This window comes from Rhodococcus sp. 06-235-1A, from assembly GCF_002258785.1.
Lineage (GTDB): Bacteria > Actinomycetota > Actinomycetes > Mycobacteriales > Mycobacteriaceae > Rhodococcoides.
This window is the reverse complement of record NZ_NOYI01000012.1, coordinates 169,785-400,470: the sequence shown is the minus strand read 5'-3', so window position 1 is coordinate 400,470 and position 230,686 is coordinate 169,785. Positions and strand designations below refer to the sequence as shown.

The 230,686-nt window shown below is 64.3% G+C and carries 221 protein-coding genes, 3 tRNA genes, 1 other RNA gene and 2 pseudogenes (2 of these 227 only partly in view); 130 read left to right on the top strand and 97 right to left on the bottom strand.

Annotation, left to right across the window (positions count from 1 at the left end; translation table 11 throughout):
• Window positions 1–195, bottom strand: partial view of a CaiB/BaiF CoA transferase family protein gene (locus CH275_RS12370; RefSeq protein ID WP_256990991.1) — the start only. 1,029 nt of this gene lie to the left of the window's left edge; 195 of the gene's 1,224 nt are visible here — the first part of the coding sequence; it begins with the start codon at window positions 193–195; its stop codon lies beyond the left edge, outside the window.
• Window positions 196–370: 175 nt separating this feature from the next.
• Here CH275_RS12370 and CH275_RS12365 point away from each other — a divergent pair, with 175 nt between their 5' ends.
• Both CH275_RS12365 and CH275_RS12360 read left to right on the top strand, forming a co-directional pair.
• A complete protein-coding gene (locus CH275_RS12365) occupies window positions 371–910 on the top strand; it encodes a gamma carbonic anhydrase family protein (protein WP_094678410.1) in 540 nt (179 codons plus the stop codon).
• A gap of 93 nt (window positions 911–1,003) precedes the next feature.
• Window positions 1,004–1,663 (top strand): IclR family transcriptional regulator, encoded by a 660-nt coding sequence (locus CH275_RS12360; RefSeq protein WP_256990990.1) that lies wholly within the window; start codon window positions 1,004–1,006, stop codon window positions 1,661–1,663.
• A gap of 7 nt (window positions 1,664–1,670) precedes the next feature.
• Here CH275_RS12360 and fahA read toward each other — a convergent pair whose 3' ends face one another.
• The 4 genes from fahA to CH275_RS12340 form a co-directional block, all read right to left on the bottom strand.
• A complete protein-coding gene (fahA, locus tag CH275_RS12355) occupies window positions 1,671–2,837 on the bottom strand; it encodes a fumarylacetoacetase (protein WP_094678408.1) in 1,167 nt (388 codons plus the stop codon).
• 19 nt (window positions 2,838–2,856) lie between these two features.
• Window positions 2,857–3,696, bottom strand: a complete 840-nt coding sequence (locus tag CH275_RS12350; protein ID WP_179276114.1) for a hypothetical protein — start codon at window positions 3,694–3,696, stop codon at window positions 2,857–2,859.
• Window positions 3,642–4,835 (bottom strand): homogentisate 1,2-dioxygenase, encoded by a 1,194-nt coding sequence (locus tag CH275_RS12345; RefSeq protein WP_094678406.1) that lies wholly within the window; start codon window positions 4,833–4,835, stop codon window positions 3,642–3,644. The genes CH275_RS12350 and CH275_RS12345 overlap by 55 nt, the downstream gene beginning before the upstream one ends.
• A gap of 72 nt (window positions 4,836–4,907) precedes the next feature.
• Window positions 4,908–5,435 carry a MarR family winged helix-turn-helix transcriptional regulator gene (locus CH275_RS12340; RefSeq protein ID WP_094678740.1) on the bottom strand — a complete coding sequence of 176 codons (528 nt, stop codon included), beginning with the start codon at window positions 5,433–5,435 and terminating at the stop codon, window positions 4,908–4,910.
• Between the two features lie 94 nt (window positions 5,436–5,529).
• Between CH275_RS12340 and CH275_RS12335 the strand changes: the two genes are divergently transcribed.
• Window positions 5,530–5,739, top strand: a complete 210-nt coding sequence (locus tag CH275_RS12335) for a hypothetical protein (protein WP_094678404.1) — start codon at window positions 5,530–5,532, stop codon at window positions 5,737–5,739.
• Here the strand turns inward: CH275_RS12335 and CH275_RS12330 are convergent.
• Complete coding sequence (locus CH275_RS12330; RefSeq protein ID WP_094678402.1) at window positions 5,711–6,109, bottom strand: hypothetical protein; 399 nt, start codon at window positions 6,107–6,109, stop codon at window positions 5,711–5,713. The genes CH275_RS12335 and CH275_RS12330 overlap by 29 nt on opposite strands.
• Before the next feature lie 125 nt (window positions 6,110–6,234).
• Here CH275_RS12330 and CH275_RS12325 point away from each other — a divergent pair, with 125 nt between their 5' ends.
• From CH275_RS12325 to CH275_RS12305, 5 genes are all read left to right on the top strand, one after another.
• Entirely contained in the window at window positions 6,235–6,645 is a 411-nt protein-coding gene (locus CH275_RS12325; protein WP_094678400.1) for a hypothetical protein, read from the top strand.
• A 59-nt stretch (window positions 6,646–6,704) separates the two neighbouring features.
• Entirely contained in the window at window positions 6,705–7,586 is an 882-nt protein-coding gene (locus CH275_RS12320) for a dioxygenase family protein (protein ID WP_094678398.1), read from the top strand.
• A 202-nt stretch (window positions 7,587–7,788) separates the two neighbouring features.
• The gene (locus tag CH275_RS12315) at window positions 7,789–9,201 is read left to right on the top strand and encodes a lipase family protein (RefSeq protein WP_441347269.1); all 1,413 of its coding nucleotides are present in this window, start codon (window positions 7,789–7,791) and stop codon (window positions 9,199–9,201) included.
• A gap of 54 nt (window positions 9,202–9,255) precedes the next feature.
• Complete coding sequence (locus CH275_RS12310) at window positions 9,256–9,897, top strand: TetR/AcrR family transcriptional regulator (protein ID WP_094678396.1); 642 nt, start codon at window positions 9,256–9,258, stop codon at window positions 9,895–9,897.
• A gap of 31 nt (window positions 9,898–9,928) precedes the next feature.
• On the top strand, window positions 9,929–11,038 hold the full coding sequence (locus tag CH275_RS12305; protein ID WP_094678394.1) for a CaiB/BaiF CoA transferase family protein: 1,110 nt from the start codon (window positions 9,929–9,931) through the stop codon (window positions 11,036–11,038).
• Here the strand turns inward: CH275_RS12305 and CH275_RS12300 are convergent.
• Window positions 11,035–11,766 carry an SIMPL domain-containing protein gene (locus tag CH275_RS12300; RefSeq protein WP_256990989.1) on the bottom strand — a complete coding sequence of 244 codons (732 nt, stop codon included), beginning with the start codon at window positions 11,764–11,766 and terminating at the stop codon, window positions 11,035–11,037. The two genes, CH275_RS12305 and CH275_RS12300, sit on opposite strands and share 4 nt — an antisense overlap.
• Window positions 11,767–11,804: 38 nt before the next feature.
• Window positions 11,805–12,356, bottom strand: a complete 552-nt coding sequence (locus CH275_RS12295; protein ID WP_094678392.1) for a YceI family protein — start codon at window positions 12,354–12,356, stop codon at window positions 11,805–11,807.
• Between the two features lie 66 nt (window positions 12,357–12,422).
• On the opposite strand from CH275_RS12295, the gene CH275_RS12290 reads away from it, so the two are divergent.
• Window positions 12,423–14,069 carry a dihydroxyacetone kinase family protein gene (locus CH275_RS12290; protein ID WP_094678390.1) on the top strand — a complete coding sequence of 549 codons (1,647 nt, stop codon included), beginning with the start codon at window positions 12,423–12,425 and terminating at the stop codon, window positions 14,067–14,069.
• Here CH275_RS12290 and CH275_RS12285 read toward each other — a convergent pair.
• The 5 genes from CH275_RS12285 to CH275_RS12265 all read right to left on the bottom strand — a co-directional run bounded on the left by CH275_RS12285 (window position 14,062) and on the right by CH275_RS12265 (window position 17,924).
• A complete protein-coding gene (locus tag CH275_RS12285; protein WP_094678388.1) occupies window positions 14,062–14,547 on the bottom strand; it encodes a GAF domain-containing protein in 486 nt (161 codons plus the stop codon). The two genes, CH275_RS12290 and CH275_RS12285, sit on opposite strands and share 8 nt — an antisense overlap.
• The gene (locus tag CH275_RS12280; protein WP_256990988.1) at window positions 14,523–15,212 is read right to left on the bottom strand and encodes a DUF998 domain-containing protein; all 690 of its coding nucleotides are present in this window, start codon (window positions 15,210–15,212) and stop codon (window positions 14,523–14,525) included. Before CH275_RS12280 ends, CH275_RS12285 begins: the two co-directional genes overlap by 25 nt.
• 9 nt (window positions 15,213–15,221) lie before the next feature.
• Window positions 15,222–16,265 (bottom strand): hypothetical protein, encoded by a 1,044-nt coding sequence (locus CH275_RS12275; RefSeq protein ID WP_143546764.1) that lies wholly within the window; start codon window positions 16,263–16,265, stop codon window positions 15,222–15,224.
• 97 nt (window positions 16,266–16,362) lie between these two features.
• Window positions 16,363–16,779, bottom strand: coding sequence for a very short patch repair endonuclease (locus tag CH275_RS12270; protein ID WP_094678382.1), 417 nt, complete (start codon window positions 16,777–16,779; stop codon window positions 16,363–16,365).
• The gene (locus CH275_RS12265) at window positions 16,776–17,924 is read right to left on the bottom strand and encodes a DNA cytosine methyltransferase (protein WP_094678734.1); all 1,149 of its coding nucleotides are present in this window, start codon (window positions 17,922–17,924) and stop codon (window positions 16,776–16,778) included. The genes CH275_RS12270 and CH275_RS12265 overlap by 4 nt, the downstream gene beginning before the upstream one ends.
• A 188-nt stretch (window positions 17,925–18,112) precedes the next feature.
• Here CH275_RS12265 and CH275_RS12260 point away from each other — a divergent pair, with 188 nt between their 5' ends.
• From CH275_RS12260 to CH275_RS12250, 3 genes are read left to right on the top strand one after another with little or no spacing between them, the layout of a single operon-like run.
• Window positions 18,113–19,906, top strand: a complete 1,794-nt coding sequence (locus tag CH275_RS12260) for an ABC transporter ATP-binding protein (RefSeq protein WP_094678380.1) — start codon at window positions 18,113–18,115, stop codon at window positions 19,904–19,906.
• Window positions 19,899–21,722 (top strand): ABC transporter ATP-binding protein, encoded by a 1,824-nt coding sequence (locus CH275_RS12255; protein WP_094678378.1) that lies wholly within the window; start codon window positions 19,899–19,901, stop codon window positions 21,720–21,722. The genes CH275_RS12260 and CH275_RS12255 overlap by 8 nt, the downstream gene beginning before the upstream one ends.
• 40 nt (window positions 21,723–21,762) lie before the next feature.
• The gene (locus CH275_RS12250) at window positions 21,763–22,140 is read left to right on the top strand and encodes a hypothetical protein (protein WP_256990987.1); all 378 of its coding nucleotides are present in this window, start codon (window positions 21,763–21,765) and stop codon (window positions 22,138–22,140) included.
• A 22-nt stretch (window positions 22,141–22,162) separates the two neighbouring features.
• Here CH275_RS12250 and CH275_RS12245 read toward each other — a convergent pair whose 3' ends face one another.
• Window positions 22,163–22,504 (bottom strand): hypothetical protein, encoded by a 342-nt coding sequence (locus CH275_RS12245; protein WP_094678730.1) that lies wholly within the window; start codon window positions 22,502–22,504, stop codon window positions 22,163–22,165.
• Window positions 22,505–22,697: 193 nt separating this feature from the next.
• Here CH275_RS12245 and CH275_RS12240 point away from each other — a divergent pair, with 193 nt between their 5' ends.
• Entirely contained in the window at window positions 22,698–23,324 is a 627-nt protein-coding gene (locus CH275_RS12240; RefSeq protein WP_373453702.1) for a putative glycolipid-binding domain-containing protein, read from the top strand.
• Here CH275_RS12240 and CH275_RS12235 read toward each other — a convergent pair.
• Window positions 23,297–24,268, bottom strand: coding sequence for a prephenate dehydrogenase (locus CH275_RS12235; RefSeq protein ID WP_373453706.1), 972 nt, complete (start codon window positions 24,266–24,268; stop codon window positions 23,297–23,299). The genes CH275_RS12240 and CH275_RS12235 overlap by 28 nt on opposite strands.
• 63 nt (window positions 24,269–24,331) lie before the next feature.
• On the opposite strand from CH275_RS12235, the gene CH275_RS12230 reads away from it, so the two are divergent.
• The 4 genes from CH275_RS12230 (at window position 24,332) to CH275_RS12215 (ending at window position 25,817) form a co-directional block, all read left to right on the top strand.
• Window positions 24,332–24,871 carry a tRNA adenosine deaminase-associated protein gene (locus tag CH275_RS12230; RefSeq protein WP_094678374.1) on the top strand — a complete coding sequence of 180 codons (540 nt, stop codon included), beginning with the start codon at window positions 24,332–24,334 and terminating at the stop codon, window positions 24,869–24,871.
• Between the two features lie 3 nt (window positions 24,872–24,874).
• Window positions 24,875–25,330 carry a nucleoside deaminase gene (locus tag CH275_RS12225; protein ID WP_094678372.1) on the top strand — a complete coding sequence of 152 codons (456 nt, stop codon included), beginning with the start codon at window positions 24,875–24,877 and terminating at the stop codon, window positions 25,328–25,330.
• Between the two features lie 107 nt (window positions 25,331–25,437).
• Entirely contained in the window at window positions 25,438–25,635 is a 198-nt protein-coding gene (locus CH275_RS12220) for a CsbD family protein (RefSeq protein WP_094678370.1), read from the top strand.
• Between the two features lie 91 nt (window positions 25,636–25,726).
• Window positions 25,727–25,817, top strand: a tRNA-Ser gene (locus tag CH275_RS12215).
• Window positions 25,818–25,833: 16 nt separating this feature from the next.
• Here the strand turns inward: CH275_RS12215 and CH275_RS12210 are convergent.
• Both CH275_RS12210 and CH275_RS12205 read right to left on the bottom strand, forming a co-directional pair.
• A complete protein-coding gene (locus CH275_RS12210; RefSeq protein ID WP_094678368.1) occupies window positions 25,834–26,985 on the bottom strand; it encodes a tyrosine-type recombinase/integrase in 1,152 nt (383 codons plus the stop codon).
• Window positions 26,972–27,631 carry a hypothetical protein gene (locus tag CH275_RS12205; RefSeq protein WP_143546763.1) on the bottom strand — a complete coding sequence of 220 codons (660 nt, stop codon included), beginning with the start codon at window positions 27,629–27,631 and terminating at the stop codon, window positions 26,972–26,974. Before CH275_RS12205 ends, CH275_RS12210 begins: the two co-directional genes overlap by 14 nt.
• A gap of 104 nt (window positions 27,632–27,735) precedes the next feature.
• Between CH275_RS12205 and CH275_RS12200 the strand changes: the two genes are divergently transcribed.
• The 8 genes from CH275_RS12200 (at window position 27,736) to CH275_RS30380 (ending at window position 33,013) form a co-directional block, all read left to right on the top strand.
• Entirely contained in the window at window positions 27,736–27,954 is a 219-nt protein-coding gene (locus CH275_RS12200; protein ID WP_094678364.1) for a hypothetical protein, read from the top strand.
• 494 nt (window positions 27,955–28,448) lie between these two features.
• A complete protein-coding gene (locus CH275_RS12195) occupies window positions 28,449–28,751 on the top strand; it encodes a hypothetical protein (protein ID WP_094678362.1) in 303 nt (100 codons plus the stop codon).
• Window positions 28,748–29,701 carry a hypothetical protein gene (locus CH275_RS12190; RefSeq protein ID WP_094678360.1) on the top strand — a complete coding sequence of 318 codons (954 nt, stop codon included), beginning with the start codon at window positions 28,748–28,750 and terminating at the stop codon, window positions 29,699–29,701. Before CH275_RS12195 ends, CH275_RS12190 begins: the two co-directional genes overlap by 4 nt.
• Window positions 29,698–30,231: a hypothetical protein gene (locus CH275_RS12185; RefSeq protein WP_143546762.1), complete on the top strand. Its 534-nt coding sequence runs from the start codon at window positions 29,698–29,700 to the stop codon at window positions 30,229–30,231. The genes CH275_RS12190 and CH275_RS12185 overlap by 4 nt, the downstream gene beginning before the upstream one ends.
• A 361-nt stretch (window positions 30,232–30,592) precedes the next feature.
• Window positions 30,593–31,159: a hypothetical protein gene (locus tag CH275_RS12180; RefSeq protein ID WP_094678356.1), complete on the top strand. Its 567-nt coding sequence runs from the start codon at window positions 30,593–30,595 to the stop codon at window positions 31,157–31,159.
• Window positions 31,160–31,668: 509 nt separating this feature from the next.
• Window positions 31,669–32,370: a hypothetical protein gene (locus CH275_RS12175; RefSeq protein ID WP_143546761.1), complete on the top strand. Its 702-nt coding sequence runs from the start codon at window positions 31,669–31,671 to the stop codon at window positions 32,368–32,370.
• Between the two features lie 86 nt (window positions 32,371–32,456).
• Complete coding sequence (locus CH275_RS12170) at window positions 32,457–32,777, top strand: WXG100 family type VII secretion target (protein WP_256990986.1); 321 nt, start codon at window positions 32,457–32,459, stop codon at window positions 32,775–32,777.
• Window positions 32,777–33,013 carry a WXG100 family type VII secretion target gene (locus tag CH275_RS30380; protein ID WP_094678352.1) on the top strand — a complete coding sequence of 79 codons (237 nt, stop codon included), beginning with the start codon at window positions 32,777–32,779 and terminating at the stop codon, window positions 33,011–33,013. The genes CH275_RS12170 and CH275_RS30380 overlap by 1 nt, the downstream gene beginning before the upstream one ends.
• Here the strand turns inward: CH275_RS30380 and CH275_RS12160 are convergent.
• Window positions 32,979–33,893 (bottom strand): hypothetical protein, encoded by a 915-nt coding sequence (locus CH275_RS12160; RefSeq protein WP_094678350.1) that lies wholly within the window; start codon window positions 33,891–33,893, stop codon window positions 32,979–32,981. The two genes, CH275_RS30380 and CH275_RS12160, sit on opposite strands and share 35 nt — an antisense overlap.
• Window positions 33,894–34,064: 171 nt before the next feature.
• Between CH275_RS12160 and CH275_RS12155 the strand changes: the two genes are divergently transcribed.
• The gene (locus CH275_RS12155) at window positions 34,065–35,057 is read left to right on the top strand and encodes an HNH endonuclease (protein WP_094678348.1); all 993 of its coding nucleotides are present in this window, start codon (window positions 34,065–34,067) and stop codon (window positions 35,055–35,057) included.
• Window positions 35,058–35,175: 118 nt separating this feature from the next.
• The gene (locus tag CH275_RS29480; protein ID WP_094678346.1) at window positions 35,176–35,673 is read left to right on the top strand and encodes a hypothetical protein; all 498 of its coding nucleotides are present in this window, start codon (window positions 35,176–35,178) and stop codon (window positions 35,671–35,673) included.
• Between the two features lie 725 nt (window positions 35,674–36,398).
• On the opposite strand, the gene CH275_RS12145 is transcribed toward CH275_RS29480, so the two are convergent.
• The 5 genes from CH275_RS12145 to CH275_RS12125 all read right to left on the bottom strand — a co-directional run bounded on the left by CH275_RS12145 (window position 36,399) and on the right by CH275_RS12125 (window position 40,865).
• Window positions 36,399–37,358 carry a hypothetical protein gene (locus tag CH275_RS12145; protein ID WP_143546759.1) on the bottom strand — a complete coding sequence of 320 codons (960 nt, stop codon included), beginning with the start codon at window positions 37,356–37,358 and terminating at the stop codon, window positions 36,399–36,401.
• A gap of 20 nt (window positions 37,359–37,378) precedes the next feature.
• Window positions 37,379–37,888: a DUF6932 family protein gene (locus CH275_RS12140; protein WP_094678342.1), complete on the bottom strand. Its 510-nt coding sequence runs from the start codon at window positions 37,886–37,888 to the stop codon at window positions 37,379–37,381.
• A 561-nt stretch (window positions 37,889–38,449) separates the two neighbouring features.
• A complete protein-coding gene (locus tag CH275_RS12135; protein ID WP_094678340.1) occupies window positions 38,450–38,908 on the bottom strand; it encodes a hypothetical protein in 459 nt (152 codons plus the stop codon).
• A 35-nt stretch (window positions 38,909–38,943) separates the two neighbouring features.
• A complete protein-coding gene (locus tag CH275_RS12130) occupies window positions 38,944–39,858 on the bottom strand; it encodes an alpha/beta hydrolase family protein (RefSeq protein WP_094678724.1) in 915 nt (304 codons plus the stop codon).
• Window positions 39,855–40,865, bottom strand: coding sequence for a PHP domain-containing protein (locus CH275_RS12125; RefSeq protein ID WP_094678722.1), 1,011 nt, complete (start codon window positions 40,863–40,865; stop codon window positions 39,855–39,857). The genes CH275_RS12130 and CH275_RS12125 overlap by 4 nt, the downstream gene beginning before the upstream one ends.
• Window positions 40,866–40,985: 120 nt before the next feature.
• Between CH275_RS12125 and CH275_RS12120 the strand changes: the two genes are divergently transcribed.
• On the top strand, window positions 40,986–41,675 hold the full coding sequence (locus CH275_RS12120; RefSeq protein ID WP_094678338.1) for a YceI family protein: 690 nt from the start codon (window positions 40,986–40,988) through the stop codon (window positions 41,673–41,675).
• Here CH275_RS12120 and CH275_RS12115 read toward each other — a convergent pair.
• Window positions 41,656–42,561: a sterol desaturase family protein gene (locus tag CH275_RS12115; RefSeq protein ID WP_094678336.1), complete on the bottom strand. Its 906-nt coding sequence runs from the start codon at window positions 42,559–42,561 to the stop codon at window positions 41,656–41,658. The two genes, CH275_RS12120 and CH275_RS12115, sit on opposite strands and share 20 nt — an antisense overlap.
• Before the next feature lie 111 nt (window positions 42,562–42,672).
• Between CH275_RS12115 and CH275_RS12110 the strand changes: the two genes are divergently transcribed.
• The 7 genes from CH275_RS12110 to tgt all read left to right on the top strand — a co-directional run bounded on the left by CH275_RS12110 (window position 42,673) and on the right by tgt (window position 51,998).
• Window positions 42,673–43,308, top strand: coding sequence for an SOUL family heme-binding protein (locus tag CH275_RS12110; protein WP_094678720.1), 636 nt, complete (start codon window positions 42,673–42,675; stop codon window positions 43,306–43,308).
• A 77-nt stretch (window positions 43,309–43,385) separates the two neighbouring features.
• Window positions 43,386–43,844, top strand: coding sequence for an RrF2 family transcriptional regulator (locus tag CH275_RS12105; RefSeq protein WP_094678334.1), 459 nt, complete (start codon window positions 43,386–43,388; stop codon window positions 43,842–43,844).
• 95 nt (window positions 43,845–43,939) lie between these two features.
• Window positions 43,940–44,647 (top strand): acyl-CoA-like ligand-binding transcription factor, encoded by a 708-nt coding sequence (locus CH275_RS12100; RefSeq protein ID WP_373453701.1) that lies wholly within the window; start codon window positions 43,940–43,942, stop codon window positions 44,645–44,647.
• Window positions 44,648–44,649: 2 nt separating this feature from the next.
• Window positions 44,650–46,938 carry an MMPL family transporter gene (locus CH275_RS12095; protein WP_094678332.1) on the top strand — a complete coding sequence of 763 codons (2,289 nt, stop codon included), beginning with the start codon at window positions 44,650–44,652 and terminating at the stop codon, window positions 46,936–46,938.
• A 93-nt stretch (window positions 46,939–47,031) separates the two neighbouring features.
• Window positions 47,032–48,762, top strand: coding sequence for an ABC transporter ATP-binding protein (locus tag CH275_RS12090; RefSeq protein ID WP_094678330.1), 1,731 nt, complete (start codon window positions 47,032–47,034; stop codon window positions 48,760–48,762).
• Window positions 48,763–48,770: 8 nt separating this feature from the next.
• On the top strand, window positions 48,771–50,711 hold the full coding sequence (locus tag CH275_RS12085; RefSeq protein WP_179276130.1) for an ABC transporter ATP-binding protein: 1,941 nt from the start codon (window positions 48,771–48,773) through the stop codon (window positions 50,709–50,711).
• Window positions 50,712–50,759: 48 nt separating this feature from the next.
• Window positions 50,760–51,998: a tRNA guanosine(34) transglycosylase Tgt gene (gene tgt / locus CH275_RS12080; RefSeq protein ID WP_094678326.1), complete on the top strand. Its 1,239-nt coding sequence runs from the start codon at window positions 50,760–50,762 to the stop codon at window positions 51,996–51,998.
• On the opposite strand, the gene CH275_RS12075 is transcribed toward tgt, so the two are convergent.
• Window positions 51,952–52,638: a pyridoxamine 5'-phosphate oxidase family protein gene (locus CH275_RS12075; protein WP_094678324.1), complete on the bottom strand. Its 687-nt coding sequence runs from the start codon at window positions 52,636–52,638 to the stop codon at window positions 51,952–51,954. The genes tgt and CH275_RS12075 overlap by 47 nt on opposite strands.
• Window position 52,639: 1 nt before the next feature.
• A complete protein-coding gene (locus tag CH275_RS12070; RefSeq protein WP_032368029.1) occupies window positions 52,640–53,122 on the bottom strand; it encodes a MarR family winged helix-turn-helix transcriptional regulator in 483 nt (160 codons plus the stop codon).
• Between the two features lie 113 nt (window positions 53,123–53,235).
• Here CH275_RS12070 and CH275_RS12065 point away from each other — a divergent pair, with 113 nt between their 5' ends.
• The 5 genes from CH275_RS12065 (at window position 53,236) to CH275_RS12050 (ending at window position 60,691) form a co-directional block, all read left to right on the top strand.
• Window positions 53,236–54,840 carry a DHA2 family efflux MFS transporter permease subunit gene (locus tag CH275_RS12065; protein ID WP_094678322.1) on the top strand — a complete coding sequence of 535 codons (1,605 nt, stop codon included), beginning with the start codon at window positions 53,236–53,238 and terminating at the stop codon, window positions 54,838–54,840.
• Window positions 54,837–54,974 carry a hypothetical protein gene (locus CH275_RS29475; protein WP_179276113.1) on the top strand — a complete coding sequence of 46 codons (138 nt, stop codon included), beginning with the start codon at window positions 54,837–54,839 and terminating at the stop codon, window positions 54,972–54,974. The genes CH275_RS12065 and CH275_RS29475 overlap by 4 nt, the downstream gene beginning before the upstream one ends.
• Window positions 54,975–55,045: 71 nt before the next feature.
• Window positions 55,046–59,452 (top strand): amino acid adenylation domain-containing protein, encoded by a 4,407-nt coding sequence (locus CH275_RS12060; protein WP_256990984.1) that lies wholly within the window; start codon window positions 55,046–55,048, stop codon window positions 59,450–59,452.
• A gap of 50 nt (window positions 59,453–59,502) precedes the next feature.
• Window positions 59,503–59,979 (top strand): DUF2231 domain-containing protein, encoded by a 477-nt coding sequence (locus CH275_RS12055; protein WP_094678318.1) that lies wholly within the window; start codon window positions 59,503–59,505, stop codon window positions 59,977–59,979.
• Window positions 59,972–60,691, top strand: a complete 720-nt coding sequence (locus CH275_RS12050) for a VIT1/CCC1 transporter family protein (RefSeq protein ID WP_032368639.1) — start codon at window positions 59,972–59,974, stop codon at window positions 60,689–60,691. Before CH275_RS12055 ends, CH275_RS12050 begins: the two co-directional genes overlap by 8 nt.
• Before the next feature lie 6 nt (window positions 60,692–60,697).
• Here the strand turns inward: CH275_RS12050 and CH275_RS12045 are convergent, their stop codons facing one another.
• Both CH275_RS12045 and CH275_RS12040 read right to left on the bottom strand, forming a co-directional pair.
• Window positions 60,698–61,579: a M56 family metallopeptidase gene (locus tag CH275_RS12045; RefSeq protein WP_094678316.1), complete on the bottom strand. Its 882-nt coding sequence runs from the start codon at window positions 61,577–61,579 to the stop codon at window positions 60,698–60,700.
• On the bottom strand, window positions 61,576–61,953 hold the full coding sequence (locus tag CH275_RS12040) for a BlaI/MecI/CopY family transcriptional regulator (RefSeq protein ID WP_094678314.1): 378 nt from the start codon (window positions 61,951–61,953) through the stop codon (window positions 61,576–61,578). Before CH275_RS12040 ends, CH275_RS12045 begins: the two co-directional genes overlap by 4 nt.
• Window positions 61,954–62,092: 139 nt before the next feature.
• On the opposite strand from CH275_RS12040, the gene CH275_RS12035 reads away from it, so the two are divergent.
• Genes CH275_RS12035 through CH275_RS12025 form a run of 3 tightly spaced genes read left to right on the top strand, consistent with a single transcriptional unit; the run spans window position 62,093 to window position 64,972 of the window.
• Window positions 62,093–62,947 (top strand): tryptophan 2,3-dioxygenase, encoded by an 855-nt coding sequence (locus CH275_RS12035; protein ID WP_094678312.1) that lies wholly within the window; start codon window positions 62,093–62,095, stop codon window positions 62,945–62,947.
• A complete protein-coding gene (locus tag CH275_RS12030) occupies window positions 62,947–64,155 on the top strand; it encodes a kynureninase (RefSeq protein WP_094678718.1) in 1,209 nt (402 codons plus the stop codon). The genes CH275_RS12035 and CH275_RS12030 overlap by 1 nt, the downstream gene beginning before the upstream one ends.
• Window positions 64,136–64,972: a PaaX family transcriptional regulator gene (locus tag CH275_RS12025; protein WP_094678310.1), complete on the top strand. Its 837-nt coding sequence runs from the start codon at window positions 64,136–64,138 to the stop codon at window positions 64,970–64,972. Before CH275_RS12030 ends, CH275_RS12025 begins: the two co-directional genes overlap by 20 nt.
• On the opposite strand, the gene CH275_RS12020 is transcribed toward CH275_RS12025, so the two are convergent.
• The 3 genes from CH275_RS12020 to gluQRS form a co-directional block, all read right to left on the bottom strand.
• Complete coding sequence (locus CH275_RS12020) at window positions 64,969–65,712, bottom strand: queuosine precursor transporter (protein ID WP_032379950.1); 744 nt, start codon at window positions 65,710–65,712, stop codon at window positions 64,969–64,971. The genes CH275_RS12025 and CH275_RS12020 overlap by 4 nt on opposite strands.
• Window positions 65,713–65,789: 77 nt before the next feature.
• Window positions 65,790–66,548, bottom strand: a complete 759-nt coding sequence (locus CH275_RS12015) for a hypothetical protein (RefSeq protein WP_094678308.1) — start codon at window positions 66,546–66,548, stop codon at window positions 65,790–65,792.
• Window positions 66,549–66,652: 104 nt separating this feature from the next.
• A complete protein-coding gene (gluQRS, locus tag CH275_RS12010; protein ID WP_094678306.1) occupies window positions 66,653–67,513 on the bottom strand; it encodes a tRNA glutamyl-Q(34) synthetase GluQRS in 861 nt (286 codons plus the stop codon).
• 1,174 nt (window positions 67,514–68,687) lie between these two features.
• Between gluQRS and CH275_RS12000 the strand changes: the two genes are divergently transcribed.
• The 6 genes from CH275_RS12000 to CH275_RS11975 all read left to right on the top strand — a co-directional run bounded on the left by CH275_RS12000 (window position 68,688) and on the right by CH275_RS11975 (window position 75,565).
• A complete protein-coding gene (locus tag CH275_RS12000; RefSeq protein ID WP_094678304.1) occupies window positions 68,688–69,554 on the top strand; it encodes a 2OG-Fe(II) oxygenase in 867 nt (288 codons plus the stop codon).
• Window positions 69,555–69,664: 110 nt separating this feature from the next.
• Window positions 69,665–70,198 (top strand): YbaK/EbsC family protein, encoded by a 534-nt coding sequence (locus CH275_RS11995; protein WP_094678716.1) that lies wholly within the window; start codon window positions 69,665–69,667, stop codon window positions 70,196–70,198.
• Window positions 70,199–70,602: 404 nt separating this feature from the next.
• A complete protein-coding gene (locus CH275_RS11990) occupies window positions 70,603–71,217 on the top strand; it encodes an RNA polymerase sigma factor (RefSeq protein ID WP_143546757.1) in 615 nt (204 codons plus the stop codon).
• Window positions 71,218–71,391: 174 nt separating this feature from the next.
• Window positions 71,392–71,934, top strand: coding sequence for a hypothetical protein (locus CH275_RS11985; protein ID WP_143546756.1), 543 nt, complete (start codon window positions 71,392–71,394; stop codon window positions 71,932–71,934).
• Window positions 71,935–73,115: 1,181 nt separating this feature from the next.
• Complete coding sequence (locus CH275_RS11980) at window positions 73,116–75,092, top strand: CHAT domain-containing protein (RefSeq protein WP_143546755.1); 1,977 nt, start codon at window positions 73,116–73,118, stop codon at window positions 75,090–75,092.
• A gap of 98 nt (window positions 75,093–75,190) precedes the next feature.
• On the top strand, window positions 75,191–75,565 hold the full coding sequence (locus CH275_RS11975) for a hypothetical protein (protein WP_094678296.1): 375 nt from the start codon (window positions 75,191–75,193) through the stop codon (window positions 75,563–75,565).
• Between the two features lie 445 nt (window positions 75,566–76,010).
• On the opposite strand, the gene CH275_RS11965 is transcribed toward CH275_RS11975, so the two are convergent.
• Genes CH275_RS11965 through CH275_RS11950 form a run of 4 tightly spaced genes read right to left on the bottom strand, consistent with a single transcriptional unit; the run spans window position 76,011 to window position 79,892 of the window.
• On the bottom strand, window positions 76,011–77,039 hold the full coding sequence (locus tag CH275_RS11965; RefSeq protein ID WP_094678292.1) for an ABC transporter ATP-binding protein: 1,029 nt from the start codon (window positions 77,037–77,039) through the stop codon (window positions 76,011–76,013).
• The gene (locus CH275_RS11960; protein ID WP_256990983.1) at window positions 77,036–77,824 is read right to left on the bottom strand and encodes an ABC transporter permease; all 789 of its coding nucleotides are present in this window, start codon (window positions 77,822–77,824) and stop codon (window positions 77,036–77,038) included. The genes CH275_RS11965 and CH275_RS11960 overlap by 4 nt, the downstream gene beginning before the upstream one ends.
• Window positions 77,821–78,660: an ABC transporter permease gene (locus tag CH275_RS11955; RefSeq protein WP_256990982.1), complete on the bottom strand. Its 840-nt coding sequence runs from the start codon at window positions 78,658–78,660 to the stop codon at window positions 77,821–77,823. Before CH275_RS11955 ends, CH275_RS11960 begins: the two co-directional genes overlap by 4 nt.
• Window positions 78,657–79,892 (bottom strand): ABC transporter substrate-binding protein, encoded by a 1,236-nt coding sequence (locus tag CH275_RS11950; protein ID WP_094678286.1) that lies wholly within the window; start codon window positions 79,890–79,892, stop codon window positions 78,657–78,659. Before CH275_RS11950 ends, CH275_RS11955 begins: the two co-directional genes overlap by 4 nt.
• A gap of 143 nt (window positions 79,893–80,035) precedes the next feature.
• Here CH275_RS11950 and CH275_RS11945 point away from each other — a divergent pair, with 143 nt between their 5' ends.
• Window positions 80,036–80,704, top strand: coding sequence for a TVP38/TMEM64 family protein (locus tag CH275_RS11945; RefSeq protein ID WP_256988713.1), 669 nt, complete (start codon window positions 80,036–80,038; stop codon window positions 80,702–80,704).
• Window positions 80,701–81,312: a CDP-alcohol phosphatidyltransferase family protein gene (locus CH275_RS11940; RefSeq protein WP_094678284.1), complete on the top strand. Its 612-nt coding sequence runs from the start codon at window positions 80,701–80,703 to the stop codon at window positions 81,310–81,312. The genes CH275_RS11945 and CH275_RS11940 overlap by 4 nt, the downstream gene beginning before the upstream one ends.
• On the opposite strand, the gene CH275_RS11935 is transcribed toward CH275_RS11940, so the two are convergent.
• Window positions 81,266–82,747: a dihydrolipoyl dehydrogenase family protein gene (locus tag CH275_RS11935; protein ID WP_094678282.1), complete on the bottom strand. Its 1,482-nt coding sequence runs from the start codon at window positions 82,745–82,747 to the stop codon at window positions 81,266–81,268. The two genes, CH275_RS11940 and CH275_RS11935, sit on opposite strands and share 47 nt — an antisense overlap.
• 36 nt (window positions 82,748–82,783) lie before the next feature.
• Here CH275_RS11935 and CH275_RS11930 point away from each other — a divergent pair, with 36 nt between their 5' ends.
• The 4 genes from CH275_RS11930 (at window position 82,784) to CH275_RS11915 (ending at window position 85,556) form a co-directional block, all read left to right on the top strand.
• Window positions 82,784–83,431, top strand: a complete 648-nt coding sequence (locus CH275_RS11930; RefSeq protein WP_094678280.1) for a class I SAM-dependent methyltransferase — start codon at window positions 82,784–82,786, stop codon at window positions 83,429–83,431.
• A 119-nt stretch (window positions 83,432–83,550) separates the two neighbouring features.
• Entirely contained in the window at window positions 83,551–83,979 is a 429-nt protein-coding gene (gene arr / locus CH275_RS11925) for an NAD(+)--rifampin ADP-ribosyltransferase (RefSeq protein WP_094678712.1), read from the top strand.
• Between the two features lie 47 nt (window positions 83,980–84,026).
• Entirely contained in the window at window positions 84,027–84,893 is an 867-nt protein-coding gene (locus CH275_RS11920; RefSeq protein ID WP_094678278.1) for an alpha/beta fold hydrolase, read from the top strand.
• A 45-nt stretch (window positions 84,894–84,938) separates the two neighbouring features.
• A complete protein-coding gene (locus CH275_RS11915) occupies window positions 84,939–85,556 on the top strand; it encodes a dihydrofolate reductase family protein (protein ID WP_094678276.1) in 618 nt (205 codons plus the stop codon).
• A 13-nt stretch (window positions 85,557–85,569) separates the two neighbouring features.
• Here CH275_RS11915 and CH275_RS11910 read toward each other — a convergent pair whose 3' ends face one another.
• The gene (locus CH275_RS11910) at window positions 85,570–86,292 is read right to left on the bottom strand and encodes a mycothiol-dependent nitroreductase Rv2466c family protein (protein ID WP_094678274.1); all 723 of its coding nucleotides are present in this window, start codon (window positions 86,290–86,292) and stop codon (window positions 85,570–85,572) included.
• 68 nt (window positions 86,293–86,360) lie between these two features.
• The gene (locus CH275_RS11905) at window positions 86,361–87,044 is read right to left on the bottom strand and encodes a hypothetical protein (protein ID WP_094678272.1); all 684 of its coding nucleotides are present in this window, start codon (window positions 87,042–87,044) and stop codon (window positions 86,361–86,363) included.
• 234 nt (window positions 87,045–87,278) lie between these two features.
• Here CH275_RS11905 and CH275_RS11900 point away from each other — a divergent pair, with 234 nt between their 5' ends.
• The gene (locus CH275_RS11900) at window positions 87,279–88,484 is read left to right on the top strand and encodes a diaminopimelate decarboxylase (protein ID WP_143546754.1); all 1,206 of its coding nucleotides are present in this window, start codon (window positions 87,279–87,281) and stop codon (window positions 88,482–88,484) included.
• Here CH275_RS11900 and CH275_RS11895 read toward each other — a convergent pair.
• The 7 genes from CH275_RS11895 to CH275_RS11865 all read right to left on the bottom strand — a co-directional run bounded on the left by CH275_RS11895 (window position 88,447) and on the right by CH275_RS11865 (window position 97,515).
• Window positions 88,447–89,145 carry a response regulator gene (locus CH275_RS11895; protein WP_094618028.1) on the bottom strand — a complete coding sequence of 233 codons (699 nt, stop codon included), beginning with the start codon at window positions 89,143–89,145 and terminating at the stop codon, window positions 88,447–88,449. The two genes, CH275_RS11900 and CH275_RS11895, sit on opposite strands and share 38 nt — an antisense overlap.
• Entirely contained in the window at window positions 89,138–91,684 is a 2,547-nt protein-coding gene (locus CH275_RS11890; protein WP_094678268.1) for a sensor histidine kinase, read from the bottom strand. The genes CH275_RS11895 and CH275_RS11890 overlap by 8 nt, the downstream gene beginning before the upstream one ends.
• 31 nt (window positions 91,685–91,715) lie before the next feature.
• On the bottom strand, window positions 91,716–92,354 hold the full coding sequence (locus tag CH275_RS11885) for a potassium-transporting ATPase subunit C (RefSeq protein ID WP_094678266.1): 639 nt from the start codon (window positions 92,352–92,354) through the stop codon (window positions 91,716–91,718).
• A gap of 1 nt (window position 92,355) precedes the next feature.
• Complete coding sequence (kdpB, locus tag CH275_RS11880) at window positions 92,356–94,452, bottom strand: potassium-transporting ATPase subunit KdpB (protein WP_094678264.1); 2,097 nt, start codon at window positions 94,450–94,452, stop codon at window positions 92,356–92,358.
• Window positions 94,449–96,221, bottom strand: coding sequence for a potassium-transporting ATPase subunit KdpA (gene kdpA, locus CH275_RS11875; RefSeq protein ID WP_094678262.1), 1,773 nt, complete (start codon window positions 96,219–96,221; stop codon window positions 94,449–94,451). The genes kdpB and kdpA overlap by 4 nt, the downstream gene beginning before the upstream one ends.
• A gap of 4 nt (window positions 96,222–96,225) precedes the next feature.
• Complete coding sequence (gene kdpF, locus CH275_RS11870) at window positions 96,226–96,324, bottom strand: K(+)-transporting ATPase subunit F (RefSeq protein WP_080734555.1); 99 nt, start codon at window positions 96,322–96,324, stop codon at window positions 96,226–96,228.
• 282 nt (window positions 96,325–96,606) lie between these two features.
• Window positions 96,607–97,515, bottom strand: coding sequence for a LysR family transcriptional regulator (locus CH275_RS11865; protein WP_094678710.1), 909 nt, complete (start codon window positions 97,513–97,515; stop codon window positions 96,607–96,609).
• Window positions 97,516–97,652: 137 nt separating this feature from the next.
• Here CH275_RS11865 and CH275_RS11860 point away from each other — a divergent pair, with 137 nt between their 5' ends.
• Window positions 97,653–99,068 (top strand): MFS transporter, encoded by a 1,416-nt coding sequence (locus CH275_RS11860; RefSeq protein WP_094678260.1) that lies wholly within the window; start codon window positions 97,653–97,655, stop codon window positions 99,066–99,068.
• Window positions 99,065–99,811, top strand: a complete 747-nt coding sequence (locus CH275_RS11855) for a 3-hydroxybutyrate dehydrogenase (protein WP_094678258.1) — start codon at window positions 99,065–99,067, stop codon at window positions 99,809–99,811. The genes CH275_RS11860 and CH275_RS11855 overlap by 4 nt, the downstream gene beginning before the upstream one ends.
• Before the next feature lie 227 nt (window positions 99,812–100,038).
• On the opposite strand, the gene CH275_RS11850 is transcribed toward CH275_RS11855, so the two are convergent.
• Window positions 100,039–100,126: transfer RNA gene (locus tag CH275_RS11850), tRNA-Ser, on the bottom strand.
• A gap of 95 nt (window positions 100,127–100,221) precedes the next feature.
• On the opposite strand from CH275_RS11850, the gene ffs reads away from it, so the two are divergent.
• Window positions 100,222–100,316: signal recognition particle sRNA small type (ffs, locus tag CH275_RS11845), an RNA gene on the top strand.
• A gap of 54 nt (window positions 100,317–100,370) precedes the next feature.
• Window positions 100,371–101,657: an aminotransferase class I/II-fold pyridoxal phosphate-dependent enzyme gene (locus CH275_RS11840; protein ID WP_094678256.1), complete on the top strand. Its 1,287-nt coding sequence runs from the start codon at window positions 100,371–100,373 to the stop codon at window positions 101,655–101,657.
• Window positions 101,658–101,720: 63 nt separating this feature from the next.
• Here the strand turns inward: CH275_RS11840 and CH275_RS11835 are convergent, their stop codons facing one another.
• Window positions 101,721–103,238 (bottom strand): DHA2 family efflux MFS transporter permease subunit, encoded by a 1,518-nt coding sequence (locus CH275_RS11835; RefSeq protein WP_094678254.1) that lies wholly within the window; start codon window positions 103,236–103,238, stop codon window positions 101,721–101,723.
• A 105-nt stretch (window positions 103,239–103,343) separates the two neighbouring features.
• Between CH275_RS11835 and CH275_RS11830 the strand changes: the two genes are divergently transcribed.
• Complete coding sequence (locus CH275_RS11830; protein ID WP_094678252.1) at window positions 103,344–104,015, top strand: TetR/AcrR family transcriptional regulator; 672 nt, start codon at window positions 103,344–103,346, stop codon at window positions 104,013–104,015.
• A gap of 121 nt (window positions 104,016–104,136) precedes the next feature.
• Window positions 104,137–105,432: a lipase family protein gene (locus tag CH275_RS11825; RefSeq protein WP_094678250.1), complete on the top strand. Its 1,296-nt coding sequence runs from the start codon at window positions 104,137–104,139 to the stop codon at window positions 105,430–105,432.
• Between the two features lie 24 nt (window positions 105,433–105,456).
• Here CH275_RS11825 and CH275_RS11820 read toward each other — a convergent pair whose 3' ends face one another.
• Entirely contained in the window at window positions 105,457–105,786 is a 330-nt protein-coding gene (locus CH275_RS11820) for a YnfA family protein (protein ID WP_094678248.1), read from the bottom strand.
• A 104-nt stretch (window positions 105,787–105,890) separates the two neighbouring features.
• Between CH275_RS11820 and phoU the strand changes: the two genes are divergently transcribed.
• The 6 genes from phoU to CH275_RS11790 all read left to right on the top strand — a co-directional run bounded on the left by phoU (window position 105,891) and on the right by CH275_RS11790 (window position 115,766).
• A complete protein-coding gene (phoU, locus tag CH275_RS11815) occupies window positions 105,891–106,544 on the top strand; it encodes a phosphate signaling complex protein PhoU (protein WP_094678246.1) in 654 nt (217 codons plus the stop codon).
• Between the two features lie 37 nt (window positions 106,545–106,581).
• A complete protein-coding gene (locus CH275_RS11810) occupies window positions 106,582–107,385 on the top strand; it encodes a transglutaminase-like domain-containing protein (RefSeq protein WP_052058346.1) in 804 nt (267 codons plus the stop codon).
• Between the two features lie 252 nt (window positions 107,386–107,637).
• The gene (locus CH275_RS11805; protein ID WP_094678244.1) at window positions 107,638–110,361 is read left to right on the top strand and encodes a helix-turn-helix transcriptional regulator; all 2,724 of its coding nucleotides are present in this window, start codon (window positions 107,638–107,640) and stop codon (window positions 110,359–110,361) included.
• Window positions 110,362–110,426: 65 nt separating this feature from the next.
• A complete protein-coding gene (locus CH275_RS11800; RefSeq protein WP_094678242.1) occupies window positions 110,427–111,002 on the top strand; it encodes an HhH-GPD-type base excision DNA repair protein in 576 nt (191 codons plus the stop codon).
• Between the two features lie 52 nt (window positions 111,003–111,054).
• Window positions 111,055–113,448 carry a helicase-associated domain-containing protein gene (locus CH275_RS11795; protein WP_094678240.1) on the top strand — a complete coding sequence of 798 codons (2,394 nt, stop codon included), beginning with the start codon at window positions 111,055–111,057 and terminating at the stop codon, window positions 113,446–113,448.
• A 44-nt stretch (window positions 113,449–113,492) separates the two neighbouring features.
• Entirely contained in the window at window positions 113,493–115,766 is a 2,274-nt protein-coding gene (locus tag CH275_RS11790; protein ID WP_094678708.1) for a DNA polymerase III subunit gamma and tau, read from the top strand.
• Between the two features lie 12 nt (window positions 115,767–115,778).
• Here CH275_RS11790 and CH275_RS11785 read toward each other — a convergent pair whose 3' ends face one another.
• Window positions 115,779–116,015, bottom strand: a complete 237-nt coding sequence (locus CH275_RS11785) for a hypothetical protein (protein WP_094678238.1) — start codon at window positions 116,013–116,015, stop codon at window positions 115,779–115,781.
• A gap of 234 nt (window positions 116,016–116,249) precedes the next feature.
• On the opposite strand from CH275_RS11785, the gene CH275_RS11780 reads away from it, so the two are divergent.
• A complete protein-coding gene (locus CH275_RS11780; protein ID WP_094678236.1) occupies window positions 116,250–117,461 on the top strand; it encodes an acetyl-CoA C-acetyltransferase in 1,212 nt (403 codons plus the stop codon).
• Window positions 117,462–117,470: 9 nt separating this feature from the next.
• Window positions 117,471–119,609, top strand: coding sequence for a 3-hydroxyacyl-CoA dehydrogenase NAD-binding domain-containing protein (locus CH275_RS11775; protein WP_094678234.1), 2,139 nt, complete (start codon window positions 117,471–117,473; stop codon window positions 119,607–119,609).
• 42 nt (window positions 119,610–119,651) lie between these two features.
• Here CH275_RS11775 and CH275_RS11770 read toward each other — a convergent pair whose 3' ends face one another.
• The 5 genes from CH275_RS11770 to fadD5 form a co-directional block, all read right to left on the bottom strand.
• The gene (locus CH275_RS11770) at window positions 119,652–120,323 is read right to left on the bottom strand and encodes a GntR family transcriptional regulator (RefSeq protein ID WP_179276112.1); all 672 of its coding nucleotides are present in this window, start codon (window positions 120,321–120,323) and stop codon (window positions 119,652–119,654) included.
• A gap of 12 nt (window positions 120,324–120,335) precedes the next feature.
• A complete protein-coding gene (locus CH275_RS11765; RefSeq protein WP_094678232.1) occupies window positions 120,336–121,508 on the bottom strand; it encodes a cation:proton antiporter in 1,173 nt (390 codons plus the stop codon).
• 19 nt (window positions 121,509–121,527) lie between these two features.
• Entirely contained in the window at window positions 121,528–122,010 is a 483-nt protein-coding gene (locus CH275_RS11760) for a cation:proton antiporter regulatory subunit (RefSeq protein WP_094678230.1), read from the bottom strand.
• 47 nt (window positions 122,011–122,057) lie between these two features.
• Window positions 122,058–122,372, bottom strand: coding sequence for an integration host factor, actinobacterial type (gene mihF, locus CH275_RS11755; RefSeq protein ID WP_008712632.1), 315 nt, complete (start codon window positions 122,370–122,372; stop codon window positions 122,058–122,060).
• A gap of 220 nt (window positions 122,373–122,592) precedes the next feature.
• Complete coding sequence (gene fadD5 / locus CH275_RS11750; RefSeq protein WP_094678228.1) at window positions 122,593–124,167, bottom strand: fatty-acid--CoA ligase FadD5; 1,575 nt, start codon at window positions 124,165–124,167, stop codon at window positions 122,593–122,595.
• Window positions 124,168–124,287: 120 nt separating this feature from the next.
• Here fadD5 and CH275_RS11745 point away from each other — a divergent pair, with 120 nt between their 5' ends.
• Window positions 124,288–125,340, top strand: coding sequence for an alpha/beta hydrolase (locus CH275_RS11745; RefSeq protein ID WP_094678226.1), 1,053 nt, complete (start codon window positions 124,288–124,290; stop codon window positions 125,338–125,340).
• A 16-nt stretch (window positions 125,341–125,356) separates the two neighbouring features.
• Here the strand turns inward: CH275_RS11745 and CH275_RS11740 are convergent, their stop codons facing one another.
• Together CH275_RS11740 and CH275_RS11735 are read right to left on the bottom strand one after the other, a co-directional pair.
• Window positions 125,357–126,271, bottom strand: coding sequence for an oxygenase MpaB family protein (locus CH275_RS11740; RefSeq protein WP_094678224.1), 915 nt, complete (start codon window positions 126,269–126,271; stop codon window positions 125,357–125,359).
• Between the two features lie 2 nt (window positions 126,272–126,273).
• Window positions 126,274–127,791 (bottom strand): aldehyde dehydrogenase family protein, encoded by a 1,518-nt coding sequence (locus CH275_RS11735; RefSeq protein WP_373453705.1) that lies wholly within the window; start codon window positions 127,789–127,791, stop codon window positions 126,274–126,276.
• Between the two features lie 114 nt (window positions 127,792–127,905).
• On the opposite strand from CH275_RS11735, the gene CH275_RS11730 reads away from it, so the two are divergent.
• Entirely contained in the window at window positions 127,906–128,562 is a 657-nt protein-coding gene (locus tag CH275_RS11730; protein WP_094678220.1) for a GntR family transcriptional regulator, read from the top strand.
• A gap of 25 nt (window positions 128,563–128,587) precedes the next feature.
• Here the strand turns inward: CH275_RS11730 and CH275_RS11725 are convergent, their stop codons facing one another.
• Genes CH275_RS11725 through CH275_RS11715 form a run of 3 tightly spaced genes read right to left on the bottom strand, consistent with a single transcriptional unit; the run spans window position 128,588 to window position 131,864 of the window.
• Window positions 128,588–130,954 (bottom strand): FdhF/YdeP family oxidoreductase, encoded by a 2,367-nt coding sequence (locus tag CH275_RS11725; protein ID WP_094678218.1) that lies wholly within the window; start codon window positions 130,952–130,954, stop codon window positions 128,588–128,590.
• Window positions 130,955–131,002: 48 nt separating this feature from the next.
• Window positions 131,003–131,263 carry an acyl-CoA-binding protein gene (locus CH275_RS11720; RefSeq protein ID WP_057477178.1) on the bottom strand — a complete coding sequence of 87 codons (261 nt, stop codon included), beginning with the start codon at window positions 131,261–131,263 and terminating at the stop codon, window positions 131,003–131,005.
• Between the two features lie 28 nt (window positions 131,264–131,291).
• A complete protein-coding gene (locus tag CH275_RS11715) occupies window positions 131,292–131,864 on the bottom strand; it encodes a TetR/AcrR family transcriptional regulator (RefSeq protein WP_094678216.1) in 573 nt (190 codons plus the stop codon).
• Window positions 131,865–131,887: 23 nt separating this feature from the next.
• Here CH275_RS11715 and CH275_RS11710 point away from each other — a divergent pair, with 23 nt between their 5' ends.
• Window positions 131,888–132,820, top strand: coding sequence for an oxygenase MpaB family protein (locus CH275_RS11710; protein WP_094678214.1), 933 nt, complete (start codon window positions 131,888–131,890; stop codon window positions 132,818–132,820).
• Between the two features lie 47 nt (window positions 132,821–132,867).
• Entirely contained in the window at window positions 132,868–133,650 is a 783-nt protein-coding gene (locus CH275_RS11705; protein ID WP_094678212.1) for an alpha/beta fold hydrolase, read from the top strand.
• A gap of 7 nt (window positions 133,651–133,657) precedes the next feature.
• On the opposite strand, the gene CH275_RS11700 is transcribed toward CH275_RS11705, so the two are convergent.
• Window positions 133,658–134,974, bottom strand: coding sequence for a class I SAM-dependent methyltransferase (locus CH275_RS11700; RefSeq protein ID WP_094678210.1), 1,317 nt, complete (start codon window positions 134,972–134,974; stop codon window positions 133,658–133,660).
• The gene (locus CH275_RS11695; RefSeq protein WP_094678208.1) at window positions 134,971–136,416 is read right to left on the bottom strand and encodes an FAD-binding oxidoreductase; all 1,446 of its coding nucleotides are present in this window, start codon (window positions 136,414–136,416) and stop codon (window positions 134,971–134,973) included. The genes CH275_RS11700 and CH275_RS11695 overlap by 4 nt, the downstream gene beginning before the upstream one ends.
• A 258-nt stretch (window positions 136,417–136,674) precedes the next feature.
• On the opposite strand from CH275_RS11695, the gene CH275_RS11690 reads away from it, so the two are divergent.
• Window positions 136,675–137,109 carry an SRPBCC family protein gene (locus CH275_RS11690; RefSeq protein WP_094678704.1) on the top strand — a complete coding sequence of 145 codons (435 nt, stop codon included), beginning with the start codon at window positions 136,675–136,677 and terminating at the stop codon, window positions 137,107–137,109.
• On the opposite strand, the gene CH275_RS11685 is transcribed toward CH275_RS11690, so the two are convergent.
• Entirely contained in the window at window positions 137,106–137,768 is a 663-nt protein-coding gene (locus tag CH275_RS11685) for a hypothetical protein (protein ID WP_256990981.1), read from the bottom strand. The genes CH275_RS11690 and CH275_RS11685 overlap by 4 nt on opposite strands.
• A 148-nt stretch (window positions 137,769–137,916) precedes the next feature.
• Here CH275_RS11685 and CH275_RS11680 point away from each other — a divergent pair, with 148 nt between their 5' ends.
• From CH275_RS11680 to CH275_RS29985, 3 genes and pseudogenes are all read left to right on the top strand, one after another.
• Complete coding sequence (locus CH275_RS11680; protein WP_218828783.1) at window positions 137,917–138,228, top strand: YbaB/EbfC family nucleoid-associated protein; 312 nt, start codon at window positions 137,917–137,919, stop codon at window positions 138,226–138,228.
• A gap of 3 nt (window positions 138,229–138,231) precedes the next feature.
• Window positions 138,232–138,840, top strand: coding sequence for a recombination mediator RecR (gene recR / locus CH275_RS11675; RefSeq protein ID WP_094678204.1), 609 nt, complete (start codon window positions 138,232–138,234; stop codon window positions 138,838–138,840).
• Window positions 138,841–138,997: 157 nt separating this feature from the next.
• Window positions 138,998–139,201: pseudogene (locus tag CH275_RS29985) on the top strand (hypothetical protein); the annotation flags it as partial.
• A gap of 32 nt (window positions 139,202–139,233) precedes the next feature.
• Here CH275_RS29985 and CH275_RS11665 read toward each other — a convergent pair.
• The 3 genes from CH275_RS11665 to CH275_RS11655 are packed head-to-tail and all read right to left on the bottom strand — an operon-like array spanning window position 139,234 to window position 142,148.
• Entirely contained in the window at window positions 139,234–139,944 is a 711-nt protein-coding gene (locus CH275_RS11665) for a type 1 glutamine amidotransferase (RefSeq protein WP_094678202.1), read from the bottom strand.
• On the bottom strand, window positions 139,937–141,199 hold the full coding sequence (locus tag CH275_RS11660; protein WP_094678700.1) for a Mur ligase family protein: 1,263 nt from the start codon (window positions 141,197–141,199) through the stop codon (window positions 139,937–139,939). Before CH275_RS11660 ends, CH275_RS11665 begins: the two co-directional genes overlap by 8 nt.
• A gap of 52 nt (window positions 141,200–141,251) precedes the next feature.
• The gene (locus CH275_RS11655) at window positions 141,252–142,148 is read right to left on the bottom strand and encodes an EamA family transporter (protein WP_094678698.1); all 897 of its coding nucleotides are present in this window, start codon (window positions 142,146–142,148) and stop codon (window positions 141,252–141,254) included.
• Between the two features lie 72 nt (window positions 142,149–142,220).
• Here CH275_RS11655 and CH275_RS11650 point away from each other — a divergent pair, with 72 nt between their 5' ends.
• Complete coding sequence (locus CH275_RS11650) at window positions 142,221–143,132, top strand: LysR family transcriptional regulator (protein WP_094678200.1); 912 nt, start codon at window positions 142,221–142,223, stop codon at window positions 143,130–143,132.
• On the opposite strand, the gene CH275_RS11645 is transcribed toward CH275_RS11650, so the two are convergent.
• Entirely contained in the window at window positions 143,101–143,478 is a 378-nt protein-coding gene (locus CH275_RS11645; protein WP_094678198.1) for an SHOCT domain-containing protein, read from the bottom strand. The two genes, CH275_RS11650 and CH275_RS11645, sit on opposite strands and share 32 nt — an antisense overlap.
• A gap of 444 nt (window positions 143,479–143,922) precedes the next feature.
• Here CH275_RS11645 and CH275_RS11640 point away from each other — a divergent pair, with 444 nt between their 5' ends.
• Window positions 143,923–144,654: a hypothetical protein gene (locus tag CH275_RS11640; protein WP_094678196.1), complete on the top strand. Its 732-nt coding sequence runs from the start codon at window positions 143,923–143,925 to the stop codon at window positions 144,652–144,654.
• 90 nt (window positions 144,655–144,744) lie between these two features.
• Here the strand turns inward: CH275_RS11640 and leuA are convergent, their stop codons facing one another.
• A complete protein-coding gene (leuA, locus tag CH275_RS11635; protein WP_094678194.1) occupies window positions 144,745–146,556 on the bottom strand; it encodes a 2-isopropylmalate synthase in 1,812 nt (603 codons plus the stop codon).
• 151 nt (window positions 146,557–146,707) lie between these two features.
• Window positions 146,708–148,384 carry an FUSC family protein gene (locus CH275_RS11630; protein ID WP_143546753.1) on the bottom strand — a complete coding sequence of 559 codons (1,677 nt, stop codon included), beginning with the start codon at window positions 148,382–148,384 and terminating at the stop codon, window positions 146,708–146,710.
• Window positions 148,385–148,533: 149 nt separating this feature from the next.
• Here CH275_RS11630 and CH275_RS11625 point away from each other — a divergent pair, with 149 nt between their 5' ends.
• Window positions 148,534–149,799: an aspartate kinase gene (locus CH275_RS11625; protein ID WP_094678190.1), complete on the top strand. Its 1,266-nt coding sequence runs from the start codon at window positions 148,534–148,536 to the stop codon at window positions 149,797–149,799.
• A 3-nt stretch (window positions 149,800–149,802) separates the two neighbouring features.
• Complete coding sequence (locus CH275_RS11620; RefSeq protein WP_094678188.1) at window positions 149,803–150,825, top strand: aspartate-semialdehyde dehydrogenase; 1,023 nt, start codon at window positions 149,803–149,805, stop codon at window positions 150,823–150,825.
• 55 nt (window positions 150,826–150,880) lie between these two features.
• Here the strand turns inward: CH275_RS11620 and CH275_RS11615 are convergent, their stop codons facing one another.
• A complete protein-coding gene (locus CH275_RS11615; protein WP_094678186.1) occupies window positions 150,881–151,951 on the bottom strand; it encodes an ABC transporter ATP-binding protein in 1,071 nt (356 codons plus the stop codon).
• Window positions 151,952–152,068: 117 nt separating this feature from the next.
• Between CH275_RS11615 and CH275_RS11610 the strand changes: the two genes are divergently transcribed.
• The 4 genes and pseudogenes from CH275_RS11610 to CH275_RS11595 all read left to right on the top strand — a co-directional run bounded on the left by CH275_RS11610 (window position 152,069) and on the right by CH275_RS11595 (window position 157,506).
• Window positions 152,069–153,901: a multicopper oxidase family protein gene (locus CH275_RS11610; RefSeq protein WP_094678184.1), complete on the top strand. Its 1,833-nt coding sequence runs from the start codon at window positions 152,069–152,071 to the stop codon at window positions 153,899–153,901.
• A 147-nt stretch (window positions 153,902–154,048) separates the two neighbouring features.
• Window positions 154,049–154,453: pseudogene (locus CH275_RS11605) on the top strand (DUF6855 family protein).
• Between the two features lie 48 nt (window positions 154,454–154,501).
• Window positions 154,502–156,502, top strand: a complete 2,001-nt coding sequence (locus tag CH275_RS11600; protein ID WP_256990980.1) for an HNH endonuclease signature motif containing protein — start codon at window positions 154,502–154,504, stop codon at window positions 156,500–156,502.
• A gap of 122 nt (window positions 156,503–156,624) precedes the next feature.
• Window positions 156,625–157,506, top strand: a complete 882-nt coding sequence (locus tag CH275_RS11595; RefSeq protein WP_179276111.1) for a glycoside hydrolase family 16 protein — start codon at window positions 156,625–156,627, stop codon at window positions 157,504–157,506.
• Here CH275_RS11595 and CH275_RS11590 read toward each other — a convergent pair.
• From CH275_RS11590 to CH275_RS11580, 3 genes are read right to left on the bottom strand one after another with little or no spacing between them, the layout of a single operon-like run.
• A complete protein-coding gene (locus tag CH275_RS11590) occupies window positions 157,452–158,363 on the bottom strand; it encodes a polysaccharide deacetylase family protein (RefSeq protein ID WP_094678180.1) in 912 nt (303 codons plus the stop codon). The genes CH275_RS11595 and CH275_RS11590 overlap by 55 nt on opposite strands.
• 49 nt (window positions 158,364–158,412) lie before the next feature.
• Window positions 158,413–158,691 carry a hypothetical protein gene (locus CH275_RS11585; RefSeq protein WP_094678178.1) on the bottom strand — a complete coding sequence of 93 codons (279 nt, stop codon included), beginning with the start codon at window positions 158,689–158,691 and terminating at the stop codon, window positions 158,413–158,415.
• A gap of 15 nt (window positions 158,692–158,706) precedes the next feature.
• Window positions 158,707–159,270, bottom strand: coding sequence for a CGNR zinc finger domain-containing protein (locus tag CH275_RS11580; protein ID WP_094678176.1), 564 nt, complete (start codon window positions 159,268–159,270; stop codon window positions 158,707–158,709).
• Window positions 159,271–159,349: 79 nt separating this feature from the next.
• On the opposite strand from CH275_RS11580, the gene CH275_RS11575 reads away from it, so the two are divergent.
• The gene (locus CH275_RS11575; RefSeq protein ID WP_094678174.1) at window positions 159,350–160,531 is read left to right on the top strand and encodes an epoxide hydrolase family protein; all 1,182 of its coding nucleotides are present in this window, start codon (window positions 159,350–159,352) and stop codon (window positions 160,529–160,531) included.
• 105 nt (window positions 160,532–160,636) lie between these two features.
• Here the strand turns inward: CH275_RS11575 and CH275_RS11570 are convergent, their stop codons facing one another.
• Complete coding sequence (locus CH275_RS11570) at window positions 160,637–160,885, bottom strand: hypothetical protein (protein WP_094678172.1); 249 nt, start codon at window positions 160,883–160,885, stop codon at window positions 160,637–160,639.
• Between the two features lie 63 nt (window positions 160,886–160,948).
• Complete coding sequence (locus CH275_RS11565; protein WP_094678170.1) at window positions 160,949–161,674, bottom strand: LpqN/LpqT family lipoprotein; 726 nt, start codon at window positions 161,672–161,674, stop codon at window positions 160,949–160,951.
• A 150-nt stretch (window positions 161,675–161,824) separates the two neighbouring features.
• On the opposite strand from CH275_RS11565, the gene CH275_RS11560 reads away from it, so the two are divergent.
• The 11 genes from CH275_RS11560 to CH275_RS11510 all read left to right on the top strand — a co-directional run bounded on the left by CH275_RS11560 (window position 161,825) and on the right by CH275_RS11510 (window position 174,411).
• Window positions 161,825–163,186 (top strand): neutral zinc metallopeptidase, encoded by a 1,362-nt coding sequence (locus CH275_RS11560; protein WP_094678168.1) that lies wholly within the window; start codon window positions 161,825–161,827, stop codon window positions 163,184–163,186.
• A gap of 63 nt (window positions 163,187–163,249) precedes the next feature.
• Window positions 163,250–163,846, top strand: coding sequence for a TetR/AcrR family transcriptional regulator (locus CH275_RS11555; protein ID WP_373453700.1), 597 nt, complete (start codon window positions 163,250–163,252; stop codon window positions 163,844–163,846).
• Entirely contained in the window at window positions 163,843–165,360 is a 1,518-nt protein-coding gene (locus CH275_RS11550) for a flavin-containing monooxygenase (protein ID WP_094678164.1), read from the top strand. The genes CH275_RS11555 and CH275_RS11550 overlap by 4 nt, the downstream gene beginning before the upstream one ends.
• Window positions 165,357–167,048 (top strand): GMC oxidoreductase, encoded by a 1,692-nt coding sequence (locus tag CH275_RS11545; RefSeq protein WP_094678162.1) that lies wholly within the window; start codon window positions 165,357–165,359, stop codon window positions 167,046–167,048. The genes CH275_RS11550 and CH275_RS11545 overlap by 4 nt, the downstream gene beginning before the upstream one ends.
• Window positions 167,048–167,683: an acetoacetate decarboxylase family protein gene (locus tag CH275_RS11540; RefSeq protein WP_094678160.1), complete on the top strand. Its 636-nt coding sequence runs from the start codon at window positions 167,048–167,050 to the stop codon at window positions 167,681–167,683. Before CH275_RS11545 ends, CH275_RS11540 begins: the two co-directional genes overlap by 1 nt.
• Window positions 167,684–167,868: 185 nt before the next feature.
• Window positions 167,869–169,398 (top strand): catalase, encoded by a 1,530-nt coding sequence (locus tag CH275_RS11535; protein WP_032380010.1) that lies wholly within the window; start codon window positions 167,869–167,871, stop codon window positions 169,396–169,398.
• A gap of 144 nt (window positions 169,399–169,542) precedes the next feature.
• Complete coding sequence (locus CH275_RS11530; protein WP_032380678.1) at window positions 169,543–170,016, top strand: Dps family protein; 474 nt, start codon at window positions 169,543–169,545, stop codon at window positions 170,014–170,016.
• 97 nt (window positions 170,017–170,113) lie between these two features.
• A complete protein-coding gene (locus CH275_RS11525) occupies window positions 170,114–170,803 on the top strand; it encodes an HAD family hydrolase (protein ID WP_094678158.1) in 690 nt (229 codons plus the stop codon).
• Window positions 170,800–172,599: a glycoside hydrolase family 15 protein gene (locus CH275_RS11520; RefSeq protein WP_094678156.1), complete on the top strand. Its 1,800-nt coding sequence runs from the start codon at window positions 170,800–170,802 to the stop codon at window positions 172,597–172,599. Before CH275_RS11525 ends, CH275_RS11520 begins: the two co-directional genes overlap by 4 nt.
• A gap of 30 nt (window positions 172,600–172,629) precedes the next feature.
• On the top strand, window positions 172,630–173,430 hold the full coding sequence (locus tag CH275_RS11515) for an SDR family NAD(P)-dependent oxidoreductase (RefSeq protein WP_094678154.1): 801 nt from the start codon (window positions 172,630–172,632) through the stop codon (window positions 173,428–173,430).
• A 9-nt stretch (window positions 173,431–173,439) separates the two neighbouring features.
• On the top strand, window positions 173,440–174,411 hold the full coding sequence (locus CH275_RS11510) for an LLM class F420-dependent oxidoreductase (protein WP_032364557.1): 972 nt from the start codon (window positions 173,440–173,442) through the stop codon (window positions 174,409–174,411).
• Window positions 174,412–174,465: 54 nt separating this feature from the next.
• On the opposite strand, the gene CH275_RS11505 is transcribed toward CH275_RS11510, so the two are convergent.
• The 5 genes from CH275_RS11505 to CH275_RS11485 form a co-directional block, all read right to left on the bottom strand.
• Window positions 174,466–175,221 (bottom strand): ABC transporter permease, encoded by a 756-nt coding sequence (locus CH275_RS11505; protein ID WP_094678152.1) that lies wholly within the window; start codon window positions 175,219–175,221, stop codon window positions 174,466–174,468.
• Window positions 175,218–175,955: an ABC transporter permease gene (locus CH275_RS11500; RefSeq protein ID WP_256990979.1), complete on the bottom strand. Its 738-nt coding sequence runs from the start codon at window positions 175,953–175,955 to the stop codon at window positions 175,218–175,220. Before CH275_RS11500 ends, CH275_RS11505 begins: the two co-directional genes overlap by 4 nt.
• 5 nt (window positions 175,956–175,960) lie before the next feature.
• Complete coding sequence (locus CH275_RS11495; protein ID WP_094678148.1) at window positions 175,961–176,863, bottom strand: ABC transporter ATP-binding protein; 903 nt, start codon at window positions 176,861–176,863, stop codon at window positions 175,961–175,963.
• 86 nt (window positions 176,864–176,949) lie between these two features.
• A complete protein-coding gene (locus tag CH275_RS11490; protein WP_094678694.1) occupies window positions 176,950–177,375 on the bottom strand; it encodes an SRPBCC family protein in 426 nt (141 codons plus the stop codon).
• A gap of 38 nt (window positions 177,376–177,413) precedes the next feature.
• Window positions 177,414–178,340 carry a LysR family transcriptional regulator gene (locus tag CH275_RS11485; RefSeq protein ID WP_094678146.1) on the bottom strand — a complete coding sequence of 309 codons (927 nt, stop codon included), beginning with the start codon at window positions 178,338–178,340 and terminating at the stop codon, window positions 177,414–177,416.
• Between the two features lie 139 nt (window positions 178,341–178,479).
• On the opposite strand from CH275_RS11485, the gene CH275_RS11480 reads away from it, so the two are divergent.
• Window positions 178,480–179,445 (top strand): NADP-dependent oxidoreductase, encoded by a 966-nt coding sequence (locus CH275_RS11480; RefSeq protein ID WP_094678144.1) that lies wholly within the window; start codon window positions 178,480–178,482, stop codon window positions 179,443–179,445.
• A 127-nt stretch (window positions 179,446–179,572) separates the two neighbouring features.
• On the opposite strand, the gene CH275_RS11475 is transcribed toward CH275_RS11480, so the two are convergent.
• A tRNA-Pro gene (locus CH275_RS11475) sits at window positions 179,573–179,646 on the bottom strand.
• 17 nt (window positions 179,647–179,663) lie between these two features.
• Window positions 179,664–180,632, bottom strand: a complete 969-nt coding sequence (locus tag CH275_RS11470; protein ID WP_094678692.1) for a metallophosphoesterase — start codon at window positions 180,630–180,632, stop codon at window positions 179,664–179,666.
• Window positions 180,633–180,808: 176 nt separating this feature from the next.
• Between CH275_RS11470 and CH275_RS11465 the strand changes: the two genes are divergently transcribed.
• Window positions 180,809–181,273, top strand: coding sequence for a GatB/YqeY domain-containing protein (locus CH275_RS11465; RefSeq protein ID WP_037187848.1), 465 nt, complete (start codon window positions 180,809–180,811; stop codon window positions 181,271–181,273).
• A gap of 63 nt (window positions 181,274–181,336) precedes the next feature.
• Here the strand turns inward: CH275_RS11465 and CH275_RS11460 are convergent, their stop codons facing one another.
• Window positions 181,337–183,685, bottom strand: coding sequence for a penicillin-binding protein (locus CH275_RS11460; RefSeq protein WP_094678690.1), 2,349 nt, complete (start codon window positions 183,683–183,685; stop codon window positions 181,337–181,339).
• Between the two features lie 295 nt (window positions 183,686–183,980).
• On the opposite strand from CH275_RS11460, the gene CH275_RS11455 reads away from it, so the two are divergent.
• The gene (locus CH275_RS11455; protein WP_008712729.1) at window positions 183,981–184,304 is read left to right on the top strand and encodes a WhiB family transcriptional regulator; all 324 of its coding nucleotides are present in this window, start codon (window positions 183,981–183,983) and stop codon (window positions 184,302–184,304) included.
• 19 nt (window positions 184,305–184,323) lie between these two features.
• On the opposite strand, the gene CH275_RS11450 is transcribed toward CH275_RS11455, so the two are convergent.
• Genes CH275_RS11450 through CH275_RS11440 form a run of 3 tightly spaced genes read right to left on the bottom strand, consistent with a single transcriptional unit; the run spans window position 184,324 to window position 187,862 of the window.
• Window positions 184,324–185,454, bottom strand: a complete 1,131-nt coding sequence (locus tag CH275_RS11450) for an ArsA family ATPase (protein ID WP_094678142.1) — start codon at window positions 185,452–185,454, stop codon at window positions 184,324–184,326.
• Complete coding sequence (locus tag CH275_RS11445; RefSeq protein WP_094678140.1) at window positions 185,451–186,458, bottom strand: ArsA-related P-loop ATPase; 1,008 nt, start codon at window positions 186,456–186,458, stop codon at window positions 185,451–185,453. The genes CH275_RS11450 and CH275_RS11445 overlap by 4 nt, the downstream gene beginning before the upstream one ends.
• Before the next feature lie 45 nt (window positions 186,459–186,503).
• Complete coding sequence (locus tag CH275_RS11440; protein WP_094678138.1) at window positions 186,504–187,862, bottom strand: wax ester/triacylglycerol synthase domain-containing protein; 1,359 nt, start codon at window positions 187,860–187,862, stop codon at window positions 186,504–186,506.
• Between the two features lie 57 nt (window positions 187,863–187,919).
• Here CH275_RS11440 and CH275_RS11435 point away from each other — a divergent pair, with 57 nt between their 5' ends.
• Window positions 187,920–188,087: a DUF4177 domain-containing protein gene (locus tag CH275_RS11435; RefSeq protein ID WP_094609297.1), complete on the top strand. Its 168-nt coding sequence runs from the start codon at window positions 187,920–187,922 to the stop codon at window positions 188,085–188,087.
• Window positions 188,088–188,092: 5 nt separating this feature from the next.
• Entirely contained in the window at window positions 188,093–188,551 is a 459-nt protein-coding gene (locus CH275_RS11430; protein WP_094678136.1) for a RidA family protein, read from the top strand.
• Here CH275_RS11430 and CH275_RS11425 read toward each other — a convergent pair.
• A complete protein-coding gene (locus tag CH275_RS11425) occupies window positions 188,532–189,383 on the bottom strand; it encodes a Gfo/Idh/MocA family protein (protein WP_094678134.1) in 852 nt (283 codons plus the stop codon). The two genes, CH275_RS11430 and CH275_RS11425, sit on opposite strands and share 20 nt — an antisense overlap.
• A 90-nt stretch (window positions 189,384–189,473) precedes the next feature.
• Here CH275_RS11425 and CH275_RS11420 point away from each other — a divergent pair, with 90 nt between their 5' ends.
• Entirely contained in the window at window positions 189,474–190,265 is a 792-nt protein-coding gene (locus CH275_RS11420; RefSeq protein WP_094678132.1) for an MBL fold metallo-hydrolase, read from the top strand.
• Here the strand turns inward: CH275_RS11420 and CH275_RS11415 are convergent.
• Both CH275_RS11415 and CH275_RS11410 read right to left on the bottom strand, forming a co-directional pair.
• Complete coding sequence (locus tag CH275_RS11415) at window positions 190,262–190,936, bottom strand: Crp/Fnr family transcriptional regulator (RefSeq protein ID WP_027494494.1); 675 nt, start codon at window positions 190,934–190,936, stop codon at window positions 190,262–190,264. The two genes, CH275_RS11420 and CH275_RS11415, sit on opposite strands and share 4 nt — an antisense overlap.
• Window positions 190,937–191,203: 267 nt before the next feature.
• Complete coding sequence (locus tag CH275_RS11410; protein WP_032380033.1) at window positions 191,204–191,473, bottom strand: hypothetical protein; 270 nt, start codon at window positions 191,471–191,473, stop codon at window positions 191,204–191,206.
• 65 nt (window positions 191,474–191,538) lie between these two features.
• Here CH275_RS11410 and nth point away from each other — a divergent pair, with 65 nt between their 5' ends.
• From nth to marP, 4 genes are read left to right on the top strand one after another with little or no spacing between them, the layout of a single operon-like run.
• Window positions 191,539–192,333 (top strand): endonuclease III, encoded by a 795-nt coding sequence (nth, locus tag CH275_RS11405; protein WP_094678130.1) that lies wholly within the window; start codon window positions 191,539–191,541, stop codon window positions 192,331–192,333.
• Between the two features lie 50 nt (window positions 192,334–192,383).
• Window positions 192,384–192,992 (top strand): TlpA family protein disulfide reductase, encoded by a 609-nt coding sequence (locus CH275_RS11400; RefSeq protein ID WP_094678688.1) that lies wholly within the window; start codon window positions 192,384–192,386, stop codon window positions 192,990–192,992.
• A gap of 23 nt (window positions 192,993–193,015) precedes the next feature.
• Window positions 193,016–193,702: an NUDIX hydrolase gene (locus CH275_RS11395; protein WP_094678686.1), complete on the top strand. Its 687-nt coding sequence runs from the start codon at window positions 193,016–193,018 to the stop codon at window positions 193,700–193,702.
• Entirely contained in the window at window positions 193,699–194,889 is a 1,191-nt protein-coding gene (marP, locus tag CH275_RS11390) for an acid resistance serine protease MarP (RefSeq protein ID WP_094678128.1), read from the top strand. The genes CH275_RS11395 and marP overlap by 4 nt, the downstream gene beginning before the upstream one ends.
• 13 nt (window positions 194,890–194,902) lie before the next feature.
• Here the strand turns inward: marP and CH275_RS11385 are convergent, their stop codons facing one another.
• Both CH275_RS11385 and CH275_RS11380 read right to left on the bottom strand, forming a co-directional pair.
• The gene (locus tag CH275_RS11385) at window positions 194,903–195,835 is read right to left on the bottom strand and encodes an alpha/beta fold hydrolase (RefSeq protein ID WP_094678126.1); all 933 of its coding nucleotides are present in this window, start codon (window positions 195,833–195,835) and stop codon (window positions 194,903–194,905) included.
• 24 nt (window positions 195,836–195,859) lie between these two features.
• Window positions 195,860–196,354 (bottom strand): phage holin family protein, encoded by a 495-nt coding sequence (locus CH275_RS11380; protein WP_094678124.1) that lies wholly within the window; start codon window positions 196,352–196,354, stop codon window positions 195,860–195,862.
• A gap of 248 nt (window positions 196,355–196,602) precedes the next feature.
• Between CH275_RS11380 and CH275_RS11375 the strand changes: the two genes are divergently transcribed.
• From CH275_RS11375 to CH275_RS11365, 3 genes are all read left to right on the top strand, one after another.
• Window positions 196,603–197,973 (top strand): MFS transporter, encoded by a 1,371-nt coding sequence (locus CH275_RS11375; RefSeq protein ID WP_179276110.1) that lies wholly within the window; start codon window positions 196,603–196,605, stop codon window positions 197,971–197,973.
• Between the two features lie 130 nt (window positions 197,974–198,103).
• Window positions 198,104–199,060, top strand: coding sequence for a cytochrome c oxidase assembly protein (locus CH275_RS11370; protein WP_094678122.1), 957 nt, complete (start codon window positions 198,104–198,106; stop codon window positions 199,058–199,060).
• Between the two features lie 126 nt (window positions 199,061–199,186).
• Window positions 199,187–201,037 carry a glycosyltransferase family 39 protein gene (locus CH275_RS11365; RefSeq protein WP_094678120.1) on the top strand — a complete coding sequence of 617 codons (1,851 nt, stop codon included), beginning with the start codon at window positions 199,187–199,189 and terminating at the stop codon, window positions 201,035–201,037.
• Window positions 201,038–201,105: 68 nt separating this feature from the next.
• Here CH275_RS11365 and acs read toward each other — a convergent pair whose 3' ends face one another.
• Window positions 201,106–203,049: an acetate--CoA ligase gene (gene acs / locus CH275_RS11360; protein WP_094678682.1), complete on the bottom strand. Its 1,944-nt coding sequence runs from the start codon at window positions 203,047–203,049 to the stop codon at window positions 201,106–201,108.
• A gap of 444 nt (window positions 203,050–203,493) precedes the next feature.
• Here acs and CH275_RS11355 point away from each other — a divergent pair, with 444 nt between their 5' ends.
• The 5 genes from CH275_RS11355 (at window position 203,494) to CH275_RS11335 (ending at window position 209,563) form a co-directional block, all read left to right on the top strand.
• Window positions 203,494–205,116: a peptide ABC transporter substrate-binding protein gene (locus CH275_RS11355; RefSeq protein ID WP_094678118.1), complete on the top strand. Its 1,623-nt coding sequence runs from the start codon at window positions 203,494–203,496 to the stop codon at window positions 205,114–205,116.
• Window positions 205,117–205,255: 139 nt separating this feature from the next.
• Window positions 205,256–206,179 (top strand): ABC transporter permease, encoded by a 924-nt coding sequence (locus tag CH275_RS11350; protein WP_094678116.1) that lies wholly within the window; start codon window positions 205,256–205,258, stop codon window positions 206,177–206,179.
• On the top strand, window positions 206,172–207,110 hold the full coding sequence (locus tag CH275_RS11345) for an ABC transporter permease (protein ID WP_094678114.1): 939 nt from the start codon (window positions 206,172–206,174) through the stop codon (window positions 207,108–207,110). Before CH275_RS11350 ends, CH275_RS11345 begins: the two co-directional genes overlap by 8 nt.
• Before the next feature lies 1 nt (window position 207,111).
• Window positions 207,112–208,785 (top strand): ABC transporter ATP-binding protein, encoded by a 1,674-nt coding sequence (locus CH275_RS11340; protein ID WP_094678112.1) that lies wholly within the window; start codon window positions 207,112–207,114, stop codon window positions 208,783–208,785.
• Window positions 208,786–208,816: 31 nt separating this feature from the next.
• Window positions 208,817–209,563: an oxidoreductase gene (locus CH275_RS11335; protein WP_094678110.1), complete on the top strand. Its 747-nt coding sequence runs from the start codon at window positions 208,817–208,819 to the stop codon at window positions 209,561–209,563.
• A gap of 365 nt (window positions 209,564–209,928) precedes the next feature.
• On the opposite strand, the gene CH275_RS11330 is transcribed toward CH275_RS11335, so the two are convergent.
• Window positions 209,929–210,774: an HAD family hydrolase gene (locus tag CH275_RS11330; protein WP_373453699.1), complete on the bottom strand. Its 846-nt coding sequence runs from the start codon at window positions 210,772–210,774 to the stop codon at window positions 209,929–209,931.
• A gap of 334 nt (window positions 210,775–211,108) precedes the next feature.
• Between CH275_RS11330 and ssd the strand changes: the two genes are divergently transcribed.
• The 7 genes from ssd (at window position 211,109) to CH275_RS11295 (ending at window position 215,702) form a co-directional block, all read left to right on the top strand.
• Window positions 211,109–212,224 (top strand): septum site-determining protein Ssd, encoded by a 1,116-nt coding sequence (ssd, locus tag CH275_RS11325; protein WP_094678108.1) that lies wholly within the window; start codon window positions 211,109–211,111, stop codon window positions 212,222–212,224.
• Window positions 212,221–213,405, top strand: a complete 1,185-nt coding sequence (locus tag CH275_RS11320; protein WP_094678678.1) for a TadA family conjugal transfer-associated ATPase — start codon at window positions 212,221–212,223, stop codon at window positions 213,403–213,405. The genes ssd and CH275_RS11320 overlap by 4 nt, the downstream gene beginning before the upstream one ends.
• Window positions 213,402–214,181 carry a type II secretion system F family protein gene (locus CH275_RS11315; protein ID WP_094678106.1) on the top strand — a complete coding sequence of 260 codons (780 nt, stop codon included), beginning with the start codon at window positions 213,402–213,404 and terminating at the stop codon, window positions 214,179–214,181. The genes CH275_RS11320 and CH275_RS11315 overlap by 4 nt, the downstream gene beginning before the upstream one ends.
• Window positions 214,178–214,750, top strand: a complete 573-nt coding sequence (locus CH275_RS11310; protein ID WP_094678104.1) for a type II secretion system F family protein — start codon at window positions 214,178–214,180, stop codon at window positions 214,748–214,750. The genes CH275_RS11315 and CH275_RS11310 overlap by 4 nt, the downstream gene beginning before the upstream one ends.
• A gap of 63 nt (window positions 214,751–214,813) precedes the next feature.
• Window positions 214,814–215,017 (top strand): DUF4244 domain-containing protein, encoded by a 204-nt coding sequence (locus CH275_RS11305; protein WP_094678102.1) that lies wholly within the window; start codon window positions 214,814–214,816, stop codon window positions 215,015–215,017.
• Between the two features lie 23 nt (window positions 215,018–215,040).
• Entirely contained in the window at window positions 215,041–215,352 is a 312-nt protein-coding gene (locus CH275_RS11300) for a TadE family type IV pilus minor pilin (protein ID WP_094678100.1), read from the top strand.
• Window positions 215,349–215,702, top strand: a complete 354-nt coding sequence (locus CH275_RS11295; RefSeq protein ID WP_094678098.1) for an Rv3654c family TadE-like protein — start codon at window positions 215,349–215,351, stop codon at window positions 215,700–215,702. The genes CH275_RS11300 and CH275_RS11295 overlap by 4 nt, the downstream gene beginning before the upstream one ends.
• Before the next feature lie 185 nt (window positions 215,703–215,887).
• Here the strand turns inward: CH275_RS11295 and CH275_RS11290 are convergent, their stop codons facing one another.
• Together CH275_RS11290 and CH275_RS11285 are read right to left on the bottom strand one after the other, a co-directional pair.
• Window positions 215,888–217,150 (bottom strand): alpha-hydroxy acid oxidase, encoded by a 1,263-nt coding sequence (locus CH275_RS11290; RefSeq protein ID WP_094678096.1) that lies wholly within the window; start codon window positions 217,148–217,150, stop codon window positions 215,888–215,890.
• A gap of 51 nt (window positions 217,151–217,201) precedes the next feature.
• Window positions 217,202–218,851 (bottom strand): L-lactate permease, encoded by a 1,650-nt coding sequence (locus tag CH275_RS11285; RefSeq protein ID WP_218828782.1) that lies wholly within the window; start codon window positions 218,849–218,851, stop codon window positions 217,202–217,204.
• Window positions 218,852–218,999: 148 nt separating this feature from the next.
• On the opposite strand from CH275_RS11285, the gene CH275_RS11280 reads away from it, so the two are divergent.
• Window positions 219,000–219,776 carry a FadR/GntR family transcriptional regulator gene (locus tag CH275_RS11280; protein WP_256990976.1) on the top strand — a complete coding sequence of 259 codons (777 nt, stop codon included), beginning with the start codon at window positions 219,000–219,002 and terminating at the stop codon, window positions 219,774–219,776.
• A gap of 20 nt (window positions 219,777–219,796) precedes the next feature.
• On the opposite strand, the gene CH275_RS11275 is transcribed toward CH275_RS11280, so the two are convergent.
• Together CH275_RS11275 and CH275_RS11270 are read right to left on the bottom strand one after the other, a co-directional pair.
• Window positions 219,797–220,315, bottom strand: coding sequence for an FAS1-like dehydratase domain-containing protein (locus CH275_RS11275; RefSeq protein WP_094678090.1), 519 nt, complete (start codon window positions 220,313–220,315; stop codon window positions 219,797–219,799).
• Between the two features lie 371 nt (window positions 220,316–220,686).
• The gene (locus tag CH275_RS11270; RefSeq protein WP_179276109.1) at window positions 220,687–223,056 is read right to left on the bottom strand and encodes a DEAD/DEAH box helicase; all 2,370 of its coding nucleotides are present in this window, start codon (window positions 223,054–223,056) and stop codon (window positions 220,687–220,689) included.
• A 400-nt stretch (window positions 223,057–223,456) separates the two neighbouring features.
• Between CH275_RS11270 and CH275_RS11265 the strand changes: the two genes are divergently transcribed.
• The 5 genes from CH275_RS11265 (at window position 223,457) to CH275_RS11245 (ending at window position 229,417) form a co-directional block, all read left to right on the top strand.
• Complete coding sequence (locus CH275_RS11265) at window positions 223,457–223,660, top strand: cold-shock protein (RefSeq protein ID WP_005248460.1); 204 nt, start codon at window positions 223,457–223,459, stop codon at window positions 223,658–223,660.
• Window positions 223,661–223,809: 149 nt separating this feature from the next.
• Window positions 223,810–224,397: a hypothetical protein gene (locus CH275_RS11260; RefSeq protein WP_094678088.1), complete on the top strand. Its 588-nt coding sequence runs from the start codon at window positions 223,810–223,812 to the stop codon at window positions 224,395–224,397.
• Between the two features lie 109 nt (window positions 224,398–224,506).
• Window positions 224,507–227,515: a type I DNA topoisomerase gene (topA, locus tag CH275_RS11255; RefSeq protein ID WP_094678086.1), complete on the top strand. Its 3,009-nt coding sequence runs from the start codon at window positions 224,507–224,509 to the stop codon at window positions 227,513–227,515.
• Window positions 227,516–227,533: 18 nt separating this feature from the next.
• Entirely contained in the window at window positions 227,534–228,202 is a 669-nt protein-coding gene (locus CH275_RS11250; RefSeq protein WP_094678084.1) for a DUF3558 family protein, read from the top strand.
• 27 nt (window positions 228,203–228,229) lie between these two features.
• Window positions 228,230–229,417, top strand: a complete 1,188-nt coding sequence (locus tag CH275_RS11245) for a DNA polymerase III subunit delta' (RefSeq protein WP_094678082.1) — start codon at window positions 228,230–228,232, stop codon at window positions 229,415–229,417.
• Here the strand turns inward: CH275_RS11245 and CH275_RS11240 are convergent.
• Window positions 229,414–229,932: a CGNR zinc finger domain-containing protein gene (locus tag CH275_RS11240; protein WP_094678080.1), complete on the bottom strand. Its 519-nt coding sequence runs from the start codon at window positions 229,930–229,932 to the stop codon at window positions 229,414–229,416. The genes CH275_RS11245 and CH275_RS11240 overlap by 4 nt on opposite strands.
• An 87-nt stretch (window positions 229,933–230,019) precedes the next feature.
• Between CH275_RS11240 and CH275_RS11235 the strand changes: the two genes are divergently transcribed.
• Window positions 230,020–230,686 carry the 5' portion of an SDR family oxidoreductase gene (locus tag CH275_RS11235; RefSeq protein ID WP_094678078.1) on the top strand. The gene runs 29 nt beyond the window's last position, so the window shows 667 of its 696 coding nt (coding positions 1–667); its start codon is at window positions 230,020–230,022; its stop codon lies beyond the right edge, outside the window.

Below are 230,686 nucleotides of genomic sequence, written 5' to 3'. Positions count from 1 at the left end.
CCTGAACATCATGGAGGTGTCTCCGCGGCTTCGACGCCAGCCGCGGAGTTCGTCGCCGACGCCGGGGCGTTCGATCTTGATGACGTCGGCACCGAAGTCGGCGAAAAGGCGACTGGCAAATGGTGCGGCGATGAAATTGCCCAGCTCGATCACACGGATTCCGTGCAAAGGGCCGTTCTCAGTGGTGATGGACACCGGTGGTCACTCCCTGCAGTTGGGTAGTAGGTCCGAGCGAAGATTGCTTGATTATCATTATTTGATAACTGAATTATCTTCTGGTAGGAATGACTATAGTGTGCTGGATCACTAATCACAACCACTGTGACCTGGATTCCCGAAATAGCTGTGCCGATGGAAGGAACAGGAACTCATGACCGATACGAGCTCAGGGTCGTTGCTGCTCGCGCTCGAGTGCGGATCTCCGATCGTCGACGCGTCCGCGTGGGTCGCCCCCACTGCGACGCTCGTCGGACGAGTGAATCTGGGCCAGGACAGCAGTGTCTGGTATCGGGCCGTTCTGCGTGCCGACTCGGAGGAGATCACGATCGGCGGTGGGTCCAACATTCAGGACGGCGTTGTCGCACATGTCGATCCGGGCTTTCCGCTCACTATCGGTGCGAACGTGAGTGTGGGACACAATGCCGTCTTGCACGGTTGCACCGTCGGCGACGGAACATTGGTCGGCATGGCTGCCGTCATCATGAACGGTGCCGTGGTGGGAGAGAACTGCCTCATTGCAGCGGGCGCGCTGGTGACCGAAGGCGCTCGTATTCCGCCCAGATCATTGGTGGCGGGTGTCCCCGCCAAAGTTCGGCGGGAATTGACCGACGAGGAGGTCGAGCATTGCATAGTCAATGCGCTCACCTACCGCGATCTGGCCAACGTCCACCGTGGCGCTCGGCCCTGCTGACAGCGTCGTAGACCGCCGAACACCTATGCTGCGGTGGCAGTGTCGGTCATGTTGCCGATACTGCGTGGGAATCGAAAACGGAGGTCGACAGCAGTGACGGACGGTAGCGCCGACACCACTACCGGGGTTCTGGCTCGGGCCGCGGCGATTCTCAATGCGGTCGAGGCGTGTCCGCGGACCACCGGCGACCTCGCCAAGATGCTTGGCCTGTCTGCATCGACGGTCTATCGGCTGGTCGGCGAGATGGTGCGGTACTCGATGCTCCGCCGGGACAACGACGGCCTTCTTCATCCCGGTGATCGCTTCGGTACCTCCACTCTCGGCGGGCTCGCCGTACCGATTCTCCGGCGCCTGCGGCAGGAGACCGGAGAATCCGCCCAGTTGTGGGTACTGCGGGGATCGCATCGGTTGTGCCTGGTATCGGAGGATTCACAGCACGAACTCCGGGCGTCGTTGCCCGTGGGGGCGCTACTGCCTCTCGGACCGGGGTCGGCCGGTCACGTGTTGGCCGGCGATCTCGACGCCGACGCCGACAGCCGCGCCCTCGGGTGGTGGGAATCGGCGTCCGAACGAACCCCAGGGCTGACATCGGTGAGCGCCCCGGTTCGCCGGGACGGGCGCATCGTCGCGGCCGTCTGCGTGGCAGGTCCGATCGAGCGGGTGCCCACGACTGCAGGGCTTCTCTGGGGGCGGGCCGTGTGCGATGCCGCGTCGGAGATCGAGCAGTCTCTGGTGGTCCGGCCGGAGTGGTAGAGGCGGGTCAGGCCGGCACGATCCGGCCACGGACATCGCCGAAGCCGATGCGAGATCCGCCCGGCCCCGGGGCACTCGCGGCGATGACGACCTCGTCACCGTCCTCGAGGAACGTACGGGTCTCCGATCCGAGTGACACCGGTTCCGCACCGCCCCAGGTGAGTTCGATGAACGCGCCGCGCTGATTCTTCTCGGGTCCCGAGATGGTGCCCGAGGCGAACAGGTCACCGGTTCGGCTGCTCGCACCGTTGACGGTCTCGTGCGCGAGCATCTGGGCCGGCGACCAGTACATCGCACTGTACGGTGGGCGCGAAACGATGTGGTCGTTCCACGAGACCGTCAGGTCGATGTCAAGTGCCCAGGAACGAGATTCGCGCAGGTACTCGAGCGGCTCAGGATCCTGCACCGGCGTCGAGACTCGCGCCTGCTCCAATGCGAGCAAGGGCACCACCCAGGGCGAGATGGACGTCGCGAAACTCTTGCCGAGGTTGGGCCCGAGTGGCACGTACTCCCAGGCCTGAATGTCGCGAGCCGACCAGTCGTTGACGATGACGGCTCCGAACACGTGCTCGGAGAACCGATCCGGCGAGATGGGACCGTCGGACGGTACGCCGACGACGAAGCCCATCTCTGCTTCGATGTCGAGTCGCCGACTCGGACCGAAGGTGGGCGACGGCTCGTCGGGTGCCTTGCGTTGGCCGGAAGGCCTCTTGATGTCGGTGCCGGAGACGACAACTGTGCCGGCCCGTCCGTGATAACCGACGGGCAGGTGCTTCCAATTCGGTAGCAGCGGTTCGGCGTCCGGCCGGAAGAGTCGGCCGAGATTGGACGCGTGGTGCTCGGAGGCGTAGAAGTCCACGTAGTCGGCCACCTCGAACGGCAGGTGCATCGTGACATCGGAAACGGACACGATTGCTTCCGCGGGGGTTGTGCCACTGATGAGCATGTCGGTGACGGCCGTGCGTACCTCCACCCAGCGACTGCGTCCGCGGGCCATGAACGCGTTCAGGCTGGGCGAGGCGAAATCTGAATCGTCGAGAGCGACAATCAGATCGATCACATTGTCGCCGTACCGGACCCCGACCCGAGCGTCCGAACCGGGAGTACTGAAAATGCCATAGGGGAGGTTGTGGATTCCGAACTCGGAATCGGCGGGAATGTCGATGTGCGTCATGAACGGCGCGCTCCTTGGTTCACTGAGGTGGGACGAGTCCGAGGCGGACGAGATCGTCCAGGGGTTCCCGGATGCTGCAGGTGCCGAAGGAGGCGAATGCACGCTGTCCCTCGATCCCGGCGACGAGCCCGGCGAGGACGTCGGCGTCCCGGATCGCCAGTATCTTCTCGAGCTCACCGACGCGAGCGCCGCTGTGCGCGGCTTCGGCCGCAAGGATCACGTTGAGGAAACCGTGCTGCTCGAACCCGTTGTCGGGATCGGTATTACGGGCAGCATGGTGCAGACCCGCGGTGGCTTTGAAGTGGACCTCGCGCCGTGCCGCCTCGTGGATGGACGCAGCGAGTTCCCGTTCGTCCGGATACTGGTCGGCCGTGACGCCGCCGGTCCTGAATTTGGCGCGATACCCGAACTCGTCGACTGCGTCGAAGATGTCGTCTCGTCGGGAGTCTCGGGGAATTTCGACATAGATGTCGATGTCGTGAGTGATGGTGCGCAAGGCGTCGATTTTCGTGCCATCGGGTACGGCCACTTCGACGGCAACAACCGTCACCCCGGCGGTACGGTCGGCGACCCGCAGGCCTGCCTCCACGCTGCCCGGGCCTGCAGGTGCGGTCAACGCCACTTCCATTCGAGCACCGAGGACGAGCTCGTTCACCCGGTCCATCGGAACGACCAACGGGCCGACGAGGTCTGCGAAGGAACTGGCGCGGTACTCGAGATGTTGTGCCGCAGCAACATCGAGTGGTGCATTGCCGGGAGGGAAGACAGCGGCGTCGTCGCACAGGCGATGGAAGAACGTGGGAATCATCGGTTCGGTCCCCGGCCTGCCCACGTCCAGGCGTAGCCTGTGTCCTCGCATGCGAGCGCACCTTCGCCCAGTTCGAGCGGGCGGAACGTATCGACCATGACGGCGAGTTCGTCGAAGAACTCGGCACCGATACTGCGTTCGTAGGCACCGGGTTGCGGCCCGTGAGCGTGACCGCCCGGATGCACCGAGATGGAACCCTGGCCGATTCCGGAGCCCTTACGGGCCTCGTAGTCGCCGCCGACGTAGAACATGATCTCGTCGGAGTCGACGTTGGAGTGGTAGTACGGCACCGGGATTGCCAGCGGGTGGTAGTCGACCTTGCGCGGAACGAAATTACAGATCACGAAGTTGGCTCCTTCGAATGCCTGATGCGCAGGCGGCGGTTGATGCACACGGCCGGTGATCGGCTCGTAGTCGGAGATGTTGAACATGTACGGGTACAGGCAGCCGTCCCACCCCACCACGTCGAACGGGTGCTGCGGGTAGACGTATCGCGTTCCGACGATGCCCGTCGAACCGCGGTGTTTGACAAGCACTTCCACGTCGCTGCCTTCGACGACCAGCGGCTCGGTGGGGCCGTGGAGATCGCGTTCGCAGTAGGGAGCGTTCTCGAGCAGCTGGCCGTACTTCGACAGGAACCGCTTCGGCGGCGCGATGTGACTGTTGGCTTCGATGGCGTAGGCACGAAGGGGGCCGTCAGGAATCCAACGGTGCGTCGTCGCGCGCGGAATGAGCACGTAGTCGCCCTGCTGTGCCTGGAGAGTACCGAACACCGTTTCGACGGTGGCAGAACCGGATTCGATGTAGATCGTCTCGTCACCGATCGAATTGCGATACAGCGGAGAGGTTTTCGAGGCGACGACGTAGGAGAGTCGCACATCGGCGTTGCCGAGGACGAGTCGCCGGCCGGTGACGACGTCGGTGCCGGGCACCGTGGATTCGGGAAACAGCTCGTGCAACTTCAGGTGCCGCGGCACGAGTGGATGGTTGGGCGTCGTCGACTGGTCGGGGAGTTCCCATACCGTCGCATCGACGATGGCCGACGGTATGTGGCGGTGATAGAGCAGAGACGAGTCCGACGAGAAGCCCTCTTCGCCCATCAGCTCCTCGAAGTAGAGGTTGCCTTCTGGAGTTCGGTGCTGGGTGTGTCGCTTCGGAGGTACCGATCCGAGCTGCCGGTAGTAGGCCACGTCGTCGCTCCTGTGTTCCGTTGACCGCCTGTAGTAAATACATTAACTAGTTTGACGTGATCTATGCAACCGTCAGTTGCGTCCCCGCACGTCGAACTGGCTGCGGTGAGTGATGAGTTTGGTCAACAGCATCACCAGAATTCGTTGTTCGGGTTCGGTGAGCGCGCTGGCCCACGCGTTCTCCCGTTCGTTCTGTTCGGCAAACGCCTCGACCATCTCGTCGTGCCCCTGCGCGGTGAGGGCGAGGCGCACCGAACGCCCGTCCTTCTCGTCGGGTGTGCTGGCGAGCAGGCCGCCGGCGACGAGAGTCTTGGACAGGTTCGAGACGGCAGCGCGGCTCATGCCGGTGAGTTCTGCTGCTCGTCGCGGTTCGATCGGGCCTGCCAGCCACGTCACGAACATCAGCCGAAACGACGACCACGACCAGCCTCGGGGGCGGTGAACCGTCGCCTCCAAGTCGTAGGTGACGATGTTCGACGCCCGGTTGAGTGTCAGCAGAACCTCGGTGGCCAATTGGTGCTCGAACCCGTAATCCCGGGCCAGCGTGGTGTTGGCGGTGTCGATGAACGACCAGAAATCGGGCTCGGGTGAATCGGTCACGGATTCACTGTAACCACGAAACCATCTGATCAACACATTTATTACTCGAGCAGGCGCGATTCGTGTCCCAACCCGGAGGGGTCATGATGGACGCATGAGCTCGAAGAACCTGTTCGGTGGCCCACGGACCCTGCTGATCGTGGCAGCAGTGGTCATCGTGATCGCACTCGTCGCTGCCGCCGCGACGCTGATTGTTCGCGCCGTGCTCGGACCGCCCGAGGGCGAGAACAAGTTCGAGATCGAGGGCTACTCGGTTGTTCAGGTCGATCCCCAGGTCAGCGACCTCGCGCTCGCCACACGCTAGCCGACTCTGCGGCGACCAGCGGGTCGTGGGTCTGCTGAAAGTTTCGCCCGCCACGGGCGAATGTGCTGAGCGTGGCAGCGGGTACCTCGTGCTCGGGGACGGGCTCGCCCGTCCACTCACAGTCGCGTACGAAGGTCATGTTCGACGCCACTGCATCGTCACTGCGATCTTCCCGCAGTGGGCCGGAGATTCGGCCGAGGAAGTACTCGCCACGTGCGGTTCGCGTCCAGACGAAGGATCCGTCCGCAACCTGCTCGAAGCGCTCGACCCGTCGTAGAGACCGTTCGTCGTCGGCCGCCATGCCGCAGAATCCGAAGGTGAGGGCACGCTCGACGCCGTCCGGCATCGGTGCGCGATAGACATTCGGCATACAGCCGAGCCTAGAGCCCGAGGGGTTTACAGACCTGCTGGTCCGTTGCACGATGATCTCTGACATCGGACGAATCCAACGAAATGGGGAGCATCGTGTATTCGAGAAAAAGAGTCATTCGCCTCGTGGCGGCACCGCTGGTGGCGGGAGTCCTGACGCTGGGGTCGGCGGGCGCCGCGTCGGCCGCGACCACTACGGAGCTCAGGCCGGTACAGGCATTCGTCTTCTTCCAACACGGCGTCAGCTTCGGGTCGGGTCCGGTCGAGGCAACGGCGACGGTGATCGAGGCAGGGAAAGTCACGGTGACGACGGCGAGCAAGATTTCGGGTGCGGGCGACATGGGCTCGTCTGCGGTGGGCCTGCTGCCGGTTCCGGTGACCGTGGTGTGGACGAACATCGACAACGGCCGATCCGGTTCGGCGGGTGGGATATCGACCGAGCCGATCGCTCTCACTACCGGTGCGGGCCGCGTCGATCTCACGATCACGACGGACACTCCCAACCTGCCCGGAGGTGGCCGCGTCGTCGTGGGGTAGCTGATCGGTCCTTCGAGTGGTAGGTTGAAGGTTCAACTTAAGCACTCGAAGGACCCCTCATGACATCTGTGGTCAACCCGCCCGTCGCGGGAGCAGCGTTCGACGCGTTTCTCGCCGATTCCGCACCCGCGAGCAGGTCGCAGCAGATGTGGACCCCGAACGACGGGCCGATGCCCGCCCTGTACATCAGCCACGGTGCACCCCCGGTCTTCGACGACGCACTCTGGATGGACCAGCTGTTCACCTGGTCGCAGTCGATGCCGAAGCCGAAGGCGATCCTCATCGTCAGCGCGCACTGGGAGGAGGCTCCGCTGAGCCTGTCCGCCTCAGCAGGCGCGACACCGCTGGTCTACGACTTCGGTGGTTTCGCCCAGCGCTACTACTCGATGGAATATCGGACGCCCGACGCCGAGGCGCTGGCCGCTCGCGTTGCCGCGGCAATCCCGGCGTCGGAAAATCTGCACCGACACACCTCTCGCGGACTCGATCACGGTGCCTGGGTTCCGCTGAAGGTGATGTACCCGTACGCCGATGTCCCCGTTCTGCAGTTGAGCCTGCCGACGCATGCTCCCGATCGGCTGATGGCGATAGGCGCTGCGCTGAAAGAGCTTCGCGCCGAGGGTGTCTTGGTCATCGGCTCGGGATTCATGACGCATGGGTTGCCGTTTCTGTCCCGCGAGAACTTCACCACCAATACCGTGCCGACGTGGTCCGAGGACTTCGATCTCTGGGCGGCCGACGCCTTGTCTCGCGGTGACGTCGGGACTCTCGCCGACTTCCGCAGTGCCGCACCGGGAATGCCCTATGCCCACCCGACCGTCGAACACTTCACGCCGCTGTTCGTCACGCTCGGTGCCGCCGAGAATCCGGAAGCTCCGGTGACGACGGCCATCACCGGCTTCCAGTTCGGCTTGGCGAAGCGGTCTTTCGCGGTCGCGTGACGAACGGGCGCAACCCAGTGCACTTGGGATCGGTTCACTTCTGAATCTCTTTCGATTCGGGGATTGTTATCTACGCCACTTCGCTCTACAGTTCTGAGCACCATCTCGGACATCGGTGTCCAAGATGGACGGATGCGCTGTACGAACCGTCGCCGGGCGCGCCTCCTGTGGATCCCGTCCTCCGGCGCGAAGGAGTACACCCGTGTCTTCTGCCCGCTCTTGGACGCTGCGTACAGCGATCAGCGTGATGACCGCCGCGGCGGCTTTCGCCGCCATGGCGACGCCCGCTGCTGCTGCACCCGATTCGCCCGCGGTGGACATTCAGCCGCCTCTGGCACCGTTCACGTGGCCGAAGATTCCGGAGTTCGACACCGACTTCTACCTTCCGCCCGCCGACGTGGTGGCCGCGGCCTCGCCGGGTCAGATCATCGCTGCGCGGCCGGTCGAACTGGCCACTCTCAACGTCATCCCCACACAGGTCGACGCATGGCAGTTGTCGTTCCGGTCCAACAACGGTCGCGACGAGCCGATCGCTGCCGTGACCACGGTCATCAAGCCTCGTGGCGTCCCCACGGCACCGCGGCCCTTGATATCCATCCAGCTGGCCGAGGATTCTCTCGCCGCCTACTGCGCGCCTTCGTATGCGATGCGCGCGGGTGCGATTCACTGGCCGGTGACGGGCGCGGTGACGTCGGGTGCTCAATTCCTCGAAGTGCAGGCAGCGTTGGCGCAGGGGTGGGCGGTATCGGTACCCGATCATCAAGGCCCGAACAACTCGTTCGCCGCAGGGCCGGTCGCCGGTCGGATCACACTCGACGGAATCCGAGCGGCCGAGAACTTCGCGCCGATGCAGTTGGACGGGGAGGCCACCAAGGTGGGGATGAGCGGCTATTCCGGCGGCGCGATAGCGACCGGACATGCAGCCGAACTGGCCGGACGCTACGCCCCTGAGCTCGATATCGTCGGAGTCACCGAGGGCGGAACTCCCGCTGAGCTCGGAGCTCTGGTCGACAACGCGAACAACACTCTCGGTTCGGGCATCGTCGCTGCCGGGATCATCGGTGCCAGTCGTGAAGATCCCGAGTTGGCCGACTTCGTCGACGAACATATCGATCCGTTCGGCCGGGCGTTGTTCGCGGCGAAGGACAATCTCTGTGTCGGTTACAGCTCGGCGCTGCTGCCGTTCGTCAACCTGAAGGGCTTCCTGCACACCGACGGCGACCCGATTCAACAACCAGTGGTGAAGAAGGCCCTGTCTGCGATGCAGCTCGGGGGCACCACACCGAACATGCCGCTCTACGTCTACCATTCCAACCCTGATTGGCTGGTGCCGATCGGACCGGTCAACGCGATGGTCGACTCGTACTGCAGCCGTCCCGGTGCCGATGTCACGTACACCCGCGATCATTTCAGCGAGCACATCACCCTCGAATTGATCGCATTTCCGAGCGCGGTGTTGTGGATGCGCGACCGGTTCGCCGGTGTCCCTGTGGAACCGGGTTGCCGCACGAACGATGTCGGCTCGATGGCGCTCGACACACGTGCACACCCGCTCTTCGTCGATGCCGTCGGCGAGATAATCGCAGGACTGTTCGGCAAGCCGATCGGGGCGTGACGGGCCCGATCGGCGTCAGAGCCGCGAACGATTCACCGGCGGTAGACTCCGCCGGTGACTGTCGCCGACGACCAGGGCCGCATCTACGCGGGACGATCGTCCGCCGCGCGCAAAGCCGATCGGCGCGCACGGTTCCTGCAGGCAGGGATCGAGGTCATCGGGGTACGCGGATACGCAGCCACCTCGGTCGCGCATATCTGCGCTGCAGCCGGTCTGGCGCGCAGTCAGTTCTACGGTGAGTTCGCCAACCGTGAGGCGCTGCTCGTGGATGTGTACGACCTGATCCAAGACGACGCGCTGGCTGCGGTCGTCGCCGCACTCGACGGTCAAGTCGACCGAGATCGACGCGCGCTGGTCGTCGCCGCGATGACGGCCTTGGTCGGATCGATCGGGGGTGACCCACGCCGAGCGCGGATTTCGTACCTGGAGACGCTGGGTGTCAGCGATGCCGTCGAACAGCACCGGACGCGCCGTCGTGCACAGTGGGTACAGTTCTTCGAGAACACCCTGCGCTCGGAAGTCGGTTCCGATTTCGTTCCGCCGGGTGGATACCGTTTGGCTGCAACGGCATTCCTCGGTGCGCTCACCGAGATCGTCTCCGACTGGTCGCGCACCGATCCCCCTCGCCCACCCATCGAGCTCATCGTGGAGACGATGGTCGCCGTCCTCGGAGCGTTCGTTCCCGACCTGAACTGAACTGCATCCTGTCGGGCAATACAGTGGACCGATGACAGCTGCCACCGGTCCACTCGCAGGCCTCGTGGTCGCGGACTTCTCCCGGGTGCTCGCCGGACCGTACGCGACGATGATGCTCGGCGACATGGGTGCCGACGTGATCAAGATCGAACGACCCGGAATCGGTGACGACACCCGATCGTGGGGCCCGCCATACGACTCTTCCGGTACGGCAACCTATTTCAACTCGGTCAATCGCAACAAGACATCGCGGTTCATCGACCTGCAATCCGAGAGCGGGGTAGCCGAGGCGAGCGAGATCGTCGCGGGCGCGGACATCGTGATCGAGAACTTCCGCGCCGGAACGATGGACCGCCTCGGACTTGGCTATTCAACTGTGTCGCAATCGAACCCGGGCCTGATCTACTGCTCGATCTCCGGCTTCGGCACCGGCGGAGGAGCTGCGCTCCCCGGATACGATCTGGTGGTCCAAGCCGTCGGCGGGCTCATGAGCGTCACCGGCCCCGACACCTCGACACCGACCAAGGTGGGAGTGGCGATGGTCGACATCGTCACCGGTCTACATGCACTGAGCGGAATCCTTGCCGCACTGCATCATCGATCACAGACGGGTGCTGGCCAGCAGGTGCACACCTCGCTGATGGCGTCGGTGCTCTCCGCGTTGAGCAACCAGTCGGCGGCGTACCTCGGGGCAGGCGTTGTGCCCGTCCCGATGGGAAACAAGCATCCCTCGCTCGTGCCGTACGAGGTGTTCGAGACTGCCGACCGTCCATTGGCACTGGCCGTGGGAAACGACCGGCAATTCGCGGCCCTGGTCGAGGTGCTCGGATTGCCTGCGATGGCCGAGGATGATCGCTTCTCGTCCAATTCTGCTCGCGTCGAACATCGCGATCACCTGGTCGACGCGTTGACCTCGGCGCTGCGGGCACGTACCGCGGACGAATGGTACCGAGATCTGATGGCCCGCAACGTCCCCGCGGGGCCGGTCAATTCCATCGAAGAGGCGTTTGCCTTCGCGGAATCGCTCGGTCTCGAACCGCGAGTGCAGGTTCCGGGTTCAGTGGCCGACGGCGTCCGTAATCCTCTGGACTTCTCGGCCACTCCGGTGAACTACCGCTTTCCACCGCCCGCCGGGTCTTAGTTCAACGCCCATTTCACCGACACTGACACTGACACGGTCTGCTGTCCCGGTTCGATGGGCACCGCCATGTCTGCCGAACTGGCGGACTCGCCGAAGGTCCTCGACTGCTCCTGGCCGCTGATCGACTCGGTGATCGACAGAACGTCACCGAGTTCTCCGCCTGCGAGCGATGCGTACTGCTCGGCGCGATCGCGGGCATCGGCGAACGCCCTGGACCGAGCATCGGAGATCAGCTCGGAATCGTCGTCGATCTTGAACGAGACCCCGGAGATCCGGGTCGCGTTTCCGCCGGCCGCTGTGGCGTCGCCCAACACCGCGGAGGCCTTCGACAGGTCGCGCACCGTGACCTGCAAGGTGTTAGTGGCTTGGTATCCGGAGATAGCCGAGGTGCCGCCCGGCAATGCGCCGGAGTACTGCGGATCGATCGACACCTGTTGGGTCTGGATGTCCTCGCGAGCGACGCCGGCTGCGATCACTGCGTCCGTCACCTCGGCGACCGCAGTATTGGCCTGTTCGATGGCGGCGGTGACGTCCTCGGCGGTGGCCTGGACGCCGATCTGGGTCGTCAACGTGTCCGGTGCCCCCTGGACTTCTCCCACGCCGTTGACGTTCACCCCGGGAGGTCCATCGGGGGAGGTGGTCGCGGGACTGCTGCAGCCCGCGGTCAGGGCTACGGCCAGCGCCAGGGCCGATGCACACGATCCGATCATCCATCGATTTCGACTCACCGCCGTAGTGTCCACCATTGCAGGTGAATTGAAAAGGCTCAGGGCTTGCGATACTCGGCGTCGAACGTCACGATCACCTCGTCCACCACCTTCATGGCTCCGAACATCTGCGAATACGGAGTGATCTTGTAATCCGATTGCCGCACAGTGGTTTCGGACTCCATGTGCCAACGATCGCCGAGGTCGGTGGCGGTCACATCCACGATGATCTTCCTGGACACGCCGTGAATCTCCGCAGTGCCCGCCAGCCGAAATCCGGAGTCACCGGCGGTGATCTCCTCCGAAACGAATCGAATCGATGGATACCGGTCGGCGTCGAAACTCTTGAGCGCGTTTGCCTTCGCCACCATTTTTTCCGGGCCGATCAAGGGTGTCAGTCCACCCTCTCCGTGGATCACCTCGAGTGAACCCACCTCGGCGGTCAGGGTGACCGCGGTGGGTGCGTCCCCCGACCACTCGACTGTCGCGGTCCAGGAGGTCACCGCAATCGTGAGGCGATGCCCCATCTTGGATGCCCGTCCGGCGACATCCGTCCGGACGGCCAACTGCCCACCGTCCGATGCGTCGAGCGTCCAGGTCGCGGTAGTCATGCCTCGACTGTATCGGTCTCGCAGAACCGACGACGGGACGCAGGCGCAGGTGGTTAGGGTGGGGTCATGTTCTCCAATTCCCCTCGAACATTCGTCGCCGACGCCCTCCGCGGTTTTGTTGCCGCTACCGACGACATCGCCTGGCACGCTGATCCTGGCTTCCTGACGCGTCGCTACCGCATCTCCGACGGTCAGGTCGCGCTGCTGTCCGGCGGGGGATCCGGCCACGAGCCGATGCATGCCGGATTCATCGGTCGCGGCATGCTCACCGGCGCGTGCCCGGGCCTGGTGTTCACCTCACCCAACGCCCTTCAGGTGCACGAGGCGTCCAAGGCCGTGGACGCAGGTGGCGGAGTGGTACACATCGTCAAGAACTACACCGGCGATGTGATGAATTTCAAGATCGCCCGAGAGTTGTTGCAGGAGGACGGCATTGTGGCCGACGTCGTTCTCGTCGACGACGATGTGGCCAGTGAGAGCGAGGACGGGCCCGGTCGACGCGGCACCGCAGCGACCATCGTCGTCGAAAAGGTGTGCGGTGCAGCGGCAGAGCGCGGAGACAGCCTGCAGGCCGTGGTCGCACTCGGGCGTCGAACGGCGGAGAACGCGCGCAGCATGGCCGTCGCGCTGGACCCGCCGACGCTACCGGGTGCCGACAGTCCTTCGTTCGAATTGCCCAAGGACGAAATCGAACTCGGCATCGGGATTCACGGAGAGCGCGGAACCGATCGAGTGCCGCAGTTGCCTGCTCAGGAGATCGTCGCGAAGCTTGCCGAGCCTGTCGTATCCTCGCTCGGATTGAACTCGGGCGAATCGGTGATCGCGATCGTCAACGGACTCGGCGCGACGCACCCGCTGGAGTTGCACCTGCTGTTCGGTGAACTCTCGGAGTACCTCTCGGGCAAGGGTATCGAGATATCCCGCTCGCTCGTCGGCAGTTTCGTCACGGCTCTGAACATGGGCGGTGCCTCGATCACCCTCGTGCGCGCCGACGACGAGATGCTCGAACTCTGGGACGCACCCACCGATGCTCCCGGTTGGCCCAATGCGTACAGCCGTGGCGCGAAGCAGGTGGGCGAACGCGGCGGATTCGGGCCGACGTTCTCGCCCTCCGAAGCAGGCGAGAAGTCGTCTTTCGTCTCGCAGTGGATCGGGTCGTGGGTGCAGCGCGTGCTCGACGAGGAGCCGGCTCTGACCGAGTTGGATCGGAAGGCAGGCGACGGCGACTTCGGTGCCAACATGCTGGCCGCGCTCGAACAGCTCGATCTGGCCGCCGTCAAGGAAAGCTACTCGGCTGCAACGGTATTCGAGGCCGTCAGTGAGGCGTATCTGGGCCACGCAGGTGGTACGTCCGGCGCGCTGTTCGGCATCTGGTTTCGGCAGTTCTACCGAACGATGCTCGAATCCGAGCCGGATCTCGCGGCTATCGGGCAGGCCGCCCGGGCGGGACTGGACAGCATCACCGAACTGGGCGGCGCACGGGTGGGCGACAAGACGATGGTCGACGCCATCGCCCCCGCCGTCGAGGCGCTCGAGAAGGACGGCGGAACCCTGCAGAATGCAGCAGACGCCGCAAAGACCGGAGCCGAATCGACCGAGGACATGACCGCCAACCGCGGCCGCGCCAGCTACGTCGGTGAGGCCGCGCGAGGCGTCGTGGACCCCGGCGCGTTGGTCATGGCCTGGTTCTTCGAGGCAGCGGCTTCTAGCTGATCGAACCGAGAAAGACCTCCGCGATCGCTTCGAGGCCGGCCTGATCGTCGGCGTCGAAGCGGTCCGGCACCGGGCTGTCCAGATCGAACACACCGATCAGGGTCTCGCCCTTGAACAGCGGTACGACGACCTCGGAACGAGTGTTGGCATCGCACGCGATGTGGCCGGGGAAGGCGTGAACGTCGGCCACTCGCTGCGTCTCGCGAGAGGTGGCGGCAGCGCCGCACACGCCTTTGCTCAGAGCGATTCGCACGCAGGCGGGCTGACCTTGAAAGGGACCGACGACGAGTTCGGTGCCGTCGAAGAGGTAGAAGCCGACCCAATTGACCTCGGGTAGAGCGTGATACACCAGCGCAGAAAGATTGGCGGCGTTTGCGATCAGGTTCGATTCCTCGTATACGAGGCCCTTGGCCTGCTCGGTGAGCTGCTCGTACTGCTCTACCTTGGAACCGTTCAGTTCGGTCGCGGTGAAAGACATGCTCCGAGTCTAAGCGCACACCCCAGCACCACCAGGTACGCCGACATGCCGCCCACCTGAACCCGCTGGGCAACACCGAGGCCGTGATCGCCGGGAAGATTGTCGGCGATCATCAGCCACGCCGTTGCCAGGGTCGTGACAGCCAGCACCGCGACACCGAGCGTCCGAAGCAGGGGATAGGGCTCATAGCGGAATGCAGCGAGTGTGAACGCGATCATGACCGTGAAGATCGCGAACACCGCGATGGTGCTGGTGAGTGCGTGCAGGTGATGGAGTTGCGGGAACAATCCGCTGGGCTCGATCGGACAGCTCGGATCGTCGGCGGCCACACACTCGAGTGGAAGTTTCGCGTCGGCGATGGTCGCGATACCGAAGATGCCCGACGCCACCCAGCCGGTGACGACGAGCCGTCGACGTTGGGTGGCGAGAAAGCCGAGTACCGCGGCGAGGACCATCAGTGAACCGGTGACGACGTCTGCGGTGGAAAAGAATTCGCGGTACGGCTGATCGCGTGCGTCGAGCTCGCTGAGAAACGATGTGGTGGGGTCGAGCCCGGTGTCCATGAAGAATTCGGCCACCCACGCGGAGTACAGCAGTCCGGCGAGGATCAAGCAGATCGCCACTACGACGCGGCGGATATCCACGCCTTCAGTTCTCGAACACACCGATCAAGGCTAGCCAGTCAGTACATCGGCAGCCGCCACCGCCAGTGCGACTGCGGACTCGCAGCCGTCCGCCATGACGGACACTGTGGGCACAGTGCGGGCGTCGCGCGCGGCGGAGTCGTCCGTCTCGGGCATGCCGAGTACGGGGTTGCCCACCTCGATGTCTGCGGTGCAGGTCGAAGCCAGTTCGCGCGTGGAGACGGAGTAATCGCCCTGCCGGACGGTATCGGTGTCTTCGGCGCGAGTGTCGCCGGAGACATAGTCGAGCGATACGTCGAGCATGACAAGGTTTTCGTCCAGCGATGCCGAGGATGCCGTGAAGGTGCACCCGTATGGATCCGAATCAGGACTCCACCGGTCCACCGTCCACGTGGCGGGCAGGTGCTCGAGGACTCCGCACGGATCTTTGGTGGCGAGGGGAAGGTTGTACTTGGAGTCGGCACGGAGCGGGGGGTCGTCCAGTAGACCGAGGGCTGACTGCGCGAATGGTGTCGCCGCGGGGCACGCATCCTCGTAGGGGCGATAGACCTCGATGCGGGCGTAGCTGCGACCGGACTTGGTGCGGAAGCCGTCCATGATCCCCGAGTCGGCACCGTCGAACACCTCGCGCAGCGGGAAGGTGATGTTGCACGAGGAGGTCGAAAGGTCGTTCACGTACACCTGCTGGCCGCCGATCGTGACCTCCTCGATGTCCGGATCGTCGGGGTCGGGTGCGTATGCGTCGAGATCGATCGTGACGGAGTCGGTGACAGTCGACTGCCCGGTGATCAGCTCGGCTGTGCACGTGCTCAACTCGCCGTCGGGGCGGAGCTGCACCACTGTGCCGAGAGCTGTGAGATCGTCCTCGGTGAGAAAGCCGCAGGGATCGAGGCTGCGTACGAAGGCCGCCGATTCCACGAGGTACCGGTCTGCCTCCGACATCTCGAATCCGTACCTGTTCTGCGGCGACGAACTGCCTGCGGGCAACGCGCTGCCGAGCAACACCACCGCGCATCCGCTTGTCGAGACCGACATCGCCAGCGCCACCGCCGCGAGCAACCAATTTCTACGCACCGTTTTCCCCCGAACTCGAATCGACCGATCATGGGGTTGGACGCGCGGGGACGTGAAAGGGTTTCAAGCGGGAGTGGAGCCCGCGGAATGACCCAGATTATTCGGCTTGGAGTTCGTTCTCAACGCGGTCGGCGGCGACGGCGGGATCTTCGTGTTCCCAGATGCGCACCACGCGCCAGCCCTCCGCGATCAGCTTCTTGTCGGTGTCGCGATCACGTGCGACGTTGGCGGCCAACTTGTCGGCCCACCACTGCGCGTTGTTGCGGGGCTTGGTGGCATGCACTGGGCAGCTGTGCCAGAAGCAGCCGTCGACGTAGACCGCGACTTTGCGTTTGGGGAACACCAGATCTGCTCGACGCCGCATGCCCTTCAGCGGAGCGCGATCGACGAAATACCGCAGACCTCGACGGTGCAGCGCTTGTCGTAGCGCCACTTCGGGTTTGGTGTCGCGACGCTTCTGCTTGCTCAGTCGCGCACTGGTCTTGGCATCGGTGGCGGGCCGGGCTGCGCTCACACCGGAACTCGCTCGGCGTACCCGCCCATGCGCTCGAGATGGGCGTCGAGGTCGTCGAGGAAGCCTGGTGCGAAGCGCAGGTTGCCGGCTCGGGCGCGCTTGAGGAAGCCGGCCGTCGCGCGTGCCGAGAGCAGTTTCGAATCGTCCAGAAAACCAGCCAGGTCTTCGTACGGCTCGTGGACCGGCATGGTCGATATCGTCACCTTGAACGTCGTCCGGTCACGTCCCCACGCAGCGGTCGGCCAAGCCTGACCAGGAAGTAGAGCTGGATCGTTCGAGGCGTCGTACGGCTTCGGGTCGTCGAGCGCGTTCGCCGCCCACGACGCCATGCGCACACTGACGGCGTTGCCGACGAGCTTCCATCGATGCCCGCTGCGAATGCCGGGTTGCTGCACCGACGGCAGCGTCCAGTCCGGATCGAAGCCCTGCAAGCGCTCGGCCCCGATGATGCCGGGAGTGACGATCTCCCCGGACGGCAATCGCACAGCCGGGGGACTGGCGATGCCAAGCGAGGATCCGCCTTTGAGCGTCGGGACCGCATTGACCGCCCACCCCAGGCCTCGGATGCCCTCGGTCCAGTAGAAGCCGCACGGCTGGGTGCTCGGATCGCCGTCGGGCAGCGGGCCGGCATCCTGGGAGAACAGCACCTCCCGTGGATCGTCGGTGCGCGAGGCCAGCATCACCACCCGCTGCCGACGTTGCGGCAACCCGAACGCCCGCGCGTCGACGACGCGGTAGGCCCACATGTAGCCGAGGTCCTCGAGTGCGTCGGTGATGTGTCGCATGGCGGCCCCGCGGCCGAGCTGCAGCATGAACGGAACGTTCTCCATCAGCAGCCACCGCGGACCGCGTCGACGCGAGACCAGCCGAAACACCTCGTCGACCAGGCCCGACCTGGCACCGGTGATGCCCGCGGTGCGTCCGGCCTGGGAGAGGTCCTGACATGGGAAGCCCGCGGCGACGAGTTCGGTGTCGGCGGGCAGGCTTCGGAGCGTGGTGACATCGGTGTGCAGGGGTATCTGTGGCATCCGCGCTCGCAGGACGGCCTGGGCTCCGGGATCGATCTCGCACAGCAACTGCGTCGACCAGCCCGCCTCGGCCAGCCCCAGCTCGAGCCCGCCGATCCCCGCGAACAACCCGACCATCGACCGTGTGCTCACGTGTGCCCTTCCCTCGCCCGACGGTCCTACGGTACTCGAGAGTCGGTGACGGCTCGTGCACTTGACCTCGACCACGCTCAAGGTTTCACACTGGAATGCGAGGGCCGAAAAATCGGTTGGAAACTGAGCCTGTGCAATGAAATCATTCGAGCACAGCAATAAGGAGAAGAACTGTGTCTACGGGTGTGCTCGATCCCGAAACCCGAACCCTCGATCAGCCATACCCGGACACCGCGAAGCCGCCCAGCTCACTGCGTCGTTTCGCGCCGTTTCTGCTGCCGTACAAGTGGTTCTACATCGCCTCGATCGTGGTCTCGCTGATCGCAACCATGACCGGTCTGGTGATTCCGCTGGTGATGCAGCGCGTCATCGACGGGCCCATCACCGACCGCAACTTCTCGGCGGTCTGGTGGCCCGCGGCTCTCGTTCTGCTGCTCGGCACTATCGATGCACTCGGCATCTGGGTTCGCCGCTTCCTGGTCTCCCGCCCGTCGAGTCAATTCGAGATTTCGGCGCGCGCAACGGTATTCGACAAGCTGCAACGACTGTCGGTCTCGGCTCACGAAAGCTGGGAATCCGGTCAGCTGCTTTCACGTGCCATTGCAGACCTCGGTTCGCTGCGGCGTTTCATGGCTTTCATCGGCCCGTTCATCATCATCAACGCCGTCACGCTGATCGTGGGCATCGGCGTATTGCTCGTCCAGTCCTGGCAATTGGGGCTGATCATGCTGGCGACATCGGTACCGCTGGTGATCGCCTGCACCAAGTTCGAGACGCTGTACCGCGTCGTGGCGCGTGACGCTCAGGATCAGGCGGGCGATGTCACGACGACGGTCGAGGAGTCCATCCAAGGCATTCGTGTCCTCAAGGCATTCGGTCGAAGTGCGCACTTGGGCAAGCAGTTTCTGCGTCAGGCCCGCACCTTGCGTGGCACCGAGCTGACGAAGGTGCGCTACCTCGCAATCATCTGGGCGGTGATCGTCGGGCTGCAGCCGATCACCATCGGCGCGATCCTGGCTGTGGGTACGTACTCGATCGTGCAGGGCACGATGTCGGTCGGCACGCTCGTCGCGGCCATCGCCATCGTCACGTTCCTGCTGTGGCCGATCGAATCGTTCGGGTATCTGCTGGCGGAGCTGAACAACGCACGCACGGCAGCGGATCGGTACTGGGAGATCATGGACACGCCCGAAACGGTGACCGATCCGGACAGTCCCGTCGAACTGCCCGAAAAGATCCGTGGTCGGGTGCAATTCGATCGTGTCGGATTCACCTTTCCCGACGCGTCGTCGCCGCTGCTCACCGACGTCAGTTTCGTCATCGAGCCGGGGGAGACCGTCGCGTTGGTCGGTAACACCGGCAGCGGAAAGACCGCGCTGACGAATCTCGTGCCCCGTCTGTTCGACGCCACCGAGGGTTCGATCACCATCGACGGTATCGATGTGGCCTCGATGCGGTTGGCCGATCTGCGCTCGATCGTCACGGTGGCGTTCGAGGATCCGGTGTTGTTCTCGGCCAGTGCGCGCGAGAACATCGCGCTCGGTTCACCCGGCGCGTCCGACGCCGAGATCGCCGAGGCGTTGGAGATCGCGCGCGCAACGGATTTCGTCGAGCAGTTGCCGTGGGGCTTGGCCACGCGCATCGGTGAGCAGGGCATGAGCTTGTCCGGTGGGCAGCGGCAGCGGCTCGCACTGGCGCGTGCAGTGCTGGGCAAACCGCGGGTGCTGGTGCTCGACGACCCGCTGTCTGCGCTCGACGTGGACACCGAGGCGAAAGTGCAGAAGGCATTACGGCGCGTGTTGGCGCACTCGACGACAGTGCTGGTGGCACACCGGCCGTCGACTGCTGCGTTGGCCGACCGCGTGCTGTATCTCGAGAACGGAAGAATTGTGGAGCAGGGAACACACGAGGGACTGCTGGCGTCGTCGCCGCGGTACCGCGAGGTGATGGGGTCGATTCATGGCTGAGCAAACCGCAGCTGCGGATTGGCGTGGAGTCGGCGGCGAGGAATCGGAGGTCGACGCCACCGGAAACCTGGTGTTGGCCGGGCGTTCTCGCCGGTTGCTCGCATCGTTGGTGCGCCCGTACAAGAAGCAGGCACTGCTGTCGTTCCTGATCATCCTGGTCGACAACATCACCTACGTGGCCGGTCCGCTGTTCATCGCCTACGCGCTGGACAACGGCGTCGGCGCTGCGGGACAGGGTGATTGGGGCCCGCTGCTGTGGGCGGTCGGTGGCTACACCGGGTTCGGCCTGCTCGGGATGTTCACGACCTATGCGTTTCTCACGGTCTCGGGACGCTTGAGCCAGAACATCCTGTACGACCTGCGTGGTCGGGTGTTCGACCATGCCCAGAAGCTGAGCCTGTCGTTCCACGAGAAGTACACCTCGGGACGATTGATCTCGCGACTGACCAGTGACGTCGAGTCTCTGCAGACCCTGCTCGAAAGTGCCCTCAACGACGCTCTGACGGCCATCCTGTCGATGGTGTCGATCGCCATCATCCTGGTGTACCTCGACATTCCGATGGCGATGATCGTGCTGGCCGGCTTCGTTCCGCTGGTCCTCGTCACTCGATGGTCACAGCGGCGACAACGCCAGGGATACCGTCGAACACGGGTGGCGATCGCGCGCGTCGTGGTCCACTTCGTCGAATCCATGGGCGGCATTCGTGCAGTGCAGGTGTTCCGGCGCGAAGGACGCAACGACGCCATTCTGAGCACCGAGGATTCGGAGTATCGGGACGCCACCACCGCGGCGTTGCGCGGCATGGCGAGCTACACCGGCATCGTGCGGTGGATCGGTAACGTGACGCTCGCGATCATCCTGGTGTTCGGTAGCTGGCGAGTGATCAACGGCCACATGGACATCGGCGTGCTTGCTGCGTACGTGTTGTATCTGCGCCGGTTCTACGGCCCGCTCGACGAGCTGGCGATGGTGTTCAACGCCTACCAGTCCGCCGCGGCTGCACTCGAGAAGATCTCCGGTGTGCTCGAGGAGGAACCGTCGGTGACAGCGCCGAAGAACCCGGTGGACATCGGAACAGCCAAGGGCGACATCACGTTCGACGACGTGCACTTCTCCTACGGCCCCGAACGCGTCGTGCTGCCGGAGTTCTCGCTGCACGTGCCCGCCGGACAGGTGGTCGCGATGGTCGGGGCCACCGGAGCAGGCAAATCGACACTGGCAAAGCTGTTGGCGCGCTTCTACGATCCGACGGCCGGAGCCGTCCGACTCGACGGCATCGACATGCGGCAGATCAGCGATGAGGACCTGCGTCGCAACGTCGTGATGGTGACCCAGGAGTCGTTCCTGTTCTCCGGTTCGGTGGCGGACAACATCCGACTCGGACGCCCCACGGCGACCGATGCCGAGGTGCGGGCCGCGGCGGACGCCGTCGGACTGACCGAGTTCATCGCGTCGTTGCCGGAGGGAATCGACACCGACGTGCGCAAGCGCGGAGGCAGATTGTCCTCGGGTCAACGGCAATTGGTCGCCTTCGCGCGGGTGTTCCTCGCTGCGCCGTCGGTGATCGTGCTCGACGAGGCAACATCGAGTCTGGACATCCCGAGCGAGCGACTGGTGCAGCGTGCGCTCGAGACCATCCTGCAGGGGCGAACGGCGCTGATCATCGCGCACCGCCTGTCGACGGTGGCCATCGCGGATCGCGTTCTGGTCATGTCCGACGGCGACATCGTGGAGGACGGAACTCCTGCGGACCTCATCGCGGGAGAGGGACGCTTCGCGCACCTGCACGAGGCGTGGGAAGACTCGCTGGTCTGATTTGCGTAACGCCTCGTCGGTCTCCGGCGAAATGACCTGTATGAGAAGAACATTTGTAGCGGCAACACGAGTTGCCACCGTCGTCGTCTCAGGTCTGGCCTTTTCGGCAATCATCGGCGCAGGCGTTTCCCATGCGGATACTCAGGATTGCTCCATCTCCCGCGATGCCTTCGGCGCGTCTGCAGCGTGTCACGACACCGGTGCTCCTCCGGGTAGGGAGTACGTACTGATCACCGAATGTTGGGGTTTCCATGTCACGGCGACCGTTCCGTTCCTTGCGGTCGGCCCCTACACCTCGTCGAGCCGATCCTTCGTGCCGACAGGTCAGGCGTCGGGTAACTGCGGTTCGAGCTGGGGCCAGCCGACATCGACCCTCGGTGTCGTCACCGGTGCCCACGTGGAGATCTATCGCCAATGAGATCGGTGTCGTGACCGGGTGATCAGGTCCAGGGTGTTATCGGTGGCTTGACCCACATGATCTTCTCGTCGGTGTGCCGGGGCGTCGCCCCGTCGTGGCCCGGGTGCTCGGCCGCCCACGCAGATTTGCGGTCGAGCAGCTCGGCCACGATGGTCCACGTTTCCATCGTGCTCGGTGGGTGCAGGTCGGCAGCGCGGGCGAGTTTCCGGCGGACAGCGTCGGTGAGGTCGAGAAGCTCGGCACCGGTGATGCCGCGATCCCACACGTACCGCGCCAGAGCTTTCGCCTTGTCCCGTCGGCTCTTCGCGGCCTGTTCGGAATGCGCGAAATCGAACTGCCCGCCGCCTGCGTCCCCTGTCGTCACGGGCACCACCCTAGTAACTGTGAGCGAAATCGACCTTCGTTCGGCCATGTCGGGCGTCGCACACGATTGACCGTGAAAAACGCACGTCGATACCGGGTCGTGGACGGTACACACGCGTCCGCGCCGGGCGCGGACGTCGAGAAAAGTCGCGTCCGCTTGATCTTCTGGGGGCCCCGTCGCATACCGTAGGTGAGTGATCACTCAAGCATCGGGTGCAGAGCATGTCTCCATACCCGCGACCGGCTCCACAGACGCGAAAAACTGGCCCTCGATCCTGACGTGGCGAGCGCACGACGTTCCCCGCATGGAGTCCGTACGGGTCCAGCTCTCGGGCAACCGCATCAAGGCTGCCGGACGCATCATCGGTGCCGCGTGCAGTGATCACCCTGCCTTCAGCGCGTCGTACGACCTGGTGACCGACGAGTACGGCGTCACCAAGCGGCTCTCGGTCCGCACCTCGCTCGCGTCCGGTGACCGGCAGGCCTCCGTCAGCCGCGACGACGAGGGCTATTGGATGGTGGAGAACAGCACCAGCCACCAGCGCTCGACCTACAGCGGCGCACTCGACGTCGACATGGTGCTCAGCCCCTTCTTCAACACCCTGCCGATTCGTCGATTCGGTCTGCACACCCAGGTCCAGGACCTCGAGGTGCCGACGGTATACGTCAACGTGCTCGACCTCAGCATCCAAGAGGCCACGCTGACCTACAGCAGTGGTTCCGAGGGCATCCACGTCATCTCACCGGTGTCGACGTCGTCCGTCACGGTCGATGCCGACGGTTTCGTCCTCGATTACCCGGGGCTGGCCGAACGGATCTGACGCACGACGCCACCGCGTCGACCCGCGTCCTGCATCTTCTCCCGCCACCCCGGCTCGCCCGGGGTGACGTCGGTGATCTCGAAGCGCTTGTGCTGCTCGTACTGCAGGCGCGCTGCGTTTCCGGCGTCGACCAGCGTTTTCGTCGAACCGTCGTCCAGTTCTTCCCGGGCCGCTGTGAGTGCGCCCAGTGCCTCGTCGAGTGCGGTTCGCAGAGCGGCAGCGTTGCCCTCGGTCATCGCCCGAACAAGATTCGGCGACGACGACGCCACCCTCGTGCCGTCGCGGAACGAGCCCGCAGCCAGGCCCAACGCCAGCGGACCGCCTGCCGCCCCCACGACCGCCAAGGCCTCGGCCAGCAGATGCGGTAAGTGCGAGATCCTGGCGACGGCGCGATCGTGCTCGACGCTCTCGGCCGGCACCACCACCGAACCGCAGTCCAGGGCGAGCTCGGCAACCCGGACCCACACGTCGGCGTCGACTCCCGGGTCTGTGGACACCACCCACACCGCGTCGGCGAACAGCGTGGGATCGGTGGCCGACCAGCCCGACTTGTTGGTACCCGCCATCGGATGCCCGCCGACGTAGCGGGCCTGCAGTCCGCGAGCCGCCACGGCAGCGGCAACCTCGGCCTTCACGCTGACGACATCGGTGATCGGGGCATCGGGTGCATGTTCCGCAATGGCGGCCAGAACCGAGTCGACGGCAGGCATCGGAACGGCGATCACGATGAGCGCATTCTCGGACGATGCCCTGGTCAAAGCCACCGTCAAGTCGGTGCCGACGTCGTACCCGTCGGCTGTAGCGCCGGCGATCGCATCGGCCGATCGGTTCCACCCCCACACCGGACGACCCGCATCGCGTGCCGCGCGCAGGATCGACCCACCGATCAGTCCGAGACCGAGAACGCACACCGAGGTAGAAGTCACCCGATCAGATTGGCACAGGTGGGTGCTGTCGACGGGAGGTGGACTTCGAATACAGGCCCCAACCGGACTACCGTTGCGCGCATGGCCGCACAGCGCGCGAACAACAACCGCGCATCCGCACAGGAGTACGACGAACTCGAAGGATTCGGTGTTGCTGTTGTCCGAGAGGACGGCAAGTGGACCGTGACGCCGCTGTCCGAAGACGCGCTGACCAGCCTGTCGGCGGCAGAGACCGAACTGCGCGAGCTTCGCAGCTCGGGAGCAGTGTTCGGACTGCTCGACGTGGACGAGGAATTCTTCGTCATCCTGCGTCCCGCACCGAACGGCACCCGCCTGCTGCTCTCCGACGCCGTCGCCGCAGTGGACTACGAAATCGCCGCGGACGTTCTCGATGCGTTGAACATCGAGATCCCCGACGTCGATCCCGATGAGCTGGACGACATCGAACCCTACGAAGAGGGTGACCTCGCGCTGCTGGCCGATCTCGGACTCCCCGAAGCCGTGCTCGGCATCATCGTCGCCGAGACCGACGACTACCCGGACGAGCAACTGCAATCCATCGCCGAACGCCTGGGCTTCGAGGACGAGTTCGCCGCAGCGGTGAACAAGCTGCGGCGGTAACCGATGGTGGTGTCCGACGCGGACATGATCCGCGCAGCGCTGTCGGCTGCGGCCGAGGCATCGGATGCCGATGTACCCGTCGGAGCCGTCGTGTTCGACGCCTCCGGACGTGAGATCGCCCGGGCCTGCAATGCGCGGGAGGCGTCGGGCGACCCCACCGGACATGCGGAAGTGATCGCGTTGCGTCGAGCAGCCGCTGTCCACGGCGACGGCTGGCGACTCGAAGGCTGCACCCTGGCCGTGACGCTGGAACCCTGCACGATGTGCGCCGGAGCGCTGGTGCTCGCCCGTGTGGACGCTGTGGTGTTCGGGGCATGGGAACCCAAGACCGGAGCCGTCGGCTCGCTGTGGGACGTGGTGCGCGACCGTCGCCTCACCCACAGGCCACAGGTTCGCGGCGGAGTGTTGGAAGCCGAATGCGCCGAAGTGCTGACCAGGTTCTTCGCCGACCGGAGATAACGATCCCGTCTCGAGGTGGGGGGTGAGGTGGCCGGGGCGGTCGGTTTTCAGGAGTGTGGACAGCAGGGGCGCACAGAAGCGCTCCAACCTCTGCGAAGGAGAACACTATGGGAATCGGCGACAAGATCTCGAACAAGACCGAAGACCTCGGCGGCAAGGCCAAAGAAGCCGCAGGTTCGGCCACCGGAGACAAGGACCTCGAAGCAGAAGGCAAGGGCGACCAGGCCTCGGCCGCAGTCAAGGACGGCGTCGAGAAGGTCAAGGACGCAGCGTCGAACATCAAGGACAAGCTCACCGGCAACTAGTCGCCGGAGTGGAGCCTGCGGAATGACCAATGGATTCGCGCGCTGAGCAGGCGATTTAGCCTCAGGGCCGCATTCCGGTACAGTCTTCTGCGGTGGCGTGTCCGAGCGGCCTAAGGAGCACGCCTCGAAAGCGTGTGACGGGTAATCCCCGTCCGAGGGTTCAAATCCCTCCGCCACCGCCACAAGCTCCCCACCTGTTCACGCAGGTGGGGAGCTTTTTTGCGCGAGGTTTTCGTCCGAACCCGGTTGCCCTGGCCACATCTTGACCACACTCGCTGGTGAATAGCTGTCATGCATGGTCACGGCGACTGCATCTAAGTCCGTGTCGAAGAGGTCTGCGTACGTGTCCAGAGTGACCTTCGCGGACGTGTGACCGAGCATCCTGGCGAGCGCAAGAACGTTCACCCCAGCGCTTACAGCGAGGCTTGCTGTCGTGTGACGCAGATCGTGCGGAGTGATGGTCTGTACCTTGGCTCGCTTCACTGCGCCGGCGAACCAGCCGCCGTCGGACTTCGGACGTGGCAGGTACCGGCCGTCAGGCCCTGGGAACACCAGATCGGTCAGAACTTTGCCTTCGCATTGCTGCGCGAGCTCATCGAGGATGAATTGGGGGACCGGGACCGAACGCCCGCGTCGACTCTTGGTCAGGCCCTCGGCGTGATCGACGCCGAGCTGCACCGCATTGTCGTGAACGCTCAGCCGTCGCCTGAGGAACTCGATGTCTTTCACTCGTAGTGCGATCAGCTCGCCCCATCGCAAACCCGTGTAGGCCTTCGTCAGCACCAGGCGATAGTGCTGACCTGATTCATCAGCCAGGCGAGCAACGTCGTCAGCCGACAGATACACGTGACGCTTCGCAGTCTTGCGCGGCAAGTTCTCGACACCGCGAGAGGGATTCTTCGCCAGCCGGCGCGACTTCACGGCGTCGTCGAGGATCCCGGCAAGCACCCCGTAGGCCCGGATGACGGTTGTCGGGCTGCATCCTCTCCGCGTCATGTCGGCTATCCATCGCTCGACGCTGGCAGGTTCGATCTCCGCTATCCGGGCCGTTCCCCACATCGGACTAACGTGGGTCCGCCAAGCCGACTCGAGCGTTCGATAGTTCGACGGCGCGACATCGGACTGTTTGCGCAGCAGCCAGTCTGGCGCGAGGTCGCCCACCGGTATTCGCCCCAGGGTTGGAGCGACGTAGTCCCCGGAGAGCTTCTGCACCTCCACTGTGTTTGCGAACGCTTCAGCATCCCGCTTTGTTCGAAACCCACGTTTGGTGGTTTGGCGATGATCAGGTGTCCTATAGCGGACGCGATACCTCTTGCCGGCCTGGGTGGAGTAGGGCTCAATCGTCGCCACTCGTAATCGATTCTCTCAGTTCGTTTTTCAGCGTTCGGGCTATCTGGCCGCGCTTCTGGGCGTTCGCATCAGGTCCAGCTCGTTGATCGCGTTCTTCGGAGAACGTTCGGCCCCAGGTCTTCAGCGACCAGATCGCGAGAAGGACGTCTCCGAGGTCCATGTCCTTCGCCGCCCGCTCGTCGGCCGCAGTTCGACGGTTGTATGCGTCGTCAAGGTCCTCAAGTGATACTCCGGGCGGTAAGTGGCGTTGAGAATCAATTGCGCGGCCGACTTCGTCGAGTTTGCTTGTCTCTAACCACACTTCGGCTGGGTTCAGTGCGTCAAACTCTGTGCCTTCGACAAGGGAGGCGAGTGCATGACCAGAGAATGCCAAGGTCTCGGTAATGAGCACCTTCTCTTCCGTCCCGAGTAGGTCGCCGATGCCTATGTGCGACCCGGTCACCTTCGTCAGGGCTAGCGCAAGCACGATCAGAGTGGGGATTGTCGGTGACACTCGGCCGCTCTCGAGTTCACTGACCCGGGAGTCTGTCCACTGAAGTCCGTAGAGCTGCGCGGCTTTTGCGACCGCGTCGCCCTTCGCGCCCACGCTATTACGAATCCGTCGTGCGTTACGGCCGACCGCTACAGCTAGCTTCTGTGCTTCCACTGCGGAACCATACCTGGAAAATCTGAGGCTTGACAAGACCCGGAGAGACGTGCTGAACTACTTTCATTCCTGGAATACGCCAGGAATGAAAAAGAGGGGCTCCGATGAGTTCGTTCGATCGACCTCGCCCGTGGGGCTGCAAGGAGTACGCGGCGTGGCGCGGAATAACGGAGGCGGCCGCAGCGCAGGAACGGTTCAAGGGAACCGGCCCACGTTTTATCAAGACAGGTTCGCGAGTGCTCTACGATCCCCAAGACGTCTGGGACTGGCTGGACAACAACAAGATTGCAAGAACCGACCAGAAGCCCACGAGGGTCGCGTGAACTGAGAATCATGTACCAATCCACCGATCTCGATTGGCCAAAAGTGCAGACCGACGCGATGGGCAACGTCGTAACTGCCGTGCTGGATACGGTCTTGATCTTGCCGGGACGCGTTGTTCAAGGAACTCGTGTCGGACGTCGTGCTGGTGACGACGCGACAAGATCAGACAGCCGCTGTGGCGTGGCGAGGAGGCGGTTCGGAATGAAAATAATTGTCCGAGAGAAGCTTTGATCGGGTGGTGCCGCTCAGCGTCGAAACGCCGAGCGGCTGACCCTTCACCCACTCAAGTGGCTCCGCGGTAGTTCCGGTGCTGGCACACCGGACGCGTAAATCCACTTCACCAACAAATCCGACACCCACAGGGCGACCCCAGAAGGAACGACCGAACCACCCGGCGAACTGAAACCTCAGCTCGCTCAAAACACCCTCAAATCCAGAGGACAACTTCATGATAAGACGCGCACCGACACTGCGGCAAGCTCCCCTATCGGACATGCCAGCAGCGGACTCCCTGAAGAAGCGCTGGACGTACACCGCGCTCGCGGCCATCGGCCAGGCAGCAAGGGAAAAGGCCCGATTCACCGCCTGGACACTGTCCGATGAGTACGGGCTCGCCGACCCACCGAACCCTCGTTGGTGGGGCCTCGTATTTGCGCAGGCACACCGCAACGGCTTGATCGAATACGCAGGTTTCCAAGAGTCTCCCCGGCCCTCACGGTCCCGCGGCGTCTGCCGTGTGTGGCGCGCCAGGCGCATCGACCTAGGCGCGGCAGACCGCTCGAACAGGGTCCGATGAGAATCCGAAGCATCAAACCAGAGTTCTGGCGCTCGGAGGACGTCGACGCGTTGGATTGGCACAGTCGCCTAATTTTCATCGGACTGTGGTCCTACGTCGATGATTCAGGGGTTGGCCGTGACGACGAACGGCTCATCCGGGCAGACCTATTCCCGCTCACGGACGACCTCACTGAATCGTCAGTGAGGATTCACGACGCGCTGCTGAGTCTTCATGCGAGAGGAATGATCACTCGATACATCGTCAGGGGGCGCCGATACCTGTTCATCACCAACTGGAGTGCGCACCAGAAGATAAATCGCCCAACAAAAGGTAGAAACCCCAGGCCGGACGATCCAGACTCCACGATTCACGAACCCATCAGTGAATCCTCAGTGAGTCCTCAGTGCCCGGAGCTAGGGAACGAGGGAACTAGGGAGCAAGGGAACAAGGGAGCAGGTCCCCCCTCGCCCCCACACGAGACCACCGCCGCAACAGGCGAACTGGTACCGGACAGGGGACAGGCCGACTCAAAGGAGCCCGGTTCGAATGGAGGCGACGAACGGACGAGCGGGGGACGAATAGCTGTTGTAGCTCCCCGCTCAACTGCGGTCGTAAGCCTGAGGACCGACGCCGACCAGATCGTCGTGTCCTACATCAAGCACATGTGCCCGAAAGGGTTGATCGCCGAACGGCGGGCGTCGATGACATCGATCGTCGGGAGGCTGCTTACCGACGGGGTCACCCCGGACGACGTCTGGGGTGGCATCAAGCTCTGGGACGAATCCCCGGTCTGCGCCCACTCTCAAATCCCGAGCTTCGTCCAAAAGTTCATGAACCAAACCAGAACCCGCGCAACCGATCAGACACACGGTCTAGGCAATGCCGGGACGAAAGCAGCAGAAATCCGCAGCAGCAAAGATAGCGTCCGCGCACGGCTAAACCTTCCGCCACGAGAGGCAACGGCATGAAATTAGCTCCAACCCTTGATGACGCGATCGACATCGCAGCCGACGTGCTCGCGAAAGCGGCGCTACTCGACTACCGGATGCCTCGCCGCGACGACGGAGTGACAGCAGCCTGGGCGGAGATTTTTGTCGACGAGCCTATTTGGATTAAAGAAGCCCTCGAGGCCGTGGCAATTCACTACAAGAAACCAGATCCCACCCGACTGATGCCCGGCACTGTTCTCGCCATCGTCGCAGCGATCCCCATCGGGCCGGACTCAAGTGACGAGCGAGTCGACTCGTGGCTACTCGGCTGCGCGCAGCACCCGTACTCCTTCGCCATCGAAGAACACACCGGCGTCAAGACCCCACGCTGGGACGACACACCTGCCGGGTTCGACACTGCGGCCGCAAAGGCATGGGCCACGAACGGCAACATCGTTTGGGTGCGAGAGCATCGGGACGAGCTCGCGCAGGGGCTTCGGCGGAACGGCCATCGTTTCGCAGACCTGCACCGAGAATCGAGGCCACGCGGAGCGCTGATCGAACGGTGAACCGGACACCTCACGGTCGGCCGTCATTCGCCGTCTCAGCGCCCCGAACTGCCGCGACGATTGCCGACGTCGCCCGGAGCCGTATCAGCGTCACCCGTGGCGATACAGGCGTTGTTCCGCACCTTGCACTCTCAGACGCGCTGGCCGTCGCGGACCAACTCGTCGACGCGGTGGAACGCGCCCGGGCTCGCAGGTCACGCCTGAAGCGGAGACCGCGAACATGATCACGGCGCGGGAGCCCACACCTCCCATTCGCTGCCGCCACATCGACTGCAGATACCTCACGCGTCACCCAAACAATTGATGCCCCACCCACAGTGAACTGAACAATCCCACCCCACCCCACGACGAGGAGACCAACATGACCAGCCGACCGAAATTCAACCAGCACATACGAGTCCAGTCCCGAATCGACCGGAAGGCCGACGAACAAGTCGCCGCCAGACTCGCCGCGATGCCTCAGCCCATTCCACGCGAACCAGCAGAAGCCCCCGAGCCCCGCGGCCCAGGCACGAACGCGATCACCGCACTCGCAGACGCCATCGCGGCGAAAGAACGCGCCGAACAACAGGCAGCGGCCATCGACACCATCCGCGCCGCACGAGCCACCAACACCCCCACCCCCGCCCAACAACGACAAACTGAAGCCGACGCGACCGTCGCCGCAGTCATCGAAGAGAGGCGCGCCAAGAAGGCTGCCACACCCGACGACGGAAGCATCGACGAGCGCCGCCACGCCCATGTCGAACGCACCCGAAACGGAACCACACCCCAACCCCTCACCGCCGCCCCGACGAGCGGCATCGCACCATTCAGGCAGCGAAGCTTCGAGGAATCCGCGCAGAAGACCACCGCAGTAGCCGCCCAACGCGAACAGCGACGGGCCGACGTCGAAAAGGCGCTACGAGACCACCGCACACAGCGGTGACCGCAGCCGACCAAAAGCCGCGTCGATTCTGCGCATCATCCGCGCAGGATCAGCGCGACCCATATATCCGCTGCTCAGGCCAGCCAATCAGGGTGCGGCCACTGACTCGTAGAGTCCGGTCTCGGGTGCACTCGCCGGCACGCACGCACGCACGCGTGCGCGAGGGTCGTAATCGTAGTACCTCGAAACAATGAGTGGTACAGAGGGTCGAGTGATGCCCCGGGGACTGTCTGGCCTCCGACGGATTGATGATCGCTGACACCGCGGTAATCGAAGGTCATGAATGAGCTGTCTCGACGACGTGGGCCGTTCGCCCTCGATTCGTTGCAACTGTGCAGCACCGGCGTGGAGATCCTCGATGCTGCCGCCCGTGAATGATTGTTCGTCGAATGTTGTTGTGGGGGAGGGGGCAGCATTGATGAGTGTTTGTGGGGAATGGTGCAGGGTAGAATGATAAGTGAAAAGTATTCAGCTGCAGTGCATGTCGCGTTCGACGGTAGACACCCCACATGAGCGGATTTGAAATGACAACAGATGTCCCACCTGATAGCTCCATCTTCGGAACACCGGAGGATGGAGACCGACCCGTATCGGAGTCGCTGGTCGGCCTCGACGGCCTGGTGGTCCACTTCGAGAGTGGCCGCGGGGTCAGGACCGACGGATGCTCCGATTGGAATGCCGTGCTGAACCTCAATTCCGATGCGGGTGAGGAGTATTCGATCGGTGCCATGCAGTTCTTGATGCTGCGCGATGGGTCCGCTTCGCTGCTCGAAGGCCTGGGACTGCTCGACGACGTCGACGCAGACCGCTTCCGTGCTCTGTTGGACGGAAACAACCTCGACGAACGGGTCCTCGATGAGATTGGTGCACTGACGAGTAACCGCATTCTGGCGGTGCAGTGTTTGTCACTGCATCCAAACGCGAAAGAGCTCGGCGTCGAGTCGTGGTTCATCGCAGAGGTCGTTCACCACATGATCCCCGACGGAATCGTGCTGGCCCACGGCATGACGGCAGCCGAAGCCTCCAAGGGCTATTGGAACGGTCCTACCCACGATCAGTTGCTAGCGGCCGGGCTGGGTCCACTCGGTGGTTTCCCTGGGTTCCACGGACAGTCCGCCACTGCGCCAGCCTTGGCGACGGCGAGGTGCAGCCTGTGGCCACACATAGCGTCTGAAGTGATCGCAACGCCGAGCGCGGCACACTCGGTGTGACATGAAATCTCGAATCGATGAAACCGAACCCACTCGTGCCGCGTCTAAGTCGATATGTGGACCTCGAAAACTCGAGCAGGTAGCCCGTGAGCACGCTCCAGGTGTCCCCGGATCAAATGCGCGCCACCGTCGCCGAGGTCGAAGCCAAAGCCGACACGCTCGCCCAACGGCTACGAACGCTCGACAAAACCGTCGGCGATGAACTCCTCGTCGACGGCTGGCAGGGGATCGCGGCATCGGCCTACGACGAGAGCTGGATCGAGTGGAGGCACGGCGCAGAGAACATCATCGGAGCCCTCCGCGATCTAGCGCAGCTACTCCGCGCAGCAGCAGATGACTACGAACAGACGGACAACGACACGAGCGTCGTCGTCGCGAACGCCGCCGGCTCCCGGATCGACATCTGATGTCCGCCTCCGGAAACGATGCATTCAAGATCGACCTTCAGCAACTCGATCTCGCCATCGCGTCGATGGCGACCTTCGCCGCGGACACGGCTGCGATCCTCACCGACGTGTCGCACAGTGTTGCTGCACTTCGTATCTCCTGGACTGGCGAAGGGTCCGACGCCTACCGGGATGCGCAGGAACGGTGGCACTGCGGCGTTTCTATGCCTGTTTGTATTTTCCACGCAACGAGTTGATCGCAGCAGTCCAAATAATCCCAAATTCGTGAATGTCGGCGAACTTCATCGGTTCGCCTCGGTGATGTATAGCTCGTGTGCCGACATATTGGACAACAGCCATCAATGCCTCGTAAGAATCTTCAAGCTCGATTAGTAAAAGCATGGAAGCGCTTGCAGTCACCTGGTCACTGGCTTCAGTACACCGAGCGAGTGCCTTTAATTCCTCCTCGGGTCCGACCTCCATACCAAACGACTCCGCCTCTTCGCTGATTCTTTTGTCGTCATCGATAGCTTTATTAATGGCGACAAAGGTGGCCCTGATGTCAACCAAAGATTTCATCGCGTCGCCGATCGTCGTAAATACGACCTGCCGACGGTGTTTCTTCTCCTCAATCTCAGCAGTTGACAAGAGTCGTCGCCGTTCGATGGCCTTGGTAGCCTTCAGTGACTTTTTAAGCTGGGACATCTGACTCCGATGCTGATTTCGCTGTTGTTGAAGTAAGTCTTGGTGTTGCCCCCACTCCGCGTCGAGCTGCGCCTTCTGTTGGTCAAGCGCCCGGAGTATCTGCTGGTCGCTCAAGTAACGCTGTTCCGCTAGGGTCTCTGTAAACTTGCGTCGTTCGAACTTCATCTGCTCGTCAAATTTACGACGTTCTTCCTGGCGCATTTCCTTCTGCCCGTGAAATGCCAGGTAGGCGGCGGCAATGAGGAATGGACCGCTGATCAGGCCGGCTATGAGGACACCTTGCGGCTGCGTGAGGTCCCACTTCAGGATGTTGTCCTTGTTGGCAACCAGCAGAATTGCCGCGAGACCCAGACCTGCGATCGATGTACCCGCTATCAGCGATCGTGTCAGGTATCGAAGTTGGTGCAGCCAGGCATGAAGACGTAGAAGCATTGCTGAATCATGCCCTGGTCGGTAACTCATCGCTGTCGTTTTGACAACAGATTCCGATCTGAAGTTGCTGCAGGTTAGGCGGCTGGGGGACTTCCAACGTCGGAACGTAGATCAGACGTCTCGACACGAAGGCCGACGATATGCGCCTGCTTGGACGATAGTCTGAGACACATGGGCTTAAGCGATCTGACTGCAGATGCGGTGGCGTTAGCGTTGTCGGAGTTTGACGATCTTGGAGGCGACGCCTTCAGGTCTAAGTATGGCTTCGGGCCAGGCAGAACGTACTTCATCGTGAGAGGCGGCAAGCGCTACGACTCGAAGGCCGTGGCCGGAGCAGCGCACGGTTACCTGCCAGGGAACCTTCCGTTGAAGTCGGCGGACTTCACCGGCGGCGATCAATCCGTTGCACGTCGACTGCGTTCACTCGGCTACAACGTCCACAGTGAACGGCTGGACTGGGTTCGCGATGAAGTGATTCTCGTTTGCGATGTTCTGATGGACAACGACTGGGACTACTTGGGAGCGAATGATCCTCGCGTACTCGAGCTATCGACCCTTCTGCAGAAGATGCCGCTATACCCTCCCGAAATCCGTGGTGACAAGTTTAGGAACCCGAACGGTGTGGCTCGCAAGACTGCCGATATCGCAACCCAGCATCCCGACTACAAGGGTAAGCCGACCAAAGGTGGCGCGGTCGATAAGGAAGTTCTCGCGGAATACCTCCGTTCGCCGGACCGGATGCGAGCCGTCGCTGCAGCTCTGCGGTCCTCACTGCACGACGAGACAATGGAACAAGTCTTGCAAGCGCCGATCGATGATGAAGACGACTCGGCACCTGAAGGCAGACTTTTGCAACGTCAGCACTTCGTGCGTGAGCGTGACCGAAAACTGCGGCGCAAGAAGATCGACAATTTTCTTGAGACACACGATCGAGTTGCGTGCGAAGTCTGTGGTTTCGACCCCGAAGCGGTGTACGGCGAGCGCGGACGTGAGTACACAGAAGTGCACCATGTCCTTCCGCTCCATGTCTCGGGCGAGACACGAACGAAAATGTCCGACCTTGTTCTCCTGTGTGCGAACTGCCACCGCATGATTCATCGGCGGTCACCGTGGCTTTCACCAGACGAGCTTCGAGCACTTATGAAGATTTCGGCGGAGTTCTAGACCGCTCCGGGCGTGATGGCGAGGCGACTATGCCGAATCTTACTGCGCGAACGCGGCTTTGGTGCATAATATTGGCGTGAATCTACCTTACCGAATTGTTGCATGCCATCCTGACGTCATGAAGGGTGTCCGCAAGTTCGAGTGGGTCGGTATCGACAATGAGACTGACGAAGTCGTTGGCGTTCTTGCTACCGCTGAGCACTTGTTCCCCGACATTCCCGTCCACGCAGATGTGGTGATCATTCATTCTCGCCGCCACCATGAACTCGGAATCGAACTTCTCGTAAGGGCGAAAAGGGAACTGAGTGAGCTCGACCTCATCCTCTATCGAAGCGGAACCGCGACCGAAAAGGGCTTGGTGGCGACGACCCACCCCCGGGTCGACCTGCGCATCTGTCCGAATTTTGTGCAACGAGTTTCTCGATTCGAGACGAGCAGTGAGATGCGCAGAAGCAAAATGACGGATCCGCGCACCTCGGCGTTCGAGCCGGTGAAGGCGGTAGCACTGGGAAGAGAGTATCTGAGTGCGGCGGCAGACAGGCTCGGGTTAAAGTCTGTCCCACCCAAACTGTGCGAGCCTAAGAATGGTGCCGCGGGAGCCAGCAATGCGAAGTGATGTCATTCGGCTGGGTAGGGCACGCTTGGGGGGGGTGGTTCACCGCAAGCGTGTGGACGCCATCCAACTGCGGTGGCAGCATGCACCACCCGCGTATGTGAAAGGTCCAAGTTGACGTTCGGAATGTGGAGCACCTATCAGCACTACTGCTTAGCCGGTTCGCGGCCGGATATCGTCGGCGCAACACTTGACGATCTGCTCGCGGAGCATGAGCTCGTGCCAAGGGATGGGCGGTTTGGCGCGTTGATCGCACAGGCAGTTGCTGGCCAGTGGCAGACCGTGTGTCTCATTGATGCCGTGGGCAATCGTATTGGGCAGCGCGTCGATCCAGAACGGTACGACGTGGGCCGACGAGTTGGCTGGAGCTTGAAACCCTCTGAACGTCTCGTCGACACGACACCACCATCGTTCACTCGATGGGTGGGACGAGTCGAGTAGCTAACAACTCCCGCGACGGCCACGACTAGCTGTGCATGATGATGCTCAGCCCTGCTGATGCCCCACTTACTCGGAACCATGGTCGCAGTGTGGGTAAGTCTCGTTTGTCTGTAACGGAGCGCACGGCCTTGACGAGCTCGGGCCAGGGTCAGGAGGGTTCATTGGAATGGGAAATCCTTAGACTCGCCTACTCCCGATCGAAGACTGCAGGGCCCGCCAATCTCCAAGGGCCCTGCAGGGTGCTCACGCTAGGCAGTCGCGAGTTTTCGTGACTGTGGCTCGACCGGTTAGCCAGTGTCCACTGAGAGCTCCGTCTGATCGCCGCGTTCTAAGCTTCGGATCGAGATCAAGGATCTGCTCTGGCGCGAGACCCCCGGGTCTCCGGGAAGGCGCGATTCGACCACGTTGAAGATGGCACGGACAGTCGCGCCCTCTTGCGCGGCTAGTTGCGCGACCTGGATAGCTAGCGTGTTATCCAGAACGGCAGCGCTGATCGGTGGCCTTCCTTCCGGAATGAAGTACAGGGTGCCGATCGACCGTCTGAATCCGTCGATGGTCCCGATCATTGTTTCCGATTTCTGCGAATCCACGCGTGAGTCGAGCTCGAGCTCAAGCCGCGTCGCGCCGTTGGGAGTCAGGGCGACTGTTGACAGTCCGACGCGCCGCTGGCGCACGGTTCCGTCGATTGTCCAGCCCGCTTGTCGGCTGGAACGGATTGCACGGCGAAGCCCTTTGCGTGCGCCCTTCGGGAGATCTGCTATCTCAGCGACGAGCGGGCTATCGACGTCGGGGTCGCTTGCGTGGCTGAGGATTGCTGCTATTGACCTCAAAGCGTCGGAGTCCACCGAGGACGCCGTTGTTATGTTGTCGACCTGCTGGGTTGGGTCGATCTTCGGTGTTGGCGCCCGTAACACAACCCTGACAGATCCAGGTGTCGCGCCCTCGATAAGTAGACCTTCGCTGTAGCGGCCTTTGCCTGCGCGATGCTTCGCGGTCTCTTTGACCGCTTCACTCAGCCCGGCTACGAAAGCGGAGAAGCTCTTCGCGCTGGTCGCGTTGTTTTCGACACCGGGGCCATCAAGATGCACGTCGAATTCGGCCTGTTCGGGACCAGCCTCTTCTACGAAGACATTCAGGAGCTCGGGATCGTTGCCGACGATGCCTGCCAGCAGCGAACCGCGCAGAGCGCGGTCGGCTTCGTCGTCACCGGTGGTGTACTGAAGTGCGACTCGCAATCGCGCTTCCATATCGCGTGAGTCTGCAGCTGTCACAAGATCACCTCCAAGTACCCCTTGGCCGCACCCGGCACGAGCACGCCGTTTGGGCCGTTGACAGACGACCAGCGTAGATCCCATATGCCGAGTGCATCTTCAACGTCCGGCATCAGAAATGTGTCTAGGAGACCCCCCATTGGATGCAACTTCTTAGTCCACCGCGAGGGGTCCGATGATGTGGCATTCAGGAACGTCCACAACGGGAACCAATGCGGATCGTTGACCTTGTCCACATACTCCTCCATGGGTACGACAACAACAATGTCTGCGTCTTCCGGTGCGGCCCACGGCTTGTGTGTCACGAAGCCGCCGTCGATCCAGAGGCGAGCGCTACCGAATGCACTCTTCACGAGACTTGAGTACAGGACAATGGCTTGGTGGATGAGCTCGCGACGTGGGCGGAATGGGGCGTCCACCACAAAGGCCTGGTAGATCTCATCAAGTGTCGTTTTATGGGTTCCAGGGGGAAGGGTCGCGTACTCCCCGGTGCACGCTGGGATCACTCGCTGGCTCGATCGAATCGGTGGACTCCGTCTACCAGCATCCAGTTCTCCTGTCCGATTGGTGTCAATCGTCGGATCTTGGCACGGCTAGAGACCACATGGCGGCGTCGGGACCGATTCGTTACGCGGCCGTCGATCGAACGAATGACTACAAGTTCCGCCATGCGGACCGAGTGCGTGACCACATTCCGACCACACGTGAAGGTAATTTCGGGAGATGTCACGTGTTGCCCAGAAAGCTATTTGGGCAGCTTGCGGGCCTTTTTGGAGTCGGGCCCGACGGCCGCTGAGGGTTCAAATCCCTCCGCCACCGCCAAAGCTCCCCACCCGATCCGTCGGGTGGGGAGTTTTTTGTGCGCGGGGGGTGTTGGTGTGCGGCCGGGTTGGGTTCGGCCGGTTCAGCGGCAAACGCGGGCGCATTCGTCGTACGCGCGCGGATTCGCCACCGAGACCGGGTCTATTTCGCGCGCACTTGGCAAATGCGCGCGCGTTTGCGGGACCACCGGGGCCGGGCGGCGATCACCGCGGCCGGGCGCACCGAACCCCCAGGGGCTCAGACGCTCAGCATTGCCCTGCACCGGCGGCGTCGAGTCCGCGCAGAATCTGTTCCTGATCGCTGGGCGGCACGGTGTTCCAGCTCGGGGCGGTGGTCATTTCGGTGCGCAGACCCTCGACCGACTTGGCGCGATCGGAGATTCCGGTCTGCTCCAACGCGTCGATCGACGGCATGAACTGTGTGCAGGTCTGCTGGTAGAGCGCTTCACCGGTGACGCCGGAGGTCGCATCGCTCGGAGCCGCGGGATCGGCGGCGGGCGGGGCTTCCGGCGCTTCGGCAGGTGCAGAGTCAGCCGGAGCGGGCGCATCGGTCGTCGGGGTGGGGGAGACAGTCGTGGAAGCCGCAGTCGTCGTCGCGGCAACAGTTGTGCTCGACGCTTCCTCGGTCGACGGGTCGTTGCTACATCCGGCAACCGAGACGGCCACGATCAGTCCGAGCAATCCGGTCGCGATTTTTCCGTTCATCGCAACTGTGTACCACCCCGGCAGAACCACCGACGTCAGAGCAGGGTCTGCGCACGTCCGGTGATGGTGCTCAGTGCCGTCGCCCAGGCGCGGTTCTTCGGGTCGAGAAACGCGCCGTGTCCGGCTCCGGGCAGTACGACGAGTTCGGTGTCGGTGCTGCCCGCCTTCGTCGCCGCGTCGACGTAGACACGGCTCTGATTGACCGACACTGTCTGATCGGCATCACCGTGCAGCGCAGTCAGTGGCACGTCGAGGGGGAGATATTCGATGGGCGACGCGATCTTGTAGCGGCCGGGTACCTCGTTCGGCATGCCGCCGAGGAAGACCGGTACGAACTTGTCGTTTCCGAGTGTGGCCGCCCGCTTCATGTCGAACACTCCGGCCATGATGGTGGCGCTGCGCGGTTTGATCTTCGGTTCCGCTCCCGGCGCATCGACCGGCATCAGGTGTCGAGCGGCCACCCATGCGGCGAGTTGTCCGCCGGCCGAGTGCCCAGCGACGTGGACGCGGTCGAGATCGAGCCTTCCGCCCGACGCGTCCTGTACGACGGTTGCCAGTGCCTCGGTGGCGTCGTCGACGTCCGAGAGAGTGTTGGCCCAATTGTTCGGCCCACGCCGATACTCGACGTTCCAGACGGCGATGCCCTCGTCGGCGATGGCGGTCGACATCTGTTGGAAGTACGACAGGTCGAGGTCTTCCTGCCAACCGCCACCGTGAATCATGACCACGACCGGGAGTGAGGTGGCGTTGTTGTCGGGAAGGTAGAGATCGCCGATGTTGTCGGGCTGGTATCCGTACTTCAGTCGGACGGGATCGCTTGTTGGACCCGATACCGGTTGCAGCGCAGCCGAATACGTCTCGGCGGTACTCGGTGAGGAGTCGGTGTCGGTGGAGCTGCAGCCGACCAGCGTCACAGCGAGCAGGCCAGAGAGGAAGTGACGACGGTTCACGCGCGCCGATCCGTCCATTCGAGCAGTTCGTCGAGCGGCCAGGTGTTGATCACGCGCTCGGCCGGCACGCCCCGTGCCTCGGCACGGATGCAGCCGTAGCCCTGCCAGTCGAGCTGACCGGGTGCGTGCGCATCGGTGTCGATGGAGAACAGGCACTCGCGTTCGAGGGCGATGTCGATGAGGCGCTCGGGTGGGTCCTGTCGCTCGGGTCTTGCGTTGATCTCCACTGCGGTGCCGAACTGGCGGCAGCCCTCGAACACCACGGGGGCGTCGAACGTCGACTCGGGCCGGGTGCCGCGGCCACCCTCGACGAGCCGTCCGGTGCAGTGTCCGAGGACGTCGACGTGCGGGTTCGCAATCGCGGTGACCATGCGCTTGGTCATCGTCTTGGAGTCGGCGCGCAAGTTGGAGTGCACGCTCGCCACCACCACGTCCAGCTCGGCGAGTAGGCCTTCGTCCTGGTCGAGTGATCCGTCGTCGAGGATGTCGACTTCGATCCCGGTGAGGATGCGGAACGGTGCGAGCCGCTCGTTGAGTTCGGCGACGATGTCGAGTTGGGCACGCAGCCGCTCGGCGGTGAGGCCGTTCGCGACTTTCAGTCGCGGGGAATGGTCGGTGAGGGCGCAGTACTCGTGGCCGAGCCTGGCCGCGGTGCGCATCATCTCCTCGATGGGGCTGCCGCCGTCGGACCAGTTGGAGTGGGTGTGCAGATCACCCTTCAGTGCGGCGCGGAGGTCGTTGTTGCCGATGGGTTCTGCGGCTGTGCGTTGCTCGAGCAGGTAGTCCGGGACGTCCTGGGTGAGCGCCTGGCGAATGATCAGTGAGGTCTTGGCTCCGATGCCGGCGAGCGAGGACCAGCTGTCTGCCTTCTCGTGCTCGGAACGCTGTGCAGGACTGAGGGATTCGACCACGTCGGCTGCTCGGCGGTATGCCTTGACGCGGTGGGTGTCCGAACGTGAGCGCTCGAGCCAGTACCCGATCTCTCGAAGCGCGGTCACCGGATCCATGCGTTCCATTGTGCCTGGCGGTACCGACACGTGTGCACGGGGTAAACGGACAAAACTCTCAGGGAGTTGCCAGGTCTCTCACCGCACGCAGGCTTGAAGCTGCAACTACCATCGGCAGGCATGACCAAGAAATGGTGGATTGTCGGCGCGATCGTTGTCGTAGTAGTGGCGCTCGGGCTGTATTTCGGCCCCAAGATCTACGCCTCGTTCGAGGGCGACGACGCACCGGCGGCGACGGTGTCCACCTCCGGCGCGCAGGCCGCGAGCACGCAGGACATCGATGGACGGTGGATCGTCACTCCGGGCGACGCAGCCAACACGACTGCTGCGGGCTACACCGTCGACGAGCTACTGAACGGGTCCGATGTCACGGTCGTCGGGTCGACGACCGAAGTCGCGGGCAACGTCGTCATTGCCGACAACACGCTCACCGAGGGGCAGGTGGTCGTTCTGACGAACTCCATCAGCACCGATAGCGATCGTCGGGACAGCCAGTTCCGCGGCAACATCTTCGACACCGCCACCTATCCGACGGCGACGTTCACCATCGACTCGCCGATCGATCTGTCCGCACTGCCCAAGGACGGAACCACCATGACGGTCACCGCCGAGGGCACATTGACGCTCAAGGATCAGACCCGTCCGGTCTCGGTGGAGATGGAAGTACTGCAGTCCGGTGACACGCTCATCGCGTCGGGTGCCATTCCGACGACGTGGACCGACTACCAGATCGAGCCGCCGTCACTCGGTTTCGTGACGGTGGATCCGTCCGGGACCATCGATTTCCTGATCAATCTGAATCAGCAGTAGCGCGTTCTCGTGGGCCGGCCGGCGTCCATCCCGGCGGTCCGACGAGGTATCCGACGCGTTCCTTCCACGACCGCGATGCCGCGACATCCCGTGCGATGTTGCGGTATTCGTGTGTCTGGAGGGTCCAGATGTTGAATGTGTCGACCGGTTTGGTCAGGCCGTAGTTCGGCCGCTCGATCTCCTCGGCGTAGGTGCCGAACAGGCGATCCCAGATGATCAGAATCCCGCCGTAGTTCTTGTCGAGATACTGCGGATCGCGTCCGTGATGGACGCGATGGTGCGAGGGCGTGTTGAAGACGAACTCGAATGGACGCGGCAGCCTGTCGATGCGCTCGGTGTGCACCCAGAACTGGTACACGAGGTTGATCGAGAACCCGACGAACACCATCCACGGCGGCATGCCCAGCAGGGGGAGTGGCAGCCACATGATGACCTCGCCGCTGTTGTTCCACTTCTGCCGAAGCGCCGCCGCGAAGTTGAAGTACTCGCTGGAGTGATGGGCCTGATGCGTCGCCCAGACGATCCGGGTTCGATGCGCGATCCGGTGATAGCCGTAGAACAGCAGGTCGACGCCGAGGATCAGAATCACCCAGGTGTACCAGGCGTCTGCGGGAAGGTGCCACGGCGCGACGTAGACATAGATGGCCGTGTAGCCGACCAACGCCAGCGCCTTCCAGGCCGTGGTGGTCGCGATGGACACCAGTCCCATGCTGAGGCTCGAGCGCGCATCCCTGGCGGAATAGCTACCGCGTTCACCGTCCTCGAGCTTCGCGGCCGCAATCCACTCGATGGTCAACAGCAGGGCGAACGCCGGAATGGCCAGTGCGACGGGATCGCGCAGCGGTTCCGGCAGTGCATTCCACGCCGAACCGATCCAGTCGCTCATCGAACCTCCTGCGTGACAGTCACAGGTTGAGTGTAACGCTGTCTGCCTTGCTTTCCTACGGCTCGTACCGTGGAGGGGGCGCACCCATTGGCCACGAGAGCGGAGTCGGACTTGCTGCAGAAAATCGCGTCCACGGTCGGACAGGTTGCCGGATCGGTGTTGGGTGTCGTCGGGATTCGGGTCGGTACCGAGGAGCCGCCGCACACGAGCCGACGATTGACCGATGCGGTGGAGATCCGTCGCTACGAACCACGCATCGCGGCCCAGACCACCGTCGACGCCGAGGAGGAAGAGGCTCGTCAGGAGGGTTTCCGTCGACTGGCCCGGTACATTTTCGGCGGAAACGGCGGCAAGCACAAGGTCGCGATGACCGCTCCAGTCAGTCAGTCGCCCGCAGGCCCGCAGAAGATCGCGATGACGGCCCCCGTGTCGAGCACGCCCGGCAGCGACGGCTGGGTTGTCCGGTTCTTCATGCCGTCGAAGTGGACGATGGAAACGCTGCCCAAGCCCGACGACGACCGCGTGACGTTGACATCGGTTCCGGCGGAGACGGTGGCCGTGCTGCGTTTCAGCGGTGGCCGCGGCCGAGACGACGTCGAGCCGCAGATGGCGGCGTTGACCACAGCGCTGCGTGCACACGGCATCGAGATGCTGGGTGAGCCGATGAGCTGGTTCTACGATCCGCCATGGACCTTGGCACCTTTCCGCCGCAACGAGGTGGTCGTGGCGATACCGGAAGGTTCCTGACCGGCGGCGTGCCGTCGAGCATCGGTACATCCCGCCGACTGCTCGCTAATTTCCTATTGAAATGATAGGAATTGAGCGTGCACATCACGGCCAGGGCGGACTATGCGGTTCGTACGCTCGTCGAACTCGCTGCGGTCGGCGGGCAGGGGCCCGCGAAAGCCGAGGCGCTGGCCGCCGCGCAAGGGATTCCGCACAAGTTTCTCGAGTCGGTGCTCTCGGACCTGCGTCGGGCGGATCTGGTGTGCAGCCGACGAGGTCCCGACGGCGGCTACTGGCTGGCGCGGGAGGCGTCGGACATTTCTGTTGCCGATGTGATCAGGGCCGTCGAGGGGCCGCTGGCGTCGGTGCGTGGTCAACGGCCCGAGGATGCGGAGTATGCCGGCCCCGCCGAGCCGCTCACCCGGGTCTGGCTCGCGGTGCGCGTCAATCTCCGTGCGGTGCTCGAGGCTGTGTCGCTCGCAGATATCGTCGAGGACGATCTTCCGGGCTTCGTGAAAGAGCTGGTCAGCGAGCCGACCGCATGGGCGCGTCGATGACCTGAGTCACATCCAGCGCCAGCTGTGTCGGGATCGACAAAATTGCACTCCACTGCAAACTTGCAGAACAGTGCAACTTCCGTAGGTTGGTAAGCGTGACTTCTCCGACGGGCCTTCGCGATCTGAAGAAGGCCGCCACCCGCGACGCTCTCGGCCTGGCGGCCGTGCGTCTGGGAAAGCAGCACGGCTTCGACGCGGTCACCGCCGACGCCATCGCGCACGAGGCGGGAGTGTCCACCCGCACGTTCCACAACTACTTCTCCAACAAGGAAGAAGCGGTTCTGCACCACATCGAGGTGTCGGCCCTCGAATGGTTCGAGCTCCTGCGCGCCAGGCCGTCGACAGAGCCGATCTGGGACTCGTTGCGGCACATAGCAATCAACCTCGTCGCAGACCCCGGCCGAGATTTGGACGACACCTTCGCGGCAGCTCGGCTCATCGAGGCCAACCCCGCCCTGATGGCCCGCAGACTCGAAATGCACCACTCACTGACTCGCAAACTCGGCGAGGCCATCGCCGAACGAACCGGCACCGATATCGACACCGATCTCTACCCCAACCTGCTGCAAATGGCCGTCGGTGGAGCCGTCACGGCAGCGCTGAACATCTGGATGAACGACCCGGCGGGAGGATCGACGCCGAGGGCCCTCATCGAAGACGCCTTCGACCAACTCCGCGCCGGACTGCCCGAGCCCAAGGGCCATTCCGCAGGCTCCACTCCCGAGCCCGAGGGTCATTCCGCAGGCTCCACTCCCGAATCCGAGCCTCACCCCCACACGTCCGAACACAACCGAGGAGCTTGACCGTGGCCACCTATCTCTACCGAATCGGAAGATTCGCGTACCGACGCAAGGGCATCGTCCTCGGACTATGGCTGGCGATTCTGATTCTTGCCGCCGTGGGCGCATCAACGCTGTCCGCGCCGACGGTCAACTCGTTCAGCATTCCGGGAACACCCGCTCAGGCTGCACTCGACCTGCAGAAGGAGCGGTTCGGTGGAGCCGAGGACCCGCTGCAAGCGGTCAACGCCGAGTACGTCTTCCAGGCACCGGAAGGCCAATCGCTCGATACTCCGCAGTACACCTCCGCCATCGACGCCACGATCGCCGAGATCGAAAAGGTCGACGCGGCAAAGCCAGCGGAAGGTGCACCGCCACTTGCCAATCCGGTCGCGGCCAACCAGTCGATCATCGAGCAGTACACCAAGGCGGCCACCGAAGCAGGCACCCCGGCCGACCAGATAGCGGCCGATGCAGCCGCCACCTCGCCGCTGAGCCCCGACGGCAACGTCGGTACCGTCACCGCGCCGATCAATGTCGATCTTGCCGACGTCACCGATCAGATTCGTAGCGATCTCGACGCCGCCGCGCAGCCCGCCCGCGATGCAGGTTTGAGCGTCATCCTCGGCGGCACCGTCGCGCAGGAGAATCCGTCGCCCGGTGGAAGTTCGGAGATCGTCGGTCTTGCAGTCGCTGCCGTCGTTCTTCTCATCATGTTCGGATCGGCTGCTGCTGCCAGCTTGCCGCTGATCACCGCGATCGTCGGCATCGGCATCTCGAGTCTGGCAATCACGACAGCCTCCGGCTTCGCAAGTCTGTCTTCGTTCACCCCGATTCTCGCCATCATGATCGGTCTGGCGGTCGCGATCGACTATTCGCTGTTCATCCTGGCGCGATACCGGCACGAGCTCACGCTCACCGACGACCGCGAAGAGGCAGTGGGACGGTCGGTCGGAACTGCCGGCTCCGCCGTCGTGTTCGCGGGCGCAACGGTACTCATCGCCCTCGTTGCCCTCCGCGTGGTCGGCATCCCGTTCCTGTCCCAGATGGGTCTGGCCGCCGGTTTCGCGGTGTTCGTTGCCGTCTTGATCGCCTTGACGTTCCTGCCCGCCATGCTCGGCGTCTACAAGGGCAAGGCCTTCGCGGGCAAGCTCAAGTTCGTCAACACCACCGACCCCGAGGACCCGGAGGCCAAGCCCACCAACGGACTTCGGTGGGCTCGATTCCTGGTCAAGAGGCCGATCCTCGGACTCGTCGGAGGCATCGTGCTCCTCGGCGTCATCGCAGGGCCGACCACCGGTTTGTCTCTCGCACTCCCGTCGATCGCTACCTCGGACCCGTCCACGCCTGCCCGTCAGGCATACGACGTCACCGAAAACGCCTTCGGGCCCGGACGCAACGGTCCGCTGCTCGTCATCGCCGATGCGTCAGGCGTCGCCGAACCCGATCGCACTGCGTCCTTCGGCAAGGTCATCGAGACGATCACCGCGCAATCCGACGTCACGAATGCGCAGATCGTCGCCGTCAACCCGGCGGGTGACACGGCTCAAATACTCGTCACCCCGTCGAGCACACCCAACAGTGACCAGACGAAGGCGCTCGTCACCAACCTCCGCGACGCCGAGAGCGGATTGCAGGAGAGCTCGGGAGTGTCCTACGGCGTGACCGGCGAGACCGCGATCGGGATCGATATCTCGGAGCGGTTGCAGAGCGCGTTGATTCCCTACCTCGCAGTAGTGGTCGGACTGGCATTCGTGCTGCTGATGCTGGTGTTCCGCTCCATCCTGGTGCCGCTCACCGCGACGGTAGGGTTCCTGCTCAGCGTGCTCGCGACCTTCGGAGCCACGGTGTTCATCTTCCAAGAGGGCGGGCTCGGCCTGATCTCCAACCCGCAGCCGATCGTCAGCTTCATGCCGATCTTCCTCATCGGTGTGGTGTTCGGCCTCGCGATGGATTACCAGGTGTTCCTCGTCTCGCGAATGCGTGAGGAGTTCGTCCACGGAGCCGCAGCCAAGGACGCCGTCGTCAACGGCTTCAAGTACGGCGCACGCGTGGTCACCTCGGCCGCAGTCATCATGATCTCGGTGTTCGCCGCGTTCATCGCCGAGCCGGACTCGTTCATCAAGTCCATCGGTTTTGCGCTCGCAGCGGCCGTGTTCTTCGACGCGTTCGTCGTGCGCATGGTGCTGATTCCCTCGGTGATGGCGCTGATGGGCGACAAGGCCTGGTGGCTGCCGAAGTGGCTGGACAAGATCCTGCCCAACGTCGACATCGAAGGTGCCAAGTTGAAGACGGCTCCGGAGAAGGGCCTGTAGTTCCAGGCTGCAATCCGGTCGGCCGAAGATTGCCCGCAACACTCGAAAAACGGAGAGACTGTCATCCATGTGTACGAGTAATCTTCGGCCGTCATGCTGATCCCACTGCTGCGCACCTGTCTGGCTCCGTACAAGCTGCCGATCGTCGCGTTGGTTCTGCTGCAGCTCGTCGCAACGTTGGCGGCGTTGTACCTGCCCAGCCTCAACGCCGACATCATCGACAAGGGCGTCACCACCGGCGACACGGGCTACATCCTGTCTGCCGGCGGTGTGATGCTGCTCGTGTCGGCGGTTCAGATCATCAGCTCGGTGGCGGCGGTGTTCATCGGCGCACGTGCGGCGATGGGCGTCGGACGCGACCTGCGTGGTGCGATCCTGCACCGCGTCGGCACGTTCTCGGCCCGTGAGGTCGGCCAGTTCGGTGCGCCGTCGTTGATCACCCGTAACACCAACGACGTTCAGCAGGTGCAGTTGGTGATCGTCATGGGGTTCACCATCGTGGTGATGGCCCCGATCATGTGCGTGGGCGGCATCGTGATGTCGCTGCGCGAGGACCTCGGGCTGTCGTGGATTCTGCTCATCGCCGTGCCCGGCCTCGCCATCTCGATGGGTCTGATCATCGTCAAGATGGTTCCGGCGTTCCGCTCGATGCAGAAGCGCATCGATGCCGTCAATCGGGTTCTGCGTGAACAGATCACCGGTATCCGCGTGGTTCGGGCATTCGTCCGCGAGAACTTCGAGGTCGATCGGTTCGGAGCGGCCAATACCGCACTCACCGAAACGGCACTGCGCGTCGGGCGGCTGATGGCTCTGATGTTCCCGACGGTCATGCTCATCAGCAACGTCACCAGTGTCGCCGTCATCTGGTTCGGTGGTCATGCCATCGATCAGGGCACCATGCAGATCGGCTCTCTCACAGCCCTTCTGAGCTACATCATGCTCATCCTCATGTCGGTGATGATGGCCTCCTTCATCGCGATGATGGTGCCCCGCGCGTCGGTGTGCGCCGACCGCATCAGTGAGGTACTGGCCACCGAATCCTCGGTCGTGTTGCCCGACAAGCCGAAGACCTTCGTGTCGTCGCCGGGAACGGTCGAGCTCGTGAACGCCGAATTCTCCTTTCCCGGAGCCGAATATCCAGTGCTCTGCGGAGTGAACCTGCGGGCCGAAGCAGGCAAGGTCACCGCCATCATCGGCGGCACCGGCTCCGGAAAGTCGACTCTGGTCAACCTGATTCCGCGACTCATCGACGTCACCGGCGGTGAGGTACGCGTCGGCGGGGTCGATATCCGTGAACTCGATCTGGGCCTGCTGCGTTCCGAGATCGGTCTGATTCCGCAGAAGCCGTACCTCTTCTCGGGCACGATCGCGAGCAACCTGCGATACGGCAAATCCGACGCCACCGACGAGGAATTGTGGGAGGCACTCGAGATCGCGCAGGGAGCCGACTTCGTTCGCGCCATGCCGGAGGGACTCGAAACACCCGTCGCGCAGGGTGGTACGACGGTCTCCGGCGGTCAGCGTCAACGTCTCGCCATCGCTCGCGCGTTGGTACGCAAACCCAGCATCTATCTGTTCGACGACTCGTTCTCTGCGCTGGATCTGACGACCGACGCGAATCTGCGTGCGGCCCTGAGGCCGGTGACGCGAGATGCGTGCATGATCGTTGTCGCCCAACGCGTCTCGACCATCATCGATGCCGACCAGATACTCGTGCTCGACGACGGAAAGCCGGTAGGTGTGGGTACCCACGACCAATTGATGGCCGATTGCCCCACCTACGCCGAGATCGTCGACTCGCAGCACGCCGTGGGCGCACTGTGACCGCGCAGGTGGAGAAGACGGAAGAGAAGGACGACGCTCCCGTCGCCAAAGCGGTGGTGCCGGGAACCAAGGCCCGAAACTTCAAGGGTTCGTTCAAGAGGTTGATCGGCCTTCTCGCTCCTGAGCGAGTGCTCCTGTCGGTGATGCTGGCGTTCGGTATCGCCAGCACCGTGCTGACCGTCGCTGCCCCCACCGTCCTCGGACACGCGACCGATCTCATCTTCAACGGCGTCGTCGGCCGTGAGCTCGATCCGGGGCAGACCAAAGAGCAGGCCATCGACCAGCTTCGCGCCCAAGGCAATGACTCCATCGCGGATCTGGTGTCCGGGACGGACCTGACTCCCGGAGCCGGAATCGACTTCGGTGCCGTCGGAACCGTGCTGATGTGGGTCCTGGTTCTGTACGTGTTGTCTGCGTTGCTGGCCTGGGCGCAGGGATACATTCTCAACATCGCACTGCAGCGTCGAATCCTGTTGCTACGCGGCAGCGTCGAGGCGAAGGTGCACCGACTGCCGCTGAAGTACTTCGACAACAATGCCCGCGGTGAGACGCTGAGCCGCGTCACCAACGACATCGACAACGTCTCGACCAGCCTGCAGCAGACGCTGAGTCAGTTGATCACCGGTATTCTCACCGTGCTGGGCATCCTCGGCGTCATGATCTGGATCTCGCCGCTGCTCGCTCTCGTTGCGGTGCTGACCATTCCGGCATCGTTCGCGGTCACCGCCGTCATCGCCAAACGGTCGCAGCCGCACTTCGTCGCACAGTGGAAGCACACCGGCAAGCTCAACGCGCAGATCGAGGAAACGTACACGGGCCACGAGATCGTCAAGGCCTTCGGTCGTCAGGCAGACGTGGAACGCGAATTCGGCGATCGCAACGAGAAGCTGTTCCAGTCGAGCTTCCGGGCACAGTTCATCTCCGGCATGATCATGCCCGTCATCATGTTCCTCGGGAATATCAACTACGTGGTCATCGCCGTGGTCGGCGGGCTGCGGGTCGCGTCGGGCACGCTCACGCTCGGTGAGGTGCAAGCCTTCATCCAGTACTCGCGTCAGTTCACCCAACCGCTCACCCAGGTGGGTTCGATGGTGAACCTGGTGCAGTCGGGTGTCGCGTCCGCCGAGCGCATCTTCGAGGTGCTCGACGCCGAGGAAGAAGACGCCGACCCGGCCGATGCGGTGCGGCCCACTCAGCGCCGAGGACGCGTCGAATTCGAGAACGTCTCGTTCGGCTACTCGGCCGACCGTCCGTTGATCGAGAACCTCTCGCTGGTTGCCGATCCCGGGCACCTTGTCGCGATCGTCGGACCGACCGGCGCGGGCAAGACCACCCTGGTGAACCTCATCATGCGGTTCTACGAGATCGATTCCGGCCGAATCACCCTCGACGGCGTCGACACCAGGAAGATGACCCGCGAAGAGCTACGCGCTCGCACCGGAATGGTGCTGCAGGACACCTGGCTGTTCGGCGGAACCATTCGCGACAACATCGCCTACGGCGACCCGAGTGCCAGCGAGGAAGAAATCCTCGAGGCTGCCCGAGTGAGCTACGTCGACCGCTTCGTGCACTCGTTGCCCGACGGCTACGACACGATCATCGACGAGGAGGGCAACAACGTCAGCGCCGGTGAGAAGCAGCTCATCACCATCGCCCGCGCCTTCCTGGCCAAGCCGTTGATCCTCATCCTCGACGAGGCCACGAGCTCCGTCGACACCCGAACCGAGCTGCTGGTGCAGAAGGCCACCGCGAAACTGCGGACCGATCGCACCAGTTTTGTGATCGCGCACAGGCTTTCGACCATCCGCGACGCGGACACCATCGTGGTGATGGAGAACGGCAGCATCGTGGAGCAGGGTAATCACGAGGAACTGCTCGCGGCCAGGGGTGCGTACTTCCGCCTCAATGCGGCTGGAGCGGCTCCGCCGCAGGTGCACGGCACCTCGTAGCAGGCTACGAATTTCCGCTCACAAGCGGCGAAGCCGCATACTGACGCGGTGAGTTCCTCCAGTTTCGGCTTCGATATCGGCACCCGGCTCGACGGTGAGCTCGGACGCACCGGCACCATCCACACCCCGCACGGTGACATCGCCACCCCCGCGTTCATCGCGGTGGGGACCAAGGCGACAGTCAAAGCGGTGCTGCCGGAGGCGATGAAGGATCTCGGCGCGCAGGCTGTGCTCGCCAATGCGTATCACCTGTATCTGCAGCCGGGCTCGGACATCGTCGACGAGGCGGGTGGGCTGGGCAAGTTCATGAACTGGGACGGGCCGACGTTCACCGACAGCGGCGGATTCCAGGTCATGTCCCTCGGCGTCGGGTTCAAGAAGGTCATCTCGATGGACGCCTCGCGCGTGGAGTCCGACGACGTCATCGCCGAGGGCAAGGAACGCCTCGCCCACGTCGACGACGACGGGGTGACGTTCAAGTCCCACCTCGACGGCTCCAAGCATCGCTTCACTCCCGAGGTGTCGATGCAGATTCAGCATCGGCTCGGTGCCGACATCATGTTCGCGTTCGACGAACTGACGACGCTGATGAATACCCGCGGCTACCAGGAGAAGTCGGTGGACCGCACCCAGGCATGGGCCGAGCGGTGCGTCCTCGAGCACGAACGTCTGACTGTCGAGCGCGCCGACAAGCCGTACCAGGCGCTGTTCGGAGTGGTGCAGGGCGCGCAGTACGAGGATCTACGCCGCAAGGCCGCACACGATCTCGAGACGATCACCGGTGAGACCGGCCGAGGCTTCGACGGCTACGGAATCGGCGGCGCACTCGAGAAGCAGAACCTCGGCACCATCACCCGGTGGGTGAACGAGGAACTGCCCGAACACAAGCCGCGTCACATGCTCGGTATCAGCGAGCCGGACGACTTCTTCACCGCCATCGAGAATGGTGCCGACACCTTCGATTGCGTCAATCCCTCACGCGTGGCACGCAATGCGGCGATCTATGTGCCGACGGGCCGTTTCAACATCAACACCGCCAAGCATCGACGCGACTTCACCCCGATCGACGAGAACTGCGATTGCTACACCTGCGCGCACTACACCAAGGCCTACATCCATCACCTGTTCAAGGCCAAGGAAATGCTCGCGTCGACGCTGTGCACCATCCATAACGAGCGCTTCACCGTCAAGCTCGTCGACGACATCCGAGCGTCCATCGAGCAGGGACGCTTCGCCGAATTCAAGACCGAGTTTCTGGGTCGCTTCTATGCGTCGAAGACTGCGTGAGCTGATCTTCCAGTTCCGAAATGCGCTGTAGCAGTTCCTGTTCTCGCTCGGCGGCCTTGCGCTGGTAGACCTCGGAGAGGTCCGCGAGGTAGTTCGCGTCGTAGCGGGGAATGATGCTGCGGGTGCAGTTCCAGTCGAAGGCCTCGACGTCGATCACGACGCTGCGCTCGCAGGTGGCGGCGACGGTCAGGTCCCCGATCTTTCTCAGTCTGTCCAGTAGTTCGGGATCATCTGCGGCCTCGACGGTACGTGCCCGGCCGTAGAGCTTGAGTCGTTGGCGCAAAGGGTAATCGACCAAGAACATGGCGACGCGATCGTCGTGATCGAGATTGGCCGCCGTGACGTACTGATGATTGCCGGCGAAATCGGCGAAGCCGAGTGTGCGGTCGTCGAGGACCTGCAGGAATCCCTTCGGTCCGCTTCGATACTGAATGTAGGGCCAGCCGGTCTCGGCGACAGTGGCGATCTGGAACTGATCGACCGCACGAATCATGGCCTTCTCGCGAGTGTCGAGAGGCGTCGGCCCGTCGTCGGGTCGTTCGGTCTGTGAGCCGTAGGCGGTGTAGCTGCCGTCGACCTTCTGTCTGGCAATCGCAGCAGGACCGAACATCAAATGGTGATAGTGGTTGTTCTGCGGCATCTCACGGTGTCCTGGGATCGGTCAGCTCGGTCTGCATCGTGTTGACGAGCTCGCCGACGAAGCTCTCGAACTCCGCGAGCATGTCGGGTGGGTACCGGGCCATCATCGTGTCGAGACGGTTACCCAGGGGGCCGAAGAACTCGTCCGCCATCTCGTGCACGCTGGCCCCGCTTCGCAGTGTCACGGTACGTCGATCGGTGCCCTCTCTTGTACGCCGGACGTGTCCAGCCCGTTCGAGTCGGTCTATCAGTGTCGAGGTGGCCCCTGAGGTGAGTTGTACACGCTCTGCCAGTCGAGACGGGGACAACGGGACACCGCGTTCTTCGGCGTAGACGATCTCCATCAGCGCTTCTCCGTCGGTGGGATGCAGTCCGGACCACTGGGCGAACTGTCGGCTGAATTGATTGAAGGCGGATCCGTACATTCGCAGCGCCTCCATCAGGCGGGTTCGTTGTTCGGCAATCTCGGACCGATCGTCGCTCATCGAATCGCCTCGCTTCTCCTGCATTGTGCCCCGAGCGCACGGAGCTGCGTTGACAATCTACCGATCCTCGATATAGCTTCACCGTAAAGTAACTTTACCGTGGAGGTATTGGAATGACGATGTCCCCTTCGTTGCGCCGTTGGCTCGGTCTGATCGCTATCGCGCTCGGTGTCGCGCTCATCGTGGTCGACACCACGATCGTCAATGTGATCGTGCCGTCGATCATCGATGATCTCGGCGTCGATTCCGGTCAAGCGCAATGGATTCAGGAGTCCTACGCCATCGTCTTCGCCGCGCTGCTCCTGCTGGTCGGCCGCATCTCCGACATCGTGGGTGCACGAAGAGTCTTCGTGACAGGCGTCGTTGTCTTCGGAACCTCGAGTCTGTTGGCCGGTGTAGCCACGAGTGGTGAGTTGTTGATCGGAGCCAGGTTCCTCCAAGGTGTGGGAGGTGCGCTGATCCTGCCGACGTCGTTGGCGCTACTGAATGCGACGTTCAGCGGAAAGGCCCGTGGCCAGGCATTTGCGGTGTGGGGCTCGACAATCGGAGCTGCGTCGGCCCTCGGCCCACTCCTCGGTGGCTGGCTTGCGGAACACGCATCGTGGCGTTGGGCATTCGGCATCAACATCCCCCTCGTCGCCCTGATTCTCGTCGCTTCGCTGTTGTTCATCGATCGGTCACCGCGTGGCTCCGGACGAATCGACTCACTCGGTGCGGTGCTGTCGATCGCCGGACTCGGACTGTTGGCGTTCGGGCTCATCGAAGGGCGCACATACGGCTGGGTTCTGTCCACGGAGCCCTTCGAGTTGTTCGGGGCAACCTGGGGTGTGGGCGTGTCCGTAGTGTTCGTTTCGTTGACGCTGTCCGTATTATCGTTGGCGGCCTTCGTTGTTCGACAGCGAGCCCTCAGCCGCGACGCTGATACGAACAAGGCCTTGATGGACACCCGACTGTTCTCCATCGCTTCGTTCCGCGGTGGCAATATCGCGACACTGCTGATCGGGCTGGGTGAGTTCGGAATCATCGCCGTACTACCGTTGTGGCTGCAATTCACATTGGGATACAGCGCAGTCCAGGCCGGTGCCATGCTCGTTCCCATCGCTATCGGCAGCTTCGTCGCCAGCGGGGCGAGCTTCGCCCTCGCAGCCTCGCTGTCGCCGTTGAACCTGGTTCGGATCGGGCTGGGCCTCGAGGTGGTCGGGCTTGCCGGGCTGGGGTTCGTTGCGGCGGTGGACAGCCGGTGGTGGCATATCGCGATCGTGTTGTTCTTCTATGGAATCGGTGTCGGATTCGCAACTGCTCAGGTTACGAACGTCGTTCTCGATGACGTGCCCGCCGCCAGTGCCGGTCAGGGATCCGGAATTCAGAGTGCCTTCCGGCAACTCGGCTCCGCGCTGGGCATCGCGGTGCTGACGACGACCTTCTTCACCACTCTCGGCTCGCAGGTACGTGAATCGCTCTCGGGAGTTCCGGATGCCGAGATGCTGGCGCGGTCGATCACCGACAGTGCAGGCGGAGCTATCGCCGGATTTGCGAGCCGCCCCGAAACGGAGTTCGTCGCCGACGCCGCCCGCGACGCTATGACGCACGGGGTCAACCTGGGAGGTTTCATCGCAGCCGGATTCGTTGCGTTCGGACTGCTTGCCACCGCACTGATTCCGAACCGAACAGCGCAGTCGGTACCGCCGAGCGACGCGCACGAGGATGTCACAGCATGACGGCGTCGGGTGGCGACGAACGGGATGGGGATCAGGAAAGCGCTCGTCCGGCGACGTTTCTTGACATGTTCGTGGCAATGGATGCCGCCCTCCGCAACCCCGACAACGACGGGATCGAAAGCAGGACCCGCTGACCCGTGGTACTACTGAATGTGTAGTACTTCGTGATGCTGGGGGGACCACCATGTTCGACGACGCCATACCTGTGAGTTCGTCCCAGGCCGACATCTGGCTGGCGCAGCAGTTCATGCCCGACGTACCGTTCTCCATTGCGTACTTCGTGGACATCGTCGGTGCCGTCGATGTCGACGCCTTGGTCGCCTGCGGTAGCCGGGCACATCGCGAGTTCTCGTCGTCGACCATGCGGGTTTTCGAGGTCGACGGCACTCCGATGCAGCGATTCGTGGACGCGGAGACCGAGGCAGTGGAGATTCTCGACTTCCGTGGACACGACCGTCCGGCAGAAAGAGCCCGACAGTGGATGAACGACGACTGTCGAACGCCCTTGTCGATCTACGGCCAGCTGGTGAGACTGCGCGTCCTCCGCGTCGAGGACGATCGCGTGTTCTGGTACACCAGAGCACACCATATTGCGCTCGACGGCTATGCCTCGATGAAGGTGCTCGAACGTGCGGCGGCCCTGTATGCCGCGGTGCAGGACGGCGTCGGGCCACCACGGATCGATCCGACCACACCGGCGGCACTTCTCGCCGAGGACGAGCGCTACCGCGCATCTGCCCGTGCCCTGCGCGATCGGGCGCACTGGGAGTCCGCTGACCTGGGTTACGGCGCACCGTGGGGCCGGAGTGCTCAGCCCGCGTCGGTGCCGATCGTCGTCGGGGAGGATCGGTCGATTTCTCCGACCGCTCGGGGTCATGCCACGTCGACCGTGGTGATCGCGGCGTTCGCCGCCTTCCACTCGCGCATGAACGATGTAGACGACGTCGATCTGTCGCTGCCGGTCTCGGCGCGGCCGACAGCAGTGCTGCGCGGAGCCGGGTCGTCGTTGTCGCATGTGGTGCCGTTGCGGTTGCCGGGCGCCGGATCGGCAACGGTGAACAACGTGATCAAGTCGGCCGAGGTGGCGATCGGTGCCGTCCTCCGACACCAGCGCAGCAGGCCGCCGGTGTCCGAGAGCGGGAATGCTCTGCGTGCAGGGCGTTTCGGTCCGACCATCAATGTGATGATGTTCGCGAACACCGTGGCCGTCGGGGACTTCGACGGCGAGATCAACATTCTGACCACGGGCCCGGTCTCGGATCTTGCCGTCAACATCTATCCCGGTCGAGGCGGAGCTCGTCCGCGCATCGACTTCGAAGCCAACCCTGCCGCGTACACGCCGAGCGACCTCGCTCGCCGCCACGAGCGGTTCCTGCACTTTCTCGATCATTTCGGCGAATCCGGTTGCGGGGACACCGCGGTGGCAGACCTCGACCTGTTCCTGCCCGGAGAGCCCGATGCAGTGCCCGCATCGGTGGGCGCGACCGTGGTCGAGCGTGGATCCCTGAACGACGTGTTCTCGACGGCAATTAAACAGCACGGCAATCGAATTGCGATTCAGGATGCAGATGTCTCGGTGACCTATGCAGAGTCGGCCGCGAGAGTCGACACACTTGCGTCCATATTGCGTGCCCGAGGAATCGGTACCGAGGATCGGGTCGCCGTGCGCATCGGCCGGTCCGTTGCGGGGATCGTCTCGTTCTGGGCAATCGCACGAGTTGGCGCGGTCTACGTTCCGGTCGACCCGAATCACCCCCGTGAGCGAGCGCAGTTCGTGGTGCGGGACAGCGGTGCGGTGTTGGGCCTGTGCACGGGCGGCGGCGGCGAGTTCGGTGGCGTGGAGTGGCTGGACCTCGATGCCGTTGTTGCAGAGGGAGACTTGGACGACGTTGTCGCGCCGACGGCACCAGGTCACGCGGCGTACGTCATCTACACCTCCGGGTCCACCGGCACCCCCAAAGGCGTCGTCGTCACCCACGGTGGCATCGCCGCTCTGGTACAACAGATCGGGAGCAGCTACCACCTCGACGTCGAGTCACGAGTCTGTCACCTCGCCTCGCCCGGATTCGACACCGCCATCGTCGAGGTGCTGGCCGCGGCAACCGCGGGCGCAGCAGTGGTGATCGCGCCGGCAGGGAGCTACGCGGGTGCCGAACTGACGGAACTGATTGCGCAGCAAGCAATTACACATCTCCTGATCACGCCCTCGGCGCTGGCCACGTTGGATCCCGCAGCGCTGTCGGGTGTCGGGACCATCATCATCGGTGGTGAGGCGGCACCGCAGGACACGGTGGACCTCTGGTCGGTGGGTCGCCGACTGCTCAACGCCTACGGCCCCACCGAAACGACGTGCAGTGTCACGATGACCGCGCCACTGACTCCGGGTAGCGCGGACGGAATCGGTCGAGCCATGGTGGGGGCGGTGATTCACCTTCTCGACTGCACTCTGCGGCCCGTTCCGTCGGGAGCAGTCGGCGAGATCTACATCGAGACTCCCGGCGTCGCGCGCGGATATCTCGGCCGCACCGCGGACACAGCGGCACGCTTCGCTGCGAACCCGTTCGGCAGCAACGCGAGTCGGATGTTCCGCAGTGGAGATCGGGCGCGTCTGCGCGGCGACGGCACGCTCGAGTTTCTCGGTCGCACCGACGATCAAATCAAGATCCGGGGAAATCGCGTCGAACTGGGCGAGGTCGACGCGGCGTTGCGGGCCTGTCCGAACGTCGCTGCGGCATCATCGGCTCTGCGCCGCAGTCACACTGGGGATCTGCGTATCGACGGGTATGTAGTAGCCGCACCCCACGGACACCTGCTCGACACCGAGCGCATCCGCCAGGATCTCACCAGGCGCTTGCCTGCCCACATGGTGCCGTCGACGCTCTCTGTTCTCGACGAGATTCCGCTGACGATCAATCGGAAGGTCGACCGCGGCGCACTTCCTGCGCCGGACCTCACCACGTCGATGACCGGCGCCCGAACCGAGCCGGCCGGTGCCACCGAGGAGATGGTGGCGGCAGCGTTCGCGCGTGTGTTCGGCAGGGGCGGCATCGATTGCGCTGCTTCGTTCTTCGACCTCGGAGGCGACTCGCTGGCGGCGACCAGGGTCGTGTCGATGGTGCGGGCGAAGGCCGCGGTGGACATCGGTGTGCGTGACCTCGCCGGCGCCCCGTCCGTTCAGGCCTTGGCAGCATGTGTAGACGAGCGTCGGCTCACAGGGCGGCAGCAGAATTCGCGGCCTGAACGCGGGACGTCGGCTGGAGTATCCGCAATCCCACTCGCGCCGCAGCAACGCCACATCGATCGAAATGCGCAGCTACCGCTGTACAACCTGCCGTTCACGGTCACGATTTCCGGGGAGTTCCACTCGGCGGCGGCCTCGCAGGCTTTGGCCGACCTGATCGATCGACACAGCACCTTGCGCACGCGGTACCCGGATGTCGACGGGGTTCCGGCGCAGGTCGTCGAGCCGGATTCGGCGAGGGCGGTACCGAACCTCGACGTAGTCGACTTCGACGACGCCGCAGTGGTGGAGACCCTAGAGCACCCCTTCGACGTGCGCACCGAGTTCGCGATCCGAGCTCGACTGTTCGCAGTCGAGTCCGATCATCACGTGCTCGCGTGCGCTGTCCACCACAGTGCAGCGGACGGTTGGTCGCTGGGGCTGTTGGCGTCGGACTTCGTCTTGGCCTATCGCGCCAGGATTGCCGGCAGCGCACCCTCGTGGGCCGAATTGCCGCTTCAGTACGCCGATTACAGCGTCTGGGCCGCCGAGCGCGACGTGTCGGGCGATCTCGACTTCTGGCGCGCGGAGTTGGCGGACACACCCGGCTCGAGGGACTTGCCGTTGGACCGCCCTCGCACGCAGGACTGGAACTTCTCCGGTGCCCGCACCTCGCTTCGGTTCGACGCGGACGCCACCGAGAGAATGACCGATCTGGCACAGCGCTGCGGGACAAACCGATTCACCGTGCTGCGCGCAGCACTGTTGATCCTGCTCGCCCAGACGACGGAAGCCACCGACATCGTCATCGGAACCCCGGTTGCCGGTCGGGACGACCCGAGACTCGAGCAACTTGTCGGTACCTTCACCAACACCGTCGCCATCCGGACGAACATCGCGGCCGCATCGACCGTCGAGGACGTCGTGCAGTCGGCCCGAGCGAGTGAACTACTGGCCTTCGACCATGCATCGGTGCCGTTCGAGGATGTCGTCGCCGATCTCGCTGCTGACTCGGTGGATGGGCGGCACCCGATCTTTCAGGTGGCGCTGTCGTTGGACGTTTTTGCGACCCAGACGCTCACTATGGGGGACGTTCGCTTCGAGATCACGCCTCGGCCGATCGACATCGCCAAGTGCGATCTCCATTTTCACGTCACCGAACATCGAGACGGTGAAGGTAAGGCAGGAGTGGAGCCCGCGGAACGACCCAGGGGCGCTATCGAGGCTGCGGTCGATATCGTCTATCCCACGGCATTGTTCGACGCGAATACCGTTGTTGCACTGGGTCAGCGGCTCGAGCAGATCGTGCATGCGATGGTCGCAGGACCGACCTCGCCGTGGCGAGATATGACAGCACTCGAACCGTCGGCGCAACTACTACATGGTGTGTAGCATGTGCGGTGCGTGACGTGCACGCGACTTCGACGCCAGCAGGAGAACGCATGTCCACCTTCAACGGCCTACCGGCCCACATTCTGCTCGTTCACTTCATCGTGGTCCTGGCACCGCTCACTGCGATCCTCGCTATCGCCGCCAGCATCTGGTCCGGTGTACGCAGCAGGCTCGTGTGGCTGATCGCAGCCCTGGCGGTGTTCACGCTGGTACTGACGCCGCTGACGACCGAGGCGGGCGAGTGGCTGGAGAAGCGCGTACCCAAGACCGCGGCGGTCGAACAGCACACCGAGATCGGCGACTGGATGATCTACTTCTCCGTCGGTCTGGTCGTCGTCGCCGCGGCACTCGTGTTCCTGCATCTGGGTGAGCGTCGCGGCAACGCGCCCGTGCGGTGGCAGTCGATTGCCGTGATGGTCTTGGCAGTGGTGATCGGAGCGACCACAATCGTCCAGGTGTACAGAATCGGTGAGTCCGGCGCTCGCGCCGCGTGGGACGACGTATCGGCGACGGCCGGCGATGAGTGAGCCCGAGCCGAGCCTGCACGAGCACGAACCGCACGGAGCTCTCTCCGGTCGACTGAACTGGCTACGGGCCGGGGTGTTGGGTGCGAACGACGGCATCGTGTCCACCGCGGGTCTGGTCGTCGGGGTCGCGGCGGCCACCACCGATCGTGGGTCGCTGCTGACCGCGGGCGTTGCCGGCCTTGTCGCGGGAGCGGTGTCCATGGCACTCGGGGAGTACGTCTCGGTGAGCACACAACGTGACGCCGAGCGTTCGCTGTTGATCAAGGAACGCCGCGAACTCGACGAGCAACCCGAGCAGGAACTGGCGGAGCTCGCGGCACTGTACGAGGCCAAGGGCCTCTCGGCCGACACTGCTCAGACCGTTGCTCGCGAACTCACCGAACACGATCCGTTTGCCGCACACGTGGACGTCGAATTGGGAATCGACCCCGATGCGCTGACGAATCCGTGGCAGGCGGCCGCGTCGTCGGCGGTGTCGTTCATCAGTGGTGCGCTCTTGCCGTTGCTCTCGATCCTCCTTCTGCCTGCTTCGCAACGTATCCCGGTCACGTTCGTCGTCGTGTTGCTGGCTCTGGCGTTGACCGGAACTATCAGCGCACGCCTCGGTGGCGCGCCGAGTCGCCCGGCGGTGACTCGAATCGTGATCGGTGGTGCGATCGCGATGGCCGTCACCTATGCGATCGGCCAACTTGCCGGCGTCGCAGGCATCTGACCGAGGTCAGCGGAAGATCGAGGTGGCGACTTCTCCGGTTTCGGGTGCCACCACATCTTGGACGACGTCGATCAACGCCGCCGAGATGACGGTGAACGCGAGGACGAGAACCAGTCCGGCGGCGAGGATTCCGCGATCGGGGTGGTGTCGTGGTGGTTCGCTCAGTGCCTGTACGCGGCGCACGACGTCGCCGCCGGTACTGGCGAGAGTGTGGGTTCCCTGGTCGAGATGGCTCCGAAGCAGAGCAGTTCTGGCGATGGCAGACAACGCATCTCGACGGCCGAGCGCCGCGGCGCTCTCGTCTGCTTGACGCTCCGCCGCGTGCCGCACCTTGGCGGTCAACGGCCCGAGAATAGGATCGATCAGGGCTGCGATCTCGCACATCTGGATCCACACGCTGTGACGGTGCCGCAGGTGAGCGCGCTCGTGTTCGATCACCGCATGTAACTCGTTGTCCGACAGCGCTTCAGCCAAACCGGTGGTGATCACGACGGCACCTCCACCTGAGGGGACGGCAAAGGCGTCGGGAACATCGGAGTCGACCACGACGATGCCGCCTGTCGCTCGCGCCTCCTCACCGAATTCGGATGCGATGGACGTGCTGGCCACAACGCGTCGAACATGGCGGGTCACCTCGACCGAGCGCCAGAACATCCACGCGCAGATCACAATTCCGAGCGACACCCACACAACCTGAGCCGACGCCAGAAGAACCGCGGCAAGCGCTGCCAGGGATGCGACAATTGCAAACGCGGTGACCATCGACAGGATGGGGAGCAGAACCACGGCGGTCGACGGGTTGAGTCGGCGGTCGATGTGCTCGGCTCCGAATCGAAGCAGCAGCGACAGCACCCACGGCAGCGCGGCAACGACCAGGAGCAGAGTCATCGATGTTGCTCGGCTGCGTCCGATTTGGCGAGTAGCTCTCGCAGCGTAGCCTCGTCCTCGGGATCGAGTGCGGCAACGAAGCTGGCCAGTACGTCGGCGCGTTCGGCTCTCGCGCCGAGTTCGGTGCGCATCCGCATCGCGGCCCGAAGTGCGGGGATTTCGTCGACCGGGGCGTTGAGGGTGTAGACGAAGGAACGCCCGCGTCGCTCGCGATCGACGAGGCCTTTGCCGTGCAAACGCACCAGCGCGGTCATGACCGTCGTGTGAGCGAGCTCCGAGCCCAGATGCTCGCGGGCCTGGGCCACCGACAATTCCGTGTGCTCGCCGAGCAACTCGAGGATCGACTCCTCCAACTGTCCGGACGCTCTACGCACTGCGATTCCTCACTCGGGTTGTTACTTCGAGGATAGGCGACGGGTGGCATTCGCGAAACCGGAATATGTCGTGGATCTAGCGAGCGGCACGATTCCGTAATACGGTGGACTCACCAGCCCACCACATCGAGGACGATCCATGAGCGTCGAAGCCAATACTCGCGCGATAGAGAAGACTGTCGTCACCGACTTCAGTGACCGCATGAGCTACGGCTCCTACCTGGACCTCGACACGTTGCTCAGCGCCCAGAAGCCGGTGAGTACCCCGGAGCACCACGACGAACTGCTGTTCATCATCCAGCACCAGACCACCGAGCTGTGGCTCAAGCTGGTGCTGCACGAGACGCTGGCCGCGCGGGCGGCTCTCGATGCCGACGACATCGGCACCGCGCTCAAGTGCGTGGCCCGGGTCAAACACATCCAGAAGACGCTGACCGAGCAGTGGTCGGTGCTGGCCACACTCACCCCGACGGAGTACTCCCAGTTCCGCGACTTCCTCGGCAACTCCTCGGGCTTCCAGTCCTATCAGTACCGGGCCGTGGAGTTCGTGCTGGGCAACAAGAATGCGGGCATGCTGACGGTCTTCGAGTCGGATCCGGCTGCGCATGAGCTGCTTTCGACCTTGCTGCACGAACCGAGCCTGTACGACGCCTTCTGGCAGTCGCTGGCGCGGCAGGGCTACGACGTACCGGCATCGGCCCTCGACCGTGACGTCACGACGGCATACACGTTCAACGAGGACCTGATGCCGTTGATCAAGTTCGTCTACGAGAACCACACCGAACATTGGGCGGTGTACGAGGCATTCGAGGAACTCGTCGACTTGGAGGAGAACTTTCAGCTCTGGCGCTTCCGGCACATGCGCACGGTGCTGCGCACCATCGGAATGAAGAGCGGAACCGGAGGGTCGAGCGGCGTCGGGTTCCTGCAGAAGGCACTCGAACTCACGTTCTTCCCCGAATTGCTGGCTGTCAGAACGGACATCGGACGATGATGGAACGCGCAGACGAACTCGACGAGAAGGATCCGCTCCGGAGCTATCGCGACAAGTTCCTCGGTAGCGACGACCCGTCGATCACCGCGTATCTCGACGGAAACTCGCTGGGCCGGCCCACCAAGGCAAGCGTCGAACGGATCAACACCTTCATGACCCAGGCCTGGGGCGGACGCCTCATCCGCGGCTGGGACGAGCAGTGGTTCGACCTCCCCGTCACCATCGGCGACGCCCTGGCCGACGCCACCCTCGGAGCAGCGGCCGGCCAGACCACCATCGGCGATTCGACGACGGTACTGCTGTACAAGCTCGCACGGGCGGCGATCGCCATGCGGTCCGGCCGCACCGAGATCGTCATCGATCGGGACAACTTTCCGACGGATCGATACCTGCTCGAAGGCATTGCGGCAGAGATGAATATGACGCTCCGGTGGATCGAGACGGACCGCCGCGGTGGCGTCACGCCGGAACAACTTGCCGAGGTCGTGGGGGAGAACACCGCCCTGGTGGTGATCACCCACGTCGCCTACCGTTCCGGCTTTCTCGTCGACGTGGCCGAGGCAACGCGAATCGCGCACGCAGCCGGCGCTCTGATGCTGCTCGATGTGTGTCATTCCGTCGGATCGGTACCGATGGAATTCGATTCCTGGGGAGTCGATCTGGCCGTCGGGTGTACGTACAAGTACCTCAACGGCGGTCCCGGATCACCGGCGTTCGCGTACGTGCGTAGCGATCTTCAGGGCGATTTCGTCCAGCCGATCTGGGGGTGGATGGGCCGGGCCGATCCGTTCGAGATGGCGCAGGGTTATGTTCCGGCACAGGGTATTCGACGGGTCATCAGTGGCACACCGTCGGTGTTCGGCATGATCGCGATGCAGGACACCATCGAGATGATCGCCGAGGTGGGTATGGATGCAATACGTGCGAAGTCCGTTGCACTGACCGAAAACGCCCTCGAGCTCGTCCGAGAGATGCTGGTTCCGCTCGGGGTGGAGATCGCCTCACCGGAGGACTCGAATCGACGCGGTGGGCACATCACCATCGACCATCCCGAGTTCAAGGCGATCACCGCTCGTCTGTGGGAGAAGGGCGTCATCCCGGATTACCGCGCGCCGCAGGGTATTCGCCTGGGATTGAGCCCACTGAGCACTTCGTACCGCGAGGTGCATCTGGGAATCGTGGCGATTCGTGACGAACTCCGCGCCTAGCACTGCCGGGGCCATCCTCGACGACTTCGACTCTCGTCCGGGCAGTGCCACCTCGCTCGTGCGCACGGTGCTCGGGGCCTATGTCCGACCTCTCGGAGGCTGGTTCGCCATCGCCGATTTTGTCGTCTGGCTGGACGCGCTCGGAGTGCCGTCGGAGAGCACACGCATCGCGGTGGCCAGGCTGAAGAAGAAGGGTGTCGTCGAATCGAGCAATCGAGACGGCCGACCCGGCTATCGCATCACCGAGCAGGCCGACGCGATGTTCGCGCGCGGTGACGGACGGATCTTCGGCTTCCGGCGGATGGCCGAGGGTGATCCGTTTCGGCTCATCTCGTTCACCATTCCAGAGACGCAACGTGCGGCCCGACACCAACTGCGTCGTCGACTGACCGGAATAGGCTGCGGCACAGTCTCACCGGGTCTGTGGATTGCACCGGAGTATCTCGCGGCCGAGGCCGCTGCCATCGTCGACGCGTTGGAATTGTCGCAGTACGTCACGACGTTCGTCGCGTCCGATATCGCACCTCCCGCCACTCTGAGTGAGAGTGCCGAGCATTGGTGGGATCTGGCCGGCATCGCCGATCGTCATCGGGCATTTCTCGACGCCTTCGATGGCGGATCCCCGGCTCGGAATTCCCGCGACGCGTTTGTCACGTTCGTGCCGTTGCTCGACGAATGGCGCGTCATTCCCTACGTCGACCCCGGTCTTCCACCGTCCATGACCCCGGAAGACTGGCCGGGCACCCGGGCCGTCGCCACGTTCGAGACGGCCCGGGAGCGCTACTTCGACCTCAGTATGGGATGGGTCGCGTCCTAGCCATCCTGGTACGACGGCTCGCGCTTCTTGATGTACGAGATGACCCGGTACGTGATCGGCATGACGATGACCTCGGCGAGTGTCTTCCACAGGAATCCGACGATGACGTAGTTGATGAAGTCCGTCCAGGTGCTGATGCCGATGACTCCGGCGGCGATGGAGCAGAAGATCAGGGTGTCGAAGAACTCGCCGACGATGGTCGACCCGATCAGTCGCGCCCACAGGTGCTTTTCCTTGGTGCGTTCCTTGATCTTGACCAGAACGACGGAGTTGAGAAGCTGCCCGACGGTGTAGCCGGCGAGACCGGCGAGGACGAGTCGGGGGACGACGCCAACGACGCTCTCGAGGGCGGCCTGGTTCTCGTAGAACGAGGCGGCGGGGAGTTCGATGGCAATCCAGAAGCACACCGAGGTGAGCAGCAGGGAGCCGAAACCGAGGTAGATCGCGCGGCGCGTGGCTTTGAAGCCGTAGACCTCGCTGAGCACGTCGCCGAGGATGTAGGCGAGGGGGAAGAGAAAGAATGCGCCGTCGGTATTGATCGGCAGGATTTGGAACGGTCCGAGCATGACGTCGGACGAGGCGAAGAAGGCGACACCTTTGCTGGCGGCCACGTTCGAGATCAGCAGCGTCGCCACGAAGAGCGCGACGATGGGGGCGTAGTACCCCTTGCTGATGTGAGCGAACGTGGCCTGCCCAGACTCTGTGCCGCCGTCGGGGGCGGTGTGTTCGGTAGTAGTCACCTCTGAATCCAAGCACCGAGACGACGATGGGCGCGAATCCCGGGGAGGGATGCGCGCCCATCGAGGCGGATGACAGGTCAGGCGACGCGGCCACGCACCGTCACGCGGTAGGCGTAGGTTCCGGCGATGATCGTGATCGGAATCGTCACCAGCAGACCGAGGCCGACCGGGATCACACCGACGATGTTGAGGCCGAACAGGGCGAGCGCGAGCACGAAGATCGTTCCACCGTTCGACGCGATCGCCTGGGCGCTGGCCTTGATGGCAGGAATCGGCTCGTCGCCGCGGTCGATGACGAACTGGAAGGTCCACCACGTGAAGAACGTGATGACGAGTCCGGGAATGACCAACAGGATGTAGCCGATGCCGGTTGCGATGCCGACGAGGATGCCCGCGACGACGATGGCGAAGACATTGTTGAACTGGAAAAAGGACCCGAACGCGGGCTTGATCCCGTCCACCTCGTGCAGAGCGCCGCGGACGAGTGCCGCCTGGATGAGTAGTGCGACCACACCGACGATGACACTGAAGATCAAGCTGACGAAGAAGCTGTCGGAGCGCAACACGAAGTTCAGCACGCCCTGGATGATCGCGGCGATCAGGACGATGCCGATCCAGACGAGTGGGTTCTGCGTGAACTTCTTCCAGGCGTATCCAATGGCCGTTCCGACGGACAACTGCGTCGGCATCGGTGAGTTACCGAACGACGGAGGCGGCGGGTAGTTGCCCTGTGGGGGTGGTGGGTAGTTGCCCGGCGGTGGATAGCCGCCCTGTGGCGGTGGATAGCCGCCGGGGTTCTGGGGATCCTTGTCGGGGTCGTAGCCGCCTGAGGTCATTGTGTCCTTCTCCCTCGGGAAGAGTTGTCGCGGTCACTGTACGTCCGATTCGTCCCCCAATTGGGTCCCGTCGCGTTGCAACGTGATCTCGATGGGTTGGTAGGTCAGAGATTTGCGGGGTCGAACACCCACGGTTCGCGGGGCACCAGTGTCGGCTTCCACTGCTCGAGGAGTTCCTCGGCGTTCTTCGCATTCGGCACACCGAGGGAGGCGGTGATGAGCGGCCACGCGTCGGGTCGCTCGCGCAACGTCACCGCGCCGTCACGTTTGGCCAGACGCTTGCCCTCGACATTGAGCGCGAGGGGAACGTGGACGTACGTCGCGGGGGTGAGGCCGAGGAGCTGAGCCAGATATCCCTGTCGCGGTGCGGAGGTGAGCAGGTCGTCGCCGCGCACGATCTGGTCGACGCCTTGCGCGCCATCATCGACGACGACGGCGAGGTTGTAGGCGGGGACACCGTCGGAGCGGCGAAGGACGAAGTCGTCCACTTGGCCTCGGAAGAGTCCGTGCAGCTGGTCGACGATGGTGAATTCGGTTACCTGCGAACGTAATCGGATGGCCGGTGGGCGGTCCTTCGCTGCTTTTTGGTCTGCAGTGAGATCGCGGCAGGTTCCGGGATAGGCGCCGTCGGGAGCATGCGGGGCCGATGCGGCCTGTTGGATTTCCCGACGCGTGCAGAAACATTCGTACGTCAGCCCGGCGGCGGTGAGCGTGCGAATCGTGGCGTCGTAGATTTCCCGACGCTCGGATTGCCGCATGATCGGACCGTCCCAGTCGAGTCCGATGGCGGCGAGGTCGTCGAGTTGGCGTTGCTCCGAGCCGGCTTTCACGCGATCGAGGTCTTCGACGCGCATCTCGAACCGTCGTTCGGTGGAGCGGGCGAAGAGCCAGGCCAGTAATGCGGTTCGTAGATTGCCGAGATGGAGATCGCCCGAGGGACTGGGGGCGAAGCGTCCGGCGCGCATGAGTACATCGTAGTTTTAGATTCGTTGAGCACTGGCGTGGCGGGCGGTGCACGGCCGTCGGTCGCCGTTTCCGCCAGAAGCTCTGATCTGGATTCTCGCAAGACCGACTGGATCAAGGTGTCGTATATTGCATTTTCTGCGCCATCTCAGCTGAAAGGCCAGTACAACGCAGGGTTGCTCTGCGGAATGTCTGGGTCCGCGTTGGCCGCCGATATGACTTCCACCAGGCCGGACGTGCGGTGAGCATTGCCGCGGACAGACCCGAGACCGTCAGATCGGCGGCTGTCGAGCCGGAGTTACCGCCGGCCGCCGTGAAGAGGGCCCCGGGCGCGCCTTGCAGTCTTCCGGCTCCGAGGGAACTTGCTGGACTTGCGCGGCAGCGTGGCAACGCTTCACCACCTGGCGCGAGGCGAATGATCACGTGACGTTGCCGGCGCACCCAATCACTGTCGCCGCGTAGTTGGTCGATGCCGCCGACATCCGCAACGAAACGGGGGAGAGGGCCTACGCCGCGGCCACCTTCGGTACCCAGACCGCGGCGACCAACCATCAGCATCGCACCACAGGCCATCTGTCGCCGTCTGCGCACGAGCTCGTCACCACGACACTGTCCGGGATTCGGCGGGAGTACTCCCACCCGACATAGGTTGATTCAAGCGGCTCGTACGCAGCGCACCTGACGGAGTTCGATTCAAATGATCCCGTCCAACTTCCAGCGACCTCGATCTGGGCCCGGGGCGAGAGGGACTGGTGGTGGAGGAGGCGGCAGAGCCGGACGGTCTGACGGTGACACGTGGCTGAACGTCGATTCCGCCGGCGGCTCTGAGGACGTTGTGCGCATTTTCGAGACGCAGGCCAGCAACATTCGGTAGCAGTGGATCGTCACCAGTCGCGCACGAGACAAGTGCCGCGACGGCCGTGACAACTACGGATGCTGCCACGACTGCACGCCGAGCCCCAGAGGCCGGATTGCTGACGTCGACACGGTTCACCTCGAATAACGAACTCACCTGCTCGCTTCCTTGATCTCCCTGCTACCTCCGTGGTGACAGGCCCTCAATCTCGTCGATTCAAGCACGACATCTCGGACTATGCAGTCGGAGTATCGCGGGTGAATGAACCTTGGCATATCTGGTGCCGACATCCAGGATGTCGCCTACAGGAGGAAATCACGATGCCTGCTTCTTTGACCAACAGCTCATTACCCGACACGCGGTCCACACCCGTGATGTCATCGAGCGAGAGGTTTCCGGCCGTCGCCTTGAAAGAGGCAACTCTGCGGGAGCTGCTGCTCAGCCATTCGACCAACGCTCTACACCACCTGCCCAAAGCGCTTCCCGAGTGGTACTGCGATGCAGCAGTTGCAGCAATGGGTTCGTTGAGCTTTGACGCTTACGAGAAGACCGTGGGCTCCGAGGATTACGATCCGATCCTCAAGTACGGCCCTACTGTCTTCGACTATGCCGGTGGTCATAACTTCACCGAGTACTTCACCTCCGCTCGTGACGACGCGGAGCGAGGTTCACGTGCCTTCGCGGCGGCAGGTGTTGCTAATCCCCAGTCCATTGCCTTGCGTGCTTTGCGGCGCGCCTGGGGCGGTGAGGTCCACATTGCCGTGGAGCCGGATGACACCGGGCCGTATCGTCCCTACTTCGCCGGGGTCATCCGCGATATCGCGGGGGGTGCTCTACCCCACGTCGACGACGCGGCGACGGAGACGCCCGAGCTCGCCATCGGCAATGTGGTCGCACAAGCCAGCTTGCTGTTCTACCTGCAGGTACCCGCCGAGGGCGGCGGCTTGAGGGTGTACGACAGGACTGCAACCGAGGAGGACTGGGCCAAGATGCGTGGGTACGGCTTTGATCCGTCTGCGGTCGCCGGGCGCACGTTCAACGGGGTTACCCCTGGGGTTGGTAGTGCTGTCTTGTTTCGGACGACGCAGATTCACTCGGTCGATCCCGTGATCGGCGCGGGCCGGCGGGTCACCTGGTCGACCTTCATCGGTTTGACCGAGTCCGGCGATTTGATTCTGTGGAGTTGATTCACCTGTGAACCGTTGATCTGCGATGCGGCGCCCGCGTGTCGTGGGCGCCGCATCGGGCGGTCGGCGCCGAACACAACGCCACGAGCAATCAGTTCAGGAGAAGCGATATGACTGCACCAGTCTCGTACGAAGCCATTACCTTGCCCGGCACCTCGGCCAGCGCCGTCGGGGCTCCGCCCCCGGTCAGCGCTGCACTTCGAAAGGTCCCCCATCACGCCTTCATCGTCGATCCGGCCGCCGCCGACACCGCTGCGTTTCTCGATCGGTATCGGTGGCCGGCTCGAGCTGCCGCGAACACCATCATCGTGGTCGCGAAGAGCGGCGAGACGGCCACGTACGCAGTGTGCGTGGCGCTCGCGACGACACGCCTGGACGTGAACAAAGTGGTCAAGAAGGTGTTGGACGCCCGCAGGGTGTCGTTCGCGCCGATGGACTACGCAGTGTCCGCGACGGGGATGGAACACGGGTCGATTACACCCTTCGGTACGCCGCCGGACTGGCCAATTCTAGTGGACCCACGAGTGCTCGAGGCAGGTGCTGTGGTCATCGGTGGTGGGCGGCGACAACTGAAGGTCGTCGTCGACGGCCGAAGCCTGGCGGCCATTCCGCACGCTCTTGCCATCGCCGGTCTCGCTGTGTAGCGCTGAGCCTTCGAGAGGTTGGTGACGACATTCAAGTCCTCAGCCAAGGTCACCTCGCGGTGACTCGAAGGAAGGTCGTTCCGATGGCTCGTCGCAACGAATGAAAGTCCCTGCTCGCCGCCGCCGAAAGAGCGGGGTGGACGCATCGATCGTGTAAGCACGGTTTGTACGTCTTCCCGCCCACCGAGGTGATGCGTCCGATCGTTCTCGGTGGCGGTCCTCAGTGATCATCGTTCCTATATGGGCACCCGCGCTTCCCTCCGTCGCGCCGGTGTGACCGGGATCTGAGCCAGCCTGGTAGGCCCGGACTGCGAATGCTCACCCGACAGTCCGGGCTACACCAAGTGTGATGGCCATCACCATCGGACCAATGAACCTCGTGCTCTACGCAATCGACTACCTGATTGACCCGCGAAAACCGTGCTTGCGTTGTACAACTGTTCGACCCGAACGGAAGAAAGATGCACATGACACACAGTGAACACCGGTTGGAAAGTTTCGAGGAGTACTACGGATATACACCCGCCCATTTGACCATGCGAGTGCACAGTCAAGTCTTGAGATGGGGGCTGAGCTGGGCGGATGCCGAAGACGTCACGCAGGAGACGATGGTGGCACTGGTCACCACAATGCAGAGACTGCCGCAGATAGAATTCCACATAAGCGTAATAGCGTGGGTCTACGGGGTCGCCGCCCATAAGTTCAGGGACCATCTGAACAGGAAGGAGAGGATTCCGAAACCACATCCCGATCTGGATCAGTTGGATTTCGCGCACCTCGATGATGTGTCCGCGATCGACGACGACGTCGTCGCGCGGGCCACTGAAGTCCTTTCAAGACTCGATCTTTCTCCGCGGCGGCGGCAAGTGGCCGACATGTTGTGGAATCCGTGGGATCTCGATTTCAACGCGGTTCCTCAAGCCTTCGTCGCCAAGGAACTCGGAATGGCACTCGGCACGGTCAAGTCCACCGTCAGTGCCATCAAGGCCCAGTTTCGCACTGCCCTGGCGGTGGATTGAGGCGATGAAGACCACTGCCGGAAACAAACTCCAATATCCACACCGCGACGACCACTTCATCGCACCGGAAAGCGAAGCATAATGAACAACAGCACTTCAGGCACCTACGACCCCAGCGAAAACGCTCGGCGGGCAGAAATCACTGAGCGGCTCGCGGAGGCTGCGGACCGCGCTATGAACAAGGACCCCGTCGCTGACGCAGCGGAGGCCGACATGATCGAACGGATCCTGGGCAACCTCGGCCTCCGCACGTCGACCGTTCCTGATGAACTCCGAGACGACGCCCTGGCGGGCGTTGTCTCGGAGTGGTCCGACTCCTCCGCTGCCTTGGTCTCGAACCACCGAGGCACGAGCCCCGGTGCCGGCACCATCTCCGTCACCTCCACTGGCGAGTTGAACAATGTGTTCGACGCCGGCCCCGGTGAGCTCTCAGCCAGTATCGAGGTGACGACTCCTGAGGCAGACACCTCCCGCGTCACGGTGACTATCGGCATACCCTCAGCCCCCAACTTCGACGTGCTCGCGGAAATAACCGTCCGCGGATGGACCACGACATTGCGGTTCCCTCTGCAGGTGAGCAACCACGGTTCCGACGACTTTGCGCTGTACGAACTGCACGGCGCGGCAACAGTGTTGGCACGTGACCTCCCCGACCCCGCTTACATCACAGGGATACGACTTGCTCAGTTCAACCGCTCCCTCGACTCCCAGGAATGACCGCCACCTTCGCCACCTGGGACGACGTTCTAGCGGCAGCAAGTATCGACACCGACCCTGCTTCTGCACGACGCCTGCTTTCAGCAGTGTGCATCGCGGGTCTCTCGTTCGTCGCACGATCAGGTACGAGGCAACCGACCAACGTTTTTCCCAGTGGGTCCCCGGCGAAAGAGGTCGTGAGAAACGCCTCGGTACTGCTCTGCGCGCTTACCGAGAACGAGACCGATAGTTTGTCGCAGTCCCGCCACGCTTTGGGTCTTGTTTCACAGTTGCATCTAGCACGTCGCATGGAAGGTGATTCCACAGACGACAACGAACACCTTCGTAAACTGACGTCCTGTCTACGCGCCGTCAATGCGACCTCGATATCTGATCCTTTGATGGCCGCAATCTTTCAGAATATTATGGGTGGAACATTGCGGAGCCTCAGTCGTCCTTTGGATGCTATCGCTTCGTACCAGCGTTCCCTCTCCTTGCTAAGTGGCATGGACCTTCTGTCTCATACTCACTGGCTGTACGAGGACGCACCCTTCCTTGTGACCGATGCCAAACCAGGTGCCGCATACAAGGTGCACTTCAGAGCTCGTTTGGGAATCGTGAGAGGCCTGTTGGCGTCGTCGGATGTTGCGCGCGCCCAATCAGAGGTCGGGCTGCTAGTAGAATTTGCCGAGAGGCACAAAGAGCACGACCATAAGCTCAGTGGCTGGGCACTGGTCACTCAAGCCAGAGTCCAGCGGGCGGCTAATGACACAAGGGGTTTCCTCGCCACCGAAGCAGAACTGAAGGAACTGGCGGATTCGGGGACCGAAGACGGGCCCTTCTCGCGATACTGGTACACATGCGTGGCCGACAACGCCAGTCATCTCAAGGATTACGGGCGGGTGGAGTGGGCTACCCGCCAGCGTCTAGGCGCGCGAGCACGCAAGATCCTCAAGGTCGACTTCGACGAAGAATCCGCTGGATCTGATGATTTTCGGAAACTGGTAGAACGCGCCTACGCGTTGGGAAGCCGTCTGTCGCTGTCGAACCTGGGTAACGGGTTTTATGACGTCGTCAAAGCTCAGCTCTACAGTGGTGCCCTAGACGGCCATCCTGAACGACGCGCCGAGGCTCTCCGGATTCTGGACGTTGCCGACTTTGCATGGAAAGACTTTTCGGGCAATAGCACTCACTCACTGAGAATGATGCGGGGTTTGGTCACTCTCCTCAATGACGAACCACTGCTCGACGAAGTCACCAGGGAACTGGTCTCCGTGAACCATCAGGCCACCAATGAGAACACCGCACGGCGTGCGTTGGTTGCTGCGGTGCGGTCGGGTGTGGTGGGTAGTTCGGTGGTTCGGGCTCGGTTGGACGAGTTGTTGGGGTCGGTGGATCCGGTGCGGGCTGCGGGAGAGTTCGCGGTGGTGATGGGTCTGTCGGCGGAGTGGTGGTTGCGGGTCAACGATTCCGGTGGGTCGTCGGAGCAGGCGCTCGATTGGGAGTCGGGGGAGCGAGCTGCGCTCGATGCGGTGACCTTGCTGCGTCCGGCGGGTGTGAGTTTGGACCCGGAGCTGGAGGCCGTGTGTTGGCTCAGCGCTGCGCTATCGCTCGATGCCGGTCAGGGTCGGAAGATCGAACAGCTGGAGCGGTTGTTGTGGTCGGTGCGGTGTGTTGCTGAGTTGATGGTCACAGTGTCCACGACCGCGGATCGCTCACGGCTGTCGAATCGGTTTGCCCGGGTGTTCGATGCGGGAGCTGCGTTGGCGGTCGAACTCGGCGATCATGATGCGGCCGATGTGATCATGGAAGCGGCACGCCGGGACCGGGTGGGGCTGATCCTCGCTGAACTGGCTCGAAACCCTGATGTCGACACCGCGATTCGGTCGTCCGCGTTGGCGGTGTCCGACAGTTCCGCGGCGATCCCGACCACCACGACCACCGACGGTGAGGACGGGGACGAGGACGGCGGAACGCCTGCAGTATCCTCGACCGAATCGCGGTCAGCGGCGATTCTGGTCGACCGACAGGGAGCGGTGTCCGATGCCGAGCGTGTGCTGGGTCCGTTGGGTGCGTTGTGCGATGCATCGGCGTTGATGTCGATCACGGCTGCATCGATACTGGACCGGCGGTCGGACCTGACCGGGACGACTGTTGTCCTGCAACTCTTCCCGCAGCAAACCTCTCAGAGTTCCGGTAGAGGCCGCGAGGTATCGACGGTGCGGGTGTATCGGCGTTTGACCTGGATCGAGGGCGGTGACGATTCAGCTGTCGAGGAGCACCTCGACCACTTCGACCCACCGAAAACCCTGTTGGCGACGTCGGCGGAGGACCTCCGCATCTTCGCCTGGTTGCCGACGTTCGCGCAGATCTTGCCGCAGCCGTTGCTCGATCTTCTGGCTCGTGCTGACCGTTCCTCTCCGGTGCGGTTGATGATCGTACCGACAGGGCTGTTCCACGTTCCGTTCGACGCACTGCCCCTTTCTGGATCCGGGCTTCGGGACGAAATGCTGATCGACCGGGCTGTGGTCAGCGTGCACGGATCGCTCACCAGCATGCTCGCATTGATGCGGACCGACACCGTCTCCTCGATTGTCCCCTCGATCGCCGTGTATGACGGTGAACGAGCAGACGGCGAACTCAAGCACGTCGAAGCCGAGTTCATTTCGTTGAACACCCATGTGCCCGGCGTGATTCGAGTGCGCGGTGCCGAGGAACTACGTGAGCGTCTTCGCAAGGACAGTGACTCGGAGCCGATCGCGATGTTGGCCATGGGTGTGCACGGAAGCAGCGACGACCACGGCTGGGGCCAGGGCAAAACGATGCCCGACGGTTCGATCGTCACGGCTGCTCAAGCCTTGGGCTGGAAAGCTCCACGTCTGTGCGTGCTCGCGTCGTGCCACTCACCGATTACCGCCGCAGACGGAGTCGAGCTCAGCGGATTTCCGTTGGCGTTGATGTTGACCGGAGCCGCCACCGTCATCGGTGGCCTCTACGACATCGACGACGAGGCAACCACAGCCATCATGAACCGGTTCTGGGAGCTCTATGCCGGTGGGACTGTACCGTTGATCGCCCTGCACCAGGCCAAAGTCGAATGGCTGCACCACAACCCGGACGTCCGCCGCACGCCGCGACTGTGGGCCGGACTCGTCACCTACGGCGCAGCAACCCAATGACATCGCACAGCACTGAACCTTCACCGATGTCGACACGACCTCATCAGTGACGCTCACCGCCGAGCATCGGCATCGAGCACCACCGAAGGGATCTTCCGATGGATACCAAAACGCTTGCCACTCGCGGCACGTGGAACAGAACGGTTCAGAAGATGGTGCTGGTGGCGGCCGCGATCGCCGTCATGCTGGGGGCGATCATCGGGTCCACCGGCACCGCCGACGCCACCACCTCCCGCTGCGGTGACGGCCGCTGCGTGGTCTACCTCAACAAGCAGGAGACACGCGACCTCGGTCAGGGCAGGGCCCCACGCCTACCCGGCGGTCTGCCCTGGCAGATCACCGTCTCCTACAACGCACTGATCAAGGGCCACCAGTACATCGCCCGCCAGTACGCCAACCGAGGTTGGTGCTCCGCCTTCCTCCTCTCCACCCGCCCCTGGGAGAACCAGGGCTACACCGGCTACGCCTGCTAGACCAAACCCCGATGACCCGTGTGGTGGTGGCCAATCGGCCACCACCACACTCGCCCCACACTCGCCCCACAGTCCGTGCAACTTCGAGAGGAACACTCGTGCCGAGACGCTGTAATCGTTGCCCCAACACGCTCTGGGCGGGTCATTCATTCGGACAGATGAACGGACACGATCGATCAGCGAAATGCTCGCGGCTATCACCTACGCACTCCATTACGTCGAGATCATGTGCATCGGGATCGCTCGTAGACGCCAACTGCCCTTGCCAAAGGCTGTCCATTCCCAGCGACCCCGACCTCTTGCTTGCCCGTTGGGCTCGATGTTCCTGGCCGGCGATAGCGCTGGTCAGGATTTCCTGACGTTGCGGGAACTGTAGTTTCTTGGGTAAGTGACACTAGCGTTGAAGGCCGGGACGCTAGGACTGCGAACAGCCACATCTTCGACCTCAATCCGTGACAAACCTCGCCCGACTCGGAATCTTCAACCCCACTGCATCCCCGACTCGCACCGCAGATCCCGCGTCCAACTCCACCTTCACAGTCAGCGAGCCCACGGTCACATCTGCGATACTGCGGAACCCGGTTGGCCGCAGACCGGAAACGACTCCACGAGTCCCGTTGTCATTGAGCGTGATCAGCTCATGCCGCACCAGCAACACGGCAGGCCCAGCCGGAAGCGAGACCCCCTGGACCTCCAGCTCCCCGAGCTCGGAGCGGTGCACCCCAACCCCATCCCACTGACCCTTGATTTCGTTCATCCCGCCCATCAGTCGCGAGACTGCCAACGTGCGAGGACGCGTGTAGGCGGTCGCGATGTCGGAGTGATGCTCCAGCCGGCCGTCGATGAGCACCGCCACCGAATCGGCCAGCACCGCCGCTTCCTGTTGATCGTGGGTGACGAGAAGCAGAGTCTGATCCAGCGTCGAACGCAGTTCGCGAACCAGGTCGTGCATCTCGCTGCGCAACACTGGGTCCAGCGCACTGAAGGGCTCGTCCAACAACAACACTCGCGGCGAACCGGCGAGCGAACGCGCCAACGCCACCCGTTGGGCCTGCCCGCCCGACACCTCGGACACCGCGCGGCCCCCGATGTCACCGAGATGCACAAGGCCGAGGTACTCCCGGGCACGTTCGCGCGACCGCTTGCGACTCTCCCCGGCAGCGCGGTAGGCGAAGCCGATGTTGTCGAGTACCGACATGTGCGGGAACAACATCGGACGCTGGAACACCATCCCCACCCCGCGGTTCTCGGCCGCAACGCCGTTCACCTCGCGGCCGTCGATGCGCACTGTGCCGGCAGTGGGTGAATCGAGGCCGGCAATGAGCCGCAGCGCAGTGCTTTTGCCCGAGCCCGAGGGTCCGAGAATCGCCGTGCACGACCCCGGCGGCACGGTGAGATCCAGTGAGTCGAGTGCCGCAACCGATTGACCGGCATGGACTTTCGTGAGTCTGTGTACGGACAGTTCGACGCTCATCGCGCACTCCTACGACGTAGCCGAGCGAGCATGAGCACCAACAACAACGGCGGCACCACGGCAGCTACCGACAGTGCAGCCACCACCGAATCGTTGCCGGTCCCGGCAGCGAACGAGGCGACGAGAATGGGCACGGTGACCAGTCTGCCCCCACCGATCAGCAGGGTGATCACGTAGTCGCTCCACGCCACGAGGAACGCCAGCAGTGCAGCCCCCGCCAAGGCTGGAGCCAGCAGCGGAATGCGAATTCGCCGCAGCACCATGGCGCTCGACGCACCGAGCGTTCGCGCTTCTTCCTCGTAGCCGATGTCGTACGCGCCGAACGCCACTCGCATCAGATACGTCGTGTACGGAATGGCCGCAACGGTCAGCAGCGCGATCACCGCGACCGTGCTCGGAATGCGCGAGCGCAGCACCAGGACATCGAGTCCCAACGCCACGGCGAACGGGGGCAAGGCCAGCGGAGCGAAGAGGATGCCGGCCACCAAAGCGGGGAAACGCACGGTACCGTTCACCAGGGCACGAGCCGCCAACGCGCCCAATGGCGTTGCGATGACAGCGACGGCGAGAGCGAGCAGGGTAGACCGCACGAACGCATCGACGCCCCCGGCATCGAGGGCACTGCGGACGCCGTCGAATCCCCATTCCTGGGGAACCGAACCGGGAAACGACCAGCGATTGCTGATGGCCCACAGGACAACCGGAATCAGCGGCAGCAGGAACCACAGGACCAGCACGGCCCGACCGAACGCTGGAAAGACCCGAGTCACTTCCACCTTGTTCATTTCCACGCTGCCGATCTGCGCAGATAGTGCAGTGCCACCGCGGCCACGACCACCGTCAGAGCGGTAGCGATCGTCGCGGCAGCTGCTGCCTGCGGACGTGTCTCGAGATCAATCGAGGTGAACAGGCGAATTGCCATCACCGACAACGGCTCCGGATACGGTCGACCCAGAATGCGGGCCACCTCGTACGATCCGACCGTGTAGGCGAACGCGATAGCCGCCGACGCGATCAGTGCGGGCCGGGCCAACGGCAGCGTGACCAACCGCAGCCGAGCCCACCGGCCGGCACCCAAGGTCGCGGCCGCCTCGTCGAATGCAGCTACGCGGGTGGCGAGCGTGCCCGACACGACGACGGCCACGAAAGCCGATTCCTTCCAGGCGTATTCGGCGACGACGGCGATCCACCACTTTCCACCGACCAACTCCGGCCAGCCGCCGTCGGTCATGCCGAGAATACGAGGCAGCATTCCTGAATCTGCCAACAGCAGTGCCATCGCGGCGGCACCGATCAGGTGCGGCACCGTGACCGTCAACCCAGCAGCGACCAACGCGGCGCGTCCACCCGACAAGGCCGTCAGCGCCGCGGCAAGCCCGATCACCGTGGCCAACGCCGTCGAGACTATGGCAATCGACAGCGTCAGCGCCACCGAACGCCACAGGTCGTCGCCCAGAGCGGAGTACGCGTCGACCGATAGTTCGGGGGTACCGACCAACGGCATCAGACCCAGGCTCTGCAGCACCACGGTTCCGAGACCGCCGCCGACGACCAGCACGACCAAGACGACGGCGGGAAGCACCGCCGCCATCCCGCGAAAGCTTTTCGTGGACGCGCTCACTGACCGGCGAGCACGCTTCGACGCCAACCCTCGTCGAGCGGGGTGACCCACTCCGCGGACAGCTCCGGGTGCGCGTTCGCCGAGATCACCTCGTACGAAGGAACCACCGGCGAGGACGGGAGCTGCTCGAACTGCGCGCGCTCCTCGGGGGTCAGACGCGCGATGTCCAATGCAGTGAACTGGCCCCACACTTCCGGCGTCGCCTTTGCAAGCTGTTGCTCGGGCGACAACGCGAGATTGGCAACCACCTGCGCCGCGGCAGACTTCCCCGACGTCGACGGAATGGCAAGGAAACTCGCATTCCCGACGGTTCCCTCGTCGAGAGTCAGGACGCGGGTCTCCGGCGGGAAGGTGCCGTCGGCGACGAGTTTCGGGAGGGTCGCGGGGCCGTACGTCATGGTCATGTCGACCTGGCCACCGGCGTAGAGGGCGTCGAGCTCGGAGGAGGACTGCGGATACGTCGTTCCTTCGCGCCACAGCGACGGGGCGAGCTCGTTCAGTCGGTCGAACAATGCTGGGGCGAGTCGATCGTAGGAGTCCTGATCGAATCGCGCGGGCACCTCGTCGACGCCGCCCGAGGCATTGATGAACGCCTCACGCACGAACACCGAGCCGGTGAAGTCCGGGGGAGCGGGGTAGGTGAAGCGGCCCGGGTTCGCGCGAGCCCAGTCGAGCACACCGTCGAATGTCGTCGGAGGATCGGGGATGGCTGCCGCGTTGTAGACCAGAGTGAATTGAGCTTTGTGCCAGGGTGATTCGCAGTTCTCGACCGGAGTGCCGAAGTCGTCGAGCAGCAGCGGATCCTCGGGATCGGTCAGTTCCATGTTCGGCAGATTCTGCGTCCAGCCGCACAGCCACGCCCCGGCCTGCTTACCGGTGCCGAAGTTCGCGCCGTTGACCCACACCAGGTCCACTTCGCCGTCGGTCACCCCGGCCTGCCGCTCGGACAGGATGCGGTTGACGGCGTCGGTGGTCGATTCCACCGGTACTCTGCGCAGCGTGACGCCCGCTTCGGCCGCCGCGGGGGTGAGCACGTCGTCGACATAAGCATTGCCCTGCCCGTCGCCGCCGTACATCCAGAGCGAGACGGTCTGCCCCTGTGCCTGCTCCTGGATCTCGCTCCACGGCAGGGCATCGGCGATCGGGGCTTCCGAATCGGGCGCAGCGCAGGCGGTGAGCAACAGCCCTGCGCTCGCAGCGATCGTCACTGCGCGCCGTACTGAACGAATCACCGTGGGCCTCCAGATCAACCGAAGCAGCCGTCGTCGACGCTGCCCTCACCACCGTAATCGGTCGTATGGGACAACCGCTGAACACGCGGGCAGACCGGTCGTGTGCACAATGGATCCTGACCGCCGAACGAGAGGCACACATCGTGACGCAGGACCGCCCGACGCGTAGTCGTCGCGGCACCACCCTGAAATTGCTCGCGGCTGCCGTGGTCGTCGTCGCCGTGGTGATCGTGCTCGGCACCGTCGACCTGCCCGATCCGTCGTTCATCCGTGACCGAGTGGCGTCGGCCGGGCCTTGGGGCATCGCGTTGTTCGTCGTGCTCTATGCCGTCCTGTCGGCCACTCCGTTCCCCGCCAGCACGTTGACCATCGCGTCGGGACTGCTGTTCGGATTGGCTGTGGGCGCAACCGTCGTGGTGTTCGCCGCCACGATGGGGGCGTATCTCGGGTACTGGGGAGCGCGGGCGCTGGGCCGCGGCCAGGTGGCCCGCACCGAATGGGACAGGCTCCGCCGGCTCGACGCCATGCTCGGACGACGCGGATTGCTGTCGGTACTGCTCGTGCGTCTGGTGCCGCTGCCGTTCTCCTTGGTGAACTACGCGGCCGGAGTCAGTGCCGTGGGGCAACGTGACTACGTGGTGGGCACCATGATCGGCATCGTGCCCGCGACCGTCGCCTACACCGCACTCGGGGCCTACGGAACGTCTCCGCTGTCGTGGCCGTTCGCCATCGCACTGCTCGCGGTACTGGCGATCGCGGCCGGTTCGGCCCTGTTGGCGCGACGTCTGGGACTCACCGGAGCTGCCGAATGATCGACAGCTTTCTGCGCCGCCATCTCGAAGGCCCGCTCGATCGCTGTGCCCGCACGCTCGACCGCCCGTCGATCACGCCCGACCGCATCACCGCCGCCGGACTGATGCTCGGTCTCGGTAGTGCACTGGCAGCGGGCCTGCAGTTCTGGTTGCTCGCGTTGGCGCTGTGGATCGTCTCCCGCATCGCCGACGGTCTGGACGGGCCTCTCGCGCGTAGGCGGTCGACAACCTCTGGGGCCGGCGGATTCTTCGACATCACAGCCGATTTCGTGGTCTACGGCTCCACAGTGGTGGGCGTCGCGGTGGGTGCCTCGGCAGGATACGACGCCCCCTGGTGGCCGTTCCTGCTGGTGCTGCTGGCGTATTACATCAACGGCACAGCGTTTCTTGCGTTCTCCTCGATTGCCGAGCGCACCGGTCGCACCATCGACGACGGCCGCTCGTTGTCATTCCTCGGCGGCTTGGCCGAGGGAGCCGAAACGATTGCGGTGCATTGCCTTTGGCTGCTGTTGCCGGGTATCTCGTGGCAGATCGCGGTGGTCTGGGCGGCGGTGGTCGCGGTCAGCTCGACCCAGCGGATCTTCGCCGGGTATCGCGCGCTCTCCTGATCCAAGCGCCGCGCACCTTCGCCAGTGCGGCCGTTGCGCGGGAAATCAGCGGAGAACCCAACTGCGCCTTCATGTCCGCTATCGCCGCGTTCCACGGCCCGTCGTTGTACGTCGGATACGGATGGGTGGCTCCGGCGAGATCTCGGGTACGCAGGCCCTGCTCGATGGCGATGATCAACTCCCCGATCGTCTCGCCCGCTCGCGGTCCCACCACGCAGGCTCCGACGATGCGTCGCTTGGCGTCGAGCACGAGCGTCGTCGATCCGTTCGTTGCCCCCTCGGTCACGGCGCGATCGACGTGGTGGTGGGCCAGAGTCTGCAGTCGAAGTCCGCGCTGCCGCGCGGTTCGCACATCGATTCCCGCCGAGGCGATCTCGGGATCGGTGAACGTCACCCGCGGGGTTCCCGTCGTACTCACCTTTCGATGAAGGCCAAGGACCGCGTTGCCGGCGGCCAGACTGCCGTGCACACCGGCGGTATGAGTGAACTGCGGATGGCCGGTGAGATCTCCGGCCGCCCAGATGCGGGGATTGGTGGTCCGTAGATTCTCGTCGACCTGAACGAATCCCTTGTGGTCCAATTCCACACCGGCAGAGTCCAAGCCGAGCTCCGCGGTCCGCGGAGTCCGCCCGGTGGCGACGAGCACTCGGTCGAAAGCGATGTCTACGCCCGTGTCGGTGGTCGCCGAACCCTCCTCGATCTGCACAACGGCGGTGGAGGTCAGAACGCGCACGACCTCGTCTGTCAGTGCCTGCGTGAGAATCGAGGTCGCCGACGCATCCTCGCGTGGCAGGATCGTGCCCGACCTTCCGACGAGAGTCACGTCCGATCCGAGGCGCGAGAATGCTTGCGCCATTTCGCAACCCACCGATCCGGCCCCGACGATCAGTAGTCGCTGCGGTAGGTCCTTCAGATCCCACAGGGTATCGCTGGTCAGGTAGTCCACGTGCTCGAGGCCGTCGATCGCCGGCACCGTGGGATGGGCTCCGGTGGTCACGATCGCGTGGCCGAAATCCAGGGTCCGCGTACCGACGGAAACGGTGTTCGGCCCGGTGAATACGGCGTCACCGTGGATTACATGCACTCCGGCCTCGGTCAGGGCCTCCGGTGAATCGATCGGCGCGATCTCGGCAATCGCACTGTGCACGTGCTGCATCACGCGCGCGAAATCCACACTCGGTGGCTGGGTGACGATGCCGAACCGGGACGCGGATCGAACCGTCTGCGCCACCGAAGCAGCCGCGAGCAGCGCTTTGGACGGCACGCAGCCGGTCCACAGGCAGTCGCCGCCGGTGCGGTCCCGCTCGATCAATAGGACACGAACGCCGAAACCCGCTGCGGTCTTCGCCGCCACGATGCCGGCGGTGCCGCCGCCCACCACGACCACGTCGGCGCGGTTCTCGGGCACACTCGAAGACGAACGACGGATTCCCATACCTCCCACTATGCCTGCGCCTTGGAGAGACCCGAGATGAGACGACCGACCAAGTACACCGTCTCGGCGCGCCTGTACGACGTGATCTCCTTCGAGTGGCCGGTGTATCGCGCCGGGCGGGAGGCGGCGTTCGAGTTGCTGAATCTGCCTGTGGGGAGCCATGTTCTGGACCTCGGCTGCGGGACGGGGCTGAATTTCGCGGGGCTGCAGCGAATGGTCGGCCCGACCGGCTCGATCACCGGAGTCGACGCCAGCCCGCAGATGCTCGAACAGGCCCGACGGCGAGCCGACCGGTTCGGTTGGGGCAACGTCACGCTCGTCGCAGCCGACGCCACCGCCCTGACGTCCGCGGATCTGGGGGAACAGGCCCCGTTCGATGCGGCCCTGAGCACCTACGCGCTGTCGCTGATGACGCCATGGCAGGCGGCCCTCGAGGCGATGATCGCGGCGACGAGAGCGGGCGGCGTCGTGGCTGTCGTCGACATGCAGCGTCCCATCGGACGGGCGGCGGGGTGGACCCCGCTGGCGACGCTTGCGTGTCGACTCGGTGGGTCGAATATCGAGGCTCATCCGTGGACGGCGATGACGCCAGTGCTGCGGGATCTTTCGGCCCGCGCTGTCCGCGGTGGCCATATCCAGGTTCGCGTCGGGACTGTCGGCTACCGCCCCGCAGAGCGGAATTGATGTAGGTCGCACGCCTGCTGTTGCTTTCAGTGTATCGCCGGGGTGGGGGCTTGCGGCAAGACCCCGTCGAGCATGCACAATCTTCCGGCTACCGACACGGAGGGATTTCTATGGCAGACATGGCCGATACACCGGAGCGTTTTCGAGTGCACGAATCCGGTGCTTACTTTCATGGCACCAAAGCCGATCTCGAGGCCGGTGATTTTCTGGTCCCCGGTTATCGCTCGAACTACCGTCCCGAGCACATCTCGAACTACATCTACATGACCAAAGTGCTGGACGGTGCTGTGCTGGCAGCCGAGATGGCCGTCGGCGAGGGGAATCCGCGGGTCTACATCGTGCAGCCGACCGGCCGTGTTGAGGACGACCCGAACGTGACGGACAAGAAGTTCCCCGGCAACCCGACGCACTCCTATCGCAGCGCGGAACCGGTGCGCATAGTCGAGGAGACGACCGACTGGGTAGGACACTCACCCGGGTACCTGCAGCGTTTCAGAGACGGTCTCGAGAAGTTGAGACAGACGGGCACCGCGGTTCTCTACGACTAGGCGGCACCTCCCGGTGAGTTTTCGCTCGGATCGAGGTCCACACGAGCATGACGACACAGACCGTTTCCGTTCCCGGTGCGACCCTGACCTATGACGTGATCGGTGACCTCGAGCCAGGTGTCACCCCCTTGGTGCTCATCGGCTCACCGATGGATGCGAGCGGGTTCGGGACGTTGGCATCGCACTTCCGCGACCGGGTGGTCGTCACGTACGACCCCAGAAATGTCGGACGTAGTAGACGAGACGACGCGACCTCCGCAGTCACCTTCGGCGAACACGCCGACGACCTGCATGCAGTGCTCACCGCCGTCGGCCACGGGCCTGTCGATGTGTTCGCCTCCAGCGGGGGTGCGGTCAATGCGCTGGTGCTCGTCAGCAGGTACCCGTCCGATGTTCGGACGTTGGTGGCCCACGAACCACCCGCCGGAGGCACTCTGCCGGACCGCGAAAACATCGCGACAGTGTGCGCGAACATGGTGACCACGTACGACGCTCACGGCCGCGGGCCGGCCATGGCCCAGTTCATGTCGCTGCTGATGCACGTAGGACCGATCGACGACGCGTTCTTCGCACGCCTGGCACCGGACCCGGCGCAGTTCGGCCTCCCAGCCGAGGACGACGGAACCCGCGACGATGCGCTGATGTCCAACATGCGCGGGGGCGGAGTGGATTTCGCACCGGACGTCGAGGCGTTGCGTGCTTCACCCACCGCGGTGGTGATCGGCGTAGGGGAAGAATCCGGCGGTCCCGAGGACGGTCACATCGCGGCTCGCGCAGCGTATTCGACTGCGGCGCTGCTCGGATCGGAGCCGATCGTCTTTCCCGGTGGCCACTCGGGCTTCCTCGGCGGCGAATTCGGTCAGACCGGAAAGCCGACAGAATTTGCCGAGAGTCTGCGGAAAGCTCTGGGCTGAACAAGGTTTCGTCACACAGAAAAACCCACCGAACCAGGAGTAATCATGGGCCTCATCACGTTGGAGCTTTTCGCCACGCTAGACCTCGTCGCACAATCACCCGGGAGCCCCGAGGAAGATCCCGAGAACTTCCCCTTCGGTGGCTGGCAGGTCCCTCTGCTCGACCAGGTCTCCGGGGCGCAAGTTGTCGCCGCATACGAGGGCACCGATGCGCTCCTGCTCGGTCGGCGCACCTATGACATCTTCGCTGCGTACTGGCCGAACCAAAACGATTCGTTCGCAACGTTGTTCAACGCGATCCCCAAATACGTGGCCTCGCGTGGCACACCCGATCTGCCGTGGGATGGTTCGACCCAACTCGGACCGGACCTGGTCGGCGCAGTGCGTGAAATCCGAGAGAGGCACGACCACATCAAGGTAGTCGGAAGCCTCGATCTGGTTCAGACTCTGTTGCGCGAGAAGCTGTTCGATCGGCTCGATCTATGGGTGCACCCCATCGTTCTCGGAGTGGGAAAGAGAGTCTTCGCCGACGGCACCGTGCCCAGCAACTTGACGTTGCTCGAGCCACCGGCCGTCGGAGGCAAAGGCACCGTGTACCTGCGTTACGGACTCGACGCGGGAACCCCGGGGGCCGGCAACATGGACGACGTGCGAGGCGGCTGATCCCGCCGACGCATCACCTTTTCTGTCGTCGACTCCCGGCGTGCCAGTCTTGTTGCACGCCTACCTCGTCCTCCTGAACCCCCAGCGCTTTCAGCTGGGGGAGCTCACGCAGGCTGCGCTTCATCTCGGCGAAACCGGAGAATCGAGCGAGTCCGATCACGTTGTCCCACAGCGCTACTGCCTCCTCGTCGCTGGGGAGCCTGCTGATCACGGGACCGAAGAACGCGACACCGTCCGGCGGCTCGAAGGCGATGATGGGGGTTCCGACGTCCTTGCCGGTGAGCGAGAGAGCATGATCGGTTTCGGCCCGGATCTCGTCGTCCAGAGTCGAATCATCCAGTGCTGCAGTGTGACGGGTGGGCAAACCGAGTTCTTCGAGGATCGGCCCGAAAAATTCTGCAGTGCCCCGATGGCCGTGGCTCGCAGCGTCGTCGGGCACTACCTCGGTGTCGAAGATGCGCGTTCCGAGGGCCTCGTACAGCGGTCCGACAGCGTCCGACCCATGCTCACGACGAACAGAGGCAGCGGCCCGCAACAGTCGTAGACCCGCCGTGTGGCCGGCCTCGTACTCGGGCGGAAAGTGAGCGTCGTAGTCGATGTGGGAATTGAGCAGTCGCAGCGAGATGAACCGCCAGTCGACGGTGTACTCGCGCTGGGCTTGGACCTTGCGGACCCACTTGCTGGTCATCCAGGCGAACGGGCACACCGGATCGAAATAGAAATCGATATCGGCCATCGAGTGAACGCTCCTTCTCGGGACGGAAGTTCTGTCCACCCGACGGTATACGCCATCTCCAGGAGAAGTCAGCGGGTCGCCGCCTGCGCCGGTATCACCGAGACAGCAGGCCGCGGCAGATTCCATCGGGTGCACCCGTCACGCAGTGCAGCGTCCACAGCGCGCACGACGGACGTCTGGTACGGGACGGAACAGTTCATCCACGCCTCGGTCGATCCTCCGCTCAGAATGATGCGGTGCACCGGTGACCCGCACGTCGTGGACTCGGATGCTCGCCGCAGCAGTCTTTCGGCCGCCGAGGCCCACTCGTCCGGGTCGCCGGAGTTGCTGACGTCGCTGTGGAGGCCGACCGCCTGCACTCGGTGACCGCCGAGTACTGCCGCCGCATCGCTGTCGAGGTAGACATATTTCGTTCGTTGCGCGCACTCTGTCAATCGAGCGATCTGCGGCTCCGTGCCGACGACGAAGCGGAACACCCCGCGGTGCACGGCATTGCGGATACCGTCGGTGCCGGCTCCGCATCGAAACACGATTTGGTTCGGTCGAATCCCGCTGAGCTGCACACGATCGAGCTCGTCGTCATCGTGCGCGAGGACGGTGACACCGGAGTTCCGTACCCAGGTGGCGACAGCGTGGTCGCCGAGCTCGGCCGCGCGGACACCGAAACCGACCCCCGGCATGACCCGACGCATGAGGTGGATCGAATTGTGCAGTTGTGTCGAGTGATCGGGCGCTTCGAGCGAGAGTGTCATGCACTCAGATATACGCCCGCGCGAACCGCTCGGGCGGTTCGTTGACGGAGTTTTGATGCGACTCTCCGAGATTCTTACGGGGTGCAGATGGTCGAGTCGCATCTGTTGCCGCGGTGTCAAGGTCTTCGTTCGCAGCGTCAATTTCCCGTCAAGGCAGGGCTGTTCGCCTCCGATCGGGACGATGATCGACTGGAGGCCCGCACTCGGCCCAGTATCGACGAGGAGATGTGTTCGATGACTCTGTTGGATTATCTGCCGTCGCTCAGAGGTGCTCTGTCGCCGCGGTTGGATCATGCTGTGTGGCCGAGTACGACGCATTATCGACACGGTCGAGTGACCGTGGCAGGAATGTTCCTCGACGACATCGCCGATCGTTACTCGACGCCGGTGTGCGTGATCGACGAAACCAGCTTGCGCGGTAGGTGCAATCGCATCGCGCTCGGGTCGTGCACAGCCGAAATGCTCTACAAGCCAGGCAGTGTGCTGGCCCCGATTGTCGCGCGCTGGATAGGGGAGCAGCACTTGACGCTGGTCGTCGACTCGATGGCAGCGTTGTCGTCCGCCCGGAAACTCGGGGTCGATCCCTCGCACATCGTCGGCCGAGCGCAGAGCGCGCAGGCTGCAGATCTCCTGCTGTCACTTCCGGCGGGTGAGCGAGTGGGCCGACTCGTCGTCGCCGCAGGTATTCACCGGGTTCCGGATGCGGACCGTGCCGTAGCCCTCGCACAGTCGACTCTGGTCAGCACCGACGGCAATCGTGACTACGCGGAGAATGTCATCGCTCAGGTTGTCGACTGCCCTGCAACGGTATTCGATGGTGTCGAATGCAGCGCGTCCACTCTCGACGGGGTGTTCGCACGGATCGTCGAGTCGCTCGGAGTGATGGCTCAGGCCTACCGAGACCACGGCGTGCTCGGTAATCGACTCCATCTCCGGATCGATTCTCCGACGGGACTCGATACTTCGCTCCTGTCCGACGTCGTCGAAGACGCCGTCGACGAAGGCTGCATTCGGCATCGCTTCCCGCGTCCACAGCTCGCCGTCGAGACCGGGGAGTCGATCACCGACGCGGCCGTGGTGACGGTGTGCCGTGTCCGTTCGATCGACCGGACGGATTCGCAACGAGCCGTCGTGGTCTTGGACGGTGGAACCGGTTGCGCCCCGGCCGCGGCGGTCATCGCCAACCGTCACAGCCTCGGCGGGGAGGAATTGTTCGTACTCGCCGATGGCAGTGATCCTCGGCACCGGTGCGTGATTCACTCGGAAGTGTCGCTCCCGGCGGATGTTCGAGTCGGTGACGTCCTCGCGATCGTCGACGGTCCCGGTGACTGCCCGAGCGTCCTGACACTGTCCGATGGACAAGCCCACCATCTGGATATGCTACCCGCACAGGCGGTTCGGTTCATTCCACGAGTCGGTACCCCATTCCCGTCTCGGTGATGAGATGCCGAGGCTTGCCCGGGTCTACTTCCAGCTTGCGTCGGAGTTGAGACATGTAGATCCGCAGATAGTTGGATCCGTGATCGTGCCCGGGACCCCACACCGTTCTGAGCAGTTCTTTCTGCCCCACCAGCTTGCCCGCATTGCGGGCCAGCATCTCGAGGACTCCCCATTCGGTGCGCGTGAGGTGCACGATCTCGCCGTCCCTGGTCACCCTCTTGGAGGCCAGATCGATCGTGAAGGACGAGGTGGTCACGAGCGGGTCCGTAGGGGACGTCCTGATGGCTCGTCTGCGGACGGCGACGCGTAGCCGGGCCAGAAATTCGTCCATCCCGAACGGTTTGGTGATGTAGTCGTCGGCACCGGCGTCCAGGGCTTCGATCTTGTCGCCGCTGTCGGTGCGCGCGGACAGCACGATCACCGGAATCTCGCTCCATCCTCGCAATCCTGCGAGCACGTCCAGTCCGCCGATATCGGGCAGTCCGAGGTCGAGGATCACGACATCGGGGTGTTCGGACGCAATGGCGCGTAGCGCGCCGGTCCCGGTGGCCGCGGTGACGACGCCGTAACCGCGGGCGGTGAGGTTGATGCGCAATGCGCGCACGATCTGCGGTTCGTCGTCGACAACCAGAACCTTGATCGCGGAACGGGATTCACCCATGGGTCTGCTCGGAGAGGTCGCTTCTGGCAGTCGATTCCGCTCGCGCCAATTCGACGGTCATGGTCACACCACCACCTGCAGTGTCGGACACCGTCACCGAGCCTCCCATGGCTTCGACGAACCCACGCACAACGGAGAGCCCGAGCCCGACACCCGTGGTGTTGTCGCGGTCGCCCGATCGTTGGAAGGACTCGAAGACGGCTTCCTCGCTTCCGGGCGCGATCCCCGGGCCGCTGTCGGCAACGGTGATCACTGCTCGGTCGCCGATGTAGGCGGCCCCGACCCGTACCGGCGATCCGGGGGCGTGTCGCAGTGCGTTGTCGATCAGATTCGCCAGCACGCGCTCGAGCAGACCTGCGTCGGCGGAGACCGCGACGTCGTCGACATCGACGATGACGAGTTCGCGACCAGTGTGCGTTCCGACGAGCGCTGCGTCCACAGCGTCTTCGACGTACACGATGGACCGGCTCGGCTGAATGACCCCCGCGGCCAACCGTGACGAATCGAGCAGGTTGCCCACCAGACCCGTCAGTTGGTCGGTCGATTCCTCGATGGTCGCCAACAACTCCGCGGTGTCCTCGGCAGAGAATTCGACATCGGTCGCACGCAGACTCGACACGGCAGCCTTGACCGCGGCGAGCGGCGTTCGTAGGTCGTGGCTGACCGCGGACAGCAGCGCCCGCCGAAGACGGTCGACCTCCTTCAGTCCTGCGGCGGCGCTGGCCTCCTGGGCGAGTTCGGTCTGCCTGATCAGGCCCATGGCCTGGTTGGCTACGGCACTGAGCACACGTCGATCGTGCGCACCGGTCTTGGTACCGGACAGGAGCAACGTGAAGGAACCGTCGGGGGTGTCGATCGCGGTGTCGGCGTCATCGGGCACGGCGGGTGGAGAATCACCGACCGATTCGACGATCACACCAGCACCTCTGATGATCGAGACCGCGCGCTGGGAGTACGTCTCGCGGACTCGCTCCAACAGCGTTCGAATGTCGCCGCCGCGCAGCACCGTTCCGGCGAACAGTGTCAGGAGCTCGGCCTCCTGTGACGCTCGCCGAGCTTCGCGGGTGCGTCGGGCAGCCGCGTCGACCAGGAATGCCACTGCCACTGCCATGATGAGCAGCACCACGGTGGTGACGAAGTTGTCGGGTTCGGCGATGGTGAAGCTGTACCGCGGGTCGGCGAAGAAGTAGTTGAGCAACAATCCTGCGATCAACGCCGACAGTGCCGCGGGCGCAACGCCGCCCAGGAGCGCAACGGCCAGTACGACCATGAAGAACAGGGCGCTCTCGCCGCCGAGATCGAGATACGGATCCACCAGCAGCATCGCCATGGCCGAGACAACGGGTACGACCACTGCGGCAACCCAGGACAGAACTCGTCGGTGCTTCGGATTGGGCGGGATCAGCCGGCCGAGCCGAAAACCTCGACTGATCTGGTTGTGGGTGACCATGTGCACGTCGATCTTGCCCGAGTTCTGAATGACCGCAGCGCCGATGCCCTCGTCCAGTATCCGGGCCCAGCGAGACCGCCGTGAGGTTCCGATGACGAGCTGGGTTGCGTTGGCCCCCCGTGCGAAGTCGAGCAGCGTGGTCGGCACGTCGTCACCGACGACACTGTGCATACTTGCGCCGAGACTCGCTGCGAGTACGCGGACTTTCCCCATCTGCGGTGCCGAGACGCCGGTGAGGCCGTCACCTCGGATCACGTGCAGCACCATCAGTTCCGCACTGGACCGCGAGGCGATCCGGCTTGCGCGACGCAACAGGGTCTCGGACTCCGGTCCACCGGTCACCGAGACGACAACTCGCTCACGTGCTTCCCACATGTCGGTGATGTCATGTGTACTGCGGTATTTCGCCAACGCAGCATCGACCTGATCGGCGATCCACAACAACGACAGTTCGCGCAGGGCAGTCAGATTGCCTTGCCGGAAATAGTTGCTCAGCGCGGCGTCGACCTTTTCGGCTGCGTAGATGTTTCCGTGGGAGAGCCTGCGACGCAGTGCTTCTGGAGCCACATCGACCAGTTCGATCTGTTCTGCAGCCCGTACCACCGAGTCCGGGACGGTTTCTCGTTGCGGCACACCGGTGATCTGCTCGACGACATCGTTGAGACTTTCCAGATGCTGCACGTTCAGGGTCGAGACCACATCGATTCCCGCTGCCAGCAATTCCTCGACGTCCTGCCAGCGCTTCTCGTGGGCGCTACCCGGGGTGTTGGTGTGGGCGAGTTCGTCGACGAGCACCAGCGAAGGCTCACGCTCGATGATCGCTGCGACGTCGAGTTCGTGAGCGATCGATCCGCGGTAGTGAACTGTCCGCGCAGGAACCAGTTCGATGCCGTCCAGTAACGCGGCGGTGCGGGCGCGGCCGTGGGTTTCCACCACGCCCGCGACCACGTCGCATCCACGTTCTTGCCTGCGGTGCGCTTCACCGAGCATCGCGAAGGTCTTACCGACCCCCGGCGCGGCCCCGAGATAGATGCGCAGCTCACCGCGATCGAGTCCACCGGACCCCCGCTTGCCGGTCTTTTTTCCCATGTCTCTACCTGCTGCCCTGGACCGTCGAGGCTCAGCTCGTACCGCACCCCGGTGCCGTCAGTCCCAGAGCGACATTGAGCTCCGGCACGTTCACCGTCTCGTTGCCGAGGAACCCGAGCTGCCTGCCGTCGGTGTGTTCGGCGACCAGAGCCGTCACCGCGTCGACGCTCATGTCGTTGACCTGCGCGACGCGTTGGATCTGAATCGCCGCGTAGGCGGGGCTGATATCGGGATCGATACCCGAGCCGGATCCGGTGACCGCGTCCACCGGCACGGCGGCCGGGTCGACGCCGTCACGCTCGGCGATGACTGCACGCCGTTCTTCGATGAATGCCGCCAGTGCTTCGCTACTGGGGCCCTGGTTGGTGGGCAACGACGCGGCCGGGTCGCTCGCGGCAAAGGCATCCTCGTCGGAGACGGAACCGGTAACTCGGTTGTGGAAGAACGGATCCGGCGCTCCCTCTTGAACCTGCGGGTCGACCCCGATCAGACTGCTACCGACGACGCACCCGTTCGCGTCACGCAGCGGCGACCCCTCGGCAGAGCTGGATCCGATGCGGCTCACCGCCCATACCGCCGCTGGATACCCGATACCGACGATGACCGTCAGCGCCAGCAGCACCGACAGTCCTGCCACGATCTGACCGAGAAATCTCTGTACGAAACGCATGTCAGCCTATCCCTGGGATGAAACGAACGATGAGGTCGATGAGCCAGATCCCGATGAACGGGGTGATGACGCCGCCCACTCCGTAGAGCAGCAGATTGCGGCGCAGCAGTGTCGAAGCGCTCGACGGGACGTAACGAACACCCTTGAGCGCCAGCGGAATCAGCCCGATGATCACAAGAGCGTTGAAGATGACCGCGGACAGAATTGCCGATTCGGGGGTGGCGAGCCGCATGATGTTGAGGCCGTCGAGTTGTGGGTAGACGACGCTGAACATCGCCGGCAGAATCGCGAAGTACTTCGCGAGGTCGTTGGCGAGGGAGAACGTCGTCAACGCTCCGCGGGTGATCAACAACTGCTTACCGATCTCGACGACCTCGATCAATTTGGTCGGATCGGAATCGAGATCCACCATGTTGCCGGCCTCTTTTGCTGCCGACGTTCCGGTGTTCATCGCGACACCCACGTCGGCCTGCGCCAGAGCGGGGGCGTCGTTGGTGCCGTCGCCCGTCATCGCGACCAGCCGGCCGCCTTCCTGCTCCTTGCGGATCAATGCGAGCTTGTCCTCGGGTGTGGCCTCGGCGAGGAAGTCGTCGACACCTGCCTCGGCTGCAATGGCTTTCGCGGTCCGCGGATTGTCACCCGTGACCATGACGGTCCTGATGCCCATGGCCCGCAACTGAGCGAATCGCTCCGCGATGTGGGGCTTGACGACATCGGAGAGTTCGATGACACCCAGTGCGCGGGCGGGACCGCCCTGGGGTGCAGTGGCGACGACCAGGGGTGTCCCGCCCATCTCGGCGATGCTGTTCGAGATGTCGTCTATCTCGACGGCGATCGAGGGACCGCCGTTGCTGCGAACCCATGCCAGCACCGAATCGGAGGCACCCTTACGGACCTGGGTGCCGTCGAGATCGATTCCGCTCATGCGGGTTTGGGCGGTGAAGGCGACGAACTCGCCGGTCTTCTCGGTGTCCGTGGCGTGCAGGGGCAACGAGTATTCCAGTCCGCACAGATCGACGATGCTGCGACCTTCGGGTGTGCCGTCGGCGAGTGAGGACAACCGTGCTGCTGCGGCGAGTTCGCCTGCCGACGTGCCGGGTGCGGGATGAAGCCCGGTGGCGCGACGGTTGCCGAACGTGATCGTGCCGGTCTTGTCCATCAGGAGCGTGTCGATGTCGCCCGCTGCCTCGACAGCGCGTCCCGACATCGCCAGGACGTTGCGCTGAACCAGGCGGTCCATGCCGGCAATTCCAATGGCGGACAACAATGCTCCGATGGTCGTCGGAATCAGGCACACCAGCAGTGCGATCAGCTTGATCGGGTCTTGCTCCTCGCCGCCGTACGCGCCCATCGGTCCGATCGCGACGACGGCCAGCATGAAGATGATCGTCAGCGAGGCCAACAGGATGTTCAGCGCGATTTCGTTCGGGGTCTTCTGGCGCGATGCACCCTCGACGAGGGCAATCATTCGGTCGACGAAGGTCTCGCCCTGAGCGGCGGTGATCTTGACGACGATCTCGTCGGAGAGCACTCCGGTGCCGCCGGTCACTGCTGAACGGTCACCGCCCGATTCGCGGACGACCGGCGCAGATTCGCCGGTGATGGCCGATTCGTCCACGCTCGCAATGCCTTCGATGACATCGCCGTCTCCAGGAATGATCTCGCCGGCGGAGACGACGACCTCGTCACCGACCTTCAATTCGATACCGGGAACCTCTTCGATCGTCCCGTTCGACGTCCGACGGTGCGCGACCGTGTCTCGCTTGACCGCGCGCAGGCTCGCGGCCTGGGCCTTGCCGCGGCCCTCGGCCACGGACTCGGCAAGGTTGGCGAACAGCAACGTGAACCAGAGCCACGCCGCTACGAGCCAGGAGAAAACGGAAGGATCGAGGACCGCGAGCACGGTGGTGACGACGGAGCCGATGAGCACGACGAACATGACCGGGTTGCGGGCAAGATGCCGTGGGTCGAGTTTGGCGAACGCGGACGGCAGTGACGTCCACATCTGCCGGGGGCTGAAGTATCCGGATCGGACCGGGGTGGGGGAGTCGTCGACGTCGGATTCGTCGTCGACGAGCCTGGACGAGGTAACGGTCATTGCAGTGCCTCTGCGATCGGGCCCAAAGCCAGGGCCGGGAAGAATGTCAGTGCCGCAACGAGAACGGCGGTTCCGAGTACCAGTCCGGTGAAGAGCGGTCCGGTCGTGGGGAGAGTGCCGGGATTCGGAGCGGTGCGCTTGGACGTGGCGAGCGAACCGGCCAGTGCCAGTACGAAGATGATCGGCAGGAAGCGTCCGAGCAGCATCGCGATGCCCAGTGAGGTCTGGAACCAGTCGCTGGTGACGGTCAGCCCGCCGAACGCGCTGCCGTTGTTGTTCGAGGCGGAGGCGTAGGCGTAGAGGACCTCGGTGAATCCGTGTATCGATCCTGGCGTACCCGGGTCACCCGAGTTGCCCTGGAAGCCGGTGGTGGAGGACAGGATCACGGTGATCGAGGTGCCGATCAGAACCAACGCGGGCATCACCAGTACCGACAGGGCGGCGAGGGTGATCTGCCGCTGCCCGATCTTCTTGCCGAGGTACTCGGGCGTACGGCCGACGAGGAGTCCACCCACGAACACCGCGATGATCGCGAGCACGAGCAGTCCGTACAGACCGGTTCCGACACCGCCGGGGGCGATTTCACCGAAGAGCATGTTGAGCAGGACGGCTCCGCCGCCGAGTGGGGACATGCTGTCGTGCGCGGAATTGACTGCGCCGGTGGACGTTCCCGTTGTCGCGACAGCGAAGAGGGTGGATCCGGGGATGCCGAATCGAACTTCCTTGCCCTCCATCATCGAACCTGCTGCCTGCGCGGCGACGCCGCGGGCACCGGATTCTGCGACGGCAGTGACCGTGAGGAGTGCTGCGAACAGCGCCGCCATGACCGCGAGCAGGGTCAGGCCCTGGCGACGGTCACCGACCATCGTGCCGAAGGTGCGGGTCAGTGCCACCGGGATGAGCAGGATCGAGATGATCTGCACGACGTTGGTCAAGGGGGTCGGGTTCTCGAACGGGTGCGCGGAGTTCGCGCCGAGGATTCCGCCACCGTTGGTGCCCAGTTCCTTGATCGCTTCCTGCGAGGCGACCGGAGCCAGTGCGTTCGAGACCGACGACCCGTCGAGTCCCGTCGAGGCGAACCCTGTGCTGAAGGACTGAATTACGCCCTGCGTCAGCAGAATCAGTGCGATGACGAACGACAGGGGGAGCAGGATGCGGAGGATTCCGCGGACCAGGTCGACCCAGAAGTTGCCGATCTCACCGCCGGTCCGCACACGCACGAAACCTCGCACGACGGCGATGGCGACAGCGAGGCCGACTGCGGCAGAAACGAAGTTCTGCACCGCCAAGCCCAGGGGCTGCGTCAGGTTCGACATCGTCGTCTCGGGTGTGTACGACTGCCAGTTGGTGTTGGAGACGAAGGAGATCGCGGTGTTGAACGCGACCGACGGGCTCACTCCCGGCAGTCCTCCGTTCAGCGGGAGAACACCCTGAACTCGTTGCAGCACATAGAGAAAGAGGACGCTCGCAGCGGAGAAGCCGAGCAGCGAGAGCGCGTATCCGACCCAGGTCTGCTGGGAGCGTGGGTCGATCCGGCAGAGGCGGTAGATCAGCTTTTCGATACGAAGATCTGCCCACACGGTTGTGCCGCCGCGGGTGCGCTGCAGGGTGGCTGTACTCCCTGCGGCACCGAGGCTTCCTGCGTTTGTGTCGACATCATGTTCGGTGGCAAAGACTTTCGCCATGTAGTCACCGAGGGGCACGTACGCGATCGCCAGAACGACGACGACCACGAGGATCTGGAGCGATGCTGCCAGAGCTGCAGTCATGTTCTCAGAACCTCTCCGGGTCGAGCAGAGCGACGAAAAGATAGATGACCACCGCGGCGGCGATCACCACGAGTACGACGTTGATGGTTCCGTCGAGCGTCATTTCGCCTTCGCCTTCGTAGTGGCAGTGGTCGCCAACGCCCGCAGGATCAGTGCACACACACCGAACCCCGCTGCCGTGACGAGGAGATAACCCAAATCAGCCATGAACGTTCAAGCCTCTTCGACATAGTGCGGTCCAACGCATCATCAGCGCTGGTCGGACGCCTATTAGGCATCCGGTCACCGATATGTTTACGCCGTCGAAATTGGCCCGAAGACGATCCTTACGGATCCTTTACGGCCGGGAATTCAGTCATGACACAAATATGACGCGGCCTTTTAGTCAGCTCTCTCCCAACAGAGCCGAGCGCTGCTCGGTGACGACCGCGCGGATCGCGTCGACCACTGCTGAGACCTCCGGCCGTCGCAGGGTTTCGGTGCGGGTGACGAGCCAGTAGGTCAGTTTCACGGCGATCGCGTCGGGCAGGATTCGTAGGAGGTCGGGGTGGCGGTCGGCCATGAAGCACGGCAGCAGTCCGATGCCCGCCGAGGCGCGAGTGGCCTCGACGTGGACGAAGACGTTGGTGGAGGTGACCGATTCGCGCATCGTCGGGGTGAAGTTAGGGGCCAGATCCAGATCGTCGACGTGCAGCATCGAGTCGATGAAGTAGATGAACGGGTGAGCAGAGAGGTCGGCCGGCACCCGAGGCGTTCCGTGTTCCTTCAGATACGTCTCGGAGGCGTAGAGGCCGAGTAGATAGTCCCCGAGCCGGATGGCCTCCGCGCGATGCACCTGCGGCCGACCGACGACGATCTCGATGTCCAAGCCCGAACGTTGCTGCGACGCGCGCCGGGTGACCGCGACGATCTCCACGGACACCCGCGGATGAGCGCGCTGCACCCGCGCCGCAGCGGGGGCTGCGATGTAGGCACTGAAACCGTCGGTCGCCGAAATACGTACGACGCCTTCCAGCGCACCTGCGTCGCTCGAGACGAGGGTGCGCAGCGCATCCTCGACGGCCTCGGCGGCGGCCAGCGCGCCGTGGCCCAGTTGCGTCAGCTCCCAGCCGCCGGCACCCCGGGTCAGGACCCGGCCACCGAGGGTGTCCTCGAGTGCGGCGATGCGTCGGGAAATGGTCGTGTGGTTGATGCCCAGGTCGTCCGCCGCCGAACTGTAGCGACCGGTCCGACTGACAGCGAGAAGGACCAGCAGGTCGTCTGCACTGGGGATCTTCGCGCCACCGCGTGTCATGTGTGCAGTTTTGCAGATCCCACCTGCGTTCATGGCTCTTGCGCCGACAAACATCTGCACCAATACTCAGAGCAACCCGCCAATGTGTGGTCTGTCACAACAGTGACCATCGAGTGCCGAGTAACACAGGAGAGTCAATGAGCGTCGATCAGCCGCTGACCGAACGGTCCGAACCGGATCCCGATGCCACCCCCGCAGGCCTCAAGAAGGTAGTCGGGGCATCGATGGCAGGCACCATCGTCGAGTGGTACGAATTCTTCCTCTACGGCACCGCCGCAACGCTGGTGTTCAGCAAGATCTTCTTCGCTGCCGGAACCAGCGAGCTCGACGCCATCCTCGCTGCCTTCGTCACCTATGCCGTCGGCTTCGTTGCACGTCCGTTGGGCGGCATCGTCTTCGGCCACTACGGCGACAAGTACGGCCGAAAGAAGTTGCTGCAGTTCAGCCTCGTCCTCGTCGGTGGAGCCACGTTCCTCATGGGATGCCTGCCGACGTTCGAGGCGATCGGCTACTGGGCACCGGCATTGCTGGTCACCCTGCGATTCATTCAGGGCTTCGCCGTCGGCGGCGAATGGGGCGGAGCGGTTCTCCTTGTGGCAGAACACAGCCCGAACAAGTCTCGCGGATTCTGGGCCAGCTGGCCGCAGGCAGGCGTGCCCGCAGGTAACCTGCTCGCCACCGTCGCGCTGCTGGTCCTGACGACCACACTGTCCGACGAAGCCTTCCTCAGCTGGGGCTGGCGCGTCGCGTTCTGGCTCTCCGCCGTCATCGTTTTCGTCGGCTACTACATCCGCACCAAGGTCTCCGACGCCCCGATCTTCCTCGAGGCACACAAGCAGGCCGAGGTCATCAAGGCTGCGTCGTACGGCGTCTTCGAGGTCGTGAAGCGTTACCCGCGTGGCGTATTCACCGCGATGGGCCTGCGCTTCGGTGAGAACGTCATGTACTACCTCGTCGTCACCTTCTCCATCACGTACCTCAAGGTCGAGGTGGGCACCGACACCAGCACGATCCTGTGGTGGATGCTCATCGCTCACGCAATCCACTTCTGCACGATTCCGTTGGTGGGCAGGCTCGCCGACCGCATCGGTCGTCGTCCGGTGTACTTTGCCGGTGCGCTCACTGCGGCCACCTGGGGCTTCTTCGCGTTCCCCATGATGAACAGCGGCCACAACGTCGTCATCCTGCTGGCCATCATCATCGGCCTGATGTTCCACGCGTTCATGTACGCCACCCAGCCCGCCATCATGGCCGAGATGTTCCCGACGCGGATGCGCTACTCCGGTGTGTCACTCGGCTACCAGGTCACCTCGATCGTCGCCGGCTCGCTGGCCCCGATCATCGCGGTCAAGCTGCTCGACATCTACGGCTCGTCCGTGCCGATCGCGGTATACCTGGCCGTGGCCTGCGCCATCACCGTGGTTGCCGTCGTCGTCGCCAGGGAGACAAGGGGATTGGCGCTCGAGAGCATCGACATCGCCGACGCCAAGAACTTGGCCACCGAGGCCGAGCTGGTGAAGGCCGGTCTGCTCGATCAGAACGCACAGCGGTGACCGACCTGACCGGACGCTCCGCCCTCGTCACCGGGGGAGCGTCCGGGATCGGTGCCGCCTGTGCGCGAGAGCTCGCCGGCCGCGGTGCCCACGTCACCCTCGCCGATGTGAACGACGTGGCCGCAAAGGAATTGGCGTCGGAGATCGGCGGTGAGGTGTGGTCGGTGGATCTGCTCGACACCACCGCGCTGGACGATCTTCGCTTGGACGTCGACATCCTCGTCAACAACGCGGGCATCCAAACCGTCGCACCGATCGTCGACTTCGACCCAGGCGCGTTCCGCAGAATCCAAACACTGATGGTCGAGGCTCCGTTCCTGCTCATCCGAGCTGCACTGCCGCACATGTACTCTCGCGGCTTCGGTCGAGTGATCAACCTGTCTTCGGTGCACGGACTGCGGGCCTCGGAATTCAAGGTCGCGTACGTCACCGCCAAACATGCACTCGAAGGACTGTCGAAAGTGACGGCCCTCGAAGGCGCCGCCCACGGAGTGACGAGCAACTGCGTCAACCCGGGATACGTACGCACGCCACTGGTCGAAAAGCAGATCGCCGACCAGGCCATCGCGCACGGCATCCCCGAGGACGAAGTCCTCGAAAAAGTCCTGCTGACGGAGGCCGCCATCAAGCGACTCGTCGAACCCGCCGAAGTCGCCTCACTGGTGGGGTGGTTGACCTCCGAGAATGCGGGCATGGTGACCGGAGCGTCGTACACGATGGACGGTGGTTGGTCGGCTCGCTAGTCCGCGCCCCGCGTCAATGGACCACTGCAGACGTCTGGGCGCGTCAATGTGACATCGACGCGGAATGGTGAACTGGGTGGATGGACCTTTGCATACGTCTGACCGGTGCAAGGGTCCATTGACGCGAACGGGGTGGTGCCCGAACCCGGGCGGGCGATCGGGCCGGAGGACGGGTGAACAGGCCTCGAACAGCAAGAAGCCCCCGTGACATGTCACGGGGGCTTCTCTGGCGGAGGATAGGGGATTTGAACCCCTGAGGGCGTTAACCCAACCCGCGTTCCAGGCGAGCGCCATAGGCCACTAGGCGAATCCTCCGTGGGGGAGCTTACCCGGTTACCCCCACCATCTCCCAAATCGGGAGGCGCGAAGGGCGGTGATGCGTCGTCCGACGGGAGGCGGCTACACTTCCTAACGGATCCCGCGCGGCGCGCATCCTGTGAACTCCCCCAGGGCCGGAAGGCAGCAAGGGTCTATGGGCTCTGCCGGGTGCGCGGGGTCCCCTTTATTTCAGTGACATCAACACTGTCCGGGGAACCCAGTCACCGAGAGGCCGCTCCGCATGCCAGCGCAAACCCAGTTGGGTCTGATGAACCATGAGGAGCTCGCCTCCGAGCACGAGCGGCAGAGCGCGAAGTACACGCATCTCAAGGCCGAGAATCTGAAGCTGGATCTCACCCGCGGCAAGCCGTCACCCGAGCAGCTCGATCTCGCTGCCGATCTGCTGACGCTTCCCGGCGCGGATTTCAAGGACGGCAACGGCACCGATTGCCGCAACTACGGTGGCCTCGCGGGTCTGCCGGAACTGCGTGCCATCTTCGGCGAGTTGCTCGGCATCCCGGTGAAGAACCTGGTGGCCGGTAACAACGCCAGCCTCGAGATCATGCAGGACCTCGTGGTCTGGGCTCTGCTGCACGGTCTGCCCGATTCCCCGCGGACGTGGTCGGCCGAGCCGAACATCAGATTCCTCTGCCCATCACCCGGCTACGACCGGCACTTCGCGATCACCGAGAGCTTCGGCATCGAGATGATCCCGGTTCCGATGGGGCCCGACGGCCCGGACGTGCACGAGATCGCCACTCTGGTGGCGTCGGATCCGCAGATCAAGGGCATGTGGGTGGTGCCGAACTACGCCAATCCCACGGGAGCCGTCTACTCGAAGGAGGTCGTTCGCGCGCTGGCCACCATGCCCGCTGCAGCGCCCGACTTCCGTCTGTTCTGGGACAACGCCTACGCGGTGCACCCGCTGACCGAGGAGTTCGCCCCGTCCTACGACGTCATCGGCATGGCGGCCGAGGCAGGTTTCCCCAATCGTGCGTTCGTGTTCGCCTCGACGTCGAAGGTCACCTTCGCCGGTGCGGGCGTCAGCTTCTTCGGCAGCTCCGAGGAGAACCTCGCCTGGTACCAGAAGCACCTCGGCAAGAAGAGCATCGGCCCGGACAAGCTCAACCAGCTTCGCCATCTGCGCTTCTTCGGCGACGCCGAGGGGGTGCGGGCCCACATGGCCAAGCATCGCGAGATTTTGAAGCCCAAGTTCGCGCTGGTGCAGCAGATCCTCGAGGACCGGCTCGGTGCGTCGAAGATTGCATCCTGGACCGAGCCCAAGGGCGGCTACTTCATCAGTCTCGACGTACTCGAAGGCACGGCAGCTCGGTCGATCGCGTTGGCCAAGGACGCCGGAATTGCGCTGACAGCCGCCGGTTCGGCGTTCCCGTACGGAAAAGATCCGGAAGACAAGAACATTCGCCTCGCCCCGAGCTTCCCCTCGCTCGGTGAGCTGGAGAAGTCGATGGACGGCGTCGCGACCTGCGTGTTGCTGGCCGCGACGGAGAAGCTGCTCGAAGGCTGAACGCACGTGAGCGGAACCTCGTAGCAGGCTACGAGGTTCCGGTCACATGCGGCGCAGCCGCTCTCAGTGCCCTACGACAACCGCACCTTCGGGAGCCGTGGGCAACGGCCCCTTCTTCAAGAGCGTGGCCGACAGCACTGCGCCGAGCAGGAAGATTCCCGACGCCCACCAGAACGTGGTGGTGTAGCTGGCGATCTCGGCATTGGCCTGCAGGAGTGCTGCATCGGTTGCTGTTGCCATGTTGGAGCTGACGTAGCTGGTGGCCGCGTTGGCTGCCACGGTGCTGAGCAACGCCGTGCCGATCGAGCCGCCGACCTGCTGCATGGTGTTCACCGTTGCCGATGCGACGCCGGAGTCGTCCGGGTCGACGCCCGAGATCGCACCCTGCATGGCCGGTGCCATCGTGGCTCCGAGTCCGAGACCCATGATGACCAGGCCGGGCAGGATGTGCGTGACGTAGCTGCTGTCGATGTCGATCTGCGTCAGCAGTCCCATGCCGATGGAAGCCACGACCAGGCCGGTCGTCATCAGGATGCGGGGTCCGAAGCGGGGCAGGATAAGCGCCGTCGACAGTGTCGCCGTGAGAATCAGCGACGCGATCATCGGCATGAACGCGAACCCGGTGGTGATGGGTGTGTACTTCAGGGTGTTCTGCAGGTAGTACGTCAGGAACAGGAACACCGCGAACATGCCTGCGCCGGTGACGAATACGGCCAGGAACGATCCCGCACGGGTGCGGTTCAGCACGATCCGCAACGGCAACAGCGGATGCTCGACGCGCATCTGGATGGTCACGAACACTGCGAGCAGCACGACACCTGCCGCCAGGAATCCGAGTGTGACCGCGTTGCTCCAGCCGTCGGATTCCGCGTGGGCGAAGCCGTAGACGATCGAGAACAGCGCGGCCGAGACGGCGATCGTGCCGGGGATGTCGAGCTTGGGGCGGACGTCGACCTTGTGCTTGGCCAGGAACAGGAACCCGCCGACGAAGGCGAGCGCGGCGAAGATCAGGTTGACGTACAGGCTCCAGCGCCAGTTGGCCCATTCGGTGAGCATGCCGCCGAGCAGCAGGCCGAGTGCACCGCCACCGCCGGCGATGGCACCGAAGATGCCGAATGCCTTGGCGCGTTCCTTGGTATCGGTGAAGGTGGTGGCCAGCAGCGACAGAGCCGCAGGGGCCAGTAGCGCACCGAAGAGACCTTGGCCCGCGCGCGCAGCAACGAGCATGCCGAAGTTGACGGCCGCGCCGCCCACTGCGGACATCAGCGCGAAGCCGACGAGTCCGATGAGGAAGGTGTTGCGTCGTCCGAACAGGTCGCTGAGGCGGCCGCCGAGCAGCAACAGGCTGCCGAACGCGAGTGCATACGCGGTGACGACCCAGGAGCGGTCGGCGTTGTCGAAGCCCAGGTCGAGCTGGGCGGCGGGGAGTGCGATGTTCACGATGGTCGCGTCGAGCACGACCATGAGCTGAGCCAGTCCGAGCGTCGCGAGAATCAGCCAACGATTCCGATGCGCGCGCTCGTCGACCGGCGAAGTGGTCGACGTGGCGTCGCCCACGTTCTCCGATGAAAGGGTGGTCATAGTGTCCTCGGTTCGACTATGCGGAGGTGTACCCTCCGGTTGTAGAGCAAAGGTAGCAGCTAAGTGGAGGAATGTCCTCCGCTTATCGGGTGAAACGGACATCGAATGAGTGTGAGAGCGGACACAGCGGCCTCGAAGCCCCTACGGGCAGACGCCGAACGCAATCGACGTCGCATCGTGGATGCGGCCCGTGAGCTGTTCGCCTCACACGGCATCGACATCACGCTCGACGACGTCGCGGCGCACGCCAAGGTGGGCGTCGGCACCGTTTATCGGCGCTTTTCGTGCAAGGAAGAACTGATCGACGGCGTCTTCGAGCAACGCCTCGAAGACATGCTCGCGACCGCTGAGCGGGCGCTGGAGGCCAAGGATCCATGGGAGGGTCTGGTGCAGTTCCTGGCCGAGGTGTGCGAGGGGATGTCCGCCGATCGCGGTCTCGGCGACGTTGTGCTCGGCTCGGACGAGGGTTGCCGCGGGATTGCTCAGGTTCGCTCGCGCATCGACCCGTTCTTCGAGAAGATCGTCGATCGGGCATCGGCGTCCGGGCAGCTGCGACCCGACATCGCGGTCAGTGATTTCTATCCGGTGCTCGGGATGATCGGCGCGAGCGTCGAGTTCTCCAGTGCCGTCGACGCCGCCAACTGGCGTCGCTACTTCACCGTGTTGCTCGACGGTCTGCGGGGTGATGGCGTCCCGCGATCCACGCTGCCGGGGCGTCCGTTCACCAGCGAAGAAATCGACGTGGCCAAGGCCGCGATGCACCGGCGTCGACGCTGATCGTGAGTAATCCAAACTAGCCCTATGCGTTGTGTGACGCATCACGTAAGGTGCGTCACGATAAGTGCTACGCGGGGTAGCGCTCACTTGATGCCAAGTGGTCGACGTTGGGGGTTGTGAAGTGCGTTCCAAGCGTGTGTTCGGTTCGGCTGTGGCGGTGGCAGCGGTACTCATCGGGGTGACGGCACCGGCGGTGTCGGCGGCCCCCTCGACGGGATCGACCGTCGAATCCGATTTCTACGTTCCACCGAGTCCGCTGCCCGCAGGCTCGCCGGGTGACGTGATCCGTTCGGAGCCTTCTCATCTCGCTTTGTCGGTCCCCGGAATCGGCGGTCCGCTGCCCGGTGCTGCCACTCGAATCATGTACCGCAGTACCGATTCGAACGACGCGCCCAATGCCGTGACCGGTACCTACATCGATCCTGCCGCGGAATGGACCGGCCCAGGTCCGCGGCCGCTGGTGGTACTCGCCCCGGGAACTCAGGGTCAGGGCGATCAGTGTGCGCCGTCGAAGATGCTCAACAATGTCATCACCTACACCCCGCCGCTCGGTTTCATGGTCGAGTACGAGGTGCTCGCGGCGTATTCGCTGCTGTCCCAGGGTTACGGCGTCGTCATCACCGACTACGAGGGTCTCGGTACTCCCGGCGCGCACACCTACGTCAACCGAGCATCGGAAGCGCACGCTGTGCTGGACGCGGCCCGTGCGGCCCAGAAGTTGCAGGGCACCAAGATTTCCGCGGACGGCCCGGTGGCCGCGTACGGCTACTCGCAGGGCGGTGGCGCTGCCGCTGCCGCAGCGGAACTCGCGGATGACTACGCACCCGAGATGAACCTCGTCGGCACCTATGCGGGTGCCCCTCCCGCGGATCTGAAGGCGACGCTGGAGCAGGTCGACGGCACCATCCTCACCGGCGTGATCGGATACACCCTCAACGGTCTGCTCAATTCCGACCCCGGTCTGCGACCGATCGTCGACGAGAACATCAACGACGCTGGCAAAGCCATGCTGAATCTGGTGGCGAATCAGTGTGTCGGAGAAACGATTCTGAACGTCGGGCTGCACCGCACCAACGAGTACACCAAGACCGGCGAGCCCTTGTCGGTGGTGCTGGACAGGCTGCCCGTCGCTCAGGAGATCCTGGCAAAGAACAAGATCGGTGAGCGGACGCCCAATGCTCCGGTGCTCATTCAGTCCGGGACGTCCGACGACATCGTGCCCCATGGACAGGCCGTCGGCCTGGCCGGTGACTGGTGCGGCAAGGGTGCCACCGTGCAGCTCAGCTCCGCCCAGGTTCCGTCGATCGTGCCCGGATCCGGTGCAGGACACCTGATTCCGGACATCCTCGGCCTGGGTGAGGCGCAGAACTGGATCAAGGATCGCTTCTACGGAGTGCCCGCGCCGTCCAACTGCTGATCGATCGGGTACGGCCCGCGCGAGTCAGCGCGGGCCGTACATGATCACCCCGACGCCGATCAGAGCGATCGATGCACCGGTGATGTCCCACCGATCGGGTCGGAAGCCGTCGACCACCATCGCCCACGCCATCGATCCTGCGACGAAGACCCCGCCGTACGCGGCGAGAATGCGACCGAAGTTCGCATCCGGCTGCAGGGTCGCGACGAAGCCGTAGGCACCGAGGGCGATCACCCCGGCTCCGGCCCACAGCCACCCACGATGCTCCCGAATTCCCTGCCACACCAGCCAGGCACCGCCGATCTCGAAGACTGCCGCGACGGCGAAGAGCATGACCGACTTCACAGTGTTCATGCAGCAAAGGCTCCCACAGGGCTACCTCCGTGTAGGAAGATGCGATTGGGGGTACGGCCTACAGGCCCCACGTCGAGGGCGAATTCGGTAGGAGTGAGTGGCACATGCGGGACAGTTACACAGAGACGCTCGATTCATTGGCGTCGAACCTGTCTGAAATGTCCCGAATTGCGGAGATGGCCATGGTCGACGCAACTCGATCGCTCCTTACGGCGGACATCGTGCTCGCCGAGCGGACCATCGAATACCGCGAAGAGATCGACATGCTCGCCGTCGAGTGGGAGCACGGCGCATTCGGGTTCCTGGCCCTGCAGGCACCCGTCGCGCACGACCTGCGACGGGTCGTATCCGGGATCAACATCGTCGCCGATCTACAGCGAATGGGCGGCCTTGCCGTTCATATCGCCGAATTGGCTCGCCGCCGCCATCCCGCGCACGTACTGCCGCCCGAGGTCGAAGGCGTGTTCGAGCAGATGGGTCGAGTTGCCGTCGCGCAGGCGGAGGCGACCCAACGCGTGCTGGAAACCAGAGATGCCGAACTCGCCGCGAGCCTGCGCATTCAGGACGAGGAAATGGACGCACTGCATCGCAGCCTGTTCATGCTGACCTCAGCACCCGACTGGCCGCACGGCGTACCCGCGGCAGTGGACATCACGCTGCTCGGCCGGTTCTACGAGCGCTACTCGGATCACACGGTCGAGGTCGCCAAACGCGTCATATTTCTGGTGACGGGCGAACGTCTCACCGACGAGTCATGATCTGCGCGAACGGCTCGAAGATGGCAGGATCGGCACGATGAAACGTGACGTCTCCGCGTACCTCGATGTCGACGTGACCGAGGCCAGTACCCTCGAGTTCCAGATCGCGATTGCCCCGCATCCAGGAACCGAAGTGTGGGAAGCACTCTCCTTCACACTCGACGGTCAGCCGGTCGAGGCGCAGGAGATCAGCGGCGCGCACGGAACCCGCATTCACAAGCTGTACGCCGGAGTCGGCAAGCTCGAAGCGTCGTACTCGGCCACCATCTACGGCAACACCGAGCCGGCCCCGGTCTCCGATTACGATCTCTCGCTGTACCTGCGGCCCAGCCGCTACTCGGAGGCCGACAAGTTCTTCGGCTTCGCGGCAACGGAATTCGGTTCCTACCCACCGTCGGAGAAGTTGCTGGCCGAGGTCTCGTCGTGGGTCGGTGCGCGCCTGAGCTACGTACCGGGCAGCAGCGACCCCATCGACGGCGCAGTCGACACCCTCCTCGCCGGCGCCGGAGTCTGCCGCGACTACACGCACCTGGTGGTGGCCTTGCTTCGTGCGGTCAACGTCCCCGCTCGGCTGGTCGCGGTGTACGCACCGGGCTGCGATCCCATGGACTTCCACGCAGTCGCCGAAGCATTCGTCGAAGGTCAGTGGCGAGTGGTGGATGCGACCTGCCTCGCGCCGAGATCGACTTTGGTGCGCATCGCCACCGGACGGGACGCGGCAGACACCGCATTCCTCGACAATCACGGCGGTTCGATCATCCTCAACAGCGCGGTCGTCGGAGCCGTCGTCGACGGACCACTGCCCTTCGACGACATCACCCAACTGGTGTCGATCACCTGATCGGCCCCGTGTGAAGGCAATCGCGTCGGCTGTTCCCTAGGGCTCTCTCGTACGACGGTGCGACCGAAGATAGGGAACTCGTCCGATGTGTGGACGGTGCAGCGGAGCCAGAGTGGGTTCCATGTACCCCACCTACGATGTTCTGGCCGATCATGAACGCCGAGTCGCCGATTCACTGCGATCGTACGACCGCCGAGTGCGCAGCCGCGCACAGAACGACCGCAGGCCACGACCGCGGCGTAGTTTGTTGGCGTGGCTCGCACTCTGATCGGACGAGACGCCGAACTCGCGGCGCTCGAACAGGTCGTCGCCGATGCTGCCCGAGGCATCCCAGCCGCGGTCGTCGTGTCCGGTGACGCCGGTGTCGGCAAAACGCGACTGCTGGCAGAACTGCGGCGCAATGTGGAAGCACGCGGAACTCGGGTACTGGTCGGGCGGTGCTTGGACCTCGGTGAGGTCGGTATTCCGTACCTCGCGTTCACCGAATTGTTCGGTCCACTCCCGCACACCACCCGGACGGAACTGTTCGATGCTGCCCTCGTCGCACTGACTGCAGCCGGGGCCGACCGCCCGGCGCTCCTCATCGTCGAGGACGCGCACTGGGCGGACACCTCCACCCGCGAGCTCATGACATTTCTGCTGTCGAGACTCGCGAAAACCCGTGTGTCCTTGGTGATCTCGTATCGTAGCGACGATCTCCATCGCAAACACCCACTCCGGCAGTCGCTCTCCGAATGGACACGGCTGAGCTACGTCCGTCGAGTCGAGGTGACGCCTCTCGACGTCGAATCGTCCTATCGCCTCCTCGATTCGCTTCCCGCCGCGACGGATGTGACATCCCGTGACGTCATCGTGGAGCGATCGGGCGGCAACCCATTTTTCATCGAAGAACTCGTCTCTGCCGGCCAGCGTTCCGGATCGTCGATTCCGCCGGGCCTCGCCGAGCTCCTGCTGGTCCGGCTCGACGCCTTGTCGCCCGAGGCGAAGTCGGTCGCCGAAACGATGGCGGTGGGTGGCCCCCGCGTCGCGCACGAGGTTCTGGCGGCGGTGACCGGTCTGGACGACGACCGGCTCGAGGACGTGATCCGCGAGATCGTCGACGCCCGGCTCGTGGAGACCACCGACTTCTACTACGTCTTTCGGCACGCGCTCCTGGCCGACGCCATCTACGACGACGTCCTGCCCGGCCGTCGTGCGAGGTTGCACGCTTCTTTCGTCGACACGCTCACCGAACACCGGCATCGTGGCGCCGCCGCGGACCTGGCTCGACACGCAGAATCGGCCCACGATCTGCCGAAGGCGTTCGGAGCCCACGTCGATGCGGGCCGCGAGGCGATGACGCTGGCTGCTCCCGCTGAGGCCATGGCTCACCTCGCCGCCGCACTGGAACTGCGACAGCCGCAATGGGAGCCGACGGAAACGGCACTGGTGTTGGAATACGCGTCGGCGTCGACGACAGCAGGGCAAGACCTGCGGGCGCTCTCGGTCGTCCGTGCCGAACTGGAACGGGGTGGGGATGCGTTGACGATCCCCGAGCGACTCGACTTGCTGCATGCCGAGGCGACATCGGCTCTGGCGATCGAACGAGAGGATTCGGCCCTGGCGGCCGTCGAGCAGGCTTTGACCATCGCGGCCGCGGAGGACTTCGCCCCATGGAGAGTGCACTTGACCGGTCTCGGTGCCCGGATAACCGAGGCGTTGGGCCGGGAAGATCAATCGCGCGCCTGGGCCGAGGAATCCGTACGTATCGCAGAATCCCTCGGTGACCCGGGGCGGTCGGCAGATGCACGAATCACGCTGGCACGCTTGCACAGACGCCACAATGACCCCGCGGCGTCGCGCACACTCCTCATTCGTACCGCCGCACTCGCGCGAGAAAGCGGTGACATCGGGAATCTGCTGCGCAGCAAGTTCAATCTCGGAATGGTCGAATTCGACGACGGTGATTTCGTATCGGCTCAGGAGTCGTTCGAGGAAACAGTCGAGATCGCTCGATCCGCCGGGCGCCAATGGACGCCCTACGGCGTCGGGGCGCGTGTCCAGTTGGCGAACGTTCGGTACTACTCGGGTGATTGGACACTGGCCCTTGCCGACTTGGCTCGGATCGAATCGGCCGCACCACCTTTGGGTTCGGCCGAGCAGCTGTGTGCAGGGTTTCAGATTCGCGCCGCAATGGGGGACGAGGAACTCGCGGCCGACATCGAACGCGTTCGACCCTTCGAGTCTCAGGATGGCATGATCACGATTCTGACGAGCGCCGCTGCTGCCTACACAGCGTTGTGCAACGGGCGGTTCGGCGACGTGATCACCTGCCTCGAAGCCGCTGTCGCGACTGTGGGCGCGCAATGGCACAACCCATGGTTCGGGGGACGCATCAGATTGTCGGTACTGGCGATGGAAGCGGCGCGCCGCGGATCGACGGTGATCGGTGCTCAGGCAGCTCTGGACATCGGATCACGCCTGCACTCCGAGATCGAACGCACAGCGAGTTCCAGCCCGTCCTACGGTTGGGAGTCGACCGCATGGATACGGCGAGGCGAGGCCGAGTGGGGCCACCTGCGTCTCAACTGCGGATACGGGGATGCTGCCTCGGTAGTGGCGGCATGGCGTTCGGCCGTGGACGCCTTCGCAATTCAGCCGTTCGAGCGTGCCCGTGCCCTGCAGTCTCTCTCCGAAGCCCTCGAGGCGGCGGGGGAGCGGTCGGCAGCCGCACACACGGCCGACGAGGCCATCGCGATCTACGACCGACTCGGGGTCACCGTGAGACTCGGCGATGCGCGTCGACCGGCGGGCGCGGACCTGTTGACTCGTCGCGAGTGGGACGTTCTGGAACTCCTCGGCGAGGGATTCACCAACAAGCAGATCGCCGAGCGGCTCGTGATCAGCGTCAAGACCGTCAGCGTGCACGTGTCGAATGTGTTGACCAAACTGGGAGCCCAGAATCGAACGGAAGCAGCGCGCTTCGCGAAAGGATGAACGGGACATTCCGGAGCCTGTCCCACCGGCTACGGATCGACAGCCACCGTGGCAGGATCGAGCCCATGTCTCGCACACTGCACCTCGTCGGCGATCCTGAGGCCGATGCACTGCTCGCCGAGGATCCGTTCGCGCTGTTGATCGGCATGTTGCTCGATCAGCAGGTGCCGATGGAATCTGCGTTCGCAGGCCCGAAGAAGCTCGTCGATCGTCTCGGTGATCTGAAAGTGGATACCGTCGCCGATGCCGATCCGGACGAATTCGCAGCCTTGTGTGCGCAGACCCCGGCCGTTCATCGATTTCCCGGTTCGATGGCCAAGCGAATCCAAGGTCTCGCGGCGTACCTGGTCGAGAACTACGACGGCAAGCCGCAGGAAATCTGGACCCGCGACGATCCCAACGGTGCCGAAGTGCTGAAGCGTCTCAAAGCGCTCCCGGGATACGGCGATCAGAAGGCGCGTATCTTCCTCGCCCTGCTCGGCAAGCAGATGGACGTCACGCCCGACGGGTGGCGGAAGGCTGCCGGAGCGTACGGCGACGACGGCGCGCGTCGATCCATCGCCGACGTCGTGGACGAGAAGTCGCTGCTCGAGGTGCGCGAATTCAAGAAGGCAGCGAAAGCAGCAGCCAAGAACAAGTGAGTCTGTCGGTACTCAGCTGTACCTTCGGCAGCAACATTCACCGGGGGGCGACATGGCAGACGGTATCGAGACGTACGAACAGTGGTTGGCGTCTCTGGACGAGGATGCACTGACCGATCTGGTGCACCGTCGGCCGGATGTGGCCACCGATCCGCCGCCCCGCTCGTTCGGTCTGCTCGCACAACTACTCGGCTCACCCTCGCGGGTGGCGGCACTACCTCGAAAACTCGACCGTGGCTCGCTCGTCCTGCTCGAGTTGTTCGCGCTCATGGGAGATCTCAGCCGAGCCGAGATCGGGCACTGGACGGGCGAGGGGACGTCGAACCGGACGCCGCACATCGACGCTGCGCTGGCGACACTGATGTCGTACGGCCTGATCTGGCCGTACACCGCACTCGGCTCGGGCGCCGTCGAGTACCGTCCTGTCGATCTGTCCGGGGTGTTCTCGTATCCCTTCGGGCTTGCCCGCAGACAGCGAAAGCTGTTCTCCAGGTGCGCAGTCGAGCAGGATCGGGTTGCGCTGCTGTCCCGTCTCGGAGTCGACCCCGCGCTCGATCGGGCCACTCGAGCCGATGGCGTGGCAGCCGCGATGACACCCGAACGAATCCGCGCCCTGTACGACGATGGCCCGGTCGAGATGCGAGAGATGTTGTCTCGCTTCGTCGATGGCAAACCCATGTCGCTGATTTTCGACGTGCCGACGACCGAAGGCGCGGCCGCGTACGAGCGGGGACTGTTGTACCGGCTGGACGGGCATCGCGTCGAGATGCCGTTGGAGGTGAGCATCGCGCTGCGGGGAGACGGGTGGCGATTGCCCATCGAACTCACGCCACCGACCTTCACCGGCCACGAACTTCCGCGCACCGAGTTGCAGCGCGCGCGATCCATCGCACTGCTGCAATTGTGTGAACACACGCAGGCACTGTTGACGGCCATCGACACCGATGGCCTGACCATGATGAAGACCGGTGGCATCAGTGCCAAGGATCTTCGTTCGCTGACCACCCGGGTGGGGTTCGCCGACGAGCACCAGACGGCCCTGATGCTGATGATTGCGCGTGAGGCCGGGCTGCTCGCCGAACGGGGAAAGACCGGCGTCGCACTGACCTCGACCTACGAAACATGGTCGACGAGTTCACGATCCGAGCAGGCGGCAGCGTTAGTCGCCGCATGGTGGTGTGCGCCGTTCACCCCCACCCACCGAGTGCCGCGAGCCTCCCAGAAGACCGCGCCGGTGCTCAAGAAGATGCTCGACGATCCCGCGGCGGCAGACCTACGTGCGACAGCGCTGACGTCACTTCTGCATGACGACGGCACCGACGCCCCGACGAGCGTGCCGTCCGGACCCGAGGAATTCGAGCAGTACCTCGACTGGAACATCCCGGTCGTCTCGACGACCGCCGGGCCCGGTCACGTGCATGCTCTCCTGACCGAAGCCACCCGACTCGGAGTGCTGGCCGACGGCACTCCGACCGATCTGTGCCGCACCCTCGTCGGCTTCCCCGCGGGTCGAGACGGTGATCCGCGCCAGATCGCCCCGGCTCTGGCGGCGCAGCTGCAGGACATGGCGGAGTGGGTGCCGTTCTCGGTGCGTCTACTGCCCGATTCGACGGCTGTGGTCACCGGACCGCCGAGCACCGAGGTGGCGTCGATTCTCGGCGCGGCCGCACAGCCCGAGTCGAGGGAGGTGGCGTCGGTCTGGCGGTTCACCCCGGCGACGATCCGACGCTTCTTCGACACCGGTGGCACCGGGGAGGAGCTGATCGATGCGCTGGCCGAGATGGCAGACACCGACGTCCCCCAAGCTCTGGCCTACACGATCCGAGACTGCTGGCGTACCTTCGGCGCGCTGGCCGTGCGCAGGATCCCCTGCGCCATCGTCTCCGAGGACGTCGTACTGCTGACGAACATCGAGGCCGACGAGGCCCTGGCGGTGCTCGAGTTCACGCGCCTGGCACCGACGGTCCTGATCAGTTCGGCCACCCCCATCGACACCATCGCAGTCCTGCGCAGGCACGGCTATTTCCCGGTGCGACACTCCGACACCGGGCAGCTCGAGCTCGACAGCTCGTCCAGAGCCCGCTCCGAGCCCACCCGGACGCCGCACTCGAGCGTCGGGGCACGACCGCGTCGACGCGAACCACGCGAGCTGGCGCGGCTGCTCCTGGCGGGCGACTCCGGTGTTGTCGACGACGCACGGGTGCGCTCTGCGCTCGACCAACACAGCCGGTTGCTCCCACGGGAACTCGATTTGCTGACCGACGCCGCAGCTCGGGGCACACCCGTCTCGATCGATTACCAGAACTCCAGAGGAGCAATCGTGCGGCACGCGATCTCGGATGCGCTGCAGGACGGCAACTGGCTCCTCGCGCTCTCGGATTCCACCGGTGGCCGGGAAAGCTTCGCGATCATGAACATCAGAGCGGTGTCGGCCGGTTCACGGTGACGCGCGATGCAACAGTGTCGTCGGTCGCCGGTACCCTTTCGGGCGTGGCCCTCTACCGGAAGTACCGTCCCGCGACGTTCGCCGAAGTCGTCGGCCAGGAGCACGTCACCGAGCCGATCAGCGTGGCGTTGGACAGCAACAGAATCAACCACGCCTACCTCTTCTCCGGGCCACGTGGCTGCGGAAAGACCTCCTCGGCGCGCATCCTCGCCCGGTCGCTGAACTGCGCCGAAGGGCCGACATCGACGCCCTGCGGGGTATGCAACTCCTGCGTCGCACTGGCACCCGGCGGACCCGGCAACTTCGACGTCGTCGAGATGGACGCGGCCAGCCACGGTGGCGTCGACGATGCCCGAGATCTGCGAGACAAGGCCGTGTACGCCCCGGCCGAGTCGCGCTACGTCATCTTCATCATCGACGAGGCACACATGGTGACCCCGGCAGGCTTCAACGCGCTGCTCAAGGTCGTCGAGGAACCGCCGGAGCATCTGGTCTTCATCTTCGCGACCACCGAACCCGAGAAGGTGCTCCCCACCATCCGCTCGCGTACCCACCACTACCCGTTCCGGCTGCTCGCGCCGTCGACGATGCGTGGACTGCTCGAGAAGATCTGTGGCCAGGAACAGGTTCCGGTCGAGGACGCGGTCTACCCGTTGGTCATCCGCGCCGGCGGTGGTTCACCCCGTGACTCGCTCAGCGTCATGGACCAGCTGCTGGCCGGAGCCGGGCCAGAGGGCGTCACGTACCCGCGAGCACTGTCACTGCTCGGCGTCACCGACGTCGCACTGATCGACGAAGCCGTCGACGCATTGGCCGCGGGCGACGGCGGCGCACTGTTCGGCACGGTCGACAAGGTGATGGACGCAGGCCACGACCCACGCCGCTTCGCCGTCGACCTCCTCGATCGCCTGCGCGATCTGATTCTGATGAAGGCCGTGCCCGATGCCGGAGAACGCGGTCTGGTCGACGTGCCGGGCGACGTACTCGAGCGATTGCGTGACGAGGCGGATCTGCTCGGTACGGCGACGCTGACCCGATACGCCGAGATCGTGCACTCGGGCCTCGGCGAGATGCGAGGTGCCACCGCGCCGCGTCTGCTACTCGAAGTGATGTGCGCCCGGATGCTGCTGCCCTCCGCCTCCGACGCGGAATCGGCGGTACTGCAGAGACTCGAGCGCGTCGAACGTCGATTGGACGTCACCCTCCCGGCCGGTGAGCAGGCCGCCGTCGCGCAGGCAACCGCAGATCCGACGCGACCGCAGCTGCAACCCGCCGACGAACCCGCGCCGTCGAATCCGGCGCCGGTGAGCAAGTTCCAGCGACCGTCGCAGCGCCCACCGGCCGCAGAGCCGGCAGCTCCTGCACCGGCTCCCGCAGCGCCCGCTCCCGTAGCACCCGCTGCCTCGATCCCGGCACCCGAGCCCGCTCCGACACCCGAGCCGACGCCGGAACCCGCGCCGACCCCGGAACCCGAGCCCGCTCCAGCACCCGAGCCGACCCCGGAACCCGAGCCCGCGCCGACACCTGAGCCCGCTCCGGCATCCCAGCCGACCCCGGAACCTGTTCCTGCGCAACCGGACCCGGTCCCCGCAGCCTCGGTATCGCACGAGGATTTCCCGCCGGAGCCGGAGGACGATTACGGCCCCGAACCGGAACCCGTGTTCGAGTCCGAACCGGAACCTGTCGCAGCTCCTGCTGCGGCTGCGAACGAGCCCGACGCTGCCGCGGTTCGGGCGGTGTGGTCCGAGGTGCGTACGAAGGTACGGGAGCGGAGTCGGACCGTCGAGGTCATGCTCTCCGGTGCGTCGGTGCGCACCGTCGAGAACGGCACCATCACACTCGGGCACGACTCGGCACCGTTGGCCAAGCGGCTGGAGGAACCCCGCAACGCCGATGTCATTCGCGACGCCCTGCGCGATGTGTTCGGTGTCGAGTGGTCGGTGGTGTGTCTGGTCGGGGCGGCGGCCCCACCGGAACAGTCATCGGCAAAAAAAGATGAACCGGCAGCGAAACCCGCGTCGCTGCCGAAGTTCTCGAGGCCGAGCCAGGCAGGGGCTTCCCGTCCCACGTCGGACGGTTTCGGATCAGCGGGCGATGGATCGACCGGTGATGCCGACATTCCGATGCCCGAGGCACCGGATTATCCCGACGAGCCGGAGCCGGTAGGCCCGCCGCCACCGGAGACGCCAGAGGACGAGGAAGAGCTGCTCAAGGCCGCGGCCGAGCCTGCGGATCCGACGGTTCGCCGGGACCCGGAAACGGTGGCGATGGAGCTGTTGGTCAGCGAACTGGGAGCGGTGCCGCTCAAGGAGACCTGACGGACTGTCGAGTCAGCCGACGGTCAGATCGTCGTTGTCGGCGAACACCAGTCGGCCGCTGTCGAGAGCCACAGCCCAACGCCTGGCCACTGCCCATTCTCGCGACGTGGTGTCGGGCGTCTGCACGCCGAAGTCCTCGACGATCTTGCCCGTTTCGTAGGCGTCCTGCCCCGCGTTCTCGTCGGTGCCCGGGGTGTGAATGTGGACTTTGACGCGCGATCCCACGGTCAGTTCGTTGTCGGTTTCCATGGTCGTTCTTCTTCCACGCTCGGTAGATCTGATCTTAGGGAGTGTCCCACGCACAGGTCGTTCAAACCTGCACCGGATCGTCGGGTCATGTACAACGCTCGTTTCGGTCCTTACGCCGGATCTTCTCGCCGCCCTACTGTGGCATGAGCTGAGGTCTGTCATGGCCTCGCACCGACGCGGTCGGCCACCACGGCGACCGCAAGAAGATCGAGTATCTGGAAGGAACTGCGCGCTGTGACTACAGAGGCATTCATTTACGAGGCCATCAGGACTCCCCGAGGCAAGGGAAAGAACGGCTCCCTGCATTCGGTCAAGCCGATTTCCCTGGTGACCGGCCTGATCGACGAGCTTCGTCGACGATTCCCCGACATGGACGAGAACCGGATCTCCGACCTCATTCTCGGAGTGGTCTCACCCGTCGGAGATCAGGGTGCCGACATCGCTCGCACGGCCGTGCTCGCTGCGAAGATGCCCGACACCGTCGGTGGCTTTCAGCTCAACCGCTTCTGCGCGTCCGGCCTCGAAGCGGTCAACCTGGCTGCGCAGAAGGTGCGTTCGGGCTGGGACGAGCTGGTCATCGCCGGCGGCGTCGAGTCGATGTCGCGTGTGCCGATGGCCAGTGACGGCGGCGCGTGGGCCATGGACCCCGCCACCAACTACGACACCTACTTCGCCCCGCAGGGCATCGGTGCCGACTTGATCGCCACCATCGAAGGATTCACCCGCGAGGACGTGGACGCATACGCCGTCCAGTCCCAGGAACGCGCCGCAGCAGCGTGGTCCGGTGGCTACTTCACCAAGTCCGTCGTGCCGGTCACCGACCAGAACGGCCTGCTGATCCTCGACCACGACGAGCACATGCGTCCGGGCAGCACTGTCGAATCGCTCGGCAAGCTGAACCCGGCCTTCACCGGAATCGCGGCCATGGGCGGGTTCGACGACGTCGCGCTGCAGAAGTACCACTGGATCGAGAAGATCGAGCACGTCCACACCGGCGGCAACAGCTCAGGCATCGTCGACGGCGCGGCCCTCGTCCTGGTCGGTAGCGAGCAGGTGGGCAAAGACCTGAACCTGGTTCCGCGGGCGCGCATCGTCGCGACCGCGACCAGCGGTGCCGATACGACGATCATGCTCACCGGGCCGACCCCGGCGTCGAAGAAGGTGCTCGCGGCGGCGGGCCTGACCGTCGACGACATCGATCTCTTCGAGCTCAACGAGGCGTTCGCCTCCGTCGTGCTGCGTTTCCAGAAGGATCTGAAGATCCCGAACGAGAAGCTGAACGTCAACGGTGGCGCGATCGCCATGGGTCACCCGCTCGGCGCTACCGGCGCGATGATCACCGGCACCGTGCTCGACGAGCTCGAGCGCCGCGGCGGCCGGTACGCCCTGATCACCCTGTGCATCGGCGGCGGCATGGGCGTCGCCACCATCATCGAGCGAGTCTGAGGTATTACGATGTCTGACAACATGATTCAGTGGGACCAGGACGCCGACGGCATCGTCGTGCTCACGATGGACGACCCCAACCAGGGCGCCAACACGATGAACCAGCTGTACAAGGACTCGATGGGCGCGACGGTCGACCGCCTCGAGGCCGAGGTGGACAGCATCACCGGTGTCGTGATCACGTCCGCCAAGAAGACGTTCTTCGCCGGCGGCGATCTGCACACTCTCATCTCCGCCAAGCCTGAGGACGCACAGCGGGTGTTCGACGAGGTCCAGGAAGTCAAGGCTCAGCTGCGCCGTATCGAGAAGCTCGGCAAGCCGGTCGTGTCCGCCATCAACGGTGCAGCACTCGGCGGCGGACTCGAGATCGCACTGGCGACGCACCACCGCATCGCGGCCAACGTCTCCGGCGTGCAGATCGGTTTGCCCGAGGTTTCGCTCGGACTGCTCCCCGGCGGCGGCGGTGTCACTCGTGTGACGCGACTGCTCGGCATCCAGACCGCCTTCATGTCCGTCCTCGCGCAGGGCACCCGGTTCCGTCCGGAGAAGGCTCTCGAGATCGGCTTGATCCACGAATTGGTCGGCAGCATCGAGGAATTGGTGCCTACCGCCAAGGCCTGGATCAAGGCCAACCCCGAGGGTGGCGTCGCACCGTGGGATGTCAAGGGCTACAAGATTCCCGGCGGCACGCCCTCGAATCCGAAGCTCGCCCAGATCCTGCCTGCTTTCCCGTCCAACCTGCGCAAGCAGATCAAGGGTGCCCCGATGCCGGCTCCGCGCGCAATTCTCGCGGCGGCTGTCGAAGGTGCGCAGGTCGATTTCGACAATGCGTCCACCATCGAGTCGCGGTACTTCACCGAGCTGGTCACCGGCTTGGTGTCCAAGAACATGATTCAGGCGTTCTTCTTCGACCTGCAGGCGATCAATGCCGGCAAGTCTCGCCCCGACGGCATCGAGAAGACCACCTTCACCAAGGTCGCGGTTCTCGGCGCGGGCATGATGGGCGCAGGTATCGCCTACGTGTGTGCGAAGGCCGGAATCGACGTGGTGCTCAAGGACGTTGCCCTCGAGTCGGCGCAGAAGGGCAAGGCGTACTCCGAGGCCATCGAGGCCAAGGCGCTCTCGCGGGGCAAGACCACCCAGGAGAAGTCCGACGCTCTGCTCGCGCGTATCCACCCGACCGCCGATGCCAAGGACGTCGAAGGCGCTGACCTCGTCATCGAGGCCGTCTTCGAGTCGGAAGAGTTGAAGCAGAAGGTGTTCCAGGAGATCGAGGACCTCGTGGATCCGACGGCGCTGCTCGGTTCCAACACCTCGACGCTGCCCATCACGAGCTTGGCTCAGGGCATCAAGCGTCAGGAAGACTTCATCGGAATCCACTTCTTCTCACCCGTCGACAAGATGCCGCTGGTGGAGATCATCCGTGGCGAGAAGACGTCGGATGCGGCCTTGGCCAAGGCATTCGACCTGGTGCAGATCATCAAGAAGACCCCGATCGTCGTCAACGACAGCCGCGGCTTTTTCACCTCTCGCGTCATCGGCACGTTCATCAACGAGGCCATCGCGATGCTGGGCGAGGGCGTCGAGCCGTCGACTATCGAGCAGGCCGGTCTGCAGGCCGGTTACCCGGCTGCGCCGCTGCAGCTTTCGGACGAGTTGACGCTCAACCTGATGCAGAAGATCCGCAAGGAAACCTACGACGCCATCAAGGCCGCAGGCGGAACTCCGCCCGAGGACCCGGCCGGCGAGGTCATCGACAAGATGGTCGACGAGTTCGAGCGTCCGTCGAAGGCCAAGGGTGCGGGCTTCTACGAGTACGAGGACGGCAAGCGCGCCGGCCTGTGGCCCGGACTGCGTGATGCGTTCAAGTCGGGTTCGGCGGACATCCCGTTCGAGGACCTCAAGGAGCGCATGCTGTTCATCGAGGCCATCGAGACGCAGAAGTGCTTCGACGAGGGTGTGCTGAACTCCACCGCCGACGCCAACATCGGCTCGATCTTCGGCATCGGCTACCCGGCCTGGACCGGTGGCGTGCACCAGTACGTCGTCGGCTACCCGGGTGGACAGGCCGGATTCGTCACTCGTGCAGACGAATTGGCGAAGAAGTACGGAGATCGCTTCCAGGTGCCTGCGTCGCTGCGCTCCTGACCCGTCGTGCGCGTTTTGCGTAGCTCCAGCTACGCAAAACGCTCACGAGGGCGAAGCCCGATGGGCGATCAACCTCTCGGCGCCGTCTGTGAATTGTTGCTTCATCAATTCGCAGGCGGCGTCGATGTCGTTTCGAACGAGCGCCTCGATGAGTTCCTCGTGGTTGCGGACCGCCGCCCGTCCCCACTCGCGATCGGTGGCGTACAGGCGGGTGGGGGTGTAGCGGGTGGCGTTGTTGAGAAACCACGCCAACTTCGCGGATTCGGCGACGCGGTTGAGGACGCGATGGAACTCGAACTCGCAGTTCTCCACGTCCTCGGGCTTACCGTTCTCGACTGCCGTCGACAGATCCGCGGTGAGTTCGGCGAGCTGGTCCAGCTCGGTCTCGGTGATCCTCGGTGCCGCGCGGCGCACCAGCTCGACGGCGATCCGTCCCTGCAACCAGAAGATGTCGACGATGTCGTTCGGCGTCAGCGGCGACACCACGTACCCGCGATGCGGAACCAGTTCGACGATGCCCTCACCCCGCAACGTCAGCAGAGCTTCGCGGACGGGGGTGACGCTCACCCCTAGTTCGGCGGCGGTTTCGTCCAGTCGAATGAAGTCCCCGGGACTCACTTCACCGGACATGACGAGATGCCGAACGTGGCTGGCGACCTCCTCCGACAGCTGCGGCCGCCGTCTCAGGGCCGTCCCTTGCCGTTTCTCCGCCATCCCGAAAGCCAATCACACCGCGGGCTTGGTGCGGAGTACTACGCGTGCGACCGGTTCGACGACGCGGGCAGCGATGGGGCCCAGGACGGCCATCAGCAGCACGTAGGCCGTCGCCAGAGCCGCGAGTTCACCCTCCACCGCGCCTGCGGCCACCGCCAGCCCGGCGATGACGATCGAGAACTCACCGCGCGCCACCAATGCCGCACCGGTGCGAAGTCGGCCCGGTCGCCCTATTCCCTGACGGCCGGCCGCCCACCAGCCCGTTGCGATCTTCGTGGCCGCGGTGGTGACAGCGAGGACGACGGCCCAGCCGAGCACCGGTGGGATGGTCGCGGGGTCGGTGGCGAGCCCGAACACCACGAAGAACATCGCGGCGAACAGATCGCGCAGTGGTTCGAGGACACGGGTGGCGTTGTCGGCCGTCGACCCGGAGATCGCGATGCCGAGCAGAAACGCGCCGACGGCGGCCGAGACCTGCAGTTCCGACGCGATGCCCGCTACCAGCAGGGCCGATCCGAGGACCTTGAGGAGCACCACCTCACGGTCGGGACTGTCGACGATCGCGGAGACGAACCTGCCGTACCGCAGCGCGACAACCAGCACGAACGTGATGACGAACAGGGAGATTCCGAGTGCTTCGAGTCCGCCGAGGAAGCTCACCCCGCTCAGCACCGCGGTCAGAATCGGCAGGTAGATGGCCATCGCGAGGTCCTCGAACACCAGGATGGAGAGCACGACGGGAGTTTCGCGGTTGCCCAGTCGACCCAGATCGGTGAGGACCTTGGCGATGATTCCCGAGGACGAGATGTACGTGACGCCGCCCATCACCAGGGCCCCGACTCCGCCCCAGCCGAGCAGCAGTGCGACCACGGCACCCGGGGCGAAGTTCAGCACGATGTCGACCAGGCCTGCCATCCAGGATCGGCGCAGTCCGGTGACGAGTTCGGTGGCGGTGTATTCGAGTCCGAGCAGAAGCAGCAACAGGATGACGCCGATTTCGCTGGCGATCTCACTGAACTCGTCGATACCACCGAGGTTGATGATGCCGCCGTTGCCGAACGCCAGTCCGCCGAGCAGGTAGAACGGAATGGGGGAGACGCCGACTCTACCGGCGAGACGAGCGAGAAGTCCGAGAACGAAGAACACTGCGCCCAGCTCGGTAAGGGCAAGTGCGCTCTCGGCCACGGCTCAGCCCCGACTGATCTCAGGCATTGCCGAGCAACTTGGCTGCTGCGTCCAGTCCCTCCGCAGTACCGACGGCGACCAGCAGGTCTCCTGCGGCGAGCGTGAAGTCGGGGGTGGGGGACGGTTGTACCTGGCCGGCGCGCATGACAGCGACGACGGATACTCCGGTCCTGGTGCGCATGGTGGTGTCGCCGAGTGTGCGGCTGACGAACCGTGAATTCGCGCGAATGGGAAGTTGGCGAGTGTTGATCCCGGGGAGATCGCGGTGCTCTTCCCCGAGTTGAGCGATGAGTTGCGGCGACCCGAGCAGATTGCCCAGGGCCGCCGCTTCCTCATTGCTCAGCGTGATCGACGCCTGCGTCGCATCGGGGTCGTCCTTGCGCGAGACGATCAACTCGTTCGCGCCGTCCTTGCGGGTGATGACGCCTATGCGGCGCCCGGAAGCGAGGGCGAAATCTTTCCGCACCCCGATTCCCGGCAGCAGGGTCACTTCGACGTTCATGGTCGAAATGCTAGCCCTGCAGGTAACGCGTTATCGCAAGTTGTGAATCAGGATGCGACGGCAGCCAGCAGGGCTTCGCGCTGGTTTGCACCGAGGCCACCGATACGGCGGGTATCGGCGATGGACAGCTGCTCGAGCAGCTGTGCGGCGCGCACGGAACCAACACCCGGCAGGGCCTTGATCAGGGCGGACACCTTGGTCTTCTTCACGATCTCGTCGTTCTCCGCCTTGGCGAGAACGTCAGCGACGCTGAGTTCGCCGGACTTGACGGATGCGAGCAGCTTCGACCGCGCAGTGCGTGCCTCGGCCGCCTTGGCCAGCGCCGCGGTGCGCTGTTCCGGTGTCAATACTGGTAAAGCCATGGCCTGTTCTCCTCGATTGTGGTGACCCGTCGCTCGTTGACAGGTCTCGACCCTCTTGCATCGTGCCTGGTGGCTCTTCCAATCTAACCGAACAACACGGCTGTCATTTCGGTCGAGCCACCGAACCTTCCCAGCCAGGCTACGTCCTATCCGATTCGCGGTGTGCCCCGACCAGCACTTCGGCCATCCGAGGCCCGCCGTATCGGGCATGTTCGAAGGTTCAGGCAGGCGCAGGCGCGTAGGACTTCCTGAGGGCGACCTTGAGTACTTTGCCGCTCGCGTTGCGGGGGAGTGCGTCGACGACAACCAGTTCCTTGGGGTGCTTGAACGGCGCGAGATGGTCGCCGAGCCAGGTGGTCAATTCGTCGAGGGTGAGATCGGATGCGGCGTCGGATTCGTGCAGGGCGACCACCGCGACGGGTACCTCGCCCCATCGATCGTCGGGTCGGCCGACGACCGCGGCTTCGCGAATACGAGGGTGTGCGAACAGCACGTTCTCTACCTCGGCGCAGTAGATGTTCTCGCCGCCGGAGATGATCATGTCCTTCTTCCGGTCGACGACGAAGACGAAACCTTCCTCGTCCTGACGTACGAGGTCGCCGGAATGGAACCAGCCGCCGTGGAAAGCGTCGGCCGTCGCGTCCGGGTTCTCCCAGTAGTCGCGCATCGTTGTCGGTCCCCGATAGACGATTTCGCCGATCTCGCCCGGGGCGACGTCGTTCATCTCGTCGTCGACGACCCGTGCTGCGACGGTCGGGATGACGCGGCCGACCGAGCCGATCTTGCGGAGCGCGTCGCCTCCGTCGAGTACGCAGGTGATGGGCGACATCTCGGTCTGTCCGAACACCGCCACGTTCAGCGCATCGGGGAAGGTTTCCGACATCGCACGCAGGACTGTGTCGGACGCCGGTGCAGCGCCCCAGGAAATGACCCGCAGCGCAAGCTTTCTGGGGCTACGTGCCTGTTCGGCGCACATGGCCTGCCATTGCACCGGGACGAGGAACAGGCTGGTGACTCCTTCGGCGGCCAGAACGTCGAGCAGCGCTCCCGGATCGAAGGCACCGACAGGGTGCACGACGGTGGGAATGCCGAGCAGCAGGCTCGGTGCCAGGCTGCCGAGTGCAGCGATGTGGAACATCGGTGAGGCGCAGAAGCCGATCTCGTCGGTGGCGTTCATCTGCAGCGCCCTGATGCAGGTGAGCGCTTGGGCCTGCATGTTGGCGTGAGTGAGCACTGCACCTTTCGGCCTGCCGGTGGTTCCCGAGGTGTACATGATCAGTGCCGGGGCGTCGTCGGGGACGTCGACGATGTCCGCAGGCTCGCTGCCCGAGAGCAGGGTTTCGTACGACTCCCCGACGGTGATGGTGGCGTTCAGCGAATCACTCTGTGCCACCACTACTTCTGCCAGAGGTTCGAGTGTCTCGTCGGTGATCACCACAGTGGACCCACTGTTCTGCGCGAGAAAAGCCACCTCCGGTGCAGTCATGCGGAAATTCACCGGGACGGCCAATGCGCCGAGTGCATTGATCGCCAGCACCGCCTCGAGATACTCGGGTCGGTTGAGCATGAGAATCAGCACGCGGTCACCGAATCCGACGCCGCGACGGGCGAGTACACCGGCGAACCGCGACACTCTGTCGTCGAGTTCGTGCCAGCTGATGGATCGCCCCTGGAATCGAAGCGCCACCGCCGCAGGCTGCATCAGGGCGTGCCGTCGAACCTGATTGTTCCAATTGTTCCGGCGCGCGAGGTGAGGTTGCTCGGTGTACTCGGCAACGCCGGATCGTTCGCTCATGGACTGCTCCAATGTTCCTGTCGATCATGGTGAAATGTGATGCAGCTTACAGTGATCGCCCGTCGTGCATCGGTAGTCGCGCAGTGTCGGAACGGGCGGTCGGATTGTTACCCTGGCTGCATGCTGCGCACAGGAAAACTGTTGGCCGTACTGGCCGCGTCGATGCTCCTTCTCGTCGGCGCGGGTACCGCTGCCGCTGCTCCTATCAATGTCCCGTGGTCGCCGGACGACGCGCTCGACGCCGAAGTGAGCTTCGAGTCCGATGGCATCACCTTCTACGGCAGCCTTCGCATGCCCGTCGGCGAAACCCGCGGCATCGCATTGGTGCTGCCGGGCAGCGGGCCGACCGACCGCAACGGAAATTCGGGTGATCTGCAGCTGAATACCACCGCATACGTTGCCGACGAACTGTCCCGACGCGGCATTGCGAGCCTGCGATTCGACAAGCTCGGTAGCGGTCGTACCGGACTGGCCGGTGTGGATCCCAACAGCCCTCCCGGCTTCGACGCGCAGGTCGACAATGCTGCGGACGCCCTGGCATTCCTGCAGCAGCGGACCGGTGTCGGGGCGGATCGCACGACGGTGATCGGGCACAGCGAGGGTGCACTGACGGCGCTGCGTCTGGCCGATGCCGACAGTGCGGCGTTCGCCCATATCGGCCTGCTCGAGCCGTTGTCGATCCGCTACCTCGACCTGCTGACCGCGCAGGTCGATCGCAATATCGGCGAAGCAGAGGCAGCGGGCCAGTTCACCGAGGAGCAGGCCGCCACGTCCCGGGATCGCTTCGCCCAGACCGTCGCCGATATTCGCGCGGGACGGGAGTTGTCCGCCGAGCCCGACCCGATCGTCGACGGTCTGGGACTGCGGCAGAACGCCACCTTCCTGCGCGAAGCCGATGCAACGGACCCGGCCAATCTGGCTGCCGCACTGCCGGACTCGTACTCCTCGTTCCTGACCTGCTCGGACAAGGACCTCAACGTCTCCTGCGGCCAGGTCGAGAACGTGCGAGTCGCCCTGGGGCACACCGATCTCGACTTCGCGCACTTCGCCAACAGCTCGCACATGTTGGGCGAGCTCGGTCCGCTGCCCGCGGATCCGAACACCGCTCTTGCGCCGCTTCCGCTCTCGTCGGAATTTCGCGATGCGTTCGGCAGGTGGGTGGACGGACTCTGACTCGTCGAGTGCGCAGTTACGCCGAGATTTCCGGCGCTCTCCCTGGACAACTGCGAACTCGCGGTGAGGCCAGCGCGCCCAGATCGCTCGGTCGGTAGCCGACGGGATATCCGGGATAGGTCTTGTTGGTCGCGTCGGCGGTGGCCCGCGACCGTGTCCGCTTGGGGAAGAACCGCTCGACCCGGGCCCTGGTGCGCAGAGCCCGCACGGCCACCCGCTCGACCATCGGTGAGCCTGCGGGGAAGCCGAAGGCACCGGCCATCCGGGCGTCCAACAGCGCGAACACTGCCTGCTTGACGGCGGGGGTCAGCGCAGCGGGATACCAGGAGCAGTACAGATCGAGGGTGTACGTGCCGATCCGACGGTTGTCTTCGGTGAACCGGAACGTCCGCTCCTCGTAGTCGAGCTTGAACCGCGCGAACTCGGTGTACGACCGAGGAATGTGCTTGATGCCCATTCGTTTTCCCACCTCGCAGTAGAAGTGGAAGATGGCCAGCCGTTCCTTGGGGTGCAGCCGCCGCCACCCGTACGTGTCGATCCACTCGATGGGCTCGTAGATGAACGTCGTGAGTACGTACAGCATGTCGTCGTTCGAGATGTCGAATTGCGCGTGCATCCGATTGACCATGCGCAGCGATTCGCGGCCACGCTCGGAGTCGTAGCCGTGCTCGAGCATCTCGGCCATCAGCAATGCGGTGTCGTCGTAGCGCTTCTGGGGACGCTTCTCGAACTCGCCGGTTCGCGCGAGCAACTCCGAGATGCTCGGCACGCAGTACGTACGGAACAAAGCGAATTCGAGAGCACGCTGGTAGTCCCACGGGAACTCGTACCCGGCGGTGATGCGGTGAATCGTATGACAGTCCCGCTCCGGGTCGAGTTCCTCGATGCGCCGGAGCCAGCCGAATCGCCCCTTCTTCGGCGTGACGTCCATGATCAGCCCCGTCCGTGCCGCAGTTTCAGTGCCAGAACCGAGAGCTTCATGTTTCGTGCCTTGCGCTTCATGGTCAACAGGTTCACCGGAGCTGCAAAGCTCTGCACCGTCATCGACTTGACGGTGCTGAATTCACGAAGGCCGTCGGCCCCATGGATCCGGCCGAAGCCCGAATCGCCTGTGCCGCCGAACGGTAGCGCCGGAACCCCGGCGAAGCCGAGAACCGAATTGACCGTCACCACACCGCAATCGAGCTTCTCTGCGGCGCGCCTGCCGACAACGCCGTCCTTGGTGAACACCGACGCGCCGAGTCCGTACTTGGACGCATTGGCTCGCTCGATGGCCTCGTCGAGATCGCGTACCTTGTTGACCACGACGGTCGGGCCGAAGGTCTCCTCGGTGATGGCCGTGGAGTCCTCGGGCACCTCGGTGAGGATCACCGGGTCGATGTACGGTCCGTGCAGCGAATCGAGCCCGCCGACAACAGCTTTGCCGCCCTTGGCCAAGGCGTCCTCGATCTGACCTCGGACGATCTCGCTCTGCTTGCCCAGGGTCATCGGACCGTAGGACGAGGTTCCGACGCCACCGGGCTTCAGTGCCCGCACCGCGGCGGTGAACTCGGAGACGAACCTGTCGTACACCGGCTCCGCGACGTAGATGCGTTCGACACCGGCGCACGTCTGCCCGGCGTTGCCCATCGCCCCGAACGTCGCGAATTCCACTGCGGCAGCGATGTCCGCATCCGCGTCGACGAGCATCGCGTCCTTGCCGCCGCACTCGGCGACCAGCGGTGTCAGTGACGTTGCGCAGGTGGCCATGACCTTCTTGGCCGTGGCGGTGGAGCCGGTGAACGCGATCTTGTCGACGCCGGATTCGACCAAGGCCGTGCCGGTGGAACCGTCGCCGGTCACGGTCTGGAACACGGGGTGCGGTGCGGCGAGCGATGCCCACTTCTCGGCCAGCCACACCCCGACGCCCGGGGTGAGTTCGCTGGGTTTGAACACGACGGTGTTGCCGGCCGCGAGGGCGTACGCGATCGACCCCATCGGGGTGTAGAGCGGGTAGTTCCAGGGGCCGATGACTCCGACGACGCCGAAGGGGCGGTATCCGACGTAGGCCTTCTGGTTCACGGCCAGTAGTCCCGATCCGACCTTGCGCTGCCGCAGAATCTTCTCGGCGTTGCGGGCCGCCCAGTCGATGTGTTCGACGCCGAGCATGACCTCGAGCAGGGAGTCCTCGTCGGGTTTGCCGGTTTCGGCGGCGATGACGGCGGCGAGGCTCGTGGCGTCGCGGGCGATGGCGGACTTGAATTCCAGCAGCCACCGCTTTCGCCCGGCAAAGCCCTGCACGTCCCACCATCGCGCGGCCGACCGGGCGCGAGCGACGGCGGCGTCGACCTCTGCGGTGCCCGCGATCGGATACGTGGCGAGTGCGACACCTGTTCTTGGGTCGAGGCTTTCGAAGGTGCTCTCGTTCGTTCGTTCGATCTGGTCCGTCACGGGTTCTATCCTCCAGCAGATCGCATCACATATATTTGATGTGATTCAATGTTGTCCAGGACACACTATGCGTCACCTTCGGTTGCTACAACCCCCGTCGCCCCGCTGTGTGGGAGCAAGTGCAGGAGTAGATCCATGAGCATCGATCTCACCCGAACTGCGTCGTCGACGCGCCGGATTCCGCGTCGGCCACAGCTGTCCGAGGACGTCGCCGGGAGCATCCGCCAACAGATCGTCACGGGTGCATTGCAACCCGGCTCCTTCGTACGGATCGACGAGACCGCGGTGGCGTTGGGCGTCAGTGCCACCCCGGTGCGCGAGGCGCTCGTCGCATTGCGCGGTGAGGGACTGGTCGAGCAGGTACCTCATCGCGGCTACCGCGTGAACGAGTTGTCGGCGCAGGACGTGGACGACATCTTCTGGCTGCAGGGCATTATCGCGGGCACACTCGCCGGCCGTGCAGCCGGCGTGGTCGACGACGAACATCTGGAACAGCTGACCGCGCTGAACGACGGTCTACGCGACGCCGTGGCCCGCGCCGACACCGAATCGGTGGAGTACTACGAATTCGAGTTCCATCGCTTGGTCAACAAAATTGCCGGGGGCATGAAACTGGCGTGGTTCCTGCTCGGCGCGGTCAAGTACACACCGCGGTTGTACGCCACCGACGCGCGTTGGGGTGCCGACGCGGTGCGCAGCCACGAGCAGTTGATCGAGGCCTTCGGGCGGCGCGACGTCGAGGCGGCGACCGACGTGATGCGCCGCCAGTTCCGGAAGTGGGACATTCGCTGAAACGACCCACTTCCGGAAGAACCGGTCAGCTCAAGTGGTGCGGCTGAGGGTGCGACTTGTGCCCCTCGTCCGATCCCTCGTTGTCCTGATGACCGTTGACCGTGCCCTGCACACCCGTTCCCGCCGGAACCATCGAGATGATCACCGACTTCGAAGTGGGGCAATTGCTCTGCAGCGCAGTCGAATCCAGCGGAATCAGCGGATTGGTCTCGGGGTAGTACGCGGCAGCCGAACCACGCGGGGTGTCGTACTCGACGATGCGGAACGACGGTGCGCTTCGCTCCACGTCGTCGTCGTCCCACTTGGTGACGAGGTCGACCATATCGCCGTTGCGGAAACCGAGAGACGAGATGTCCTCCCGGTGCACGAAGATGACGCGTCGGCCGTTCTCGATGCCGCGGTACCGATCGCTGAGGCCGTAGATCGTGGTGTTGAACTGATCGTGGCTGCGCAGCGTCTGCAGGATCAGGTGGCCCGGCGGAACCTGCAGGACGTCGATCGGTGAGACCGCGAATTCACCCCGACCGCTCTTCGTCTCGAAGGTCCGGCTGTCGCGCGGCGGGTGGGGAAGGACGAAACCGCCGGGGCGTCGGACATTGACCTCGTAGCCCTCGCATCCGGCGACCACTCGGGAGATGTGCTTGCGAATGTTGCGGTAGTCGTCGCGGAAACCCTTCCAATCGAGACCATAGCGATCCCCGAGTGTGGCTTCGGCGATTCCGCTGACGATCGCGACCTCGGAACGAAGGAACTCACTCGCGGGCTTGAGCGGTCCGCGAGAGGAGTGCACCGAGCAGGTGGAGTCCTCGACCGAAATCCATTGCTCACCACTGGCTTGCACGTCCTTCTCGGTGCGGCCCAGGGTCGGCAGGATCAGTGCGGTGTCGCCGCACACCAGGTGCGAGCGGTTGATCTTGGTGGAGATTTGCACCGTCATCCGCATCGACCGAAGGGCCAGGAAGGTGATGTCGCTGTCCGGGGTGGCCTGGACGAAGTTGCCGCCGAGGCCGAGGAAGAAGTGCGCCTTGCCATCGCGCATGGCGCGAATGGAATCGACGGTGTCCAAGCCGTTCTCTCGCGGTGGCTCGAAGTCGAACTCCGCCGCCATCGCGTCGAGGAAGGCCACCGGTGGGCGTTCCCAGATGCCCATCGTGCGATCGCCCTGCACGTTGGAGTGCCCGCGGACCGGCAGCAGTCCGGCACCGGCTTTGCCGATGTTGCCCTGTGCAAACGCGAGATTGGTGACTTCCTTGATGGTCGCGACGGCGTTGCGGTGCTGCGTCAGGCCCATGGCCCAGCAGAAGACGGTGGCCTTGGAGTCGCGGAGCATCTCGGCGGCCTCGGTGATCTGCGCTACCGACAGTCCGGTCACCTCGGTGACGAGATCCCAGTCCACCTCGGCGACGTGCGCCTTCCATGCGTCGAAGCCGACGGTGTAGTTGTCGAGGAACTCATGATCGAGTGCGTCCCATTTCACCAGCAGCGAGCCGATGGCCTGGAACAGCGCGAGATCGCCGTTGAGCTTGATCGGCAGGTGCAGATCCGACAGGTCAGTTCCCGGTCCCACCATGCCGCGCGGAGTCTGTGGGTTCTTGAAGTTCAGCAGACCCGCTTCGCGAAGAGGGTTGATGGACAGAATCTTTGCGCCGTTCTGCTTCGCCAGCTCGAGGGCCGAGAGCATACGGGGGTGATTGGTGCCGGGATTTTGGCCGGCCAGAATGATCAGTTCGGCAGTGTGAACGTCGTCGAGCGTGACGCTGGCCTTGCCGATGCCGATGGATTCCTGCAGAGCGATGGACGTCGACTCGTGACACATGTTGGAGCAGTCGGGCATGTTGTTGGTGCCGAACGCCCGGGCGAAGAGTTGGTAGGTGAACGCGGACTCGTTGGAGGCGCGGCCCGAGGTGTAGAAGATCGCCTCGTCGGGGCTGGCTAGTGACTTCAGTTCGTCACCGATCAAGCGGAAGGCGTCGTCCCACTCGATCGGCTCGTAGTGGGTGCCGCCGGGGAGCTTGATCATCGGGTGGGTGATGCGGCCCTGCTGGCCGAGCCAGTGCTCGGTGTGCGAGTCCAGCTCGGCAATGCTGTGCTGCGCGAAGAACTCCGGGGTTGCCCGCGTCGTCGTCGCTTCCTCCGCAACGGCCTTCGCGCCGTTCTCGCAGAATTCCGCCGCGTGCCGGTGACCCGGATCGGGGTCGGGCCAGGCGCAGCTCATGCAGTCGAAACCCTCGGCCTGGTTGAGCTTGAGCAGCGTCTGCGCGGTGCGCACCGGGCCCATGTGGCCCAGTGCTCGCTTCATCGACACCGCGACTGCGGTGGCACCTGCCGCATGGGTCTTCGGCTTCTCGATGTCGAGCTCGGCCTCGTCGACGTCGCTGTCGGTGCGTCTCATGCGGGTCCCTTCGTTGCGTTACCCCCGCAGTCGACCATAGCCGTAGGCTCAGCCGGCGAGGAGCTTGGTCACCAAATCCACGTACTGCTGCTTCGCCGAATCCTGGCTCGTACCTTCGAGCTTCGCCCAGGCATCGAACTTCGCACGGTTCACCATGTCCAGCCGTCCGGGCCGCTTACCCGTGGCATCACCGATCGAACCCTGCTTGTAGAGCGAGTACAGGCTCAGCAGATCGTCGTTGCTCGGCTTGGACGTGAGCTTCTTGACGTCCACCTGCGCATCGGCGAACGACTGATCGAGATCGGACATGGAAGGACTCCTTCGGTTAGAGGTGGTGTCATCCTTGCATGGAGGCATCGGAAATCAGCCGAATGCAATGTGCGACGAGTGCTTCGCGGGTGGCGGCGAGCGTGCCGTCGAGGTAGCCGATGAACAGGGCGGTCAGTGCCCCGACGGTTCCGACTGCGATCAGCTGTCGTTCTTCGGAGTCGGGGAGCTGTGACTGCACCAACTCGACGAAACCGGGCAGCAGATCGAGACCGCGTCGGCTCAGCGCCGGCTCCGCCAACGGCGCGATGAGCAGCACCCGTCCCGTTCGTGGTTCGTCGATGATGAGTTCGACGAATGCTCGGACCGGCGCGGCGATGGTGTCCTCGGGAGTGGCCGCCGTCGTGACGGCATCGAACAATGCCGTCTGCGCTCTCGATCCCACCCACGCGTACACCGCCCGGACGAACGTGTCCCGGTCGGTGAAGCTCTCGTAGAAGTACCTCTCGGTCAGCCCGGCGGTCCGGCAGACGGCGCGCACGTTGACTGCCGGACCGTCCGGAGAGCCGAGAAGCTCGACCCCCGCGGCGAGCAATGCGTCGTACCGCTTGGATCTACGCTCCTCCAACTGTTGACTACGCATGTTGTCAACCCTAGTCTGACAACATGCGTAGTCAGAGCGATCGTCCGGTCCCGCTCGGTCCCGAGTCGCTCACCTGGAAGTACTTCGGCGATTGGCGGGGGATGTTGCAGGGCGTCTGGGCCGGGTCGATGCAGAACATGCACCCCGGGCTCGGTGCCGGGGTGGAGCAGCATTCGACGTTCTTCGACGAGCGCTGGCAGCGCCTGTACCGATCGCTGTATCCCATCGGTGGGGTGGTGTTCGACGGAGACTGGGCCGAGGAGACCGCGCGACAGGTCCGCGGATATCACACGAACATCAAGGGAATCGATGCCAAGGGACGCGCCTACCACGCCCTCGATCCCGACACGTTCTACTGGGCGCACGCCACCTTCTTCATGGGTACGGTGCTCACCGCCGACCATTTCATGGGCGGGCTGACCGAGGAACAGAAAGTGCAACAGTTCGACGAGCACGTGCAGTGGTACCGCCTGTACGGCATGAGCATGCGGCCGGTGCCCGCAACCTGGCCCGAGTTCCGACGGTATTGGGATCACATGTGCCGAAACGTCCTGGAAGACAACATGGCTGCCCGCGGGGTACTCGACCTGTCGAAACTGGGTCCACCGCCGTACGCGGCGTGGTTGCCGGAACGAGTGTGGGCTGTTCTCCGGCGTCCGGTTGCGGCGTTGTTCGTGTGGATCACCGTGGGGCTCTACGACCCGCCGGTGCGCGAGCTCCTCGGGTACGGCTGGTCCGCACGGGACGAACATCGGTTCGCGTTGTTCGGTAGGGCGGTGAACCTGCTGTTCGGGCTGGTGCCGCCGCGTCGACGTCTGCATCCGCGGGGGCGGGCCGGGTGGGATCGCGTCAACGGCCGGATCCCGGCGTCATCACCGCTGGTGCACACGCCGGCTCGAAATCTGCCACCCGTGGAGCGCCGGTCGGACCCATCGCACTACAGCCCGAATGTGTAGATCGACCCGAATGTGTAGATAGACGGGCTCCGGGTACATCGCGGGGTATGTACAACGTCAGAACCGGAACCGGCAAGCCCTTGGTCCTCGTGCACGGTCTCGGGTCCTCGCACCGAAACTGGGACCCCATCGTCCCTGCCCTGGCCGCACATCGAGAGGTCATCGCGCTGGATCTGCCCGGATTCGGGCAGACCCCGCCCCTGCCGGACGTGTCGATCGCGACGTTGACCGACGCGCTGAGGGAGTTCCTCGACAACGAGGGACTGTCCGACGCCGATCTCGTCGGCAGTTCGATGGGCGCGCGGATGGTCGTCGAGCTCGGCCGCCGCGGCCATCGCGGTTCGATGGTGGCACTCGATCCCGGCGGGTTCTGGAACGACCGTCAGGTCAAGATCTTCGGAGCCACGATCACGGCGTCGCTGGCCCTGATGAAGAACGTGCAGGCCCTGGTGCCGTTCCTGGCCGGAAACCCGGTCACCAGAACGGCTGCGCTGGCCCAGTTCTCGGCTGCGCCGTGGAAGTTGCCCAGTGGATTGGTCGAGCGGGAATTGAAGGGCTTCTCGACCAAGACCTCACCGTCGTTGGACGCTGCACGCAAGGCGTTGATCAGCGGGCCGAAGCAGCTCGGTGCACCGAAGGGGTCGTTGCAGGGCTCGCTGCTCATCGGCTGGGGTCGCCAGGACAAGGTGACGACTCCCAGCCAGGCAAAGGTGGCGTTGGAGCGATTCCCCGACGCCACCCTGCACTGGTTCGACAAATGCGGACACTTCCCGCACTGGGATCAGCCCGCCGAGACCGCTCGCGTGATCCTGCGAGCGACAGGGCGGTAGGTCTGGCTCAGCCGTTCCACCACGGCCGCAGAGGTACGTCGGCCTGACCTTTCGGTCCGAGCTTGACGGCCAGAACCTGGTGCAGCTGAACCACATTGCGCTCGAATCCCAGACGGGATCCGGCCATGTACAAGCCCCACACGCGGGCTGTTCCCTCGCCGGCCTCGGCGACACATGCATCCCAGTTGTCGACGAGGTTCTGGCACCATCCGGCGAGGGTCAGCGCGTAGTGCTCGCGGAGGTTCTCCTCGTGGCGGACCTCGAGGCCGACGTCCTGGATTTCGGTGATGATGCGTCCGGAGCCGGTGAGCTCACCGTCGGGGAAGACGTAGCGGTCGATGAAGCTGCCCGCTTTGGCGTGAGCGCGGTTGTCCGGTCGGGTGATCGAGTGGTTGAGCAGCCGGCCGCCGTCCCGCAGCTTGGACTGGATGAACGAGAAGTACGACGGGTAGTTGTGCACGCCGATGTGCTCGGTCAGTCCGATCGAGGAGATGGCGTCGAAGTTGGTCTCGGCGACATCCCGGTAGTCGGAGAAGCGCACCTCGGCGAGCTCGGACAGGCCTTCCTCGGCGATGGCCTTCTGTGCCCACGACGCCTGCTCCTGGGAGAGCGTCACGCCGATCACCTTCACGCCGCGGCGGGCGGCGTAGCGCACCATCGAACCCCAACCGCATCCGATGTCGAGCAGACGATCACCCGGCTTCAGTCCGAGCTTGTCGAATACCAGTCGATACTTGTTCTCCTGCGCCGCTTCCAGCGACTGATCCGTGCTCTCGAACGCAGCACACGTGTACGTCATCGACGGGCCGAGCACCATCTCGTAGAAGGCGTTGGACACGTCGTAGTGGTGATGGATCGCTTCCGCGTCCCGGGTCTTGGAGTGGCGCAAGCCTTCGGCGATACGACGCCACCGCGGAATCGCCTCCTGCGGCGGGGGAGCGATGGGCCGCAACACATCCCAACCGAGCGAACGCGCGATCGATGTCAGTGTCATGGCCGAGGGGCGGCGGAAGTGGAGCTCGTCGCCCATCAGCGCAAGCAGTTCGTACGGGTCACCCGGGTGCACACCGGTGGCTTCCAGATCACCCGAGACGTAGGCCCGTGCCATGCCCAGATCGCCGGGAGCGGTTGCGAGATAGGTGGTTCCGCGCGGGCTCTTGAGGTTGAGCCCGATCGTTGCATCCTCGGGGCCGGCCACACTGCCGTCGTATGCGGTGAAACGCAAGGGGATGTTTCCGTCGGAGATCAGTTCCAGAATCTCGGAGATCTTGAGCTTCTGGTTGCCGCTCGCCGTCCGATTGCCGGAGTCCTTGAACGTCGTCATTTGCGTTGCACCGCCTTCGAGTACAAATCCAACAATCGGGATTCGGGATCGTATTTCTTCTTCAGCACTTCGTACCTGTCGCCGCCGTACAGAACGGCGAATTCATCCTCGGTGTAGTAAGCGTCCGAGTACAGCGATTTATGCCCGTCGAAGTCGGTGACCTTCTTCTCGATTGCTCGGTTCGCGGCACCCTCGGGTTCGCCTGCGACGATCGGGACCGAGGACCAGAAGCCGATGTTGACGTAGGTGCGTTTCGGCTCGAGCGGGTACAGCGGCCACGGCCGCGCCGCATTGGCTCCCGGTGCTGCGGGTTCGCGAAGACGCAACGGGCACAACCACAACGGCTCGATGGGGATGTTGTCGAGGAACCACGCCACGAAGCCCGCGGTGTGTTCGATCGGGACCTCGACGTCCTGCACGACGCGTTCGCGGGGCGGATTTCCCTTGCGCTTCTCCAGCCGATCGGCGATGTCGTACTTACGATCGAGGCCGATCAACTTCCAGTAGAAGCTGCTGCGTCGGTACTTGCGCGGCCAGAAGCGTCGAATCTTCGGGTTCTGGGTTCCGAAAGCTCGGGAGCACCAGAACCAGTCGGTGTCCCAGCGCCACAGGTAGTCGTGAATCGTCAGCCGGTCGGTTTTCGGAGTGTCCGAATCGTGTTGGATCGAGCGGTAGAAGATGTCGGCACCGGTGTAGTCGCTGACCGGTCCGGGTGTGTCGGTCTGGACCCCGAGCGTGAGATAACTTTCGTCCGCTGTGAAGACCACGCCGTCGAGGTATTGGACCTCGATGCCGTCGTATTCGCGGCTGGTGACGATGGCGTCCATCGTGGATTGAAGGGTGTCGATATCGTGGAATCGTAGGTGGCGCAACGCGACATACGGCAGCACGGGCTCGAGCTGAATCCTCAGTCGGGTCGAGTAGCCGAGGGTGCCGTAGGAATTGGGGAAGCCCCAGTAGAGGTCGGCATGTTCGCCCTCGGGCGTCGCGGTGACGATGTCGCCGCTGCCGGTGAGGACGTCGATCTCGAGGACCGACTCGTGCGGGAGACCGCTGCGAAACGATGTCGACTCGATGCCGAGGCCGGTGACGGCTCCGCCGAGAGTGATGGTCTTGAGTTGCGGGACGACGAGGGGAGCGAGGCCGTAGGGAAGCGTCGCGTCGACGAGGTCCTCGTACGTGCACATGCCGGCGACATCGGCTGTTCGCGCGGCCGCATCGACGGTGATGACCTTGCTCAGCCCCGATACGTCGAGACCGGGTGTGTTCGATGTGGTCCTGGCCCTGAACAGGTTGGACGTCTTCTTCGCCAGACGCACCGTCGCATCGGCCGGTATCGCTCGATAGCTGCGAAGCAACTGCTCGACACCCGACCGGTGCGCTGCGTATCCGCTCTCCCTCGGTTCTGGCCGTCGTCCGAGAAGAGCATTTACTGAAGCCACGTGAAGACGCTATATCTCGTACCGCGTGGTATCCACCGGCCGAGGGGTCCGAGCGGCGAAACTTCACGCAACTGTTGCCGAAACCGGTCGAGGAATCGGGGTGAATCGGACAAATAGTTGCGTCATACATGTGTTTTTCGGTTCCGAAAGAAACCGTGTGAAGCATGTCACACCTTCTCGGTCGCGATGCCGGACGTGGCGGCGGGTCGAGGCAGGATGGGCGCACATCATCATCTGCTATCGAAGGAGAACGTTTCCGTGGCTCAGGTCAGTGCATCCAGTTCCGCCACCATCGCCACCACCCCGGATCGGGTACTCGCCGCGCTCGCCGACTACGAGACGGTGCGTCCGCGCATCCTGCCCGAGCAGTACCGCGACTACGAGGTGGTCCAGGGCGGGCAAGGAGACGGAACCGTGGCCAAGTGGACCCTGCAGGCCACCGAGAAGCGGGTGCGCAACGTCGCCGCAACCGTCACGGTCGCCGGATCGACCATCACCGAACGCGACGCCAACTCCTCGATGGTCACTACCTGGTCGGTGGCCCCGGACGGCGCAGGCACCGCGGTCACCACAACGACTGAATGGAAGGGCGCGGGCGGAATCGGCGGATTCTTCGAGAAGACCTTCGCGCCTCTCGGACTGAAGAAGATCCAGGCCGCGACGCTGGAGAATCTGCGCCGCGAGTTGATCTAGGCCAGCTCGAAGTCCGGGGCCTGGATGAGCGCCAGGGTCCCGACCACCACGGTGCGCATCGACCACAGAAACATCCCGTCGGGTCCGCGGTCGATGGTGTCGTAGGCCCCGGGCAGGGTGTCGAGGTCGGTGCGGGCGGCGATCGCGTCGTCGTACTCACGATCGCGTCGGGCATTGTTGTAGACGATCTCGGCCAATGCAATCGCGTGCTCGACGACGGTGATGACGGCCCACGTCGCCTGCTTGGGGGTGAGGTCGTAGCGAAGTCGATAGCGCGTCTGCACCACATCGGCCATCCGAAGGGCATCGATCGAGCTGGGAGTCAGACCGATCAGGTACTGCGCGATGCCCGGATTCGTGTGCACGAGTTCGCGCATCGCGGAGGCGAGATTCAGCAGAGCGTCGTGCATCGATTCGTCGTCACCGGGAAGCGGAGGAGACCACCTGCGCAGAATCTCCTCCGCCACCAGGGCTTTGAGCGCGCACAGATCGTCGATGTTGTTGTAGATCGCGACGATCGAGACGCCCAGGCTCTCGGCCACGGACTTCACCGTCACCTTGGGCAGAGTCAGCGCAATGCCCGCCTCGGCCATGGTCTCGGGCGTCACCCGACGCTTGCGAGGGGACTGGCGTCCCTCGGGGGCCGCCGGCTGATCCATGCCACGAGACTACGGGCGCTCAGTACTGACGGATGTTCAGGCGCGTGGCGCGTGGGGACGCGCGTCGCCGATCACCGGGCGACTACGCTGGAGTTCGCTTCGACCCACGCGAGAGGACGGCACAGTGCAACCCGGTGAGCAGCCCGACATGGCATCGATCCTGCAGCAGGCCCAGCAGATGCAGCAGCAGCTGATGGCAGCGCAGGCCGAGATTGCGGAAACCGAAGTGACCGGCCAGGCGGGCGGCGGGCTCGTCGTCGCCACGGTCAAGGGAACCGGTGAGGTGGTCGGACTGACCATCGACCCCAAGGTTGTCGATCCCGATGACGTCGAGACCCTCCAGGATCTGGTGATCGGTGCTATCGCCGATGCGTCGAAGGCAGCGCAGAACGTGGCGAGCGAGAAGCTCGGCCCCCTCGCTGGCGGTCTCGGTGGCATGCCCGGCCTGCCCGGGTTCTAAGCGGTGTACGAAGGTCCGGTACAGGATCTGATCGACGAACTCGGCAAGTTTCCCGGGGTCGGTCCAAAGAGCGCTCAGCGCATAGCCTTTCACCTCCTGGGTGTCGAACCGCCTGAGGTGGATCGGCTGATGCGCGCGCTTCAGCGCGTCCGCGACGGCGTCCAGTTCTGCATCGTCTGTGGCACGGTCTCGGACAAGGAGTTGTGCCGAATCTGCTCGGACTCGCGCCGCGACCGATCCATGATCTGCGTCGTCGAAGAGCCCAAAGATGTTCAGGCCGTTGAACGTACGCGGGAGTTCAAAGGCCGCTACCACGTGCTCGGTGGGGCGCTCGACCCACTCAACGGCGTCGGCCCGGACCAGCTGCGCATCCGGGAGTTGTTGACCCGCGTGGGAACTCAGGACGACGGAGTGGACGTCACCGAGGTCATCATCGCCACCGACCCCAACACCGAGGGCGAAGCAACGGCCACGTACCTGGTGCGCATGATGCGAGACTTCCCCGGCCTGGCCATTACCCGCCTCGCCTCCGGCCTGCCCATGGGCGGAGACCTCGAATTTGCCGACGAACTGACGCTGGGCCGCGCTCTGACCGGACGTCGACGAATGTGAGAGCGGCTTCGCCGCACGTGCACGAAACCTCGTAGCAGGGGTCGAGTTTCTGCTCACGACCCGAAGTTATCCATAGCCTGTGGATAGATTCTGACTCGGTTGCCCCGAACCGGCCATCCTGAGGTCCATGAGGACGAGACCGGCGGGTGCCTGGCAGCAGGCCTTCCACTCTGCCAAGCAACGACGTTTTCGCGACCGTAGACGCGACAATGCCGCGGAGCTGCGAAACCTTCCGCGCCTGGTGTACGGCTGGGACGAAGTAACCCAAGACCCATGCGGGGTGTACCGCGAGGTCCGCGAGGTGCTGGTCAGAGAGGGATGGAACGACGCATCGTACCCGTGCAAGCGGTGCGTCCCGTGAGTGAAAAGTCGTAGTGGACTACGAGGTTTCGTTCACGTGCGGCGCAGCCGCTCCTCGCGCAGGCGAGCCACCTCGGGCAGCTCGAGGGGAGCGAGAGTGGTGCCCAAGGCACGCTCCAGCAAGTAGTCCGCCAACTCCGGGTTTCGGGCGAGTACCGGCCCGTGCATGTACGTGCCGATCACAGACCCCTGCACGACGCCTTCGCGTCCGTCGCCGACACCGTTGCCCACCCCGTGGGTGACCTTGGCCAAGGGGGACGCATCCAGGCCGAGAGTTGTTCCACCGCGGTGGTTCTCGAATCCGGTGAGTTTCTGAGTGAGGCCATCGAGTGCAGGCTCGGTGACGACCTCACCGATCGACCGTGTGGCCTGCGGAGCGGTGGTGACGTCGAACAGCGAGATGCCGTCGACACGTTCGCCTGCGGAGGTCTCGTACCAGTGGCCGAGTACCTGGATCGCGGCGCAGATCGCCAGCACGGGGGCACCGCGAGCCGCAGCGTTCTGCAATCCGGGATACCGGGTGAGGTGACGCGTCGCCAGGCGTTGAGCCGAATCCTCTGCTCCACCAAGGGTGTACACGTCGAGTGAATCGGGAACCGGATCACTGAGGGTGATCTGGACAACCTCGGCGTCGATGTCTCGCATCCGCAACCGCTGGCGCAGAATGAGAGCGTTTCCGTTGTCGCCGTAAGTGCCCATCACGTCGGGCAGGACGAGGCCGATGCGAACGGTGGACTCAGACATTCTTGACCTCCCGTGCCAGCGCGCGACCGAGATCGCGGAACGCGGTGTAGTTGGCCAGCACTTCGACGCGTCCCGGCGGGCAGGATGCGATGGCCTGCAACGGATCTGCGATGGTGGTGTGCTGCGAGCCCGCGTAGAGCAGGCGTACCCCGAGGTCGGTGGCGCGTTCACCGGCGGCAACCACAGCGACGTTCTCGAAGTGCTCGAAGCGGACGTCCCACAGCCACGACAGGTCCTCGCCGTCCGGTACCTGACCGTTGACGGCGATGACGAGTCCGTCGCAGGTGGGGTCGATCATCGACAGTGCCTCTTGCCAGCCCGCAGGGTTCTTGGCGAGAAGCATTCGGACGGAATGAGATCCGTACTGGACGGTGGAGTAGCGCCCGGCGACCTCGTCGACGCCAGATGCGGCCGCGACGGCATCCTCTGCGCTCGCGCCCAGTGTCACTGCTGCGGCTACTGCCTGAGCTGCGTTGCCGCGGTTGGCTTTTCCTGGCAGCGACAACGTCATCGGCAGGACGAGCCCGTCCGGCCCGTAGAGATTCTCGTCGTCGAGCCACCAATCCGGCGTCGGACGCTTGAAGTCGCTACCGGTGCTGTACCAGTGCTCGCCCTCCCAGAGGATGGGCTCGCCGGTGCGGGGGAAGCTGACCGAGTCGCCTGCCCACCCGCCACCGGCGGCGACCCACACGACGTTCGGGGAGTCGAATGCGGCCGAGGTGACCAGTACGTCGTCGCAGTTCGCGATGACGACGGTCTCCGGGTGCCGGGCCAATCCGGCGCGCAGCTTGCGTTCGATCATGTTGATCTCGCCCACGCGGTCGAGCTGATCGCGACTGAGATTGAGCAACACGATGGCCGCCGGGTCCACCGCGTCGGATACATGCGGGACGTGCAGTTCGTCGACTTCGAGGGCAGCCAGTTCGGCGTCGAAGTGCGCATGCAGGGCCGCGACGATGCCCGCGTCCATGTTCGCGCCGTCGGCCTGGGTGGCGACGTCGCCGAAAGTGGCCAGGGCCGCTGCCGTCATGCGCGTGGTGGTCGATTTGCCATTGGTGCCGGTGACGATGACGGTGCGTCGGCCACGCCCGAGCCCGCCGAGGATGTTCGGGTCGATCTTGAGGGCGATCAGCCCGCCGATCATCGATCCCTTGCCCCGGCCTGCTTTGCGGGACGCCCAGGTCGCCAGCTCCGCCGCGCGCAGAGCCACGCGGCCACGTGCGCCGATACGCCTGCGCTCACCCACTTCAACCATCCGCCGAGTCTGGCACAGAAGAGCATGCAGTTTCACGTCGACGGTGGCCCCCTCACACCGGCGCTTTCTCCAGTACCTCCGTGGGTCGTCGGACGGCCATACCCCCGAGGCATCCGCCGATGACGACGACGCCACCGATCAGCGCGAGCACCGAGGGGTTCTCGCCCAGGAAGATCCAGGCACCGGCGATGCCGACGACAGGGACCAGCAGCGAGAACGGTGCAACCAGTCCGGCGGGGTTGCGGCTCATCAGAATGCTCCAGAGGCCGCTGCCTACGATGGTGGCCGGAATCACGATGTAGGCCAACGCGACCAGACCGGGCCAGCCCTGCGGACCGAACGACTCGGTGAGGGCGTGCCATCCGGTGGTCGGGCCCTCGACGATGGCTGACAGCGCCAGCATCGGAATCGGTGGGATGACGGTCATCCACAGCATCAGCGTCATCGGCGAGTCGGACTTGGCGAGTCGGTTCCCCAGGTTGCCGAATGCCCAGCCGAGGCCGGCGAGCAGGGTCAGGATCACCGGGAGCAGGGTGGCGCTCTGGGCGCGATCCCACCCGATCAGCACCATTCCGAGCACGGCGATCGCGATACCTATGGCTTGCCTGCGGCTGACGTGTTCGCGCAGCAGAATGGCGCCGAGAACGACGGTGAACGGTGCGGACGACTGCAGCACCAGCGATGCCAGTCCCGTGGGCATACCGGCGGCCATCGCTGCGAACAGGAAGGCGAACTGCAGGAACCCGAATCCGAATCCGTAGAGCAGCAACCACTTCAGCGGCATCTTCGGTCGCGGCATGAACAGCACCACGGGGACGGCGATGACCAGGAACCGCAGCGCGGCGAAGAAGAAGGGCGGAAAGTGATCGAGCCCGACGCGGATGGCGAGGAAGTTGAGCCCCCACAGCACGGCGACGGTCAATCCGAGCAGGCGGTCGCGAGTGGTCATGCCGTCCATCGTGACGGGACCAAATGATCAGCACAATCGAATATATTCGCAGTAACAGTTAAGATTTTCTGCATGAATGTAGAGCGGCTCAGGATCCTCGGGGAACTCGCCGACCGCGGGACCGTAGCCGCCGTCGCCGAGGCCCTGTCGATGACGCCGTCGGCAGTGTCCCAACAACTCAAGTTGCTGGCTCGCGAGGCGGGGGTGAAACTCCTCGAACCTGACGGCCGCCGCCTTCGACTCACCGACGCGGGACGCGCATTGGTGCTCAGGACCGACGAGGTGCTCGCGGCTCTCGCCCGTGCCACGGCAGAGATGGATCGATACCGGGCGTCCCCGAGGGGACGCGTCCGAGTCGCGCTGTTCCCGTCCGGTGCAGCGCTCCTGCTGCCCGGGCTACTGACGCGGATGGCGAACTCGGACGTCGACATCGACGCCCGTGACGAGGACCTGCCTGCGTCCTCGGTGCCCGAATTGCTTGCGGACTACGACGTGGTGCTCACGCACCGGGACGAGCGAGCGCCGTCGACCGCAGGTCCGCGCATCGAGGTGAGCACCCTGATGCGTGAACCCATCGATCTGGTGCTGCCGCCGGATCATGCTCTTGCACAACACGAATCGATATACCTTCGGGACCTGGTCGACGAACGGTGGATCAGTGTCCGCGGAGGATTTCCGGTGGACGACGTGCTGCTCTCGGTAGCTGCGGCGACAGGCGTCGAACCGCGGGTGGTTCAGCGAGTCAACGACTTTCGCGTCACCGAGGTATTGGTGGCGGGCGGGCACGGCGTGGCCCTGATGCCGCGCTATGCCGTCGTTCATCCCGGTCTGGTGCGAAGGGAGCTGTCGGGAGTGCGAGCCGGGCGCATCTACGAACTGGCAACGAGGCCCGACGCTCGACGCCTACCGGCGATCGCCGCGGTGCTCGACGCGTTCCGAGTGGAAGCGGAGTTCAGGACAGCGCTTTGGCCTTCAGCTTCGTGAACTCGTCCTGATCGATGGTTCCGTTGTCCAGCAACGCCTTTGCGTGTGCGATTTCTTCGGGCGCGGACCGACCGGCGACGTGTTTGATGTACTCCTCCTGCTGGTCCTTGGCGTGCTGAAGGGCGGCGACCTGCCGCTTGGTCATGTTGCTGCCGTTCACGATGAGGTAGACCAGCGCGGTCAGGAACGGCGCGACGATGAGGAAGAGCACCCACACTGCCTTGACGACCCCGGAAGTCTTGTGGTCACGGAACAGGTCTCCGATGATCGAGAACATCACCATCAGGTAGGCCACGAAAGCGAATCCGACGATGAGAAGCCAAAGAAAATCCCAGAAAGAGTCCATGGCGAACTTCCATTCCTTCGAGGTGCCCCGACAGCAGAGTTATTGTCCCACGCGGCGTACCAGCTATGACGCCGGTTGAGCGCTTTCTCCATTTCGATAGTGGGTCCGTCGGGAAGTCCCTGCTGGAGGCAGTCGTTGCGGGGGCGGTGTTCACAGTGCTGACGTGGCTGTACCTGCGCTATGTCGCCCCCGCAAGATCGACCGGATAGCTCACGGTGCGAAGCGCACATAAGGTGTGCAGGGAGCCGTTCGACCGGAGGTTCAGTGATGGGACACCTGTCAGCGAGTTCAGCCGCGGCCCCAGCGCATGCGGCGGATTCGGGTACGCGACACCGGTGGTTCGGACCTGCCGTTGCCGCTTCTCGTGCCTGCGGTGTCGTGGCAACAATAGTTCTGGTGCTGGCGGGGTGCTCGAATCCTCCTGAGCAGGATGCCCCAACCGACATGACCGCCTCGGCTTACCGGTCGCGCGTCGACGACGCGATCGGTGGTCAGTTCCAGATCACAATCGCCAACACTGGCGAACGACCGATTGCGGTGCACACCATCGCACTCGCCTCTCCCGGATTTGCGCCCGTCGCTCCTACTGTCCGCGAGATCGAGCTGCAGAAGGGCGGCCGGATCGATATACCAACTCCGTACGGCGCGGCTCGATGCGACTCGACAGTGGGACCGTTGGCCGCGCGCCTGTCCGTGATTCGCGAAGGAGAGCCGGAGCAGGATGTCGAGGTTCCGCTCGAGCAACCGTACGACATCATCGACCGCATCCATTCGGAAGAGTGCACTGCCGAGCAAGTCTTGTCGAAAGTGTCTATGACGCTGTCGCTTTCGTCACCCCCGCTCGTACCGACCGATCCATTGTCCGCCAGTGTGGTGGTGTCTCGCGAGTCTTTCGACGGACCGATTCGGGTCGACGAACTGCGAGGTAGCGTCCTCTCCGACCTAACCAGTGCGCTCCCTCGAACACTGCAGTCAGACAGCAATTCCCTGGCCATTCCGCTCACCATCACCACAGCGTCGTGCGAAGCGCACGCGATCGCGGACTCGAAGAAGCCATTCGTCTTTCCGATCTACCTTGCTTTCGGCGACGAAAAGCCGGTGTACGCGCGGATCCCGGTGCCCACCGAAACGCAGAAGCAATTGGTCGCGTATCAGGCCGCAGCCTGCGTGCGCTAGCCGTTCTTCCCAGTCGGCGGCAGGGCGTCCTGCATACGACAAAGCCGCCCATTCGCGAGGAATGGGCGGCTTTGTCGTCGAGCAGAGAACTTATTTCAGTGCGCGGTTCACGGCCGAGACCACGGCGCGCAGTGACGCAGTGGTGATCGACGTCGCGATGCCGACGCCCCACACGGTGGTGGCGACACCGGCAGGAGAGGTGACCGAGGCCTCGACGTAGGCCGCGGCCTGGGCGTCGTCGCCCGCGGACATGGCGTGCTCGGAGTAATCGAGGACGCTGACGTCGTAGCCGATGGTCGACAACGCGTCGACGAACGACGCGAGCGGGCCGTTGCCGGATCCGGAAATCTCCTGCTCCACGCCGTCGACCTTGACCGTCGCCGTGATCGTGTCGGTACCGCCGTCGTGCTCCGCTGCGACCACGGACTGCTTGATGCGCTCGAGTGGACGAATCGGCGTCAGGTACTCCTCGGCGAAGACGTCCCACATCTCCTTGGGCGAGACCTCGCCGCCCTCACCATCGGTGATGCGCTGCACGGCCTGGGAGAACTCGATCTGCAGGCGACGCGGCAGGTTCAGCCCGTGATCGGACTTCATGATGTACGCGACGCCACCCTTGCCCGACTGCGAGTTGACGCGAATGACGGCCTCGTAGGTGCGACCGACGTCCTTGGGATCGACGGGCAGGTACGGAACCTGCCAGGTGACGTCGCCGATGTCCGAACCTTGTTCGTCCGCAGTGACTTTCATCGCGTCGAGGCCCTTGTTGATGGCGTCCTGGTGGCTGCCGGAGAAGGCGGTGTAGACCAGATCGCCGCCGTAGGGGTGGCGCTCGGCAACGGGAAGTTGGTTGCAGTACTCCACGGTTCGACGGACCTCGTCGATGTTGGAGAAATCGATCTGCGGATCGACACCGCGGGTGAACAGGTTCAGACCCAACGTGACGAGGCAGACGTTGCCGGTGCGCTCGCCGTTGCCGAACAGGCAGCCCTCGATGCGGTCTGCGCCGGCCTGGTAGCCGAGTTCTGCTGCGGCAACACCGGTTCCGCGGTCGTTGTGCGGGTGCAGTGACAGCACGATGCTGTCGCGGCGATCGAGATTGCGGCTCATCCACTCGATCGAGTCGGCGTAGACATTCGGTGTCGCCATCTCGACGGTGGCCGGCAGATTCAGGATCAGCGGCTTGTCGGGCGTGGGATCGATGATCGCGGTGACCGCGTCGCACACCTCCTTGGCGTACGAGAGCTCGGTGCCGGTGTACGACTCGGGGGAGTACTCGTAGCGCCAATCGGTATCGGGGAACTTGGCAGCTTCCTCGAGAACCTTGCGGGCACCGTCGGTGGCGATCTTCTTGATGACGTCACGATCGGCGCGGAACACCACGCGGCGCTGCAGGATCGACGTCGAATTGTAGAAGTGCACGATGACGCTGCGGGCACCCTCGCACGCGACGAACGTGCGCTCGATCAGCTCGGGGCGGCACTGCGTCAAGACCTGGATGGTGACGTCGTCGGGAATCGCGCCGTCCTCGATGATCTCGCGGACGAAATCGAAGTCGGTCTGGCTGGCGGACGGGAACCCGACCTCGATCTGCTTGTAGCCCATGCGGACCAGCAGGTCGAACATGCGCCGCTTACGGGCCGGGCTCATCGGGTCGATCAGCGCCTGGTTGCCGTCACGCAGATCCACTGCGCACCACTGCGGCGTCCGGTCGATGATCTTGTCCGGCCACGTGCGGTCGGGGAGGGTGATGGCTTCCACTTCCTCGGCGAACGGCCGATAGCGGAAGGTGGGCATCGAGGAATTCTTCTGGGTGTTCCAGGCGGGCTGGTCGCTGGGTGCGGGCCGCGAGGGCGGGGTGATGGTGCGAGTTCCCGAGGTGAATGCGTCGGCTGGTGACATGGTCTTCGTCTCTCCGTACAGATCAGAGCAATGTGTTCGACCGGCGCAACGAACCCCGCGACGGGAAGCCAGTCTGGTCTCAGACCCCGTCGCGGCTGTTAAGAAGGAGAGCTCGCAGCATGGGCTGAGTGTACTACCGCACCCGGACGCCCTACCCAAGGGTTGGCGAGTGGAATTCTGCATCGACCGCATCGACTCTGCGCTGCCAGTGTTCGATGTCATCCATTCGTCCGACGTCGGCCGCGCTCCAACAGTGCGCGAGCAGTTCGTATCCCAGGCGGTCGACCTCGGCGTGCTCCGACCACACTCCGTGTGCCCAACGCCGATCGTTGTGTGCAGCTTCGGCACCCGCGAGTGCCGACCCGACGAGCTCGAACTGCACATCGCGCCTGACGGTGAGAGAGCGCGGCGCGGCAACGTTCTGGGTGCGCAGGACCGTCAGCAGTTCCGAGCACAGCCGAAGCACACGGCCGTCGGACCACTGCAGTGTGCGGCGAAAGGCCCCGGGTAACAGCAGCCACAGCGCCGCGAATGCAAGTACCACTCCCACCGTCGTTTCGACGAGCCGGTCGACGACGATGTCTCCCAGCGGTGCACCAGGATGTGTCAGCGTGCCCATCAGCAGGGCCAGCGGCGTGATGAACGTGACGGCCAGCCCGTAATTGCGGGCCACCGACACCTCGATCGCGAACTGCAGCACCATCAACACCGCGATGACGGCAAGACCGGTCAGCGGCGAGAGATAGATGACCGAGAACAACCCGACCCCGGCGAGGGTGCCGCCGAGCCGCTGCAGTCCCCGGTAGGTCCCGTGCACCCGATCGGGACCCTGCTGCAGCACCAGAACCGCTCCGAGAATGGCCCAGTCCGGTCGGCTCAATTCCAGCGCGACGCTGATGCCGCCCGCCGCGGCTGCCGCGCAGAAGACCCTGATCGCCGTGGACATCGCATGCGAATCCCGATGCAACGAGCGACGCAACCGATACGCGACGCCGGGCCGGGCCAGCGGCAATTGTTCCGACACGGAGTCGACCGCTCGATCCGGATCCGTGCTCTGGGACGTCGTGGCCGCGAATGCTCGATGGGCGTCGAACAGCGTCTGTACGAGTACCGGCCGCGACGGCGACCGCACGGCACCGGCGTCGTACACAGCACCCCAGGCCGCGTGCAGACGTGCGGCCGCCGCGTGACGATCGGCCGCGGACGCCGTCGGCGAACTCGCGTATCTCTCGATGGCGGCCACCGCGGCCCCGACGGCCTCGCGCTCGGGTCCCCGTGGGTCCCACAACACGCCGGACATCGCCACCACCAGCGCCGACGCGACGCCGATGGCCGCACAGACCGCACCGTGGGCGGCGCTGACACCGGCACCGGGAATGTACGACGCCACCGCGCACACCAGCACGAAGAAGAACGCCCCCGGCGGTCCGAGACGCAGCGCGGCGATGACGTACACCGCAACCAGGGCAAGTAACGACAGGACCGCGACGGGGATCATCCGCGCCCAGCCGGTGTTGCCGAGATCTAGCGCCGCCTGCCCGGCCGTCGCACCGAGCCACACCGACGCCACCAGCGCCCCGCCTGCGATCAGGACCACCCACCAGCGCGAACGGTACGGGCGGCCCTCGCCGTAGATCACGGCGAAGCTGCCGAGAACCACAAGCAACGCTTCGGCGTGGAACCCGAGGACCCACGCCGCGACAGCGGGAACTCCGAACGCCAGCGCCGAGCGCAGACCACCCGGCCAGCGACGGCCGACGGCGGGCAGCCCGAAGAGCACCCGCAGACCTCGAGCCGGTGGTGGTGGGAGATGTTCTGGAACGGTCACTCGAACAATGTTAGGACAGGCGAAGCCGCAGGCAGACCACCCTGAAATCCCAGCTCGGAGCTACCCGGACCACTGTTCGGGCCGCTCGCTCGGTAAGGTGACCCGCGGACAATCGAACGGTTGTCGGCTATCCAGCGGAGGTAATACGCGTGGCTCTCATCGTCCAGAAGTACGGTGGATCGTCGGTGGGGACCGCCGAACGTATCCGACGCGTCGCTGAACGAATCGTCGAGACCAAGAAGGCGGGCAACGACGTTGTCGTCGTCGTGTCGGCCATGGGCGACACCACCGACGAACTGCTCGACCTGGCCCAGCAGGTGTGCCCGGCACCGCCTGCTCGCGAGATGGACATGCTGCTCACCTCGGGTGAACGCATCTCCAACGCGCTGGTCGCGATGGCCATCCACTCGCTCGGTGCCGAGGCGCGGTCGTTCACCGGCTCCCAGGCAGGCGTCGTCACCACCAGCGTGCACGGAAACGCCAAGATCATCGACGTCACCCCGGGCCGCGTACGCAGCGCGCTCGACGAAGGCTCGATCGTTCTGGTCGCCGGATTCCAGGGCGTGAGCCAGGACAGCAAGGACGTCACGACGCTCGGACGTGGTGGGTCCGACACCACCGCCGTCGCGCTCGCTGCGGCCTTGAACGCCGATGTCTGCGAGATCTACACCGACGTCGACGGCATCTTCACCGCCGACCCGCGCATCGTCCCCAACGCCCGACACCTCGAGACCGTCTCGTTCGAGGAGATGCTCGAAATGGCGGCCTGTGGCGCAAAGGTTCTGATGCTGCGCTGCGTCGAATACGCCCGTCGCTACAACGTTCCCGTACACGTGCGCTCGTCGTACACCACGAAACCCGGAACGATCGTCTCCGGATCTATGGAGGACATTCCAGTGGAAGAAGCAATTCTCACCGGCGTCGCACACGATCGCAGCGAGGCGAAGGTCACCGTCGTCGGTCTGCCCGACACCCCCGGCTACGCCGCGAAGGTCTTTCGCGCCGTCGCCGATTCGGAGATCAACATCGACATGGTGTTGCAGAACGTCTCGAAGATCGACACCGGCAAGACCGACATCACCTTCACCTGCCCCAAGGCCGACGGCCCGACGGCAGTGGAGAAGCTCACGAAGCTGCAGGCCGAAATCGGCTTCGCACAGGTGCTCTACGACGATCACATCGGCAAGGTCTCGCTCGTCGGTGCCGGCATGAAGAGCCACCCCGGCGTCACCGCGACGTTCTGTGAGGCCCTCGCCGACGCCGGCATCAACATCGATCTGATCAGCACCTCCGAGATCCGTATCTCGGTGCTGTGCAGCGATACTCAGCTCGACGAAGCCGTACGCGCGCTGCACGCCGCCTTCGATCTCGGGGGCGACGAAGAAGCCGTCGTACACGCAGGAACAGGACGATAGAAGATGACCACAGTTGCAGTCGTAGGAGCCACCGGCCAGGTCGGTGCCGTCATGCGAACCCTGTTGGAGGAGCGCAACTTTCCTGCCGACACCGTTCGATTCTTCGCCTCCGCCAGGTCGGCCGGCAAGAAGCTGCCGTTCCGCGGCGAGGAGATCATCGTCGAGGACGCATCCACCGCCGACCTCGCCGGCATCGACATCGCACTGTTCTCGGCCGGTGCCACGCTCTCTCGTGAGCAGGCACCGCGTTTCGCGGCAGCGGGCGCGGTCGTCATCGACAACTCGTCGGCGTTCCGCAAGGACTCCGACGTGCCGTTGGTGGTCAGTGAAGTGAACCCCGAGGCGGCGAAGAACCCGCCCCGCGGCATCATCGCCAACCCGAACTGCACCACCATGGCCGCCATGCCGGTGCTCAAGGTGCTGCACGACGAGGCAGGCCTGCAGCGTCTGATCGTCTCGAGCTACCAGGCCGTCTCCGGTAGTGGACTCGCCGGTGTCGAGGAACTCGCCACCCAGGCGCGCGCGGTCATCGGCGACGTCGAAAAGCTGGTGCACGACGGTTCGTCGGTGGATTTCCCGGCCCCGAACAAGTACGTCGCGCCCATCGCCTTCAACGTCCTGCCGCTGGCCGGCGCGTTGGTCGACGACGGATCCGGCGAGACCGACGAGGACCAGAAGCTGCGCAACGAATCGCGCAAGATCCTCGGACTGCCGGACCTGCTGGTCAGTGGAACGTGCGTGCGCGTGCCGGTGTTCACCGGTCACTCGCTGTCGATCAATGCGGAGTTCGCTTCACCGCTGTCGGTGGAACGCGCTCGTGAACTGCTGGCCTCCGCACCGGGTGTCTCGCTGGTCGATGTGCCGACGCCGCTCGAGGCTGCAGGCAAGGACGCGTCTCTGGTGGGCCGCATCCGTCAGGACCCGGGCGTTCCCGAGGGCCGCGGACTTGCGCTGTTCGTCTCGGGCGACAACCTGCGCAAGGGTGCCGCGTTGAACACGATTCAGATCGCCGAACTGCTGGTCTGAGGTCGTGCGCGTTTTGCGTACCCAGGGGTACGCAAAACGCGCACGACGGGGGTGGTCAGTTCAGGCGACGGCCCTCAGCGGAGGCGTCGAAGATGTGCGCGTGCGCGTCGTCGATGCGGACATGCACCCGGTCGCCCTTCTCGGGCGGGCTGCGCCAATCGGCCCGGGCAACAATGGTTTCGGTCTTCCCGTTGATGTCTGCGCGTCCGAACACGAAGGCCTCGGAGCCGAGTTCCTCGACGACGTCGATCTCGAGAGCGATTCCGCTGTCGGCAATCTCGATGTGCTCGGGCCGAATACCGAACATCACCTCGGTGGCCGAGCCCAGAGTCTGCCGCGGCACCGGAATCACCTGATCGGCCAGGCGGACACCGCCGTCGGTGACCGGAGCGCGGAACAGGTTCATCGACGGTGAGCCCATGAACCCGGCGACGAACGCATTGACCGGGGTGCGGTACAACTCGCGCGGAGTGGCGCACTGTTGCAGCACACCACCTTTCAGGACGGCAACACGGTCGCCCATCGTCATGGCCTCGACCTGATCGTGGGTGACGTACACCGTGGTCGTGCCGAGCCGGCGCTGCAGCTGAGCGATCTGCGTGCGCGTCTGGACCCTCAGTTTGGCGTCGAGGTTGCTCAAAGGCTCGTCCATCAGGAACACCTGCGGCTGCCGAACGATGGCACGGCCCATGGCAACTCGCTGACGTTGTCCGCCCGAGAGGGCCTTCGGCTTGCGATCCAGGTACGGCTCGAGGTCGAGCAGCTTCGCGGCCTCCTCGACGCGAGTGCGAATGTCTTCCTTGTTCGCCTTCGCCAGCTTGAGCGCGAACCCCATGTTCTCGGCGACGGTCATGTGCGGGTACAGCGCGTAGTTCTGGAACACCATCGCGATGTCGCGATCCTTGGGTTCGGAATTGGTGACGTCCTTGCCGCCGATGAGGATGCGACCGGAATTGACCTCTTCGAGCCCCGCGAGCATCCGGAGCGATGTGGATTTGCCGCACCCGGAGGGGCCGACCAGCACGAGGAACTCACCGTCCTCGATGTGCAGGTCGAGCTCGTTCACCGCGGGGGTGTCGGAGCCGGGAAAAAGCCTGGTCGTGCGCTCGAACGAGATTGTTGCCATGACGAAATAGATCCCTCCACCGGCAGGAACGTGCCGGACGATCCGAGTGTGGGGTGACGGCGGGAGCCGACCAGCACATAGTATGGGCCCAATCACAATCAGGAGAGAGGTGGCCGGGTGAGCGGCTCTGTGTCCAGACGAACCGCCCTTCGTGGGCTGGCCGTCGCCGCAGTGGCCGCCGGTGCTGCGGCACTTCCGGTGGCGTCGACGACGCGTCGAGCACTGGCCGACGACTTCCTCCGTGGGCAGAGTCCGCTGCTGTTCCATTCGCCGCCGCTGACGCCGTTCCGTGACGAACTGCCGCGATTGCCGCTGATCAGCGGTACGGAGATCTCGCTCGACGCACGCAGCTCGAACCACGCGTTCCACGCCGACCTGCGACCCGGTCCTACGTTCGGCTACGGCCAGTGCGACTACCTGGGGCCCACCATCGAGTCGCAGACCGGCCAGCCCTGGACGCTGAAGTACTCCAACACCACCGCCGGTAATCCGCTCGCCGCCGACATCGACACCTCGCTGCACGGGATGAGCGAGATGGACCGCACGATGACGCCGACGGCACTGCACCTGCACGGTGCCGTCACCGAACCCGCAAGCGACGGGCACTCCGAGATGCTGGTGCGCCCGGGTGAGTCGATGACGCACAACTTCTCGGGTCTCAACGACGCCGCCGGACTCTGGTACCACGACCACGCCATGTCGATGACGCGCATCAACGTGTATGCAGGTCTGCTCGGCATGAACCTCGTCCGCGATCGGTGGGACACCGGCACATCCGACAACGCCCTCGGTCTGCCCTCGGGTGAATTCGAGTTGCCGCTGGTGCTGCAGGAAAAGATCATGAATCCCGACGGCAGCATGAGCATCCGATCCAATATCACTGTCCCGCAGGGTAAGTGGGAGGGCGGTGGCACCGGCGACGTCGGCGTCGTCAACGGCAAGATATGGCCGACGATGGAGGTCGCGCGGGGCATGTACCGGCTGCGGCTCGTCAACGCCGGGTCGTACAGCGTGTGGAACCTGTTCTTCACCAACAAGCTACGTTTCTGGGTCATCGGAAACGACGGTGGCCTGCTCGACGCGCCGGTGGAAACCACCAGCATCCGACTCGCACCCGCCGAGCGGGCCGACATCCTCGTCGACTTCGGAGCCGTCGAGGCAGGTGCCCTCGTCGAGTTGCTCAACGACGAGCCGCCGCCCGCGCAGGCTGCGTCCCTCGGAGCCGTCCCGATGCCGATGTTCTGCCAGTTCCGCGTCGCGTCCGCGGCGGGGTTCCGGGGCGGTATGCCGTCGTTGCTGCGCGGCGGAAAGGGCCAGCCGGATCTGTTGCCCGCGTTGCCGACCCCCACCTTCACGCGCACCGTCACCGTCAACCAACCGTCCGGTGGGCTGAACCTCGACATGACGCTGATGAACCTGAACAACCTGCGGTACTCCGACCCGGATATCGAGATGCCCAAGCAGGGCACGGTGGAGATGTGGAACATCGTCAACACGACGGTGGAGCCACACCCGATTCACCTGCACCTGGCGCACTTTCGGACGCTGGGACGCATCCCGATCGACCTCGCCGCGTACCAACGCGACTTCCCGCGGCCGACGTTCGGAACCAAATGGGCTCCGCCGGTGGAGAAATTCCTCACCGGGCCATCGGTCCCGCCGGCCACCTGGGAGGCCGGGTGGAAAGACACCGTCAACACGTACCCGGGCACCGTCACCCAGATCCTCGTCCGATTCCCGACGGCCGACGAACTCGGCTTCGATCCCGACGCCACGTTCGCGGGACCGGCCGCTCACCACGGCGGTCACGATATGAGCGGTCACGACATGAGTGGTCACGACATGCCGGCTGCGGGTCCGTCCGAACTGCAGGGGTACATGTGGCACTGCCACATGCTCGACCACGAGGACCACGAAATGATGCTGCGGTACCGCACCGTCGCTCCGTGACTCATGACCCGAACCTGACCGGGGTCGGGAGCTGGTTGCGTTCACCGGTCGGTCGGCCCACACCGACGGAGCCGCGTAAGGCAATCACCGTGCTCGGTCGATCTTTCTGCCCATCGGCTGACTGCGACAACGGAACGGACCCAGGCCATGACCAGCAGCGGAACCAAATCCGACCCTTGGGTCCTCACCACCGCCCCCGGCACTTCGGAATACACCATGTACCGCGATCCCTAGCACGAGCCACCCGCTCTCGTATGCCAGGTGGGGTCGACGACACTGCGATACCGCATCGAGGCGATCGAGGACTTGCACGCGTGGCTCGTCGCTCGTGCGGACTGGGTATTGCTCGGTGCCGCAGACGAGAAGAAGCCGGCCGCTGCTGACACCGTCGAAGCGTGGGGGCGCTCAACGGACAACCCCGTCGGCGGCTGGTACGGGCTCAGGAACGGATACCGCGAGCGGTTCGGGATGTACCTACCGCCGCTTCTCGAAAAGCTCGGCCTGGCCGAGCTCACCCACGACGCCCGGAACAACAGCATGCGTGCCCTGTAGAGCAGTTGTCGAAAAAGTGTGTCGGTGGGTGGGTATAGCTTTCGTGGTGTGAAGACATGGGGGGATGTGTTCGAGCTCGGAGATCAGGAATTGGTCTCCGAGCTAGCCGACGTGACCTCCCACGAAAACGCGCTCGCTGCAGCCAGATTGACGCTGCTCGCCGAGATCGACCGACGTGGTTTGGCGATGAAACTCGGTCATTCCTCCGTCACCCGCTGGTACGCGAGGTCGGTGCGCATCACCGACGGATCTGCAACCCGTCAGATGGAACTCGGGCACTGGCTCACCGACTGGCCGAGCGTGCTCGACGCCCTCGCGAGCGGTGACATCCATCCCTCACATGCGTCGACGATCGCCGACGGGTACGCAACCGTCGTCATCGCCGACCCCTCCCTCGACGCACAGCGCCGCCACGCTGTGGTCGCCGAATTGCTCGAGACCGCGTTGCGGAGCACTGCCGGGCAGGTCACCTCCCGTGCACAGGCATTGGCGCATTCCGCGGCCGACGACGCCCGAGCCCGACACGAGCAGGCCGAGAAGCAGCGACGCGAACGGGAACAGGCGAGCCGAGCCGATGCCGGGTCGAGCGACACCGACGACCCAAGTGGTTCGGGTGATGACGCGAATGGTTCGGGCGATATGGGCGGCTCGGGTGATACAGGCCGCTCGGATGATCCCGAACCTGCTGGGCCCGAGCCTGTTCCGTCGGGGCCGCCGCCGGTGCCGGTGGCGGAGAATCCGAATCTGAACCGGTTCGATGTTCATCCTCTGGCCAACGGGCGCTTTCAGTTCGGCGGCAACGTCGACCAACTTCTGGCCGAGAAGCTGCTCACCGCGCTGTCGCCGTTGACTGCGCCGCGGCCGGGCCCCGGTGGCGAACGCGATCCGCGTGGTCCGTCGAAGCGGCGGGCCGATGCACTCGATCAGATCCTCGACCGTCATCTACGCGGCGGTACCCGCGGGGCGGCGGGCGGGTCGCGGGCGTCGGTGCACCTGATCGTTCCGCTGCGGGACTTGCTCGCCCACGGCGGTAGAACGCAATCCGACAGCACTGCAACGGATTCGACGGGAACCGGTGCGGTCGCTACCGGCTCCTCGAACGGCGGCGATGCCGCGCGTGGCGAGGCCGGTGGGGGCAGCGGTTCCACTGGCCGGCGTCCTGATGACGCTGCCCGAGGCAGTACCGCTGCCCGAGGCGATACCGATGCTCGCGGCGACGCCGCAGCCGGCGGTGATGGTGGTGGTGCTGGTGGTGCTGGGCAGAGGTTTGGGCCCGCGCCGGGTGATGCTGCTGCTCGCGGCGACACAGCAGCCGGTGGTGATGGTGCTGGGCAGAGGTTTGGGCCCGCGCCGGGTGATGCTGCTGCTCGCGGCGACACAGCAGCCGGTGGTGATGGTGCTGGGCAGAGGTCTGCGTCCGGGCCGGGTGACGATGATGCTCGCGGCGCTGCCGCTGCCGCAGCCGGTGGTGGTGCTGGTGGTGGTGCCGGGCAGAAGTCTGCGCGCGCGCCAGGCAGCGCTGATATTCGCGGCCACACAGCAGCCGGTGGTGATGATGGTGGTGGTGCCGGTGCTAATGGTGCTGGGCAGAGGTCTGCGCCCGCGCCGGGTGATGCCGACTGGCCGTTCCGCTTCGACTGGGCCGGCCCGATCAGTCGTTCCCTCGCCGAGCTCGTCACCTGCGACGCTGACCTGACGCCCGTCATCGTCGACCACCACGGCGTTCCACTCGCGCTCGGGCGAACCACCAGACTCGCCTCCGACGACCAACGCATCGCCCTGACCATCCGCGACACCTGCTGCGTGATGTGCGGCCGCCCCGCACAGTGGTGCCAAGCCCACCACGTGAAGTTCTGGGAACACGGCGGCAGAACCGACCTGAACAACCTCGCGCTGGTCTGCGGAGAATGCCACCGCCTCGTCCACCACGGCGACTGGCAGCTGATCATGGGCGACGACGGACACCCCTACGCCATCCCACCCGAATCCATCGACCCCACAAGACAACCCATCCCCAGCCACCACCGGCGACAACAGCGTGCAGCCTGAGCGTCGGCCGATTCGAGCAATTCGATAGTCGTGCACAAGATTTGACGACGCCGCATGCCCGATGGATGACGCGGTCAACCTCGGGCCGGGACTTTTCGGGTCCGGCGGCCTATATTCGGCGCGTGAACGTCCGAGTGGTGGTGTGTGCCGCGCTGGCCTGTGTGGTCGTATTTCTCGGTGCTACCGGGTGCAGCGCGTCGGGTCGGCCCGGCTCCGACTCCCGGAGCGCGTTCTCGTTTCGCGACGACTTTGCAGGGCCGGCGGGGACGTCTCCCAACGCGCAGACCTGGGCCACAGACATCGGCAACGCCGAGTACGACGGCTGGGGAAACAACGAGCTGCAGTACTACACAGACAGAGCAGACAACGTGTCGCTCGACGGCCACGGCAACCTCGCCATCACCGCCCGCCGCACTCCGGCAGGTATGAATGCGCCGTGCTGGAACGGCGATACCTGTCCCTACACCTCGGGACGGGTGAACTCGATGGGGGCGGTGAGTCTGGACACCGGACATGCGGAGGCTCGAATGAAAGTGCCTGCAGGATTGGGGTTGTGGCCGGCATTCTGGATGTTGGGCGGTTCGCCAGATTCATGGCCGGATGACGGCGAGATCGATGTGGCCGAGCTCGTCGGTAGCGAACTCGGCGTCGTCAACGGCACCGTGCACGGTCCGGGCTATTCCGACGACGGAGGTATTACCGGCGAGTTCGACTCGGAGGTAGACCTATCGGCCGATTTCCACACCTACGCCGTCGACAAGAGTGCCGACTCGGTGACCTGGTCTCTGGATGGGACAACGTATTTCGAGGTTCACCCCGAAGACCTGCCGCCCGGTGCCACCTGGGTGTTCGATCGGCCCTTCTATCTGTTGTTGAATCTTGCGGTGGGCGGAACCATGCCCGGCGATCCCGACTCGTCGACGCCGTTTCCGGCAACCTTGCTGGTGGATTATGTGTCGCTGAATGGCGTCGACGCTGCCGCGGCGGGTACCACGGCGCGATAGTGCGCCGCAATGTCGCCCGGGGTGGTGAACCAGACACCGTGACTGTTGTCGGTCATATGCTTCAGCGCCGCGCGGAACCGTCGAAGACGATACGGCTGTCCGGTGAGGAACGTGTGCAGGGAGATCGCCAGCACCACGGGTTGGTGCGTCGAGTTCTCCTTCAGCTCGTCGAAGCTGTCGATGATGGTGCGCTCGAACGTCGTTGCGGTCATGTGGTGGTGCACGAACACCGGAAGATCGTTGACCTCGTGCGGATACGGAACGCTCAGCAACGGGCCGCCGCGGGTCTTCAGCCATACCGGCTGGTCGTCGATGGGCCAATCCAAGGTGTACTCGTAGCCGCGTTCGGCGAGCAGGTCTTCGGTGACGCGGCTGGGGTTGGCACCCGGGCTCATCCATCCGCGCGGCGGCGAGCCTTCGTGTCGCTCGACAGCGTTCGTGACTTCGTCGATCGAGCGGCGCTCGGCGTCCTCGTCCATATCGTTCGGTTGAACGGCATTGGTTCGGCCGTGCGCGACGACCTCCGCACCCAGCCGTCGGAAAGCGTCGACCAACTGCGGGGCATGGGTGTACACCTCGGTGTTGACCAGCAGGGTTGGCCGAACTCCGCTCTGCTGCAACGTCTCTGCGATCCGGAACCCACCGACTCGGTTCCCGTACTCGCGCCAGCCCCAGTTGTAGGTGTTCGGCTGATCCAACGCGGGGGTATACCCGAGGCCGGGTTCGCCGTCGTCGTACGGAAAGTGCTCGCAGTTGACGGCGACGTATACCGCGAGGCGCGCGCCACCCGGCCAGTCGAATTGTGGTCGATCGACGATGGGGGAGTAGTCGAACCGTCCATGCGAGGCGAGAGGCATGGCAGCAGAATTGCCCACCGCACGTCGGCGCAAACTGCTGAGATACCCGTCAACTCGTGTGTATCGCAGCCTCGACCACGTGTGCGATGTCCGGATTCCGCAGCTCGAACACCTCGAACAGCCCGATTGCCGCCAGCTGTGGCGCGAGATTCTCCAGCGCTGCCAACAGTTCTCGGTGGGCCTCGGTGCCCGGTTCGGCGTCGTCGAGCGCTCGGGCGTTGGCCACGAACGCCGCGACCGTGCCTTTGCGAATCTCGAGTCCGTCGAACGACGCCCTCTCGGCCCCGTCGGGCAGAACATCCTCGGGACGTATCGAATGGCTGCTCACTGTTCTCGGCTCCTTCTATGTTCGGCGCTGTTGGTTCGCTATGAATCGCGCCTTCTTCTGACGGTTTCCGCATGTATTCATGTCGCACCATTTCCGGCTACGGCTCTGGCTGGTATCGAAGAACGCGGCTCGGCAAGTGGGCGATGCGCACAGTGCCAACTGTCCGTTCCGCTCGCCGGAGATGATGCTGATGGCGTCGTCGGCGATGACTCCCAGGGCATCTTCGACGGCTGACTCCGGGGTCAACGACCATCGTCGTGCGCCCTCGGGTGTCAGGACCGCCGACGCGTTGCCTCGAATGCTGCGGTCGTTCACGACCTGGACGGCCAACACGGGCAGAGCCTCGTGGACTGCCGCCGCCGTCGCGGCTAGGTGTATCGCTTCTCGCAGTTCTCGCGCCAGGTCCAGTTGGGCCGCGGTGCATGTGTCCACAGAGAGTCCGTTCAGTGCCAACCAGTCGACGAACCGATGCGGAACCGGGATTCGTTCCACCGAGTCGCCGCGTCGCTCGGTCAATGTCCCGGTGAACGCGGTGGCCAGCACGCTACCGGGGCGGAACTCGGGGAACTCTGCAGCCATAGGAACCAGCTTAGCCGGTTGCGTGGAAGTCGCGTCGGGATGTAGAACTGGCTTAGACGGTTCCCTCGAAGGAGATCCCATGACCACACTCAGCTCGACGGATGTGCACGCATTCGAGTTCCGGGCGTCCGACGCGGACCTCGACGACCTCCGTGCGCGATTGACTGCCGCGCGTCTGCCGGAAGCGGAGACGGTGTTCACCGCCGCTCCCGGCCGCGGCCGTTGGGACCAGGGCGTTCCGCTCGCCGACCTCGCGGACGTCGTCGACCATTGGCGCACCCGCTACGACTGGCGGAAGTTCGAGCGGCGGCTCGACACGATCGGACAGTTCCGCACGGCCATCGACGGTCTGGGAATTCACTTCTTGCACTGTCGGTCCGTGCGCACGGATGCCGTTCCGCTGATCATGACGCACGGCTGGCCGGGCAGCATTGCGGAGTTCATCGATGCGGTGGACGCTCTGGCGAATCCCGATGACCCCGGCAACCCTGCATTCCACGTGGTGGTTCCCTCGCTACCGGGGTTCGGCTTCGGCGACAAGCCGAGAACGACCGGATGGGGAACCGAGAAGATCGCGGCCGCGTGGGTCGAGTTGATGCACAGGCTGGGTTACGACCGGTTTCTGGCCCACGGTGGCGACTGGGGAGGGGTGATCACCACTATCCTCGGTGGCCGGTTTCCGGAGCAGGTCCTCGGGATTCATACAACTCTGGCGCAACCGCCACCGGGGATGACGACGGACGTGCTCACTCCCGATGAGCGCGGATGGACCGAGGACTCCGAGATTTTTCGACGGCACCACTGTGCGTACGCGAAGCAGCAGGCGACCCGGCCGCAAACGATCGGATACTCACTCGTCGACTCCCCGGTTGGGTTGCTCGCGTGGATCCTCGACAAATTCGCGGAGTGGACGGATACCGAGGACAGTCCGTTCGAGGTGATCTCCAGGGACCGGCTGCTGGACAACGTCACCCTGTACTGGCTCACGCGCTCCGGAGCGTCGTCGGCTCGGATCTACTACGAAAGCCACAACTCCCTCGACCCGGACCTGCGGGTCGACGTTCCCGCGGCGATCACCACGTATCCGCGCGATATCGAGAAGAATCCTCGGCCGTGGGCTCAGGAGCGTTTTCGGCAGATCGTCCGATGGAGGACTCCCGAGAATGGGGGACACTTTCCTTCGCTGGAAGATCCCACCCACTTCGTCAGGGATCTTCAAGAGGGCTTCGCGGCCGTACTTTCGGCCGCGGGTACTCGATGAAACAAGTTACCGAGCAATGACATTCGGCAGTAGCCGATCGCGTCAGGGCAGTCGGCGCGCTTGTGCTCGGGCGTAGTCCTCGGGGTGGTTCTTCTTCTGATTCGCTCATACGGGGTAGAGCAGCAGCCAGAAGGCGAAGAAGCACACCGCGCGGATCAGCACCCACACGAACCACACCGGCCACACGACGAGCAGTCCCAGCTGAAGAATCTGTTTCAGCACCACGGGTGTGCCGTTCGCCAGCGCGAGCCACCGCAGCGGATTCAGTTTGCGGAGAAAGCGCTTGGGCTCCGAGTACGGCTCGTCGGGTCCGATGCTCAGTGGCGAGACGGTACTGGGCGTTGATATCGACATGGGGAAACCTGTCTCACGGTGATCGGAGCCGACGTGGCTCCGACCACCGTGCTCGGCAACGAATTACGGGGTGATGACGGTCTGCTCGTCCACCTGAGTGGTGGCGTCGACCAGTAGGTCGAACTGATCGATACTGCCGTCGACGTTGATCTGCAGGATGTAGTACCCGTCCTGCCCGGTGATGATCGCCGTCTTCTGTGCCGACACCAGTTCGGCTCCGGTCTCGTCGACGTAGGTTCCGGCGATCTGATACGCCGGGAAGCCCGACAGTGTCGACACGGCACCCTCACCGGACGGAGTGAACTGGGGAAGGTTCATCAATTCGCCTGGGGCATAGTCGATGATGGCCTGCGGATCGACGTCGCCCTCGAGCTTGGAGACGATGGCGATCATGCTCGGGGTGCGTTCGTCGGCCGCGACCTCCGGGTAGATGATCGCACCGTAGGCCCAATCGGGGGTCTGCTCGGCCGCGTCCACCCAGCCTTCGGGGATGGCCAGGTCGATGGTGGGCGCGGTGGGATCATCACGGGTGACGGGGATTTCGGTCAGGCCCGCTTCGACGATGTAGTCGGCGATGGTGGGGTTGGGGCCTGCGGGGGCTTCGCTTGTGGTGGCGGGTGCCAGCTTCTTGACCGTCGTGGTCGCGGCTGCCTCTGTTGTCGTCGTCGCAGCTGCCGAGGTCGTGGCCGTTGCCGTGTCGGAGCCACTGCTACAGCCGGCGGCGGTGAACCCGAGTATCACCACGGCGGCGCATGCAGCCCCACGAACACCAATAGTAGAGAGTGTCATCGGTCCTCTTTCGTTCGTTCGGATACAGAATTCAGGCCACAGCAGGGATCGAACCGACCGGATCGTAGAACCGCGACATTGGAAATGGATTGGAAAGTTGCGCGCACGCTCCAATCGATTTCCAATCCTGGCTGGTTAGCGTCTGCAGCCATGAGGTCAGTAGTGAAGACGTTCGCGGTGGTCGGGGTAGTGGTGTTGGCCTTGTCGGCATGTGGTCGATCGGCGCAATCCGATATCAGCACAACAGAATCGACGCCGCAGGCGGTCGCAGCCGACGCGCCCGCAACTGCCGGGATGGTGGGCGATGCGTCGGATCCGGTGAACGAGATCGTCGCCGCCGCGATCGACGATCTGCAGTCGTATTGGAGCGAACAATTCCCCGCTGTGTACGGCAGTGACTATTCACCCGTCAGCGGTGGCTTCTATGCGGTGGTGCCGTCGTCGGGTGATTTGCCGCCGTGCGCGTCGTCGGCCGACGACATCGCAGGCAACGCCTTCTACTGCCCGGGCGCGGATGTAGTGGCCTGGGACAGCGAGGGACTACTCCCCGATCTTCGACAACGGTTCGGCGACTTCGTGATTCCTGTTGTGATGGCTCACGAGTGGGGGCACGCGATCCAGGCTCGCGCGAACTTCGAGGGCATGACCGTGACCTCTGAGATTCAGGCGGACTGTTTCGCCGGGGCGTGGGCGGCTCATGCGGTGTCCGACGCCACCGCCTTCGATCCGTCGCAGGCCGAACTCGACAGTGCGCTGGCCGGTTTCCTGTATCTACGCGATGAGCCGGGCAGTTCGGCCGAGAGCGATTCCGCGCACGGCAGCGGCTTCGACCGTGTCAGTTCGTTTCAGACCGGGTTCGACGGCGGCCCGATGGACTGCAAGCCGTACGTCGACGGCTCGCCGCCCGTCCTGCAGTTGCCGTTCACCAGCCAGTCCGACGCCGATCGGGGCGGCGACGCTCCACTCGAGCAGATCATCGACGGTGTTCCGAAGGATCTCGAGGACTACTGGAGCGTGCTCTTCCCGGAGTTGACGGGCCGGCCGTGGGAGCCACTGAAGCCGGTCGTTGCCTTCGACCCGTCCGATGCTCCCGACTGCGGCGGCCAATCTGCCTCCGGTTATGTGCTGTTCTACTGCGTGCCCGACGACTACGTGGGGTTCGATGCCGTCGATGCGATGCCGCGGTTCTACGAGCAGGGTGGGGATTTCGCCGTCGCGGCGCTCATCGCGACGCAGTACGGGCTGGCGGGGATGGCCCACGCCGGGATCGACGCCGACACCAAGGACACGTCGCTGCAGGGAGACTGCTTTGCGGGGAGTTGGGCGGCCAGCGTGTTGCTGCAGAACCGTCCCACCAGTGGATACACTCTCTCGCCCGGCGATCTGGACGAGGCGATCGCGTCGCTGCTGCTCTTTCGCGGCGACGGCGACGAATCCCGTCAGGGCAGCGGGTTCCTGCGCGTCGAGGCGTTCCGGCACGGAGTGATGGACGGGGCCCAGGCCTGCATCTAGCGCCGCGCAGTCAACTTAAAGTCAGGCTGGACTGTTTGTTGATTTAGCGCTACTGTGCGAAGTGTGACTACCGACACAGGGCTGAACAACGCCGAGCCGACCGGGCGGCGTACGCAGGCCGAGCGCACCGCGGGTACCCGGGCGAAGCTGCTCGATGCCGCGATCGACTGCCTCGTCGAACTGGGCTTCGCCAAGACCAGCACGCAGGAGATAGCGCGGCGTGCCGGTGTGTCTCGGGGAGCTCAGCTGCACCACTTTCCGTCCAAGGAGTCGTTGGTGATCGCGGCGGTCGAGCATCTGGTCGACCGACGGCTGTCGGAGATCCTCGAAGCCGAGCCCGATCCGGGAAGAGGACCCGAGATTCTCGCCGACGCGTTTTCCGGGCCACTGTTCTACGCCGCCCTCGAACTCTGGGTAGCGGCGCGTACCGACCCGGCGCTGCACGAGGCGATGATCCCCCTCGAACGACGCGTCGCCGAGGCGATTCAGGGTGGTGCCCAGATCGTCATGGGTAGCCGGATGTCGCCCGAATCCATCGAGCTCAGTGTCGAACTCGCCCGCGGCCTCGCCGTCTCGGCGCTGTTCCGTACTCCCGAGGCCGACGCGCAACTGCGTGAGCGGCTCCTTCCGATCTGGTCCGACAAGGTGATGACAAGATGAATCTCGAAGAGCGTGTGGACATTCTCGTCGTCGGAGCCGGGTTCGCCGGTCTGGCGGCAGTGGCGAAGATCCTCGCCGCCGATCCGGCCGCCGACGTCACCGTCATCGAGCGTGCGTCCGATGTGGGCGGTACGTGGCGAGACAACACGTACCCGGGGTGCGCGTGCGATGTGCCTACCTCGCTCTACTCGTTCTCGTTCGCTCCCAGCCCCGAGTGGAGTCATACCTTCGCTCGCCAGCCGGAGCTGTTCGCCTACCTCAAATCGGTGGTGGAGCGGCTCGGCCTGCAGCGCCGGATCATCACCGACTGCGAATTACAGAGCGCTACGTGGGATTCGAGCACCTCGCGGTGGTCGGTGCAGACGTCGAAGGGGGCAACGAGCGCGCGGGTTCTGGTTGCCGCCACCGGAGCGCTGTCCACCCCGAAGATTCCGGACGTGCCCGGTATCGAGTCGTTCTCCGGCACCGTATTCCATTCCGCCACCTGGAACCACGAGCACGACCTCACCGGTGAGCGCGTCGCCGTCATCGGCACCGGAGCGTCTGCGGTGCAGTTCGTCCCCGAGATCGTCGATCGCGCGCAACGGCTCACGGTGTTCCAGCGCACCCCCGCCTGGGTGATCCCGCGACTCGATCGCACCATCGGCCGCCTCGAACGAACACTGTACGAGAAGATTCCCGCGGCCCATCGCGCGGTTCGTGGCGTCATCTACGGCTACCGTGAGGCCTACGTGACCGTTCTGGCCGACAACCCATGGATGCTGCCGGCGGTGAAGGTGTTCGCCAAGGCCAACCTGAAGCGGCAGGTCAAGAACCCCGCGACGCGGGCCGCTCTGACCCCCGACTACGCACCCGGCTGCAAAAGGCTTCTGCTGTCCAATGATTGGCTCCGGACGCTCGACCGTCCGGACGTCGATCTCGTGACGTCGGGCCTGACGTCGGTGACCGAGAACGGCGTGGTCGATGCCTCGGGTCGCAATCACGAGGTGGACACGATCATCTTCGCGACGGGGTTCACTCCCACCGAGCCGCCGGTGTCGCATCTGTTGCGCGGTAATGACGGTCGTACGCTCGCGGAGCGTTGGGGCGGTAGCCCGCAGGCGCATCTGGGTACCACTGTCGCCGGGTTCCCGAACCTGTTCCTGATGTACGGCCCCAACACCAACCTCGGGCACAGCTCCATCGTGTACATGCTCGAGTCGCAGGCCAACTACGTGGTCTCGGCGCTGAACGAAATGAAGGATCGCAGGATTGCGGCCGTCGAGGTCAACGAATCGGCTCAGCGGCAGCACAATTCGTGGGTCGACTCCGCGCTCGACGGCACCGTGTGGAATGCGGGTGGCTGCTCGAGCTGGTACCTCGACGCCAACGGTCGCAACTCCACGATGTGGCCGACCTACACGTTCCGGTTCCGCAACAAGACGCGAGAGTTCGATGTCTCGAACTATCGGATCGTCTCCGACACTCCCGAATCAGACAGCCCCGAATCAGACCACGAGGTGGTATCGGCATGAGCGACTACGACGTATTGATCATCGGCTCCGGTTTCGGCGGCAGTGTGGCCGCGCTGCGAGCCGTCGAGAAGGGCTACCGGGTGGCGGTTCTCGAATCGGGTCGCCGATTCGAGGACGACGAGCTGCCCAAGACCAGCTGGCGGTTGCGTAAGTACCTGTGGGCTCCGGCGCTGGGTTGCTATGGCGTGCAACGTATCCACCTGCTTCCCGACGTGCTGGTGATGGCAGGAGCCGGCGTGGGCGGCGGCTCGCTGAACTACGCGAACACGCTGTACCAGCCGCCCGCGAAATTCTTCGAGGACCCGCAGTGGGGTTCGATCACCGACTGGCAGCGCGAGTTGAATCCGTACTACGACCAGGCGCGCCGGATGCTCGGCGTCGAGACCAACCCCACCATCACCGCCTCGGACAAGGTGATGAAAGAAGTGGCCGAGGACATGGGAGTGGGGGATACGTTCACCTCGACGCCGGTGGGCGTGTACTTCGGGGACCGCGGCAAGACGGCACCGGATCCGTTCTTCGGTGGTGCCGGTCCCGAACGCACCGGCTGCACCGAATGCGGATCGTGCATGACGGGCTGCCGCGTCGGCGCGAAGAACACTCTGGTCAAGAACTACCTCTATCTGGCCGAACACGCTGGCGCGCATGTTCTTCCGTTGACCACCGTCGTGGACGTCCGGCCGAACGGCGCAGGCTACGACGTGGTGACGCGTCGGACCGGCGGGAAGCTGCGTCGCAAGGAGAAGACGATCACCGCCGATCAGGTGATTTTCTCGGCCGGCACCTACGGCACGCAGAAATTGATGCTCGCGGCCAAGGAGAAGGGCTCCCTGCCGCGGTTGTCGGACAGGATCGGTTCCCTGGTGCGCACCAACTCCGAGGCAGTCCTCGCCGCGACCGCCCGTGGTCGTGAGGTCGACTACCACGAGGGTGTGGCGATCACGTCGTCGTTCCATCCCGACGATCACACTCACATCGAGCCGGTGCGATACGGCAAGGGCAGCAACGCTATCGGCCTGCTGCAGACCGTGTTGAGCGACGGCGGCGGCAAGATGCCGCGCATCCTCAAGACCCTCGGGGTCGCCTTGCGCCATCCCGGCGCTGCGGTGCGGAGCCTGTCGGTGCACCGGTGGTCGGAGCGAACCGTCATCGCGTTGGTGATGCAGACCGACGACAACTCGCTCGAACTCGGATCGAAGAAGAGCCCGTTCGGACGTCGCCTCACCAGCAGGCCCGGTGCAGGCGATCCACCGCCACAGTGGATTCCGCAGGGCCACACGGCCATCAGGTTGCTCGCCGACAAGATCGGCGGCGACCCGGGCGGTTCGATCGCCGAGATCGTCAACATTCCGATGACCGCGCACTTCCTCGGTGGCTGCGCCATCGGTGACTCACCGAAGACCGGCGTGATCGACGGCTATCAGCGTGTGTACGGCTACGAGGGACTCCATGTGCTCGACGGCTCGGCCGTCAGCGCCAACCTCGGCGTCAATCCGTCGCTGACCATCACCGCGCAGGCCGAACGTGCAATGGCGTTGTGGCCCAACAAGGGTGAGCCCGACAAGCGCCCCGCGGCGGGCAGCGAGTACCAGGAAGTTGCACCCACGCAGCCGGTCCGCCCGGTGGTACCGGTGTCTGCGCCTGGCGCTCTGCGGCTCCCGTTGACCGTGGTGGGGAGGGATTCCTGATGTGGAGTGTGGTCGAATCCGAGACCGAGCGCACCGACTGGCCGATCAGCCCTGCAGCACCATGGCCGGCCAACGTCAGGGCCACGATCTGGTGGCATCGAGCACGGTCGTCGGAGTACGCGCCGCCCGGTGCCGAGACGTTGCCGATCACGATGGCGATGGTCGTCGATTACGTGACGTCACCCGTCGGGCCGTACCGCGAAATTCTGGCCAGCCCGGTTCTGCGCCGAGACGTCGGTCGCACTCCTCGGATGGCGGTTCCGTTCATCGCCGTCGATTCCGCCACGTCCGTGCACGGCGGTAGGACCAACTGGCACCTGCCCAAGGTGCTGGCCGAGTTCGACGGCGATGTTCTGGGTAAGGCCGGGGTGAGCAGTGGCGAATGGTCGGTGCACACCGATTCTCGCGGCTACGGACCGCAGTTTCCGATGCTCGGGTCCATTGGATTCGCGCAACCGGTCGACGGCGGTTCGGCCGTCGGTATCGCTCGTCTGAAGGGGAAGGCCAGGTTGGCCCGGGTGCGGGTCGAGGCCACGGGACCGACGTTGAGTCGCTGGATGCCGTCGGGCACCTATTTCGGCCTGCAGATCGTGTCGGGGTCGATGCGGACCGGTGAAGCGCAGTTGGTGCCCTGAAAGTCGTCCTTTTCTTGACTTAGTCCAGATTGATGGCATACTGAGAGCCGGAGGCGTCGCCGCGTCAGGGGTTTATGCCGCAGCCCCGCGAGGCATTCTCCCCACGAAGCGGTCCAGCGTCCGGCCGTTCAGTGCATCCCCGGGACAGCCCTCCCGGTTTTACTCCAGCCATCAGGAGGCTTCGTATGACCAAGCCGATCAATAAGCCCACCACCAGCAACTCGGGTATTCCCGTACCCAGCGACGACCAGTCGCTCACCGCCGGAACGCAGGGTCCGATCCTCCTGCACGATCACTACCTCATCGAGAAGATGGCGCAGTTCAACCGTGAGCGGGTCCCGGAGCGCGTCGTGCACGCCAAGGGCGCAGGCGCGTTCGGTGAACTCGAGATTACCGGAGACATCAGCAAGTACACCAAGGCCAAGGCTCTTCAGCCCGGTGCCAAGACCGAGATGCTGGCGCGCTTTTCCACCGTCGCGGGCGAGCAGGGCAGCCCCGACACCTGGCGCGATCCGCGTGGCTTCTCGCTGAAGTTCTACACCGAAGAAGGCAACTGGGATCTGGTCGGCAACAACACCCCGATCTTCTTCGTCAAGGATCCGATCAAGTTCCAGGACTTCATCCGCAGCCAGAAGCGCATGCCCGATTCCGGCCTGCGTGACAACAACATGCAGTGGGACTTCTGGACTCTCTCGCCCGAGTCGGCACACCAGGTTACGTGGCTCATGGGTGACCGCGGCATCCCGAAGTCGTTCCGCCACATGGACGGATTCGGCTCGCACACCTACCAGCTGATCGCCGAGGACGGCACGAAGACCTGGGTGAAGTTCCACTTCAAGACCGATCAGGGCATCGATTTCCTGACGCAGGACAAGGCCGACGAGGTTGCGGGTACGTCCCCCGACCACCACCGTCAGGACCTCTTCGGATCCATCAAGAACGGCGACTTCCCCAGCTGGACGCTCAAGGTGCAGCTCATGCCGTACGACGATGCCGAGAACTACAAGTACAACCCGTTCGACCTCACCAAGGTCTGGTCGCAGAAGGACTACCCGCTGATCGAGGTCGGCAAGATGACCTTGAACCGCAACCCGGAGAACTTCTTCGCTCAGATCGAGCAGAGCTCGTTCGAGCCGTCGAACACGGTGCCCGGCATCGGCTTCAGCCCCGACAAGATGCTGCTCGGCCGTGTCTTCTCCTACGCCGACGCACACCGGTACCGCATCGGAGCGAACTACGCGCAGCTGCCGGTCAACGCCCCGAAGTCCGAGGTCAACTCGTACTCCAAGGACGGCAACATGCGGTACTCGTTCAACTCCCCGGAGACGCCCGTCTACGCACCGAACTCGTTCGGCGGCCCATCGGCCGACACGAACAAGTACGGCGACGACGGAGCTTGGGACTTCGAGCCTCGTTTCGTGCGCACCGGGTACATCGAGCACCCCGAGGACGGCGACTTCGTGCAAGCGGGAGCCCTGGTCCGCGAGGTCATGGACGACGCCCAGCGCGAGCGTCTCGTCGGGAACATCGTCGGACACGTCCTCAACGGCGTCAGCGAGCCCGTCCTGAGCCGAGTGTTCGAGTACTGGACCAACGTCGACCCCGAGCTCGGCAAGAAGGTCGAGGAAGGTGTTCGGTCGCAGCAGAACGAGACCGCACCGACCACCGGTGCCGGCGCAATCGACGATCCGTCGGACGAGGCCGCCAAGGTCTGATCCGACCGACCCTGGGATCGGCGTCACAGCGATGATGGCGTCGATCCGGAACAACGTGGGCTCACGTGCCGTTGTGTAGTACAGACGAAAGAACAATAATGGTGTGCGATGCATACCGTCGTCCAACGGCAGGGAGGCCACATCATGACGAACCCCATCACCAGCACCCTCGACGCAGGCCAGCAGAAGATCGCCGGCGACGCACTCCAGGGAACCGTGGTCGATCTCATCGACCTCTCGCTCATCGCGAAGCAGGCGCACTGGAACGTGATCGGCAAGAACTTCCGTTCGGTGCACCTCGAGCTCGACGAATTGGTTACTGCTGCACGCGAATTCACCGATCAGGCGGCCGAGCGCGCTACCGCGATCGGCGTCAGCCCCGACGGCCGCGCAGCCACCGTCTCCTCGACGGCAGGCACCAAGGGCTTCGGTGCCGGCTGGACTCAGGACAGTGAGGTCGTGCCGGCCGTGGTCGACAACATCGCTGCCGTCGTCGAGCGTCTTCGCGGACGCATCGCCGACACCGGCGAAGCCGATCCGGTGACCCAAGACCTGCTCATCGGCATCACGGCACGGCTCGAGCAGCTGCACTGGATGTGGCAGGCCCAGGCCAGCTAGCAGTTCTTCCCTCGACAGGCCCCTCGCATACAGCGGGGGGCCTGTTGCTTTTGTCTGTCGACTGTTTGCCCGCACCACCCCCGGGTATCCGAGAATCATGCCTGTTTCCAAGCCGACTGTCGGGGCCGTTCTGTTCGACATCGACGGCACCCTCGTCGATTCCAATTATGTGCACGTGTCCGCATGGTCTCGTGCGTTTCGTGAAGCCGGGCACGAAGTGCCGTCCTGGCGCATTCACCGAAGTATCGGGATGGACGGGTCGAGGTTGCTGGACGCGCTCGTCGGGTCGTCCGACAGTGCGGTTGCGCAGGAAGCGAAGAAGCTGCACGGTGAGTACTACGCGTCGGCCTCGACCGATCTCGAAGTTCTGCCGGGTGCGCGGGAGCTGTTGGCGGACTTGAACAACCGTGGAATCACCGTTGTGCTGGCCACATCGGCACCCGAGAGCGAACTGTCGACGCTGCGAGATCTGCTGGACGTCGAGGATTCGGTTGCTGTCGTGACCTCCGGTGAGGATGCCGAGGTGGCCAAGCCCGAGCCCGACATCGTCGCGGTGGCCCTCGAACGGGCCGGCGTCGAGGCCGCGAATGCCGTGATGGTGGGCGACAGTGTGTGGGACATCGAATCGGCCGGGCGTGCGGGAGTACGCGCCATCGGCGTGTCGAGCGGTGGAATCTCGCGCAGCGAATTGCTCGACGCGGGAGCGGTAGCCGTGTTCGACGACCCGGCCGACCTCTTGGAGCATGTCGAGAACAGCCCAATTTTCGCCGGAAAGGCAAGTGCTTGAACGAGTTACGCAAGCCGCACCCCAGGGTCGACGGCTACGTCCCCATCGAGAGCTACGGCGCGATCGGCGACGGCCGGACCGTGGCGATGATCGCCGACGACGGCCGTATCGATTGGTTCCCCGTTCCCAATCTCGATTCTCCACCGCCGTTCGCGTCGTTGCTCGACGCGCCGCACGGCGGCTACATCGAACTGACGCCGACAGTAGAGTTCACCGTCGATCGTGAATTCGTAGCTGGGACAAACGTTCTGAGTACCACGTTCCGCACCGACTCCGGCGCTGTACGCATCACCGACTCGCTCAACACCGGCGTGGCCGGGCGGTTGCCCTGGGTGGAATTGGCGCGTCGCGTCGAGGGTCTCGACGGCACCGTCGAGCTGACGTGGGCGGTTGCGCCGGGCACCATGCTGAGCACCGCATCGCCGTGGGCCTACGACACCGAACACGGCACCGTTCTGCGGGTCGACGGATTGACCTTGGCGGTGCGGACTCTGGGCATCGAGAACGTGCGCGTGGCGGACCGCGACATCAGCGGTGTCTTCACCACCCACTCGGGCTCCCGACACGTGCTGGGCGTGGTGGGGACGGAGAACGAACCGCTGCCGCTGCCGGATCCGCAGCACCTCGACGAGGGGATCGACCGGACCATCGACAATTGGCGTGTGTGGTCCGACGAGTTCTCGTACGACGGCCCGTGGTCGGAGCACGTGGCTCGCAGCGCGTTGGCGTTGAAACTGTTGCTGCACAGCCCATCCGGTGCCATCGCCGCCGCCGCGACGACCTCACTGCCCGAGAACCGGATCGGTGGCAAGAACTGGGACTACCGCTACGCGTGGGTTCGTGACGCCGCGTACACCATTCGCGCACTGCAACGGTTCGGTCTTCGTGAGGAGATCCATGCTGCGGTGGCGTGGCTGCTGAAGGTCATCCGCTCCAACGATCCCTTGGTCAACGTCTTCTACACGCTCGGCGGCGAATTGCCCGGTGGCACCGAGCAACCCGACGTTCCGGGCTGGCGAGGTATCGGGCCGGTGGTCAACGGTAACGCTGCGGCGGATCAACTGCAGCTGATGATCTTCGGCGACCTGTTCTCGATCATCCGGCAGTACGTCGACGCAGGGAACATCCTCGACGCGCAGACCGGTCGGCTACTGGCCACCATTGCCGACGAGGCATGTGATTCGTGGCAGCGCAAGGACGCCGGGATCTGGGAGCTCGAGGACGAGCAGCACTACACCAGCTCCAAACTCGGTTGCTGGCAGGCGCTCGACTGCGCTGTGCACCTCGCCGAGGCGGGCCAGATCCCAGGGATACCGGATCGCTGGAAGGCCGAGAAGGAATGCATTCGGCGCTACATCGAAACCGAATGCTGGTCGGACGAGCGGCAGGCCTACCTCGCGTACCCGGGTGCCCACGGACTCGACGCATCCGTTCTGTTGGCCGCCGAGATGGATTTCGATCGTGGAGAACGTCTTTCGTCGACCATCGATGCGCTCGGTGACGAGCTCGGTGCCGGACCGTTGATGTATCGCTACAGCGGGGTGGCCGAGGAAGAGGTGACCTTCGTGGCCTGCGCCTTCTGGCGGGTGTCGGCGCTCTCCTGCGTCGGACGAGACGACGAAGCCACGGCACTGATGGACCAGCTGGTGGAGCTGTCCAACGACGTCGGCTTGTACAGCGAGATGATCGATGCTTCGGATGGGTCGTTTCTGGGTAACTTCCCGCAGGGCTTGAGCCACCTGGCCCTGGTGAATGCGGCGCTGACCATCGCGCGCTCGCACGACGCCACAGCCTGACATCGACCTCTAGCACAAGGGTGGAACTGTATGGATTTGGGAATCGACGGTAGGACAGCACTGGTGACCGGAGCAGACTCCGGCATCGGTTGGAACACCGCGAAAATGCTGTTGGCCGAGGGCGTTCGAGTGGTCATCAGTGACAAGGATCAGAGCTCCCTCGACACTGCTGCAGCCCAGCTCGCAGCACCGGAGGGGCAGTTGTTCGCACTCGCTGCGGATGTGACCGATACCGACGCGGTCGAGAACCTGGCCGTACGGACGCAGCAGGTCGTGGGCGACATCGACATTCTCGTCCAATCCTCCGGCGTGACCGGGGCACAGGGACTCTTCCACGAGATCGACGAGGAGGGGTGGCGTTCCACCCTCGACATCGACCTGATGGGTCCCGTTCGGCTGCTTCGGGCATTTCTACCCGCGCTCCGACGCGGTGGCTGGGGGCGGATCGTGCTGCTGACCTCTGAGGATGCGGTGCAGCCGTACGACGACGAATTGCCATACTGCGCAGCCAAAGCCGGTGTCCTGGCCCTCGCCAAGGGGCTCTCGCGCAGTTATGCGTCGGAGGGACTGCTGGTCAATGCCGTCTCTCCCGCGTTCATTCACACCCCGATGACCGACGCGATGATGGACAAGCGCGCCGAGGAGAAGGGTACCGACAGAGACGGAGCCATCGAGAGCTTCCTCGACGAGGAGCGGCCGTACATGGAGCTGGGACGTCGAGGTGAACCCGAGGAAGTCGCCGCGGTGATCACGTTCCTGTGTTCGGATCGCGCGTCCTTCGTCAACGGATCGAACTACCGAGTCGACGCCGGTTCCGTCGCAACGATTTAGGAGAACATCATGACCAATTTCGGATACACCTTGATGACCGAGCAGAGCGGCCCGAAAGAGCTGGTGAAGTACGCCGTCGGAGCCGAGAATGTCGGTTTCGACTTCGAGGTCAGCAGCGATCACTACTCACCGTGGCTCTCGTCCATGGGTCACTCGCCCTACGCCTGGACGACGCTGGGTGCGGTCGCTCAGGCCACCGAACGCGTCGAGCTGATGACGTACGTGACGTGCCCGATCATCAGGTACCACCCGGCCGTCGTCGCGCAGAAGGCCGCCACGCTGCAGATCCTGGCCGACGGACGCTTCACTCTCGGTCTCGGCAGCGGTGAGAACCTGAACGAGCACGTCGTGGGTGAGGGATGGCCGTCCATCGACAAGCGTCAGGACATGTTCGTCGAGGCACTCGAGATCATCCGTGCCCTGCACGCCGGTGGCTTGGTCACATACGAGGGCAAGCACTTTCGCGTCGACTCGGCTCGGATCTGGGACCTGCCCGAGGGCGGCGTGCCGATCGGTATCGCCGCCGGTGGCGAGAAGGCGGTAGCGCGGTTCGCCGAGTACGGCGATCACCTCATCGCCACCGAACCCGACGCCGATCTCGTCAAGGCATGGTCCGACAACCACGAGGGGCCTGCGCGGTCCATCGGACAGATCCCCATCTCCTGGGATCCCGACAAGGACGCGGCCATCGATCGGGCTCACGATCGCTTCCGTTGGTTCGCCGGTGGTTGGGCCGTCAACGCCGATTTGCCGACGACGGCCGGATTCGCCGGAGCCACCAAGTTCGTGCGCAAAGAGGACGTGGCCGACACGATTCCGTGTGGACCGGACCTGGACGCCATCGTCGAGGCCGTGAAGCCGTACTGGGAGGCCGGGTACACCGACATCGCCCTGGTTCAGGTGGGCGACGAGACCCAGGAGCGCTTCCTCGCCGAGGCCGCAGGCCCGCTGTTGGAGAAGCTGCGCGCTGCGTCCAGCTGACCCCCTGTTACACACGAGGCCCCGATCGAGATCATCGATCGGGGTTTTGTGCTGTCACCGAACGTGAATGTCCTTGCCGTCGAGTGCCCTCCCGGTCAGTGCGACGACCACAACGGTGAGCAGTGCCGTGGCCGTCAGGACGGACACTGCGGCTCCGGTGGTCAGCGAACCCGAGTCACCGAAAGTTCCGGAGGCCAGTTGGGTTGCGCGAGTTGCCAGGGCATAGGGCAACACGAAGATTGCCTCGGTCACCTCGGCGGTGAGGAGGAACACCGAAATGCCGGCCCCGACGAGAGCGATGGCAATCGGCATCGCGAACGACCTGATCGCCATCGACAGACCGGATTGCAGAGCCGCCACCGGTAGCGAGCCCACCACGACGAGTGCACTGGTCGCGACAAGCTCGGAAGGAAGCATGCCGTCGAGCGAGAAGACGACCTTGCCGACAACGACGACGGTTACCAGCATGACGACGTTCATGGCCGCGGTCAGTGTTACCACCACAGCCGTCTTGGCGATCACGATGCGCGTCGACGGAACCGGCCCACTCATCAGGGCATTCCAATTCCCTCCTCGGTGTTCGGATTTCCACGCCAGCGAGGCCAGTACGGCAACGCCGAGTGCGAGTGGGAACAGGCCGTAGAACACGACTGTGCGCAACCACAATGTGCGCCATCCCTCTGCCAACTCTGCGCCCGACGCGATCGTGTTGAACGTTCCGACCCCCGCGATGATCAGCGGGAGGAGAACGACGACCGCCCATGCCTGCGAGCGCCTGAGCTTGATCACTTCGGCCGAAAACGCATTCATGCTCGTACCTCCTGTCGATCGAGTCGAACGGTCATGAGCCAGAACAACACTGCCCCGACGACACCGAGGGCGGCGATGCTGACGTAGGGCGGGTTCAGCGTCACCACCTGCTCGCCTCGGTAGTCGGCGGCCGCGGCCAAGGAGTAAAAGCCCCACGGAGTCAGGTGTGCAGCCCAGGTCGGGAATCCGGAGGCGCAGATCGCGACGACGGTACCCACGATGCCGATTCCCAGCGCGACCAGTTGGTTGTCCACTCGCGCCGAAATCAGCAGGTGCAGGGCGAGTATTACGAGATTGGCCGTCACCGCCGCCGCCGTGTAGCCCAACCACAGGCCGGCAGGCAACGGTTGGGTCACTCCGATGGCGGCTCCCAGAAATACACCTGCAGCGCTGGCGACCAAGGTCGCGCCGCCGACAACGAGGCCGGTCGAGACGAGCTTCGCGCGAACGAGGGCTCCGCGGTCGGCTCCAGTGGTCTGGTTCAGCAGCCAGCCGTTGGACTGGTGCTCGACTTCCACTGTGCGGCTGGCGATCACTGCGATCAGCAGCGGCGACGCGATGGGGACGGCAAGGGACAGACCGGCCAGTGGCAGTGCCCAGGAGACCGAGGTGGAATCGCCCGATGTCGCTGCAGTGAGAGTGCCGACGATGGTCAACCCGACGATCGCGGCGACCAACAATGCGGCGATCGCGCCGATGTGCAGGTGCCTGAGTTTGGCGAATTCGTTGCGCACTGTCGTCACAATCGGCCGCCCTCGGTCAGATTCATGAACACGTCCTCGAGCGACTGATCGTCGCGCCGAACGCCGTAGACGCCGACGTTCGCGCCGACGAGTTCTGCCACCACCTGTGCCGTACCTCGATCGTCGATGCCGGACAGTCTCAGCGTGTGCTCCTCGATCCGAAACGGAATGCGTTGCTGCAGAACCGAACGTGCGTACTGTGGATCGATGGTGTCGATGAGAACGTCCGGGGTGGAGGCGGCGAACAGCTCGTCGCGGGTGCCCTGGAAGATCAGGCGACCTTGGCTCAGGATTCCGAGCATGTTCGCCGTCTTGTCGATCTCGCCGAGCAAATGGCTCGAGACCATCACCGTCACGCCGTGTTCGGCGAGATGCCCGAGCAGGCCGCGGATCTCCTCGATGCCGGCCGGGTCCAAGCCGTTGGTGGGCTCGTCCAGGATCAGAAGTCGTGGTTCCCGCGCGAGTGCCAACGCGATGCCCAGGCGCTGTTTCATTCCCAGCGAGTAGTTCTTCACCTTCTTGTCGAGGTGTTCCTGCAGACGGACGGTGGCTACTGCCCGCTCGATCTGTTCGGCGCGCAGCCCGAGCGAGCGCTGCACGATACGAAGGTTCTCCGCACCCGTGAGATGTCCGTATCCGGGTGGAGATTCGATGAGTGATCCGATGTGCGAGAGCAATTCGCGGCGGGTGCCGTGATTCATCGGCCTACCGAGGATCTCCACCTCACCGGAAGTCGGTCGAATCAGGGACAGCAACATTTTCATGGTCGTCGACTTGCCCGATCCGTTCGGACCGAGAAAACCGTAGACGCAACCCTCGGGAATGCGAAGGTTCACGTCGTCGACGACGGTATGCGTGTCGTAGCGCTTGCCGAGGCCGTGAGTTCTGACGATGTCCATGCCTCGACTCTGGCGCGTCGATCATCGGGAGTCGTCGCACGAGAGTATCGAGATCCTCATACTCGAGGATGACGCCGCACGTACCTCTACGGCGCCAGGCGCGACAAATTCTTCGAGATGCTCGACGTCAGTGCCTTACCGACGATCGCAGCGAGTCCGGGGACGGGCGCGTCGAATCCGATCGTGTAGTCGAGCTCGGTGCCTCCGTCGGTGGTGGGCGTCAACTTCTGCACGCCCCAGTGGCCGCGTAACGGACCGCCCTTGGTGATGCGGTACTCGATCAGCGAATTCGGCTCGGAGGTGACCGTCGTTTCCTCGAACGCCGGTAGCGGGCCGAGTTTGAGACTGCGGGTGGAGCCGACTCCATTGCGTGAGGTGTCACCGTCCCGAACGCGGTCGATCTTCGCCATGAACAGCGGCCCGAGGTTCTCGTGCTCGGACAGTGCCGCGAACACGACCTCGGGTGGAGAAACGAATCGATGTCTGACGTGAACGCGGGTCGGGGTCGGCATGATCGTGAGATCCATTCGCTCGGGGTGGCAGAGTCGACTCACAGTACGCCGAGCGCGATCTCCAGCGGCTTCACCGCTGCCCGAACATGGTTTCTCAGCCACTGTGCCTGCGCATCCTCGTCGGAGCGGCGATGCCAGCGTAGTTCGACTGTCGCCAAGGGTAATTCGACCGGTATCTCGTGCCAGCGGATCGGGACCCGGCGCTCCACGAGGTGTTGTGCGACCACCCGCGGCACCAAGCAGATCAAGTTGTCCTCCAACGCGAGGAGGGTGGCCACCGCGTACGTCGGTACGACGGCGACCACGCGTCGGGACCTACCCTGACGCAGCAATGCGTCGTCGAGTGGTCCCCGCGAGAGACCGCGTCGGGACGCGGATATGTGGGGATACGCGCACAGGTCGTCGAGGGTCAGTTCGTCGACGGTGCCCAGTGCGGAACTCGCGGAGACCAGGGCGACGAAGTGGTCGACGAAGAGCTGTTCCGAACGCATGTCCGGCGGCGGCGGATCGGCAACGCCGATGTCGAGGTCGATCGCGCCGTCACGGAGCGGTTCGGGGGCTTTGGAGTCCTGGGCCACGAATCGCACGGTCACGTTCTGGGCCTCGGCGGCGACGCGCCTGATCAGCCTGGGGGCAACCACCGGGGTGAGACCGTCGTTGATGCGAACGACGAAAGTCCTTTCCCACGTGTGTGGTTCGCCCGACGCGGAGTCTGCGCGTAGGCCGGCGGCCAGATTCAGCACCGTCCGAACTCTCGGTGCTGCACGGAGGGCAAAAGGCGTAGGTACGACGCCCCGGCCTGCGCGGACGACGATCGGATCTTTCATCGCATTTCGCAGCCGGGTCAGCGCGCGGCTGGTGGCGGGAATCGACAGGTGCAGACGAGCCGCTGCAGCGGACACGCTGCCGGTATCGATGACTGCCGCGAAGACACGCAACAGGTTGAGATCGATCTCGTCGCTCATCAGGCCTCCGAACAGTTGCGGATCACGCAAAAACTATCTGCATAACTTGCAGTAGACATCATGCCAGCGTGAGGTTTCAATCGTTCTACGACTGCAGCGCCCTCAGCGGCGCCCCCTCAGCGTCACGAAAGAGAAGAACATGGCCAGAATCATTCGACCCACTGCCTACGGCAGCCCGGAAGTCCTCGGTGTCGTGGAGGCACCGATTCCTGCACCTACCGACGACGCAGTAGTGGTTGCGGTGCGCGCAGCCGGCGTGAACCCCATCGATTGGAAGCTGTACAGCGGTGCGTTCCACGAAGTCGAAGACGAACATCTCGATTCGGCCGGAGTCGGATCCGAGCCCCTTCCGCAACTGGGCCTCGAATGTGCAGGCGTGGTGAGCGCCGTCGGTCGGGACGTGACCGATGTGCGGGTCGGCGACGAGGTCGTTGTGTACCCGGTCACTGCCGCTTACGCCGACTACGTCGTCGTCCAGTCGGACTCCCTGTTCGCCAAGCCGTCCGCGATGCAATGGCCCGAGGCAGCGGGACTCATGTTGACCGGCACCACGGCAGCTCATGCACTCCACGCCGCCGGTGTCGGTTCGGGGGAGACCGTTCTCGTGCACGGCGGCGCGGGAGGCGTCGGCCTCATGGCCGTGCAATTGGCGCAGGCCCTGGGCGCGGCCGTCGTGGCCACCGCAGCGGAGCGAAACCATGACCTGTTGCGGAGTCTGGGCGCAACACCGGTGGCCTACGGCCCGGGTCTGGTCGACCGGGTCCGCAATGCCGTTCCGGAGAAGATCGATGCGGCACTGGATCTCGTCGGAACCGACGAAGCCCTCGACTCGTCACTCGAACTCGTCGGGGACCGTCGTCGCATCGCATCCATCACCGGATCCGCCCGTCGCGCGGAGGCGGGAATCAAGGTGTTGGGTTACGGGCCGGGGGAGGACTCGGGTGCCGCGTTCAGAGCTGCCGCACGCGATGAGCTCATCGAAAAAGTGAGGAGCGGAGAACTGCGGGTCATCGTCGACGCCACATACCCGCTCGATCAGGCGTCACTCGCCCACGAAGCCGGGCTGGCGGGACATGCGCCGGGGAAGCTGATTCTGGTCCCCTGACACGGCGTTCCCCTGAGACGGATGTACCTCTGAAGCGGCAGAGGCTCCGAAACGGCAGCGCCTGTGAAACAAAAGTGGCCCTGGTCGGATTTCTCCGGCCAGGGCCACTTTCTGGTCTGTCCAACTGTCGGGGTGGCGGGATTCGAACCCACGACCTCTTCGTCCCGAACGAAGCGCGCTACCAAGCTGCGCCACACCCCGTGTACCGCTGGAGAAGTCTAACTCACGACTGCCTCGGAACGCGAAACGCCCTCGTCGGAGACGTTTTTCGGGCCCATTCTCGGGGCCGGAGTGAGCGTGATCAGGGTGGCCTCGGGCCTGCAGCAGAATCGTGCAGGTACGTACGGCGAAGTCCCGATGCCCGCGGAGACGTGCAATTGGGTGTGCGCGCCCCACTTGGACGGGCCCTTGACCCGCGAACGGTCGATCTCGCAGTTGGTCACCAGTGCGCCGTAGAACGGCAGGCACAGTTGACCGCCGTGTGTGTGACCGGCGAGGACGAGGTCGTAACCGTCCTGGGCGAACTTGTCCAACACTCGCGGTTCCGGCGAATGAGTGATGCCGAGGCGCAGGTCGGCCAACGGATTGGGCTGACCGGCGATGGTGTCGTATCGATCGCGCTTCAAGTGGGGGTCGTCGACGCCCGCCGCCGCGATGCGTACCCCGGCGACCTCGAGCTCGCGACGCACGTGCGTGACGTCGAGCCAGCCGCGCTCGGAGAACGCCGCCCGCAGATCGCGCCACGGCAGCGATTCACCGGTCGTGCGCTTGTGGTTCTTGTCGAAGTACTTGAACGGGTTCTTCGGCTTGGGCGCGAAGTAGTCGTTGCTGCCGAACACGAACAGACCGGGCCGCGCGAGCATCGGCCCCAGTGCCTGCACGACGCTGGGGACAGCGCGCTGGTGGGAGAGATTGTCGCCGGTGTTGACGACCAGATCGGGCTCGAGACGGTCCAGTTCGCGTAGCCAGTTCTGTTTCATCCGCTGGCCGGGCATCATGTGTAGATCGCTGATGTGGAGCACGCGCAGAGTCGCCGAACCCGGCTCCAGCACCGCCATGGACGTCTCGCGCAGGGTGAACGCATTGCGCTCGATGAGCGTGGCGTATCCGAGGCCCAACGCCGCCGCGCCCGCCGTTCCGATCACGGAACTCTTCAGCGGTGCTGCTCTGACGGTATCTCGCGCCAGCTCTGCAGCGGAGCGAAGTTGCGTGGAGGCACTACGCAGTTGCGTGGAGGCACTGCGCAGTTGCGTCGTGGTTCTGACGAACGAGGGACTGAATTGTGCGGACACCTCGTCCACGATACGGCAGCAACGGGATATGGACGTGCGAGCCGACGACTGCTCCGCGTAGCGTTTCTGCCATGTCCGAACTCAAGGCCCGTCTCCGTACCGACCTCACCGCTGCGATGAAGGCGAAGGACAAACTCCGCCTGGCAACGCTGCGCATGATCCTCGCCGCCATCCAGACCGAGGAGGTCTCCGGCAAGGAGGCCCACGATCTGACGGACGACGACGTTCTCAAAGTGCTTGCCAAGGAAGCGAAGAAGCGCGGCGAGTCGGCCGAGATCTACACCCAGAACGGCCGTGGTGAACTCGCGGCGAACGAGCATGCCGAAGCGCAGATCATCAACGAATACCTGCCCACTCCGCTCACCGACGAGGAATTGGCCACCATCGTCGACACCGCCATTGCGCAGGTGGCCGAGGACCTCGGTGAGCGACCGGCGATGAAGCAGATGGGTCAGGTCATGAAGATCGCGTCGGGACTCGCAGCGGGTAAGGCCGACGGATCGCGACTGTCGAAGGCCGTCAAAGACCGCTTGTGACTACCTATGTGATCGGAACCTCGTAGGCCACTACGAGGTTCCGCTCACATGCGGCGGAGCCGCTCAGCGAGGAGCCGTCAAGCCTGGGATCGCCGGGATCTGGATTCCCGGGGGTAGGTCCGGTATCTGGATGTTCGGCAGCGCAGGTGCCGGAGCCGGAGCCGGACGAACCGATCCGTCACTGACATAGAGCGTGATGTTGGATCCGGGGACCGCCGAACCGGACGGCGACGTGGACACCACGGTGCCGCGAGCAGCCTGGTCGGCCGTGGTAGCCACCGTCACCTGGAAACCTGCGCCCTGCAGCGTTGCTGTCGCCGACGACTGGCTCTGACCGGTGACATCGGGAACCTGACCGTTGGCCGAGCCGCGGACGTACTTCTGGTCGACGGGTGGCAACGCGACGGGGCCGTAGTTGTTGGCGATCGGGGTCATGGCATCGAACCACGTCCGCGCCGGCTCGTTACCGCCGTACAGGTTGCCCGAGCCGCAGGGCCGCAGCGGGAACGAGCAGATCTCGCTGGGCGTCGGTGAGTCGCCGTAGGTGTACACGGCGGCGGCGTAGTTGTTGGTGAAGCCGAGGAAGCCCGAGGATCGGTTCGACTCGGTGGTGCCGGTCTTACCGGACATCGGCAGGGTCCACCCGGCCGAGCCGGCGGCGGAAGCGGACGTGCCGCCTGCCTGGTCGTCCTTACTCATCGCGTTGGCGAGGGTGTTCGCCAATCCGGGCTCGACGACCTGCTCGCAGGCCTGGTGAGCGACCGGCACGGGCTTGCCGTCACGGTCGAAGATCGAATCGATCGGGGTGGGCGGGCACCACTTGCCGCCGGATGCGAGCGTGGCAGCCACATTGGACAATTCCAACGGATTGACCCAGGTGGGTCCGAGGGTGAACGAGCCGAGGTTCTGACTCTTCTGGAAGTCGGCCATCGACTGGTCGGTTCCGGACGAACCCGGGTCGGTGTACGAGCGCAGGCCGAGGCGAACGGCCATATCGACCGTCGGCGTGACGCCCACCGACTCGATCAGCTTGACGAACGCAGTGTTCGGGGACTGAGCCAGCGCGTCGGTGATGGACAGGGCGGGTGGGTAGTTGCCCGCGTTCTCCACGCAGTACGTGGAAGCGGGGCAGTTTCTGGCACCGCCGTCGCCGACGCCCTTGACCTCCACGCGTTTGGGAACCTGCAGCGTTGCGCTGGTGCCCAGTCCGCGCTCCATGGCCGCGGCCGTGGTGAAGATCTTGAAAATGGAGCCCGCTCCGTTGCCCACGAGAGAGTGCGGTTGCGGCTGCACGGTCTCGTTGTCGTCGGCGTTGAGGCCGTAGGTGCGGCTGCTGCCCATCGCGAGAACACGGTGCTGGTCCTGCCCGGGTGCGACGACGTTCATGACAGTGGCCACGCCGTCCAGGTTCGGGCTGGTGTTCTCGACCAGCGCGGCCTTGGTGGAGTTCTGCACCGCGGGGTCGAGCGTCGTACGGATCAGGTACCCGCCCTTGTCGATCTGCTCCTGGCTGATTCCGGCCTGGGCGAGGTACTGCAGTGCGTAGTCGCAGAAGAATCCGCGGTCGCCTGCCGCGATGCATCCGCGGGGCAGAGTTTGGGGGACCGGAAGCACGCCGAGCGGCTCGGCTTTGAGGGCAGCCAGTTCTTCGGCGCGCTCGGGGAGGTTCTGAATCATCGTGTCGAGCACGGTGTTCCGTCGCTCGATCACGCCCTCCTCGTTGGTGTAAGGGTTGAGGGCCGAGCTGGACTGCACCATGCCGGCGAGCATCGCGGCCTGGACGGCGCTGAGCTGGCTGGCGTCGATGCCGAAGTAGGTCTGGGCCGCGTCCTGGATGCCGAAGGACGCGTTACCGAACGGCACCAGGTTGAGGTAGCGGGTGAGGATCTCGTCCTTGGTGAGTTCCTTGTCGAGTGTCAGTGCCATCCGGATTTCGCGGATCTTGCGGGCGGGCGTCGTCTCGATCGCTGCACGACGCTCGGCGTCGGTCTTGGCCACCACCAGCAGTTGGTAGTTCTTCACGTACTGCTGATCGATGGTGGACGCGCCCTGCTCCACCTGGCCACTGGTGGTGTTGGTCAGGAACGCGCGCAGCGTGCCCTGCCAGTCCACACCTCGGTGCTCGGCGAAGCGGCGGTCCTCGATCGAGACGATGGCGAGCTTCATCTCGTTGGAGATCTTGTCGCTCGGTACCTCGAAACGGCGCTGTTCGTACAGCCAGGCAATAGGTGTGCCGTTGACGTCCGTCATCGTCGAGACGGCAGGTACTGCGCCCTCGACCAACTCGGCCGATACGTTGTCGACGGTATCGGCGGCACGGTTCGAGGCGTACCCGAATCCTCCGGCCAAGGGGAACATCACGCCGGCGAGCAACGCACCGGCGAGTGCTGAACATCCGGCGAGCTTCGCCACGGTTTTTCCGACTGACACAGAGCACAGCGTACGTGGGTACTGCTCGGACCGGCATCAGGCCCGCACGCGCTGTGTGCTGCGCCCCTGCTCGGGACGGCCGTACCAGAAATGTGACCTCGCCGTCTTGCATTCGCGGCTCGCTTTACCTAAATTATGAGCACGGTGTGATTCACATAACACTTGATAATGATTGTGGGGCAGCTCTTAGAATTTGTGCTTCGCCAGCGAGGTACAAACTTCCTTGGAGCCTCCGGGTCGTCCAGCGAGGACGTCCGACACGCAAAGGGGTATCCGCATGCACACGACAACAGCGCCGACGCGACTCGATGTAGAAGAAGCCGAAGCACGCATCGCCTGGGTGTCGCACGCCCGCTGCAAGGGCACGGACCCGGACCAGCTCTTCGTTCGGGGTGCAGCGCAGCGCAAGGCAGCCACGATCTGCCGGCACTGCCCCGTGTTGATGCAGTGCGGTGCGGATGCACTCGACAATCGAGTCGAGTTCGGCGTGTGGGGCGGCATGACGGAACGTCAGCGCAGGGCACTGCTCAAGCAGCACCCCGAGGTGGACTCCTGGTCCGAGTTCTTCGAGACCCAGCGTCAGCAGCAGGCGGCTATCTAGCCTGCTGGACACGGCCGATTCAGCCTCTGCGGGTCAGCTGATCGGCCACTGCGCGCAGCGCGGCGAGGTCGGAGACCTCGAACGGCAACGACGGAACACCGACGATGGGCACGCGGGGGTGCGCACCGGTGAAGCGTCGAAGCAATCGCACTTCACGCGCTGCCGTCACGGCGCGTTGCGCGTGGATGCGGAGAACGGCAGCGGTCAGTTCCGCACCGGGTTCGTCGATCCGATCGAGCAGATCGGCGGCCGTGGCAGCGTGATCTGCCGGCAACGACGACAGCGTCGGGTGCGTCCGATTCACCACCAGTCCCGCCAGCGGCATCTTCTCGGCGGAGAGCCGTTCCACGAAGAATGCGGCCTCACGCAATGCGTCGGGTTCCGCGGCAGCGACGACCAGGAAGCTGGTGCCGTCCTCGCGAAGCAACTGGTAGGTGCGCGTCGCACGCTCACGGAAGCCACCGAACATCGAATCCAGTGACTGAACGAAAGCCGATGCGTCGGAAAGCATTTGGCTTCCGATCACCGTGGATACGCCGCGCATCGCCAAGCTCATCGCGCTGGTGACCACCCGGGTGATGCCGCGACCTGGAGCGGTGAGAAGCCGGATGAAACGGCCGTCGAGGAACGAGCCGAGCCGCTGCGGTGCGTCGAGGAAGTCCAGGGCATTGCGCGACGGGGGAGTGTCCACCACGATCAGATCCCACGACGAATCCAGGGACAGCTGCCCCAGCTTCTCCATCGCCATGTACTCCTGCGTGCCCGAGAAAGACGACGCCACAGTCTGATAGAACGGGTTGGCCAGCACCTGCTCGGCCTTCTCCGGCGTCGAATGTTCGATGACCATCTCGTCGAACGTGCGCCGCATGTTCAGCATCATCGCGTGTAGTTCACCCTTGGCACCGGCACCCAACTTCACTGGCTGCGGGCTGTTGTCGAGATCGCCGAGGCCAAGAGCCTGAGCCAGACGGCGGGCCGGGTCGATCGTCAGCACCACCACCCGCCTGCCCTGCTCGGCAGCGCGCAGCGCCATCGCGGCCGCCGTCGTCGTCTTACCGACTCCGCCCGCTCCACAGACGACGACGATCCGCGACGTGGGATCGGTCAGAATGCGGTCGACGTCGAGTTCGGTTGCTACTGGTCGAGTCATCGGACACCCTGTTCTGCCAGCTTGGCGGCGAGTTCGTACAGGCCGCCGAGATCGACACCGTCGGCCAACATCGGCAGCGCCATCCGCGCGACGTCGAGTTCGTCGAGCTGCGTCGCGCTCTCCACCTGTGCCGAGAGCGTCGACGCGTGCTCGATCGATTCGGTGAGCAGACCCGCGAAGTCGGCCTCGGAGAGCGTGATTCCGGTCTTGGCGAGACCGTCCTGGATGGCCGCGGCATCGACCTCGCCCTCGGCGATGGCCTGGAGCGACGAGGCAGGCAGGAACGTCGGTTCGGTGCGGTTGACGATGACCGTCCCGAGTCCGAGATCTGCCGCTTCGAGTTCACGTACCGCATCGGCGGTCTCCTGAACCGGCAATGCCTCGAGCAACGTCACCAGGTGCACGACGGTGTCGGCCGAGTGCAGCAGCCGAACCACACCCTCACTCTGCGAACGCACCGGGCCGCCCTTGGCCAGATCGGCCATCGCCTTGGTGACGTCGAGGAAGTTCCCGATCCGACCGGTCGGCGGCGAGTCGACGACGACCTCGTCGTAGGCTCGGTTTCCCTTATTGTCGGTTCGCACCACACATTCCTTGACCTTGCCGGTCAGCAGCACGTCGCGCAGGCCTGGTGCGATGGTCGTCGCGAACTCGATGGCACCGATCTTGCGCATCGCGCGGCCGGCGAAACCGAGGTTGTAGAACATGTCGAGGTATTCGAGGAACGCGGTCTCGATGTCGATGGCCAGCGCATAGACCTCACCGCCGCCGTCTGCCGCGGCCACGCGAGTTTCCACCGGTGGGAGTTGCGGTACGTCGAACAGCTGCGCGATGCCTTGCCTGCCTTCGACCTCCACCAACAACACCCGTCGACCACCGGCTGCGAGCGCCAGTGCCAATGCGGCAGCGACCGTCGACTTGCCGGTGCCGCCCTTACCGGACACGAAATGCAGCCGCGCGGCATCTGCCTTCGCCGGCCATCCCTCTTCGTTCGATGTACCCACGCCTCGACCATATAGAGGTATTACCCGGACGTCCGACGGACATGGCTAACCCGCGTTCGGTGGTCTACGAAGCTCGTCGACCAGACCTTCGGTGTAGGCCCCGACGGACGGAACGGTCACCGGGCACGCGACGGCGACAACCGTGATCGTCTCGCCGAGCCCGAAGAAGCCGTGCGTCAGCGCTCGCCCGTCTTCCAAGTACGGAAACCCTGCGGTGAATCGCGCTGTTGCACCGCATAATTCGAGGTTCGCAGCACCGCGGTTCACGCTGACGACCGTCGTCTGGCCGGCAACGTGAACGGGGTCTCGGGTACGACGGCGAAACCGACGGTTCTGAACGAATCGGACGATCGGCGCAGGCACCTGCTCGTCCGCTCGGGCGAGGCGCAGAACCGAGTCGCCCGTCACCCGCGCCCGTTCGTCGTCCAGGGATCGGGCGATCCGCGTCCGACGTTCTTCGGGGTTGCGAGTGGCGACGTGAAGATTCACCGTGCCGATCACCACTCGGTTGGCCGCGGGCCACGAGCGGTCCGGCGGCAGCGCCATCGGCACCATGGCAGCGACGTCGAGGCCGACGTCCTGTCCGTCGACGTCGCGCAGATACTTGTTCAGAGACGATCCGACCGCTGCCAGTGCAGAGACCGTGACGGTCGAGTTGCCCGCACGCACCTCGTCGGCGGGGATCGGCACGATGCGAACAGCGCGGGACGAGCTCACGGCGCGGTTGAGCGAACTGGCCGGAACCCAGGGCGGCATCGGCGTCCTCAGGACCGAGCGCAGCGACCTGTGCGCCTCCCACCGTGAGATCGCCAGATCGACGGGCGCCAACAGGAGGGCACGCGCCGCACCCAGCATGGTGCGGACCGGTGTGTCCGGCTCGGTGTGTCCGGGCAACGGGGCCTCGATCGCTCGATCGTCGGACGGCGGCGCGAAAAGCGCTCGTAGCAGTCGAGTCACGCCGAGACCGTCGGTCAACGCATGCCCCACCTGGAGAACGATGAGAATAGCGGTACCCCGCACGAGCGGAGCATCTCGTACGCCGCGGATCACGTGCAGCTTCCAGGCGAGGTCACGCATGTCCAGACGCGTGCACAGCAGCTCGCCGATGAAGTGCTCGACTCCGTCCCAGTTCTGTTGTCCCAGATCGTGATCGACGATGTGGTGTCGAGGCGGAGAGTCGTCTCGTACCCATCGCGGATAGTCCAGGCCCCACAGCGTCTCCTTCAGCCGCACGTCGAGGCCGGAGACTCGAGGTGCTCGAGATTCCACATGTGCCTGCATCTCGGCGAACGTGGGTGCGGAACCGTCGATCGAGTCGAACACGAGGAGCGCGAATTGGTCGGTGGAGCCGCCGTGATCGCGACCGAAGTGATAAACCGCATCCTTCATATCGAGTCGAGACATTCTTCGACCCTAAGTCGTCCACTACAGCGCCACCACCGGACGATAGGGTCATACCTCATGAGCGAAAAGATCATCTGGGAGTACTTCACCGCGCCGGTCCTGATTCATGCCACCAAGCAGATTCTCGACAACTACGGCTCCGAGGGCTGGGAGCTCGTCACGATCATGGCCGGACCCAACGGCGGCGACACGCTGGTCGCGTACTTCAAGCGGCCGAAGGCCTGAGCGCGGTGGCCGACTGGAGCGAACGACTGTCCGAGCTGGGTATCGAGCTGCCCGAGGTCGTCCCGCCGCTGGCGGCATACGTCCCCGCGGTACAGGTGGGCTCCCTCGTGTACACCTCGGGTCAGCTGCCGATCGTGGACGGAACTCTGACGTCCGTGGGCAAGGTCGGCTCCGAGGTGTCTGCCGAGGACGCCACCGCAGCGGCGCGGATCTGTGCATTGAACGCGCTCGCCGCGGTACATGGCCTCGTCGGCATCGACTCGATCGCACGCGTGGTCAAGGCCGTCGGCTTCGTGGCCTCCGCGCCCGGATTCACCGGTCAGCCCGGGGTGATCAATGGGGCGTCGAACGTCATCGGTGAGATCTTCGGCGACGCAGGTAAGCACGCCCGCTCGGCTGTCGGTGTTGCCGAACTGCCCCTCGGTGCTTCGGTGGAAGTGGAGCTCATCGTCGAGCTGCGCTGATCACCTTCTGCAGGTGCAGGCCTCGGTGCACCGAGCATTCGTGGTCCACACCCGACTCGACCGATTCGAGGAATTCGTCCAGCAGCACCGCGAAGCAGTCGGTCGACGAGGTGGATCGATCGGTGAGGGTCTCGACTCCGTCGGTACCGCTCAATTCGATCCGCATCAGCGAGGGCATGATCGGGGTCCGCAGTGACAACTGCACTGTGCTGCGGGCTCCGCCCTCGTGCTCGAGCAGCACCGTCCAACTGTCCGACGCCACGTCGCGGTGCGAGTAGGCAACGCGTGCAATGGTTCCCAGTGCCGCGTCGAGTAGGTCGAACACGTGGGGCCCGATGTCGAGTATCGCCCCGTTGTCGTGTCGCCACTGCGAATTGGCGTATGCCCCGCCGAGGATCGCCCCGGAGAACCAGGTTCCCGATCCTGCCGCCCAGGTGCGTCCGGCCGCCGCGTCGAGGAATTGTCTTGTCTCCGGGGCGAATCGGAGAGTCAAGGTCACCATCGACCGCACGCCGGCTGCCGTGACGGCCGCAGCCAGTTCCTCGGCCTCGGCCACACTGGCGGCAATCGGCTTGTCCAGCAACACATGTTTACCCGCTCGAACTGCGCGCAGGGCGTACCCGGCCTGCACGGCGGGCGGCACTGCGAACGCCACCGCGTCGACTGCGCCCAACAACGCGTCGAACGAGTCGAAGACCGGCGCTCCCAGTTCGGCCGCGGCTTCCGGTCTTCGCGCCCACACTCCGGCGAAGTCCACACCCGGGTGAGCGATCAGCGAGGGGGCTTGAGTCTTGCGAGCCCAGGGGCCCGCTCCGACGAGTCCGATCTTCATGAGAGTCGACGGTAGTCCTCGTCTGCAACATGGGTCGCTTCTGCAGGCTCCGCTCCTGCCCCGCCTGGGCCGGCGACCTACAGTGTTTCAATGGCCGACTCGAACCCCCAGCATCCCGCGTACGGACTACTCCGGCAGGTGACGCCCACCGCGTCGGTTCTGTTGGCCGACAACCCGGGCAAGATGACACTCGACGGAACGAACACCTGGATTCTGCGTGCACCGGGTTCCGAGGAGTGCATCGTCGTCGATCCGGGTCCGAAGGACCGAGCCCACCTCGACGCCGTCGCCGCGTCGGGCACGGTGGTTCTGACTGTCGTGACCCATCGCCACGCCGATCACACAGGCGGAGTGAAGCGGTTCCACCGCAAGTCGTCCGCTCCGGTACGCGCTCTCGGCGAGAAGTTTCTGTACGGGGATGGCGCGACCCTTGCCGACGGCGAGGTCATCGAGGCGGCCGGACTACGTATCGGAGTACTGCACACGCCCGGTCACACGGCGGATTCGGTGAGCTTCGTGCTCGACGACGCAATCCTCACGGGAGACACGATTCTCGGCCGCGGCACCACGGTGCTCGACCCGAAGGACGGCTCACTCGCGGACTACCTCGAGTCGTTGGATCGACTGGAATCAGCAGGTGCCGGAAAAGCGGTGCTGCCTGGGCACGGGCCCGAACTGCCGGACACCGCCGAGGTGGCGCGAGCGTATCGCGCCCACCGTCAGCAGCGTCTGGATCAGGTTCGTGCGGCGCTCGTCGAGATCGGCGAGGACGCGAAACCGATGCAGGTGGTACGCCATGTCTATTCGGACGTGGACAAGAAGCTGTGGCCGGCTGCGCGAATGTCGGTCAAGACGCAGTTGGCCTACCTCAGGGAGAACTAGCGCGCTCGACGTGCCAGACGCTCGGAATCCGAGATCAGCACGGACTTGCCCTCGAGGCGCAGCCAGCCGCGGTGCGCGAAGTCGGCCAGTGCCTTGTTGACGGTCTCGCGAGAGGCACCGACGAGCTGAGCGATCTCTTCCTGAGTCAGGTCGTGGGTCACGCGAAGCGATCCCGCTTCCTGCGTTCCGAAACGCTGTGCGAGCTGCAGCAGTGCCTTCGCGACACGTCCGGGGACGTCGGTGAAGATGAGGTCGGCCAGGTTGTTGTTGGTCCGGCGCAAGCGTCGGGCCAGCACGCGCAGCAGCTGCTCGGCGATCTCGGGTCGCTGATCGATCCAGTCCTTGAGGGCAGCGCGGTCCATGCTGACTGCGCGTACCTCGGTGACCGTGGTGGCCGAGGACGTGCGGGGGCCGGGGTCGAAGATGGAGAGCTCGCCGAACATGTCCGACGGTCCCATGATCGTCAGCAGGTTCTCGCGGCCGTCGGGGGAGCGTCGTCCGAGCTTGATCTTGCCGGAAACGATGATGTAGAGCCGGTCTCCGGGCTCACCCTCGTTGAACACCACGTGTCCCCGGGGGAAATCGACAGGCTGCAGCTGCTTCGTCAGTGCCGCAACCGCAGAGGGTTCGACTCCTTGGAAGATGCCGGCCCGTGCCAGGACGTCGTCCACTTGCGCTCCTTTTGGGATGTCGGCGATGCGGTGACCCGCACCCCCGAAGGCGTTTGTACACACTCGTCTCACCCACCGAATCGCGGGAGCGATTCAGGCGTCGATGCCGATGCAATGTTCAAACACAACAATTACCTCAGGGGAGTCTACTTCGACTCGGTCGAAACCGAGTGATCGACGCCACCACAGGTTGCCAGAGCGATTGCCTGTGTGTTCCCGTTCACCGAAAATTCATCGAAATCACGGCCAATGGGACGAAACGGGCGCTCAGCTGGCGCGTTGGTCGACCATTCCGTCGCGCGTATCGATGGTCCGCGGCGGAGTCTGCCGACGCTTGCGGGTATTGAAACGAGCCAGGGCGTGCGGGAAACCTTCGTTCGCCAGTGTGGCTACCTCGGACTTGCTGGCCTGATCGAGGAATTCTTCTACTTCGTGCTCCCGGACGCCGAGCTTGCTGAGCCGGAACTCCACCCGCTCCATCGCGAGTGCGAAGAGCATGAGTAGTACCGGAAAGAGCACCACGGCGAGTCCTTGCATACCGGCCAGTTAACACCGAAAAGATCTCGATACAAACACGGTCCGCTGCAGCCGCGACGAACGTTATGCATTCTTGTCCGTACAGTTGTGGAGTGGATTCGACAGCTCCGAAACGCCCCGACGTGCGCAAACGCGAAGAGACGCACCTCGGGCTCGTGCGGCGAGCTCGGCGAATGAACAGGACGCTCGCTGTCGCCTTTCCGCACGTGTACTGCGAACTCGACTTCACCACGCCCCTCGAACTCGCCGTCGCGACCATCCTGTCCGCGCAGTGCACCGACAAGCGCGTCAACATGGTCACCCCGGCACTGTTCGTGAGATACCGCACGGCCCGCGACTACGCCGAGGCCGACCGGACCGAACTCGAGGAGTTCATTCGCACCACGGGGTTCTATAGGAACAAGGCCAACTCGTTGATCGGACTCGGGCAGAAGTTGCTGGAGAACTTCGACGGTGAAGTACCGGCGAGGTTGAAGGACCTCGTCACACTTCCCGGAATCGGACGCAAGACGGCCAACGTCGTGCTCGGCAATGCGTTCGACGTGCCCGGAATCACCGTCGACACCCATTTCGGTCGGCTCGTCCGGCGCTGGCAGTGGACCGAGGAGGAGGACCCGGTCAAGGTCGAGCACGCCGTCGGCGCTCTCGTCGAACGCAAGGAGTGGACTCTGCTCTCGCATCGAGTCATCTTTCACGGCCGACGCGTCTGCCATGCCAGGACGCCCGCCTGTGGGGTGTGCATCCTGGCCAAGGACTGCCCGTCGTTCGGTGCCGGCCCGACCGATCCAGCGACGGCTGCTGCGCTGGTGAAGGGCCCGGAGACCGATCACCTCCTCGCCCTCGCCGGAATCGTGTCGTGAACAGAGCTGCTCTGCGCTGGTCTCTCGTTGCTCTGATCCTCGTCGTCGGGATGGTCTACGCGCTGTGGCCCCGCAACGACGTTCCCGGACTGCAGCCGATGGACGCACCGGGCCTCGGGCAGCGTGCGCCGTCCACGGACGAGCGCCGGTCCGCCGACACGCCCGAAGCCCTCGCACCGCTACGGCAGGACGCCGGTCTCGCCGCGTGTCCGACGGCGTCGGGTAGCGCCGCAGGCCCGTTGACGGGCATCACGCTCGAGTGCATCGGCGACGGCTCGTACATCGACGTGGGCCAGGTGCTGGCCGGGCGCCCGGCCTTGCTCAACATCTGGGCCTACTGGTGCGGCCCCTGTGCCGAAGAGCTGCCGTACCTGCAGCAGTACGCCGACCGCGCGGGCGAGAAGATCGCGGTACTGACCGTCCACAACGACGCCAACGAGGCCAACGGCCTGACTCGACTCACCGACTACGGGGTCACCCTGCCCGGAGTTCAGGACGGCGCGGGCCGCGTCGTCGCTGCCGTGGGAGCGCCGAACGTACTTCCCGTTTCCGTTTTGATATCTGCGGATGGCACTGTCGCCAAGGTGCTGCCACAACCTTTTCGTAGCGTCGACGACATCGCGGACGCCGTGCGCGTGAACCTCGGGGTCGATTCGTGAGTGCACCCGACTGGCTCGGGCGGATGCTCGACGTCGCAGGCAGAGCAGGCGGACTGACGGACACCGCCGGAATCAACCCCGTGCTGCGGCGTCAGGCACCGCCGTCCGACCGACCGCGGTCTGCCGCTGTGTTGGTGCTGTTCGGCGGCCCGGCAACCGCAGATCCCGGTTCGTCCGGTGGACTGCCCGCCGAGGCCGACGTCCTGCTCACCCAGCGCGCGTCGACGCTGCGTGATCACAGCGGGCAGATCGCGTTCCCCGGCGGAGCCACCGACCCGGGCGACGACGGCCCGATCGGCACGGCGCTGCGCGAGGCGCAGGAGGAAACGGGACTCGATCCGGCAGGCGTCGTACCGCTGACGACGATGCCCGGCATCTTTGTGCCGCCGTCGCGCTTCGATGTGGTTCCGGTGCTCGCGTACTGGGAGCGACCGACCCCGGTTCGCGTCGTCGATCCCGGTGAGACCGAGCGAGTGGTGCGAGTTCCGTTGCGCGAGTTGCTCGATCCGAACAATCGATTTCAGGTGCGACACCCCGCCGGCTACCAGGGCCCGGCCTTCTCGGTGCAGGGAATGCTGGTGTGGGGATTCACGGGCGGTATTCTGGCGGGTCTGCTGGCTGTCTCGGGCTGGGAGCCCGAGTGGGACACGGGGGACATACGCGATCTGGAGGCCAGCTTGACTGCGGTAGGAGCGAGGCTCGATCGGTGACGGGTTCAGGGTGGGTCGATATCGCGGTGGTTGCCATCGCACTGTTGGCGGCAACGTCGGGATGGCGGCAGGGCGCGGTGGCGTCGGCGCTGGCGTTTCTCGGTGTCGTTCTCGGGGCCGTTGCGGGCATTCTGGTGGCACCGCACGTGCTCGAACACGTCGACGGTTCGCGGACGCGGGTGTTCGTGGGCATCGCGTTGATCGTGGTGCTGGTGATCGTCGGTGAAGTCGCAGGAATGGTTCTGGGGCGGGCGCTGCGCAGCGGAATACATTCGCGCGCAGCCAGATCCGTCGACAGCACGATCGGAGCCGGGCTGCAGGCCGTGGCGGTACTGGCCGCCGCGTGGCTGCTCGCGATTCCGCTGACGTCGTCCTCGCAGCCCGAGGTGGCCAGCGCGGTACGCGGATCGTCGGTGCTCGGTCAGGTCGACGAAGTGGCACCCGATTGGCTGCGGCAGGTCCCCGAGGAATTCTCGGCGTTGCTCGACACCTCCGGATTGCCGGACGTCATCGGCCCCTTCGGTCGCACCCCGGTGGCCGAGGTCGCCGCTCCCGATTCCGGTATCGCAGCGGGACCTGTTCCGGTGCAACTGCAATCCAGTGTCATCAAGATCAACGGCATCGCACCGAGCTGCCAGAAGGCTCTGGAAGGTTCCGGCTTCGTCGTCGGATCGGATCTGGTGATGACCAACGCGCACGTCGTCGCCGGTACGTCCGAGGTGACGGTCGATTCGCCCAACGGACCGCTCGACGCCGACGTCGTACTGTTCGACCCCGAGGAAGACGTTGCCGTGCTTCGTGTTCCACAGCTGCAGGCACCGGTGCTGACATTCGCACCGACACCGGCCGAATCCGGAGCCGACGCCATCGTGCTCGGTTACCCGGGCGGCGGACCGTACACGGCGAGTCCGGCGCGTATCCGCGAGACCATCAACCTCAGCGGCCCCGACATCTACCGAACCGGAACCGTCGAACGCCAGGTCTACACGGTGCGTGGATCGGTGCGGCAGGGCAATTCCGGTGGACCGCTGGTCAACTCGTCCGGAGAGGTACTCGGTGTCGTGTTCGGTGCCGCGGTCGACGACCCCGATACCGGATTCGTGCTGACCGCCGCAGAAATTGCCGACGAACTCGCGCGAAGCTTCGATGCACCGGTGAGTGTGGGCACCGGCGACTGCATCGTCTAGTTCTCGCGGTCGTCTAGCTCTCGCGCGCGACGCGCAGGATCTCCTCGGACACCACGTCGGGTGCTTCCTGGTGGACGTAGTGCCCCACGTCCCGGACCGTCCGACGCGTCAGCCCCGGGGCCCAGTGCCGATCCCGATCGAGGGTGGTGGGCAGCACGTACGGGTCGAGGTCACCGCTGATCTGCGCGACGGGGATCGAGGTTCGTACATCGACGGCGTCCATGAAGCGGCGGCCCTCGGCACGGAACTGGCTGCGAAACGCCCAGCGCTGATATTCGAGCGCGCAGTGCGCAGCACCCGGAATGCGGATGGCCGAGCTCATCTTGGCCGCCGTGTCGGCGTAGTCCTCGGTGCTCTTCCATGCGGACCCGGCGCGGCTGCTCATCAGCTCCTCCACCGCGGATCCGCCTCGACGCGTCAGAAGCCGCTCCGGGCGCAGTGGAACCTGGTAGCGGACGAAGTGCGGTAGCAGCGCGGCGCGCTGAGCGGAATCCTTCAACACGGCTCGCCGCAGCGAAATGGGGTGCGGGGCGTTGATCAGCACCATCGAGCTCACCGAGCGGGGGTGCAGCGCTGCGCTGGCCCAGCAGACCAGACCGCCGTCGGCGTGGCCGACGAAGGTGGCATTCGGGTAGCCGAGTGCTCGAACCAGCCCGACGACGTCGCCGGCCAGGGTCCATCCGTCGTAACCGCGTGGGGGCTTGTCTGAATCGCCGTACCCACGGAGGTCGACGGCGATGGCACGGATGCCCGATCGAGCGAGTGCGTCCAGCTGGTGCCGCCACGAGTACCAGAAATCGGCGAAGCCGTGCAGCAGCACCACCAGCGGTGCGTCCGGTGCGTGTTCTCCGACCTCGACGATGTGGAAGCGAATGCCGTTGGCGTGGATGTCACGATGGATCCACTGTCCCGGATATCGGACCGTGGACGGATCGGGCTGTTTCATACTGCTCGATTCGCCGGGAGCCGACTACTTCTTGTAGCCGGGAACTCCGGGGATGGAATCGTGCTGGTTCGGCAGCACCGTCGACGCCTGCTTGAGCGAGTCGATGGTCTTCTCGGGCTTGCGCAGCTTCTTGACTCGGCGGTACCCGAGGAAACCGAACAGCGCCGCAGCCAACACCATGACGGCGAACACGATCAGGAACGCGGCCCAGCGGTAGAGCCATACGTCGAGCAGCTCGGCGGCGAAGAGGAAGAAGAAGAACGAGCTGAACAGCAACACCGTCAACGCGATGATGAAGAAGACGCTGCCCTGCAGACCCTTCTTGACCTCACCGGTGACCTCGGCCTTGGCGAGGGCGACTTCGGCGCGCACGAGCGTCGAGACCTGAGTTGTGGCGTCCTTGACGAGATTTCCGATGCTGGCGCTACCAGGGGTGCGGGCATCGACGTCGGTCAGAGGTATCGACGAAATCGTGTTCGGGACGCCGTTGCCGTATCCCTTGTCATTGCTGACGCTCAACTCTCGACCCCTTGTAATCGCTCTGCTCGGTGTTGTGCGGAAGATCGTATCGACAGTAGTGCCTGGGTAGCAGGTTAACTGTTCCGCGACGGGCGGGCGACGCTCGCCCTTGTTTGGCCGCGTACCTCGGGATCGCCGGCCGCAAACTCGCGGATCTCGAGCGATCGGGCAACGGACACGCCCGGGTCGTGAAATTCTCAGGTGTTCATCAGGTAATTTGCAGGGAACTTCCCCTTTCAGGAGCATTCGTGAGTTCAGCACACGCCGTCACCGCCGACGGCGCAATCCCCGCACCTCAGGTGCCGCGGTCGCGCATCGTGATCGCTTCGATGGTCGGCACGTCCATCGAGTTCTTCGACTTCTACATCTATGCCACCGCCGCCGTACTCGTCTTCCCGCGTCTGTTCTTCCCCGCGGGCAACGACACCACCGCGCTGCTGGCGTCGTTCGCGACGTTCGGACTGGCGTTCATCGCGCGGCCCGTCGGATCGATTCTGTTCGGCCACTTCGGCGATCGCATCGGACGTAAGGCAACCCTCGTCGGCTCCCTGCTGACGATGGGCGTCGCGACGTTCGCGATCGGCCTGTTGCCGACATACGCCGCGGTGGGGCTGTGGGCCCCGGCCCTGCTCGCGATCATGCGCTTCACCCAGGGCGTCGGCCTCGGCGGCGAGTGGAGCGGTGCGGCTCTGCTGGCCACCGAAACCGCCAAGCCGGGCAAGCGGGCCTGGGCCGCGATGTACCCGCAGCTGGGTGCGCCGATCGGGTTCTTCTTCGCCAATGGCATCTTCCTGCTCATCGTCATCGCGACGGGCTACGACTCGGCGAACTCCGGCACCGACCACGCTTTCCTCACGTGGGGCTGGCGTATCCCGTTCCTGCTCAGCGCGATCATGGTGATCATCGGCCTGTACGTCCGACTCAAGCTCGAGGAGACGCCGGTGTTCAAGCTGGCCGTCGAGCGCGGCCAGAAGGTCAAGACCCCGTTGGCTCAGGTGTTCAAGACCAGCTGGCGTCAGTTGATCATCGGTACCTTCGTCATGCTCGCCACCTACACGCTGTTCTACATCATGACCACGTGGGTGGTCAGCTACGGAACGGGCAAGGTCGCCGACGTCAACGGCCCCAAGCTGGCCATCCCGTACACCGACTTCCTCGAGCTCCAGCTCATCGCGGTGCTGTTCTTCGCGGCGCTGATTCCGGTGGCGGGACTGCTGGCCGACAAGTACGGCCGTCGCCCCACGCTCATCGTCATCACGTCGGCGATCGTGCTGTTCGGTCTGTCGTTCCACTGGTTCGCCGACCCGTCCTCTGCGTCGGCAGGCAAGATGCTGGTGTTCATGTGCGTCGGCCTCGGCCTGATGGGCCTGACCTTCGGGCCGATGAGTGCCGTTCTGCCAGAGCTGTTTCCGACCAACGTGCGCTACACCGGCTCGGGAATCTCGTACAACACCGCGTCGATCCTCGGTGCCGCAGTGGCCCCGTTCATCGCCACCTGGCTGGTGAGCAGCTACGGCGTCGGTTGGGTTGGCGTCTATCTCGCCATCGCCGCCGCACTGACACTGATCTCGCTGATCATCATGAAGGAAACACGAGACCAGTCGCTCGACAGCGTGTAGCTGGATTCACCGGCCGTCGCCCAGTATGTCCGAAACAATCGGACATACTGGGGCGCAACGGACTTGATTCGTTCGTGCAACCCTGATCGGGTGCACGCTGGTTCCGGTGCCTCCTACGTGGACCTCCCTGATGCTCGCCTGGCGAATCGATCCTGCCGCGATCGTCGTCGCTGCTGTACTGACCTCGACCTACGTGCGAGCTGTGCGCCGGTCGGCGCACAGCGGGACGCACATAGGTGCGGCGCGCCGGGCCGGGTTCCTCCTGCTCGGGGTCGGCACCTTCGTTGTCACGACGTGCTCTCCGGTCGGTGTCCTTGCCGATGAACTGTTCTGGGCGCGGTGCCTGCAGGTGGTGCTGTTGTTGATGGTCGTTCCCTTCGGTCTGGCGATGGGACGCCCCCTCACGGCACTGCGCGAAGGCTCGGGAACCGGCGGCCGGAGCAGGATCGACCGGCTCCTCACCCATGGATTCGTTCGCATATCGGTGCACCCTGCAACGACGTCGGTGCTGATGATCGGAACACCCTGGTTGTTCTTCCTGACCCCGTGGTCGCACGTCGTACTTGTAGATGCGGCAGCAGATTTCGGCACATCTCTCGTGTTCGTGACCGTTGGATTTCTGTACTTCTACGCTCGGTTGCAGGCGGATCCGGTACCGCGTCGGTACTCGCAGTTGATTTCACTGCTGATCACCATCGCCGAGATGCTCGGCGATGGTGTGCTCGGAATCGTGCTGTGGCTCGGTCCGCTCCTGCCCGCGGTGGACTACCTGGGATCACTGCGGACCTGGGGTCCTACACCGGTGACCGATCAGATAGTCGGGGCCGGAGTGTTCTGGATCCTCGGAGACATCCTCGGTGTGCCGTTCCTGCTGGCATTGTTGCGAGCATTTCGTCTCGACGAGAAGGCTGCATCGGACCTCATCGATGCGGAACTCGACGAGGCCGAAGAACGCCCGACTCGACCTGGTGATGCGAAGTCGACGGTGGTTACCGGTGAGGATCCTCACGCTTCTGCTGGGGCTCTGTGGTGGGCCGCGGACCCGCAGTTGCACGAGCGCTTCCGGCGTGAACCACCGGGGCGATGACGGCTTGTTGCTCGATCACGTTGCGGGACAGACAATTCGGGCAAACGACGCTTCGCTCCACATTGACGGCCGATTGCCAGGATGTCGGGTGCAAATCCTCAGGATCGAGGGCGACAGTGATCGTTCGTGACCGTCCTCGAACACGACATCGTCCGCCCTCGCTGGGCACTGCCCGCACTCGCCGCCCTGCTCATCGGAACAGCAGGGGCCTACGCCCTCGACCTGAACCGCGAGCACTGGGGTAACTCCTTCTACGCAGCGGCCGTTCAGGCCGGCTCGATCAGTTGGAAAGCGTTCCTGTTCGGTTCGTCCGACGCCGCGAACTCCATCACGGTGGACAAGCCGCCGGCGTCGCTGTGGATCATGGAGCTCTCGGTACGGACCTTCGGCCTCAACTCGTGGTCGCTGTTGCTGCCGCAGGTACTGATGGCCGTGCTGAGTGTGGGAATCATGTACGCGATCGTCGCGCGCCGATTCGGATACGGGGCAGCGTTGATCGCCGGCGCGGTACTGGCGACGACGCCGACCTTCGCGCTGATGTTCCGCTACGACAATCCCGACGCCTTGCTCACCCTCACTCTGTTGGGGGCAGCGTGGGCGATGCTGCGGGCGCTCGAGGACGGCCGGACGCGCTGGCTGGTGCTGACCGGGGCTGTCGTCGGAATCGGCTTTCTGACAAAACAATTGCAGGCCTTCCTCGTCGTTCCGGCGCTTGCCGTGTCCTACGCCGCGTTCGGTCCGCCCAAGCTCGGCACTCGGATTCTGCAGTTGCTGGCCGCCGGTGCCGCGGTGCTCGTGACGGCCGGATGGTGGGTTGCGATCGTGCAACTGGTGCCGGCGGCGGACCGGCCCTGGGTCGGCGGATCGAAGACCGACAGCATCCTGGACCTGACGTTCGGCTACAACGGCCTGGGCAGGTTGACCGGTAACGAACACGCGGGCACCGCCGGATCGTCTGTCGGTGATGCAGCGCAGGCCGGCGGTTTCGGGCCGGGTGGGCACGGACCGCAGACGGGCATCACCCGGATGTTCGCGGCCGCCCAGGGCGGGCAGATCTCGTGGTTGATTCCGGCCGCACTGGTGCTCGTGGTCGCAGGGATCGTGTTGCGCGGCAAAGCTCCTCGGCAGGACTTTCAGCGCGCCTGGTTCGTGATGTGGGGACTGTGGCTCGTCGGGTGCTCGCTGGTGTTCAGCTTCATGTCGGGCACGTTCCACCCGTACTACACGATCGTCGTCGCTCCGGCGATCGCCGCCATCGCCGGAGCGGCTGTCCGTGAGCTGTGGGTGAGGCGTCGAAAGGCAGCGTGGCGTGCTGTTCTCGTGCTGACATCTGCGATCACGACGGCCACGTCGTTCGTCTTTCTGGCGCGGAGTCCCGAATTTCTGCCGTGGCTGCGGTGGGTAGTGCTGGGAGTCGGGGTGATCGTCGCAGTGGCCCTGGTGTTCCGTCGGTCCCGATCGATGTCGATTGCACTGGGGGCGATGGCAATTGCGGTGGCTCTTGCCGGTCCAGTCGCCTACGTCGCCGATACCGTGGTCACTCCGCATACTGGAGGTGGCCCGTCGGCCGGGCCTGCCGTTGTGTCCGACCAGGCCGCGTATCGAAGTGGTCGAGGGAGTGAAGATGCCGAGCGATCAACGCAATTCGGCTCGTCATCGGCTCCCGACTCGGAGTTGATCGGACTCCTCGAAACCGATCCGCAGAAGTACACCTGGGCGGCGGCGACCATCGGATCCAATGCCGCCGCGGTTCTACAGCTCGCGACCGACGATCCGGTGATGCCGGTGGGCGGATTCTCCGGAACCGACCCGTCGCCCACACTCGACCAATTCGAGGCCGACGTGGCCGCGGGAAAGATTCACTACTTCATCGCAGGAACGGGCAAGACCAGGCCGTCGGCCATCGGTGACTGGGTGTCCGCCACCTTCACGCCGATGACCGTCGGCGACTACACGGTGTTCGATCTGAGTGCCTGAGCGGCTGCGCCGCACGTGCACGGAAACTCGTAGCCCACTACGAGTTTCCGCGCACATGCGCGAAGCGCTCAGCGGCCTTTCTTGATGGCCTCGAATACCTTCGGGTCGACGAGGGTGGAGACGTCGCCGAGTTCGCGGCCCTCGGCCACGTCGCGGAGCAGTCGACGCATGATCTTGCCGGAGCGGGTCTTCGGCAGCTCGGGAACGATGGAGATCTCCCGGGGCTTGGCAATCGGCGAAATCTCCTTGGAGACCTGAGCCTTGAGTTCTGCAATCAACGCATCGCCGGTGTTCTCCTCCCCGCCTCGCAGGATGACGAACGCGACGATGCCCTGACCGGTGGTCTCGTCGGCGGCACCGACCACTGCGGCCTCGGCGACACTGTGATGGCTGACCAACGCCGATTCCACCTCGGAGGTGGAGATGCGGTGGCCGGAGACGTTCATGACGTCGTCGACGCGGCCGAGCACCCACAGTGCGCCGTCCTCGTCGTACTTGGCACCGTCGCCGGCGAAGTACCAGCCCTCCTCGGCGTAGCGCGACCAGTAGGTGTCCTTGTACCGATCCATGTCGCCCCAGATGCCGCGGAGCATCGACGGCCACGGCTCGTCGAGGACGAGGTAACCGTTGCCGCCGTTGCCCAGTGGCTTGGCGTCGTCGTCGACGATCTTGGCCGAGATGCCCGGTAGCGGGGTCATCGCCGAGCCGGGCTTGGTGGCGGTGACGCCGGGCAGCGGGGAGATCATGATCGCGCCGGTCTCGGTCTGCCACCAGGTGTCGACGATCGGTGCATTGCCGCCGCCGACGACATCGCGGAACCAGCGCCACGCCTCGGGGTTGATGGGCTCGCCGACGCTGCCGAGCAGGCGGATCGAGCTCAGGTCGTGGGCCTCGGGGATCTCCTTGCCCCACTTCATGAACGTGCGGACCAGTGTGGGGGAGGTGTAGTAGATCGAGACCTTGTACTTCTCGATGACGTTCCAATGCCGATGCTCGTCGGGTGAATTGGGGGTTCCCTCGTAGACGACCTGGGTGGCGCGGTTCGAGAGCGGGCCGTAGACGATGTAGGAGTGTCCGGTGACCCAGCCGATGTCGGCGGTGCACCAGTAGACGTCGGTGCCGGCCTTGTGATCGAAGACGTTGTGATGGGTGTACGAGGTCTGCGTCAGGTAGCCGCCGGAGGTGTGGATGATGCCCTTCGGCTTACCCGTCGTGCCGGAGGTGTAGAGGATGAACAGTGGGTGCTCGGCCGGGAAGGGCTGCGCCTCATGCTCTTTCGACGCCTTCGCGACGGTCTCGTGCCACCACAGGTCGCGTCCGTCGGTCCATGCAACGTCCGAGTCGGTGCGCTTGACGACCAGAACATGCTCGATCGAGGCGGCACCGTCGACTGCTTCGTCGACGGTGTCCTTGATGGGCGCGGGCTTGCCGCGTCGCCACTGACCGTCGGTGGTGATGACGAGCTTGGCTTCGGCGTCGTCGACGCGTGAGCGCAGTGCGGTGGCCGAGAATCCGGCGAAGACGACCGAGTGCGTCAGGCCGAGGCGTGCGCAGGCGAGCATCGAGACGATGGCCTCGGGGATCATGGGCATGTAGATCGCAACACGGTCACCGGACACGAGACCGAGTTCGGTCAGGGTGTTGGCGGCCTGGCTGACCTCGGCCAGCAGATCGGAGTAGGTGACGTCGCGGCTGTCGCCCGGCTCGCCTTCCCAGTGAATGGCGACCTGGTCGCCGTGACCGTCGACGACGTGGCGGTCGACGCAGTTGTAGGCGACGTTGAGCTCGCCGTCGGCGAACCATTTGGCGACGGGGGCGTCGGACCAGTCGAGCACTTCGGTGAACGGCGTGTGCCAGTGGAGCCGGCGAGCCTGCTCGGCCCAGAACCCGAGTCGATCCTCCTCCGCGGCGGCGTAGAGATCGGCTCCGGCGTTCGCCTGAGCCGAGAACTCGGCCGAGGGTGCGTAGGAAGCAACCACGGTCTCGTCGGTTCCAGAGGTACTGGTCGTCATCTCGAATAGCTCACTTTCGTCCGGTGCATTTAGCTCATGAAACTGCACTCCCGTGCCGGTCTCGAGCCCCTTGTGAGGGTAGTCACATGTGATGGCGATCGCACCGTTGCAATCGCCTGCAACCCCCTGATCTGCGGTGATCGGTAGTTTCTGCACGATGGGCGGTAATCAGGACAGGCGACGAGCAGGCGCGGCGACGTCGATGCCCGAACTGTGAGAAATCGACTTGCCGAAAAGTTTCGATCATGTTTCCGACCTACTCGCGGGTCAGCAAAATCCGGGGGAGTTCACATGTTCGTTTCAGGATGTGTCTAAAGTCCATCCCATCAGATCGTTGGAACGGCCAACAAGCCGTGCCATGCGGTCGCCCACGAATCCCCGGGCGTCGCGCCCGAGGAACTGAGCACGGATGACCCCGTGTTCACATCTGGATGGAGGATTTCCTTGCGTATCAAACGTGCCGCGGTCGTCACCACGGCTGTGCTGATGAGTGCGAGCCTGCTCGCCGCCTGTGGCGGTGGGGGCTCCAGCTCCGGCGGCAGTGCCGACGGGGTCTACAGCATCTACATCGGCGAGCCGGAGAATCCGCTGGTTCCCGGAAACACCACCGAGAGCGAAGGCAGCCAGGTCCTCAAGGCGCTCTTCACTCCGCTGGTCACGTTCAACGACGAGGACAACAGCGTCGAGTACAACGGCGTCGCCGAGTCCGTCGAGTCCGAAGACAACGTCACCTGGACCGTCAAGCTCAAGGACGGCTGGACTTTCCACGACGGCACTCCGGTCACCTCGGAGTCCTTCACCAAGGCGTGGAGCTACAATGCGTTGAGCACCAACGCATTCGGTGCCTCGTACTTCTTCGAGAACATCGAAGGTTATGCGGATCTCCAGGGCAGCGACACTGCCGAGCCCGCCGCGACCGAACTGAGCGGATTGAACGTCGTCGACGACACGACCTTCACCGTCAAGCTCAACGGACCGTTCGCCATCTTCCCGCTGACGCTGGGCTACACCGCGTTCGACCCGCTGCCGGAGGCCTTCTACGCCGACCCGACGGCATTCGGTGCCCGCCCGATCGGTAACGGCCCGTTCAAGGCCGACTCGGATTTCGTGCCCGGACAGGGCTTCACCGTCACCAAGTACGACGACTACGCAGGAGACAACGCCGCCAAGTCCGCGGGCGTCAACTTCAAGGTCTACACCGAGCTGAACACCGGCTACAACGATGTGCAGGGCGGCGGACTCGACATCATGCTCGACCTGCCCGAGGATGCCTGGGCCACCGCGCGGGATCAGTTCGGTGATCGTTACGCCGATCGCGCCCGTCCCGACATCACCTCGCTCGGCTTCCCGACGTACGACCCGCGGTTCCAGGACCCGAACGTGCGCAAGGCATTCTCGATGGCCATCGATCGCCAGGCCATCGCGACGGCGATCTTCACCGACACCCGCACTCCCGCCAACTCCTTTGCCTCACCCGTGGTCGAGGGCTACCGCGAAGATGCATGTGGTGACACCTGCAAGCTCAACGCAGCCGAGGCGAACCGCCTGCTCGACGAGGCCGGTTTCGATCGCAGTCAGCCGATCGACCTGTGGTTCAACGCCGGCGCCGGCCACGATTCGTGGATGACGGCCGTGGGCAACCAGATTCGCGAGAACCTGGGTGTCGACTACGCACTGCGCGGCGATCTGCAGTTCGCTCAGTACCTGCCGCTGCAGGATGCCAAGGGTATGACCGGTCCGTTCCGTTCGAGCTGGATCATGGACTACCCGTCGATCTACAACTTCCTGTCCCCGCTGTACTCCGTCGCGGCAACTCCGCCCGCCGGAAGCAACTACACCTTCTTCAACGATCCGGCGTTCGACGCCAAGTTGGCCGAAGGCAACAACGCCGACAGCGTCGAAGCAGCAACGGAGAAGTACCAAGAGGCAGAGGACATTCTGTTCCAGCAGCTGCCCGCAACCCCGCTGTTCTACGGCCTGAATCAGGCAGTGTGGTCCGATCGCGTCTCCGACGTCAAGATCGACAACACCGGCGACATCGTCCTCGAGGACGTCGTAGTCAGCTAATAACGGACACCGGTGGGTGGCAACGGATATGAATTCGTTGCCACCCATCGGTTCGTTTCGGCGGTGGGCCTACGCCCGCCGAAGACCTGCGTGAGCGAGACCCGATTCGCAGGATCGCCGCATCCAAGGAGAAACCACAGTGGGTCGCTACATATCCCGCCGATTACTGTTGACGATTCCCGTCCTGATCGGCTCTTCTTTTCTGATCTTCGCCATGGTGTACGCCCTTCCGGGTGATCCCATCCGTGCTCTCGCCGGAGATCGTCCGCTCGCCCCTGCCGTCGTCGCGCAGCTGCGAGACGAGTACAACCTCGACGACAACCTGATCGTTCAGTACTTCAAGTACATCGCCGGATTCTTCCAGGGCAATTTCGGTACCGACTTCTCCGGCCGCCCGGTGCTCGACACCATCGAGCGGGCCCTGCCGGTCACCATCAAGCTCACCATCGTTGCCGTGGTGTTCGAGACCATCATGGGTATCGCAGCGGGTGTGTTGTCGGCTCTGAAGAAGGGCTCCTTCTTCGACAACCTCGTGCTGGTGTCCACCACGTTGCTGGTGTCGGTTCCGGTGTTCGTACTCGGCTTCATCGCTCAGTTCACCCTGGGTCTCAAGTTGGGCATCTTCCCCATCTCGGGTATCAACGACGGGTGGTCGAGCTTCCTGCTCCCCGGCCTCGTACTCGCGTCGCTGTCGATGGCGTACGTCGCCCGGTTGACTCGTACCTCCGTCGCGGAATCGATGGCAGCGGATTACATCCGCACCGCCAAGTCGAAGGGAATCAGCAACCGGCGCATCATCGTTCGGCATGCGCTGCGCAACTCGCTGATTCCCGTCGTCACCTTCATCGGTGCCGACGTCGGCGGTCTGCTGGGCGGCGCGATCGTGACAGAAACGGTGTTCAACCTGCCGGGTCTCGGCCGCGCGATCTACGACGCACTGGCGCGTCAGGAAGGTGCCGTCGTCGTCGGCATCGTGACGCTCTTCGTGTTCTTCTACATCTTCTTCAACCTCGTGGTGGACGTTCTCTACGCGGTTCTCGATCCAAGGATTCGCTATGAATAAGGAAGACACGAACGCAGCTCACCACGCCGCGGACGAGGGCCAGCCCGGCAACGTCATCACCGGCGAGGCCGTGGATCTGGTCGGCCAGGCCAGCCTCTGGGGCAACGCGTGGAAGTACCTGCGCAAGAGCCCGTTCTTCATCATCGGGTCGTTCTTGCTTCTCGTACTTCTGGTGATGGCGGTGTTCCCGCAGCTGTTCGCGCGGGGTATCGATCCGCGGGTGTGCTCGCTGTCCAACTCGCGCAAGACGCCGAGTGCCGAGCACTGGTTCGGCACCGACATCCAGGGGTGCGACTACTACGCCAACGTCATCTACGGTGCGCGTATCTCACTGTCGATCGGTGTGCTCTCCGTCATCGGAGTGCTCATCATCGGTGTTCTGATCGGCGCTCTCGCAGGCTATTTCGGCGGCGTCACCGACAGCATCCTGGCTCGCTTCACGGATGTCTTCTTCGGAATTCCACTCCTGCTCGGTGCCCTCATCCTGTTGACGGTGACCGAACAGCGCACCATCTTCACCGTCTCGCTCGCCCTAGTCGTGTTCGGCTGGATGACGGCGATGCGACTGGTCCGATCGAGTGTCATCGCGATCAAGAACAGTGAGTACGTACAGGCCGCTCAGGCTTTGGGTGCGTCCACGTACCGAATTCTGGTGCGACACATCCTGCCCAATGCCCTTGCGCCCGTGATCATCTACGCGACCATCTCGGTCGGTACGTTCATCGCGGCCGAGGCGACACTGACGTTCCTCGGAATCGGTCTGCAAGCCCCCGAGATCTCCTGGGGTCTGCAGATCAACCTTGGTCAGAACGTGTTCCTGACGGCTCCGCATCTGGTGCTGTTCCCGGCCGCGTTCCTCTCGGTCACGGTGCTCGCGTTCATCATGCTCGGCGACGCACTCCGTGACGCACTCGATCCGAAACGGAACTGACATGAGCATTCAGAAGGACACGGTCCTGACCGTCACCGATCTGACGGTCGAGTTCGAGGTCGAGAAGGTGTGGCGCAAGGCCGCCGATTCCGTCTCGTTCACTGTCGCGGCCGGTGAAGTTCTCGCCATCGTCGGTGAGTCCGGATCCGGCAAGTCGACTACCGCCATGGCCATTCCCGGTCTGCTGGCGGACAATTCGCGCGTGTCGGGCAGCATCGTGCTCGGCGACCGCGAACTGGTTGGCCTGCCGGAGAAGCAGCTGGCCCCCATCCGTGGCAAGAACGTGGCAGTGATTTTCCAGGAGCCCATGACGGCGCTCAATCCGGTCTACTCGATCGGGTGGCAGATCACCGAGGCCATCCGCGCGCATACATCGCTGTCGAAGAAGGAAGCCAAGGCGCGGGCCGTCGAGTTGTTGAAGCTCGTCGAGATGCCGGATCCGGAGACTCGGGTCGACTACTACCCGCACCAGCTCTCCGGTGGTCAGCGTCAGCGCGCCATGATCGCCCAGGCACTGTCGTCGGATCCGTCCCTGCTGATCGCGGACGAGCCGACCACCGCGTTGGACGTCACGGTGCAGGCCGAGATCCTCGACCTGATGCGCGATCTGCGGAATCGCATCGACGCGTCGATCGTGCTGATCACCCACGACATGGGTGTGGTGGCAGACATGGCCGACCGCATCGCGGTGATGAAGGACGGCGTCATCGTCGAGACCGATGCTGCGCAAACAATATTCAAGAACGCGTCGCATCCGTACACACAGCAGTTGCTCGCCTCGGTGCCGCACCTCGGCAGCAGCATGGAGTCCGTTGCGGCGGGCACCATTGCCGAGCCGAGTGCCGTCGAGGACACCCGGGCGTTGAGCATCGTCGACGGTGTCATCGAGTACCCGGGCCGTACCGTGTTCCGGGCTGTCGACGGGGTCAGTCTCGATATCGAGATGGGTGAGGTCGTCGGTCTCGTCGGTGAGTCCGGCTCGGGTAAGTCCACGATCGGCAAGGCCGTGGTGGGTCTGAACAAGCTCACCGGCGGCTCGTTGTCCATCGCAGGCGTCGACATCACCAACCTGTCGAATCGCGAACTGCGGTCGGTGCGCAGCAAGGTCGGCATCGTGTTCCAGGATCCGGGTTCTTCGCTGAACCCGCGCTGGCCGATCGGGCAGTCCATCGCCGAGCCGATGCTGCTGCACACCGAACTCGGCGCAACCGAGCGGAACAAGAAGGTCGAGGAACTACTCGATCAAGTGCATCTGTCGCGGACCATGCGTAACCGGTATCCCCACCAGTTGTCCGGTGGGCAGCGTCAGCGAGTCGGTATCGCGCGGGCGCTCGCGCTCGAGCCGACGCTGCTGGTGGCCGACGAACCGACGTCCGCACTCGACGTGTCGGTGCAGGCGAAGGTGCTCGAGCTGTTCAAGGAACTGCAGCGTGAATACGGGTTCGCGTGCCTGTTCATCAGCCACGACCTCGCTGTGGTGGAGGTGCTGGCCAAGCGCATCGCGGTGCTGAACAAGGGCAAGTTGGCCGAGTTCGGTACGACGGACCAGATTCTGCGTCGTCCGACCAACGAGTACACCAAGCGGTTGCTCGCGGCCGTCCCGGTGCCGGACCCGGCCGAACAGGCCAAGCGTCGCCAGGCACGCGCCGAGCTGTTGGCGGCCGGAGCGAAGTAGGGGGCAACGGGAGGGGGTACCGTCGTCTGTCGTGACGGACCCCCTCGCCCCGCTGCTGGAATTGCCCGGAGTTCTCGACTCCGCCGAACGCGCGCGTGACGCTCTGGGCGCAGTGCATCGACACAAGGCCAATCGTCGTGGCTGGCCGGCCACCGCCGCCGAGGCCGCGGTACGTGCGGCTCGGTCGTCGTCCACGCTCGAGGGCGGTTCGATGGACTTCCCCCGTGAGGGCGAGGACGGCGACCCCATCCTGGCCGGCGCGCTCCGAGTCGCCGCAGCGCTGGACGGTGACGCTCTGCAGAACACGCTGTCCACCTGGAAACGCGCACCGCTACAAACCCTTGCCCGACTCCACCTGCTGGCCGCAGCCGACCTCGTCGACGATGCGTCCGAGCTCGGTCGTCCCCGCGGTGACGCCGGTGTCGGCGAGCGACTCGATCTGCTCGCTCAACTGGTGACCGGTGGAACCTCTGCGCCTGCCCCGGTGATTGCAGCTGTGGTACACGGTGAATTGTTGACGCTCAAAGCTTTCGGATCGGCCGATGGCATCGTTGCGCGTGCTGCATCGAGGCTGGTGGCGGCATCCTCGGGATTCGACCCCCACAATCTCGGGGTACCCGAAGTGAGTTGGATGCGTCGAGCGAACGCATACCGAGACGGCGCGTCGGGATTTGCCGAGGGCACCGCGACGGGCGTCGGGAGTTGGGTGATTCTGTGCTGTGGAGCATTCGAAGCCGGTGCGGCAGAAGCGACTTCGATTGCCGAAGCTGCTCAGTAAGAATCGTGCACACGTAAAAGGGCGGCGATGTCGACTTGCGTCGACGTCGCCGCCCGTTAGCACGGAGCGCCTGGTTACCAAGCGTGCACAGGTGGGCTGTGATGGACTACCACGTGGCCTCGGCGAGAACTCGGCACTGATGAGGTCATCCCTGCAACCGGTGCAGGGTTCTTGCTGATCAATGGCGAATTTCGCAGGCCCACAGCGCTTCTGCCATTAGGTGGCAAGCTCCGCGTGGGTGCCGGTGTCCGTGCTGGGAATCCCGGTCGGGAGGGCGAATCTTCTCTTCCGATTCGTTCTTGGCCTTCCGTTCTTCCGTACGTCATTTGTACCCCGTGACGCGCCTCACATCAAGGGTTTGGGCCTCATCGTTTTCTACGGAGCAGTCCGTAGGTGATCACGCCGGCCGCGAGCGCGCTGAAACTTGCTGCGGCGCTTACCGCTACGGTCTTCCCGGATGGAGTCTGAATCCGTGACCGCAGTGATACCGGGTTGGAGAACGTCAGGATCGGCCACCCGTTGGTTGCGGCTTCCTTGCGCAACGCGCGATCGGGGTTGACGGCCGTCGGGTGGCCGACGGCACGCAGCATCGGCACATCGGTGATCGAATCCGAGTACGCGTAGCTGGAGGCCAGGTCGTAATCATGTTGCGCTGCCAGGGAGTTCATGGCCTCGACCTTGCCCTCGCCGTAACAGTAGAAGTCGACCTCACCGATGTACTTGCCGTCCACGGTCACCATCGTGGTCGCCATGCTGTGGTCGGCTCCCAGAAGCTCTGCGATGGGGTGCACGATCTCGTCGCCGGACGCCGACACGATCACGACGTCGTGTCCTCGAAGCTTGTGGTCGGCGATGAGGTCGGCTGCCTCGGCGAACACCAGAGGGTCGACGATGTTGTGCAGGGTTTCCGCAACGACAGCTCGTACCTGTTCGACATCCCAGCCAGCGGTCATGCTTGCGATGTGTGCGCGCATGCGCTCCATCTGGTCGTGATCGGCACCGGAGAGCAGGAACAGGAACTGCGCATAGCTGCTCTTGAGAACCGCGCGTCGGTTGATGAGGCCTTGGTCGAAGAACGGCCTGCTGAATGCCAGCGTGCTGGACTTGGCGATGATCGTCTTGTCGAGGTCGAAGAATGCCGCGACGCGCGCCGCGCGTCGGCCGGTCGGGGCGTCGTCGTTGCTCGCGCTCTGGGTCACGCTTGTCACCATAGTGGCCGGTGGTGACCGGAGGATGTCGTGTGGTGGCACTGGCGGACTCGCCCGAATTTCATCGAGAAATTCCGACAGTTGAACTTGCAAACAAGGACATCCACGGGTGTAGTATTTTCCATGAGCCCGGTTCATTCCGGGCGGTGTTCAGCCCGACCCCCCGGGGCTGAACCAGACGACCCTCGCCTCCTCCCCCCCTGGCGAGGGTCGTCCTCTTTTCCGGGGTGGGTCGAAAAATGGTACTTGCGTACTGATATTCATCCACAGGGCCGAATTTATCCACATTTCCCCAAGTCGCGTTCATCTCGAGCATATTCTCACGCAGGCTGGGCGCATGGAAACGGACCGGCGACAGCGAAGCGCACCAGCAGCCGTAGCGATGTCGATCGAACTTCGTAGCCTTCGCGAGGACGTCTATCGAATCGCTGCGGCCGCGGATTGTGTTGTGGAAGAGCAGAACTTACTGGTCGGTATCGAATCGACACGGTCGATGTGGGATCGCGCCGAAACAATTTTGGTCGATTTCGCGTCCGCGGAGACCGCGCTGTCGACCGGATTTTCGCGACGAGCGGGCGTCATTCTCGTGACGGCTTCGACGCCCACGCTCGCCGACTGGCGCACCGCCACCGCACTCGGCGTCGAACACGTGATTTCGCTGCCCTCGGAGGAAGACGCATTGGTGCGTTTGCTCGGCGAACCGGCGTCGTTGCCGACCGGAGACGGGGGAGTCATCGCCGTGGTCGGCGCGCGAGGTGGTGCGGGAGCGTCGACACTTGCCGCTGCGCTTGGACTCTGCGGTGGTCGCGCGGGTCGGCGAGTACTGCTCGTCGAGGGCGATCGGTACGGCAGCGGACTCGATCTGTTGCTCGGCTGGGAGACCGTTCCAGGTCTGCGATGGACCGATGTGGTCGTCGAAGGCGGCCGAGTATCCGGCGACGCCTTGCACGGTGCTCTGCCCTCGCGCGACGGGTTGTCGGTGCTCGCGCTGGGCAGATTCGAGAACCGGAGCGCCGGGCTCTCTGCCGTCGCGGTGACGTCTGTGCTCGACGCAGGCCGCACAGCGGGTGATCTGGTGGTGTGCGACGTCTCGCGTCATCCCAGCGACGTCTCCGACGCTGTGTATGCCGCGGCGGACCTCGTCGTGCTGGTACTGCCGGCGGAGTTACGGGCCGTGACGTCCGCGGAGGCCGTGGCGGAGCATGTGGCGGACCGAAATGCCAACGTCGGCCTCGTCGTTCGAGGACCTGCGCCGGGCGGTCTGAGGGCCGACGACATTGCCGCCGCCCTCGACTTGCCGCTGTTGACGTCGATGCGCGCGGAACCGGGGTTGGCCGAGCGCCTCGAACGGGGTGGTCTCGTGCTGGGGCGCCGCTCGCCACTGGCAGCTGCGGCGAACAGTGTGCTCGACACCTTCGCCCAGAAGCCCGGCGGACGGCGGTGGGCAGCATGAGCGCCGTCGTCACCGCAGATCTGCTCGACCGCGTCCGCGATCGTCTGGCGGTGTCTGCCGAGACTCCGGTTCCCGCGACCGTGGCCGCCGCCATTCGGGCCGAAGCAGGCGGGGTCATCGGCGACACCGATATGCTTGCCGCCCTGCGGGTTCTGCAGACCGAACTGACCGGCGCGGGTCCGCTCGAGCCCCTGCTGTCCGAGCCCGGAGTGACCGACGTATTGGTCACTGCGCCGGATCAGGTGTGGATCGACCGTGGTCGTGGACTCGAACGGACCGACGTTCGCTTCGTAGACGAGGCTGCCGTTCGGCGCCTGGCGCAGCGGCTCGCGCTCTCGGCAGGCCGCCGGCTGGACGACGCGCAGCCCTGGGTCGACGGACGGCTGCCCGGTGTGGGGCAGGGCGTGTTCGGCGTCCGCCTGCACGCTGTCCTGGCACCGGTGGCGAGCGGCGGAACGTGTGTGTCTCTTCGGGTGCTGCGACCGGCGACTCAAGGGCTTGCAGCGCTGCGCGCATCGGGAGCCGTCACCGAAGACGGATACGAGCTGCTGCGTCGAATCATATTCGGCCGCTTGGCTTTCCTGGTCGTCGGCGGAACCGGCGCGGGAAAGACCACGCTCCTCGCGGCCCTGTTGGGCGAGGTTGATCCGGCCGAGCGGATCGTCTGCGTCGAGGACGCGGCCGAGCTGGCACCGGCACATCCGCACGTGGTGCGGCTGGTGGCTCGCGCGCCCAATGTCGAAGGGGTGGGTGAAGTATCGGTGCGCCAACTGGTGCGTCAGGCATTGCGGATGCGGCCGGACCGGCTCGTCGTCGGTGAGGTACGGGGTGCCGAGGTGATCGACCTGATGACGGCTCTCAACACCGGCCACGACGGTGGAGCCGGAACCATCCATGCGAACTCGCCCGCCGAAGTGCCCGCTCGACTCGAAGCCCTTGCAGCACTGGGCGGAATGGGGCGCGATGCATTGCACAGTCAGCTCGCCGCGGCCGTTCAGGTGGTGCTGCACGTCCATCGCAGTGCGGACGGCACACGACGGCTGCGCGAGATCGGGGTTGTCGACGTCGATTCCACCGGCCGGGTGCAGATCGTGGCGGCGTGGTCTGTCGATTCCGACGCGACGCCGGGGGAGTGTCGGCTCCTCGAACTGCTGGACCGCCGCTGCGGCGACGCCCGATGACGCCCGTGCTGATTGTCCTCGCCGCGGCAATTATTCTGTGGCCGAATGGTTCCCGCGGCCTGAGAATCGGGAAGCGCAGAGTATCGACCGTGCCGCCATGGCTGGTGCCGAGCTGCACTGCCCTGGTTGCGGCTGGCTCGGTGTGGTGGTTCGGCGGTGTCTGGGCCGTCGGGGCCGCAGCTGTGGCGGGCGGAACAGGGTGGAGGCGCTACCGGCGGCGGCTCGAACGAGACCGCCGCGCAACCGAACTGAAGTGGTTGACCACCGGAGTCGAGGTGATCGTAGGCGAGCTCCGCGTCGGATCCCATCCGGCAGTGGCCAGTGCGGTTGCGGCGGACGAGTGCAGTGGAATCGCATCGTCGGCACTGCGCGGTGCGGCATCGCGAGCCCGGCTGGGCGGCAGGGCTGCCGACGGCATCGCCGCGTCCGATCCGTTGCTGGACGCGGAGCTGGCTCGATTGGCGGCAGCGTGGCGGGTAGCCGACGACCATGGACTTGCACTGGCCGAGCTGCTTGACGCTGTGCGCGACGATATGCTGGGGCGCAGGCGGTTTCGCGAACGAACGGAGGCGTCGCTGGCCGGTGCCCGGGCCACCGCGCTGGTGCTGGCCGGTCTGCCGATACTCGGTGTTGCGCTCGGGCAGCTGATGGGAGCGAATCCGCTGCAGATCCTGCTCGGCGGCGGGATGGGCGGCATTCTGCTCTGCATCGGCACCGCTCTCGGCTGCGCGGGCCTTCTGTGGACCGATGCGATCACCGGCAAGGTGACGACATGATGTCCGCGACTGTCCTCTGCCTGGCAACGGCGTTGATCGCGCTGCCCTCGGTCGGCGGTGGACTACACAGGCTGGCACTCGACGGCCGCGGAGATACCGACACCGTCGAGGTGCCGAGCCCCGACCCGCTCGCGGTCGCCACGACCTTCGACCTACTCGCAGCGTGCTTGCGATCGGGGCTCCCCGTGGCGACGGCCGCTGCAGCTGCGGCTCGATCCGCTCCCACTTCGTTCGGCGCAGCGTTGCGTAAGGCCGCCGATCTGCTCGAACTCGGAGCCGATGCCGAGACCGCCTGGGATGCCGTCGCGCAGGATCCGGAGACCGAGGCTCTGGCCAGGATGGCCCGCCGATCTGCCCGCGCCGGGTCGTCCATGGCGTCGGCGATGACGGAACTTGCTGCGACACAACGAACTCGTGCCGAGGATGCATCGGCCGCTGCAGCCGAACGCGCGGGCGTGCTGATCAGTGGGCCGCTGGGTCTGTGCTTTCTGCCTGCGTTCATCTGTCTCGGGATCATCCCTGTGGTGATCGGACTGGCGGGCAACGTCCTGGGCGGCGGTCTGCTGTGACTGCCGCACACACAAGTGTCCGATGCGGAGATGCCGCGTCGGAGAACAGGGAGGGGAATCGAGATGATCGAGAACGCAGTGCAGGAGTTGAAGACTCGAATCGCGACGTTCGGTGCGGAGGACGACGGGATGTCCACGGCGGAGTATGCGATCGGCACCATCGCCGCCGCGGCATTCGGGGCGGTGTTGTACACCGTCGTGACCGGGGACAGCATCGTGTCGGCGTTGACGGGGATCATCGATCGAGCGTTGAACACTGCCGTCTGATCGCGACCGGTGACGACGGTGCCGTGACGGTGGAGGCGGCGTTCGCGATCGCGTCCATCGTCGCGGTGATCGTGGTGTGTATCGGGGCGATCGTGTCGGTGACGATGCACATCGGGTGCGTGGATGCGGCCCGCGAGGCGGCTCGACTGGCGGCCAGGGGTGATGGGGCCCGGGCTGTTTCGGTGGGGGAACGGGTGGCACCGGGCGGCGCGCGCATCACGGTGACCGAGGACGGGGAGTTCTTCGTCGCGCGGGTGGAGGTCGAGAGTCCGTTGCCGGGACTGACGTTGTCGGCGGAGGCGGTTGCTGCCGCGGAACCGGTTGCAGTGGAATGAGAACGGGCCTGCGTGATGACGAGGGCGGCGCGACGGTGTTGGCGGCGCTCGCGATCTCGGCGTTGATCGCCGTGGTGGTGATGGTGGTGCACGTCGGGTCGGCGGTGGGTGCTCGTCATCAGGCGCAGTCGGCGGCCGACCTCGCTGCGTTGGCCGGGGCGGGGGCTCTGGATCGTGGGGTGGCGGATGCGTGTGATACGGCGCGATCATTGGCGAGCAGGATGTCGACCGATTTGCGGGAGTGCACCATCGACGAGTGGGACGTGATCGTGACGGTGGGTCAGCCGGTGTTCCTGGGGCGCTTCGGAATGTCCGACGCCATCGCCTCGGCGCGGGCGGGTCCGGGGTGAAGCCGGTTGGGTGCGCCCGCCGGCCCGCCCGAATCCGCAAACGCGCGCGCGTTTGTCAGATGCGAGAGGAATCGCCCCGTTCGAGCCGGCGATTTCGCGCGCGTTCAGCGAATGCGCGCGCGTTTGCCCCGAACGCCGGCCCCGAACCCCGGCCTCGACGGGGCGCAGCGGTCCGTCTGCAGCGGTCAGCTCGACGTGACGGTGCGCGCACCGGCCTGCAGCGGGGCAAACCGAGTGAGTTGGGTGACGTGCTCCGGGGTGAGCTCGGCGAGTGAATTGACTTGCAGCAGTTGCATGGTGCGCACGATTTCCTCACGCAGGATCTCGATCATGCGATCGACGCCCTGGCGGCCGCCTGCCATCAGGCCGTAGAGATACGCCCGGCCGACGAGGGTGAACGACGCCCCCATCGCGATGGAGGCGACGATATCGGCACCGTGCATGATGCCGGTGTCGACGGCTACCTCGAAGTCGGATCCCACTTCGCTCACGACCTGCGGCAATAGGTGGAAGGGAACGGGAGCGCGATCGAGTTGCCGGCCTCCGTGGTTCGACAGGATTATCCCGTCGACTCCCAGTTCGGCGAGACGGGCCGAATCTGCCACCGACTGAACACCTTTGACGACGAGCTTGCCGGGCCAGATGTCGCGGATGACGTCGAGATCCTCGAACGAGATGGACGGATCCATCGCTGAATTGAGTAGCTCTCCGACCGTGCCGCCGGTAGAAGACAGCGACGCGAACTCGAGCTTGGCAGTGGTGAGGAAGTCCCACCACCACCACGGACGAGGAATGGCGTTGGCGATCGTCGACGCGGTCAACTGCGGTGGGATGGAGAATCCGTTGCGCTTGTCGCGCAGGCGTGAGCCGGCAACCGGTGTGTCGACCGTGAACAGGAGGGTGTCGAAGCCTGCCTTCGCGGCGCGTTCGACCAGACCGAACGAGATGTCGCGGTCTCGCATGACGTAGAGCTGGAACCAGTTTCGCCCAGTCGGATTGGTGGCCTTGACGTCCTCGATCGACGTGGTGCCCAGAGTCGAGAGGCAGAACGGAATTCCCGCAGCTCCGGCTGCGGCAGAACCGGCGTATTCGCCCTCGGTCTGCATGAGTCGAGTGAAGCCCGTCGGTGCGATGCCGAACGGGAGCGCGGAGGGCCCACCGAACACCGTCGTCGAGGTGTCGACGTGGGAGACGTCCCGCAGGATCGAGGGATGGAATTCGACGTCGCGGAAGGCCTGACGAGCCCGCGAGAGCGAGATCTCGGCGTCGGCGGCACCGTCGGTGTAGTCGAATGCCGCGCGCGGGGTGCGTCGACGGGCGATGGTGCGGAGATCGTCGATGGTGAGTGCGGCGTTCAGGCGTCGTCGACGCAGGTTCAGATCGGGTTTCTTGAACGAGAGGACCTCGCGCAGGTCGGTAGCTTTGGGCATCTGCCGGGTGATGGGCATGTCATTGTCTCGATTCTGTGCAGTATTACGGCGAGTGGTGGGGACGACGGGTCAGGGGAGCATCCAGGCCAGTACCGAACTCTGGAGTCCGACCAAAAGGCAGATGGCAAGCAGCAGGCCGAGGCTCCACCCGATGACTTTTCGGAAAATCTCGGACTCTCTCCCGACCAACCCCACCGCGGTCGCGGCGATGGCGAGATTCTGCGGGCTGATCATCTTTCCCACCACACCACCCGAGGTGTTGGCGGCAACCAGCAGGGTGGGGTCGATGCCGGCGTTGATCGCCGCAGTCTGCTGCAGCGTCGCGAACAAGGCGTTCGCGCTGGTGTCCGAACCGGTGACCGCGGTTCCCAGCCACCCGAGAATCGGGGAGAGGTAGGCGAAGAATGCGCCGGTGCCGGCAATCCAGGTACCGATGGTGATGGTCTGCCCCGACTGGTTCATCACGTAGGCGAGCGCCAGCACCGCGCCCACCGTGAGTGCAGAGAATCGGAGTTTGACCAGCGTGCTTCCGAACAGTCGGGCGGCGTCGGGAGCACTGACGCGGTAGACGGCGGCGACGATGACACCGCAGATCAGCAGCAGTGTTCCCGGCGTCGACAGCCAGGTGAACTTGTAGATGGTGGTGGTGGCGGGGGAACCGGCGGCGGTGAGGATGTTGCCGTCGAGACCGGGCCACGGCACGGCGATGTCGGTCGAGGCGAGGAACCCGGTGACCGGCGACCACAGCTTGGCCACCGAGAACACCGCGATGACGAGAAGGTAGGGGAACAGTGCGAGCCACACTCGTTGCTTCGTCAGCGGCGCGGCCTCGATGGTGCGGGTGGCGACCGGTGCAGGCGTGATCGGGGCAGTGCCGGAACTCCCCGAATCGAGGTCGGCATCTCGGGCCAGGAGGATGCGTTCGCGGGCGGCGTCGGATCCGGTCGGCTTCCAGAACCGCAGAACGACGACTGCTGCGGCGATGCCCGCCAGCGAGGCGATGATGTCGGTCAGCTCGACCGAGATCCAGGTTGCGCTGACCCACTGCGCGACGGCGAACACGACGCCGACGGCCAGGGCAACCGGCCATGTCTGGGCGACGCCGCGTCGACCATCGGTCAAGAACGCGATGAACAGCGGTACGAACAGGGCGATGAACGGGGTCTGGTGGCCCACGTACGCGCCGATCTCGTGGTAGTCGATGCCCGTCAGGTTCCCAGCGGTGAGGATCGGAATGCCGATGGCACCGAAGGCAACCGGCGCGGTGTTGGCGAGCAATACGACGACGGCTGCGCGCATCGGAGCGAAACCGATGGCCAGCAGCATGACACCGGTGATGGCGACCGGAGCACCGAATCCGGCGAGGGCTTCGAGTAGCCCGCCGAAGCCGAACGCGATGATGATGGCCTGGATGCGCGGATCGTCGGAGATGGCGTCGATGATGCGGCGCAGGTCGTCGAAACGTCCGCTCGTCACCGTCAACTCGTACAACCAGATCGCACAGATCACGATCCACACGATCGGGAACAACCCGAAGGCGAAGCCCTGAGTGGCCGACAACCCGGCCAGGTTCACCGGCATGTCGTAGGCCAGAACCGCCACTGCAAGCGCGACGACGAGCCCGGCCAGGCCGGCGAAGTGGGCTTTCCATCCAAGAAGGCCGAGCGTGACGAAGACCGTCAACAGCGGCAGGCAAGCCACCGCTGCGGACAATCCCATGCTGCCCGCGAGCGGTGCGAGATCGGGTGTGTACACAGCTACTCCATTCGAGACCTTCAAGGTGTGTGAGGTCTGACCACATGGAGAATGGTATGGATCACACTCGACGGGGTCAAGAGGCTGAGGCCACAGACCTTCTTCTGGTTGGATGACCGATATGGCTGACGACGCTGAACGGGCGCAGAACGAACCGCTTTCGTGGAAGCCGGTCCGGCGCGCCCGCGCGCACGAGCTGGTGATCGACGCAATCGAGGAGCGCATCATGGCAGGTGATCTCCGCGTCGGGGATCCGCTGCCGCCCGAGCGGGAGTTCGCAGCTCAGCTCGACGTGAGCCGGGCCGGGGTCCGTGAGGCAGTACGTGTCCTGGAGAGCAGTGGAATTCTCCGGTCGTCGCCGGGTTCGGGTCCCGGAGCAGGCACCTTCGTGGCGGCTCTGCCGCGGCCCGCCCTCACACGTCTCCTTCGCCTGCACGTGGCGCTGGCCAACTTTCGGATCGACGACTTGATCAGCACGCGAGTGGCGCTCGAACGGGCCAGCGTTCACCTCGCCGCAGTGGCTCCCGATCAGGACAAGCTCGCCCAGGCCAGGGATGCCGTGGAGATCATGGAAGCCCGGGGTGTCACCCGGGAGGTCTTCAACGACGCCGACACGAACTTTCACATCGCCTTGGCCGAGGCCTCGGGTAACGACTTCGTTGCGTCGCTCACCGCGGCCATCCGCGAATCGATGCGTGCGCCCATCCTCGCCGCGCTGTTGGAGATCGAGGATTGGGACTCGCTGGCCGACACCTTGAAAGCCGAACATCGGCAGATTCTGGCCGCCGTCGAAGCAGGCGATGCAGACCTGGCAATGAAGTCGGCCGAAGAACACATCCGGTCGTCCGCTGCGGCCCTGTCCATTGACAACAGGGCGGACCCGTCGTGACACGCCGGCAGTGACGAGTGTCAGCTACGCATCAGATTGCGCAGTGCGGTGGCTATCGCGGGGTCGGTGTATCCACCCGTCCGGGCCACGAATGTCGTTCTGCAGGTGATGACTTCGATGCCTTCTTTGTCGGTGACGGTATTGCTGGTGACCATCACGTCACTTCCCGCGGACTGGCGGAACGATTCGAGACACAGATCGGAGCTCACTCGGTCGCCGACCCGCAACGGTCGTCGGAGGAGGATTTGTTGATCGGTGTGCAGGACGTCGCTGACGGAATAGCCGATCAGCAAGTGCGCGAACAACTCCGGCAACAGTCGCGTGCCGATGACGCTGACGAAGGTGACCGGGGCGATCAACGTGGAATAGCCCAGCCCAGCCGCCGCTGTTTCCAGGCGATGGGCAGGGTGGTCGTCGTGGACCGAACGAGCGAACTCACGAATTTGTTCGCGACCGACCTCGTAATCGTGCGGCGGGATGTAGTGGCATCCCACCTTCTCGACGATGGCCGGAACAGTCTCTCGAACGGTCACAGTCATATCGGACCTCCACCAGTCCTGTGGCTTCTCGAATCATCGAAATTGGAACAGTCTCAGAACTGACACACCGTCAGAGTTGCCCACATTTGCGGTCGATCACAGTCGAGTCGGCATTGTGCTGGAGATTCGACAGGGCTCCGCATGTCGCCGGGTGCGGGCGACAGCGCGGGTCGCGTCCAGACCTCTCGCAAATGCACGCGCGTTCGCCAGGGGCGCGCGGAATTGCTCCGTTCTGGCCGCAACTTTGCGCGCGTTCAGCGAGTGCGCGCGCGTTTGCGGCGAACCTCGGACGCGGCGAACCTTGGACGCGGCGAACCTCGGACGCGGCGAACCCCGCACCCAGACCCCAGCGCTCAGGACCCCAAGCCGCGTCACCCTTCCCGAGTGACGGCCGCGAGTACCGCCGTCAGCACTCGAACGGCACCGTCTTTGTCCAGTGGATCGTTGCCGTTTCCGCATTTGGGTGATTGCACACAGGATGGGCATCCGGTCTGGCACTCGCAGGAGGCGATGGCGTCCTTGGTAGCGGCGAGCCAATCGGCAATGGCTACGTGGCCGCGATCTGCGAAGCCCGCTCCGCCGTCGTATCCGTCGTAAACGAAAACGGTAGGCAGGCCGGTGTCGGGGTGCAGTGCCGTCGATACTCCGCCGATGTCCCATCGATCGCACGTTGCGACCAGGGGCAGCAACCCGATGGCGGCGTGCTCGGCCGCGTGTAGAGACCCGGGGAATCGTTCGTACGGAACCCCGCTGTGCTCCAACAACTCCGGGGTGATGGTGTACATGACGGCTCGGGTGTCGAGGGTCTGCGCGGGCATGTCGAGCTCTATGGAATCGAGTACCTCGCCGGAGAGGAGGCGTCGCAGATATCCGACCACCTGGTGGGTGACGTTCACCTGCACCAGTGCGACGCGTACTTCGCCGTAGTCGACGGATTCGTGCACGGCGGTGATCGAGATGTCGGTGATCTCGCGGGCCGAGGTGTTCCACTCGGGCTGTTCGGCGTGCACCAGCGCGAGCCCGGCATCCAGGTCGAGTTCGTCGACCACGAACGATTCACCCTGATGGATGTGGACGGCACCGGGGTGAGCGGTGGCGGGCGCTCTGCCGCCGTCGACTGTGCCCAGCATGCGGCCGGACTCGCCGTCGACGATCGCCACCTGCACACCTGTGCCGCCGCGAATGTTCACCGCACCGTGCGGCGACAACTGCTGCCCCTCGGGGGTGATGAACCACCCGTGCGGGCGCTTGCGCACGTAGCCCTTCAGCTCGAGTTCCTCGAGTACCGATTCCGCGCTCAGTTCCTCGGCCTCGGTCAGGGTGATCGGCAGTTCGACTGCAGCGCAAAGTAATTGTGGAGCGAGAATGTAGGGATTGGTGGGGTCGGTGACGGTGGCCTCGACGGGCTTGTCCAACAGGGCCGCCGGGTGATGCACCAGATATGTGTCGAGGGGATCGTCGCGCGCCACGAGCACCAACAGTGAGCCCTCGCCGCGTCGTCCGGCTCGCCCGCCCTGCTGCCAGAACGATGCGACCGTGCCGGGGAAGCCGGCGACGATCACCGCGTCCAAACCGGCGATGTCCACACCGAGTTCGAGCGCATTGGTGGTGGCCACTCCCAACAACGTGCCGTCGGACAGATCTGATTCCAGTTTTCGTCGGTCCTCCGCCAAATACCCTGCGCGATAGGCGGCGACGCGTCGCACCAATTGCGGATCGACGTCGGCGAGAATTCTCTGGGCGCCGAGCGCGGTGACCTCGGCTCCGCGCCTGGAGCGTACGAATGCCAGCGTCCGGGCACCCTCGACCAACAGGTCCGCCATGATGCGCGACGCCTCCGCGCCGGCGGATTTCCTTACCGGAGCACCGTTTTCGCCGGTGATCTCTTTCAGCAGCGGAGGTTCCCACAGTGCGACGGTGCGGGCTCCGTGCGGGGAGCCGTCCTCGGTGACCTCTTTGCACGGTGCTCCGACGAGGCGGCTCGCCGCTCGTCCAGGCTCGGACGTGGTGGCGCTGGCGAGAACGAACACCGGGGACGCGCCGTACCGTGCGCAGAGGCGCCGCAGCCTGCGGAGCACCAACGCGACATTCGATCCGAAAACGCCTCGGTAGTAGTGACATTCGTCGACCACCACGTAGCGAAGATTGCGCAGGAACCGAGACCACCGCTCGTGCGAACCGAGGATGCCCAGGTGCAGCATGTCGGGATTGGTGAAGATCCACCGCGCATTGGTGCGGGCCCACTGGCGGATCTCGATCGGAGTGTCGCCGTCGTAGGCACTCGGAAACACTTCTGCGAGTTCGCCTGACAGTTCCCGCAACTCGTCGGTGATCGAGATGGTGGTGCGTAGCTGATCGGCGCCGAGGGCCTTGGTGGGAGCCAGGTACAACGCCGTGGCCCGAGCATCGGCGGACAGGGTCGTCAGAATGGGAAGTTGATACGCCAACGATTTGCCGGACGCGGTGCTCGTCGAGAGCACCACGTGATTGCCCTCGGCGGCGAGTGTTGCCGCACGCGCCTGATGGGTCCACGGTTGTGCGATCCCACGAGAGGTGATCACCTGCACCACTTCCGGGCCCACCCACGACGGCCAGGAGGCGAACTGCGAGACCCGTGCCGGCAGCTCGGCGACGTGGGTCAGCGGGCTCTCGTTCGTTGGCGAACCCGCCAGCACCCGATCCAACAATCGCTGCCCGTAGCTCGCGTCATCCGCACCGCCCAGCGGATGCTTCTCGCTCACTGCCGGTCTCCATGCATTCGTTCGATCTACAAGCGCCGTCGGGCTCTTCGCGACCTGGGATCCCCATGCTATCGCGGGCCATCGTCGGCTCCTCCGCGCCCTGGTGGGAGCCGCAATTCATCCGTCCCGTGTTGTGCGTTTCCACAACAAGGGCAAATTGTTCGAAAAGGGTCGGTTTTCGACTGTTGCGAATGCGGAGTTCATGGTTCACTTGACCCGGTCGCAGCTTCTGTGTTCGTTCTACGCTTCGCAGGATCTCATGTTGCGGGCGCGGTACTGGGAGAGCTCGTCCATCAGGGGGAATCCTGAGGGGGATTCGTACAAGTGCAGCGGTCGGAACCGGCCCGATGGATCGAAAGTGCGCTCCATCGAATCCGGTGTTAGAAAGAGAAGGAAAAGCATGGCACAGGGAACTGTGAAGTGGTTCAACGCCGAAAAGGGCTTTGGATTCATCGCACCAGAAGACGGCTCCGCTGACGTTTTCGTCCACTACTCCGAGATTCAGGGCAGCGGATTCCGCACCCTCGAAGAGAATCAGCGCGTGGAGTTCGAGGTCGGCCAGGGCACCAAGGGCCCTCAGGCAACGGGCGTTCGCGCAGTCTGAATCTCTTCTCATCCGAGTCGAGATACGTCATCCCCCTTCTCGATCGGCTCCCTATACGAGTCGATCACGGAGGGGGATGACGCGTTTGCAAACCACCCGGGAGCGTCGAAAGCCGTGAGCGCAGGCGCGGATGTCCTAATGTCCATGCTGTGAACCAGCTGTCCTTCTTCTCCGCCGAATCGTTACCGCCCGCGGTGACCGATCTCAGTGGGCTGCTGGCCGCCACCGGCCACGTCGTCACCTCCTCGGGCTCGGCCCGCATTTCCGTCGTCGTCGACGCGCAGTGGCGGGCCGATGCCATTGCAGAGTTGATCGAGCAGTGTGGTCTGGCCGCGGAATTGGGTCGGTCGGAGGAAGACCGGCCCCTGGTACGTACCGCGTCGGTCCCCGAACTGTCCGCATTGGCATCTCTGTGGACCAAGGGCGCAGTCAAAGCCGTACCTCCCGGGTGGATACCCGGATCACGAGAACTGCGTGCCTGGGTGCTCGCGTCGGGTCGTCCGGAGGCGGAGGGCGAGCGGTACCTGCTCGGACTCGATCCGCACGCACCGGACACCCATTCCGTCCTTGCCCAGTCCTTGATGCGCGCGGGCATCGCTCCGACGCTGATCGGCACTCGCGGCTCCAATCCGGGACTGAGAATCACCGGTCGACGACGGCTGTTGCGCCTCACCGAGAACGTCGGTGAGGCTCCACGGAACGTGGACGCACGTACCATTTGGCCGCACGCGGAGTAGGCCGATATGTGACTGATCTGCGAGTATTTGGTCGACGTATGTCAGTCTGTTAGTAGTGGGACAGGCAAATGTGCCTGTGAAAACGCACTAGGGAAGGTTCGGCAGCAAGGTGGCAGCACGTAAGAACGGCACGGGGGACAGCTCCGCCGAGCCGCGTCGTCTGGTCATCGTCGAGTCCCCGACCAAGGCAAAGAAGATCGCCCCTTACCTCGGGAGCAATTACGTCGTCGAGGCCTCCGTCGGCCATATTCGCGACCTTCCCCGTGGTGCTGCGGACGTCCCTGCCAAGTACAAAGGCGAGCCCTGGGCGCGCCTCGGCGTGGACGTCGACCACGATTTCGAGGCACTCTACGTCGTCTCGCCCGAGAAGAAGGGCAAGGTCGCAGAGCTGAAAAGCCTGCTCAAAGACGCCGACGAGCTGTATCTCGCCACTGACCCCGACCGCGAGGGTGAGGCCATCGCCTGGCATCTCCTCGAGACCCTGAACCCCAAAGTCCCTGTTCGACGCATGGTCTTCCACGAGATCACCAAGCCGGCCATCCTCGCGGCCGCCGCCGACACTCGCGACCTCGACCAAGACCTGGTCGACGCCCAGGAGACCCGTCGTATCCTCGACCGTCTCTACGGCTACGAAGTGAGCCCGGTGCTGTGGAAGAAGGTCATGCCGAAGCTGTCGGCGGGCCGAGTGCAGTCCGTCGCCACCCGCATCATCGTCCAGCGTGAGCGCGAGCGGATGGCATTCCGAAGCGCCGAGTACTGGGACATCTCCGCCACGCTCGACGCCGGTGCCGAGGCGAGCCCCCGCAGTTTCGGTGCCCGGCTGGTCAATGTCGACGGCAATCGCGTCGCCGCCGGCCGCGATTTCGGGGCCGACGGCAAGCTCAAGACCGAGTCCGTGACCGTGCTGGACGAACCGCGTGCCCGACGCCTCGCCGAGGCTCTCGAAGGCGTCGATCTGACGGTCGCGTCGGCGGAGGACAAGCCGTACACCCGCAAGCCGTACCCGCCGTTCATGACGTCGACGCTGCAGCAGGAGGCAGGCCGCAAGCTGCGATTCAGTTCCGAACGGACCATGCGTGTGGCGCAGCGTCTGTACGAGAACGGCTACATCACCTACATGCGTACCGACTCGACGTCGCTGTCCGCGTCGGCGGTCTCCGCGGCACGGGCGCAGGCGACCGAGCTCTACGGCCCCGAGTACGTGCATCCCACTCCGCGGCAGTACACCCGCAAGGTCAAGAACGCACAGGAGGCGCACGAGGCCATCCGCCCCGCGGGTGATGTGTTCCAGACTCCCGGGCAGCTGCACTCTGCGCTGCAGACCGACGAGTTCCGGCTGTACGAGCTGATCTGGCAGCGCACGGTGGCGTCGCAGATGGCGGATCTGCGCGGCACCACGCTGACGCTGCGCATCACCGGAACCGCAGGCACCGGCGAGGAATGCACGTTCTCCGCGTCGGGTCGCACCATCACGTTCGCCGGCTTCCTCAAGGCCTACGTCGAGAGCGTCGACGACGAGGCGGGCGGTCAGACCGACGACGCCGAGTCACGTCTGCCCGCGCTGAAGGCCGGCCAGGCAGTGACGGCCACCAAGCTCGATCCCGACGGTCACACCACCAACCCGCCGGCTCGATTCACCGAGGCGTCGCTCATCAAGACGCTCGAAGAGCTGGGAATCGGTCGGCCGTCGACGTATTCGTCGATCATCAAGACCATTCTCGACCGCGGTTACGTCTACAAGCGTGGCAGTGCTCTGGTGCCGTCGTGGGTGGCGTTCTCGGTGATTGCGTTGCTGGAAGCGCACTTCGGGCGTCTGGTGGACTTCGATTTCACCGCAGGCATGGAAGACGATCTCGACGCGATCGCGGGAGGCCGTGAGCGCCGCGGCGATTGGCTGCAGAACTTCTACTTCGGCGGCGAGACCGGTGCCGAGGGTTCGGTGGCGCGCTCCGGTGGCCTGAAGAAAATGGTGGGCCAGAATCTCGAGGAGATCGATGCGCGCACCATCAACTCGATCCGTCTGTTCGACGACTCCGAGGGACGCGAAATCCATGTGCGCGTAGGCCGTTACGGTCCGTACCTCGAGCGCATGGTCAAGAGCGACGACGATCCCGACGGCGACCCGATCAGCCAGCGCGCCAACCTGCCCGACGATCTTCCGCCGGACGAGTTGACGATCGATTTCGCCGAAAAGCTTTTCGCCACACCACAAGAGGGCCGCAAGCTCGGTGTCGATCCGCTGACCGGCCACGACATCGTCGCGAAGGAAGGCCGTTTCGGGCCGTACGTCACCGAGATCCTGCCCGAGCCGGAACCCGAGCCGACGCCGCCTCAGCCCGACATCGTGCCCATCCCGTCCGGCAACGACGGTGATGGTGGCGGTGGCGTCAAGACTGCGGTGAAGAAGGCTGCAGCCAAGAAGGCACCGGCCAAGAAGGCTGCCGCGAAGAAGGCCACCGGCCCCAAGCCGCGGACCGGCTCGTTGCTCAAGTCGATGGATCTGGCGACGATCACGCTCGAGGATGCACTCAAGCTGCTGTCGTTGCCGCGCATCGTGGGCGTCGATCCCGAGTCGAAGGAAGAGATCACCGCGCAGAACGGCCGTTACGGCCCGTATCTGAAGAAGGGCACCGATTCTCGCTCGCTCGCGGACGAGGATCAGATGTTCACGGTCAGTCTCGAAGAGGCTTTGAAGATCTACGCCGAGCCCAAGCGTCGCGGCCGTCAGGGTGAGGCCAAGCCGCCGCTGCGAGAGTTGGGTGTCGACCCGATCAGTGAGAAGCCGATGGTGATCAAGGACGGCCGATTCGGGCCGTACGTCACCGACGGTGAGACCAACGCAAGCCTGCGCAAGGACGACGAGGTCGAGTCGATCACCGATGATCGTGCGTCGGAGTTGTTGGCGGACAGGCGTGCTCGCGGACCGGTGAAGAAGAAGGCACCGGCCAAGAAGGCGGCCGCCAAGAAAGCCCCGGCAAAGAAAGCTGCGGCGAAGAAGGCTCCGGCCAAAAAAGCTGCTGCCAAGAAGACCGCAACCAAGACCGCTGCCACCAAGACCACTGCCGCGAAGAAGGCCCCGGTCAAGAAGGCTCCGGCGAAGAAGACCGAGAGCGAATAGCCCGACGAGCTCGAAGTTGTGGACGGAAAGACGGCCGTAAGCCGCCGTAACTTCGAGTTCGGCGATCGGCGGGAACATTCGGTCGACGGGACGCGTCGAACCGTCGTGAAGCGCGGATTGATCGGTCTCGTAGCCCTCGGATGCGTCGTTGCAACGTCGACGGGCTGCTCTCAGGTGGTCCAGGGCCGAGCGACGGCAGCCGAGCAGGGTTCGGTGACTCCGTCGGTGTCCAGGCCGGACGTGCCGGCAGGTGAGCTGTTCGATCCGTGTTCGTTGCCGCTCGCGAGCTTGGATCCGAAGGGCGCGCTCGAGTTGAAGGACTCGCTCACTCCAGGGATACCCGATACATCCGGCGTCTGTGTGTGGACGAGTTCGGACTACTCGCTGTCGGTGACCATGTCCGTTACCGAATTCCTGATTTTCTCCGATCCGAAGTCGATTCCGGATTTGGAGGACGTGCGGTCGGAGAAGGTGGGTGCCTTCACCTTCGACGTGTTTCGAATCCGCTCGACCCTCGACGACGACGGGAAGAGTCAGTCGTGCAATGCACAGACCGCGACGTCCGGGGGGAACGTGAGCCTGAGTGTGTTCGAGATCGACTTCGAGCCCACGGAACCGATCGACGCGTGCGCGACGACCGAGGACATTCTGCGTTCGCTCGAGCCGTACCTGCCCGCGCCGAAGTAGTCGGTCCCAACCATTAGGGTTGGCGTCATGGCGGGTGTGTTCGATCGGTTGGTCGGTCAGGAAGATGTCGAGGCCGATCTGACGGCTGCCGCGGTTGCTGCTCGTACCGGTGTCGACTCCTCGGCGATGACGCATTCGTGGCTCTTTACCGGCCCTCCCGGATCGGGGCGCTCCGTAGCTGCTCTGTGCTTCGCTGCGGCCCTGCAGTGCACCACCGACGGTGTTCCCGGGTGCGGTCACTGTCAGGCGTGTTCGACGACGATGGCCGGTACCCACGGCGATGTGCGACGCGTCGTCCCCGAGGGCCTGAGCATCAGCACCAAGGAGATGCGCGACATCGTGTCCATCGCCTCGCGTCGGCCGAGCACAGGTCTGTGGCAGGTGGTCGTGGTGGAGGACGCCGACCGGCTCACCGAGGGTGCCGGAAACGTGCTGCTGAAGGTGGTCGAGGAGCCGCCGGCGCGGACGGTGTTCCTGTTGTGCGCTCCGTCGGTCGATCCGCAGGACATCTCGGTGACCCTGCGTTCGCGATGCCGTCATGTCTCGTTGGTGACGCCCACCGTGCCGGCGATCGCCCAGGTGCTGCAGACCCGCGACAAGCTCGACGCCGAGACGGCGGAATGGGCCGCGTCGATCAGTGGCGGTCACGTGGGCAGAGCGCGTCGTCTCGCCACCGACGAGGACGCACGGGCACGTCGTAAACGGGCGCTGGCTCTGGCGTCGGCCGCAGCTCGGCCCAATCAGGCGTACCTCGCGGCCGAGGAGTTGGTGAAGGCCGCCGAGGACGAGGCCAAGGAGATGAGTGCCTCCCGCGACGAGGCCGAGACCGAGGAGCTGCGAACAGCTCTGGGTGCGGGTGGCACCGGAAAGGGTGCGGCTGGTGCGCTGCGTGGCTCGGCCGGGGTGCTCAAGGATCTCGAGAAGCGGCAGAAGTCTCGTGCCACCAGAACCGGTCGCGATTCACTCGATCGCGCGCTGATGGATCTGGTCGGACTGTATCGCGATGCCCTTGCTCGCTCGTACGGATCGACCGCGACAGCGACGCACCCCGACATGGCTGAGCAGGTCGAGCGGATGGCGAAAGCCGTCTCGCCCGAGGCGTTGCTGAAGAGCATCGAGGCGATCCTCGAATGCCGAGAGTCGTTGGCTGTCAACGCGAAACCCAAGTTCGCCATCTACGCGATGGTGGCGACTCTGGGCGACGCGCTGCGTTAGTTCCGCTCCTTCTTGCGCGCCCGTGAGGCCCGCAGGTTGGCAACGTTGCCGCAGGTCTTGACGTCGTGCCAGACCCCACTGTTGTTGCGGGAGCGGTCGTAGAAGGCGGATCCGCACACCTCGTTCTTGCATCGCTTGAGTCGACGCCACGTGTCTGCCTTCTGTGCGAGCAGCACTTCGGACCAGATTTCCGACGCGATCCAGTCGGTCCCGGTCCCGGTCGGTGACAGTCGTACCGTTCCATCGATGTCCGTTACGAGCTCGACTCGGACGGCCGGACGCGCAGCCACATCGCCTGCAATGGCCGCTTCCACGTCGGAACGCAAGGTTCGCAGCGTGACCGCATCGTCGTCCGACAGAGGCATTTCCCAGGTCCTGGACGCTGCCTCACCGTCGGCGATGAGGTCGGGAAGTCCGTACACGTCTATGGCTCGCGTGTTCAACAGATTCTGAACCACCTGCAGACCGTCGGGTGCCGGTGCGAGGTGGAAGCGCTCTGTCGGCGACTGTGACATATGTGAACAGTATTTGACTATGTCGTTCTGGTCAACTAAGACTGACATAGTCAAAAGCATTTAACCTCTGTCGTAAGGATGAGTCCGATGGTGTCGATTCAAGGAGCAACGGTGTTGGTGACCGGCGGTCAGCGCGGTCTGGGTAAGGCGACGGTCGATGCATTGCTCGAGCGTGGTGCGGCGAAGGTCTACGCGACGGCGAGGAGCCCGCGAGAGGACTCGGATCCTCGGGTGGTTCCCGTTGCACTCGATGTCACCGACGCGGATTCCGTTGCCGCACTTGCCGATATCGCATCCGATGTGTCGATCGTCTTCAACAACGCCGGCGCTCCCGGAACGACACCGTTGCTGACGACGTCGATCGATGACGTTCGCGCGGTGTTCGAGACCAATGTCTTCGGCGCGCTGCGAATCGCGCAAGAGTTCGCTCCGATACTGAAGGCAAACGGCGGCGGGGCGTTGGTCGACATTCACTCGGTGCTGTCGTGGCTCGGCGGTGCAGGTGCCTACGGGGCATCGAAGGCGGCGATTTGGTCGGCCACCAACTCTCTCCGGCTCGAGCTCGCACCGCAGGGAACCCTCGTTGTCGGGGTGCATCTCGGGTACACCGACACCGACATGATCGCCGAACTCGACGTCCCGAAGAACGACCCGCGCGACGTGGTGCGCCAGGTGCTCGACGCCGTCGAGGCCGGCGAGACCGAGGTGCTGGCCGACGACGTGACCAGGCACGTCAAGTCGATCCTCAGCGGGC

Coding starts and splice junctions, on each gene's coding strand:
- CH275_RS11740 (WP_094678224.1), bottom strand. CDS start 126,271: ATGGACGTCACGCCGAAGAAGGGGCGATTCGGCTGGCTCCGGCGCATC.
- CH275_RS12000 (WP_094678304.1), top strand. CDS start 68,688: ATGCCTGCTTCTTTGACCAACAGCTCATTACCCGACACGCGGTCCACA.
- CH275_RS11715 (WP_094678216.1), bottom strand. CDS start 131,864: ATGCGTAGTCAACAGTTGGAGGAGCGTAGATCCAAGCGGTACGACGCA.
- CH275_RS11435 (WP_094609297.1), top strand. CDS start 187,920: ATGAGCGAAAAGATCATCTGGGAGTACTTCACCGCGCCGGTCCTGATT.
- CH275_RS11400 (WP_094678688.1), top strand. CDS start 192,384: ATGGTCTACGCGCTGTGGCCCCGCAACGACGTTCCCGGACTGCAGCCG.
- CH275_RS12090 (WP_094678330.1), top strand. CDS start 47,032: ATGCTGATCCCACTGCTGCGCACCTGTCTGGCTCCGTACAAGCTGCCG.
- CH275_RS11310 (WP_094678104.1), top strand. CDS start 214,178: ATGATGTCCGCGACTGTCCTCTGCCTGGCAACGGCGTTGATCGCGCTG.
- CH275_RS12175 (WP_143546761.1), top strand. CDS start 31,669: ATGAGCGGATTTGAAATGACAACAGATGTCCCACCTGATAGCTCCATC.
- CH275_RS12015 (WP_094678308.1), bottom strand. CDS start 66,548: ATGACCTCAGGCGGCTACGACCCCGACAAGGATCCCCAGAACCCCGGC.
- mihF (WP_008712632.1), bottom strand. CDS start 122,372: ATGGCTTTACCAGTATTGACACCGGAACAGCGCACCGCGGCGCTGGCC.
- CH275_RS11685 (WP_256990981.1), bottom strand. CDS start 137,768: ATGGATCAGCCGGCGGCCCCCGAGGGACGCCAGTCCCCTCGCAAGCGT.
- CH275_RS11840 (WP_094678256.1), top strand. CDS start 100,371: ATGCCAGCGCAAACCCAGTTGGGTCTGATGAACCATGAGGAGCTCGCC.
- CH275_RS11885 (WP_094678266.1), bottom strand. CDS start 92,354: ATGCGTTTCGTACAGAGATTTCTCGGTCAGATCGTGGCAGGACTGTCG.
- CH275_RS11265 (WP_005248460.1), top strand. CDS start 223,457: ATGGCACAGGGAACTGTGAAGTGGTTCAACGCCGAAAAGGGCTTTGGA.
- CH275_RS12030 (WP_094678718.1), top strand. CDS start 62,947: ATGGAACGCGCAGACGAACTCGACGAGAAGGATCCGCTCCGGAGCTAT.
- CH275_RS30380 (WP_094678352.1), top strand. CDS start 32,777: ATGTCCGCCTCCGGAAACGATGCATTCAAGATCGACCTTCAGCAACTC.
- CH275_RS11920 (WP_094678278.1), top strand. CDS start 84,027: ATGACGACACAGACCGTTTCCGTTCCCGGTGCGACCCTGACCTATGAC.
- CH275_RS11650 (WP_094678200.1), top strand. CDS start 142,221: ATGAATGTAGAGCGGCTCAGGATCCTCGGGGAACTCGCCGACCGCGGG.
- CH275_RS11530 (WP_032380678.1), top strand. CDS start 169,543: ATGACGAACCCCATCACCAGCACCCTCGACGCAGGCCAGCAGAAGATC.
- CH275_RS11710 (WP_094678214.1), top strand. CDS start 131,888: ATGCGTAGTCAGAGCGATCGTCCGGTCCCGCTCGGTCCCGAGTCGCTC.
- CH275_RS11540 (WP_094678160.1), top strand. CDS start 167,048: ATGTGGAGTGTGGTCGAATCCGAGACCGAGCGCACCGACTGGCCGATC.
- CH275_RS11285 (WP_218828782.1), bottom strand. CDS start 218,851: ATGGGATTGTCCGCAGCGGTGGCTTGCCTGCCGCTGTTGACGGTCTTC.
- CH275_RS12185 (WP_143546762.1), top strand. CDS start 29,698: ATGAAATTAGCTCCAACCCTTGATGACGCGATCGACATCGCAGCCGAC.
- CH275_RS11575 (WP_094678174.1), top strand. CDS start 159,350: ATGACCACACTCAGCTCGACGGATGTGCACGCATTCGAGTTCCGGGCG.
- CH275_RS11410 (WP_032380033.1), bottom strand. CDS start 191,473: ATGCAAGGACTCGCCGTGGTGCTCTTTCCGGTACTACTCATGCTCTTC.
- CH275_RS11295 (WP_094678098.1), top strand. CDS start 215,349: ATGAGAACGGGCCTGCGTGATGACGAGGGCGGCGCGACGGTGTTGGCG.
- CH275_RS11910 (WP_094678274.1), bottom strand. CDS start 86,292: ATGGCCGATATCGATTTCTATTTCGATCCGGTGTGCCCGTTCGCCTGG.
- CH275_RS11490 (WP_094678694.1), bottom strand. CDS start 177,375: ATGCCGACCCCGACCCGCGTTCACGTCAGACATCGATTCGTTTCTCCA.
- CH275_RS11680 (WP_218828783.1), top strand. CDS start 137,917: ATGGCATCGATCCTGCAGCAGGCCCAGCAGATGCAGCAGCAGCTGATG.
- CH275_RS11525 (WP_094678158.1), top strand. CDS start 170,114: ATGCCTGTTTCCAAGCCGACTGTCGGGGCCGTTCTGTTCGACATCGAC.
- CH275_RS11620 (WP_094678188.1), top strand. CDS start 149,803: ATGACCACAGTTGCAGTCGTAGGAGCCACCGGCCAGGTCGGTGCCGTC.
- CH275_RS11665 (WP_094678202.1), bottom strand. CDS start 139,944: ATGTCTGAGTCCACCGTTCGCATCGGCCTCGTCCTGCCCGACGTGATG.
- CH275_RS11915 (WP_094678276.1), top strand. CDS start 84,939: ATGGGCCTCATCACGTTGGAGCTTTTCGCCACGCTAGACCTCGTCGCA.
- CH275_RS11395 (WP_094678686.1), top strand. CDS start 193,016: ATGCTCGACGTCGCAGGCAGAGCAGGCGGACTGACGGACACCGCCGGA.
- CH275_RS11580 (WP_094678176.1), bottom strand. CDS start 159,270: ATGGCTGCAGAGTTCCCCGAGTTCCGCCCCGGTAGCGTGCTGGCCACC.
- CH275_RS11895 (WP_094618028.1), bottom strand. CDS start 89,145: ATGGGTGAATCCCGTTCCGCGATCAAGGTTCTGGTTGTCGACGACGAA.
- CH275_RS11905 (WP_094678272.1), bottom strand. CDS start 87,044: ATGACACTCTCGCTCGAAGCGCCCGATCACTCGACACAACTGCACAAT.
- CH275_RS11900 (WP_143546754.1), top strand. CDS start 87,279: ATGACTCTGTTGGATTATCTGCCGTCGCTCAGAGGTGCTCTGTCGCCG.
- CH275_RS12180 (WP_094678356.1), top strand. CDS start 30,593: ATGACCAGCCGACCGAAATTCAACCAGCACATACGAGTCCAGTCCCGA.
- CH275_RS11785 (WP_094678238.1), bottom strand. CDS start 116,015: ATGGAAACCGACAACGAACTGACCGTGGGATCGCGCGTCAAAGTCCAC.
- CH275_RS11820 (WP_094678248.1), bottom strand. CDS start 105,786: ATGAACACTGTGAAGTCGGTCATGCTCTTCGCCGTCGCGGCAGTCTTC.
- phoU (WP_094678246.1), top strand. CDS start 105,891: ATGCGGGACAGTTACACAGAGACGCTCGATTCATTGGCGTCGAACCTG.
- CH275_RS12250 (WP_256990987.1), top strand. CDS start 21,763: ATGAGAAGAACATTTGTAGCGGCAACACGAGTTGCCACCGTCGTCGTC.
- CH275_RS11370 (WP_094678122.1), top strand. CDS start 198,104: ATGCTCGCCTGGCGAATCGATCCTGCCGCGATCGTCGTCGCTGCTGTA.
- CH275_RS12195 (WP_094678362.1), top strand. CDS start 28,449: ATGCCAGCAGCGGACTCCCTGAAGAAGCGCTGGACGTACACCGCGCTC.
- kdpB (WP_094678264.1), bottom strand. CDS start 94,452: ATGACCGTTACCTCGTCCAGGCTCGTCGACGACGAATCCGACGTCGAC.
- CH275_RS11940 (WP_094678284.1), top strand. CDS start 80,701: ATGATCGACAGCTTTCTGCGCCGCCATCTCGAAGGCCCGCTCGATCGC.
- CH275_RS11510 (WP_032364557.1), top strand. CDS start 173,440: ATGACCAATTTCGGATACACCTTGATGACCGAGCAGAGCGGCCCGAAA.
- CH275_RS12035 (WP_094678312.1), top strand. CDS start 62,093: ATGAGCGTCGAAGCCAATACTCGCGCGATAGAGAAGACTGTCGTCACC.
- CH275_RS29475 (WP_179276113.1), top strand. CDS start 54,837: ATGACGGCGTCGGGTGGCGACGAACGGGATGGGGATCAGGAAAGCGCT.
- CH275_RS11505 (WP_094678152.1), bottom strand. CDS start 175,221: ATGAATGCGTTTTCGGCCGAAGTGATCAAGCTCAGGCGCTCGCAGGCA.
- CH275_RS12295 (WP_094678392.1), bottom strand. CDS start 12,356: ATGACTACCGCGACCTGGACGCTCGACGCATCGGACGGTGGGCAGTTG.
- CH275_RS11465 (WP_037187848.1), top strand. CDS start 180,809: ATGTCCGAACTCAAGGCCCGTCTCCGTACCGACCTCACCGCTGCGATG.
- CH275_RS11700 (WP_094678210.1), bottom strand. CDS start 134,974: ATGACGACGTTCAAGGACTCCGGCAATCGGACGGCGAGCGGCAACCAG.
- CH275_RS12335 (WP_094678404.1), top strand. CDS start 5,530: ATGAGCTCGAAGAACCTGTTCGGTGGCCCACGGACCCTGCTGATCGTG.
- CH275_RS11570 (WP_094678172.1), bottom strand. CDS start 160,885: ATGTCGATATCAACGCCCAGTACCGTCTCGCCACTGAGCATCGGACCC.
- CH275_RS12320 (WP_094678398.1), top strand. CDS start 6,705: ATGACATCTGTGGTCAACCCGCCCGTCGCGGGAGCAGCGTTCGACGCG.
- CH275_RS11980 (WP_143546755.1), top strand. CDS start 73,116: ATGATGCGGGGTTTGGTCACTCTCCTCAATGACGAACCACTGCTCGAC.
- CH275_RS11515 (WP_094678154.1), top strand. CDS start 172,630: ATGGATTTGGGAATCGACGGTAGGACAGCACTGGTGACCGGAGCAGAC.
- CH275_RS12230 (WP_094678374.1), top strand. CDS start 24,332: ATGGCCGCACAGCGCGCGAACAACAACCGCGCATCCGCACAGGAGTAC.
- CH275_RS12365 (WP_094678410.1), top strand. CDS start 371: ATGACCGATACGAGCTCAGGGTCGTTGCTGCTCGCGCTCGAGTGCGGA.
- leuA (WP_094678194.1), bottom strand. CDS start 146,556: ATGTCACCAGCCGACGCATTCACCTCGGGAACTCGCACCATCACCCCG.
- CH275_RS11440 (WP_094678138.1), bottom strand. CDS start 187,862: ATGTCTCGACTCGATATGAAGGATGCGGTTTATCACTTCGGTCGCGAT.
- CH275_RS12075 (WP_094678324.1), bottom strand. CDS start 52,638: ATGCCGCAGAACAACCACTATCACCATTTGATGTTCGGTCCTGCTGCG.
- CH275_RS12350 (WP_179276114.1), bottom strand. CDS start 3,696: ATGCGAGGACACAGGCTACGCCTGGACGTGGGCAGGCCGGGGACCGAA.
- CH275_RS11590 (WP_094678180.1), bottom strand. CDS start 158,363: ATGCCTCTCGCCTCGCATGGACGGTTCGACTACTCCCCCATCGTCGAT.
- CH275_RS11340 (WP_094678112.1), top strand. CDS start 207,112: ATGAGCATTCAGAAGGACACGGTCCTGACCGTCACCGATCTGACGGTC.
- ssd (WP_094678108.1), top strand. CDS start 211,109: ATGGAAACGGACCGGCGACAGCGAAGCGCACCAGCAGCCGTAGCGATG.
- CH275_RS11960 (WP_256990983.1), bottom strand. CDS start 77,824: ATGAACAAGGTGGAAGTGACTCGGGTCTTTCCAGCGTTCGGTCGGGCC.
- CH275_RS12050 (WP_032368639.1), top strand. CDS start 59,972: ATGAGTGAGCCCGAGCCGAGCCTGCACGAGCACGAACCGCACGGAGCT.
- CH275_RS11795 (WP_094678240.1), top strand. CDS start 111,055: ATGGCAGACGGTATCGAGACGTACGAACAGTGGTTGGCGTCTCTGGAC.
- CH275_RS11550 (WP_094678164.1), top strand. CDS start 163,843: ATGAATCTCGAAGAGCGTGTGGACATTCTCGTCGTCGGAGCCGGGTTC.
- CH275_RS11975 (WP_094678296.1), top strand. CDS start 75,191: ATGGATACCAAAACGCTTGCCACTCGCGGCACGTGGAACAGAACGGTT.
- CH275_RS11930 (WP_094678280.1), top strand. CDS start 82,784: ATGAGACGACCGACCAAGTACACCGTCTCGGCGCGCCTGTACGACGTG.
- CH275_RS12045 (WP_094678316.1), bottom strand. CDS start 61,579: ATGACTCTGCTCCTGGTCGTTGCCGCGCTGCCGTGGGTGCTGTCGCTG.
- CH275_RS12290 (WP_094678390.1), top strand. CDS start 12,423: ATGTTCTCCAATTCCCCTCGAACATTCGTCGCCGACGCCCTCCGCGGT.
- kdpF (WP_080734555.1), bottom strand. CDS start 96,324: ATGACGCTCGACGGAACCATCAACGTCGTACTCGTGGTGATCGCCGCC.
- CH275_RS12285 (WP_094678388.1), bottom strand. CDS start 14,547: ATGTCTTTCACCGCGACCGAACTGAACGGTTCCAAGGTAGAGCAGTAC.
- CH275_RS11275 (WP_094678090.1), bottom strand. CDS start 220,315: ATGACTGTGACCGTTCGAGAGACTGTTCCGGCCATCGTCGAGAAGGTG.
- CH275_RS12200 (WP_094678364.1), top strand. CDS start 27,736: ATGAGTTCGTTCGATCGACCTCGCCCGTGGGGCTGCAAGGAGTACGCG.
- CH275_RS11480 (WP_094678144.1), top strand. CDS start 178,480: ATGGCCAGAATCATTCGACCCACTGCCTACGGCAGCCCGGAAGTCCTC.
- CH275_RS11615 (WP_094678186.1), bottom strand. CDS start 151,951: ATGGCAACAATCTCGTTCGAGCGCACGACCAGGCTTTTTCCCGGCTCC.
- CH275_RS11425 (WP_094678134.1), bottom strand. CDS start 189,383: ATGAAGATCGGACTCGTCGGAGCGGGCCCCTGGGCTCGCAAGACTCAA.
- acs (WP_094678682.1), bottom strand. CDS start 203,049: ATGACGACCAGTACCTCTGGAACCGACGAGACCGTGGTTGCTTCCTAC.
- CH275_RS29480 (WP_094678346.1), top strand. CDS start 35,176: ATGAAGGGTGTCCGCAAGTTCGAGTGGGTCGGTATCGACAATGAGACT.
- CH275_RS11330 (WP_373453699.1), bottom strand. CDS start 210,774: ATGGTGACAAGCGTGACCCAGAGCGCGAGCAACGACGACGCCCCGACC.
- kdpA (WP_094678262.1), bottom strand. CDS start 96,221: ATGACTGCAGCTCTGGCAGCATCGCTCCAGATCCTCGTGGTCGTCGTC.
- CH275_RS11985 (WP_143546756.1), top strand. CDS start 71,392: ATGAACAAGGACCCCGTCGCTGACGCAGCGGAGGCCGACATGATCGAA.
- CH275_RS11565 (WP_094678170.1), bottom strand. CDS start 161,674: ATGACACTCTCTACTATTGGTGTTCGTGGGGCTGCATGCGCCGCCGTG.
- CH275_RS12155 (WP_094678348.1), top strand. CDS start 34,065: ATGGGCTTAAGCGATCTGACTGCAGATGCGGTGGCGTTAGCGTTGTCG.
- CH275_RS11485 (WP_094678146.1), bottom strand. CDS start 178,340: ATGAGCGACGAGATCGATCTCAACCTGTTGCGTGTCTTCGCGGCAGTC.
- CH275_RS11730 (WP_094678220.1), top strand. CDS start 127,906: ATGAGCATCGATCTCACCCGAACTGCGTCGTCGACGCGCCGGATTCCG.
- arr (WP_094678712.1), top strand. CDS start 83,551: ATGGCCGATACACCGGAGCGTTTTCGAGTGCACGAATCCGGTGCTTAC.
- CH275_RS12305 (WP_094678394.1), top strand. CDS start 9,929: ATGACAGCTGCCACCGGTCCACTCGCAGGCCTCGTGGTCGCGGACTTC.
- CH275_RS12220 (WP_094678370.1), top strand. CDS start 25,438: ATGGGAATCGGCGACAAGATCTCGAACAAGACCGAAGACCTCGGCGGC.
- CH275_RS11280 (WP_256990976.1), top strand. CDS start 219,000: ATGACCGATATGGCTGACGACGCTGAACGGGCGCAGAACGAACCGCTT.
- CH275_RS11245 (WP_094678082.1), top strand. CDS start 228,230: ATGGCGGGTGTGTTCGATCGGTTGGTCGGTCAGGAAGATGTCGAGGCC.
- CH275_RS12065 (WP_094678322.1), top strand. CDS start 53,236: ATGACGATGTCCCCTTCGTTGCGCCGTTGGCTCGGTCTGATCGCTATC.
- CH275_RS11290 (WP_094678096.1), bottom strand. CDS start 217,150: ATGCCCATCACCCGGCAGATGCCCAAAGCTACCGACCTGCGCGAGGTC.
- CH275_RS12145 (WP_143546759.1), bottom strand. CDS start 37,358: ATGGAAGCGCGATTGCGAGTCGCACTTCAGTACACCACCGGTGACGAC.
- fahA (WP_094678408.1), bottom strand. CDS start 2,837: ATGACGCACATCGACATTCCCGCCGATTCCGAGTTCGGAATCCACAAC.
- CH275_RS11385 (WP_094678126.1), bottom strand. CDS start 195,835: ATGAAACAGCCCGATCCGTCCACGGTCCGATATCCGGGACAGTGGATC.
- CH275_RS12255 (WP_094678378.1), top strand. CDS start 19,899: ATGGCTGAGCAAACCGCAGCTGCGGATTGGCGTGGAGTCGGCGGCGAG.
- gluQRS (WP_094678306.1), bottom strand. CDS start 67,513: ATGCGCGCCGGACGCTTCGCCCCCAGTCCCTCGGGCGATCTCCATCTC.
- CH275_RS11420 (WP_094678132.1), top strand. CDS start 189,474: ATGGCCGACTCGAACCCCCAGCATCCCGCGTACGGACTACTCCGGCAG.
- CH275_RS11835 (WP_094678254.1), bottom strand. CDS start 103,238: ATGACCACCCTTTCATCGGAGAACGTGGGCGACGCCACGTCGACCACT.
- CH275_RS11995 (WP_094678716.1), top strand. CDS start 69,665: ATGACTGCACCAGTCTCGTACGAAGCCATTACCTTGCCCGGCACCTCG.
- CH275_RS11935 (WP_094678282.1), bottom strand. CDS start 82,747: ATGGGAATCCGTCGTTCGTCTTCGAGTGTGCCCGAGAACCGCGCCGAC.
- CH275_RS11455 (WP_008712729.1), top strand. CDS start 183,981: ATGCACACGACAACAGCGCCGACGCGACTCGATGTAGAAGAAGCCGAA.
- fadD5 (WP_094678228.1), bottom strand. CDS start 124,167: ATGAGCGAACGATCCGGCGTTGCCGAGTACACCGAGCAACCTCACCTC.
- CH275_RS11315 (WP_094678106.1), top strand. CDS start 213,402: ATGACGCCCGTGCTGATTGTCCTCGCCGCGGCAATTATTCTGTGGCCG.
- CH275_RS12190 (WP_094678360.1), top strand. CDS start 28,748: ATGAGAATCCGAAGCATCAAACCAGAGTTCTGGCGCTCGGAGGACGTC.
- CH275_RS12125 (WP_094678722.1), bottom strand. CDS start 40,865: ATGGATCCGGTGACCGCGCTTCGAGAGATCGGGTACTGGCTCGAGCGC.
- CH275_RS12265 (WP_094678734.1), bottom strand. CDS start 17,924: ATGGTCGGGTTGTTCGCGGGGATCGGCGGGCTCGAGCTGGGGCTGGCC.
- CH275_RS11660 (WP_094678700.1), bottom strand. CDS start 141,199: ATGGTTGAAGTGGGTGAGCGCAGGCGTATCGGCGCACGTGGCCGCGTG.
- CH275_RS11725 (WP_094678218.1), bottom strand. CDS start 130,954: ATGAGACGCACCGACAGCGACGTCGACGAGGCCGAGCTCGACATCGAG.
- CH275_RS11240 (WP_094678080.1), bottom strand. CDS start 229,932: ATGTCACAGTCGCCGACAGAGCGCTTCCACCTCGCACCGGCACCCGAC.
- CH275_RS11535 (WP_032380010.1), top strand. CDS start 167,869: ATGACCAAGCCGATCAATAAGCCCACCACCAGCAACTCGGGTATTCCC.
- CH275_RS11775 (WP_094678234.1), top strand. CDS start 117,471: ATGTCTGACAACATGATTCAGTGGGACCAGGACGCCGACGGCATCGTC.
- nth (WP_094678130.1), top strand. CDS start 191,539: ATGCATTCTTGTCCGTACAGTTGTGGAGTGGATTCGACAGCTCCGAAA.
- CH275_RS11305 (WP_094678102.1), top strand. CDS start 214,814: ATGATCGAGAACGCAGTGCAGGAGTTGAAGACTCGAATCGCGACGTTC.
- CH275_RS11450 (WP_094678142.1), bottom strand. CDS start 185,454: ATGACTCGACCAGTAGCAACCGAACTCGACGTCGACCGCATTCTGACC.
- CH275_RS11545 (WP_094678162.1), top strand. CDS start 165,357: ATGAGCGACTACGACGTATTGATCATCGGCTCCGGTTTCGGCGGCAGT.
- CH275_RS11760 (WP_094678230.1), bottom strand. CDS start 122,010: ATGAACGTCGAAGTGACCCTGCTGCCGGGAATCGGGGTGCGGAAAGAT.
- CH275_RS11655 (WP_094678698.1), bottom strand. CDS start 142,148: ATGACCACTCGCGACCGCCTGCTCGGATTGACCGTCGCCGTGCTGTGG.
- CH275_RS11810 (WP_052058346.1), top strand. CDS start 106,582: ATGAAACGTGACGTCTCCGCGTACCTCGATGTCGACGTGACCGAGGCC.
- CH275_RS11720 (WP_057477178.1), bottom strand. CDS start 131,263: ATGTCCGATCTCGATCAGTCGTTCGCCGATGCGCAGGTGGACGTCAAG.
- CH275_RS12135 (WP_094678340.1), bottom strand. CDS start 38,908: ATGAACGGAAAAATCGCGACCGGATTGCTCGGACTGATCGTGGCCGTC.
- CH275_RS11860 (WP_094678260.1), top strand. CDS start 97,653: ATGAGCGTCGATCAGCCGCTGACCGAACGGTCCGAACCGGATCCCGAT.
- CH275_RS11495 (WP_094678148.1), bottom strand. CDS start 176,863: ATGGACATCGTCAGAACTCACGGCCTCGGCAAGCGCTACGACACGCAT.
- CH275_RS12160 (WP_094678350.1), bottom strand. CDS start 33,893: ATGCTTCTACGTCTTCATGCCTGGCTGCACCAACTTCGATACCTGACA.
- CH275_RS11965 (WP_094678292.1), bottom strand. CDS start 77,039: ATGAGCGTCGAACTGTCCGTACACAGACTCACGAAAGTCCATGCCGGT.
- CH275_RS11890 (WP_094678268.1), bottom strand. CDS start 91,684: ATGGGAAAAAAGACCGGCAAGCGGGGGTCCGGTGGACTCGATCGCGGT.
- CH275_RS11560 (WP_094678168.1), top strand. CDS start 161,825: ATGAGGTCAGTAGTGAAGACGTTCGCGGTGGTCGGGGTAGTGGTGTTG.
- CH275_RS11345 (WP_094678114.1), top strand. CDS start 206,172: ATGAATAAGGAAGACACGAACGCAGCTCACCACGCCGCGGACGAGGGC.
- CH275_RS11745 (WP_094678226.1), top strand. CDS start 124,288: ATGCTGCGCACAGGAAAACTGTTGGCCGTACTGGCCGCGTCGATGCTC.
- CH275_RS11320 (WP_094678678.1), top strand. CDS start 212,221: ATGAGCGCCGTCGTCACCGCAGATCTGCTCGACCGCGTCCGCGATCGT.
- CH275_RS11645 (WP_094678198.1), bottom strand. CDS start 143,478: ATGGACTCTTTCTGGGATTTTCTTTGGCTTCTCATCGTCGGATTCGCT.
- CH275_RS12225 (WP_094678372.1), top strand. CDS start 24,875: ATGGTGGTGTCCGACGCGGACATGATCCGCGCAGCGCTGTCGGCTGCG.
- CH275_RS12120 (WP_094678338.1), top strand. CDS start 40,986: ATGACCAAGAAATGGTGGATTGTCGGCGCGATCGTTGTCGTAGTAGTG.
- CH275_RS11830 (WP_094678252.1), top strand. CDS start 103,344: ATGAGTGTGAGAGCGGACACAGCGGCCTCGAAGCCCCTACGGGCAGAC.
- CH275_RS11865 (WP_094678710.1), bottom strand. CDS start 97,515: ATGACACGCGGTGGCGCGAAGATCCCCAGTGCAGACGACCTGCTGGTC.
- CH275_RS12055 (WP_094678318.1), top strand. CDS start 59,503: ATGTCCACCTTCAACGGCCTACCGGCCCACATTCTGCTCGTTCACTTC.
- CH275_RS12070 (WP_032368029.1), bottom strand. CDS start 53,122: ATGAGCGACGATCGGTCCGAGATTGCCGAACAACGAACCCGCCTGATG.
- CH275_RS12115 (WP_094678336.1), bottom strand. CDS start 42,561: ATGAGCGACTGGATCGGTTCGGCGTGGAATGCACTGCCGGAACCGCTG.
- CH275_RS11705 (WP_094678212.1), top strand. CDS start 132,868: ATGTACAACGTCAGAACCGGAACCGGCAAGCCCTTGGTCCTCGTGCAC.
- CH275_RS11640 (WP_094678196.1), top strand. CDS start 143,923: ATGACCGCCTCGGCTTACCGGTCGCGCGTCGACGACGCGATCGGTGGT.
- CH275_RS12330 (WP_094678402.1), bottom strand. CDS start 6,109: ATGCCGAATGTCTATCGCGCACCGATGCCGGACGGCGTCGAGCGTGCC.
- CH275_RS11800 (WP_094678242.1), top strand. CDS start 110,427: ATGTCTCGCACACTGCACCTCGTCGGCGATCCTGAGGCCGATGCACTG.
- CH275_RS11770 (WP_179276112.1), bottom strand. CDS start 120,323: ATGGCGGAGAAACGGCAAGGGACGGCCCTGAGACGGCGGCCGCAGCTG.